Here is a 229,693-nt window from a genome sequence, read left to right as displayed (position 1 = left end):
CTGGCACCCGAGCCGACCTTCCAACGCGACCTCACCGTCGACCTGCTCACCCGGGCGATCCGCCGCGCCACCGCCGACCCGACGATCGCCGCCACCGCCGCCCGGCTGTCGGCGTCGCTGCGAACCGAGGACGGTATGGCGAGCGCGGTGCGCCACCTCCTCCGCCTGGGCGGGCGGCGGGTCACCAGGTGACGGGGAACTCCAGCAGGCCGGAGTTGAAGCGTTCGTTGCGCCACGGCAACTCGTCGATCGGCACCGCCGGCCGCAGTCCGGGGAAACGGCGCAGCAGCGTACCGAGGGCGACCTCCATCTCCAGCCGCCCGAGGGCCGCGCCGAGGCAGAAGTGGGCGCCGTAGCCGAGGGTGAGGTGCGGGTTCGGGGAGCGGTCGAGGTCGAACAGGTCCGGGTCGGGAAAGTGGTCCGGGTCGCGGTTGGCCGCCGAGGGCAGCGTCATCACCGCGTCGCCGGCACGTACCCGGTGACCGGCGAGTTCGACGTCCTCGGTCGCGGTCTGCACCAGGAACATGCTGCTGTGCGTGGTGAACCGGAGGATCTCGGTGACCGCCGCCGGCAGCCGGGTCGGGTCCGCGCGCAGCTTCGCCAACTGTTCGGGGTGCAGGAACAGCGCGCGCAGCCCGGCGCTGGTCGAGTTGATCTCGCGGCCACCGAGCAGTACGCCGATCGCCAGGTCCAGGATCTCCGGGTCGCTGAGTTCCTCCTCGGCCTGCACGGCGAGCCAGGCGGAGAGCAGGTCGTCGCCGGGCTCGGCCCGTTTCGCCGCCAACCGCCCCGACAGGTACGCGTGCAGCTCGCCCTCGGCCGCCGCCGCGTCGTCGGAGCCGTACGCGGTGACCGAGAACATCGCCGCGGTCCACCCGTTGAACCGTTCCCGGTCCCCGGCCGGTACGCCCAGCATCTCGCAGATCACCAGCACCGGCAGCGGGGCGACGAGTCCACCGATCAGGTCCGCCGGCCGCCCCCGGGCGACCATCGCGTCGAGCAGTTCGTCGGTGATCTGCTGCACCCGGGGCCGGTAGCGTTCGATCTGGCGGGGGCCGAACGCGCGCGACGCCACCCGTCGCAGCGAGGCGTGCGCGGCGCCGTCCATGCTGAGCTTCCGGGTGACCCGGTGCGCCACCGGGCAACCGGAGCCGGTGACCGGGTCCACCACGCTCGGCGGGGCGGTGACCGGGCCGGCGACGGCCGGCGGGGCGGCTTCCACCGGCGATGGTTCGACCCGGCGGGCGAAGCGTGGGTCGGTCAGCACCGTGCACACCTCGTCGTAACCGAGCACGAGCCAGGCGGGGCGTCCGTCGGGCAGACGGACCCGGCTCACCGGGTCGGTCCGCACCATCCGGAGCACCTCGTCGGGCAGCTCACCCCGGAAGGGTTCGAAGGGATAGTCGCGTAGCCGCTCGTCCGTCTCCACTGACCACACCCGCCTCTGGTGCCCGCCCAGCGCCGTACCGGATCATCAGCATACGGCCTGGGCATCGACGGTGGCGAAGGTCGATTGTGGAGGCAGCGGGACACCGTTCGGCAAGACAGCCACCCTCAGCCGCTCAGTGCCGCGTCGATCAGGATCTCGGCCGCGTGGCGTGCCTGTGCCGCGGCCTCGTTGGTCCCGGCGATCGCGGCCGTGGTCTGCGCCCCCTCGGCCAGGATGGCCAACTGCGGCGCGAGCCAGGGCGGTCCGCCGGCCTCGGCGACGATCCGGGCCAGCCGCTGCTGGAATCCCGCCTTGTGCGCCCGGACGATCGCCGCCACCCGGGGGGCGGTGGCGCCCAGTTCGCCGAACGAGTTGATGAACACGCAGCCCCGGAAGTCGTCCTGGTCGAACCAGCGCGACAGCATGTCGTAGATCCCGACCAGGCGCTGCCGGGGGTCGTCGACCTCGACGGCCCGCTCGACCAGGGCGTTCCACGCCTCGTGCCGGCCGTTGAGAACCTGCTCGACGATCGACTCCTTGGACGGGAAGAGGCGGTAGAGCCGTTTGAGCGAGACGCCCGCCTCGGCGCGCAGCGCGTCCATTCCGACGGCCTGGATGCCGAGGCTGTAGTACAGCCGGTCGGCCGCCTCGAGCACCCTGGCGCGTACGGCCTCGTCGTCCGACGTCGTACCTGCTCCGGCCACTATTCCCACCTCCGTCGGATCCGGCCGTGACACCTCTCACCCCACTGGTCGGCCCCCGGGTAGTGCACGGAGAACGATCGTTATCTAGGCTACTACACGAAGCGAGAACGACCGTTCTCCACGATCCTCCGGAGGCAGAGATGCCCTTCATCACCGTCGGCTCCGAGAACAGCACCAGCATCGACCTCTACTACGAGGACCACGGCGAGGGTCAGCCGGTCGTGCTCATCCACGGCTACCCGCTCGACGGCCACTCCTGGGAGAAGCAGAGCGCGGCGCTGCTCAAGGCCGGCTACCGGGTCATCACGTACGACCGCCGTGGCTTCGGCCGGTCCAGCCAGCCCACGGTCGGCTACGACTACGACACCTTCGCCGCCGACCTGAAGGTCGTACTCGACACCCTCGACCTCGACAACGTGATCCTGGTCGGCTTCTCCATGGGCACCGGCGAGGTCGGCCGTTACCTCGGCCGGTACGGGTCGGCCCGGATCGCGAAGGCGGCCTTCCTCGCCTCCCTCGAACCGTTCCTGCTCAAGACGGACGACAACCCGACCGGCGTGCCGCAGGAGGTCTTCGACGGCATCCTGGCCGCGGTGACCGCCGACCGGTACGCGTACTTCAGCGACTTCTACAAGAGCTTCTACAACACCGACGAGAACCTCGGCACCCGGCTCTCCGAGGAGGCCCTGCGCAACAGTTGGAACGTCGCCGCCGGGGCGTCCTGGTTCGCGTCGAGCGCGGCGGTGCCGACCTGGGTCACCGACTTCCGGGCCGACATCCCGAAGATCGACGTGCCCACGCTCATCCTGCACGGCACCGCGGACAACATCCTGCCGATCGACGCCACCGCCCGCCCGTTCCGCGACCTGCTCCCGAAGGCGGAGTACGTCGAGATCGACGGTGCGCCGCACGGCCTGCTCTGGACCCACGCCGAGGAGGTCAACGAGGCCCTGCTCGCCTTCCTCGCCAAGTAACGGTCCGGTCCCGCCGGGGCGGGTCGGGTCGACCGGCCCGCCCGGATCCGGGACCGGGCCAGGGTGGCAGACTTGCCCGATGTTGCGCGTCGGGGTGCTGCTGGTGGCACTGCTCGGGCTGGCGACCGGCGGGCCGCCGGCCGGGCCGCGTACCCCGGCGCCCGCCATGGTGCCGGCCGCGCTGGGCGGTGCCAGCAAGGTGGTGCTGGCCGGTGGCACGAAGGTCTGCACGATCGGCGACAACCGGCTCACCGAGATCTCCGGACTGGCCGCCACCGACGATGGTTACGTCGCCGTCAACGACAGCGCCGACCTGGAAAGCCGCCGGAAGGTCTTCTTCCTCGACCGGCGGTGCCGGGTCACCCGGACGGTCTCCTACCCGAGCCGCCCCCGGGACACCGAGGACATGGCGATCGCCCGTGACGGCACGATCTGGGTCGCCGACATCGGCGACAACGACCGGGTCAGGGAGACGATCGGGCTGTGGCGGCTGGCCCGGGGAGCCAACTCGCCGGTCGCCCACCGGTTCACCTACCCCGACGGGGCGCACGACGCGGAGGCGCTGCTGCTCGCCGGTGACGGCACGCCGATCGTGGTGACCAAGGACCCCGGCACCGCCCGCCTGTACGCACCGGCCCAACCGCCGCGTGCCGGCGCGACCGTACCGTTGCGTCGGGTCGGGCAGTTCGGTCTGCCCAGCACGGGGACCGGCAACCCGTGGGGGGTGCTGGGCCGGCTGGTGGTCACCGGGGGCGCCACCTCGGCGGACGGCACCCGGGTGGTGTTGCGTACCTACGCCGACGCCTTCGAGTTCGACGTCACCGACGGCGACGTGGCCAAGGCGGTGACCGAGGGAGAGCCCCGGATCACCCCGCTGCCGAACGAGCCGCAGGGCGAATCGATCACGTACAGCCGGGACGGTCGGTCCCTGCTGACCGTGAGCGAGACCAGCGACCAACCCGCCGGCACGCTGCCGACGATCCTCGGCTACACCCCGACCGGCGGACCCACCCCGAACAGCCCGAACAGCCCGACCACCCGGGCCGCGCCCGAGCGGACCTCCCCGGTCGCCGGGGCCGCCCCGACGGGTGGTCCCTCCACCGCCGCCTCGGCACCCGAGGCGCAGCCGGGGCGTCTGGTCGGCACCGCCCGGCTGATCGTGGGCATCGGGGTCGTCCTGCTGGTCGTGACGACGATCGCCGTGATCGCGCTGCTGCTCGCCGGACGCCGTACGCGCCGACCACCGAGCCGGCCGACATGATCGCCCCCGGCGCCGACGAGCGTTGTCCGGAAACTTCCTACATGTTTTTCCATGTAGCTACACGAAAGAACGTGTACGGAAAAACCTGACGTGTGTCTCCGGCCGGAGCCGGAGGCGCTATCCGGCGAGATGTCCCCAGTTGTCGGCCAGTTCCGGCCAGCTTCCCTGGGCCACGACCGCCCCGTCGATCAGCACCACCACCAGATCGGCCTGGGCCAACGCGGCGCGTTTGGACGTCGAGCCGACCACGGTCACGCCGTGCCCGCGCAGCGCCCGCCACAGCTCCAGTTCGGTGGTGACGTCGAGGGCCGACGAGACGTCGTCGGCGATCAGCAGCTCCGTACGCGGTGCCAGCGCCCGGGCCAGGGCCAGCCGTTGCAACTGGCCGCCGGAGAGCCGGGTTCCCTTGTGACCGATCAGCAGCCCGAGACCGCCGCCGGCCGAGGCGAGGTCGTGCTCCAGTTGCGCGGTGGAGATCGCACCCACGGCGTCCACCTCGTGCCCGAGCCGGATGTTGTCCGCGACCGTCCCGGAGAGCACCCGGGGCAGTTGCGCGACGTACCCGACCTGGTTCGGGCGGAGGAAGATCTCGGGTTCGGTGACCGGCTGCCCGTTCCAGCGCAGCGCCCCGGTGTGGTGCACGATCCCGGCCAGGGCCCGTAGCAGCGACGACTTGCCCGACCCGACCGGGCCGACCACCAGCACGAGCTGCCCGCTCTCGATGGTCAGGTCGACGTCACGGACGCCGAGCGTGCCGTCCTCGTGCACGGCGGTGAACCCGACCAGGTCCAGCCGGCGCAGCGGGTGCCGGGGAGCCGCCACCGGCGCGGGCGCCGTACCGGCGGAGAGGTCCACCCCGGGCACCTCGGCCGAGTAGACGCCGATCCCGGTCATCGCGACCGTACGCCGGGTCCAGACCCGGGCCGACGGGAGCTGGGACACCAGCGACGCCGTGGTCCAGGCGAACCACCGGGCGGCGCTCAGGGTCGAGACCGCCACCAGCGTCGCCGCCGACGACAGCGAACCGTTGAGGTAGAGCGCCCACGCGGCGATCGGCAGCAACCCACCGACCATCGACGGGGTCGACCTCGCCCACACCATGCTCGCGATCTCCCGCCGCTGCCGGTCGCTGCGGACGATGTCGAGCCGGGCCAGGTGGGCCAGGACCGACTGGGTCGCGCCCGCGAGCTTGACCGTCCGCGCCGCCGACAGCGACGACACCAGCGCGGTGGCGAAGGCCGCCCGCGCGGCTACCGTCTTGCGCGCCGACCGTTCCAGCAGCGGACCGAACAGCGCCGCCACCAGCCCGGAGAGCAGCATGGTGACGCCGAACAGGAGGGTCGGCACGAGCGAGCCCGACACCACGGTCATCGAGATCAGCAGGACGACGCAGGCCGCCTGGTCCAGCAGGTTGTCGGCGAGCATCACCACCCGCTCGGTGTCGCCGCCCTGGGCGACCACCTCCGCCGGGGTGTGCGCGCTGACCCGGCGCGGCCCGGTCTGGCCGTGCACCAGCCGCATGCTGATCCGCAGCATCTGCCGGACCCACCACTCGGGGAACCAGAGCGCGGTGTAGTACGACATCGGCACCACGAAGATCAGCGACGCGACGATCCAGAGCGCCGGCCCGAGCGGGTCGCCCCGACCGTCGACCAGGTCCGCCCAGAGCCAGGGCAGCACCGCGCCGTCCAACCCGAGCAGCACCATGAGCGCGAAGAGGACCAACGCGCCGAGGCCGAACCGGGCGTCGTTGCCGACGAGCCGGAAGATCTCCCGCATCGTACGGGCCCGTGCGGGTTCCGGCAGCGGGGGCGGGTCGACCCTCGGCGCGGCGGCGGACGGTTCGCGTACCACCTGTGCCGGTGCCGGGTCCTGTCGGTCGTCGGGGCCGATCGGCCAGGTGTCGGCCTCGGCGGCGGTGAGCGTCGAGCCGCCGCCCGCCCCGACCCCGGCACCGACCTCGACGGCCAACTCGACCCGGCGAATCCGGTCAAGGTCCGGTTCCGCGTACGCGTCCCCCTGGCTGCTGGCCAGCAGTCGGGCGAACCGCTGCGACTGGACCAGCGGCCCCGCCTCGACCACCTCGCCGTCGGCGAGCACCACCACCTCGTCGCAGCGCCGCACCGAGGAGAGCCGGTGTGCGATGACGATGCCGATCCGGTCCCGGAGCAGCCGTTCGGTGGCCGCCTGTACGCGCGCCTCGGTGACCGGGTCCATCCGGGCGGTGGCCTCGTCGAGGATCACCACGTGCGGGTCCCGGACCAGGATCCGGGCGAACGCGACGAGCTGCTCCTGGCCGGCGGAGAGCACGTACCCGCCCTCGCCGAGCCGGGTCTCGATCCCGTCGGGAAGGTCGGCCACCCAGGCGGCCAGGCCGAGTTCGTCCAGCGCGCGGGCTGCCTGGTCGCGCAGTTCGGGGTCGAACAGAGCGACGTTCTCGGCGAGCGTGCCGGCCAGGATCTCGGTGCGTTGCGGGACCACGCCGACCCATCGGCGCAGTCCCTCCAGATCGAGGTCGACCAGGTCGACGTCGCCGAGCCAGACCGTGCCGGGCGGCACCTCCACCGCCCGGCTGAGCACCTTCGCCAGCGTCGACTTGCCCGAACCGGTGCGGCCGATCAGGGCGTACGAGCGGCCCCGGACGAAGGAGAGCCGTACGTCACGCAGCGCCGGCCGGCGCCCGCCGTCCGGGTCGGCCGTGCCGTAGCCGAACGTCAGATCCCGTATTTCCAGGTCGCCGTCGGTCGCGGCGACGCCGCCGACGGGCTCCTGCGGCGAGTCGCGCAGCAACTGCACCCGCCCCCAGGCGCCGAGGGCGTACTGCAACTCGGGCACCATCCGGCTGGCGTGCTCGACGGTCGCCCCGAAGGCGAGGGCGAGCAGCCAGATCGCGGTCAGGCGGGCGCCGTCGATCCGGCCGGTCGTCAGTGCCCAGATCCCACCGAGTACGACCGCGGCGATACCGGTCCGGGTCACCCCGACGGCGATGGTGGTGACATTGGCGGACATCCCCCAGACCACCCGTCCCCGGGCCAGCACCCGGCTGGCCCGCTGGGCGTAACTGCGCAGGACGTACGGCCGGGCCAGGCTGGTACGGATGTCGTCCTGCCCGTGGATCGCCTCCTCCATCACGGCGGCCAGGTCCGACCAGGCTTCCTCCTCGTGCATCCGGGCCGGACCGATCCGCTGGGTCGGTCCGGCCAGCCCGATCACGAGCACCACGGCGAGTACGACCATCGCCAGCCCGGCCGGCCACCACACGCCGACCGCGACCACGATCGACAGCAGCCCGAGGCAGAGCATCTGGGCGATCCTGATCCCGCTGCCCCGTAACTCGGACGCCACCTGGTAGACGTCGCCGTCGATCCGGTCGAGCAACTCACCGACCGGGGTGGTCTCCAGCCTCGGCAGGTCCTGGCCGAACGCGACCCGACACAGCCGGCGACGTACGTCGGCCGCCCAGTCGGCGGTGAGCCCGGCCGCGACGAGACCCACCACCAGGTCGCTGAGCACGGCGACCACCAGGGCGAGGGCGAGCAGGGCGAAGAGCCCGGCCGAACGCCCGAGCAGGACGGGGCCGGCCAGCGCGGCGGCGGCCGCCTGCCCGCCGGCACCGAGCACGATGAGGCAGGCCACGGCCGCGACCCGGCGCGGTGAGGTGGCCCACAGATCGCGGAGCAGGCGCATCGGAAGCTCCCGGACGTCGTGGGTGGAGAGCCTCCAGCCTCTCTGGAAATCCGGGATCACTCAACGCAATTACCACTGATCACGCGAGCGTCACCGCTCCCCCGGCGGCGTCCCGTCCGGTACCCCCCACGGCCATCCCGGATTCGTGCCGCCTGCGGTCGCGTACCCGTTCGGCAGCCGCCGCCGGCCGCACAGTCACTGGCATGACCTCGTCTCGTGGCCGCCTCGCCGGCCTGCTCGTCAGTCTCAGCACCGTCGTTCTCCTCGGCGCCGGATGCGGCGTCATCAGCACCGTCCAGAACGCCGTCGACACCGCCGGCGCGCTGTCCGAGTTCGCCGACCGGTTGGGCAAGGCGGCCGAACTCACCTACACCGCCGAGTACCGGGTCGTCGGCGGCGAGGGCGGCACGATCACCCTCGCCCAGCAGCCGCCCCGGTCGGTGCTGGTCAGCGCCGACGGTCGCCTGATCACCACGGCCGAAAGCATGATCATTTGTGATGGGAACGAGTGCCAGCGGGTGGCGAACAACGCGGCCGGCGTGGCCGGTCCGGACGCCACGATGGTCGCCGGTGTGGCCGGACCGGGCTTTGTCACCCCGGAACTGGCCCTGGGACTGGTGGCCGCCGCCGCGATAGTGCCGAACACCGACGTGGAGACGTCGGAGAAGACGATCGCCGGTCAGGACTCGCTCTGCGCCGACGTCACCGGGATCGAGGACCCGCAGGGCGGTACGGACGAACTGCTCCGGGACTTCTCGGTCTGCGTCACCGAGTCCGGCGTACTGGCCTCGTTCTCCGGGAGCCTGAACACCGGCGAGCACGGCGCCCTGGAGCTGTCGAAGTTCTCCGGGAGCGTGGACGAGCGCCTCTTCGCCCCGCCGTCCGGCGCCAACCTGGTGGATGTCGCCGGCCTCGGCGGGTGACCGAAGCCGGTGTGGACCCAGCCGTCCGCCCGGCCGGGTCCACACCGGCTACTGCTGTTCGGGGGCGAGCCGGACGGCGCGCAGCAGTTGCGCGTTGAGCGCGACCACGATGGTGGAGGCGGACATCAGCACCGCACCGATCGCCGGGCTGAGCGTCAGACCGGCCCAGGCGAGCACCCCGGCGGCGAGCGGGATCGCGACCAGGTTGTAGCCGGCCGCCCAGCCGAGGTTCTGGAGCATCTTGCGGTAGGAGAGCTTCGACAGCCGGATCACCCCGGTCACCCCGCGCGGGTCGGACGAGGCGAGCACCACCGCCGCGGACTCGATCGCCACGTCGGTGCCGGCGCCGATCGCGATCCCGACGTCCGCGCGGGCCAGCGCCGGCGCGTCGTTGACGCCGTCACCGACCATCGCCACCCGCAGTCCGCGCGCCTGCAGGTCGGCCACCGCCCGGTCCTTCTCCGCCGGCAGCACCTCGGCGAAGACCTCGTCCACCCCGGGCCGGAAGCCGAGGTCGGCGGCGACCGCCTCGGCCACCGCACGGGCATCACCGGTGATCATGACGATTTTCCGTACGCCCTGGTCGCGCAGTTGTCGGATCGCCTGTCGTGCCTCGGGGCGAATCTCGTCGGCCAGCCCGAGTGCGCCCAGCACCCGCGCGCCCCGTGCCTCGAACCGCACCAGGTGCAGCACCGCGGCGCCCCGACCCGACCACTGTTCGGTGCTGGCCGACAACTCCGGCGGCACACTCGCGTCCAGCTCCTCGAGCAGGGCGGGACCGCCCACGGCGTACTCGGTGCCGTCGACCGTCGCGCGGACGCCGCGCCCGGTCAGCGACCGGAACCCGGTCGCGACGGCGGTCCGGCCGCGCGCCTCGGCGGCGGTGACGATCGCCCTGGCGAGCGGGTGCTCGCTGTCCGCCTCGACCGCGCCGGCCAGCCGGAGCACCTCGTCGGGGTCCTGCCCGGGCGCGGCGGCCAGGTCGGTCAGCGTGTGCACGCCCCTGGTCAGGGTCCCGGTCTTGTCGAAGAGCACCGCCTGCACGGTCCGCATCCGCTCCAGTGCCAGCCGGTCCTTGACCAGGATGCCGGCCTTGGCCGCCACCGCCGTCGACAGCGCGATCACCAGCGGGATCGCCAGCCCGAGGGCGTGCGGGCAGGCGATCACCAGCACCGTCACGGTTCGCACCACCGACTCGTCGAGGTCGCCGAAGGCGCCCCAGGCGGCAAAGGTCAGTACGGCGGCGGAGACGGCGACGTAGAACAGCAGCGCGGCGAACCGGTCGGCGAGCACCTGCGCCCGACCGCTCGACGCCTGTGCCTGGGCGACCAGCCGTTGGATGCCGGCGAGCGCGGTGTCCTCGCCCACCGCCGCCACCCGGACCCGGATCGCCGAGTCGGTCGCCACCGTGCCGGCCACCACCCGGTCGCCGACCTCCCGCCGGACCGGCCGGGACTCCCCGGTGATCATCGACTCGTCCAGCTCGGCCCGCCCGTCGACGATCCTCCCGTCGGCCGGCACCCGGGCCCCGGAGCGGACCAGGACAAGATCGTCCACCCGCAGGTCGGGCACCGGCACCCGGGTCACCCGCCCGTCGCCGTCGATCCGCTCGGCGTCGTCGGGCAGGAGCGCCGCCAGGGCGCTCAACGCTCCGCGCGCCTGACCGATCGCCTTCATCTCCTGCCAGTGACCGAGCAGCATGATGGTCACCAGTGCGGCCAGCTCCCACCAGAAGTCGAGGTCGAACGCGCCCGCGCTGGTCGCCACGGAGGCGACGTACGCGACGGTGATCGCCATCGAGATAAGCAGCATCATGCCGGGCGCCCGGTCCCGGATCTCCCGGATCCCGCCGACCAGGAACGGCCAGCCTCCGTAGAAGAAGACCGCCGTCCCGAGCACCGGGCCGACCCAGGACATGCCCGGAAAGTCGAGCCGGTAGCCGAACCATTCCATCACCATGTGGCTGGTGACCACGATCGGTACGGTCAGCGCCAGGCTCAGCCAGAACTTGCGCCGGAACGCCTCCGGGTCGTGCCCGGCGTGCTTGTCATGTCCCTGGTGTCCGCCATGGTGCTGATGTGACCCGGTGTCCGATGGGTTCGGCTGGTCCGCCATGTCGGGTCGCATTCCCGTCATCTCCTCACCGTCACCTCGACCATATACCCCCTGGGGGTACCAGTACCAGGAAAGGTAACATACCCCCCGGGGGTTAGCTACACTCGATGCATGACCTCCGCCGAACCCACCCCGACCCGCGGTTACACCGCCAGCAAGGACCAGCTCCTCTCCCGGCTGCGACGCGTCGAGGGGCAGGTGCGCGGCATCGAGAAGATGGTCGAGGACGACCGCTACTGCATCGACATCCTCACCCAGATCTCCGCGATCCAGGCCGCTCTCGACAAGGTCGCCCTCGGGCTGCTGGACGGGCACACCCGGCACTGCATGCACGAGGGCGCGGCCGAGGGACGTGCCGACGAGATGGCCACCGAGATGATGGCCGCCGTCGGCCGGCTGCTCAAGCGCGGCTGAGCGGGATCCGTCGCACCCGGGTGGCAGGATGGGCCGATGCCGGAGCTGGGCAACACGGTCGACTGGTCCACATTGGAGCACGCGTACGGCACGGCCGAGGACATCCCGGGACTGCTGGGCGAGTTGGCCAGCGGCGACCAGGAGACGCGACACGGGGCGTTCGGCGAGTTGCTGCACAGCCTGGTCCACCAGGGCACCCGCTACCAGGCGAGCGCGTACGCCGTCCCGGCCCTGCTCGACCTGGTCGCGGATCCGGCCCAGGCAGACCGGGAGTTTGTCGCGTTGTTGCTGGTCTGGATCGCGATCGGCTCCGACGAGGCGTGGCTGCCCGACGGCATCCGGATCGACGAGCTTCGGCAACGGGCCTCGGGTGGCGCGGAGGTGCTGGCCCGGGGACGGACCGGACGTACCACGGCGGAGCACGTCGCCGTCGACACGTACGCCGCACTGCGTGGATGGGAGGCGGTGCGCGACGGGCTGCCGGTGCTGCGTTCCCTGCTCGACGGCGCCGACCTCGGCCTGCGCACCATCGCCGCGTACACCCTGGGGTGGTTTCCGGCGGACGCCGCGCCCGCCGGAGCGGAGCCGAGCCTCGCGGCCCTGGCGGACCTGGTCGCCGAGGCCGACGCGGACCAGGGCCTGGTCGCCGTCGCACTGGTCTCGGCCGGGCTGCTCGGCGCGGACGGCAGCGCCCGGCTCGCCCGCGCGGCCCTGGACGACCCGCGCCCGCTGGTCCGCTGGGCCGGCGCGATCGCGCTGGCCCGGCTGGACGGCCCGGCCGCCGACCCCCGGGTGGCGACGGAGTTGCTCCACTGGGCCGGCGGCGGCAGCCGGCGCGACCAGGAGTTCCCCTTCCTCGGCGGCGACCTCGCCGGCTACGCCACCCTGGCGCTGCGCCAGCTCGGTCCGGCCAGCGCCGACGCGGCGTTCGCCGCCACCCTGGCCCGGTTGCCCCTGGTGCACGCCGAGGAGGCGCTGACCGTGCTGGGTGAGGCGCTGCGGTACGCCTTCCCGGACGGCCCGGTGCCCGGACCGGCACCCTTCGAGCAGCTCGACGAGCGGCAGCGCCGGCTGGTCCGGGTGCTCGCCGACGCACCGGGGAGCTGGCGCTACGACGAGTTCGACTTCGGCAACTTCAGCATGCTGGTCGCCGAGTACGGCCTTCCGGGCGACCACGGCAAAATGCGCCGTTACGCCGACCCGGATCTGGTGAGCGACTGACACCCGGCCGATTCGGGCCAGGTGACCGTTCGGCGCAGCGGGGTGGACGTTCGTCCGACCCGGCTAGCCGTTGGGCTCGCGCGACCTCCATTACATCGTCAACTCTCGATGTAGCCGCCTGTCCCGTCGTCGCCGCTCCAGCCCAGCGGTCTCCCGCGACCCGTCCCAGAGGCGGCACCGACGAGAGGATCGCCCATGCGATGGAACGTACGTCGGCTCGCCGCCGCCGGCCTCGGACTCGCCCTCGCCACCGGGTTCGCCCTGGCCCCGGCCACGCCGGCCCAGGCCGAGTCGAACGGCGGGGTACGCGTCATGCCGCTCGGTGACTCGATCACCGACGGGTTCAACGTGCCCGGCGGGTACCGGATCAACCTGTGGCAGCGCTTTGTCGGCGGCGGTCACACGGTCGACTTCGTGGGCTCGGCCGCCAACGGACCGGCGAGTCTCGGCGACCGCGACCACGAGGGCCACTCCGGTTGGCGGATCGACCAGCTCGACGCGAACATCGTCGGTTGGCTCCAGGCGACCACCCCGCGCACCGTACTGCTGCACATCGGTACCAACGACATGAACCAGAACTACGACGTGGCAAACGCGCCGGCCCGGCTCTCCGCCCTGATCGACAAGATCCGGGCGACCGTCCCCACGGTGGAACTCTTTGTCGCCACCATCACCCCGGAGACCAACCCGACGCTCGACGCTCGGGTGCGCGCGTACAACGCGACCATTCCCGGGATCGTGGCGCAGAAGGGCTCCCGGACCCACCTGGTCGACATGTACTCGGCGCTGACCACGGCCGACCTGGCCGACGGGGTGCACCCCAACGCCGGTGGCTACGACAAGATGGCGGCGAGGTGGTTCGCCGCGCTCCAGGCCGTACCGGCCAGCCTGACCCCGCCGGGCGTGCCGCCGGTCGGCACCGCCGTATCGCTGGTCAATCCGGCCTCCGGCCGCTGCCTGGACGTCTACGGTGCCAGCAACGCGGCCGGCAGCCAGGCGGTCATCTGGGACTGCCACGGCGGCACCAACCAGCGCTGGACCCGGACCGCGAACGGCGAACTGCGGGTGTACGGCGACCGCTGCCTCGACATCTCCGGCAGCGGCACGGCCAACGGCACCAAGGTGCAGATCTGGACCTGCAACGGCACCGGCGCACAGCGCTTCACCTTCGCCGCCGACGGGTCGATCGTCGTCCCGGCCTCCGGCCGCTGTGTCGAGGTGGCCGGCGGCGGCACCGCCAACGGCAGCAAGGCCCAGCTCTACGACTGCAACGGCGGCAGCGGCCAGCGCTGGGCGGTCCGGTAGCGACTACGACGAGCGGTCGCCCGCCCGGAGGCGACCTTTGAGGTGCTGACCCAACGCGCGGGCGATCTCGCGGTTGGCGTCCCGTTCGGCGAGCGCCTGCCGCTTGTCGTAGGAGCGCTTGCCCCGGGCGAGGCCGAGTTCGACCTTGGCCCAGCCGTTGGCGAAGTACATCGACAGCGGCACCAGGGTGAGCCCCGGATCGCGTACCTGGTCCAGGATCTTCTTGATCTCACCGCGATGCAGCAGCAGTTTCCTGGTCCGGCGCGGCTGGTGGTTGGTCCAGGTGCCGTACGCGTACTCCGGGATGTGCAGCCCGTACAGCATGAGCTCGCCGTCACGCTCCTGGGCGAACGCGTCGACCAACGACGCCCGCCCGGCCCGCAGCGACTTGACCTCGGTGCCGAACAGCGCGATGCCCGCCTCGTACGTCTTGAGGATCGCGTAGTCGTGCCGCGCCCTCTTGTTCGAGGCGATGAGCCTGCGCTCGGGTTCCCTGGACGCGACGACCTCCCGGTCCCTGGTACGGCACGTTGCCGCAGCCTCACAAGATACAACGGGATCGTGGTCCGCCCGACGGACCACGATCCCGTTGTCTACCGTCGAACGTCGGCCGTCGGGGTGGCGTCGACGCCGAGCGCGGCGATCAGCCACGGGCGCAGGACCGGCAGGACCTGTGCCGGCTGCATCGCCCGGGTGTGGTCGAGGCCGTCCAGCGCCCGCACGTCCCAGCCCAGGGACTCCAACTCCGTGCCCCGGCGCAGCACCGGACCGGCGATGTCGACCACCACGTCGCCCCAGCGCTCGCCGTACGTGATCTTGTCCGCCGAGCCGACGAAGCACAACCGGGGGCAGGTCAGCCGGGACTGGACCGCCTGGTCGTCGAAGCCTCGCAGCGCCTGGTAGAGGGTGACGTACTGGCGGGTCTGCGGTTCGCTCAGCGTCACCGGGGCCGACGACCAGTCGTACTCCTCGGGCCCGGTCGACTCTCCCGCGCCGCTCCACCCGGTCGTTTCGGCCGGGGGATTGGCGGCCATGTCGTGCGTCGCCATGGTCACCGCCAGCATCTGCGCGTACGGCCCGTCGATCGGCGGGAAGCCGCCCATCACCAGCGCCGAGAGGCGGTCGGTCCGGATCGCCAGTTGCAGCCCGCTCAACGCGAGCCACGAATACCCGTAGTACGCGAACCGGTCGGCTCCCACGGCGTCGGCCACGGCGAGCAGGTCCCGGCTGATGGCGTCCGGGGTCAGCGTGTCGGCCTTCGGGGCGGCCCGGAGGTGGCCCTCGTAGTCGAAGGCGACCACCCGGAACAGGTCCGACAGCCCGTCGACCAGGTTCCGGCCGAGGGCCGGGTCCATCCCCCAGCGTCGCAGTTCCTCGGCCGCCGGCCCCTCGGTCGGGCGCGGGTCGACCGGTAGCAGCAGGGTGGGGCCGGTGCCGTGGATTTCGAGATCGAGCACGCTTCCGTCGTGCAGGGTCACCTCGGGCATGGGTCGTCTCCGGTTTCGGGTCGGTGGGATGTGGCGAATCCTGTAGCGGATAAAGTGATGCCGCGCGAGACAATACCTTAGGACATAAAGAGTCGACCAGGGCGGCGGCCCCGAGCCGCACGAGACGACTCCGACCACCCTTCGCGGCGTAGCAGGTAGGCCGGTCTGTCTAGTACCCTTGCCGCCATGTCCGTCAAAGGCACCGGTCCGTCGGCCAGAGATCGGCTGCTGGCAGCCGCCGACGAACTGTTCTACGCGGAAGGCGTCCACTCGGTCGGCATCGACCGGGTGATCGAGCACGCCGGGGTGGCGAAGGCGACGCTCTACAACGCGTTCGGCAGCAAGGACGAGCTGGTCCGGGCGTACCTGCTGCGCCGGCACGCGGCCCGGCAGGAGCGGGTGGCGCGCAAGCTCGACGGGCTGACCTCCCCCCGCGAGCGGCTGCTCGCCGTCTTCGACGCCCTGGCCGACGCGTTCGCCAAGCCGAACTTCCGGGGCTGCGCGTTTGTCAACGCCAGCGCCGAGCTGGCCCCGGGGAGCAGAGCCGCCGAGGTCTGCGACAACGCCCGCGGCTGGGTCCGTTCGCTGTTCCGAGGGCTCGCGCTGGAGGCCGGAGCCGCCGATCCGGACCTGCTCGCGCGTCAGCTCGTCCTGCTCTACGACGGGGCCTCGGTCGCCGCCCAGCTCGACCACGACACCTCGTCGGCGATGGCCGCGCGGGACGTGGCCGCCGCCCTGCTGGACGTCGCGACCGTCCGGTAAGCGATCCGTACTCTTCACCAACCAGACAACTGCGCCTATCTATCTGTTGCCGACCGTCGTATGCACTGACCGGCATGACTCACGACCACACCGGCACCGACCACGGGCACAACCACCCGGACACCGGGCACGACCACAGCGGCCACGAGCACAGCCACGACGGTACGAGCCGACGCACCCTGATGGCGAGCGCCGCAGGCGGGCTGCTGATGCTGGCCGCCGCCCCGGGCACCGCGCGGGCCGCGACCGCCGGGCTCGCCAGCGGCCCCGATCTGGCGGCGGCCACCGGCGCCTCGCGTACCTCGTCGATCACCCAGGGGACCACGCTGGTCCACGCCGACCTGCACAACCACACCGCGATGTCCGACGGCGACGGCGATCCCGCGCTGGCGTTCGCGTCGATGCGCGAGGCCGGGCTCGACGTCGCGGCGCTCACCGACCACAGCACGCTCTTCTCCATCGAGGGACTGTCCCGTTCGGAGTGGGACCGCACCGGCGCGCTCGCCAACGCCGCCGACGACCCCGGCCAGTACACCGCGATCCGCGGCTTCGAGTGGTCGCACCCGCTGCTCGGCCACGTCAACGTCTGGTTCAGCGGCAACTACACCGACCTGCTCCAGTCGTCGAGCATGAGCCGGCTCTACAGTTGGATCGCCAGCTCGGGCGGGGTGGCCGGGTTCAACCACCCGGGCCGCGAGGTCGGCCGCTTCGACGACTTCCGCTACAACTCGGCCGTACGGGAGCCGATGATCGGCCTGGAGATGTTCAACCGGGGCGACGACTACCTCTTCGACGGCTGGGGCAGCGGGCAGACCTCTCCCCTGGTCGCCTGCCTGAACGCCGGTTGGCGTCCCGGACTCACCGGTGTCTCGGACGAGCACGGCACCAACTGGGGCTTCCCGGAGGGCAAGGGACGTACGGGCCTCTGGGTCACCCAGAACACCCGGCAGGAGGTGATGGCCGCGATGCGGGCCCGCCGGTTCTTCGCCACCCGGGTCTCCGGCCTGCGCCTGGACGCCACCGCCAACGGCGTACGGATGGGTGGTGTGGTTCCGCTGGTCCAGGGCGACGTCACCTTCGAGGTGGACCTCGACCGGGGTCCGGAGTGGATCGGCAGGCCGCTGCGGATCCAGGTGCTGCGCCCCGGCACCAACGCGCCCACCGTGCCCGAGGTGATCGACACCGTCGCCGGCCAGGTCACCCGGTTCACCGTGCCGCTGAACCTGGCCGACGGCAACTGGGTGGTGCTGCGCGTCTCCGACCCCACCCAGGCCAACCCGAGCCCCGGCCCGGCCGGGCACCCGTGCAACGACTGGGGCGTGGCCTACAGCAGCCCCTGGTGGCTCCAGCCGTGACGACGGCACCAGCCGTGGCGTAGTCCGGTCGACCCGGCCGGGCTCCGACGGATCGGGGCGACGACCATGATGGTCGTCGCCCCGGTCGTCAACCCGGTGCCCGGCTGCGGGCACCGGCGGGAATCAGTCAGCCAGCGTCGCGATGGACTGGGCCCACCGGAAGTACTTGTTGGTGCCGAAGTCGCGGACCGTCTTGATGCCGAACGCCTTGAGCAGGTGCTCGGCGTCGGCCGCCGAGACGCCCTCGATCGCGGTGACCGGAGCGTCGGCGATTTCCTGGGCGCTCTTGCCTTCCCACGCCTTGGAGAGCTTCTTCTCGAGTCCCAGCATCCCTATTGCCTCCTTCAGACAACCCGGCGCCACGCCGGACCGCCGGCAGACTACGACGATGCGGAAGTTACGCGCCAGTCGAGCAGAAAACCGACACCGCCTCCGGACCTACCCGCGCGGCACGCGCCCGGACCTGCCCGCCCGGCGCCGCGCCCGGAGGCGTCCGCCGTCGCCGCTCAGTCCGTCGGGGTCACCGTCTCCGCCGACGTACGTCGCTCCCACGACGGGTCCGACTCCGCCGACGTACGTCGCCGCGGGGACGGGTCCGACTGCGCCGGCACGTCGGACGTACGCCGGTCCGACTCGGCCAGGATCGCCTCCGCCTGCGCCAACGGATCCTGGCTGCCCACCACCCGTTCCTCCGGCAGCAGGTAATCGGCCCGTCGCTGCACCTGACTCCGGTCACTGGTCTCCGCGCTCATACCGAAAAGCCGTACCCACCGTCGCCGGCCGCCACACCCCCGACGGCACGACACGCCGGTCCGTCTCGCCGGGCGGCCCGGTCATCGGTGACGGTGAAGATGCCCTGGCCACCGCCGGTCGCTGTGCCGGGCGGAGCACAGCCGCCGGTGATACAGTCCCACGGCCTGGTCGCTGCCCACCTCGACCGCGACCGGTGACTGGGGAGGAACCATGGGAATCACCGTCGACGAGAGCAGTCAGCTCGCCGCGTTGCTGAATAGTCACGCAGAGCAGTTGATCGAACGCTGGACCGAGGTCGTCGGCGCCACGCTGCGCGGCCGGCTGACCGAGGCGGAACTGCGCCACCAGGTACGCGAACTGCACTCCGCGCTGACCTCGGCTCTCGGCCAGGGTCCGTTCGACCTCGGTGACGAGGCATCGTCGGCGCTGCGCGCCTCCCTGACCGAGCTGTCCCGCAGCCGGGCCCGACAGGGTTTCAGCGCCACCGAGACGGCCGTCAGTGTGTTCGCGCTCAAGGACGCCCTGGTCGACGTATTGAACGTACAGTCCGGTGACCGGGACACCCTGGCCGCCTTCGTGACCGCGTCGACCGTGGTCGACCAGCTCGGACTCTTCACCTTCGAGCGGTACACCAAGTCGCGCGAGCAGTTGATCGCCGACCAGGCCGAACAGCTCCTGGAACTCGCCACCCCGGTGGTGAAGCTCTGGGACGGCGTGGTGGCCATCCCGCTGGTCGGCACGCTGGACTCGGCGCGCGCGCAGGTGGTGATGGAGCGGCTGTTGCAGACGCTGGTCGACACCGGATCGCCGTACGCGATCATCGACATCACCGGCGTGCCCGCGGTCGACACCCAGGTCGCCCAGCACATCCTCAAGACCGTGGTGGCCGCCCGGCTGATGGGTGCCGAGTGCATCATCTCCGGCATCCGTCCCCAGATCGCGCAGACCATCGTCGCGCTCGGGATCGAGTTCGGCGACATCGCCACCAAGGCCACCCTCGCCGACGCGCTGCGCCACGCGCTCCGGATGATCGAGGCCAACCGCAGGTCGGCCGCCGGTACGGCGACTCCGCCCCAGCGGAGCGCCTGATGGAGCGGGTGCCGGTCCTCAAGATCGGTGACATGCTGCTGGTCTCGATCCAGGTCGACATGGAGGACCAGACGGCCCTGGCGCTCCAGGAGGACCTGGCCGACCGGATCTCGACCACCGGCTGCCACGGTGTGATCATCGACATCACCGCGATGGACATCGTCGACTCGTTCGTCGGGCGGACCCTCTCCTCCATCGCCGGGATCGCCCGGGTGCTCGACGCGGAGACCGTGGTGGTCGGGATGCGCCCGGCGGTCGCGATCACGCTGGTCGAACTCGGCCTGTCGCTGGACGGCATCCGGACCGCGCTGAACGTCGAACGGGGAATCGAACTGCTCGCCCGGTCCCGGCGCGAAGCGGCGGCGTTCGTGCCCGACCTGGACGACCCGGCCGGGGTCTGGGCGCTACCGGAGGGGCTCGGCCCGGACGACCGCTCGACGCCGACGACGCCGTGACCGGCGGACCCGACCTGAGCGCACCGCAGGTCGTGACGATCACCTCGGACGCGGACGTGGTCCGGGTCCGGCAACTGGTCCGCACCGTCGCGGTCGCGGTCAAGCTCTCCCTGGTCGACCAGACCAAGCTGGTCACCGCCGCGAGCGAACTGGCCCGCAACACCCTCGTCTACGGCGGCGGGGGCGGTGCCGAGGTCGGCCTGGTCGACAGTGGCCGACGCAAGGGCGTACGGATCGCCTTCTCCGACGACGGCCCCGGCATCAGTGACCTGGACTTGGCCCTCACCGACGGTTACACCTCCGGCGGCGGGCTCGGGCTGGGCCTCGGCGGGGCCCGGCGACTGGTCGACGAGTTCGAGATCGACACCGGCGCCGGCCGGGGCACCCGGATCACCATCACCAAGTGGGCCCGGTCGGTCTGATGGACGACGACCTGCTCGACGGCGACGAGGTCTGGTTCCGGATGGAGGACCCGGGTACGGTCGGCGCGGCCCGCCGGGCGGCGGAACTGCTGGCCCGCCGGCTGGTGCTCGGCGGTGGCCGTACCGACGCGTTGGCGATCGTGGTGACCGAACTCGCCACCAACCTCGTCAAGCACGCCGAGGCCGGACGGCTGCTGATCCGCCCCGTGCGGGCCGACGACGTCGCCGGGGTGGAGTTGCTGGCGCTGGACTCCGGACCCGGCATGGCCGACGTGACACTGTCGGCCCGCGACGGGCACTCGACCGCCGGCACGCTCGGCATCGGTCTGGGCGCGATCGTGCGACAGTCCGACTGGGTCGACATGTACTCGCTGCCCGGACGGGGCACCGTCACCGTGGCGCAGGTCTGGCCGGAGGCGCTGCCCCGACCCGCCGTGACGGCCGGCGTTCGCATCCCGATGACCGGCGAACAGTCCTGCGGCGACGCCTTCGCCGAGCGGGTTGTCGACGGGCGACGGCAGGTGCTGGTCTGCGACGGTCTCGGGCACGGGCCACTGGCGGCGGTCGCCTCGACGGCGGCCGTACACGCCTTCCACCGGGCGCCGGCCGGACCACCGGCGGCCGTCCTCGAACACCTGCACCGGGCGACGAGCCACACCCGGGGCGCCGCCGCCGCCATCGCCGAACTCGTGCCGGAACGGGGACTGGTCCGCTACGCCGGGCTCGGCAACATCGCCGGCCTCGTGGTGGACGGCGACGAACGACGTGGACTGGTGTCACTGCCGGGGATCGTCGGCCACCAGCGCCGGACGGTACGCGAGTTCGAGTACCCCTTCCCGGACGGCGCGTGCCTGGTGATGCAGAGCGACGGGGTGACCGACCGCTGGCGGCTGCTCGACTATCCGGGCCTGCAACGACGCTCGCCCCAGGTGATCGCCGCCACCGTCCTGCGGGACTTCGGCGTACGTCGCGACGACGCCTGCGTGCTGGTCGCGAAGGCCGTACCGTGAGCGACCAGGCCGGCAACGGCGACGGGCTGCTGCGGATGACGCTGCGCGCCGAGTCCGACGTGTTCCTGGTCCGGCAGCGCGCCCGGGAGGTGGCCGCCGCCGTCGGACTCGAACACCAGGACCAGGTACGGCTCGCCACCGCACTCAGCGAGATCGGCCGATACCTGCTGGTGACCGTACCGGCGCCGCACCGGGCCGAGGTGGCGTTCTCGGTCCCGCTGGGGCACGCGCCGACGATGCTGGTGATCGAGGTGAGCACCGGCACGTCGGCCGAGACGTCCGGCGAACGGCTCGGCGCGGCCCTCGCCATCCGGCGACTCGTCGACACCTTCGACGTGACCCGGGGGAACTCGACCACCACGATCCGGCTGACCCGACGCATCCCGGCGGGCGGTGAGCCGGTCACCCCGGACCAGCTCGACCTGGTACGCGACAAGCTCGACACCTCGGTCGCGCGTACCCCGCTGGAGGAGATGGGCGAGCAGAACGAGCAACTGCTCGCCGCGCTGGAGCAGACCCGGGCCCAGCGGGACGAACTCGCCCGGCTCAACGAGGAGTTGGCCGAGACGAACCGGGGCGTGCTCGCCCTCTACACCCAGCTCTCCGAGGAACTCGACGAGACCAACCGGGGTGTGGTGGCGCTGCACGCCGAGTTGGAGGACCGGTCCGTACAGTTGCGGGCCGCCAGCGAGGCAAAGAGCCGGTTCCTGGCGAACGTCAGCCACGAACTGCGGGCCCCGGTGACCGCGGTGATCGGGTTGACCCGGCTGCTGATGGACCCCGCCTCCGACCCGCTCAGCGCCGAACAGCGGGAACAGACCGAACTGATCCGGGGTTCGGCGGCGGACCTGCTCGCGCTCGTCAACGACCTGCTCGACCTGGGCAAGGCCGAGTCGGGGGCGATCGAACCGACCTGGGCCGAGATCGAGCTGCCGGCGCTCTTCGGCCAGCTTCGCGGCACCGTACGGGCGATGGCCACCCGCCCGGAGGTCGAGCTGGTTGTGGTCGACCCGGAACCACCGGCGCTGATCCGCTCCGACGAGGTCCTGCTCACCCAGGTGCTGCGCAACCTGCTGCACAACGGGCTCAAGTTCACCGAGCGCGGCGAGGTACGGATGACCGCCGAACGCGACGGGGACTGGTGGACGCTGCGGGTCAGCGACACCGGCATCGGCATCCCGGCCGAGCTGCACGGACGGATCTTCGAGGAGTTCTACCAGGTGCCGGGCAGGGCACCGGCCGGCACCACCGGCACCGGCCTCGGTCTCCCCTACGCCCGACGGCTCGCCACCCTGCTCGGTGGTGATCTCCAACTGACCAGCACCCCGGGCGTCGGCAGTACGTTCACCGTCCACCTGCCGGTGCGGGGCGGGTCATGACGGTCGGCGACACCACGGTCAACGCCCCCGCCACCATCCTCGTCGTCGACGACAGCGCCGCCAAGCGTTACCTGCTGGTGAGCTGGCTGACCCGGGCCGGCTTCACCGTCATCCAGGCCGACAGCGGCACGGCAGCGCTGGACCGGATCGAGCGCGAGGACGTCGACCTGGTCGTGCTCGACGTACGGCTCGGCGACATGAGCGGCTTCGAGGTCAGCGAACGGATCAAGGCCGACCCCCGGCACGCCTCCCGGCCGGTGATCCACGTGTCGGCGCACGCGGTCAGCGTGGCCGACCGGACCCAGGGACTCGCCCGGGGTGCGGACGCGTACCTGGTCGAGCCGATCGAGCCGGACGAGCTGATCGCCACCACGCACGCGGCGCTGCGCTACTACCGGGCCAGGCGCCGGGCGGAACTGCTCGCCGACCGCCTCGCCCGGCTGGCCGAGACCACGCTCGCGGTCAACTCCGCCGACTCGCTGGCCCAGCTTCTCACCGCCGCCGCGACCGGGACCGCCCGGATCTTCGGCGGCGGGGCGGTGGTGGCGGCGCAGGACGCCAACGGCGAACAGGTGGCCGCCACGGTCCAGGCACCCGACGGCCCGGTGGTCGTCGGCGCCTGGTGCCCGGAGACCGCCGTCGTCCCGGTCGGCGCCACCACCCGGACCGAGGCGCCGACCGGTTGGCCGACCATCGGCCGGGCGGACGAGCGGCTGGCCGTGGCCACCGCCCGGCTGCGCGACGACCGTCCCGCCGTACGGGTGGCGGTGCCGGAGTCGGCGCTGGCCGGGGAACCGGCCGTGCTCACCCAGCTCGTGCAGGCCGTCGCGGCGGCGGTGGAGGCGCAACGCTCGTACGACGAGGAGCACCGGATCGCGGTCACGCTGCAACGCAGCCTGCTACCGCGCCGGCTCCCCCGGGTCGACCGGCTCGACCTCGCGGTCCGGTACGAGCCGGCCAGCGCCCAGACCGAGGTCGGCGGCGACTTCTACGAACTCGTCGAGATCGACGGTCGGCTGCTGGTGGCGATCGGCGACGTGGCCGGTCACTCCCTGCACGCCGCCACGATCATGGCCGAGCTGCGGCACGCGATCCGCGCCTACGCGGTCGCCGGTCACCCGCCCGGCGCCATCGTGGCCCAGGTCGACAACCTCATGCGTACGCTGCTGCCGAACGAGTTCGCGACGCTCTGCCTGCTGACCCTCGAACCCGACACCGGCCGGATCCGGCTCGCCAACGCCGGTCACCCGCCCGCGCTCCTGCTCGGCACCGGCCCGGCGACCTTCGTCGAATACCGCGCTCCCCTGCTCGGCATCCGGGCCGACCGCCCCGAGGACCTCGAACTCGTCCTGCCGCCCGGCGCCACCCTCGTGCTCTACACCGACGGGCTGGTCGAACGCCGGGACGTCGACATCGACCAGCGGCTGGAGGCGCTCGCCGCCAGCGCGGCCACCGTCGAGCACGACCTGGACCGCTTCTGTGACCGGCTCCTCGCCGAACTCGCCCCGCCCGAGATCACCGATGACATCGCCGTGGTCGCCCTGCGCCGCCGCTGACCGGCACCAACCGTCACCCTGGGGTACGGCTGACCGCGACTCCACGTCGACGGGCGATCCTGGCGAGGGCGACGGCGTCCACGAGGGCCGCCCCGCCCGGATCGTTGTTGAAGTAGACGTACACCGGGTCGGACCCGCCGTAGGCCGCGACGATCCGGTCCAGCCAGGAGGCGAGTGCGGTCCGGCCGTACCGTGGCCACGGATGTGCCCGACCTTCGTGCAGGCGCAGGTAACCGAAGTCGGCGGTCCGCCACAACGGGGTGACCGGCCGGCTGCGCCGGTCGGCCCAACAGAGCGCCGCGCCGCGCCGCCGCAGCACCTCGCGGGTCTCGTCGGTCCACCACGACGGGTGCCGTGGCTCGACCGCCACCCGCACCCCGGTCGGGAAGAGCGCCAGGGTCCGGTCCAGCGCGCCGGGGTCGGCACGCAGGTTCGGCGGCAGTTGCAGCAGCACCGGGCCGAGCCGGTCACCGAGCGCGGTGGCCCGGTCGAGGAACCGGGCTACCGGCTCGGCCGGCTCCCGCAGCCGTTTGATGTGGGTCAGGTAGCGGCTCATCTTGACCGCGACGCAGAAGTCGCCCGGCGTACGCTCGCGCCACTGCGCGAAGGTGTCCCGCTCCGGGAGCCGGTAAAAGGCGTTGTTCACCTCGACCGTGGCGAACCGCTCGGCAAAATGCTCCAGCCAGCGTCGTTGCGGCAGCCCGGCCGGATAGAATCGGTCGCGCCAGTCGCGGTACTGCCACCCGGAGGTGCCGACGAGGATCATGTCACCCGCCAGTATCGGTCCGGCTCGGCACGTCGGCACCCGCTACGGGCGATCGGACAGACCGGGGCCCACCTCCGCCAGCAGCCCGTCGACCAGCTCGCGGGGCAGGCCGTGGGTGTCGTGCAGGTAGTGGTAGTCCGGGTCGGTCAGCGGGCCGCGCGAGCGCCACCGGTCGACCACCGGACGGCCACGCCGCAGCAGCTCACGGAAGCGGCCCTCCTCGTCGGCGAGAATCCGGCGCAGCTCCCCCACCTCGGTCGTCCGCTGCCCGAACCGGTCGAGGGTCCGCTCGAACGGCTCCGACGGCAGGTCCGACAGCGTACGCGACGGGTCGTCCCGCCAGAGGCTGGTGAGCAGCCGGCGGACGAGTCGACGCAGCACGTAACCCCGGCCGGTGTTCGACGGGCGTACACCATCTCCCAGGACCACGACGCTCGACCGCAGGTGGTCGCTGACCCGGCGCAACGACTCCTGGTCCAGCTCCCACAGCCCGGAGACGGTCTCCACCCACGGCGTCATACCGTCACCCTGGTAGACGGAGCTGTTGCCCCGGAGCACCATCTCCATCCGCTCCAGCCCCATCCCCGTGTCGACGCTGGGCCGGGGCAACGGCTCCAGGTGCCCGTCGTCGTGGCGGCGGTAGCGCATCTGGACGTGGTTCCACACCTCCATCCACCGGTCGTCGGTGCCCGGGGTGCCCTGGGGCGGGTCGTCCCCGGTCCAGACAAAAATCTCCGAGTCGGGGCCGCAGGGTCCGGTCGGCCCGTTGGACCACCAGTTCTCCTCCCGGTTCAGCTCGACCGGCACGCCCAGCTCTCGCCAGACGTCGAGCGAGGTGTGGTCGGGCCCGAGCTGGTCGTCGCCGCCGAAGACGGTGGCGTGCAGCCGGCCAGGATCGATCCCGAAGCCGTCGCGGAGCAGGTGGTAGCCCCAACGCACGCTCTGCGAACCGTCGTAGTCACCGAGCGACCACGACCCGAGCATCTCGAACACGGTCAGGTGGGTGCTGTCGCCGACCTCGTCCAGATCGGTCGTGCGCAGACACCGCTGAAGGTCCACCAGCCGGTTGCCGAGCGGATGAGGTTCCCCGAGCAGGTACGGGGTCAGCGGGTGCATACCGGAGGTGGTGAAGAGGACCGGGTCGTCGGGGGGCGGGATCAGCGACGTACCGGGCACCAGCGCGTGTCCGCGCTCGCGGAAGAAGTCGACGAACGTACGGGTGATCTGTTCGGGGGTCATGGCTTCGGCCTCTCGGATCACTGTGACCGGAAAGGCCCGCAGGGGCGGAAAGGTGCTACTGACACACGAATCGCCGGCGAGCCGTTTCCGGTCGCCGGCGAAGAATCAGGAGATCAGGCGGCGGCAACCGACGAGCTGGTAGCTCGTGCGGTCGCGGCGGCACTGCGACGGGTGACCTCCATGCCCAAGACAATACCCGCGTACGTCATCACCGCCCAGCCCGTTTGCCGGCGCCCGCCGCCCGACCGCCGCAGCCGCACTTTGCCCGCTACCAGCGCATCCTTTGCGCACCGATCGTCGGCGTGCGATAATCGCACACGTGGCCGACACCGACGAACAGGCGCTGGGTGAGCGCATCCGCGAGGCCCGCAAGCGTGTGGGGCTGAGCCAAGAGGACCTCGGACGAGCGGTTGGACTCGAACGCACGGTGGTGAACAAGATCGAGGCGGGCGTTCGCAAGGTCACCGCGCTTGAGCTGTCGGACATTGCCGGCGCGATCGGCGTGCGCATGTCGACGTTCTTTGAGGAGCCCGTCCCAGCACTTGTCGCGCATCGGTCCAGCCAGGGCCTGGACACCGCCGACTCGCAGATCGACGCCCTGCTCGCGAAGCTCGCGAACGAGGTCGAGTTCGTCGCCTCGCTGGGTGTCGACGAGTTGGGTCTCGATGCCGCTGACACAGTCCCTCCTGCTGGCATCACGCAGCCTTCGACCAACGCCGAGGCGGAGGCGCTTGCCGTGAAGGCGCGCGAATTGATGGCCCTTTCGGCGGACGAACCGATCCACCGGCTCTCCGACAGAGTTGCCCGCGTCGGGCTCATGGCATTCTCTCGCGATGTCGGCAAGGACACCGCCGACGCCGGGACAATCTTGTTGCGTCGAGGGGGTGTCAGTCTCGTCAACAGTCACATGAAGGTTGGCCGCAGACGACTCGCCCTGGCGCACGAGCTCGGTCACTACCTGATCGCAGACGCCTACACGATCGACTGGCGGGTGGCCGAACACCTCGACCAGGCCGTCCCGATGGAATCACGTCTCGATCGCTTCGCGCGCGCACTGCTAGTACCGGCAACCGCGGTCACACGGCAGTGGCACGAGAAGGTTGCTCGGACGGGAGAGCGTACTGCGGCGATTTTGCTGGCGAGCGAGTTCCGAGTTGACATGGCCACCCTCGCCACACGGTTGAAGGAGCTAGGGCTGGCCGACAGCGAGACAGTGGCTTCGGTACGCAAATACCGCACCACCCAGGCCGACCTCGTTGAGATGAACCTGTACGTACCCCTTGAGGAACTGGAAGGGACGTCGGTTCCCCGACCGCTCGCACTTGCTGTGCTGCGGCTCGTGCGCGACGAGCGAATCAGCCGGGAGCGGGCCCTGGACTTGCTTCAAGGGACTTTCGACGAGACGGATCTGCCCCTCAGCCGTCAGCGGCGGCCCGACGAGATCTGGAAGTTTGTTTCGTGACGGTGCCCGACGACGCCTGGGCGTTCGACACTGGGCCGTTGCGACATTTTGCGATGCATGGATGGTTGGGAGTCCTGCGGTTTCTTGCCGGAGAGCACCCTGTCTACATACCTGACAGCGTCGAGCGGGAGCTCAACGCGGCCACCGAGCACCTGCAGGCCGTTCGCGCGGTGCTGGAGGCCGACTGGATCCAGGTTCACCGATCGACTAGCCCCGATTTTGGCGAAGCGTTCGCCCACTACGTCGACCGGCTGGTCGTCGGCAACAAGAACCTGGGCGAATGCGGGGTGCTCGCCATGGGACAGGTCTACAAGTGTGAAGTGGTGATAGACGACGCCGTACCGCGCAAAATCGCGGAGGAGAAGAATCTTCGGGTCACGGCGACCGTGCCGCTGCTGTGCGAGGCGATCCGTGCCCAGAAACTCACAACGGTGATGGTCGAGGTCCTGGCCGACAACCTTCTTGAGGGTGAGTACTACCTGCCGTTCGGCCCCGGCGGCTTCCGTCAGCATGTACTGGAGAACGGGCTCCTGGACTACAGCGAGCTTTGAGCGGGATAGCGGTCAGAGCGACCTCCGAGCGACGCGCACCCAGTTGTCCTCCCTGGGCTGCCCTTCCCGCATCCACTCCATGAACCGCGCGTGCAACACCCCTGCGGGCGTGCCCGGGAGATCCTGCATCGCCATCACGAGGTACGAGCTGAGGTAGAGCGACAACGACACCGGGGCGTCGACGTACACCGCCCGCAACTCCTGCTGTCGGGTACGGCAGGGCCAGGGCAGGCCACACCCACCACAGTTCCAGATGGGCATGACGGGTCCGTGGTTGCTCACTGTTCCTCCCCTGGCCAGTGACCCCGATTGATCGGGATCCTGTGTCGCGCCCGACACGGCAGGTCAGAGCCGCACCGGCACACGTACCGCCACTTGCTCCAAGACCACACCGGCCGATGCCTTCGGGCCAGGGTCAGCGCGACAGCGCTCAGGTACTCGTCGTACGACACGCGCCGGTTCATCACGCCTCCCTGGATGGGGAGCGCGGCGGCCGGGCCATGGCGGAGCACCGGCCGCCGCACTCCGGATCGTGGTGCGGCTCACCGGGTCAATATTGCGCGCGCAAATCTGCCAGGTCAATGATGGACATGCATTCATGTTCTACGGCGTGTGGTGGTGCCTACACGCCACGACAGGTGCACAATGTCAAACATGGAGAGCCCGACGTTCCTTCGCTTCCAGCTCGGCGCGCAGCTCAGGCGAGTCCGCGAGGAAGCCGACGTGACCACCGAACAGGCAGCCGAAGTCATCGAGGTGTCGCCGAGCACGATGCGACGCATCGAGCAGGGACGTGTCGGCATCAAGGGACCAGCACTGACCGCGCTGCTCAACCAGTACGGCGTGGACGATGCCGAGCTACGTGAGACGCTGTTGACGATGGCCCGGTCCGGCAAGCAACGCGGCTGGTGGGCCAAGTACGGCGACCTGCCACCGACCTACCGCCAGTACATCGGCCTGGAATCCGCAGCCCACGAGCTGCAGAACTTCGAGACGCTGGTCGTTCCGGGACTGCTTCAAACTGAGGCGTACGCCCGTGCCATGACCAGCGAAGATGCCTTCCAGCCCGCCCCGGAGGCGATCGAGCAACGCGTAGCGGCACGGATGGAACGTCAGAAGCTCATCACGGACGGCACGTTGCGGCTCCTCGCAGTGATGGACGAGGCGGTCCTACATCGCCAGATCGGCGGACCCGAGGTCATGCGCGCACAGCTCGCGGCCTTGCTCGACGCGTCGAAGCGGTGGAACGTCACCATCCAGGTCATCCCGTTCCGGGAGGGTGCCTACGCGTCGATGCTGTCGAGCTTCCACATCCTGACGTTCAACGAGAGTCCGGGCGTGGTCTACATCGAGGGCCTGACCGGCGACCTGTACGCCGAAGGCGAGGACGTGCGGCGCTGTACCGTGGTCTTCAACGCCTTACGTGCATCGGCATTGTCCGCGACCGACTCGACTGCAATGATCAAGAAGGTCCGCGACACCCAGCACCAAGATTGAGGAGGGGCGCCATGGACTCCCAGTGGCGCAAGAGCACCCGCAGCGGTAGCAACGGCGCGTGTGTCGAAGCTCGGTACCTCGACCACACCGCCCAGGTGCGCGACAGCAAGGACAAGACCGGCCCGGTGCTGGCGTTCACCGCCGACGCCTGGACGGCGTTCACCCGGAGCATCAAGACCGACGCGTGACGTGAGCCAGGCGGGACGCTCGCCCCGCCTGGACACCTACCGCCACCGGAACACTCGGTCACGACCCAACGATGTTGGCTCAATCCTTGGGGTCCCGGGCCCCACAAGGCGATGTGAACGGTAACGATCTTCACGGGAACCGGATGGCGCTGACCAGCATCGTCTCGGTCGACAACACATACACAGTATGTATTCCTCTAACATGCGGCCGTGACAAGCGACCACGACTTCGACCCCGACGTCGCCACGTGGAAGCAGCTCGCGGACCGGCTGCGCCAAGCCATCCGTTCAGGCGAGCTTGCACCTGGTCAACGTATGCCCACCGAACTGGGCCTGACGCAGGAGTACGGTCTCAGTCGACTCACGATCCGCCGCGCACTCCAGGAACTGCGAAGTGAGGGCTTGGTCGTGGTCGTGCAGAGTCGCGGAACGTTCGTCATGGGCGAACAGCAACGCAGCGTCGTCACCCTCGGCAAGGGCGACCAGGTCCAGGCACGGATGCCCGATCCCGAGGAGCGCCGGAAGTACGGCCTCCACGAAGGCGAACCCGTCGTCCTGATCATGAGGACCAATGGCAACATTGAAGGGTACGGAGCACACCGCGTCACCGTCGTGGCTGGATAGTCGGAGAGGGTGGTAACCCCAACGCCGGTCACCACGGATTGTGGTTAGCCCTGCCGTTGATCGACTCCCACGCCCTCTCGGAAGGCCAGGCGCGACACTACGCCGACAATCGCACTTTGACGACGACGCCCACGGGGTCCCTGTGCCGGTCACCAATTGACGCCGTCGCTGCCGATGATCGCTCCGATGGCGATCCGTTCACCGCCCGGCGAGCAACGCCGGCCCGGTTGTCGTACTTCATGGCTTGAGCGCGACCTGTACACCGGAGGCGAGGATCTTCAAGGCCCTGCCGTCGTCTTCGTCCGCTTGCGCGCCTCGGCGTTGCCCGCGACCGCGTCGACTGCGATGGTAGAGACAACCGAGGCAGCCAATACCAAGACTGAGGAGGGGCGCCATGGACTCCCAATGGCGCAAGAGCACCCGCAGCGGTGGCAACGGCGCGTGTGTCGAAGCTCGGTACGTCGGCCACACCGCCCAGGTGCGCGACAGCAAGGACAAGACCGGGCCAGCGCTGGCGTTCAGCGCCGACGCCTGGATGGCGTTCACCCGGGGCATCAAGACCGACGCGTGACGTGTGCCAGGCGGGACGCTCGCCCCGCCTGGTCACCTACCGCCACCACCGGAACAACTTTCCTTGAACAGGTGACGGGGCGGGGCAGCTCGGTTAGTAGCCTGCTGTTTCGACACCCGTTCCAGCCGGAGTGTCCTTCATCGTGCCAGGATTAGGTGTGTCGGGTGCCCAGCGACCATGGCCCGGCTCCGTCCGTGGGCTCGGGGAAATCTGTGGTTTCTCGCAACACGAAGGCAGGCGCACCGTCGCTCAGCGGCTTAATCGTTTTTCCTGGCTGCGCGGCGTACGCGTGCCCACTTTGTACGTAGAAGCAGAGCCACGTGTGTAGGTCGAACTCCTCGCGCGCGTCGCCGATCCAGCCCTGAGTTAGCGACCAGGGTGCCAGCCACGCTGGCACGGACTGCATCAGCTCGTACATGGCGTCATCCAGAACGAGCGTCCGGACGAGCAGCCCCAGTGAGCCCGGCTGTTCCAGATAGGGCTGCTGGACAACCAACGACCGAATACCACCGCCGGGTAGCGCGTCGTCGGACTCGGCGACCAGGCACGGCCAGTCATAAGGCAGGACCGGCTCGTCGGGTAGCCAATCGGTCAGCCCGAGGTGGAAGCGCAGCTCGGCCAGGAACGACTCGGGCGCATCAGGTCGAAGACGGAGCGCCAGAGTCCATACGTAGTGCGAGCTCACCGGTTCGTTCCCTGCTTCTTCTCGATGTTGCTTGTTGCGTCGACGCAGCCCGCCCCAGGCTACAAGCGAGTACTGGCAGCCCAACATCCGCGACGACCCTGCCAGACTCATGGGCGGGCTTCAAAAGGGCGGCAGCTCGAATCGGCAGATGTCTGAACCGGCTGCCTCAACTTGCCGTGACTCTGGATGGCGCGGATCGCAGCAGAAGAGTGCGGACCGGGCTGGCTCCGCCGAAGTCTGACGAAGTAGCTTGTTGTGGTGGGCCATCCCGACGCCGCCGGTCCGTATGTAGCCGCTGTTCGCACCGCAGCCGCCGGCTTCCGTGCCGCGCTTGAACGAGGCGGCCTTCGACTGATCGGCCTTTCCGACTTTCCGCATGGCTCCTGTGGCGACACCTGCGAGCTTCTAGGTCAGTTCCTTCTCGATCTAGGACTGGGCCAATGGATCTACTATTCAGCCAACGTGACAAACCCTTCCAGGCGCACGCCTGGCTTGAACGCGATGGACTTATCCTGGACATCACGGCTGACCAATTGGCCGACGTGCACGAACCGGTGCTACTCACGAGAGATTACAGTTTCCACGCGAAGCAATTCCGGATCATCGGCCACCGAAATGCCAAACCTTGACCTTCTTCTCGAACAGGGCGACGCAGCAGAAGTTCAGTGGACGTATGATGAGCTGCGGTGACGAGTTAGTTACGAGACGCGCTAGCGGTAGAGGCCCAGGTCAGTGCATAGGAGCAGCCGATCGCGGACACACCGACCGCCGGAAGGTGCCTCGATTCAAACGATCATCCAGGATTGCTCGATGGGGCCATCTTCGAGGTCGATACGATTATCTGCTCGGCGACGAAACGCATCAGTGGGACTTCGATCGATAGTTCGGCATCATGCGCGAACGGAATGAACCGACCCTTTGCGCCTTCCTTGCTGTGAACCAAGGAATTCCTGGTCTTATATATGCGTCGACTTAGCGCCGCCATCACCTCCGACCTGTTCTGGCTCGCCAGATCGAAGGTGTCACCGCCCGAGAAACTGACGCTGCGACTCGCGTAGGTTCCAGCCAGAGCCGGATCGAATCCATTAAGATCATCTAGGAGCCGCGTCAGGTCGACATAGCGCTCCAGCGTTAGCCGCAATGCCGTCTGCTCATTGATGACGACCTCATCATCCCTTACTTGGATTGCCTTACTAACCCGCTTGATCAAATTCCGAATGTCTTGCTTGCGTCGATAAGAGAAGTCCGGCGACGTGATGATGCTTTGGACCTGCTCGGCCAAGTCGTCCTGGAAGATGTTCTCGAACCAATGCTCCGCGACGTGGTAGTACGACAAGTACTTGAGCATCGAACTGTCTGCCGACACCCCGAGCTGATAGTGATGCACAAGGTCCATCACGTAGTGCCGCCGGGGTGGGTCAAGATCCTCCATACCCGAACGCCTCATTCCCCTGATTCTCGAGGGTTCGAGGAGATGTTCGATTCCCGCTTGGGGCATCACCGGTACATCCAGGTTGTATCCAAGATGGAAAAAGAAGGCGTCCGCATACGGCTTCCATGAAGCTGCGGAGCGGTTAGTTGTCGAGGTAAGCCGCAGTGTTCGGACTCGGATAACCGACCGGAATGCCGTGAGTCCATCTGTGGGGTCTCGACGTTGTCGATCCCTCAGTGAGAGTGGGACCCTGACGTTGCGACGCCAGCGCGGGCCCACCTGGTCTCGCATCCTTAGGATAAGATGAATCATAAATGCAGGGCTACCTGCATTTAGTTCATAGGAGATGCCCGACTGTGCATCCTCCAAGATTATGCCATCATCGAACAGGCGCGACGTCATGAGAAGTCTCGATTCAGTACGCACCATTACTTCGTAACTACTATCCGTGGTTACACATGCCGGATTTAGTTCTTGGTAGTTGCCAACATCGTCGACAATCGCTTCGACGGCGGATTTCTTAGCAGGCAGCAAGGACGATCCGAGGGGCCCACCCTCAAAGACGTATTCATCCTCGGATAAGCCGACTCGGCACCCCAGAGCCTCGCCGATGATTGTGACCACCTCGTCACAGGTCGTCTGCATACCCGCCTCTCCTTCTTCGGACCGAAAGATACGCCGAGATTGCTCAAGCCGTATCGCCAGTAGGGCGACCAGGGCATGTTACTACCCCGTCCTTCGCTTCCCGCGACCCCATAAAGGCGTGGAAGCCAGAGAACTTGGTGCACACCTCACGTCCCCAACCTGGCGTGGCCATGCCTGCCCGATATAAGGACTTAAACCGATTCGGGCATAGTGGACATCGGTGAGTTCGCCGTTATGACCACGCGGAGCAGTCGCACTCCCATCGGCAATAGCGGAAGCCGACGAACCATGTCCAGTGACACGCAGTCCTGCTACGGAATCAGCGGGTGACGCGGTGGCCGCCAGAGTTTGCCGCTAACGGGAGCGGGTTTGCTGGTTGGCCGGTGAGCGCGTCGGTGAGGAAGTCACGCCAGAGGGTCTGCGGGAGGCCGTCGCCGGTGATCGGTTTACCGGCCATGTCGCGTACGGGTCCGGGGTTGGTGTGGCCGACCCAGACGACGGTGGCGAGTTGGGCGGTGTAGCCGGCCATCCAGGCGTCCTGGGTGTCCGGGCCGTCGCCGAGGATCTGGCTCCCCGAAATGCCGGCTGCGGGACGGTCCGGCTCCGGGCGGTTGGCACCCCGGTCCGCGATCGGCGGCGGCAGTGGCGCCTTGCCGAGCGGCGGGGTCGGGATCGCCGGCCTTTCTAGCAGGAACCGGGAGTCCAGCGCCGTGGCCATGGCCCGACCGACTTCGGCGGCGACCTGCTGGCTCACCGCGCGGCTGCGGCGAGGCGCGGCCGAGTAGTGGCGGCGCCCCTCGCTGTCCTCCACCGCCTCTACAAAGTGCCGTTCGCTGTAGGTGCCGCCGGAGGCGAGGGTGGCGTAGACGCCGGCCAGGTCGACCGGCGCGACCGGGTAACGGCCGAGGGCGATGTCGGCCCGGGTACGCCCGGCGGCCGGCTCGTTCTTCGCGTCGACCATGGTGCGCTGGTTGCCGTACTTGTCGGGGACGCCGAGGCTGGTCGCCATTTTGCGGACCTTGTCCGGCCCGATGTTCTGAGCAGCGGCGTAGAACGGCGTGTTCAACGACAGCGCCAGCGCGTCCTCGAAGGTGCAGTTCGGGCACTGGAGGTTGTTCGGGTTGTAGAGAGGCACACCGAACCGGTCCTTGAAGATCCGTGGGCTGCTGCCGTTCCAGCGAGTGTCGTACGGAATGCCGGAGTGCAGCGCGGCGGCGACGGTGACCGGCTTGAACGTGGCGCCGACCGGGCGCGGCGCCTGCGCGTAGTCGAAGTAGCCGCTGCCCCGGTCACCGCCGTAGTACGCCCGCACCCCGCCGCTGACCGGGTCCTGGGCGATCAGCGCGGCCTGGAGCCCGAACGGCTGCTGGATCAGTGCCTTGCTCACCCGGTCCAACGCCGCCGCCTGCGCGGTCGCGTCGAGCGTGGTGACCACCCGCAGCCCGGCCGCGTGCAACACCTGACGGGAGATGCCCTTCGCCACGAGTTCGCTCTCCACCGCGTCGACGATCAGCCCGAGCGGTCCGCTCAACGCCTGCTGGTTCGGCGAGCGCTCGGCGACCTTCGGGTACGCCGCCTTGGCCGCACCCGGACCGGCCCAACCGACCGCCTCCATCGAGGTGAGCAGCCACCTGAACCGGTACTCCGCGTTCTCCCGGTCGACCACCGGGTCGAACCCCCACGGGTCCTTGATCAGGGAGGCGAGCACCGCGCCCTGTTCCAGGGTGAGCTGGTCGACCTGTACGCCGAAGTAGGCCGACGCCGCCGCCTGGATGCCGTACGCGCCTCGTCCGAAGTAGATCGTGTTGAGGTAACGCTGGAGGATTTCGTCCTTTGAGTATTCGCGCTCCAGCTTGAGCGCGAGCGCGAATTCCTTGGCCTTGCGTTCGGCGGTCACGTCCTGGGTCAGGTAGGCGTTGCGGGCGTACTGCTGGGTGATGGTCGAGGCACCCTCGGAGGCGCCGTCGAAGAGGTTCGCCCAGGCGGCCCGGAGCACCCCTCGGGGCGAGACGCCGACGTGGTCGTAGTAGCTGCGGTCCTCGGCGGCGAGCACCGCCCGGCGGACGGCGAGCGGAATCCGGTCCAGGGTCACGTCGGTACGGTCGGAGATCCCGACCCGGGCGAGGATCGTCTTGCCGTCGTTGTAGTAGAGCACGCTCGCCTGGACCACGACGGGTTCCTTCGGCAGGGGCACCGAGGCGACGTACGCCACCACCACGCCGACGCCCGCGAGCAGTGCCATCATCACGGCGCCCGCGCTCCAGCGCAGCCAGCGTTTACCGGCCAGCCGCCGGAGCCCGACCAGCCCTGCCCGAACCATCCGAGCCGTCCAGGTCAGCCCGACCCAGCCGGTCCGGGCCGAGCGAACGAGCATCCGGTTGGCTCGACTGGTCAACGGGCACCGCCGGCGGTGGGGACGACCCGGCGGGCGGTGTCGGCGCAGATCCTCGCGCCGTAGGCCATGTCACCGAACCGCTGGTAGTAGCGGGCCTGCACGGAGAGGATCCAGTCGTCGGTGATGGCCAGGCAGTTCACCACCCACAGTCCCTCGTTGACGTGCAGGGTCCAGCCGTTCTTCATCGCCACCCCGGCCTGCTCGGCGGCTGGCAGCGCCGCGACGATCCCGAACCGTTCCTCCCGGGGGATCTGCCGCATCTCGTCCAGCAGCCATTTTGTCCACTTCGGACCGGCAGCGCGTCCGTCGGCGATGCACTCGCCCATCCGTACCGCGTCGCGCGACGACATCTCGGTCAGCGACCACCATCCTGGGCGTATGGTCGTCTCGGTCAGGCCGCAGACCTCGATCAGCCGCTGGACGACCTGGTCCTCGCCGTTGCGTCGGTAGAACGTCTGGGCGGTCTGGTCGTCGCTCTCCCGGATCATCGTGGAGAGGGCGGCGAGTTCGGCGGAGTTCGGGGTGAAGCCGCGTTCGGTGAGCCGCCGGAGGTCGTCGGCGGCGATCCACACGTCGATCATCAACTCGACCCGGTTGGTGCTGGCCGCGTTCGTGGATCCGGTCATTTCCCGGGTGTTCCGGTCGAGCAGTGTCCAGGCGGACCAACCGGGCGAGGCCCAGACCACCGTCGATGCGGCCAGCCGGCCGGGAACCCCGGCGACCAGGCCCGCACCGATCATGAGCAGCATCGCCGAGACCAACGCACCGAGGAGACGCCACCTTCGACGCCGGTCGGATGGACCGGTCTTCACACCTTCAGTTGCCGGGCCTAAATCGTGCACAACCCCTAAACTCCGCTCACTGAGGCATCGGTTGCCCCAGGATCGGTCAAACCCCATGAAGATCCGATGAAGCACCGGTCATCTTGTGGCTTGGAATCCCGATCGTCCGGGACCGCGCCCACCCGCCGCTCCGGCCCGGCGCGGATGAGCCAGAATGGCCCGATGGTCAAGCGTGGTCCCCGTCGAGCATCGGCAGGTCAGGCGGTAGGTCAGGCGGCCGGGCCGTGCCCGTGCGGCTCCGCCCTGCCGTACGGCGAGTGCTGCGGCCGGCTGCACGGGCGGGAAACCACCGCCGTGACGGCCGAGCAGCTCATGCGGTCCCGGTTCAGCGCGTTTGCCGTCGGCGACGCCGCCTACCTCCTGCGGAGCTGGCACTCCAGCACCAGACCGGCCCGGCTCGCCCTCGATCCCGCCCAGCGCTGGACCCGCCTCGAAGTTCTCGCCAGCGAGCAGGGTGGTCTGTTCGACACCACCGGCGCGGTGGAGTTCCGGGCGCACTACCGGGAGTCGGGGCGATTCGACACGCTGCACGAACGCAGCCAGTTCGTCCGCGAGAACGGCGAGTGGGTCTACCTGGGCGAGGTCGGCTCGTCCGCCTGACCCGCGCCGTTGTCAGCTCGGGCGGGCGCCGATTCTGGCCCGGGCCCGAGCGATCTTGATCGCCTGGGTGAGCGTGTCGATGTCGTACGCGCCGTAGTGGCGCTGCTCGTTGACGAAGAAGGTCGGGGTGCCGGAGACCCCGCTCAGGTCGGCTGACTGGAGGTCCCGCTCGACCCGGCCGGCGTACGTCTCCGACCGCAGGTCCTCGCGGAACCGTTCCCGGTCCAGGCCGAGCCGGTCGGCGTAGCGGAGCAGGTCGGTCAGTTCCAGGTCGTCCTGGTGGCCGAGGAGCAGGTCGTGCATCTCCCAGAAGGCGCCCTGGGCGGCTGCCGCCTCGGACGCCTGGGCGGCGAGCATCGCCTGCGGATGCACGTCGGTCAGCGGCAGGTGACGCCAGACGTAACGCAGGTCGGTGTCGGTGAGCAGTTCGCGTACGACGGGTTCGGCCTGTCCGCAGTACGGGCACTGGAAGTCGCCGTACTCGACCAGGGTCACCGAGGCGTCCTCCGGGCCGCGTACGTGGTCACGGTCGGGGTCGACCGGTCGGACCAGGTCGACGAGCTGGTTCTCGGCCACGCCGAGCAGGGCGCGGGCCTTGCGGGCCTTCGGCAACGCCGCCGTGACCCGGTAGACCGACCAGGTGACGACCGAGGCGAGCACGGCCGCGGCGAGCACGCCCACCTTCGCCTCGGCGAGCTGCGGGCCGTCGAAGGCGAGGGTGGCGATCAGGAGTGACACGGTGAAGCCGATGCCGGCGATGGTGCCGCTGCCCAACACGGCCGCCCAGCCGACCGCCGGTCGGATCCGGCCGTGGGTGACCCGGGCCAGCGTCCAGGAGACCCCGAGCACCGCGAGCGGCTTGCCGATGACGTACCCGAGCAGGATGCCGAGGGTGATCGGGGACCGGAAGGCGTGGGCGAGGAACTCGCCGTCGATCACCAGCCCGGCGTTGGCCAGGCCGAACAGCGGGACGATGAGGTAGCTCGTCCAGGGGTGGTAGAGCCGCTGGAGCCGGTCGTTGGGCGAGAGCGACCGGGCCAGTCCGATTGTGGCGCTGCGGGCCAGTTCGGCGGTCGGCTGCTCGCGGAAGAGCTTGAACAGGCCGCTCGCGCGTTCCAGCGCACCCCGTGCCGGCGAGTACGCAGTCGCGGTCAGCCCGATCGCCAGCCCGGCCACCACCGGCTCGATCCCACTCGCCATCAGCGCGCCCCAGAGCGCCACGCAGAACGGGAGGTAGACCAGACCCCGGCGTACGCCCAGGGTCCGCAGGCCGAGCAGGACGGCGAAGAAGACGACCGCGAGCACCAGCGGGAGTACCTCGATGTCGTCGCTGTAGACGATCGCGATCACGACCAGGGCGATCAGGTCGTCGACCACGAAGACCGTCAGCAGGAAGATCCGCGCCTGCTCGGGCACGTTCCGTCCGAGCAGTGCGAGCAGGCCGAGGGCGAGCGCGGTGTCGGTCGACATCGCCGCGCCCCAGCCGTGTGCGCCGGGTCCACCCTGGTTGACCAGGAGGTAGATCAGGATGGGGATGATCATGCCGATGGTTCCGGCGAGGGCGGGCAGCAGGAAACGCCGCCGGTCGCGCAGGTCGCCGAGGTCGAACTCCCTGCGCGCTTCCAAGCCGATCACCAGGAAGAACAGTGTCATCAGTCCGCTGTTGAGCCAGGTCCGCAGGTTGTAGCCGACGTCGTAGGAGCCGAGTTGGATCGAGAAGCGGGTGTCCCACAGCGCCTCGTACGAGCGGGAGTCGAGGTTGACCCAGAGCAGCGCCGCGACGATGGCGGCGACGAGCACACCGGCACTGCCCGCCTCGGTGCGGATGAAGGTACGCAGCGGAGCGGTGATCTCGCGGGTCCACGCGGTCTTGCCCTGCATCCGGGACGGAGCGGAGTCGCTCATCCGCACACCCCCCGCTAGTGCGAGCCGTGATTGCTGATCTCCCGCGCCCTCACCCCGCGAATGAGTATATGTACCCCCAAACCACTACGCACCGTTTCCTCGGTGATGCCGTCTGGACGCCGGCCCGGCGCACCGCCCGGACGCCACCCGGAGGTCGGTCCGGCCGGGCGGCACATCGAGAGAGTTACATTTAGCAAAGTTAACTGATAGGCTCCCTGCCCATCGATGGGGGTGGGTGTCATGAGATTTCGACGTGAGGTAATCGCCCTGGTGGCAGGTGCCGCGACGGCCATCACGACCGGACTGGTGGCGGCGCCGAACGGGCTCGCCGCGCCGCCCGACGGCTCCACCCCGGTGGTGCTCGTCGTCTGCTCGTCCCCACCGTGGGCGGAGGGGACGACCTACCCGGCGGGGAGCCGGGTCACCTACAACGGCCGGCTCTACGAGGCCCTGGTGACACACACCCCGCACCCGGGAACCGGCTGGAACCCGGTCGCGGCGCCCTCGCTCTGGCGGGACCTCGGCGCCTGCGACGGCGGCAGCACGCCGACCCCCACCCGTACGCCGACGCCCACACCGACCGCCACCCGCACGCCGACGCCCTCCCCGACGCCGACCCGTACACCGACGCCGACGCACCCGGTCACGACGCCCCCGACCGGGCCGGAGACCTGCGCGGTCAAGTCACGACCGGCGGGCAAGGTGCTGCACGGCTACTGGGAGAACTGGGACGGCGCGGTGAACGGCGTGCACCCGCCGCTCGGCTGGATCCCGATCACCGACCCGCGCATCCGCGCCCACGGCTACAACGTCATCAACGCGGCCTTCCCGGTGATCCGCTCCGACGGCACGGTGCTCTGGGAGGACGGCATGGACGCCACCGTGAAGGTGGCCACCCCGGCCGAGATGTGCCAGGCCAAGGCGGCCGGGCTCACCATCCTGATGTCGATCGGCGGGGCCACCGCCGGCATCGACCTCAGCTCGTCCGCCATCGCCGACCGGTTCGTCGCGACCGTGGTGCCGATCCTGAAGCGGTACAACTTCGACGGCATCGACATCGACATCGAGACCGGCCTGACCGGCAGCGGGAACATCAACCAGCTCTCCACCTCACAGGCGAACCTGATCCGGATCATCGACGGTGTGCTCGCCCAGATGCCGGCGAACTTCGGGCTCACGATGGCACCGGAGACGGCGTACGTCACCGGTGGCAGCGTCACGTACGGCTCGATCTGGGGCTCCTACCTGCCGATCATCAAGAAGTACGCGGACAACGGCCGGCTCTGGTGGCTGAACATGCAGTACTACAACGGCAGCATGTACGGCTGCTCCGCGGACTCGTACGCGGCCGGCACGGTGCAGGGGTTCGTCGCCCAGACCAACTGCCTCAACGCCGGGCTGGTCATCCAGGGCACCACGATCCGGGTGCCGTTCGACAAGCAGGTGCCCGGACTGCCGGCACAGGTCGGCGCCGGGGGCGGTCACATGCCACCGGCCCTGGTGGCGCAGGCGTGGAACAACTACCAGGGTGGACTCAAGGGCTTGATGACCTGGTCGATCAACTGGGACGGCTCCCGGAACTGGACCTTCGGCGACAACGTCAAGGCGCTCCAGGGCCGGTGACCGGCGGCCGGGGGCACTCCCCCGGTGGACGGCTCGCTGTCGGCGCCTGACCCAAGGCCATCCCGGTGGTCGTCTTCACCACCTCGTCCGTGATCCTCCGTGGCTGACCCGGTCAGTCACGGAGGAGGTCGGCGTGGGCCGCACGCAGCCGGAGCAGGGCCGGATCGCTGCCCGGTGTCGCCCGGCGGTCGAGTTCGGCCCAGACCTCGGCCAGCGCGTCGGTCACCGCCCGCAGCTCGGCCGCGTGCCGGCGGGCGCTGTGCCGGTGCAGCTCGTCGAGGCGGCGGGCCCATCCCGCCGTGACCGTGCTGAGCCGTTCGGCGTCGGCGCGGGCCCGCGCCACGGTGCGGGCGGCGGGCGCCGGCACGATCGCGGCGATCGGGCGGGGGTCGCCGTCGCGGGTGATCACCGTGACGGTGTCGGTCAACTCGGCCAGGGCGACAAGCTGGGTCAGCCGGGTACGGGCCTCGCGGAGCGGCAGAGCGCGCGGCTGGTCGACATCGGGGGCCAGGGCGGGGGCAGCCATGGCCCGATGGTGCCGGCGGGGTACGACATTCTTCGATCGGTCCCGGGTTCCCGCCGCTGACTCGTCGGACCCGACCGGACGGCAAGGCCGCTCGACCGGCGCGCGACATGATCCGGGCGACCGCGTCGAAGAGCCGCGATATTGCTTCCCGGCGTCCCGCGCGGTCGTAGCGTGGATCACGTGAACGACGCTCACCTGACCCGGCGGCTGCTGCTCACCGGCATGGGCTCGGCCGCCGTCGCGGCGGGGCTGTCCGGCTGCGGATCCCCGCCCGACCGACGGCCGACGCCGCAGGTCAGCGGCTCGCCAGCGGCTCCGACCGCACGGGCCGCCGGGGCGGCCACGACACCGGCCCAGGTCTCGCTGCGTCGCAAGATCGCGAGCCTGCTGGTCGTCGGCTTCCGGGGCGAGTCGGTCGGCGCCAACGACTGGATCGTGCAGGCGGTCCGGGACGGGCTCGGCGGGGTGATCCTGTTCGACCGCGACCTGAAGACGGACGCCCCCCGCAACATCACCTCACCCGGCCAGGTCACCGCGCTGGTCAAGAGCCTGCGCGAGGCGTCGCCGGGGCGCCTGATCGTCTCGATCGACCAGGAGGGCGGCAAGGTCGCCCGGCTCAACCCGAGCAACGGGTTCCCCGCCACCAGGTCACAGGCCGAGGTCGGTGCCGAGAACTCCCCGGCGGCGACCCGCGCCTGGGCCGAGAGCCTGGTACGGCCCCTGACGTCGATCGGCGTCACCCTCAACTACGCGCCCGTGGTCGACCTGGACGTGAACCCGAACAACCCCGCCGTCGGCAAGCTCGACCGCAGCTTCTCCGCCAACCCCGACATCGTCGTCCGGAACGCGACCGAGGAGATCAAGGTCCACCGGGCCGCCGACGTGAAGACGTCGATCAAGCACTTCCCGGGGCTCGGCAGCGCGATCGGCAACACCGACTTCACCGCGGTCGACGTCACCAAGACCTGGCACCAGAACGAGCTGGAGCCGTACCAGAAGTTGATCGCCAGCGGCAACACCGACTCCGTGCTCGTCGGTCACCTGGTCAACGGCCAGCTCGACCCGGACCGCCCGGCCTCGCTCTCGCCCAAGGTGGTGACCGACCTGCTCCGGGGCAGGCTGGGCTGGCAGGGCCCGGTGGTCAGCGACGACATGCAGGCCGTGGCGATCTCCAGCCGGTTCGGCCGGGACGAGGCGGTCGGGCTGGCCCTCGAAGCCGGCGTCGACCTGCTCGTCTTCGGCAACCAGCAGGTGTTCGACCCGAACATCGTCGAGCAGACCATCGACAACGTGGTCAACCTGGTCCGCAGCGGCCGGATCAGCGAGGCGCGGATCGACCAGTCGGTCACCCGGGTGGACACGCTGCGCCCGAAGGGCTGAACCGTCACCGGGTACGGACCGTGCCCGCGACCGGGCACGGACCGTACGGCGGGGCGCTTACGCCTTCGCGGCCGGCTCGGCGTCGCCGTCCGCCTTCGCGGCGGGCTTGGCGGCAGGCTTGTCCTTCGCGGCAGGCTCGGCGGCGGGCTCGTCCTTTGCGGCCGGTTCGGCGGCGGGCTCGTCCTTCGCGGACGCCTCGTCCTCCCCGTCCTGCTCCTCGTCCTGCTCCTCGTCCTCTTTTTCGTCCTCGTCCTCGTCGGACGGGCTGGCGGAGTCGGCCGGTTCCGGAGCGGTCCAGGAGAATTCGATCTCGACCGAGAACTCGTTGCCGTCCTCCCGCTCGATCTCCAGCTCGCACTTCACCTGATCGGCAACGGCGACCGTACCGGCGGCGCCGTAGAAGATCTGGCCGCTGGACTCGAGCTGATGGGCAAGCTGACGCAGCCAGGCGGCCAGATCCGCACGCGACACCGTACGGGCGTCCTCGTAGATTTCCATGGCCGACATGCTCCCATTCCATTGAGGACGAACACACACGGGGCCGACGGTCGGCCGCGACCAATCGGTGGCAGCCTGGACGATCGCGGCTGGTCGAGTGGTACGGCCACGGTGACGGGGCTCAGATCGTGAGCACGATCCGTCCGACCGGCTCTCCCTCGGCGAGGTGGCGGATCGCCTCGGCCGCCTCGCCGAGCGGGTAGGCCCGGTCGATGACCGGGGTGAGCTGTCCCGCCGCCAGGTACGCCGCCAGCCTGTTCATCGCCTCCCTCTTCCCCAGGCCGGAGGAGGCCCTGCCGCGCAACTGGCGGACGAAGAGCGACAACATGGCGAGCTTCGCGAAGCGTGGCAGGCTCCCCAGCCAGCCGTGTCCGGTCCGGCCGAACTGGTCGTGGCCGACAAGAACGTAGGTGCCCTCCGGGGTCAGCACCCGCCGGCAGGCCGCGACCGGGTGGTTGCCCGGGATGTCGACGATCAGGTCGTAGCGCTGGTCAGCACGGGTGAAGTCGTCCCGGGTGTGGTCCAGCACCTCGTCGGCGCCCAGGGCGCGGACCAGTTCCAGTTTGCGCGTGTGCTCGACACCGGTCACGTGTGCCCCGTCGGCCTTGGCGATCTGCACGGCCAACGCCCCGACACCGCCGCCGGCCCCGTTCACCAGCACCCGCGCACCGGGCAGCACCCGTACGCCGGAGAGGTTCAGCAGGGTGATGTAGCCGGCCGTCGGCACCACGGCGGCCTGCGCGAACGTCACGTTGGCGGGCTTGGCCGCAAGCCCGTCCGCCGGCACCGAGGCGTACTCGGCGAACGTGCCGCCGTTGCGCCACGAGTGTCCGCGAACGCTCTCGCCGAAGACCTCGTCGCCCGGCTGGAACCTGGTCACGTTGCCACCCACCGCCTCCACCACCCCGGCGAGGTCGGTGCCCGGGACGGGACAGCCCGGCCGGAGCAGCCCCGATCCCATCAGCCGCAGGACAAACGGGTGGCCGGTCACGACGTGCCAGACATCCGGGTGTACGGATGCCGCCCGCACCCGGACCAGCACCTCGTCGTCGCCGACCGCCGGTCGCTCGATCTCCCGAAGGCGCAGGTCGCCGGGAGATCCGTACCGGTCCTGGACGATCGCTCGCATGCGCTCCTCCACCCCTGGGGCGGGCCCGGCCGCACCCGCGCCTCGCCCATCGCAGGGTAGGAGGCGCGGTCCAGCCCAGGGCTCGGGTGGTCACGGTCACCTTGCCGGGAACGGGCGCGGAGCCGCGTCGGGTGGTCACCATAGATTGAGCAGGTAATCTATGACCTGGGGTTATTAACGTCTCGACCACCGGGAGGTCGGCAATGGGGAGGGTGTCGCGCGCCGAGGCCGCGAAACATCGCGAGGAGGTGGTCACCTCCGCGGCCCGCCTGTTCCGGGAACGAGGCGTCGGCGCGGTGAGCGTCCAGGACGTCTCCGCCGCGGTCGGACTGACCCACGGCGGCTTCTACAAGAATTTCGCGTCCAAGGAGGCGCTGGCCGGTCTGGCAGCCACGGACGCGTTCGGGGACGACCTGGAACGCATGGTCGCGGGGACCTCCGACGCCGCCGGGGCGCGGGATGCCCTGCTGGTCGAATACCTCAGGGCCGGACACCGGGACGCGCCCGGCGAGGGCTGCGCCCTCACCGGCTTCGCGGCCGACTCGGCCCGGACCGGGGACGAGAGCCCGTTGCGGCGTTCGTACACCGAGGGGGCGAAGGCGATCCTGGCGAGGCTCGAGGAGTACCAGGACGAACGTGACGGCGGGACCGATTCCCGGGCTCGGGCGATCGTGGAGCTCGCCACCATGGTCGGTGCGCTCACCCTCGCCCGGGCCACGGCGGGCGATCCGCTCTCGGACGAGATCCTCGATTCCGTACGGGCGGCGCTGCTCTCCCGGTGAGCTGGTCCTGCCGTTGGGCCAGCTCACCGGGGCGCCCGACGGGTCGCGGGTGACGCTTCCCGTTCGGTGTTGCCTCAGCCGAGGGCCGGCGGGTTCAGGTAGTAGCCGTCGTCGGTGGAGACCGTCCGCTTGACCAGCCGTGTCTGCTCGTCGGCGAGCACCTCTTCCCGGCCCTCCTCCAGCCCGTCGAGGGTGACCGCCGCGATCCGGCGTGGGTCGCTCTTCGGCACGTCCAGGTCGCGTACCAGGTCGGTGTCCATGAAGCCGACGTGCAGGCTGAGCACCTCCACACCCCGGTCGCGCAGGTCCATCCGGAGGGCGTTGGTGAAGTTCCAGGCGGCGGCCTTGGACATCCCGTACCCGGCGATGATCGGGCGGGCGAACCACGCCTGGTCGGAGATCACGTTCACGATCCCGCCGCCGCCGTTGCCCACGATCACCGGCACGAACGCCTGGGAGACCCGGATCATCCCGTAGAGGTTCACGTCGAGCACCTGCCGGGTGAGCTCGACCAGGTCGGGGTCGAGCGTGCCGGCCAGGTGCACCCGGCCGGTGCCCGCGTTGTTGACCAGGAGTGTCACGTCACCGCAGCGTTCGGCAGCCGCCGCGACGGATTCGGCGTCGGACACGTCGAGCCGGATCGGGACGATGCCCTCGTGGTCGACGTCGGCCGGATTCCGTACGCCGACGTAGACCTTCTTCGCACCACGGTCCCGCAACTCCTTGGCCACGGCCAGGCCGAAGCCACGGTTGCCACCGGTGACCAGGGCGACCGAGTCTTGGATCTTCATGACGTTCCTTTTCGGGTGAGGGATCGACGGGACAGGCGGCCTCCGTCCGGCACCCACAATATAGCTGACACCCATCATCTAAAAGACTCGGCCGGGTGTCCTGCACCACGTTCCACCCGGCTCGGGTCCGAGGATCCGGGCCGCGAGCACCGGGGTCGCACGCGGCAACCGCGTGCGACCCCGGTGGCAGTGTCCGCCCGGCCGGCGGGCCGTGACGAAGACGGTGGTCAGGCGGCGACGACCGTCGGCCGGCCGGACTCGACCGCGTACGACGCACTGGTGTAGACGGGCGACTGGCGCGACGCGATGGTGTCGACCACCCGCACGTCGGTCCGCCACAGGTGCCGGTCCAGCTTCGCGCGCAGGTAACCCCGGCGCGACCCGTCGAAATACCGTACGTGCGGGTTGAGCAGCGGGTTCGCCGCCTTGATCGGGGCATCGAACGCGGCCGGGAAGTCCGAGCTGATCGAGGTCGCGACAAACTCGACCGCCACGGCCGCCGAGTCGGGATCGTCGAAGTCCACCCTGAGATCGCTCATCCAGGTCGAGTGGATGTCGCCGGCGAGCACCACCGGGTTGGCCACCCGACCGGCGGCGAGCAGGCCCAGCAGCCGGTCGCGCTGCGGCGCGTACCCGTCCCACTGGTCCAGGTTGGTCATGGTGGGCGGCACGAGAGCGGGGTTCGGGAACCGGGTACGGCTCATCATGACCTGCTGGGCGATCACGTTCCACCGCGCCGGGGACCGCAACAGCCCCTGGTGCAGCCAGCGTTCCTGGTCCTCCCCGGTCAGGGTGCCGGTCACGTTGCTCCGACCCGCGCTCTCCAGGCCGAAGTCACCCGGGAACCCGCCGGGCTGGTCGGACCGGTACTGCCGGGTGTCGAGCACGTTGAAGCGGGCCAACCGCCCGAAGTCGAACCGCCGGAAGATCCGCAGATCGCTGCTGCCGGGCCGGAGGTTGGCACGGATCGGCATGTGCTCGTAGTAGGCCTGGTACGCGTTCGCCCGCTGCCTGGCGAACTGCTCGGGCGGCTGCCGCGCCGCCCCGGTGTCGTCGATCTCGTCCAGCCGACCCGCGTAGTTGTTCTCGGTCTCGTGGTCGTCCCAGGTCACGATCCACGGGAACGCGGCGTGCGCGGCCTGCAACGCCGGATCGGTCTTGTACTGGGCGTGCCGGTTGCGGTAGTCGCCCAGCGTACGCAACTGGTCGAGCCCCGGAGTCTCCGGTGCCACGTGCAAGCGGTCGGCGTACGCGCTCCGGGGGTCGTACTCGTAGATGTAGTCGCCGAGGTGGACGACGACATCGAGATCCTCCTCGGCGAGACCCCAGTACGCCGGCCAGTAGCCGTTCTGGAAGTCCTGGCAGTTGACGATGCCGAGGCTCAACCGGGACGGGTCCGCCCACGGCTGCGGGGCGGTGCGGGTACGCCCGACCGGACTGATCTCGCCCAGCGCCCGGAACCGGTAGAAGTACTCCCGACCGGGCTCCAGTCCGTCGGCGTCCACGTGCACCGAGTGGCCGAGTTCGGGGCGGGCCTGGGTCACCCCTCGTCGGGCGATCCGCCGGAAGCGCTCGTCGTGCGCCACCTGCCAGGACACCTCGACCGGGCGGCGCAGCGAGGCGGCGTCGTAGAGGTCGCGTACCAGTCGGGTCCAGAGGATGACGCTGTTCGGCAGCGGGTCACCACTGGCGATGCCGAGCCGGAACGGCGTCGGCGCCCCGGTGCCGTGCGCGGCGGCCGGGTTTCCCGCCACGACGGGCAGCATCGCCGCCCCCACCGATGCCGCCGCACCGGCCATGAGCCGTCTCCTGCTGAACGGTTGATCAGACACGCCGCGCCTCCACGATTCGATGGGTGGTCGGCACACTGTGGCCAGTCGAATCGACGGCCCACCCAACACCGATCGAACATTGGGAAGACGACCGTCACTTCGGGTCGGCAGAAGTCGCACGATTGGAGCAGCGGCCGTGACGGGAGGCCAGAAATGCGTATAGCAAGCTACAACGTGGAGAACCTGTTCAATCGGGCCCGCGCCCTCGACCAACCGACCTGGGCGGCCGGACGACCGGCGCTGGAGGCGTTCCAGCAGATCTGCGAACTGCTCGAAGAACCGGTGTACACCGACGACGTCAAACGCCACATCCTCCGGGAACTGCAACGACTCGGGCTGCGTCGCGGTGACACCGCGCGCTTCGCCCGCCTGCGCCAGAACCGGGGCCGCCTGGTGAAGCGGTCACGTGACGGCCGGGTCGAGGTCGTCGCCGGTGGTCGGGCGGACTGGATCGGATGGGTGGAACTGACCACCGACCGGGTGGACGAACTGGGGATGCTCAACACCGCGCGGGTCGTCCAGGATGTCGGTGCCGACATTCTGGGCGTGGTCGAGGCCGAGAGCCGCCTTGCCCTCAGACGTTTTGCCGAGGCCGGTCTCACCGTCGCCGACCGGGTCCGATATCCGCACATCATGGTGGTCGACGGCAACGACGAGCGTGGCATCAACGTCGGGATGATGTCCACCTCGGCCTATCCGCTCGTCGGCCAACGCAGCCACGTCGACGACACCGACGCGATCGGGCGGGTGTTCAGTCGGGACTGCGCGGAGTACCACCTCGCACTTCCCGGTGACCGGCGCCTGGTGGTCCTGGTCAACCACTTCAAGAGCAAGGGGTACGGCGGCAAGGTCGCCTCCGACGCGATCCGCCGTCGACAGGCCCGACGCGTCGCCGAGATATACCGCGACCTGGTCGGTGGGGACACGCCCCTGGTCGCGGTGCTCGGCGACCTGAACGACACTCCCGAAAGCGACCCGTTGGCCCCGCTGCTCCGCGACACCGACCTGCGCGACATCTCGACCCATCCCCGCTTCGACGACGCCGGACGGCCCGGCACCTACGGATACTGCACCGCACGCAACAAGTTGGACTATGTCCTTCTCTCACCCGCGTTGTATGCCCGCGCGACCGGGGGCGGCATTTTTCGCAGCGGCGTGTGGGGCGGCCGTCGGGGCACCCTGTGGCCGATCTACGACACGATGACGAAGCAGGTCCACGCCGGATCCGACCACGCCGCGATCTACGCGGATCTCGACCTGTAGGGGCGACCGGTCACACCGGCGCGCGCTTAGAGCTCCTGACTCAATCAGGTGCTTCGGCATGGCGTGATCTTTCGTCGCCAATCGCATACCGCCGGGGTGCGGCCGTCGGCGCGTTCGCCCCGGCGTATCGGCGGGGCGGAAATTGATCCACGTCACAGGTGGAGCATCCATGCCCTGAATGGTCACGTAGCCGAGGGCGGGTTTCCGCCGGTGCTCATCCCAGCCTCACTCGGCGCCCGACCCGAGCCGATTCCTCGATGCGATCGAGAAGTCCGAGCACCGACGCAGCGGTCGCGAAATCTGGGTTCGCCGGCCGATCCTCTCGGATCGCTGTCGCCAGTTCTCGGTAGAGACCCGACACGTTCGTGGCCAGTCCGGCGGCGACGCCGACCGGCACTAGTTCGGGGTCGGGCTCCACCGCGATGATCTCGCATTCCCCGTCCGCCGGCGTCAGCCGGATTTTCCACGGGTGCGCTACGAACGTGCCGCCCGGCAGTGCCGGCGTGACGGTCAGCGCGCCCTTCGAGCCGACGATCTGCAGGAAAAAGCCGGGCGTGGCGAAGGGGCTCCCGCCTTGGAGGGTGATCGACGCCATGGCCCCGTTGTCGAGGCGCCCGGCGACGACGAACTGGTTGGCGCTGTCGACGGGCACCGTCTCGCCGGTCTCGATGACCGTCACCTCACGGTAGAACGCCTCGAGATCGGCCGAGACACTGACGAACGATGCCACCGCGGCCGCCAGGGTGGCCAGCACGCCGCCACCGGCGACCGAGAGGACGGTGGTTCCGTGGCGCCGATCGAGTCGCCAGAGATCGGCGGCAGGCACGTGGCTTCCGCCGAGCGTCGGCGCGCCCGTCGTCGTCACGAGCGCGACCGACTGCACCGCACCGACGCGCCCCTCCCCGATCAGGCTCCGCACGCGCCGGGCGCTGGGTGAGTGCGCTCCCTGAAGTCCGACGATCGTACGCACGCCGGCCTCGTGCGCGAGCCGCGCGAGTTCGTTCGCGGTGCCGAGGTCAGCGACGAGAGGCCACTCCGAGTACACGTGCTTGCCGTGCGCGATGGCCGAGCGGATGACCGCCTCGTGGGCGGGTGCCTTGACGGCGACCACGACGATGTCGATGTCGTCGCTCGCGGTCAGCGCCTCGGCCCCCGTGAACCACTTCTCGGCACCGAAGGCCGCGGCTGCCGCGCGGGCGGTCGCTTCGCGGGTGGTGGCGACGGCCGTCAATCGCAGTCCCGGATTGCCGGCGATCGCCGGGACGTGCGCGACTCGTGCCCAGCCCGCAGCAGGGTTCGCTCCGACGATGCCCACGCGCAGCGGCTCGGAGGTGAATTGAGATGAGGACACGTAACTCCCTTGTTCATTGTCGATCGATCATTCGGCCGTCGGCGTGCACGACGACAGCGTCCCGAGCGCTAGTCGAGCAACGTCGCGCGCAGCACGTAGCGACGTGTGCGCAGAAGCAGCATCTTGAGGAACACGTTCCTCAGCGGTCCGCCGTACTTCTGGTACGTCGCCGCTTCCCCGCGGCGGATCTCCGCAGGATCCGTGACGAGCTCGACCGTCGCCGGGAACTGCCTGGCGCCGTCCACGAAGCTCACCGTTCCGGTGCGGAGCGCCCGGTGGTACCACTTGCCCCTGTCGCCGTTCTGACTGCGGACGTAGGCGACGCCGTCCACGACCACCGCACCGATGAGAGTCGGAATGTCGCGGCCGTCCTTCGTGCGGGTGACGATAGTGACGACCTCGCTGCGGGAGAGGTGGTCGAGACCCTGCCGCACGTTCGTCGGGATGTCCTCGGAGTGGGTCACGGCCGCACCTCGCCCCCGTGGCCGGCGATCGGTGCGGTACGCCGGGAGGTGATCGGGTTGTGGCGGCTCCCGGTGAGAGCTGACGGGATGTGCACGCGGCGACTCCTTGAACAAGCGATACGGTAGTCGGACTACCGCTTCTTACGGTAACACCAAACTGGCAGTACCGCTACCGGTTCACGTCCGGAGGGATGTCACGCATGCGCGCGCCCGCAAGGACCAGGTTCGCAACCGGCAGCGAACAGCGACCGCCGTCGACACCCTCCAGGCGGCCTCACTCGGGCGCGGTGATATTAGTCGCCCGCCAAACGGTAGTGCTACCACCACTTCCCGGCGTACAGTGAAAACGGAAGTACGACTACCGCATCACAGGGAGGGCCCGTGACCTGGACACCTCAAGCCGTGCCGGACCTTTCCGGCCGTACTTATCCCGAACGGCGGGTTCGACACCCGGGCGATCGTCGTACATCCGGGCGATCCTCGTACATCCGGGCGATCGTCGTACATCCGGGACTCGCGCTCACCGGCTCCAGTCCTGGCCGTCCGGTGGCACCCTCGCCGTACGCCCGCCTCGCCGGTGTCGCGCTGTCTCCCCTCGCGCGGGGCAGGGACCGGACGGCGCGGGGTTGCGGTGCGCGCCGTCACCGGCGCCCGCCGTTGATCTCGAGCCGCCGTCGACGCCGCCCTGCGGGCACCCTCCGAGAAACTCACCACCGTGACCGTCCTGACTTCCCAACCACGATCCGCACACCCTGAGAAAGAGCAGAGATGACCACTTCGTACGCGACCCAGCAAGTCGAGTTCCCGTCGTCCGGCGAGACGCTGATCGGTGACCTCTACGTCCCCACCACCGAGCCCGGCCGGCGGTGTCCGGCGGTGATCGTCGTAGGAGCCTGGGGCACGGTCAAGGAGCAGATGCCCGGCGGCTATGCCCGCGAGATGGCCTCGCGGGGTTACCTCGCGCTGACCTTCGACTTCCGCGGCTGGGGCGGCAGCACGGGGCGGCCGCGCTCGATGGAGGACCCCTTCGCTAAGGCGGCCGACATCGTAGCCGCCGCCGAGTTTCTGGGCTCTCGCCCGGACGTCGCCCGGGACGCGATCGGCGGCATCGGCATCTGTGCGGGCAGCGCGTACATGGCCACCGCGGCCACCCGCACGGAATTCATCCGGTCGGTCGCGCTGGTTGCCCCGGCGCTGCCCAGCCGGGCGACCGTCGAGGAACAGCTCGGCGGGCAACCGGGCGTCACGGCAGTGCTGAGCATGGCGCGGGAAGCCCGGGACGAGTACGACAGCACCGGTAACGAGCGGCTCGTGCCGGCCGTGCCGCCGATGCCGGAGGACTCGGTCGATGAACCCGACTACTATCACGACCGCACGCGCGGAGCCGTCCCGCAGTGGAACAACACGTTCAATCCCGCCTCCTGGCTGAGCTGGCTGGAATACGACGCGCACGCCGCCGCCGCGGCGCTCACCGACCCATTGTTGATCGTGCACAGTGAGGCCGCCGTGAAACCCGACAGCGTCCGGGAGTTCATAGCGCTGGTTCCCGGCGAGGTCCGGCAGATCTGGCTCGACGACGTCACCCAGTTCGACTTCTACGACCGCCCGGGACCGATGCAGCTCGCCGGCGAGGCCATGGCCGACCACTTCGCCAGCCTGTCCAGGGCGAAGATCTGAACGTCCTCGTTGCAGACCACCCGAGCGGGGTCCGGTTGTGCAACCTCGCTAAGCCCTGCCAGCCGTCGCTCGGCCCGCTGTGGCTCCTCCTACGGGCCCCTGAAGGTGAATGGTCGTCGTGGCCCGGATCCGCCGACTCGGACCAACCGTCGTCACGATCATCAGCATCGACAGAAACGATCCAATTAGGAACTCTTAGCACACCCACCCGATGTCACTCACCGGCCTGGATGACAAACGCCTGATGAAAAAGCGAGAAACAATACGCCGTACGTAGCGCGAGCATTGCGGGCAGTGAGATCCTGGGCCACAATGATCAATGGGGTCGCGGATTCATTCATCGCAGGTGGGGGGTGATGACAGCGACTGCGGCAGCGACGAGCCTCGCTTCCGGCGAGCCTCCGATCAACTTCGCGGCCCACCAGTTCCGAGCCGGCAACCTGGCCGGAGCGCGTGACGACTTCGAGCAGATGCTCGCCATGCTGGTCGCCGCGATCTATCCCGGCGCTCGCGCCATCGCGGCGAATCCCGGCGACTGGGGCATCGACATTCTGCTCGGCGAGCTCTCCGGTCTCGTGGTCATCTGGCAGTCGAAATACTTCTGGCCGGCGGTCACCCGATCCGGCCAGGCGCAGATTCGCGAGTCGTTCGACTCGGCGCTCACCGCCTCCACCCGCAACGGCTACCGACTGAGCCAGTGGATTCTCTGCGTTCCGTCGAGCATGGACCCGGCGACCGCGCAGTGGTGGGACAAGTGGCGGACGCGGCGCCAGCGGGAAACCGGCGTGATGATCGAGCTCTGGCACGAGACGGTGCTGCGCAACCTGTTGGTCAAGCCCGACGTCGCACACGTACGCCGGCACTTCTACGACCCGTACGTGCCGGCACAGACGCCGCGTACGCCGCTGCGCGAGGTGGACCCCGACGCCACGGCCGACCTGGACCGGGCGCTGTTCGTCCGACAGTTACGGGCGGCGGGTCACGCCGAACTGGATTCGGCCAAACGGGAGTTCTTCAACGCCGACCTCCTAGCGCGGGAGATCCGGGACAAGGCGGTGCCGGTCGAACTCGACGCTCTCGACGAGGCCGACGGCGTGGTGCACGGGATCTGGGAGGCCCGGTTCAACGCCGCGTGCCAGCGGCAGCCGGCCAACCCGCGACTGCCGGGCCTGCACGCCGACGTCATGCGGGAGATCCGCGAATCGTCGGCCTTCCCGGCGATGCTGCGGGCCGGTCCCGTGCACCGGTGCGGGCTGATGCACCGGGTCGTGCAGGACCGCCGCGCGGGCTGGGTACGGCACTGGCGGACGATCGCCACCGAGGAGGCACCGTGAATCCCGACGACATCGCCATCTTCCGTCACGCGCGACTCCTGCTCCTGCTCGCCGAGGCGGGCCGGGCAACCCCCGACGGCATCGACGCCGAGCGCCTGGGTATCTACGACTTCCTCGCCATGCACCCGCTGCTCCTGGCCCGCCGGGAGGACGACCCGGACCGGCTCACCCTCCGGCTCGCCGGCTTCGACGACCGCGCGATCGCCTACGCCAGTCCCTCGCAACGCTTCGTCAGCGCGCGCCTGCACCTCACCCGCGACCTCACGGACCTGGTCGGGCGCAAACTGGTACGGGTCACCGCCGCCGGTCGGATCAGGTATCGACTCACCCCGGACGGCGCGAGCATGGCCAGCCAATTCACCGCCATGTATTCTCAGTCGTACGTCACAGCCGCGCGCATCGTGATCCGGCGAACGCGGCGGCTCAGCGGCCGCAAACTGCGCGAGGGCTTGCGGGAGTGGCTCACGATGTCCCCGGACCGGCCGGACCAGCGACTGCATCCGGCGTACCTCCTCGACGACGACGATGTCCCGGACGCTCCGGCGTCCAGCGACCCGGCGGGGCGGCCCGCACCCCGAAGGACACGACATGAGCAGTGACCCAGGGGCGAACCTCGGCGGTAGCCGGGTGCACGGCATCAGGCTGCGCCGGCTGCGACTGCACGGTGAGGGACGGACCTACGACGTCGACTTCCGCCAGCCGGAGGACTCGCCCCGGCCGCTGTCGGTGATAGCGGGTGCGTTCAGCACCGGCAAGACGACGATCCTGGAATTCATCGACTACTGCCTGGGTGCCTCCGACCATCCCCGACACCCGGAGATCATGCCCAAGGTGCGCGCCGCCACCCTGGAGGTCGAACTCTCCGGTTCGCCCTACCTGATCGAACGGGCCGTCGGCGAGCCCTCCACGTTCGCCTACGTCTGCGCCGGCCGGCTCGACGAGCCCGGCGCGGCGCCCCCGGAGCGACGCCCGGTACGCCCGGCCGGTCACCCGGACAGCCTCTCCCGCCTCCTGCTGTCACACTGCAAGCTCGAAGGCGTCCAACTGCGCGGCACGCTCGGCTGGGACGAGGCCGACACCGATCCGCTCAGCTTCCGCGACCTGATGTGGCTCTGCTTCCTGCCCAACGAGCGGCTCGACGACAAGAACCTGCTGTTCGAGAACGCGCCGATGAAGCATCTCAAGCTCCGGCAGGTGGTGGATGTCGTCTTCGACGTACACGACGACCACTCGGTGGAGTTGGGCCGACGCATCCGGGCCGTGGAGGCGGATCTCGCCTCGGCGCGCCGGGCCTACCTGGTGGCCGAGCAGCTCGTCGAGGAGCAGCAGCAGGGCGACCGGGACGAGTTGGAGGCCGTACACCGTAGCGCCAAGGCCGAGCTGGCCGAGTGCGCGATGGCGATGGCCGCACTCGACGCCCGGGCGCGGGCCGAGACCACCTTCGCGGCGGAGTCGCGCGAGCGCCACCAGGCCGCCGCGTACGAGGCCCGTCGGGCCGCCGGACTGCTCCGTGACCGGGAGACGCAGGTAGGGCGGATGAGTTCGCTGCGCACGACGTACGCCGAGGACGTGAGCAAGCTGACCATGCTCGCCGAGGCCGACCGGCTGTTCGAGCCGATGCGGGTCAATGTCTGTCCGTCCTGCCTCACCCCGCTCGCCGGATCGGAGCGGCGGTGCGGCGCGTGCCAGTTCGACGTCGACCCGCACTCCGCCGACGCCGGCACGCTCGACGTGAGCGCCGAACTCCGCTCGGCGAAGGCCAGGCTGAACGAACTCACCGACTACCTCACCCGGCTGGAACGCGAGATGCCGAGGCTGCGCATGGCGGCCGAACGCGCCCAGGAGGCCGAGGCCCGCGCCGCCACGGAGGTGGACCTGATGACCGCGCACGCGGTCACGCCGTACCTGGCACAGCGTGACGCGCTCGCCCGGCGGCGGGAGGACGCCAGCGCCGCCATCCAGCGCGCGGTCACCGGTCTGCGGCTGATCCAGAGCCTGGAACGGCGGGCCGCGAGCATCGACCGTCAGGAGGCGCTGCTCGCCTCGTTGCGCGAGGGACTGGCCGACGCCGGTGGCCACGCGTCGCGGGCCGACCGGTCCGCCGTGCTGCGCAGGGTGAGCGCACGGTACCGGCGGCTGCTGGAGGAGTGGCGCTATCCGAAGGTCGCCGACGCGTACGTCGCCGACGACCTGACCCCGTACATGCGCGGTGAGCCGTACGCGGCGGCGTCGTCCGGCGGCCGGACGCTGATCGCGCTCGCCTGGCAACTGGCGCTGTTCGAGATCGCCTGGGAGACACGTTCGTCGCACCCCGGCTTCCTGCTCCTGGACAGCCCACAGAAGAACCTCGGCCAGACCGGTGAGGGCGCCACCGACCCGGCCGACACCGCGACCATCGACCAGATCTATCGGCACCTGGACGAGTGGCTCTCGGACCGGGGCAGTGGCGCGCAGATCGTGGTGGCGGACAACGCTCCGCCACCGACCGCAGCCTCCGACATCATCGTTCGGTTCTCCCGCCGCCCCGACCTGCCGCCCTACGGGCTGATCGACGACGACACCGCCTGACCGGCAGGGGGGCCGGGCGACCGGGTCAGAAGCCGGCGACGACCACCTTGCCGATGGCCGACGACCCCTCGACCAACCCGTGCGCCCGCCGCAGGTTCTCGGCGTTGATCGGCCCGAGTTCGATGGTCATCGTGGTACGCAGACGCCCCGCGTCCACCATCCGCGCGCTCTCCTCCAGCAGTTGGTGCTGCGCCGGGTCGGCGGGCAGGAAGAGCGGCCGGGTGAACATGAACTCCCAGTGCCAACTGATGCTCTTGGCCTTGAGCGGCAGGAGATCGAGTCCCTCCGGTTCGTCGATGGCGACGATGTGACCCCCGGGACGCACGATCTCGGCGTACCGCTCGATGTTGCCCGCCGTGAACGGGCTGATCAGGTAGTCCACCCCGGCGGGGGCGACCGCACGGACCGCGTCGACCAGGTCACGGTGGTCCACCACGCGGTGGGCACCGAGACCGGTCACCCACTCGCGTGACTCCGGCCGGGACGCGGTGCCGATCACGGTCAGGTCGGTCAGTTCCCGGGCGAGCTGGACCGCCATCGAGCCGACGCCGCCGGCCGCGCCGAGGACGAGCAACGTACCCGCGCTCTGCTTGGTCAGGGCGAACCGGTCGAAGAGCGCCTCCCACGCGGTGATCGTGGTCAGCGGCAGCGCCGCCGCCTCGGCGAACGTCAGGCTGGCCGGCTTGTGCCCGACGACGTGCTCGTCGACCGCGTGGAACCGGGCATTGCTGCCGGGCCGGCCGATCGAGCCGGCGTAGTAGACCTCGTCCCCCACCGCGAACCGGGTCACCCGCTCGCCGACCGCGACCACCACCCCGGCGGCGTCGAACCCGAGGACCTTCAACTCGCCGTCCGGATCCCTACCGGCGCGCAGCTTCACGTCGACCGGGTTGACCGACACCGCCTCCACCCGTACGAGCAGGTCGTTCGGTCCGGGCGCCGGGACCGGCGACTCGGCGTCGACCAGGCTCTCGGGATCGGTGATCGGCAGGTTGCGGCGGTAGCCCACGGCGGGCATGACATCGCTCATGGATCTGACGCTAGCCATACGGCAGTAGTTACCGTCAAGGGAACATAGTTCCCGATGGGTAGTACGGTGCTGGGATGACCGAGCCCCATGCGGAAACCTGCGGCCCCCGGGACGTGTACGCCGCCGCCTGCCCCTGCCGCGACATGCTCGACCTGCTCGCCAACAAGTGGAGCGCGCTCGCGCTCGGTGCGATGGAGCCCGGACCGCAGCGGTTCGGTGCGCTGCGCACCCGTCTCGAGGGCATCAGCCCCAAGGTGCTCACCCACACCCTCCGACGCCTCGAAGAGCATGGCCTGGTGGACCGGACCGTCTACCCCGCCGTGCCGCTGCACGTGGAGTACTCCCTCACCCCGCTGGGGCGGGACGCGTGCGAGCCGCTGGCACATCTGCGTGCCTGGGTGGAGCGGAACATCGACCGCTTCCCCGGCTGACGGCGCCCGGTTCGCGGCAGCCGGCTCACTGTCCGGGGTGCGCCCGCCAGTCCTCGGCCCGGGTCAGCGGGACCGGTACGGGCCGCTCCACCACCGTCGACAGCTCGACCCGCCGCTCCTCGGCGGCCGAACGGAGCAGGGCGGTCATCGTGTCGAGAACGTGCAACGCGACCTCACCGCCGGCCCGCGCCGGGCGCCGGTGGTCGGCCCGGACCAGGTCGATCAGGCCGATGCCCCGGGAGGCACCGGCATAACCCGCCCCGGCCGGCAGGGTCCGCCACCCGCTGCCGCCGAGCGGGAAGAGGCGTACCTCGCCGTCGAAGTGGTTCGGGTCGGGTACGGCGAGCGTGCCGCTCTCCCCCTGCACCTCGATCGGCGCGGCCGTTGTCGTGACCCCGTCGAAGCTCGTCGTGATGGTGGAGAGGGCGCCGCTGACGTGCTCGATCACCCCGGTCACGTGGCTGTCCACCGTCACCGGGATCCGCTGGCCGGCACGCGGGCCCGAGCCGACGACCCGCTCGGTACGCAACCGGCTCGCCGCGCCGACCACCGCGCGTACCGGCCCGAGCAGGTGGACCAGCGCCGAGACGTAGTACGGCCCCATGTCCAGCAGCGGGCCGCCGCCCGGGGCGTAGTAGAAGTCGGGTTGGGGGTGCCAGCGCTCGTGCCCCGGGGTGACCATCACGGCCGACGCGGCCAGCGGACGCCCGATGAGCCCGCCGTCGATCGCCGCGCGGGCCGTCTGCGTACCCGTGCCCAGGACGGTGTCCGGCGCGCAACCCACCCGTACGCCGGCCGAGGCGGCCCGGTCCAGGATCGAACGGCCGTCCTCGAACGTGACCGCGAGCGGCTTCTCGACGTACACGTTCTTGCCGGCGTCGATCGCGGCGAGCGAGATCTCGGCGTGCGCCGAGGGAACGGTCAGGTTCAGCACCGTCCGCACGTCCGGGCGGGCGAGCAGCCGTTCCACGCTCAACGCCTCGGCACCGGGGATGCCGGCCGCGGCCTCGGCCGACCGGGACGGGTCGAGGTCGGCCACCGCGACGACGTTCAGCGCGGGATGGCCGACGAGGGTCTCCAGGTAGGCGCGGGAGATGACCCCGAGACCGACTACGCCGACGCGGTGCGGGTCGCCCACCGCATCCCCCTCTCGACGATCGCCCGGACGCTCGGGTGTGCCAGCACGTCCGGGCTGTGCCCCGGGGTCGTCACGACGACCCGACCGGCGCCCCAGAGCCGGGTCCAGACCGCCGGTGAGGTGACCGGCCGGTGCCACGGGTGCCACTCCCGGGTCGGGTGGGTGGTGGTGGCCAGCACGTTGACCAGGTCGTCGTGCAGCACCCAGTACTGCTCGGTGAGCAGGTCGAAGTCCGCGATCCCGGTGGTGATCGGATGCTCCCGGCCGAGGTCGGTGATGTTCACCCGGTACGACAGGAAGTTGTCCTCCTCGCCACCGTGACGCTCGCACGGCTCCTTGCCCGGGTGGGTGGCGAACTGGCCGCCGACCAGTTGCAGATAGTCCGACGAGGCGCGGAACGCGTCCACGATGCCGCCGTGCCAGCCGGTGAAGCCCGTACCGGCGACCACCGCCGCGCGCAGGCCCGCCACCTGTTCGGTGCTGATCTGGGACATGGTGACGCACTGCACGACAAGGTCGGTGGCGGCCATCTCGGCGGCGTCGGCGTAGATCTCGGTCGACCCCTCGACCCGTACGGCGTAACCGCCGCGTTCGAGGAACGGGATGAACAACTCCGTCGCCTCGACCGGTCGGTGCCCCTCCCAGCCGCCGCGAACCACCAGTGCCCTGCGCTGCGCCACGCCCGCTCCTCCCCACGGTCCCCCGCCCCCGGGCCGGCAGGGTCACCGCAATCTAGATCCGCGCCGCCCGGATTTCAAGGTCGTCGATGCGCTCTGGCGGGCGGCCGGGGGGTGGTCAGTGGCGCGGGCGGACCAGTCCGGCGTCGAACGCCGCGATCACCAGTTGCGCCCGGTCCCGCGCGGCCAACTTCGCCATCAGGTGCGTGATGTGCGTCTTCACCGTCTTCACCGAGATCACCAGGGCGGTCCCGATCTCGTCGTTCGACAGGCCGCCGCCGATCAGCGTCAACACCTCGACCTCGCGGCCGGTCAGCCGCCGAAGCGCCGTCGTCGGGCGGTCCGGTCGCGGCGCCGCGACGTAGCACGAGACCAGCCGGGTCAGGATCGACGGCGCGAAGAGCGACTCACCCCGGTGGGTACGGCGAATCGCCTCGATCAGCTCCTCCGGGCGGGCGTCCTTGAGCAGGAACCCGGAGGCGCCCGCGCGCAGCGCCTCGTAGACGTACTCGTCGAGTTCGAACATGCTCAGCACCAGCACCCGGGTGGCGGACAGGGCCGGGTCGGCGCAGATGCGGCGGGTGGCTTCGAGCCCGTCGACGTGCGGCATCCGGACGTCCATCAGGACGACGTCGGGGCGGGTGGAACGGGCGGACGCCACCGCACGCGCACCGTCGCCCGCCTCGCCGACCACCGACAGGTCCGGCTCGTTGTCGATGATCATGGCGAGGCTGTGCCGGAGCAGCGGCTGGTCGTCGACCAGCAGCACGCGTACGGCGCTCACGCCGCCTCGTCCGGGATCCGCGCGGTGACCCGGAAACCCGCGTCGACCCGCTCCGCCGCCAGGGTGCCGCCGAGGCTGCCGACCCGCTCCCGCAACCCGGCCAGCCCGTGCCCGGCGCCCGGCGACGCCCGCCACCCGTCCACCGACGGGCCCGCGTCGGCCACCGTCACGACGACGTACGTCCCGTCCCGCCGGACCCGCACCCGTACCTCCGTCGGTCCTGCGTGCCGGGCCGCGTTGCTCAGCCCCTCCCGGACGGTACGGCAGACGGCGACCTGCACACCCTGGGAGACCGCACCGAGCGGCTCGACCGTCAGCCGGGTCCGGAGCCCGGCGAGCGAGGCCCCGTGCACGATGCCGGGCAGGTCGTCGAGGTTGTCCACCGGGCTACGGGGACCGACGGCCGACGGCTCACGCAGCACCGCGAGCATCCGGCGCAGCTCGGCGGTCGCGTGCCGGCTCGCGTCCTCGATGTCGGTGAGCGCCGAGGAGATCTCGGGGGGCTTGGGCAGGTGCCGGGTCGCCGCCGCGCGAACCGTGATCAGTCCCAGGCCGTGCGAGACGACGTCGTGCAGGTCCCGGGCGATCCGCAGCCGCTCGGCGAGCACCGCCTCGGACGCCGCCCAGGCGGTCAGCCGGGACTCGTACGCGATTCGGTCGGCGCGCGAGCGACGCACCGCCCAGACCGCGGCGGCCACGGCACCAGCGACGATCACCGGCGGCAACACCCGGGCCAGCGGCCCCTGCGCGCCGACCGTGCACATCATCAGCAGCAGCACGCCGGCCACCAGGGCGAACACCGGCACGACCCGGGACCGGCCGACGGGACGCGGGGACCCATTCACCGCACCGACTGTAGCTCTCAGACCAGGGTCTGACGGTCCGTGGACCGACCCGGGCGCCACGATCGGAGCCCGGTCCGATGTGCGGCGGCGGCCGGACCGGTTGACTCGACGCATGATCACGATCGACCGGGTCAACAAGACCAAGAACAACAAACAGATCCTGTACGACGTCACGTTCCAGGCCCGCCCCGGACGGGTCACCGGCTTTCTCGGGCCGAACGGGGCCGGCAAGACCTCGACCCTGCGGGTCCTGCTCGGGCTGGACCGGCCGGGCAGCGGCACCGCGTTGGTCTGCGGGCGCCCGTACCGGAAACTCGACCGCCCCGCGACCACCGTCGGCGTGCTGCTCGACGGCAGCGGCGCGCACCGGGCCCGGACCGCCCGCGCGCACCTGCGCTGGGTCGCCGCCAGCAACGGCCTGCCCGACCGTCGCGCCGACGAGGTGCTCGAGATGGTTGGGCTGACCGGTGACGCGGGCAAGCGCGCCGGCCGGTTCTCCCTCGGCATGAGCCGTCGGCTCGGGCTTGCCACCGCCCTGCTCGGCGACCCCGAGGTGCTGGTCCTGGACGAACCGGTCAACGGCCTCGACCCGGCCGGGATCCGCTGGATGCGCGGGTTCCTCCGGGACGCCGCCGCCGAGGGCCGTACGGTCCTGCTCTCCAGCCACCTGATGGGCGAACTGGCCGAGACCGTCGACGATGTCGTCGTCATCAACAAGGGGCGGATCGTCGTCCAGGGCGAACTCGCCGACGTCACCGGCGCTCACCGTACGCTCGAAGACGCCTTCTTCGCCCTCACCGCCACCGAGGCCGGTGCCCCTTGGTGAACCTGGTCCGCGCCGAACTGCGCAAACTGCTCGGCCTGCCGACCGCCCGGATCGGCCTGCTGCTGGGCACGCTGGTGGCGCCCCTGATCGTGCTGCTGAACGCGCCGTACACCCGGCGGGCGATCGCCGCCGGCACCCTCACCGACACCTCCGACATCGGCCTGCGTGACCTCGGCGTCGCCCTGATCGGTCCGATGATCCTCGGCGTGGTCGTGGTGAGCAGCGAGTACACCTCCACCGCGCAGGACTCTCCCGGCGCCCGGCAGCTCACGACGACCCTCACCTCGGTCCCCGACCGGATGCGTCTGCTCGCCGCGAAGACCACCGCCCTGGTGCTGGTCGTCGCCGTACAGGCGGTGGTCACCACAACCGCCACGCTCACCCTCACCCAGGCACTGCACGGCGAACACGTGCCGGTGCCCGCCCCCGCCCGGGTCGCCGCCGCGATCCTCTACTGGACGCTGACCGCGCTCCTGGCGTACGCGATCACGCTGATCACCCGCAACGGCGTCGTACCGCTGACCCTCCTGATCGTCAACAGCACCGTCGTCTCGGTGTCGTACCTGCTCACGAAGGTCACCGATCTCGCCAACTACCTGCCGGACATCGTCGGCGCGCACATGTTCCTCCGGGGTGCGGACTTCCCGGTCGAGATCCACCCGGTCACCGCCGGCCTGGTGATGACCGCCTGGATCGCCGCGCTGCTGACCGTCGGCGCCGTCCTGTTCCAGCGGCGGGACGCGTGAACACCGCCCGTGCGGAACTGCGAAAACTGCTGACCCTGCCGTCGTTGCGCCTGACCGCGCTGCTGACCTGGACCGCCAACCTGCTGCTGACGTACGCGTACGCGGCGGCCGAGTCCGGTGGCGAGCCGATCGGCGACAACGCCGCCCTGGCCCCGCTCGGCTACACCCAGGCGGGGTTCCTGGTGCTCGGCGTACTGGCCGCCACCTCCGAGTACCAGGCCGGCGGCCAGATCCGTACCACCCTGGTCGCGATGCCCCGCCGGCTTCCGCTCCAGGTCGCGAAGGCGCTGACGCTCGCCCTGGTGACGGTGCCGCTGGCCGCCGCCACCGCCGCCACCAGCGCCCTGACCGTGGGCGAGCCGGCACGGATACCGGCCGCGACCGCGTACCTCACCCTCAGCACGGTGCTCGCCGCCTCGGTCGCCGGTCTGGTCCGCCGCGCGGAACCCGCCGTGCTGCTGCTGCTCGTCGCGTACCTCGTCGTCGGCCCGCTGCTGCGCGCCCGGTCCGACGCCGTCGCCGTCTACCTGCCGGACACCGCCGCCCTCGACCCGTCCCTCGGCGCCGTCGCCACCGTCGTCTGGACGCTCTGCGCCCTCACGCTCGCCGCGCTCGCCTTCCAACGACGCGACGCCTGACCCCTGCCGCCGGTACGGAAACCGGTTGCCGGCTCATGGGAGGTCGCCTACCCTTCGTCAGGCGCCTTCCGGTGCGCAGGCAACGGTTACTTCCGCTTCCAACGGGGAGACACGGGTTCGAATCCCGTCGCCGCTTCGGGCGGTGTCGACCAGCGGTAGGTCACCTTGGCCCGCAAGGGCCAGTCGCCGTCGCCGCCTCGGTCTCGGAAGGCGCACACGCCGCGTACCTGGTGCGCAGATGACGGATACTTCCTAATCTACGGGTCGGGGGTTCGAATCCCCTTCAGCCTCCGGGCTGGTAGCTCAGTGGCAGAGCAATAGCCTTTTCCGTCATCGACTCCTGACCTCAGGTGCGCGGCGTTTTCCCTTTTTCGTCAAAGGCTCCCGGGACGACTAACTGCGTTGCGACACCGGACCGGCCGCCACTAACCTCGTGCGCGCACCTCCCGGTGCGAAGGCGACGGTTACATCTTGGAGGGACCACGGTCCCGGTGAAGAGCCCCTCCGTCGCCGAATTCTGATCTCGGGTGTGCGAATGGTCGCGCTAATCCCATCGCGACCGAAACGGGGGACGTGATGGCCAGGTTCAACGTCAAGCTGCACCGCGACCAGGACCGGGCCGACGAGGTCGCGACCACCGAGGGCGCGCCGGGTTTCACCCGCGAGCCCCGTACGGAACTCTTCCTGCTCGGTGTCTCGAACATGGTTGGCGAGGACACCTTCTACGAGGGTGCGGCCGACCGGGACACCCGGTTCCGCGAACTGGTCGCCGCCGTGGCGGTCGCCGACCCCGACTGGTTCGCCCGGTTCGTGGCATGGCTGCGTACCGGCGCCATGCTGCGTACCGCGTCAGTGGTCGCCGCCCTGGAAGGTGCCCGCGCACAGGTCGCCGCCGGCATCCCGGGATCGCGCTCGACCGTCGACGCGGCGTTGCGGCGGGCCGACGAGCCCGGCGAGGCACTCGCCTACTGGCTGGGTCGGCACGGCCGGACGGTGCCGAAGCCGGTCAAGCGGGGCCTCGCGGATGCGGTGGTACGGCTGTACCACGAGCGCAGCCTGCTCAAGTACGACTCCGAGAGCAACGCCGTACGGTTCGGTGACGTCATCGACCTGACCCACCCGACGGCCCGGAACGAGCAGCAGGGTGACCTGTTCCGGCACGCCCTGGACCGGCGCCACCGCCGCGACAACCCGCTTCCCGCATCGCTGACCGTGCTGGCGGCAAGGGCCGAGCTGATGTCCCTGCCCGTCGAGCGGCGCCGGGAGATCACCGATCCGGCGGTGCTCCACGCGGCGGGTATGACCTGGGAGGCGCTCGCCGGCTGGCGGCAGACCACCATGGACGCCGAGGCGTGGGAGGGCATCATCCCGACCATGGGCTACCTGGCGCTGCTGCGCAACCTGCGCAACTTCGACCAGGCCGGCGTCGGTGACGCCGTCGCCGAGACCGTCGGCGCCAGGCTCTGCGACCCGGACGAGGTCGCCCGGTCCCGCGTACTGCCGATGCGGTTCCTGTCCGCGTACAACGCGGCACCGAACCTGCGGTGGTCGTACCCGTTGGAGAAGGCGTTGCAGCACGCGCTGGCGAACGCGCCCGCCCTGGACGGGCGGACCCTGATCCTGGTCGACACGTCCGGGTCGATGGACCGCGCGTTCAGCAGGGACGGCACGTTGCACTGCTGGGACGCGGCCACCGTGTTCGGCCTCGCCCTGGCCGCCCGCGCGGGGGACGCGACCGTGGTGTCGTTCTCCGACACCAGCCGGGTCTTCCCGGCCGTGGCGGGCGAGTCGGTGTTGGCGGCGGTGCGGCGGTTCAAGGAGGGTGGCTACTTCTACGGCGGCGGGACCGAGACCGAGACCGCCGTGCGGAATCACTACGACCGGCACGACCGGGTGGTCATCCTCACCGACGAGCAGGCCCACTGGCACGAGTCGGTCGACGTGACGGCGGCGGTGCCCGCGCGGGTCCCGGTGTACACCTGGAACCTCGCCGGATACCGGGTCGGACACACCCCGGCCACCGGCAACCGGCACACCTTCGGCGGGCTCTCCGACGCCGCGTTCGCGATGATCCCGCTGATCGAGGCCGGAACCCACGCCCGGTGGCCGTTCTGACACCCACCGCCGGGTGCCAGGCCGCCGGACGTACGCCCAGCTCACGTGCATCCGCCGCCGTCACCCGACGGCGACGGGTGCCCGCCGAGCCAGGTCGGTGGCACCGGGGTGCGACCGGCCGACCGGGTCACCGGTAGACGAGGTCCATGGTGTCCGTGTGCCCCGGCCAGGTGAGGGTGAGATGCCAACATCCCGGCTGCGGGAGATCGATGATCGACGGACCGGGTCCGCCGGAGACGCGTCGGGTCTCGGTGGTGTCCGAGCCTTCGAGGCTGGCCTCGATCACGAGGTCACCGGGCGGGTCCGCGAGCCGGGACACCCAAAGGATCTTGTTCGTCGGCCCCTCCGGCCTGGAGACGCTGAGCGGATGCCCGAAAATGGCGCCGACGATCTCTCCCCGGTCGCCCATCACGTGCGGCATGCTCGAATCGCCGGTGAACCCGGCCCGAGCCCACTCCGGCAACGGACCGGTCTCGACCGGGGAGCCGCACCCCGTACCGGCCGCGGCCGGCGCTTGCGAGGCGGGGAGAGTCGACCGTACCGGCGGGTCCCCGGCCGTACATCCGGCGAGGAGCCCGAGGAGAGTCGTCAGGAACAGGGCGCCCAACTGCGGAATTCTCATGCAACCCAGAGTCGCCACGTCGGCGTCAAGTTCCCGGACCGGCGACCGTACGGTGTGGTGATCCCGGGCGATCCGCCACGCCTGATCCTGGCGACAAGACCCGCACCTGAAGGAGTAGGAGGATCGGGTGAGTGGGCGGTGGTTCGACGAGTACGCCGGGGACGACCCGGACGTCCGGGCGTTTGTCGACGCCCTCGCGACGGCCGCCGAGCACGATCCGCCGCCGGTCGACCCGGACGATGTCTGGACGCTCTGGCTCGGCGCCTGCCTGTACATCGCGGTCCCACTGCCGGCGACCGGCAGGTTCGACGAGTACACCTGGATCGCGAGCGATCTGGAGGTGTGCTACCGGCCGGTGGATCGCGGACGTGGGGTGGAGGCAGGGTGGGGTGACCACGCGTCTCCGCTCGACGCGTGGGTGGACGTCCACGGCGGCCGGCTGGAGTCGAAGGACCCCAACCGCAGCCCCGAACAGTACGCCGACATCGTGCTGCGCTGGCTGCACCAGCAGTTGGCCCGCCCGCTGGAGGTGCACGGCTGGACGAACGCACCGGGCGACCGGATCGTCCTGGCCGACTCCGGCGACGTGCTCGCTCGGCGAGGCCGGCAGCGGTGGTGGCGGCAGCCCGATCTCGTACGGCCGCTGCCGTTGCCGCCCGACTCCACCCATGCCGGACCCGTCTGAGGCGTCCGGCGCCCCGGCTCGGAGCTGGTCAGGAGCCGGCCGGGTTCTCCGCTTCGTTGGCTTCGAGGAAAAGACCGAGGGCCTCGACAACGAGGCGGTGGTCGTCGAGTTGGGGCAGCCCCGAAACGGTGACGGTGCCGACCGGCCCGGTGCCCCTGACGATGATCGGGAAGCAGCCACCGTGCGCGGCGTACCGGGCCGGATCGAGGCGGGACTGCTCGTCGAAGGTCGTACCCCGGTCGCGGTAGGTCTGACCCACGAGGTAGGAGCTGTGTCCGAACCGGCGGACGACCCGGATCTTCCGTTCGATCCAGTCGTCGTTGTCCGGGGAGGTGCCGGGCAGCGCGTAGTGGAAGAGCTGGTGGTCACCACGGCGGATGTCGACGGTGACCGCGTGGCCCCGCTCCCTGGCCAGACCAACCAGGCGATTCCCCAACTCCCAGGCATCGTCATGGTCAAAGCGGTCGAACTGGAGACGTTCTTCCTGCTCCTGAAGCTCCGGCGTCACGGCGTACCGCTCCCTTCCTCGATCGTCAAAACGATCTAAGCAGACGGGAAGAGGGCGAGCGGCTCCACGGTGGGACCGCGCATCGAGGTACCTGGGGAATTGACTGGACGGGATGATGCTCGGGCTTGTAGCTTGCGGCTGACCGTGACACCGCCCGAGGAGGTGAGACCCATGAACGTTGTATCGATGTGGGTGCTCCCTCTCCCGGTCACGGTGGACGACTGACGTAGGTGTCGCCGGGAGCGCCGCCAACAGGGCACTCCCGAAAGGCCACACCTATGCACTTTCCGCAGTCCACCCCCCGCGCGTTCGACGTGATCATCGCTGGATGCGGGCCGACCGGCGCGATGCTCGCCGCCGAACTGCGGCTGCACGATGTACGGGTACTCGTCCTGGAAAAGGAGACCGAACCCGTCTCGTCCGTCCGGATAGTCGGTCTGCACATTCGCAGTATCGAACTGTTGGCGATGCGCGGGCTGCTGGAGCGCGTACTCGCACACGGAAGACGGCGTCCGGCCGCCGGCTTCTTCGCCGCCATCGACAAACCCGCACCCACAGGACTGGACTCCGCGTACGCCTATCTGCTGGGCATACCGCAGCCCGTCATCGTCCGCCTGCTCGAAGAACACGCGATCGAACTGGGTGCGCAGGTTCGGCACGGTTGTACGGTGATCGACTTGGCGCAGGACGGCGACGGTGTGACCGTCGAGCTGGCCGACGGGGAACGGCTGCGATCGCGGTATCTCGTCGGCTGTGACGGCGGGCGCAGTACGGTACGCAAACTGCTCGGCGTCGATTTTCCCGGCGAGCCCTCGCGGACCGAGACGCTGATGGGCGAGCTGGAAGTGGGTGTGCCGCAGGAGGAGATCGCCGCCAAGGTGGCCGAGATTCGCGAGGCCGAGCGACGGTTCAGTCTCGCGCCCTTCGGCAACGGGGTCTATCGCGTCATAGTTCCCGCCGGGGGCGTCAGCGACCGTACGGGACCGCCCACCCTCGAAGATTTCAAGCGACAGTTGCAGAGCATCGCCGGAACCGATTTCGGCGTGCACTCCCCACGCTGGCTGTCCCGTTTCGGGGATGCCACCCGGCTAGCCGAACGTTATCGGGTCGGACGGGTGCTGCTGGCCGGCGACGCGGCACACATCCATCCACCCATCGGCGGACAGGGCCTCAACCTGGGCGTTCAGGACGTGTTCAACCTCGGCTGGAAGCTGGCCGCGCAGGTCCACGGCTGGGCACCGGAGACACTGCTCGACACCTACCAGGCCGAACGTCATCCGGTCGCCGAGGAGGTACTGGACAACACCCGCGCCCAGACGGAGCTGCTCTCCACCGAACCGGGTCCGCGGGCCGTACGCAGGCTGCTCACCGAACTGATGGACTTCGACGAGGTGAACCGCTATCTGATCGAAAAGATCACCGCGATCGGCATTCGCTACGACCTTGGCGTCGGCCCCGACCTGCTCGGCCGTCGCCTGCCCGACATCGAGGTGAAACAGGGCCACCTTTACGACCTGCTGCGTCGCGGCCGAGGTCTGCTGCTGGACCGCACCGAACGCCTGACCGTCGGCGGCTGGTCGGACCGGGTCGACCACCTCGCGGACCCCACCGCGATGTTGGAGGTTCCGTGCATCCTGCTCCGCCCGGACGGTCACGTGGCCTGGATCGGCGACGATCAGCGGGACCTGGACGACCACCTCTCCCGCTGGTTCGGCAAGCCCGCCGACTGACACCGTCCGAGCAGCCGACAATGAACGCGAACACGTGGGGGTAATTCGAGCGACCTGAATGCACAACCCCATCGACCGATGGCGTGGCGATGCAGGCGCGTGACATCATCGCCGCCATGGCCGTCACTCGTCGTAACCTGCCTGTCGGTCGTCGTACCGTGCTCGGCGCCGGCCTCGCCGCCGCGACCGGCACCGTCATCGCCGCCAGCGGCCAACCGGCGGCCGCCGCCGAGCCGAGTGGGAAGGGACTTGCCCGAGGCGTACCCCCGCGACGTGTGCCGGCCGCTCCCTCGACGAAGATTCCGATCCGTGAGGGCAGGCCGCTCGTCACGGACCAGGCGCCGTACGCGGCCGACGTCACCGCCGTACTCAGGGGCTACCTACCGGCCTCCCCGCAGAGTTACCAGCACAGCGGCTTCCCCGGCGCGGTCGCCGTGGTCCTGGTCAACGGGGTACCCACCGTTCACACCACTCTGGGCGAAGCACTGCGCTACAAGGACGGCCCCACCCTGCTTCCCGCCAACCAGCGGGTGCCGATGCGCCACGACTCGATCTTCGACCTGGCCTCGGTCACCAAGATCTACACCGCCATCCTGCTGCTGCAACAGGTCGACCGAGGACGGGTCGACCTGAAGGCCCCGGTGATCAGGTACCTACCCGGTTTCACCGGGGCCGGCAAGGACAAGATCACGGTGGAGATGCTGCTCACCCACACCAGCGGCCTGCCCGTCGGCGCCACCGTCACCGGCCTGCCCGACAACACCGCGCGCTGGAGAGCCGTCCTCGCCACCCCGCTGGTCTCCGGTGCCGTCCCCGGCACCACCTTCCGTTACTCCAGTGTCGGCCTCATGGTCGCCGGAAAAATCGTCGAACAGGTCACCGGTCAACGCCTCGACCAAGCACTCAAGAGCAATCTCACCGATCCACTCGGCCTGTTCGACACCGGTTTCCTCCCACGAACCTGGCCGAACGCCCGTGCCAAGGCAATCCGCCTCGCCGCCACCGACGCCCGCTCCTCGCGCGGCCTGCTCCGCGGCACCGTCCACGACGACGTCGCCAACCACCTCGGCGGCATCGCCGGACACGCCGGCATCTTCGCCAGCGCCGCCGACCTCGCCACCATCGGGCAACTCCTCCTCGACGGCGGTGTCCACCGGGGCGTACGCATCCTGAACGAAGCCACCGTCGCCGCCATGCTCAGCAACCACAACACCGGCAAGCCCGCCATCGACCCGGACCGCCCGAACCGCACCTCCGCCCACGGCCTCGGCGTCGTCCTCGACCAGCCCTGGTTCATGGGCCGCCTCTCCAACGCCCGCGCCTTCGGGCACACCGGTTTCGCCGGCCCCTCGCTGGTCGTCGACCCCGGTCGTCGGCTCGTCCTCGCCCTGCTCACCAACCGCGCGCACCCCAACTGGAGCTGGGCCAACCCCGACCCCGCCCGCGCCGCCGTAGCCGACGCCCTCGCCAGGGCCGTCAACTGAGCGGGCATCACCCCGTCCAAGAAAGTCATTCCCGGTCCGATCCACCCGCCCGGCGGGGAATAGGTCCACCTCGCCGCGGGCGGACGCGGCGCGTCACGGCGATCAGGGGCTCGATGCCAATCACCGCCGTGAAGGGGGAACCCTTCGCGGCGGTGATTGGCCGGATCCTGGACGAGAGCGGGTCAGGAGACGAATCGGACCTCCGGGAAGGCCGGATTCGGGCCATCGAGCAGACGCTGCCGCCGGTGGCGCAGGTGCGTCTCGAAGAAGGCGAGCGGGTAGGACTGCTGGACGCGTACGGCTCGGACCGGATCGAAGGTGCCGATCCAGTCGGCGAGGTCGTCGTCGCTCATCCCGACGATCGACGCCAGTTGCGGGATCAGCCACTGTGGATCGCAGTACGCCCCGTGGGTCGTACCCTCGATGTGCACCTGGCGCCGCCAACCGTGCAGGAGCGGCCAGAACTCGGCGACGCCGGACTCTTCGGCGCCGGGGGTGAAGACCGCGGTCATCAGCATGAACGGGCGGTCGAGATCGGCCACGGGTGGTTGCGACAGCATCGGACCGTCGAGGCTGAGTCCGGCCCGTACGCGCCGGTCGGAGTTCATGACGAGGGCGGTGGCGGTCGCGCCCTTCGAGAAGCCGTACATGCCGACGCGGCGCGGGTCGAGCGCGGCGCCCAGACCGGCCGGCAGCGGGCGGCACTGGGCGTCGGGGTTGCGGCCGGCGGCGAGGTCTTCGACGCGGTCGAGGACGAACCGGATGTCGTGGGCGTGGTCCCACGGTGTGACCGACACGTCGTCGTCAGGGACGGTGGGGGCACCGTCGGGAGACTGGCTGTACGAGTCGTACGGGTGGTCGACCGTGACAACCACGTAGCCGTGGCTGGCGAGTTCCTGCACGACGATGGTGCTCTCGGCACGGTAGCCACCGGCGCCGTGGGAGAACACGACCACGGGTCGCCGGTCGGCCGCCTGGAGCACCGGGGCGCCCTCGTGACCGGCGGTGAGGGGCGCCGTCACGACATCGGGGTCGAATCCGTTGGCCGCGAGCAACGCACCCATCGGCGCGGGCTGCATCCACGGCGCCAGGGGGTAACGCCGGGCCGCCCGGGTGGCGGGATACCAGACGCTGACCATCAGGTCGCGGTGACCTCGGCCGGCGAGCGGGTCCGGGCGGGATGTGTCGACCAGGTGCAGCGACACGGTGCCGATCCGGTGCGGCCCGGTGGGTGTGGGCAGCGTGATCCGTGCCGGGCCGGCCGTGGCCCGCGCCGGGGCCGCCCACCCGGCGCCGAGCGGTACCGCGGCCCCGGTGGCGAGCGCGGCGGTGAGCAGACGTCGGCGGGTCAGTGCGGTGGTCATCGGTCCTCCGTGGTGTCAGGGGTCTCGACTCGGGCGATGAGCAGCTTCAGTCGCTCGATCTCCTCGGCGAGGGCGGTGGTGCCGGCGGGGGTGAGAGTGATCCAGGTGCGGCCTCGCCGGCCTTCGTAGCCCTTCTCCACCTCGATCAGAGCCGCCGCCTCGAGCACGCTCAGGTGCTTGGAGAGGTTGCCGGCGGTCAGGTCGAGTTGGGTACGCAAATAGCCGAACTCGACGCGGCGGGCCTCGTGCGTGATGGTGAGGATGCCGAGTCGCACTCGCTGGTGGACGACGTCGTCCAGCCCGGTGACCGGGTGCGGGGCGGCCGGGCCCGGGGTGTCGGTCACGGCCGTCACCGGTGCCGCCGTCGGGCTGCCGCGAAGCCGGCCGCGCCGAGCAGCAGCACCATGCCACTGACGAGCTGCGGCATCGCGAACTGGGCCCGCAGTCCCCAGTGGAACGGTCCCCAGCCGGTGTTCATCGGCAGCACCAGCAGCACCAACACCAGATAGCCGGCGGTGAACAGCAGCAGCCCGAGGTTGCGCTCCAGCCGGGCCAGCACCAGCAACGCGAGCCCGATCATGCCCCACGGTGCGATCAGCCGGTCCAGCACGAACCCCCAGTACGGGAGCGGGTGCAGCGACGCCGGGTGGTTCGGGAAGTAGAGGGCGGCGGCCACCCATGCGGCGGTGAACACGGCGGTCGTCGCGGCACCGGTGATCGCGTACGGCAGGACCCGGGCGCCCAACCCCCGCGCCCGCGCGGCCCGCACGTAGCAGACGGCGATGACCGCGTACGCCAGCAGCAGCGCCGGCGGCCAGTAGTACAGGACGCCCCGGCGCGCGAACTGGCAGCCGCCGTCGGGCAGGCAGTGCACCGCCATTCCGAACCAGTCGAACGGGATCCCCACCAGCGTCACCGCGGCCAGCACCAGCAGCGCGACCCAGGTCATCCGCTGGTCGACCCGCACCCGGTGGGCGAGCGTGCGTACGTCGGACAACAGCCGGCGGGGGTCGCCGCCAGCGGCCAACGATTCAGTAGTCATGCCAACAGGTTTCCATAACAAACCTGTCGGCGCTAGTGCCAACCCAGTGAGGGACCTTGACCATGACCGACTCAGACTTCAAAAGATCTTGACGGTACGCAGTCAAGCCCATACGATCCGCTGTCCACTTTCGAATCTTCGCGGAAGGGCTCCATGATGTCCTCTTTCCTAGACGCATCCAGAGGTTCACCAAGTTTGCGTAGGCGCGTACCCGTAGTCGTCACCACACTCCTGTTGGCGGCGACCGCGCTGGTTGCCGGCCCCGCGCCAATCGCGAGCGCCGCGACGGCGCCCCCGGACGTACCCAGGGAGTTGAACACCTATCCACCGACTCCCTGCGGGAGCGCGACGAACCCGACCCTGCTTTCGCAGAGCATGAAGAACCCCACCTTCACCGCCAGGTTGTCCGACGCCGACGGAAACAACCTCACCGCCTACCTGGAGATCAGAGAGGCGTCCGGGGACGCACTGGCATACGGACCGGCAGACTCGGCGACCATCCCGTCGGGCGGGGTGGTCATTTGGCCCACCGTCCCCGACGGCACCCTGACCACCAACGAGACCGTCTACTACTACCTGGCCTGGGCCAAGGACACCGGCGGCGCGATCGGCGAACCCACCCGCCGGTGCTACTTCCTCATCGACGACATCGACCCCGGGCCAGCCACCATCACCTCAGCCGACTACCCCGTCAATGGCGAGAACACCAACGTGGGCACCGTCGGAATCGTCACATTCAACCCGGCCGCCGGCGACACCGACATCGCCGGCTACCACTACGGCTTCGACAACGACGTCCTCCTCTGGGCGCCGGCCGATGCCACCGGCAAGGCCACCGTCCCGATCACCCTCTGGGGTGACCCCGACTTCCCCGGCACCGCCGTCGCCAACCTCTGGGTCAGGGCCGTGGACAGGGCCGGCAACGTACGAGCCGACACCACCGGGCCTCGCCTGCTCTCCGCGAGCGGCGACGCCACGGTCGCGGACAAGCGAAACGACATCAACGGCGATGGCATGGCCGACGTCGCGACCATCCTCGACATGGGCTTCGGGCGTACCGCCGGCTGGACGACGATCTCCTCCGGTACGGACTTTTACCCGGCCACCATGGTCTGGGACAGCGGTATCAACGGCGGATACGCCATCAACAAGATCCAGACTGCCGGTGGCGACTTCGACAACGACGGACGCAGCGACATCGCGCTCTTCCGGCAAGACCCCGACGGCCACGTACGCCTGTTCCTGCTCCGCTCCGACACCAACCAGTACCGGAGCGAGTGGGCCGAGTTCGACGCCGGCACCTGGTCGCTCAGCGACGCCCGTACCTTCGCTGGCGACTTCACCGGCGACGGCATCGCCGACGCCGCGGCCGTTGTCAACGACGGCGCCGGCGGTTGGCGTGCCTACGTCTACCCCTCCACCGGGACCGGATTCACCAAGACCGGGACCCCCGCGTACGCCCAAAGCGCCGGCACCTACACCTGGAACAACACCAAGATCGTCGCCGGTGACTTCACCGGCGACGGCAAGACCGACCTCGCCGTCGCCCAGGACACCACCGGAACCCACACCACCGTACGCGTCCACGCCTCCACCGGAACCGGATTCACCGCCGGAACCCAGTGGTGGGACAGCGACACCGACGCCGATCCCGCCACCTTCACCGGAAACGCCGCCAACTGGTCCGCCGTCCACGTCGACGGCAGCGCCGCCGACGACCTGGTAGCCCTCTACGACCACGGCGCCAAAACCACCATCAAGGTCCTCACCTCGACCGGTACGGTCTTCGCCTCCCCGGCGACCTGGTGGGACAGCGAGGTCGACAGCACCGATGAGCGGGACTGGCGACGCACCCTCCAGTTCACCAACGGCGACTTCGACAACGACGGCGACAACGACCTCGCCGCCGTCGTCGACTGCTGCGAAGCCGGCAACCGGGAACTCTGGCGATTCCCCCACACCGGCACCAAGTTCGGCCAGGCCGTCAAACAGGGCAACATCGTCGTCACCACCGAAACCGCAGACTGACGCCCAGGCGAGGGCGATGGCACCGGGATCGCCGATGCCTACGGCATCTAACCCGCCACCATGGCCGACCTGACCTGGAACAGCAGCAAGCAATCGTGAACGACGAGTAGGAGCAACGCCGGCCGCTGGGCGGAGGATCGATCTCTGCCCAGCGGCCAACCGCAGGTCCGCGGCGCCCACCCGGCGAACGGCTACGCGCAGCCGTCGCGCCTCATCGCGTCAGGGTCTCTGGCCAGGTCGAGATGTTCTCCACCTCGGTCGCCACCTGTACCGCGCCCAGGACCAGATCCGCCTCCGGGACGCCGAACCCCTGGTGGTCGCCCTTGCCGATGCGCGCGCTGAGATGCAGGTTCTTCAAACCGAGCAGCTCCACCTCGTCCTGGCCCGGGTACAGGAACGCCTGTCGGTCCCCGGCGACGTGGTTGGCCCGTCCGGTAGAGCCCGACTGGCCGGGCGCGTACTGTGCCTGGACCTCCATCCGGTCGGTCCGGGCGCGTTCGAGCAGGACGCCCCCGTCGGCGTACGCACCCTCCACGAAGCCCACCGAGGCACGGACCACCCGGGCACCCTCCGGCAGCGGGCCGAGTTGGAACGGCAGCACGATCCGCTGCACCCGGTCCAGGTCGAGTGCGCCGATCACCTGCCGTGCGAGCTTGTCGTCCGTGGCTTGGACCCGCAACCAGAGACCCGGCACCGGCTGCTCGCGGACAACCACGCCCACTTCGTTCTGACGGTCGAGGCTGTCCAGGACGGTCATGTCGGCTCCGATGGCGGCGTACACCAGGTCCTGCTCGCCGACGCCGACCTCCAACTGCTCGTAGCCGTTGCCGCTGGTCCAGTCGTAGTGCCGGGCCGTACGGGTCAACTCCGGCGCGTCGAAGTGGACCAGGTTGACGTCGGTGCCGACCCGGTCGGGTTCGGCCCGCGCGCCGGGCTCGCCGGTCGCCTCTGGCAGAGCGCCGACGACCCCGGTGCCCTGCCCGTAGGAGTTGCCTCCGCTGGGCCAGAGGGCCGTCCCGGTGATCGCACCGACGGCGACGATCGCGCTGATCGCGAGAAGGCCGGTCCCGGCCAGGAAGCGGCGGCGACGGCGGTACGAGCGACCGCGCGACCTGGCCCGCTCCAGCAGAGCCACCCCGTCCACGGCACCGGCGGCTCGGCCGTGCAGGCTCTCGGTGAGAAGTTCCTCCACGTCGTTCATACCCTCGACCTTCCTCGTCATCGGTTGACCGGGTGCCGCGTACGCAGAGCGGCCAACGCCCGCATCGCGTGGGTCCGAACGGTGGCCGGGGAACAGCCCAGGATCTCCGCGATCGTCGCGTCGTCCAGGTCCTCGTAGTAACGAAGCGCCAACACGGCCCGTTGCCGCTCGGGCAGGGCCGCGACCAGGCGCCACACGGCGTCGCGTTCCGCCGCGGCGGCACCCGGATCGGCGTCCGCCCGGCTCGCGGCCGAGCGGTCGACCACCACGGCCATCACCTCCGACGCGACCGGTGTCTCGCGGCTGGACCGGCGTCGCCACCACGACGCGTCCGCGTTCACCAACATCCGTCGCACATAGACATCCGGCCGGTCCTTGCGGCTGATCGACCGCCAACGGACGTACGCCCGACCGAGCACCTCCTGCACCAGGTCCTCGGCGCGATGGCGGTCGCCGGTGAGCAGCCGCGCCAGGCGAACCAGTGCCGGCCCACGCGCCGCCACATAATCCTCGAACGTCATCGCTGCGGTATCCCTCCGATCGCCTACCGCTTCAGACGCGTTCACCGGGCCGATCTGTTGACCCGGCTCCTGCCGGAGATCGACCCGTCGGCACCCGAGGGCGGCGGTCTCGGCGCTGGAGGGCGGCCACCGGCGACAGAGATCCTGCCTGATCATCGCCGCCCCCACATGACAAGGAACGGTCGAGCCGACAGCCCCTATCCAAGTAGGAGAGCGAACATTTTGCGCGACTTCGAAATGAGCGGGCAACGATCGACGTCCCGGGAGCCGGGCGAGGCTCGCACCTGCCCGCCGGTACGGTTCTGCTCGGAGAACCCGTACCGGCGGACCTCGGTCGGCTGACCGGCTCGTTCGCGTGGTACTCGTGGTTGCCGATCGCCAGGTACTGCCGGGGTGGGCAGACGCTGGTCTTGAGCGTCAGGTCGAGCAGCGGGTAGTCCTGCCGCTGCCCGAGTTCGGTCGGGTCGCCGATGATGGTCGGGTGAACATGCTGTGGCGCGCACGTCCGCGAGTCACGAGTCGTCAGAAAGGCCACCGGCAGCGTCGGAGGGGGCCGCCGGCAGCGTCAGCGTCGACCAGCGTCTCGACGGAAATGTCCCGGACCGACGGGACGACCGATCATCGATCTCGCCGGCGGTTCCTACACTGTCCGCATGTCCCGGAGCGGCGGTGGGCACCATCTATAGCGGCTATGCCTTCGACAAGTTACGCGTCGCGGTGATCGTCTTCTGTGTCACCGCCGCTCCACTGCTGGTCGTCGCTGGTCTGACAACGGATTCGGCGCCGCAGCCGGTGGGGGTGCTGCTGGACGGCACCGTGCTCGGGCACGTGCCGTCCCAGCCGGGGGCCGGAAACTCCGCTCTGCTCTCCGTGGAGACGGCGGACGGCCGAGTGATCTGCGGCATGGAGCAGGCCCTTTTCCCCAACCGCCTGCTGCCGCCGATCGGCACGAGCGTCACCGTCGACTACGCCGACGGCGGATGCCACCCCGAACCAATCGACAACACCGGCCTACGGGTGGGTCTCGTGCTGTTCGGCTCGACCTGCGTCATCGGGGTGAGCACGTACTTCTGGCGCAACTCCCGCCTGGGTCGCCGGTTCCGAGCGGCACGGGAAGTCCCCAGCCTCTGGAACTAGGCGCCGATCGCACCGAGCGCGTCCTCCGGCTGGCCCGGGCCGCTGAGCGGCAGCGTCCGTGCCGTCGACGAGCAGGCCCGGACCAAGCCGGCGAGTCGCCGCTCCGCTCAGGATTGGATGAACTTCTGGGCCGTCGCACGGACCGTCCAGATGTGGGCCACCAGTCCGGCACCCCAGCCCAGGATCGACCAGACGGGCCAGAAGTGTTGTTCCGGGGTGAACAGCCACCACACGAGGATCTGAATCAGGTTGCCGGCAACGTAGCCAAGGATGTGGATGCGCACGCCCCATCGCGTCGCGTTGTCATTCCTAAGCATGCTCGGTCGCCGCCTTCTCGATGAGGGCCACCGCGATGGCCGGGTGTGAGACGAACACGAGGTGCGAGGCGCCTTCGACCCGCTCGACGGTGGCGCCCGAGCGCTGGGCCATGAATTCTTGTGCCGCTGGCGGGATGATCCGGTCCGCGCCGCTGATCAGGTGGTAGTTCGGGAGCGCCTGCCAGGCCTGCGGGCCGGCGGCCGGCTCGCCGAGGGCAGCGCCGGTGGCCGGGCGCTGTGTGATCGCCAGGACTGCGGCTTCCCCGGCCGGCAGGTCGGCCGCGAAGTGTGCGTGGAACACCCTCGGGTCGATGTACAAATCGACCTGGCCGCCCGGCAACGGCACCGGTTTCAGGGACTCGCCCACGGTGCTGCCCGGAAACTTCTCGACGAGCGCCTGTACGCTCTCGCCCGTTTCCGGCACGAACGCCGCGAGGTAAACCAGTGCCTTCACGTTCGCGTTTCCGACGGCGGCCGCGGAGATCACCGCGCCGCCGTACGAGTGTCCGACCAGCACGATCGGTCCCTCGATGCTGTGCAGCAGGGCCTGGACCTGCTCAGCGTCGGAGCTGAGCCCCCGCAGCGGATTCGGTGCCGCGACCACCGGATAGCCGGCGGCGACCAACCGCTCAGCGACCCGGCTGAACCCGCCGCCGTCAGCAAAGGCTCCGTGCACCAACACCACAGTCGGTTTCTTGCTCACGATTCATCATCCTTTCGTTGGGGGCGAAATGGGCGGGCTCGCGGCGGCCCGCGTTCCAGCCCGAGGCGTCGGCGAACGCGCCGTGCACCAGTACCACCGTGGGCGCACGGCGAGTAGTAGTCATCGGCGGAAGCCGCTCAGGTCTCGGCTCGTTCGTCGGCCGGCTCACCGTACGTACGCCTACTTGATGGGCACGGAACGCGAAGCCGGGCCGCACCGGGTGCGGATCCAGGACCGATTCCGTCCTCGTCAAGTGCCCCGGCCCACCTTGCGGGGAGAACGACAGCCCAACGATGACCATCGCCCGGACGAAACAGCCGACCAGCACGGCTGCGACGGACAGGCGCCCACGGCCGGACAGTGACCGGAGCCAGACGGTGACGCGCCTCGACATCCCCTTCGGGCCGGGACCCGTGCCGAGCCCGACCCGGCGCCTCCTGCCTCTCGACGCGCTCCATCCGCAGCCTGCGGCAGACTGCTGACACGACACCGCCGCCCCGACCGTTCGGTCGGGGCGGCGGCTGTGGCTGTGGCCGTTGCCGTGGCTATGGCCGTGATGAGCGACGGTTACTCGTAGACCAACCCGATGCCGGGGATGCACTTGGGCTTCGTCGGGACGAAGACGATCTCGTCGATGGTCCGCGGAGTTTGCAGCGGTCCGCCCTGCATCCGCACCCCGGTGTAATACTCGTAGCGAACCGGCCGGAAGATGTCACACGGGTCTTTCGGAATGTACTCGGCCGGATTCCAGGTCGACCCGCCGTTACCACCACCGCCGGGTGAGCCGGTGTCGGAGCCACCCGGGACCGGGTCGCCGCCGGTCGACGGCTGCCATCTCGGGTTGAACCAGAGGTTGTGGTCGATGACGATGCCGGTCGGGGTGATGAAGCGGCACATGCTGTCGATCTCGGTCTCCTCGCACACCTCCGTCGGGTTGGTGGCCGCGTACTGGAGGACCGCCTGGTTGTCTTCCTCCGACGTGACCAACGGCTGCGCATTGATGGTCAGCTTGTCGAAGTTCGGCCCGGCCGGAAAGAGTGACGGGAACTTTCCGGCCATGAAGGTCGCGAGCGCCCTGCCGATGGCCACCGAGCCAAGCTCGTTCGGGTGGAAGCTCTCCTGGAACGACTTGAAAAACTGTCCCTGGAAGAAGACGTCCGGGCGGTTGACGAGACCATGGATGTACGAGTTGGGCTGACCCAGCTCGTGTCCGGCGATCACGCTGCTCCCGTTCGGCCCGGCGGTGTTCGGGTCGAAGACGTGGACCTTCGTCCCCGGATACCTGGACTCGAACAGTGCCACCCCGTCCCGGATGGCCTGGTTCACCTTGGCCGCGAACGGATACATCAGGTCCATGCTCCGGCCGGTGATCTCGCGGATGCCGGTGTTGCCCGACTGCTTGACCGCCATCGGGTAGAGCGCCACCACGATCTCGGCTACCGGATGGGTTTCCCGGACGCTGAACAACCCGTCCGCGACCTTGTCCTTGAGGCCGTCGATCCGTGGCTGCAGTCGGCCCACCTCGGCGGCCACCGCCTGCTCCTGGTCCCGCTGCCAGGCCTGCACCCGGAAGTCACCGGTCCTCGGGTTCATGTACGCCTCGACCGCCGTGCTGACCAGATCGGCGAAGCCGGCGTCGTTTCCGCCGAGCCCGAAGTAGGCGATCTTCGCCATGGTCGGGACGTCCTGGGCCTGGGGCTGGTTACGGATGGCCGAGCAGGTCTTGCATTCCTTCTGCGGCTCGTCGAGGTGCTTGATCCACGCGCCGGACGAGGCGTTGAAGAAGAGACGGTCACGGGTGACAACCGACTGCATCGTTTCCGAGGTGAGATTCAGGCTCTTGTACGGGAACCGGCCCATCTCCAGGGCCGCCCAGGCCACGGCGAACGGGGCGAGCCCGGACTGGTGCCGGAAGTCCTCCGTACCGTCGGCCTTCGTCACGTACCGGTGGTTGTGGCTCGCGCCCTCACCGCTGGTGTAGCTGTCGCCGTAGACGACGGCGTCGTACGGCTCCGGTCCGAGGTTGATACAGGTCGGCGGGCACGGCGGCAGGGTCGGAGGCCGCGGGACCCCGGGGTTCGGCGGCAACGGAACGCCGGGCGGTAGTGGCGAGAGCGACGGGAACGGCGGCCGAGGCGGCAGCGGTATCGGATCGGCACTGACCACGGCTGCCGGCAGGAGCAGCCCCAGGGTGGCGAACAACGCCGTCAGGACCACGCGGGTCCGGATACGTCTGGTAACGCGGAAGGGCAACATGTGCACATCCCTCGATGATCGTTTGGCTTGCCGCAGCAGCATGCTCCACATCGACCATCGCTAGCATCGGGCGGTTCCCTACCCCACCCCCTACATCAACTCGACGTCCACGCCGTCGGCCTCAGTCGTCCCGAACCCGCGCGTCCGCGGTCAGGCGCTGGGTGAGCGTGACGCGCGACTGGACACCGAGCTTCGCGAAGGTACGGGAAAGATGAGCCTCCACCGTCTTGGGGCTCAGGTGCAGCCGCTCCGCGATCTGCTGATTCGTCAAACCGCTCACCGCGAGGTCGGCGATCTGCCGTTCCCGGGTGGTGAGTGCGGAGACGGGGTTGGCCGGTTGCCGCTGTCCCCGGGGCGCTCGGGCGGCCAGTCGGCGTTCATCGCGGGCCAACGCGGCGGAGAGCCAGGCCGCCCCGGCGGCGACGTACAGGGATTTGGCCCGGCCGATCTCGGTGCGGACCTGCGCGGTCGCGCCCTGGGCGGCATACAGTTCGGCGGCGAGCTGCCGCGCGAGTCCCTCCTCGACCGGCGCACCGGCGGCGGCAAAATGGGCGGCGGCCTGTTCCGCGTGACCGACCGCTTCCTTCGACCGCCCGGAAAGCATGAGCACCTTCGCCTGCGCCCGATGCGCAAAACCCAACTGGTGCGGCAGACCCGACGTCATCGCCCGGGAAAGTGCGTGTTCGGCGAGCGAACCGGCTTCGGACTCGGCACCGGCGGCGGTTGCGGCGGTGGCCATCGCCTGGAGGGCCAGGCAGTACGTCCTGGTCAGTTCGTCGGCCGGGTCCTCTCCGGCCAGCGTGGCGAGAGCGCGTTTCGGCTGCCCGGCCTCGACGTACACCAGTGCCCGGTCGAGCTGTCCCAACCCGGACCACCAGCCCGACCGGGGTCGGGTGCCGGAGATCCGTTCGGCCAGTTCCAGAGCGGCCCGTGGTCCGTCCCGCCAAAACATCGGACGCAGCAACAGGATGCTGGACATGGCCAGGGTCTCCCGGCTGTGGATCAGCCGGGACGCCTCGCGGGCCTCCTCGGCGGCGGTCACCGCCTCGATCAGTCGGCCCTGCCGCTCGTTCAACGCGGACACGACGATGAGCAGGTACGGCACGCTGTGGCTCCGTCCGGCACGAGAGGCGATGTCCAGCCCTCGGCGCAGATGTCGCGACGCGTCGTCGTACCGTCGCAGGTGCATTTCGACCCAGGCCAGCGGTGCGATCAGCTCGAGGTGCGGCGCGAGCGCCTCGTCGGTCATCGCGTCCGCCAGCCACGCCGCCCGGTCGGTCTCGCTCCGGCTCGCCACCACGTCGCCGTCGCGCAGACCGGCCAGCGCCTGGATGGCCCGGGCGGCTGACTCAAGCGCCTCGTCGTCCGTGTCCCGCAGGGAGCGCAGCGCGACGGCTGCCGCGACCCGAGCCTTTCCCGGCTCCCGACCCATCAGCTCGACCGCGGCCAGCCCGACCTGGGTCAGGCTGGTCGACCGGTCGCGCGCGTACGGCCGGGTCAGCTCGGTGGTGACCAGGGCCTTCGCCTCGTCGAAGTCGCCGAGCAGGCGATAGATCATCGAGGAGAAACCCACCGCCGCGATCCGCAGCGGTCCCGGCGCCCGCATCACCTCCTGCAGAATCTGCCGACTGGCCGTCAGGTCGCCGGTCACTCCCAGCGCACGACCCAGTGCCCATTGCAGTTGGACCCGCCACCCGGCCCGGTCCTCGTCATCCGGCAGCAACCGGATCGCGGTCCGTAGCAGCCGGGCGGCGGTGGACGGCGCGGCGTCCACCGCCGCCGCAGCCGCCGCCTCCAGCGTCCGTACCGCCTGCACGTCGCCGTGTTGCGCCGATCGTGCGGTGTGGTGGGCCAGCAGTTGCAGCGGGCCGCCCTTGCTGCGCAGGTAATCCGCCGCCCGGTCGTGCGCGCGCGACCGCCAGGCCGCGCCGGCCATCCAGTACGCCGCCGCCCGAACCAGGGGGTGGCGGAACCGGAAGGCGGCGTCGGCCTCGACCACCAGGCCCACGCCGACCAGATGGTCGATGGCGTGGTCGAAGGCGGCCTCGGGTAGTCCGGTGATGGACGCGACCAGGTTCAACGAGATCGGCTCGCCGGCCACTGCCGCCGCGCAGGCCACCTGCCGGACATCCGGCGTCAGGGCGGTCAGTTCGGTGCTCACCGCGTCCAGCAGTGCCCGTTCGGGTGCGCCGGCCGCCACATCCCCGGCTTCCGCGAGGGCGGTGAGCGTCGCCACGCTGGCGTCGGCGAGCACCTGAAGGTAGAGCGGGTTCCCATGGGTCGTGCGGTACAGCAGTCGTCGTCGGCCACGGTCCGCCTCCGGCAGCAGCGCCGCCACGTCGGTCTCGCTCAGCGGCGTGAGACTGATGTGAACGGTCGCGTCGCCGAGTTGAGCGACCGCCCGGGCGATGCCCGCCGGCACCTGCGCCGCGCGGTACGCGGTGGCGAGCAGCAACGGCGCCCTTGGCGGCCGGCGTAACAGATACTCGGTCAGCTCCACGGACGACTGATCCGCCCAGTGCAGGTCGTCGAGCACGATGGCGACCGGACCGGCCGCTCCCTGGTCCTCGATGAGCCGACGCGCGCGCTGGAAGAGCCGGTAGCGGTCGAGCCCCGCGCGCCGCGCCTCGGACGGCCCGGTGGCGTCCACCAGTAACTCGGTCAGCGCACCCTGCTCGTCCCGGCTCGGATGCCCCGGCTGGGGTTCGAACGCGGCGACGTAGATGCCGAACGGCACGGCACGTTCGAACTCGGTCGCCTGACCGTGATAGACGGCGAAGCCACGGGCTCGGGCCAGATCGGCCAGTTCGGCGAGGAGACGGGTCTTTCCCATCCCCGGATCACCACGCACCGCCACGGCCCGTAGCTCTCCGTCCGCCGTGCCTGACACGGCGCTCGCGAGAAGGCTGAGCTCAGCGTCTCGACCGATCAACCTGCCGTGTGTCGCCCCGTCGGCCATTCCGCCCTGAACGTCCAGTCCGGTGAGTGAAGTAGCAGCGCCGCACAGCCTAGCCGGCCGAGCGTGGATGGGACCAGGCGAGGAGGGAGTGTGACGTGGTGGCGTCGCGGCAGCGCTCGTCACCGGACTTCCGGTGACGAGCCGCTGACCTGCTCGCACTGCTGGCGGGCGATACTGCTGTGCGAACCTGAAATTCGACGTACGCGACGGCGTCGTTAGCTTGCGTGGAATCCGGCTAGCCGTGAGCGCGGAGTCGCGACGAATCCACGTACTGTTCCGCCTTCACGATCAGCTCGCTCGGACAGCCCACGGCTCCCGCCGCCGTTGATTCAACACCAGGACGTACGGCTGCGGCGAGCGCTTCTCCGCTGTGTGCGAGTCACCGCAGCCCTGCTGCGAGTTCGGCGGCGTTGTCGAATGCGGCTGCCGCCCGCTCCGCTTCGTCTTTCGTGAGCGCCACGGACTGGACGCGAGCCAGCATCTCGGTCGCGGTCTTCGGATCGTGCAGCACCATCGCGAGTTCGGCGCGGTAGACCAGGACCTCCACCTGCTCGACCGGGTCGTCGTCGGCTCGTGACTGGGCCAACGCGCTGTCGAGGATCCGGACAGCCTGTCCGACGCTTCCCCTGGAATCGGCCTGCACGACAGCATTCGCCAGGGCCTTGGCCAGCCGCCCGGCAGGCGTGGCGGCCGGCATGGGCGCGGTGGCGGCGTCCCGAAAGACGCGGATCCAGTTGCCGCCCGGGTCGATGATGCTGAACCCGCCCACCCCGTCGGCGTTCTTCCGCGCCCTGGGCCGGGTCATCCGCGGCGTTCCGGACACCAGCACCTTGCCGTACGCGGCGCGCATGCCGGCTGCGAATGCCCGGTGTAGTCCCTCGATGTCCGCGGTGATTACGAGACAGGACCCATAGGACTGCTCCGGGTCGAACCCGGGGATTTCGAAAAATTGTAGATTCAGGTCTTCCCGCTGCACCCCCACACACGCGTTGGGCTTGCGTTGCTTGTACGTGGTGCGGAAACCGAGAACTCCGTAAAAGGTTTCGATGTCGTCAATGGATGCGCACGGCAGCAGGGGAACGGTCACCTCGTTGGTCATGCCTCCTTCCTAGGCGTAGCAGGGTGTCCGTCGCACATGGAAATAGCCGATCATCGCCTTCGACCATCCGATCGGCTGATGACCGAGGACGCAACGCCGCCGAGCCGAGCCATCGGCGGTGCCTTCCTGCCTGCCATCCGGCTCGCCAGGAGCAGGCGCCCGGATCCGCCGCCGACCGAGCGCGCCAGGCTGCCCAGCAGCCATCACGCTCCGCGACCCGGCTCCGACTTCGCCTGGTCGGGCGGCTACTGGCGCGCCATCGCCGGGCTGGCCGGCAAGACCCCGATCATCACCCTGGTCTCGTACGTCGCCGGTAGGTGTTAGGCCGGCTGTCTGAGTCGCGCACCCGGTCGGTCGCCGGCCGACCCGAATGCGGCATCGTCTTCCCCAGCGCGGCGCGCTACACGTCCACACCTACATAACGCGCCCGCCACCTACATACGCCGCCCGGCCCCAGCCAGCGGGAGCCGGGCCACCTCATGCCTTTGTCAGCGCCTTTCGGATGACGGGAGACCTCCACGTCAGCCGGGCAGCCATGCCGTGCTGATCCCGTAGCCGGGTCTCGGTCGGGAGCCGGTCGCCTGCCCGCAGCGCGCCGGACAGGATCAGCTCCCGCAGCTCGGCGATGATCCCTCGGACCCTATACAGACGACCGGGTCCGGCGTCGGAGCGGCTGGAACCGCGGTCGGCACTCGCCGGTTGTCGACGCTCGGCCACGTGGGCGCCCAGCCCGTGAACCCTTCTCCTACGGCCTGCGGATAACAGGCGATGGTTCCCGGGGCCGCGAAAGGTCGTACATGAATCGTTTGAGGCGAGTCAGGTATCGGGATCGCCTGGCCGGCGACGAACGGACCGGGCGAGATCGTCCTCGCTCTTCACCCCGAGACCTACGCCTTCCTCGGCGGCGGCGCCTGGCGTTTCCGGCGTCGCGGGAACGTCCGCCGGGCTGGTCCCTGCCGTCGTCGACGAAGTGGGTCAGGCGCCGGCTGACCCTTGTCGCGCCCGGATTGGGCCGCCACGGCGCGGCCGGCCCGACCCGGCCCGGCCCTCGGCGATCCGACCGACGTCGGCGCTGGTCGTCCACCGTGGTCGGCCCGGCGAGCCGGGGCACCTGACTCTGACGGCCTCCCGGCCTCGGCCACCGGCCGCCAGGTGCGAGTCCGCGTCGCGGCACCGGTGGTGAACCCGCCGCCCGGCGCTGTCGGTCCCGGGTCGACCAGGGCCCGACGCCCGGTCGTCCACCGGCGACCGGAACCACACCCACCGAATGAAGCCCTGCCAAACAACAGTTGGGAGATGGTGATGCGAAAGAGAACGGCGCTGTCGGCGCTACTGGTCGTCGTCACGGCGGCGTCCGGGGTGGTCGCGCCGGAAGCGGCGGCCAGCCCTGTGCCGGCTCCGCGGCTCGCCGCCGAGAGCGCGACCGTGACGTTGCTGACCGGCGACACGGTGACGGTCAGCGGCAACCGCCTGGTGAACGTACGGGCGGCGAAGGGCCGGGAACACCTGGTGTTCCACTCGTACACCGACGAACGGGGTGACACGAACGTCGTGCCCGAGGACGCGCAGGCCCTCCTGCGAGCGGGCCGGCTGGACCCGCGGCTGTTCAACGTCACCGAGTTGGTCGAGTCCGGATTCGACGACGCCACGGCCACCCGGCTGCCGCTGATCGTCGACCACGCCGGCCCGACACCGCGCAGCGCGGCCGCCCGGGTGAACCGGGTGCTGCCGGCCGTGGGCGTGACGGCCGTCTCCGTGGAGCGTTCCGCCGCGTACTGGCCGACGGCTCGGAGCGCGGAGCGGGTCTGGCTCGACGGGCGAGTCCGGGCGTCGCTGGAGCACTCGGTGCCGCAGATCGGCGCGCCGGCGGCGTGGAGCGCCGGGCACACCGGGGCGGGTACCACGGTCGCGGTGCTGGACACCGGAATCGACGCCGGGCACCCGGACCTGGCCGACGCGGTGGTGGGTGCGAGTGACTTCACCGGCGGCTCCGACACCGACGACCGGCACGGGCACGGCACCCACGTCGCGTCCATCGTCACCGGCCGGGACGCCCGGTACCGGGGAGTCGCGCCGGACACTCGGATCCTCAACGCGAAGGTGCTCGGCGACGACGGCTCCGGAAGCGAGTCCTCGGTCATCGCGGGCATGGAGTGGGCCACGTCGCAGGGCGCCGATGTGGTGAACATGAGCCTGGGCGGCGGCCCCAGCGACGGCACGGATCCGCTGTCTCGGGCGGTGAACGAACTCACCGCCAGGACGGGCACGCTGTTCGTGGTCGCCACGGGCAACGACTCGGCCAGCATCGAGTCGCCGGGCACGGCTGACGCCGCCCTGACCGTGGGTGCGGTCAACCGCGATGACGAGCTGGCGGAGTTCTCCGGGCGCGGCCCGCGAATTCTGGACGGCGGGATCAAACCGGACATCACGGCGCCCGGCGTCGACATCACCGCAGCGCGGGGCCGGAACAGCGGGCAGGGTGAGCCGGGTCAGAGCCACCTGACGCTCTCCGGCACCTCGATGGCCACCCCGCACGTCGCCGGCGCGGCCGCGATCCTCGCCGGAGCACACCCGGACTGGAAAGCGGACCAGCTCAAGGCCGCTCTGATGGGCAGCGCCGCCCCGAACGACGGGCTGACGATCTTCGAGCAGGGTGCCGGCCGGGTCGACCTCGCCGCAGCCCTGAGGACGACGGCGGTCGCCTCCCCGACGAACCTCAACCTGGGCACCGTACGGTGGCCGCACCACGACAACCAGCCGATCAGCAGAACCCTCACCTACACCAACCTCGGCACCAGCCCGGTCACGCTCGACCTCGCGGCCGATGTCCGGAGCGAGGACCGGTCGCCGGCACCGGCGGGGATGTTCACCTTCGCCCCCGCGACGCTGACCGTCCCGGCCGGTGGCCAGGCGACCACCACCGTCACCGCCGACACCACCTTCGACGGACCCACCGGCGCCTTCACCGGCGTGGTCAGCGCGACCCCGTCGAACGGTGGCGGCGCGGTCCGTACACCGGTCGCGGTTAGCCGGGAGATCGAGAGCTACGACGTCACCGTGAACGCGATCGGCCACGACGGGACGCCGGCCGACGAGTACCGCTACCGGTTCGTCCCGATCGACCACGTCGGCATCTACAAGGGCTTTGCCACCGGCCCGATCACCCTCCGCCTGCCGCGCGGGGAATACACCTACACCGGCTTCGTCTCGGACCCGGAGACCGGGCGCCTGGCGGACTTCGCCGAGCCGACGTTCGTGGTCACCCGGGACACCGAGGTGGTCTACGACGCCCGTGAAACGGTGCCGGTCGACATCACGATCGACGACCCGACCGCGCGGCACGTCCAGACCCGGCTCGACTACATCCGCGAACTCGGGAACGGACGCGGCCCCGTCGGCGCGACGACCTGGGTACCGGCCGGGCAACTCTCCGACCTGACCGTCAAACCGTCGACAACCCGCCACGACGACTTCACCTTCACCGTCGAGACGCTGATGGCGAAGTGGAATGGCCAGACGTTCGACAACAGCCCCTACCTCTACCAGCTGAAGCGCAACAGGGACGGGATCCCCCGCACACCCGGGTGGAACGACCGGCGACAGGACCTCGCCCGGGTCCGTGCCGAGCACGCCGTGAGCACACCCGGCTCGACCGGCCTCCGCGAGTTCGCCGTCGCCATCCCCCTGCCCGGCGCCCTGACCGAGTACTACACCCCGGACGTGCCGTGGGACCTGCGTGCCTTCAACGAGGTCGTCGACGGCCAGATCCGGACCCAGTTCACGCAGTACACACCCACGGTCTTCCCCCGGAGCAGGACCACCACCGTACGTTGGAACGTCGGCGTGTTCGGACCCGCCATGGCCGGCGCCCGGTACGGGGGCAGCGCGTCGTTCCGTGGCCTGGACCAGTTGCACCTCCAACAGTCGCTCCTCTCCGACCAGGGCCGAGGCCGCTGGGGTGACAACTTCCTGCCTGGGAAGACCCAACTGCTGCGCGACGGTGTGGTCATCGGCGAGTCCGACGAGGCGACCCGTGGCGTGTTCGAGGTCGGACCGGAACGGGCGGTGTACGCGCTCCGAACCACCGCCGACCAGTCCGGCCACGCCCGACTGTCCACCCGGATCGACGTGGAGTGGACCTTCGCCTCGCAGCGCAACGACGATCCCCTGCACGCCGTCCACCTGCCGCTGCTCGCCGTGCGGTACGCGCCGGATCTCGACGACCACAACGCCGCACCCGCCGGCCGGCCGTTCACGATCCCGGTCTCGGTGCAGCGCAATGGCAGCGACAGCCCGGGCCGGGTCTCCACCCCGGTTGTCGAGGTCTCCTACGACGACGGCAGGAGCTGGAAACCGACCAGAGCCGGGGGCGACCACAACCGGTGGGCGGTCACCGTCGACCACCCGGCCGGCACGGAGTTCGTCTCGCTGCGTTCCGTGGTAACCGACCCCGACGGCAACACTCAACGCCAGACCATCATCCGGGCGTACGCGCTGAAGTGACGGAAGTCGGCCGATCGCACTTCACCCCGGTGGGGTGCGGTCGGCCGGGGTGGCCTGGTGGTGCCTCTGTCGTGTTCCTGGCTGAGGGTAAATGCGGATAGCCCGTCCTTCCCAAGCCCAAGGACCACCCACCTGACGCGCACGGAGAAGCCGGGCGCCGGATCAGGTAAACGGTGTATTCGCCGACATCAGCGGTGACGCGGCAGGCCCGCGCCAGTTGAGACTCGATGGTCGCCGTGGCAGGACCGCTGGGCCGTCATCTCGTCGACGCGGCGGTTCAGCAGCAGGTTCCACAGTTGCGGCCAGGCGGCCCGGGTAGCCGGGCCGGCGGCGAGCTTGGCCATCTCCCAGTCCCACAGCACGGAAACCGGCTGCCGCGAGGCGAAAAGACGCGTGGTGCGGTCGAGATCACCCAGCTCGACCAGGCACTGTCGGACCCGCTCGGCGACGGGGTGCGACTCCGGTGGGTAGTAGGCGACGACGGAACGGCTTATCGATGATCGGCTGCCTTGACGGCTACGAGATCAATCGATTGGCTCACCCGGTGGCTCAGCACGGCGGTCAGCCGGGAGGTCGAGCGGGTCGCGATCACCAGGGTCAGGATCGACTCCCGGGGTCAAAGACAGGTTGACCCGTCGAATCGGCCAGCAACTCGTCGTCGGGCGCACCGATATTCTGGCTGGCGACCAGACGCCATTGCCCGTCTTCCTTCGCCATCACCCACAGCGGAGAACCCACGTCCGGACCGTCGGGCGTCTGGTAGATCTGGCGCAGCTTGACGGCCGCGACGTCGGGCCGGATGAACAGCACGTGCTCCAGCTCAAACGTGACCGACATGCCCCGCATCCCACCGGGGAGCACCTGGTGCGTGAACGCCGAGATCGCGTCCAGCCCGAAGAGGCGCTTGCCACCACCGGTCGTCCAAATGGCGTCGTCCCGGAACAGGCCGAGAAACTCGTCCGGCAGATCGTAGTTCTGTGCGTGCTCGACCGTCGCAACCAGCCTCATGATCGCCTCGATCTCGGCCCTACGGGTAGCGTCATCGAAGTACGTCGCATTCATGGAAACAACCTAGAACGTGAACCAGACTTGAGGTCCAGTGTCCTGAGTCGGCGAATTCGTCCCCTTCGCTGGACGCGACCGCCACCGCGACCACCGGCGTCAGAGCGGCGAACAATTGCGTCTGCACCTGCGCCAACTCATCGGCGGGCGTGGTCTGCCTACGGCGGGCGGTCCGTTTGTGGCGATCCGGGTCAGGCGTGACTGTGACGGACCCGATCGCGTCAGTCGCGCGGCCGAACGTCGTTGGGCGCGCTCCGCTGCTCCCATGTCAGGTGCTCATGCGGTCGCTGGGCGGTAGTCCATGCCTCCGGAACCGGACAGCAGGGTGGCGGCGTATCGCTTATCGGTGGTGATATCGGTCTCTTCGTCGATCTCGAAGCCAATAAGGGCGCGCTGAAAGGGCACGTCGGCGTACACGGCGACGGCCACGTCGGCGAGCCATCGGTCGAGCGGTGCCCGCCAGGCCAGTGACTCAACACCGCTACGTTGATCGAAGGGGTATCCGCCGATCCTGTGGTCGAGTCGGGCCAGCGCACCGAGTGGTAGGTAAAGCTGGATGCTATCGGTGCCCTCGTACCGGAACGAGTAGCCGCCACAGACCACCCGGCTACCGGACGGCAGGACCAACGTCCCGCGCAGATGCCCATCCACCTCGAACGCGGCCGCACCAGGCTCGACGTCGACCAGTCCGGGCCCTGCGCGGCACTCGCGGACACCGGCGGCCCGCCACAGAGACCGCATGCCTCGGTCGAACCTGGCGTCGTCGGTTGGCCCGAGGACCAGCATCAGTTCGTAGAACCCGCCCGCCCAGTTCTCGGCGTCGCTCATGTCGTCCGCGGCTGTCACCGCACCAAGGTTCACGATTTGGCAACCCCTGTCATCCGGGTTTCCGGCACTTCCAGCAGCGGCGCCTGATCAAAGGTGGACTCATCGTTGCTGATCAAGCCGAGATGACCCGGGGCACCGGCGCGAGTACGATCCGTTCTGGATCGCCCAGCCCAGCACCCTCCGAGGCGGTGGACGAACGGGCTATGTCGTACCGGTCGGCGCGATGTCCGCGCTCGGGCCGAAGCCGTCGAACGCTCGCAGCCGTAGCCGCGCCGCCGTGGTACCGGCCAACCAGGCGTGGTACTCGTTGCTCCGGTCCAGCATGAGGCGTACCGCTGTCGACCACTCGTCGCTCTGCAGCACCCCGAGGTACCTGGCCAGAATCGGTTCGCGATCGGCACCGATCCACTCCCTGCCGTCGGGTGGCAGCTCGGCGAGATGATCGGCGACGACGGCGGCGTTGAGGTACCGCTCCAGACCCGGTGTCTGACGGCCGAGGTGCCCGGCGTGGGCCGCGAGCACGGCTCGCGCCGGTGGGTAGTGCTCGATCGTCAGACCCATGCCGTGACAGCGGGTCATGACCGCCAGTAGCCGTCCGGTGTGGTCGACCAGATCGTCGTCGACGGCCGGGCTGGTGATCGCCGCGTGCAGGTGCGCACGGGTGGCGACCGTGCCCGCGAAGTACCCGTCCAGTGGGCTGCCATCGCACGCGTGACGCAGAAGCCACCGGTCGGCGGCGCCGCCGAGGTCCAACAGCGCCTCCACCGTGTGGACCCGTCCCCAGATCGTCACGCGTCGCGCCAGCCAGAGCAGTGCGTCCGTCGTGCCGCCCCGCCCCCGGAGGGTTTCCGCAGCCCGTGGGCCGAACTGTCTCGACAGCAGTCCGATGGTCTGGACCAGCGGGACATTCTCCGCCGACCAGGCGTGAGCGAGCAGCGCCAACCCGACATCCACCGAGCACCGGTCCGTACTGTGTCTGACCAACCAGCGGCCGGTCTCCTGTACGCGTTGCCGGTCGGCTCGCAGCGCCGCGGCGGCGACGTGCTGGTTGGAGTTCGACGGCGGGTAGAGGTGGTGAAAGGCGTGGACAAGTTCTTCCGGCGTCGACATCGGATTCGCGAAGTAGGCGTCGAGGACGGCGGCGACGTCGGCTCCGACAAGTCGTCGGTCCTCGGGTTCAGGGATCCGCCGCCGCGGCGGGTGGCTCGCGTCGTCGGGTAGGGGTTCGCCGTATCTCGGTAGTGGATCATCCGGGTACTGGCGGTGCAGTCGCATCGCGTGCGCGAAGAGGCTCATCGAGGGCTCGATCGGTCGCAGCCCAGGGCCGGCTTCACCGGCGGAAAGAGGAGTCGATTCTCTCGATCATGTGCACGATCCTGCCCGTGAAGCCGCGGCGGTGCAACCCGCCCGGGGCCGACAGGCGTGGCGCAGGTGGTCCGGGACGAGATGGCCGCGCCGTCCGTCCGTCAGCGCACCGGCGAATGGCGCGGTCCGTTGGTCATCGGCGTCAGCAGAGGCTCAGCAGCGGTAGCGCGGACGCCGGGGGCGGGCTGCGGACGGCCCGCCCCCGGGTTCGACTCAGCGCAGTGCCTTCTCCACGACCGGGAGCGCGAGGTCCCAGAGCCGGTCGGCCGCCTCGGGGTCGGCGGACCACTCCGCCACGCCCATGGCGATTTCCGGACCGCCCGGGACCACCGGCTGCTCCTGGTTGTCCTCGAAGTAGCGTCCCGTCACACCCTCCAGGAGGGGCGAGGCGGCCAGCAGCACAGTGGTCCCGGCACCCTGCTCCGGGGTCTTGGCGTAGTCGGGGATGATCAGGCTGCCGTCCGCATCTATCACGCCGATGGCCTGCAGGAACTCGGGCGCGATGTGGCGGGCGAGGTTCGTGGTGGGAATGCCGCCGGGAGCGCAGGAGGTCGCCGTGACACCCGCGTCGCCCCAGTGGCGGGCGATGCCGACCGCCAGGAGCACGGTGGCGGTCTTGGACTGTGCGTAGGCGACGAAGGGGTCGTAGGGGCGGGTCTCGAACTGGGGGTCCTCGAAGTCCACGCCGGCCCGGAGTTGCGCGCCGGAGCTGACGACGACAACCCGGGACCGGCCGGCCGCCTCGAGCGCGGCCCGAAGACCGACGGCCAGTGCGAAGTGGCCGAGGTAGTTGGTGGCGAGCTGCATCTCCCAGCCCTGGGCGTTCCGCTGGAGCGTGGGGAGCATCATGATGCCCGCGTTGGCGACGAGGATGTCCAGGGGACCTTCCCAGGAGCGGCAGAACGCCCGTACCGAGGCCAGGTCGGCGAGGTCGATCGGCGCCGCGTCGACGTGGGGGAACGCCGAGACGAGCTCCTTTGCCGTACCCGGGTCGCGGGTCGCGACGGTGACGCGGGCCCCGGCGACAGCCAGGGCCCGGACGGTCTCCGCGCCGAGCCCGGTGGCGCCGGTGACGAGCGCGCGTCGCCCGGTCAGATCGACGCCCGCGATGACCTCCGTGGCGGTGGCCTTCGGCCCGAAGGGGGTGGTGACGAGGGACATGTCAGTGGCCTTTCAGTGAAGAAAAGGTGCGGCGGTGGAAACGGGTCGGCGATGCACGGTTATCCCGGTTGCGGCTGCTGGGACCGGCGAACGAGCGGCGCGTCGAGGCACCGTCTCCGCTCGCGCCGGTCAGCACGGAGCCGGGAAGCAATGACATGAGAGCCCATCGTCGGGTGTGTCGGACTGGGCGACTCATCCATCGAGTGCTTCACTCGAACGACGCGTTCGAGTGAAGCGTACAAGCACTGCGCTACGGTGGCGATATGCCATCCATCACCACACGCCGGGCCGTGCACGCGGCCGAACGCCGGGCCGAGATCCAGGCCCGGATCCTGACCGCGGTCGAGACCCTGCTCGCCGGCGGAGAGAGGTTCACGGACCTGGGGGTGCAGCGCATCATCGAGGAGGCAGGCATCGCCAACTCGACCTTTTACATGCATTTCAGGGACAAGACGGAAGTTTTGCTTCGTCTGACCGAAAAGTTGAAAACCACGTCATACGGCAAGGTGACCGGCTGGGAACCGGAGAGCGCCGACCCGTTCCAGACGATGGTGGAGATCTTGCATGACGTCATCCGGATGTACCGGGAACAGGCTCACCTGCTGCGCGCGGTCCTCGAGGTCGCCGCCTACGACGAGGCCGTCCGTGACTTCTGGAACGACGAACTCGAACGCCACCTCGTCCTGGGCCGGCGGTTTCTGGAGACGGCACAACGCGACGGGACAACGTCGGCCGATGTACGCATCGACACGGCCGTACGAGTCTTCGTTCACGGCGGCATACAGGCCATCGCCCACCACATAGCCACCGGCGACCCCGCCGACGATGCCGCCGTCGCCCGCGAGATCGCCGAAATCCAGTGGTTCGGTGCGTTCCGGCGCCCGTCCCGTCGCGACCAGTAGCGCGTCGGCCTGTCACGCTGGCCAGTCACAGCCTGCGGAAGCCTGTCGGTGGCCAACCACCGAGGTGCTGGGTGAGGTGCCTCCCGATCGCGCGGTGGAGGCGGATCTGGCGGTGGCTCGTTCCGGTCAGTCCGGTCCGGTCTACATGCTCCCGGCGCACGAGGGGTCCCGGACGGGCCGCGTCACACCGTCGCCGGAACGAATAGCCGCAGACGATCACGCGCTCCCAGTTTGCTCCCAACATAAGGGGCACAACGAGAACGGCCCCGTTACCGGATTTCCGGTGACGAGCCGTTGACCTGCTGGTCTAGCTGGCGGGCGATACTGGGTTTGAACCAGTGACCCCTTCCGTGTCACGGAACGGTCCGCGACGCCCTGACCAGCACGGATGTCAACGCCCCCGGTCGACGCAGGGACGATCAGAACAGCTCGACCAGGTTGAACGCCATTCAGCGCCGTTGGAAGCACCCCGCTGCTCCCAATCTGCTCCCCAACATCCCGCCCCGCCGGGGACAGGGACGCCCGCCAGCGCCCCGCCTCAGCGGCCCAACGGGCTCGCTCGCCGATCGCAGCAACCACGCTCCGTGACGGGCCACCAGGTCGCGCAGCTTCCGGCTCTGCCGAAGAGCGTGCGTCCGTGTGGACTCCTGCGCGGAGTCCTCGGCCACTCCCGATCATCGGAGGGAGCCTTAGCATTACTACGATCAAGGGCTATGGCGGTACCGGTGTGGCGTCGATCGGGCTTTCGCTGGGCGGCCACTATCATCGTTGTCGTACTTCTCGCCTGTTGGTCCGGAAACGCGGCGTTGGAGGCTTCTGCTCGCGACGAACGTCGTAAGGCGGACCAGCGTGTCGCCGCCTACCTTGGCCTGGTGGTGGCGGGTGATCGTTCCGGTGCTAGCCGGATGCTTTGCGGTGGGGATGACGTCAGCGTTGCCCGGCTTGACGACACGGCGCTAACGGGCTGGACAGAGCAACGGATCACCTCGTTCGTCATATCGGCGAACCGAGACTGGTCATCGATCGACGGCCACGGGACCGTCTACCGCGTTCGCCTAACGTTCTCAGAAGGAGCGGCTGCCACAACCGACGTGGTTGTGGAGGTGATTAGCGATAAGCCATGCATCGGCACGGACATCCCAACTTGAACCAACTCAGCGGTGAACTCGCCTGGCCGGCGAGTTCACTTTGGCTGGCCGGCTGAAGGTGGGCCGGAGCACCGTACGCTCATGCCGCCGACAGTGCGCGACGGGGTGCAGCCCACCATCACACACCGTAGCGACCTCTGGCGCCGCTCAACATCCTGATCTGCCGAGAAGCGGACGCGGCCCCGTCATCGATGCTGAGGTAACGTGCCTGACCGTGTCGAGGTCTGCATCGCTTGCCATCGCTCGGGTCATGGCGCATTGCGGCGGCTCACCCGCCGAGGCCGTGGCGTACGTCGTTGGCGCGGTCAGAAATGATCCGGCTGACCCGGAGCCCTATGCGATGCTCGCTGAACTGCACCGGCAATCGGGCGCAGAGGTCGCGGCAGCCGTAGCCGAACCGAGCAGCCTCTGGCAGTTCCTCGCCGGTTCCTACCTGTGCTTCCTCGACGGTGACATGGACCAGGCCGCGCGACGGCTGGGGTCGGTGATCGGTTATCGGCCTGATATCGCCTGGGGCAGTGCGCCCTGGTTCAGCGACGAACGGTTTCTCGGGGCGGTGACGGTTACCGGGTTGGCCGACGCTTCTGTGATCATCACTGACTACGGCACAGATCTCGACAACGATTTGGTGCGTGAGTGCCTGCTGCCGTGGCTGCGGGCCATTGACGTGGTCTGCGGCCGGGATCCGGTAGCCGAGCAGATGGCCCGTATGGCGATCCTGCTGCGATTCTGTGGACAAGCGGATCAGTCGCTGGCTCTGTGTGCTCGTGCCGACGCTGTGCGGCGGACAATCCTGGCGGAGGTCGTTCGCGCAGGGACCTGGAGCTTTCTCGGTGACCGACAGCAGCAAGCCGCAGCGCTGCGACGAGCACTGCAGCTCGACCCGACCAACTGGTCGCTTCATTTGGATCTGGCTGATCTCGCGGCGGAGGACGGCGACTTTGGTATGGCCGCCGAGTTGGTGCGTCAGGGGCTCGGACACGAGTCCGAGGACGTCACGCTGAGGGCGGCCGGTGCGGCCTATCGGCTGCTCGACGGCGGGGCGCTCACAGACCTGGACCTACTGCTGGAGCTGGCGCCGGCTCTTCCTCACGTGGGCTACCGGAACGGGCTGATCGAGCATGCCTTGACCGCCGAGAATCTTCGGGCTGACCGAATAAGCAAAGGTCGCCAGCTTCAGGCCGGCAACTGACTCTCAACACGAGCGAGGATCAGGGTCCTGTTCAGGCTCGCACATCTGCCGCTGCCCGTGTACGAGTGCTTGGTGGCTGTGACGCTCAGCTACGTGACCACAGGCTCGGCGTCGGCTCCGTTGAGACCCAGTTCGGCCACAAACTCGGACAAGGTCTCGGCGACCGTTCGCCAGGCGTACGGCGCAGAACTGGTCCAGACGTCGCTGGCAATGACTCGTGGATCAGACGAACTCGTTCGGTAGTCGAGCGCGACGGCCGTGTCGTCACCGGCGTATTGCGCCGTGGCGATAAAGAAAGCGCGGTCGACATCCAGCCAGGGCAGCACGACCGGACCGGTTGCCGCCGGCCCTCGAGCGAATCGGAACAGCGCCGCCATCTCGTCATCCTGGATCAGCCGGTCGAGCGACTGCGACTCCCGCTCCATCTGCTGGGTACTGGCAAGAAATTCCAGCGGGTCTTGGAACCAAGGCATGACTCGGGCGATGGCAGGTTCGCCCGGATGGTTCCACCTGCCCTCCCGCAGGAGAACGAGCAGCAGGTCAGGAACAACGAGACCGCGAACATGAATCCTCACTGGATCATCGTTCCGCATGCTCGTTCCTTCGTGTCGCCGCATGGTCCTCATCGTCTCGGCAAGTATCCGCTCATGCCGCAATCCGTACGCTACGGACCGTGAGCAGTGGGGGTGTGGCTCAACCGCCGGTCATGCCGAAAGTAGTGCGCCGCCCGGCGGCGCATCAGCGTCCGGGTCCCGTTGCTAAGCGATTCCTTGATTTCCGCTTCCCCAGTCATCCTCGGTCGTCGGCGAGTCACCACCGCCGACATTTGAATCGCAGTCGCGGTCGCCCTGCTCATTCACCTGGGTCCGGTGCGCCGCGCGCGGACCGGCGTGTTTTGATCTTTCAGTGACCTCCGACGCCCTCGGCTGGGATGCCATCGACGCCCGTCTCGCCGAGCTGTACCCCGATCTCGAGCCGAAGCACTACGGCACGCTGCACCGATTCGCTCTGGGTGGCCCGGGCCCGCTCGACGGCATCAGCTTCTATCCGCGTGACGAGCCGGTGCCGCACTGGCACATCGTCGGCTACGGTATGAGTGAGCTGTACGCCAAGGAGACCGACAACCCCGACGAGTCGGGCTGGGGCTTCGAGTTCACCTTCCGGGTAGCCCGCGACACCGGTGACACCGAACCACCGATATGGGCGGCGAACCTGTTGCAGAACCTCGCCCGGTACGTGTTCTCCAGCGGCAACTGGTTCGAGCCGGGCCATCACATGAACGCGAACGGACCCATTTGGCAGGACTATGAGACTGCGGTGACAGCGCTGGCCTTCACCGAGGACCCAGAGTTGGGCACGATCGATACCCTGCACGGCCGAATGCAGTTCCTACAGGTGGTGGGCCTAACCGGAGACGAGTATGCGGCAGCTCGGCAGTGGAATACCGACGGTGTGCTGAGCCTGCTCGCCGAACAGGCGCCGCTGCTGGTCACCGACCTGGACCGGCCATCGCTTACTGACGATCCCGCAGTGCGGGCCGCGATCAAGGCCGGACGTGCCCGTGACGGCTCGTCGACCGGGCTACTCATGGTCGCGGGCTTCGGCTGGACCATCGAGGAAGACACGATCCGGCTACGGTTCAAAACCGTCACGACCGCCATGGTGGCCCAAGCGGTGCGCGACCGGCTGCCACACGGCCGCGAACTGCTCCTTGACGGCAACAACATTCGCGTCGTGCTGCGAAGCGCAGAGGTTTTCGCCGTTCGGCGACCATGCGACGGCCTGTTGGAAGTAGATCTTCCAGCAGAGGCCGTCGCTGCGCTGCCTGATGCGCTGGTTCCTGGTACCCATCCAGTGCCGGGAACTAGCCACCTCATCGTCGAGGTTTCGAACGACTAGCGCTGTGGCCACAAACGTTCACGACGTAGCCACACGAGGATTCCTCCACGCCCGCCCGCCGGTGCGGTCAGGCTGCTGTGCGGGCGGCCGTCTGACGCATCGGGGACGCTGCGCTGGTCATGTCTGTGGTCAATCAGATGCTGTGTCAGCCTGATGACCATGTTCATGGAAGCGCGCCTGCCGCTGGTCTGTACCTACGACAGCATTGCTGATGCGGCGTACATCTATCTCCAACACCCCGTGGCACCTGGAGCCTCGGAGCGGACAGCGATGTCCGACCCTTACCAGGGCATGTTCAACCTCGACGTTGATGCGGAAGGTCACATCCTCGGCCTGGAGATTCTCGATGCCAGCAAGCACCTGCCTCGGGCGTTGATGCAGGCGATACTCGCTCCGGGCCAAACCACAGCTGAAGGCTCGCAGTGATCATCTCGGATCTGATCGGGATTGTCTCTGCTGCCATCAGGCGGCTGCACAGGTACGGGTAGTTGTCTGGTTCGGTCAACGCGCGGCGGGGAAACTGCTTTTTAGCGCAGTTGGGCGGCCATTCGACGGAGGTCGTCATTGGGCTCCAGGCGGGCGGTGGTGAGCCGGCGGTGGTAGTTGTCGAGGAGTTCCTGCACGGCGGCATGGTTGCCGAGCGCGGCGAGGGCATGCACGGCTTGGCGGTGCAGGTCCTCGTTGAGCGGGTCGACGCGGATGGCGTCCTGAAGCAGTGTCAGCGTGTGGTGTGGGTCGTGTTGTTCGGCGGCCAGAACGGCGTACGCGTCGATGACGAGCCGGCGAGTGAGTTCCCGAGGCGCGTCCAGCCAGGGCCAGGGCTGCTGCGTGGCGAGTTCGCCGGTGTAGCCGTCGACTACGGCCTGGCAGGCTAGGGAACGGTCGACAAGGGCGGTGGTGGCTTCGTCGGCTGCCGCCTGTAGTCGCCACAGGTCGACATCGAGATGGTCCTGGGCCAACTGGTAGCGGTCGTGGTGATGGTGGACGATGTCCGGGCCGCTGGCGGCTCGGATGGTGGCGCGTAGCTCGCTGAGTGTCGTGTAGAGCCGGCCTGTAACGGTGTGTGCCGGGACTCCAGGCCAGATAGCTTCGGTGAGCTGTCGGCTAGTGGCGCCCTGGCGGTGGACGGCGAGGAACACGAGTGCCTGCATGGCCGCGCTGCGGCGGACACTGACCGTTTGGCCGTCACACAAGAGTGCTGGTACGCCGAGGATGCGCAGTTTCCACCGCTGTAGTTGCGGGTTGGCCGTGGGCTTGGTGGGAGATGTGTCGTAGCCGGGAGCCTGTCGTGGGATGACGGTGCGGGGTGCCGGCTGCGGGTCTTTGGACTGCGGGGGCCGGTGTGCGTTGGCCTGGGTGGGCTGGGTGTGACTGATCACGGTGAGCAGGTCCGTGGTGGCGATGGCGTCGAGGACACAGAGTCGCGGTCCGGCGAGGTTCGGAGTGTTCACGTCGTGGCTGTGGCCGGTGACCTCGACGTGCCATGTGGTGATCTGGGGCCAGGCGCCGAGGAGTACTGCGATGGTGTCGCCGTCTCTGTCTCTGAGAGCGGCCGTCAGGCGGGCGGCGGCGCCGGAGGTGGTGGGCGTTTGAATGAGGAGAATGAGCGGGTCGTCAGGTACGGCGACCGGGGGGTCGGTGTGTGACGGGCTGGAGTCTGGTTGCGGTCGTTGGTGCGGTTGTGCTTCCAGGAGCGCCACGGCGTCTTGCACACTGTCAGCGAGGTGCAGCCCGGGGACGTCGTGCACCCAGGGATCGGTGACGCCTAGGAGCATTGTTATGTCCGGCGTCGTGGTGATGAGGCGGACGAGGCTCGGCGTCCGCGGATGTCGAAGCCCGGCGAGCAGGGCCGTGATGAGCATTCCGCGGGCGGCGTCGGCGGCACCAGGTCCGGTCAGGCTGAGTCCCGCGGTGGGCAGGTCGGCGAGCGATAGTGACTGTGTGTCGCGTGGGCGACCGGTGGTCTGTTCGATCGATGTCGGTACGGGCTGCCCGGCATTGGGTCCGCCGCTCGGGGAGGGTGCGAGTGCGGCCTGCACGGCGGTGACGGTTGCCGGCAGCGGCGTCAGGTCGCTGTCGTCATGTGAAGGATTCTTGGATGGGTCGGGCCGGTAGCTGCGGCGACGGCGAAGCCACACCAGGGCGCCGGCGGCGGCGATCTGCTCGGCGGTGGACTGGGGCACCCATCCGCCGGCTAAGACCAGTCCGTCACGCGCGCTGCGGTGCAGGGAGTCGCTTTGGTCGTGCTGGTTGCCAGGCTTTTCGCTGCTCGGGTGGTCGAGCGTTTCGGCGGCCGTGGGAGGCGGGGTGTCCGACTGCGGTGTGGTGGTGTTGGCGCTGACGCCCAGAACGGCTACCCCGGCGATTCCGCTGGCGGTGGCTTGCATGGGTGTGGGTAGCGGCATCTGTCGCACCCATCGGGCACCCGCGCGCAGTCGCGCGATCAGGCGGATGACGACCGTGCCGACCAGCAGGAGCCAGACCAGCCAGGCGAGCAGGGCCAGCGCGATCGTCAGTGTTTGTTCGGTCAGCGGTTGCGCCATCAGCGACCGTGTCTGTTGCGAGCTCGGCCAATCTTGGATGGGCCAGCCGACGAATCGCGCTAGCACGACCGGCGGGCAAGTCAGGAGCAGCGCGAGGAAGAGGGCAAACGCCACCCGCTGTGGCCAGCGCATGCTCACGCCCCGCGCCTGCATCTCGTCGGCGGGCGGCCTGCCACCCATGCCACGCCGTCATGGTGCCTCCGGACCGATCCGCTCCGTCGTAACCCACTCCGACGTTCGGCCATCCAAGTGCGGGCGCCCTTGGCGTCGGTGCCCACGGTGCTCTGCGCACGATTCCATCCGGGCTGGTGTCGCCGATGGCGTGCTGTCGGTCGGTTCGTCGCCGGTCCGGCTGTGGGCTCGTCACCGATCATGGGTTCATGGGTCCTGTCGGGCGGGGGATCAGCGGCCAGAGTCTGCGGATCCACCAGAACGCCACCGTGAGGGCGTAGACGACTCCGAGGATGCCGACGGCTCGCCAGCTGACGATCGCCGCCGAGATGACTGCGATCGGCGCGGCGAGGACGATCCGTAGCACCAGCGTGGAGACCATCGCCAGGACCGCACCGATGCCGAGGAGCAAGCCGCCGACCCGGCCGGCGATGTCGATCCACAACACCATGTTCGGCCAGCGGTCGGCGGTCATGGAGTACTGCACCAGGGCCATGCCCGTCGCCGCTGTCAGTACCGAGCCGGTGGGGAAAGCGAGGAGGTCAGACCATCCGTTGTGGGGTGTGCGCCATTGCCGGGTCGCGATCAGGGCAGCTACCGCTGCCATCGCCACGACCGGGGCGACGGGTACCAACGCCCACCGCAGATATGGGTCGACGTCCAGCCCGAAGTACAGGCTGCTGACGATCGCGTACATGCCGGCGATCGCGACGCCGAGGGATGCGCCGGCGAGGATCCCGGTGCCCATCTGTCCGCCGGGGTTGCTCGGATCGTTGGTGGTGCCGCGTGCTGCGATGAGGGATGCCAGGATCGTGCCCGCGCCGAGGCAGCCGATGACGGCGAACAACGCGGCCATGGCGAGTTCGCCCCAGTTGACTGTCACGTAGAAGCTCGGGCCGCGATGGATTCGGCTGCCGTTGCTCCAGGTGGCGGTGAGGAGGAACTGTGCTATCAGTCCCAACGACGCCAGCCCTGGCACCGCGATCGCGGCCGCGCGTCGGATCGGCGGGATCGGGGGCAGTTCGACCGATTGCGTGGTGCCGGGGCCTGTCGCGCCAGCGTCGGCGGCGCCGAGTACCGCAGCGAGCGCGGGATCGGTGAGCACCACCGGCGGCTGATCGAGGCGCTCGGCGATGGCCCTTTCCACGGACGGCATGGCGGCGCCGCCGCCGACGCAATAAACGGCGGTGAGGCGGTCCGCTGGGACCTCTGCTGCGTCCATGGCTTCGGTCGTGAGTTGCGCGATGCGGTCCGGGATCGCTCGGGTGGCCTGTTCGAGGAGCGGGCTGTTGACGATCAGGGCTGGCCCGGTGGGCATGGGTACGGTCACCGCCGGGTGGTGTGAGAGCGCTTCCTTCGCGGTGCGGATGCTGGCAAACATCGCCAGCGAGGATCCGTTGGGTTCGGGGCTGCTGTCGCCTGGCGTCAGGGTCGCGACGAGTGCTTGATCGATGGCGAAGCCACCTGCGTCCGGGTCGTTCAGTGTCGACAGCACTTCGAACGCGGCTGGGCCGCGGCGTAGCACGGTCACCTCGGATCCCGCGCCGATGTCAGCCACGGCGATGAAGGAGCCGACCGGCAGTTGGGTTCCGGTGGCCAGCAGACGTTCCGCTACTGCGACGGGCGCCTCGATGAGCCGTGGCTGCCCGAGGCCAGCCCGGTGGGCCGCGTGTCGCATCCAGGTCCGTCGTCGCGGTCCCCATCCCGCCGGGACGACCAGGCGGACGTCGTCGGCCGGTGATCCGGCCACACGCGTCGCCTCTTCGGCGACCCGCCGCAGCGTCGCGGCTACCAGGTCCATGACCTCGACGTCCCTGCCACCGACGTTGACCTGTTGGGTGCCTGATCGTAGTGGGGCGACGAGGAAGCGGTCCGGGTGTTCGACGGCGGCCTGCCAGGCGTGCTGACCCGTCAGGACTTCTCCGCCCGGGTGTACGAGCACGGAGCTGGGCAGCACTACCGCACCGTCGAACATCAGCGGCAACCACCTGCCGTCAGGCCACGCGACCACCGCTGCGGTGCCGGCGGTGCCGCAGTCGATCGCTAGCCGCGCCTCCCCAGGTCGCATAGATCTCAGTCAAACATAAGGTCACCTTCACGTCACTCAAGAACCACTTCTCGCCCCAGATTCGAACCATGTCGTTGGCCCGACGCTGCGCCCGAGCATGTAGCAGTCGGCACGTTTTCCACAGGTAGACCAGGCGCATGGGAGTCATCACAGCCGCTCGGCAGGGCCTGGAGATCTTCTCCGCAACGGGCCGCAAAGCACTAGACATCGACAGTGATAATGATCAGTGGGTGGCAGCACGTTCGCTGAGGGGGACGAATGCAGGATCCAGAGAAGCTGAATCTCCGCCCGGCCGCCGCCAGCCCGGCTGACCAACCGGTGATCCGGTCGGCGGCGTCACCGGAAACACCCACAGCGGGGCCCACAGGAGCGGCACGGCCGTCTCGGGCAGTGTGGTGGGCAGCGGTTGCCGCCGCCGTGGTCGTCATCATCGTGGTGGCGGCGGTCATCAATGGTGCTGGAGGCGCTCCAGCGCCGGTCGGCCAGACAATCGCGTCCAGCACGACGTGGGAGCCTCCGCTTGACCGCGCGGAACGGTTGGTGACCGACATCCTCACCCGACGGTCCTCGGCGGTTCTCAAGGGCGACGAGCAGGCGTGGTTGGCGGATGTCGATCCGGGCGACCCCGAGGTGCTCGCCCTTGAACGCGTGCGGTTTCGTAACTGGCAGCAGCTGCGCCCGGTGAAGTTCGACCTCCTTTACAACAGCGCCAGCCCCCTCACCTTGCCCCCGTCGGGCCAGCCCTCCGGCGCGGTCGTGTCCCGGCACACGGTGCATCTGGTGATGCAGATGGAAGCCGATGTGGCGTTGAACCGGGCCGACTACACCTACACCGTGGCGCTCACCGGCGACGCCGCCCGCGTCGTCGACGTCGCGCACCTGAGTCACGACTCGCCGGACGCCGACCGGAAACGGTTCGGTGACCCGGTCTTCGACGCCCCCTGGGACACCGTGCCACTCCGGTCCGCCCGGCAGGGCAGCGTCACCGTGCTCGCCCCGGAGAACAGCCGCTGGGATCCGGCCGCCTACGTCGGCGCCGCCGCCCGAGCGGAGACGTTCGTGCGCTCACTGTGGGCGCAACGGAGGGCACCCGGCGGGTTCGTCATCCTGCTCGCCGACGACCGCGAGTTCATCCAGTGGTTCGGATACGGGCGGACGGAATCAGCCGAGGGAGTCGCCGGGTACATCAACTGCGCCGAAATCTCCGCCGCGAACGGCACCCCCAAGGACGTGATCCTCGGCGACGACTCAAAGGCCGGCTGCCGCGCCGTGCTACGAATGTCGACGGTCCGGAACGACCACGAGGCCTACACCCTGATGGTCCACGAACTCGCCCACGCGATCGGCCCCTACCTGATGACGGACGTGTACTTCGGCGGCGACCGGGAGTGGCTGAACAAGCCGACGTGGGCCATCGAAGGCTTCGCCGAGTGGGCCGAGAACCTCGCCGGCGGCGACGCCGAGATTCGGCAGGGCACCGACCTCGTCAAGCGACACTGGGCCAAGTACCGGCCGTCGGAGTCGGACCTCGCGATCCCCCTCCCCCTCAACCAGGACTTCTTCACCACCGACGCCACCAGAAACACGTTCAACTACGAACTGTCCGCAACCTTCTTCCGCGCGGTCGAGCAAACCGGCGGACGTCAAAAGGCCGTCGACCTGTACGTCAAACTCGCAACGTCCTCGGAACTCGTCACCGACACCCGCCTCTTCCTCGACCCCGTCATACGGGAACACGGGATCGACCCGGACCGTCTCTGGCAAACACATCAGGACGTCATCGGCTAACGCGGTGACGGGACCACCCCGCGTGCGCGGGGAGCAAATGGTCGCAAGCGCCGTGGCGATGGTCGTCGCGGGACCATCCCCGCATGCGCGGGGAGCACGCCCAAGAGATGCGCCAGGGCTGCAACGGCACGGGACCACCCCCGTATGCGCGGGGAGCACGTCTGGATTCAGCAGCTTGTCGACGAGGGCGAGGGCCACCCCCGGCATACGCGGGGAGCATTCTCCTCCGTTCCGGTGATCAAGGTTCAGCGAGGGAACCATCTCCGCGTGCGCGGGGAGCACCCCACCGCGTAGTACCGGCCGGAAATCGTCCCAGGACCACCCCCGCGTGCGCGGGGAGCACGTAGCAGTGGGTGAGGAAGTTAGGTGGAATCCGGGACCACCCCCGCGTGCATGGGGAGCACTTCCCACCGGCGGACGTCCCGTTCCCGATCCGGGGACCACCCCCACGTGCGCGGGGAGCACCGCCGTGACTCGCTCATGAACGCGGCCCCGTCGGGACCACCCCAGCGTGCGCGGGAAGCACTACCGGTCGTTGTCGGCCGGTGGCCAGCACTCGGGACCACCCCCGCGTGCGCGGGGAGCACTCGAGCAGGCAGTCGGCGTTCGACGCGCCCCAGGGACCACCCCCGCGTGCGCGGGGAGCACGGCTTGGCCTGGCTTGCCCTGGTGAGCCTCCTCGGACCACCCCCACGTGCGCGGGGAGCACCCACCGGTGCCGGGGCTGGGTGCGGCCGGACAGGGACCACCCCCGCGTGCGCGGGGAGCACGCTCCACCGGTCAGCGTCGGAATCTCACCGTCGGGACCACCCCCGCGTGCGCGGGGAGCACGGTGCCATGCCGGTCACGGTACCGCCCCTCACGGGACCACCCCCGCGTGCGCGGGGAGCATTCTGGGACCCCGCCGCCAGTCGCCGATCCGGGGGGACCACCACCGCGTGCGCGGGGAGCACACGACAGGCAAACCCATCTGGTCTGTCGTGCGGGGACCACCCCCGCGTGCGCGGGGAGCACCGCCGGAAACGCTATCTGCCATTAATGCCGGGGGGACCACCCCCGCGTGCGCGGGGAGCACGGGTTTGCCCGCCTTCGGCGGGTCTGTCCCGCCGGACCACCCCCGCGTGCGCGGGGAGCACGGTCGAGCACCTGCTGTGCCCATTCCTGGTCCGGGACCACCCCCGCGTGCGCGGGGAGCACGTCGACTTGGCCAACAGCTCCGCCTGCCTCGCGGGACCACCCCCGCGTGCGCGGGGAGCACTCTCGCTGACCTCGGCCTTCAAAGATCAAGAGTCGCTGTTTTGTTCACTATCCGTTTTGACGACGGGATCGCCCGGGCGGGGTTCAACGCTTGCAGCCAGAGCGCCAGTGTTTGGAGGCTTTGTTTCAGATGGGTAGCGCAGTCGACGGGTGTCCAGTGGCGGCCGTGCACGAGAAACCACAGGCGTTGCTCGCCTGGTTGTTCGTACACGAGGGTCGCACGACCGGCGGTCGCGACGATGACCTTGTCCCAGAGCGTCGTCTGAAGCGAGGTGGACATACACGCCCATTGAGGCCACCTACACGAGTCGGAGCTAGGACTTTGCCGCACCTCAGCCAGTTCTCCCACCGACAGCTTCCCCGGCTCCGAACAGGACCTCCTCGCCCAGAGACCCACCCCTCGGCCGGCTACACCCTACAAGGCCCGCATCCTGCTTCGCGCCCTCCTCGCCGCCGCCACGAAGCCGCAGGACATCACCACCGCGATGACCACCGAAGAAGGGCTCGCCGAGCCCACCGCCTGCCCTTGGCCCGTACTCATCAATAGCATCCACCGACCGGAAACGAGCACGACCGATGCGTAGCCACGACCTCACCCCCGGCCGCATGATCGGCGTCGTCTTCGACCATGGCGACGACTTCTTTACCGCACTCACCGACGCCTGCCGCACCCACGGCGTCAGGCAGGGCTACATCCCCGTGTTCATCGCCGGACTCTCCACCGCCCAGATCGTCGGCACATGCCAACGCCTCGACAACGCCGACGCCCCGGTCTGGTCACACGTCGACCTGACCAACATCGAAGCCCTCGGCGGCGGCACCATCGCCTGGGACGACACGACCCAGACCATCCAACCCCACATCCACATCACCGTCGGGTTGAAAGAACACAGCGCCACCGCCCACACCAGCCACCTCCTCGCAGCCACCGTCCAGTTCCTCACCGAAATGCTCATCATCGAGATCACCTCGCCAGCGATGCACCGGCTACCGAACCCTGACCTGTGGGACGTACCGCAACTGCGCTTCGGCCTGCCGGGCTCGGACGAGGGGTGAACGAGCCGGTTGTCGCCGTGCTCGGTCCTTGCGGCTACGGTCTACGCCGACCCCCTCCGGTCACTCCAGATCGAGCAGCATCGCGTCGTACACAGGTGCGTCGTTGAACGGTTGCAATTCGCCCAGCCCGTACCAGTTCCACGATAAGTAGGCTGAACGAGCGGGAGCGTTATTGGGCAACACGAGGAGAGTTGCTCGTTCTTCTGACCGGCCAGCGAGCAGCGCGTCGTGTAGCTGTCTGGCATAACCGCGTCGCCGGAACGCCTCTCGTACCATGATTTCATTGAGAGCGAAAGTACGCCGACCGTCTTCTACCAGCAGCGCGGGATCGACGTCATCCCGGAGCCCCGACCACCACCGCGACCCTGGCGGCAGGGTGTAACCCAGGGCGTAGCCAATGAGTTGGTTGTCAAGGCGACCGACCACAGCCGAAAAGCCATCGCGTGATGCATACGCAACGAGCCGATCCCAGTAGCGCGGGACAGAAAAGAACGGCGTATCGAGCTGCTCCGCGTATACCTCGGTGTACACCGCCAACAGTTCGTCGCGGTACTGGTGCAGTTCTGTCGCGTTGAGGCGGTCGAAGGTGGGTATTGGTGTGCTGGCTGTCACCGGTGGTCCGCCACGCTGGGATAGCGGGCGAGGAAACCCGCGACGGCGGGGATTCGAGGGTACGCAGCGAGTTGATGGGCGACGGTCTGCAACTCAGCGTGCACCCGCCAGCTCGCTACCTCTCCGGTTAGGTCGTCAAGTGCCTCGTTTGCTGCGTCCGCCGCACCGTCGGGTGCGCCGGCCGAGAGACGAGCGCGGGCTAGGCGCACCCGGTAGAGGGCGCGGTTCCGTGCGTACCGATCGTCGTATCCAGCGATGGCCTGTTCGAGTAGCGTTTGGGCTTGGGCTGCTCGGCCGAGTTCGACTGCGCACGTCCCTTCGATGCCATCCAATTCGGCTGGACTCAGAAAAGTGCACCACTGCTCGGTTGGTTTGTCGCCGTCGCGATCGAGCACGCGCCTCGCCCGCCCAATCGCCGTGTCTGTACCGCTCGGATCGGCCATCAATGCCGAGGCGATCGCCTTCCGGAGTTGAGGGACGGCCCCCAACCTTGGGGGACCAGTGACTGTCGAAGTTGCGTTTTCCGCTGCGGAAGCGAACCGGGATGCCTCGCGTGGCCGCCCAAGAGCGTTTGCTTGCAGTGCCAGGTATGCCAGCGTTGCCGTTTCCACCTCGCGGTCGCCGGCCTGGCGGGCCAGCGCTAACGCGTCCGTGAAACACGTTCGGGCGACTCCTTGCTCGCCCGCGTCGAACGCCAGCCAGCCAGCACACATCTGGACCCGTCCGGTGGCCTTGAGGAGGTGCCCCTCGACGGTGCCGGTGTAGCTGCCCTGTTCCAACATGGCATACCCGTCGTTGACTTTTGCAGCGGCTGCCTGCCACAGGCTGTCGCCGCCGTGGCGATAGTCCAATCCGTACAGGCGCACAGCGGCTTTCGATAGCCGCTCGGCGTCGCGAGCGCCCACCCTGCCGGTTAGGCCATCGGATGGTCTTCCGCTTCCCATGCCGGCAACCGCTGCGGCCGTTGCGCCCCACTTGACCAGAGTTCTCCGCCTCATGTCGTCAAACGCTACTCCCGGAAGGTCGTCCGGGACACCGCCGATCTGAGGTTCTCCGGCCGCGACACGCCTCGCGCCTGGGTCCGGCTGCGTCTCGTTGTCCGAGCCAGCGATCCGGCTTGACCATGCATCAGCGTTCCCCCACCGTGCCTGCTCTGCGGCTGCGGTCCTCTCGGCCTGAAACCGCCGCTCCAGCTCCTGGAACCTTCGATATGCCTGGGCTAGTTCACCACCAGCCCGCAGCAGGGTGTCACACCTGCTCCAGAAGATGCGGTCCACAACCTGAGCGCCACGCTCAACCCCCGCGATCGTGCTGCGCGATGAGGGTATCGATCGGGCCAGGTCCAGCTGTGTGAGCTTGCACGCCATCCGCCAGCCTGCAAGCTTCCGCCCGAGTTCCTTCTTCGCGGTGTCGACGTCCTGAATATTGATCATCGAACCGGGCCTTCCGCCATGGCGAAAACTAAACGATCACGACGCACCTGGATGTCGAGGCTGTCCAACACCACGCATGGGCACCCTAACCGATTGTGGCGAGTCGGGCGACAGCCATTAGTCACAGCATTTGGCGCGTCAGCACCACGATCATCGACAATAGCGTCGGAATCTCGTGTCGAGAGCGTTCGACATCGGCGCAAGATGCGTTGCCGTTGCGACTCGACGCTCTTGCAGCAGCCGATCCGGTTGGCGGGTTGTGGCCGGCGACCACCACGCGTCGGCCCACGCCCCGCCGCCCGGCCTTGGCAACACCGTCGAGCGTCGGCAATTCACGCCGACGATAGGCGGACCGCGAGACTGACGGAGACGTACTGGGCTGCTCGGCGTACTGCGGCGCCCGGCGGCTGACCTGTCGACCATGAGTTCCGAGGATCCGTGTCGGAATCTCGTGTCGAGGGTGTTCGACATCGCTTCGGCAGGGCTTTAGTACGTCGTAACCGGGTGCGGTGGCCGACGCCAGAGGGGGCTCGGCCACCGGGCTCGCCCGATCCCAAATTAGGGAGGACGGCCATGACCAGCTTGGAACCGACGACGATCGGCAAGCGGGCAGCGGAAATCTTGAAGGCAATGCAGGCGCACCCCGCCTACGCACGCCTCACCGACGCGTCGATGAAGTACAGCCCGTGTTGGGCGACGTTCACCGGGTACCCGACGATTTCAAAGTGGAATCTGGAGGCCGACGGCGGGCCGCTGCTGGTTGAGGCGCTGCGTGTGCTGGCGCTCAAGGCTGCGGTGTACGAGCTGACCGGCGGCGACGAGCGGGCCGCAGAGCTGTTGGTCCCCGACCCGGTGGACGAGATGATCCACGCCGTCTTGGCGCAGTTCACGCTCATGACGAAGCTGCAAACAGACCTCGGTTTGCTCTTCCCGCACGCCACCGAGCTGGAGTCCTACACCTACACGCGGGGCTGCGTCACCGACGACTACTACGCCGCCGCCGGGTGGGGTGAGCAGCCTCTGCGGTACTGGCTCGACAGCCGTGAGGTCAACCGACGGCTGGTCATCCTCAACGGTCTCTACCAGCAGGTCGGGATCGGGGTCGATGGACGCAGTCACAACATCGACTTCGACACCGTGCCGGACAACTGGAATCCCGTAGGCGCTGCCAGCTAGCGGCGGGCCAGCTCGACCGAGAGCACTCGGCGCAGGGCCGCGACCACATCGCGGGCGGGGAACCGTTGGGTAGCGACCCGTTCGGCCCGCGCCACCTCCGTAAAAATCTGATCCTTGCCGGCCGTACGCAGTGTCGCGACCAGCCATCCCTCAAGGTCTTCCCGTTCCGTCGGCAGTTCCAACGCCTCCGGCGACGGTGGCGGGGCGGGAAGACTCAGGTCCGGCAGCTGCGCACCGCCGGACGCGTACGCACCCGGGGGCATGCCGACTCGGTACGGATGGACGCACACCGCCGTACCGTCCGGGCCTACCCGCCACCCGACGGCCGGGTCGTAGGCGAACTGACGGTCCGGACGGCTCACGACGTCGAAGCGTCCCGGGCCGAGCACCTGGGCCGGGCAGACCCCACAGGTGTCGCCAGGCCACGACGGCAGCGGACCATCCACGCGCCAATCCTAGGGCGGAAGGTGCCCAGATGACCGTCCTATCCCCGCCACGCCACCCGACGATCGACCAGGCCATGGCAGACGCCCGCACCTGGTGTGCCGGTCGGATCATCGACGATCGGCCTGCCTTCGCCCACGCCGTCCGGGTCGCGGTCACTCTCGGCCTTCACGTTCCAGACGTCGCACCGGACATGGTCGCGGCTGCGCTGCTGCATGACAGTCCAGAGTTCGCCCCGACCGGCATCAATCTCGACGCCGTCCTGACCACCCGCTACGGCCGAGAGGTGACCCGGGTCATCCGGGCCTTGGAAGTCGAACACGCCGCGCTCGACAGCTCCGACCCGCCGGTCACCGTCGATGACCACCCAGTGCTCCTAATCTCCACCGCGGACAAGATCGTGGCTCTCACGTCCCTGCTGCGCCGCGCCGTCCTCTCGGGCAACGTTGACGCCTTCTTCGGCGCTCGCGCCGGACTGCTGCGCTTGCTGCCGTACTTTCGGCGGTGCCATCGCGCCGGCACCGAGCATTTGCCACCCACCATGACCGACCAGCTCGGCATCGTGCTCGATCAGTTCGACCAGGCCACCGCCTCCGTACGGCTCGCACCGCAATGAGTCGTAGCTCGTGGGACCCCCACGTCATCGAGCGCCTGTGCGTCGATCTGTGCATGGCAGCCGGTCTGGCTGCACCAGAGCGACGATTACCGATCCGCGTATGGCGACTGTCCGGGGTGGAACGGGTTCACCTCGCCAACGGCGAAACCTGCATCCTCAAGTACGCCGAGGCGCCGTTTGCTCACGAGGCACAAGCACTGACCATCGCTGCCGCACGCCGCATCCCCGTACCCACGCTCCGCGCCGCCAGCACTGGCAACGGCGTCCTCGCCATGATCCTCGACGATCTCGGGCGCAGCATTCGGCCCCCGCACAGTGCCGACGCAGTAGCCGCCGCCGTTCGCCTACACGAAGGCGGCCCGGCTCCCGGGCTCCCCACCGTTAGTCAATCCACCCTGCAAACCCTGCCCGGTCAAGGCCTGGCACTGGTCGACCACCTTCACACCGTCGGACGAATCGCCGATCCCGAACAGCTCAGACGCCCACTGACCGCCCTCGCCTCGAACGCCCGACGCCTCGCCGCCGACGCGGAGAGGCCACCGTATGGCCTCTGTCATGGCGAGTTGCACCCCAGCGCGATGCACATCGGGCCGGCGGGATGGCACCTCCTCGACCTCGCCCTGGCACATACCGGGCCCGGGCTACTCGATCTCGCCTCCTGGTACGGCACCCGCGAGGCGCCGAACCAGCACTCCCTCGAAAGGCTGATCAATGGGTACATCGCTAGTGGTGGTGACCCCGCCGCCAACACTGATCGTGGTCGCGTCCCAGCCACCGTCTGGGCGCTTGGTTGGCACCGAATTGCTTCCGCCGTTTGGCACCTTGGTCAAGCCGTACGGGACGCCGCGCGGGACAGGGTCGACCCGGCGGACCTACGAGCTGCGCACCGACAGCTTGCTACTGCCGCCGTCCTGCTCGTTCAGTGAGGCTTTCGACCACTTCACAGCCCTGGACGGCGCATCCGAGACCCATGGTGTCGCACGAGTAGCTGCAGCGCCGGGCGGGCGGACGATTCCTGACCCCACTACGAGCCGTGCCCGTAGGGCGCGGCCGATCAGCACCCGGGTGCAAGCGACCTGGACGGAAGGGGTGGCCCGGGATGCTTGAACAGGAGGTCACAACTTCGCTGATCGACCGCTCGCGGCTACTGACAGCGGTCCGCTGCGGCGGCGGCGCACCGCCCGATGACAGCTTCGCGGACCTGCCGATGGAGCAACCGCACGTCATGCGGACAGCTTTGGCCAGGATCATGCCCGGCCAGGTGATGATCACTGGAACGGTCGAGCGGCGACTCGTCATCGCCGAGCGCGCCGAGAGCGAATGGATCGTGGCGGACCTGTCCGGCCGCGCGCACAACACCCGGGTCTGGCCCGCCTGGGCAAGGGCCCACATTGCCCTGGACAGCCCCCGGTCGTGGCTGTCGTCGGCGACGATCACCGCAGAGGGGGTCCACCGGCTGCTGCGGCCTCGCGTACTCCTCACGGCGCTGTACCGACCAGAGATCTTCCCCCTGCCCCGGTTCCCTCTGGGCATCTCCGACCTCGCCCGAGCGGCACGAGAGGCGCTCGCCGGTCAGGTCCAGCTGATGGACATGCAGCTCGGTGTCACCATGAACCGCATCCTCGCCAGCATCGAGCAGGATCGGCCGGACATCCTCGGCGTCAGCGCGACCTTCGGGCAACACGATCTCCTCACCGAACTGCTCGACGCGATGTTCGCCGCGGAGAGCCCGCCGATGGTCCTTGCCGGAGGCAGCCTGACCGCCCGCAACGAACGTCTGCTCCTCCACCGCTACCCCGGCCTGCTCATCGCTCGCGGCGCGGGGGAACCAACCGTGCAGGACGCCATTGCCCACTGGCACGGCGACATCGGGCCAGCAGAAATCCGGGGAGTGGGTTACACCAACGGCGCCAGGACCTCCGGGACTGGTCTACTTCAAGTCGCGCGCCGCAGGACCGCCACCGTCGGAAACCGGGCACAGGCCGATCCGCTGCCGGAACTGGACCTGCTGGACCTGACGTTCGCCCACCGAGGCGTCGCCCAGTTGGAATCCTCTCGTGGGTGCACGAACTCGTGTTCCTTTTGCCCGCGGGGGCATAAGGGCCAGTGGTCCGGTGCCGCGCCGGAGAGCTTTCCGGACATCCTGGCCGCGATGAGGGAGGTGTTCGCCCGGTACCCGGACATCTCCCGCACCCTCTTCCTCGTCGACGAGGAGTTCATCGGCGGCGACGCTGGCGCGGTGAGCCGGGCGTTGGACGTCGCGGCGACCGTGCACCAGGCCGGGTTCCGGTGGGAGTCGTCGTGCCGAGTGGACCAGGTGGTCGACCCGGCCCAGGACCGGGCCTGGCACATCGACCGTGCGGGGATGTGGCGCCGCCTGTGCGAGTTGGGGCTACGCCGCATGCTGTTCGGCGTCGAGTCCGGCGTCACCTCGATCCTCGAACGGTTCAACAAGGAGACCACCGCCGAGCAGAATGCCTTGGCCATCCGAACCCTGTCCGCGCTGGGCATCCCTACCCGCCTCACCTACATCACCTTCGACCAGCTCATGGGCCGTGACGAGTTGGCCGCGAGCTACGCGTTCCAAGGTCGCACCGACCTGCTGCTGCGGCCCCTGCCGCACCTGCCGGTCGAAGCGATCGTGGACGGCGTCCACGACGAGGCGTTCGTCGCGGCCCACCGCACCGGCAGGCCGCTGCACACCGGGATTTCCTACATGCTGGTCTCGATGGAGTGCCTCATCGGCGCGGCCTACACCCGCCGCGTCGAGGCCGCCGGCCTCGCCGGTGCCGTACGGCCCTCCATGGGTCGCGTTGACGCGGACTTCGCCGACTGGCGCATTGGCCGAACCTCGCACCACGCGCAACTCTGGGTCGACCGGCACTTCCCCCTCGACTACACATTGAAGAGCCTGGAGAAGCTCCTCGATGGTGAGTCCCGACGGCAGGTCCGAGGCGCGCGGGTCGTTATCAAAGATGCCGCGTATACGCTGCTCGGCCGTATGCTCGACCGCATCGACCGGTACACCATCGACATCCCCCGTCCCGACGCGCTCGACGCCGACCTGCTGGCGGCGATGGCCCACGGCCTCGACGACCTACGTCACCGCATGACCAGCACCGTCGGGGCGGTGGCGGCGATCCTGCCTGCGGATGCCGCGCACATCCTGCGCGCCGAGTACACCCGGTGGCACACGCCGACCGGTTGGCAGCTCATCAACGCGGCGGACCCGTGCGGCACCTGACTCCGACCCGGCTACCGCAGCGCGCCCTGACCCGGCTCGGCCGGAGCGTACCGGCGCTCGCCGCCGGCTGCTGGCCCATCGCAGGCCCGTGCAGGAACGGCGGGGTCGACGTCGGCTGGGCACCCATCGACGACGACACCGCCAGCCGCGCGCTCCGGACGGCCTGGCAGGCCGGGGTAAGGCTTTTCGACACCGCCGACGTGTACGGCCACGGTAACGGCGAGTGCCGTCTCGGCGTCCTGGTCGCCGAGGTGCCCCGCGACCAGATATTGATCTCCTCGAAGACCGGATACGACGCCCGCGACGGGCACCCTTACAAGCCACACCGAATGCGCCGCCAATTGCGCGGGTCGCTCACCCGCCTCGGTACCGATCACCTCGACATCTACGCCTTCCACAGCGGGGACTTCGGCAAGGAAGACGAGTACCTCGACGCGGCGGTCGACCAGATGCGCCAGTTCCAGCGAGACGGAGTTATCCGCGCCATCGGCATGCGGGCACCCCACGAGTTCGCCGTCGAATGGACAACCGAACCCGGCAGCGCGGGAGGTCGTTCGGCCCGCCGGTTCCTTCACCTGTTCGACCGAATCCGGCCCGATGTCATCGCCGTCCGGCACAACCTCCTCAGCCCCACCTACCAACCCGGCGAGACAACGATCTTCGACCTCGCCCGCCAACATCAGGTCGACGTCCTGATCAAGCAAGTCCTCGCCCAAGGCCTGCTCGTCCACCATCACGGCATCGGCCCGCTGTTCGGCCCGGGTGACCACCGACAACGTCACCACTGGTTCAGCCCGCTCGGACGACGCATCATTTGGGACGAATCCGAGCAGATCCGCACACGCTTTGGGAACACTCCCGCAGACCTCGCCCGCGTCGCCATCGGCTACGCCCTAGCCACATCCCACGACGCGGTGGCCCTGATCGGCTTCCGAAACGCCGACCAGATCACCACGAACACCAGCGTCGTGACATCACTGACCAGCGAGGACATCGCCGTGCTGGAAGCCGTCGGACGCCAAATCCGCAGCCGTCTCGATAAGGCATTCGGCATCGCCCACACCTCAGGCCGCAAAGAACCAACTACCCGCGAGGAACCTTCATGACCGAGACACCACCGCACCGCTTCCCCGTCGACGTCCTGATCCTGCTGCAACGGCCAGACGGAGACATCCTGCTCACCGAACGCGCCGGCGGTATCTATCTGTCCGGACACTGGTCCGTCCCCGGCGGCAAAGTCGATGACGGCGAGCCCGTCACCCTCGCCGCGATCCGCGAGGTAGCCGAGGAAACCGGGATCACGCTCCTACCCCGACACCTCACCTTCATCGGCGTCACCCACCACCTGCCGCCACACCGCGATTCCCGCATCGGTTTCGCATTCCTCGCGACCGGCTGGGAAGGCGAACCGCGCAACATCGAACCGGAGAAGTGCTCACAGCTCGCCTGGTACGCCCCCGACAGCCTGCCTGATCCGACCATGCCGTACACCCAGGAAGTCGTCCGCCTGTACAGAGAGAAGGAGAGCTTCTCGCTTCACGGCTGGTAACAGCCTCCGGCCGACAGGTTCGTGTCAGTGTCGAACAGCCTCGACGCAAAATTTCGACATCCCGGCTCGCGTGGTCGCCTCGATGCTCGGCGGGGCGACCCGCGTCGCACTGGCCAGCCGGCTATCGTGCGCCAGCATGCCCGCACCTCCGACCCACCCGGTTGACGTACTGCTCCTTCTCACCGACGCAGACCATGTGCTCCTCGCGCTGCGCGACGGCACCGGATACGCCGACGGACAGTGGAACCTGCCAAGCGGCAAGCTCGAACCCAACGAAGACGCCATCAGCGCCGTAATCCGCGAAGCCCGTGAGGAGATCGGCCTGCCGCTCTCTCCGGACGAGCCACGGCTGGCCGCCACGGTGCACCACCGCAATCCCACCGGATACGCCCGCATCGGCCTCGTCTTCGCTGTGCCACACGACCCCGGCCGCCATGGGCTGCCCTTCAACGCAGAACCGCACAAGTGCGCCAAGATCGAATGGTTCCCAACAGCGCTGCTGTCCTCGAACACCTACCCATACACAACGGCCTGCGTCCAGGCTTTCAGCGAGGGCCGCCCCTTCGCCTTGGATGGCTGGTAACCAACGGACATGTCTTGGCCCCGGTTCGGGTAGCGCGATCCGTCGGCCGTTGGTGACACCTGTCGGCAACGCCCGGACGGATCTCGGGCAGCACGGCGACCGCGTCGACGTGGGCTGGTTCAGCGGGTGCGACAACGATCAGGAAAATGCACTCTTATCGGGGCGAGTATCGCAGACCAGGCACATCGAGGGGGCGGCGAGACAAGCGAGTTGTCGTTCAGGGACGCGCAGGGTTTCGGAGGACCGCGAGACCATTCGCGAACGAGGCGGTCAGGCTGTCCAGGACGGCCTTTCCCTTGCTGGCCGTGGCAAGGGATGGCTGCCCGATGACTCCGGTATCGGTGTAGCCGCGCATGCCGAGGACAAGTAGGTCCGGTCGCTCGGTTCGATGATCCGCAATCTGGTAACCGTCGCGTACGAGTTCAGGGCACAGGTGCAGCAGCAGGGAGGTCTCGATCTCCCCGGCGTGCATGTCGTCGTGGCCGCTGCTGAGCAGCCCGGCCTCCTGGCGGGCCGTCTCCCAGTCCTGCCGGCGCGGGTACAGCGCCATACGCCGCTCGCCGACGTTGGCCTCCTGCACGACGTTGGACAAAACGTAGTTCCCACCATGGCCGTTGACCACGACCAACCGGCCGACGCCCGACCCGCGCAACGACTCGGCGACGTCGATAATGATGCTGGCCAAAGTGGACGAGCGGATACTCACCGAGCCGGGCCAGCCGGCGTGTTCCTGCGAGCAACTGATGCTCACGGGAGGCAGGAGCATCAGGTCGTAGGCGGTGGCGGCGGCCTTCGCGATCGCGCAGGCGATGATCGTGTCCGTGAGCAGGGGTAAGTGATCTCCGTGCTGCTCGAAACTGCCAACGGGTAGCACGGCGACGTCCGCAGCCCGGCGAGCCTCGTCCGTGGTCGTAGCGGCGGTGACCAAATCCATGATCACAGTCTGACCGTCGAGGCGACGAGAGAAAAGGCATCCCTGAACCCGGCCACCTCGACGGACGTCGTCCGCCCGGCGAGCCGGGCATGCAACTGACCGAGGGTCCGCATCGCGCGTGCGGAGGACGTCGCGGCAGTCAAAGTCAACGCCCGGCTTCCCTCCATACCCGCCTCGACCAGCCGGCCGGCGGTCGCGTAGGACAAGGCGAGCCAGGCTCGTGTCAGCGCTTCGTCCTGACGGTAGTCGACGGGCCAGCCGTTCAGGACCTCCTCCAGTGCACGCGCCGCCACCTCAGCTCGACCGAGCCGTAGCAGGCAGTACCCCTCGTGGGCCCGCAGGTAGGCGAGGGTGCAGTGGCGGCCAATGGTGTCCGGGTCGTCCGTGCCAACGTCCGCGGCGTGATCGATCAGTCGATGTGCGGCCTTGATCGCCGCCAGTGAGCGCATTTGGTCGCCACGAAGGGCATGTCCCTGGGCCTGGCGAATCAGGCACAGGCCACGGTCACGATCGGTGAGTGCCACAAGGGCCTCGGCAGTTCCGGCGAGTGCGGCGGCTTGAGCGCTGTCGAGCTGTTGCGCCTGCCGCATCAAGACGTAGGCAGCCATCCGCTGGTCTCCCGCCCTACGCGCCAGCCCGAGCGCCTGGTCGAGCCAATGCGTCGCGGCCGTTGCGTCCCCGAGGTTGTCGGCGGTCCATGAACCGAACTCCGCCCACCGCGCCTCCACTGCCAGCAGACCTTGCTTGACATCCTCCGCCGCCTCATCACGGTAGCGGCGGATGACAGCCGACTCCCGGCAGACAGCTTCATAGACCTGCCGGGATCCGAACATGTTGTGCGAGACCGCGAGGAGTCGAAGCATCTCGGTCCAGTGCAGGGCCAACACGGGATCCACACCTACCGAAGCATGTTCCAGCCCAGGCGATCCCCGTCCGGCGGACCGGTCCGGCAGCCCAACGGGCGGTCCACCTGACACCGCCGAAGGCCGCGCGGCCCAGCCCTCAGGAAGCGACTCTTGGCCCGCCCCGGCTAGGACGTCACCAAGCGCCTGCGGCAGATCGCGCTCGGCCTCACCCCCACCGCGCGCGTTGCCCGGCATCGGCCTTCTCCTCATCAAGCCGCCGCTTGAGTCGCCGGTAATCGTCGTACCCGGCAAGCAGCTCACCGCCAGCACCCAGGAACGTCTCGCACCGCTGCCAGAAGACCCGATCAACAACCTGGTCGCCACGCTCAACCCCGGCGACGGTGCTCCGAGTGCTGTGCACCCGCGCAGCCAGATCAGCCTGAGTCAGGACACGCAAATTACGCCGTTCCGCAAGCCTCGCACCGAGCGTGCGCTTCGCGTCCTGGACCTGCTGCGGATCGATCACGACACCCCGACCTCCACGACCGCGCCATAGACGCAAGAGCCAATCGACGCAGAGCGAAACCACCGTAACCGACCTCAACACGGCCAGCGAGCGTCCACCTCATCCGGGCGCGCCAGCGGCAAGAAAGAGGGAGGGAAATGATCAAGGTAAGAAACGGAGTTGCCGCGACCGATTACCTGCCACCTTCCGGCCGCAGCCGCTGACCGTCAAGCCGGTAGAAGATCTTGTTGCCGTGCTGTGAGACGCCCATCCTCTCGTAGAAACGTTGGGCCTTCGCGTTATCCCGATCGGTGGTCCACTCGATCCGGCTGCAGGAGTTCGAGGTCGCCACCTCGACAAGGCGGTCCATGAGGAGCTGTCCAACCCCTCGGCCCCTTGCCGCGTCCGCCACGTACAGCTCCTTGAGGTAGAGCGAGCGCGTCAGGCCGGCGGCTGGCCATAGGAAGGAGTACGTCGCGAGCCCGACGAGCACCTCTCCATCCCAGGCCAGCACGGCGTACGCCAGGGGCGGGTCACCGAAAAGGGCCTCGTTGATCTGGCGTATCCGTACGTCAAGCGGCTCAACCTCGGTCTCGCCGTAAAATTTGTCCAGTTCCTCCAGTAGAGCGGCGATCGTGTCGACGTGGACTGGTTCGGCGGGTACTACGACGGTCAAGGAAGTGCACCTTTCTATCGGCCCTCGGTGAGGAGTGCCCGGAGGTCACGTGCGGTCGAGGACGATCGCTGGACCGGGGGCAGTGTGTCGAGAACGAGGCGGGCGCGTTCGGCGATGATGCCCTGCCGCTTCGCCTCGTCCAGACTCCCGATTGTCTCTGTGAGCGAGTCGAGGGCCTCGGTGGCGTGGCCTGTTTCTGTCAGGCAGATGGCGCGGTCCAGTCGGGTGAGCGCCCAGTCGGTGTAGTCGCCGGGGGAGCAGAGTTCGAGGGCCCGCTCCTGCGCGGCGAGCGCGAGGTCGACCTCTCCCAGACGGGTGTAGGCGTTCTCCTGATGGAAGCGCAGCTGGGCCTCGCTGTAACCGAACGCGGAGGCGCTCAAAGCGTCTCCGTCAAGGTGGGACAGGAAGTTCTCGGCGCGACCCAGCGCCGCCCGGGTCTCCTCCCGTCGTCCGGTCGCGGCGTGCGTCCGCCCCTCGATCGCTGCTGCCAGAGCTGTCCCCGCGGACGCCCTGTGTCCAGCGATCTCCTGCGCGTGACGTGCGACCTCGACAGCTTCGCGGAAGTCCGTTTTGTAGTAGTGGACATGGGCCTCCTGCGCGAGCACCCATGCTTGGATCATGGGGTCCCCCGCTTCGATGGCCGCGAGCCGTGCGGTGCGCGCCCAGCGGTGCGCCGCGGTTGTGTCGTCGATCCTGCACAGGACCAGGCACAGCAGGCCCGACATCTGCGCGGCCATCCCGGTCAGACGGCGCAGGGCAGAGGCGGACGGACGACGGCCGATGAGTTCTATCAGCTCCGTGAGGTCGCCAGCGATATCACGAAGCAGTGCGCCGGTCGAGCGATCACGAGTCGCACGGCCGTGATGAGTGAGGATCCGGTCCCACTCGTCGAGCCCGGATGCGTTGATCGACCCCAGAGTCAGGGTTTCGTTGAGCGAGCGGCGCAACGCATCCACCTCGGCGATCGCGACCGTGAGGTCGGCACCGGTCCCGCTCGCGCCCTCCGGCGACACGAGTGCTCTGGCAGGATCTTGGGCCGGGTCAGGCAAACTAGCCTCGGCGATCATCGCAGGGTCAAGGACCGCGCCCCAGCGGGCATGGCGAGCTGCCTCGGCCTTCTCCTCCTGGTGTCGGACTTCAAGAGAACGGTATTCGTCGTAGCCGCCGAGCAACTCGCCGCCTGCTCTGAGAAGCGACTCGCACTGCGCCCAGAAGATCCGGTCGACCACCTGCCGGCCGCTTTCGACGTTGGCCACCGTGCTCCGAGTACTGTGCACCCGCCGTGCCACATCGTCCTGCGTCAGCCCGCGGGTCGAACGCCACCCGGCGAGCTGCCGCCCGAGCGCTCGCTTGACGTCACTGAGTTCCTGCGGATCCACGAGGATGTCCCTCCACCACCGTCGGAGGTGTTGATCACCGCTCGCTACATTTCCCTCACGGCACGCTGACATTAACGGATGAGAGCGGCGCAGGTCATCCCGCCCATCCGGGTAGCTGCGGATGAACCAGGACGCCACCACCACTGCAAGCCAGCCAGAGCTTCCGCCAGGAGAGGCAGCGCGGGCCACTCGCCAACGAATCCGCGTCCCACTATCTGGACTTTGCGCCAAACTGTCGCGCCATGATCAAAACCAACTTGGACTAGGCCGGCGCGCACCGGACGGGGCGGGACGCGAGGGATGCTCGTCGCACGAGCACCCACCGAGCACCCAACCGTCCACAAGGGATGAAAGAGGCAAGGGGCCTGACCGCCATTCTGGCAGGTCAGACCCCCTGTTGATCTTGTGCGCCCGAAGGGATTCGAGCCCCTAACCTTCTGATCCGTAGTCCGATGCTGCGGTCTCGATCCACAGGAGCGGCACCCACACGGAGGCGAGGCCCACGTCGAGCGCGGCCATCATGCCCCCACCGCTCCCCCGACCCCACGACCAATCAGCGAACGACGGCCGGTGCCCCAGGCGCCGGCCGTCGTCGCGTCCTGCCCGGCCCTACCCAGTTCCACACCAACCTCTTGGAGACCTCTCTCATGGCTACGCCACAACGACGCCAGTCCGCCCACCCGAGCCAAACGATCACTCCCGCGCCATCCACTCCCCCGACCCAGGACAGCGAGGTATTGCTCTACACACCCGCCGAAGCCGCGCAACGGCTCCAGGTCCGTGAGTCCTGGCTACGCAAGAAAGCCGCCGCCCGGCAGGTGCCGTGCACCTTCCTCGGCAAACACCTGCGCTTCTCCCCCGCCGACCTCGCTGCGATCATCGCCAACTCCGCCCGCCCGGCCACCGGCCGCCGCCCCCGACGCAAACCCCCGACCACGGTCCGGGATCGCGACTTGCCACCACCCGCCGAGCGAAGCGTCCATGCACACCCGGATGACCACACATCACACGGGAGCAGCCCATGGCGTGGATAGAACAACGCGGCACCAGGTACCGAGTCCGGCTACGGCTCCCCGACGGCACCGTCGCCACCGACTCCTCCCACCCCACCTACAAAGCCGCCGACATCCGACGCAAACAAGTCGACGCCAACCAGGCCCTCGACACCTACCTCGACCCCGCCCTCGGCCGTATCACCCTCACCGAATGGGTCGCCATCTGGGAAGCCGGGCACATCGCCGGCGACGCGAAATGGGCCGCGTACCGCAGCCACCTCCGCAACCACATCCTCCCCCGCTTCGGCGACACACCCCTGAACAACATCAACCGCCAAACCATCAAGGTCTTCGTCAAAGAACTCAAGACCCACCTCGCCGACAGCAGCGCCGCCAGCGTTATGAGCCTGCTCAGCCTTCTTCTCCGCGAGGCCGTCGCTGACGGACGCATCACCCACAACCCCTGCCAAGGAGTCAAAGTCGTGACCCGCCGAGCCGCCGAACGCCCCCACGCCACCGCCACCCAGGTCAACACCATCGCCAGTCGGATCGACCGCCGTTCCGACCAGATCCTCGTCATCACCGCCGCCTACACCGGAATGCGGTGGGGCGAACTCGCCGGCCTCGCCCGCACCAACACCCACCTCGGCGACGGACTCATCCGCGTCCACCCCGAGGTCGGCGCACTCCACGAAGTCCAAGGCCGCCTCTACCTCGGCCCACCCAAAACCGCCGGCTCCGCCCGCGACATCCACCTCCCACCCTTCCTCATCACCCTCCTCCACGAAGTCCTCGACAGCCACGACCACGACCAGGTCTTCTGCGGCGCCCGCGGCGCCTACCTCCGCCGCTCTAGCATGTCCCGCCGCGTCTACGGCCCCGCCGTCAACGGCAACCCCCGCCAACGCACCGGACCCGTCATCGAAGGCATGCACTTCCACGACCTCCGACACACCCACAAAACCTGGATGATCGAAGACGACATCCCCGAAATCGCCCAAGCCCGCCGACTCGGCCACCAACTCACCGGCGTACGCGGCATCTACAGCCACGTCACCCCAGCCATGAACCAAGCCATCACACAAGCCCTCGAAAACCGCTGGCAAACCACCCAACCCACAACCCGGCAGCGCCACCTACGGGCCGCGTAACGCGTGCGGGGACGACGGGGCCCGGGTGTGGCGCCGTGGTCGCCGCGAGAAGAGCGCGGCGCGTGCGGGGACCGCCACATCTCATCTGCCCCGATCACAACGCCGCACAGAGGACCGCCGCGCGTGCGAAGGAGACGACGTGGCGCTGTACCTGAAGTTGCCGGCCCTGCGACTGGGCTTGCTGTCCAACATCCACGAGATTTGGGAGACCTCCGGGCACACCTACGGCGCGGACCGGGTGCACCGGCAGCTGCGCTTTGACGGCGTCCGCGTGGGCGGCAAGCGGGTCGAGCGGTTGATGGCCAGCCAGGGCTGGCAGGGCGCGTTCCTGCGTCGCGGCTGGCGCGGCGGGTCCACCCGGCAGGGCCCGGACGCGACGCCCGCGCCGGATCCGGTCAACCGCGACTTCACCGCGACCGGGCCGAGCCGGCTCTGGGTCGCCGACGCGATCCGCATCCCGTGCGGTCAGGGAGTGTTTTGGCTTGCCGGTCGGACGCCAAGCGAGAATATGCGCGGCGCGGCTCGTCCGGTGGAAAGCCTATCGCATGTCGGAGGGCTTAGTCCGGCTTCCTGGGATCTGAACGGTGATGATGTGGCGGGGGACCGGGTCCTCGTTGATGTCGAACGGGGTGTGGCCGACCAACTCACTCAAGTGCGGGGGTGGGCCGGTCGGGTCGAATGCTTTATGTCGGAGGGCGATGAGGAATCCGATTCGGACGTCTGTAACTTGGTAAGCTGCCGCCTGTTTGAGATAGGCGGTTCTGTCGCTCATGGGAAGCTTGGTTGAGTCGACCTTCATTTCGATGTTGATGGCGAAGCCGTCAAACGTTAGCCGGAGGTCGATTCTTCCGCCGCCAACGTGTGGTTCCTCGAATCTGACGTAAGATCCGAGTTCGCTGCTTGCCAGGAAGTCGTTGAGGTCGAGGTGGATCTTGTCCTCTTTGGCTTCCGGGTCGAACAGGTATGGGCGCAGGTTAGATTGGGCGTTGGTTCTCGTTGTTACGAATCGAATGATGATGCGCAGCAGTTCATTGACGGCTACTCTGACATCGCCGCGGTAATCGGGGCTTGATTGGAGAGCACTGCAGATTGCATCGTAGACGTCGGATTCGGTCAAGCTGAGGCTTTTCCTGCTGGTGGTTCGATCGCTGACTGCGTGCGCCAGCTCGGCGAGAGCGGCAGGATTCCAGGTGCGCAGGTTCCTGACTGCATCCGAGTCGCTCGGGAGGAGCTGGCTAAGTGGTGGCGGCAGCGGCGCATCTGCCGTACCGCCGCGGTCTTTTCCCTGGCCTGCTCCCCCGAGCGCGTGCGTCTGGGCGGCGGCCAGTACCTCGCGGGCCGCCTCAAGCTGCCCGGCCAGGACGAGCCGGTGATTTTCGTCGGTCTCGCGCACGACCTGCTGTTCGAGCGCCTCGGCATGATCGTGAAGATTGCTCAGCAGGCCGGCGGTTCTCGCGAATCCGGTTTCGATGATGGGCTGCACGAGGGTGAGCAGTCCGTCGGCGTCGTCGGGATTGCGGACGACTTGCACTGAACGCGAGCCCATGTAGATCTGCAGGAGGTGGTCCACCAGGACCGCAGCGTGGTAGAAGCTGTCGCGGTCGAGCTCGTCGCGGAGGCGCCCCAGTTCGTCGGCGAAGCGGCTCCAGGCGGCGAGGGCTGCTCGTTTGGGGTCGCCGTACCAGTGGTTCAAGCCGATGGAGGCGACGTTGATCCTGCGGACTTGTTCGGAGAGGGCTGCAAGTGATTCCGGGTCGAGGGCCGGAATCGTGAGCGCTTCGACGTTCGGGGGCCGGTCGCTTGAGTGGCGCAGGAGTGCGATGAGGGTCTCGACGACGCCGAGAAGCGCGCCCGCATCCTCGCGTTCGTAGTTGTCGTGGGCAGTGCTGAGATAGCCGGCTGATGCGCGTAGGTGGCTTGCCATCAGGCGCAGGTCCGATTCGCGCAGCGCGGTAACCAGCTCGATGCCGGCCAGTACCCACGTCGCGTCGGAGCCTATGTCCTCGGGGTCTACGCTGGGGATCGGTGGGCCGGCGGGCTTGTCGAGTCCGGCGACGACACGGACGACTCTGGTCAGTGAGGTAGCGTGCGGCCAGTAGTCGACGGCTGTGCCGACCGCTCGGATGACCGCGGTGGCGAGCGGCTTTGGTAACGGGGTATTGAATCTGCCCAGGAGGGCGAGCAGTTCGTATGGTTGGTCCAGCTGGATGAGGCTCAGTCGGGTGAGTCCTGTGAGGGCGTCGGCTGCTCGTTGGGCAGTACGCGAGTCTGGTTCGTTAATCTTGGTGAAATCTCGTACGATTTGATTGAGTTCGTCGGCCAGGCTGTCGCTGATCTCGGCCACGGCCGCTGGGCAACCGAGCAGGATACTGAGGCTGTCGTTGAAGATGGCGGGCCTAATAGACCGTGTGATCGCCTCAGTGACGGCGCGGATGGCTGCCGCGTAGGCGTCTGGCCGGTTGTCTGGGTTGGCGCTCTCCCGCGCGATGAGCGCTACCAGCGGGACGAGTACAGGGTCGTCGGCTGTGGCGGCGCCGTCCGCGGCGATGCGCTCCCAACCGCCGAGGACGGAGACTGCCTGGGCGCTAGGAGGCTGCCCTCGTGCGGCGGCGAGCAGGCTTCGTAGGTCGTCGGCAAGGGCGGAGGACGTTGTGTTAGTCATACGTCCTCCCGTGCTCAGGCCGGTGTTGGTGCGAAGCCTAGTGCGATCGTGTGGGGCTACCCTAGGAATGTCGGCGTTTCAGTCACCATACGTAGGTGTCGCCTTCGGCCACGATCCGGTTGGCGGTGGGGAGTAGGTCCAGGAGCGGGCCGGCGTTGCGGGTGGCAACGAAAATCTGCATTTCTGCGCCTTGAGCGACGGTTTGCAGTGCTTCCACCATGGTGGCCAGGTCGGCGTCGGGCATTTCTTCTGCGGCAGGTGAGTCCAGTACGAGTAGTCCGGGGTGGCGGCCGATGTCTGCGGCGAAGCCGTGGTTGATGAGGGCGATGGCGGTGGCAATCTTGAGCCGCAGCTTCTCGCCGTCGGTGAGGCTGCTGTAGGTAGTCTTGGCGGCACTCTTGTACATGGACATGCTGGCCGAGCCGTTGAGTTTGATGTCTCGGAGGTTGCCGGCGCCGAAGCTGTCGGCCAGGTTCTCAATCTCGGCGGAGATCCTGGCCAGCAGTGGGTCCTGTTCGTCTTTCACCCATTTCTGCAGGACCTGTTCGGCAGCATCGGCGACGGCGGCCCGTACGGGGTCGACAGGGTCGATGGCGGCCGGGTCGCTCGATTGGTTCAGGGCAGCGAGGGCGCCTTCGGCGCGTGCCAGTGTGAGTTCGAGCGTTCGACGTTGGTCTGCTGCGGTGAGCAGGTTACGTCCGGCTTCGGCTTCCGCGGCGAGGACGTCGCGTTGCGCGGAAATCTCGCGGATCTGTTCCTGCAGCTTCGTGGTGCGTTGCTCGGCCGCAGCGACTGCTGCCGCGGCTGCCTCGATATCGTCAACGGGCTGCTCGCCGGCCGACGCCGAGTCGGGGCCGGGGGACGTGGCTCCTGATACCAGGGCCGCGACCGAGGCGGGTGGCACCGTTGCGGCGACGATGACGTCGGCTTCGAGTGCTTCAAGGTTGAGACGGCTGGTGCAGACCGAGCAGCGGTGGTGGGTGGGCTCGGCGGCTTGCCGTTCGGCGGTGACCTCGGCGGTGCAGCGTGGGCAGACGCTGGGTCGCATCCGGTGAAAGAACTTGGTCGCGAGAGCGGTCTCTTCGTGGGTGTGGGCACGTGCACGCGCGGCTCGAAGCTGCTGGCGGGCGGTGTCGACGAGTTCGGTTTGTGCGAGCAGTCTGGTGTCGAGCTGGTGTACCTGTCGGGAGAGTTCCGAGGCGCGGTTAGCAATTTCCAGCACCGTCTTGAGGTCGGTGTCCTGCGAAGGGAGTTTCGCGAGCTCGTCTTTGGCGTCGTCGACGGCTTGGCTGGCGGTGTCGCGGAGTGCCTTTACCGTCTCGCCGGCGGTTTTGGCCTTCTCGGTCGCTGTTCTCCGCGTGGTCTCCATGCTGCGTTTGGCAGCCGCGGCAGCTGCGTGGGCGGGCACCCAGTCTGTGCCAACGAACATCTGCATCATCCTGATGCCCAGGGTTTGCTCGTTGCCGACGATGGGATCGAGTTGCTTGGCGCGGACGACGAAGGAGCTGGCGTACACCGGCCAGGTGTGGACGACCTCTAACGCCTCGGTCCAGACAGGAATTCGTTCGAGGTGGAGCCGGGGCATCATAAGCGACCCCATGACGCGCTCGAAGCTCGCCTCGTCGAAATCGCCGAGGACAGTTGTTCTGTCAGGTCCGCCGACGTCGCCGAGCTTGAGCACCTGTCCGGCGGCCTTACCGTCACGTGCGTCGAAGGTGACCCTTAGCCGTTCGGGGCCGACCGTCCAGTCGACCTCGACGTGTTCAATCCAGAGTTTGATGTCAGGTTGGAAGCGTGCGCATCTGCCGGTCAGCGACCACATGAGCACGTTAAGGATTGTCGATTTGCCGCGGAGGTTGCGTCCAGAGCCAATGCCGTTGACGCCAGACTGAGGGTGCCACTCGAAGTGGAACGGAACGGGGACGAGCTGGACGGTGTCTTGCTGCTCGCCGTCTCCCTGGGGCGGGTCTTGGGCGGTGGAGTCGTCGTCGAACAGGGAGATCTGGTCGGTGGGCGTGTTCGTGACGATACCGATGGGTTCACGTCCCACGGCGTCCGGATCTGACGGCTTAAGCAGTTTCGTCCCGCGGAAGTGGATGCGGGCGGCGCGTAGCGGGACAGGCACTGCCTTGGTCGCCGTGGTGGGGATGTTGAGGTCCTGCAGGAGGGCGTCGACGTCGGCGGCGTCCATCTGATGTCGCCGGTCGCCTTGCCGCCGGGCGAGGTTCTTGACAATCTCATCAGCGAGGTTGCTCACGCCCGGCCTCCGGCGGCGCTGGCAGCGGTTGTGGTGTGCCTACCGGCGAATCGTTGTCGTACGTGTGGGGCGATGGGGGCGATGTCGAGGCCAAGTTCGGTGCCGGCGTAGGTAGCTTGCTGGTACTGGCGGTCCTTGAGGGTCTGGCCGTTGTCGTCACCGGCGATCATTTTCACCAGCTTCACCTGTTTGGTGTACCAGCTGAGGATGGGCTCACCGGCGAGTTCGACGGCGGCGGAAGCGCCGGCTCGGGTGAGGAAGAACTGGTTGCGCTGGCTCTTGTAGCCGGGTCGGCCGGTGCGTTTCAGGGTGGCGAGTCCGTAGGTTTCCAGCAGGGCGAAGGCGTCGTCGAGCTGCTCGTAGGCGCCGTAGAACCAGCGCGGCATCGGATACCAGCGCAGGTCAGGTTCGGGATCGTTAAGCAGCGACCACGCCACGTCCAGGAAGCTGGCTTGAATTTCTCCTGCTTCGACCAGGGTGACCAGTTCATCGGCGAGGTAGTCGGGGTTGCGCATCCAGAAGTCCATGGCCTGCAGCCGCAGCTCGCTGCGGATGGCTTTCACGGCCTCGGCAGGATCGGCGGGCGTGGCCAGTTCCCCGCAGGCGGCGAGCAGGACGAGCAGTCGGATGGCGTGCTGGGTACGCGTGGCGGGCGGCCGCCCATCAGCTGCGGCTACCTCGATAGTCTCGGCCACCCCGCTCCCATCCCTTCCTTACAGTAAGGTCAGGGTTACCGATGTGGACCATACCGGCAAGCCGAGAGTTGGTCACCAGGGACTGCCTAGATCGATCGGCCATAATTGAGTCGTACGATCGCGGCGACAGGCATTGAGGACACCGGCGAGGCGACAGTCACGTCTCGGCTCTCCCATTGGCTTTGCCTGGGAGTTTGCCCATCCGTCCGATCAACCGAACTTCAACCTGTTACACCGTGCCACTTAGAGGGCGTCTAATTCACGTACTTTGCCTGTTATGCGGGTTTAGCTGTATCGCGAAGTTGGGGTGATTTCGGCGGTGAAGCCGTTTGGTGAGGTTGTCGATCATTGCGAGAGTGATCATGCTGGCGGAGTTGTTGGGTCGGGCTTCGTAGTCGCGCACGAGTCGACGGTGGCGCATAAGCCAGCCGAGGGTGCGTTCGACGACCTATCGGCGTTTGACCACGCTGAATCCTTTGACCTGTGGGTCCTTGATGACGATCTCGACGTCGACGCCGAGTGCGGCGCCGCGTTCGACGACCCTGTTCTTGGAACCCGGCGTCGACCCAGGTTGTGGTCAGGGCGGGGTAGGTGGCGGTGGCCTGGTCGAGTAGGTCCATGCCGATGGTGTTGTCGCTGGCGCTGGCGGCGGTGACGATGACGGCGAGGAGCAGGCCGAGGGTGTCGGTGATGATTCCACGTTTGCGGCCTACGATCTTCTTGCCGGCATCGGTGCCATGGGTGGACAGTGGGATGTTGGTGGAGATCTTCACGCTCTGGCTGTCCATGATGGACGCAGCGGGCTCGCCGGTGCGGCCGTGATGGTCACGCACGAGGCCGGTGAGGTCGTAGTTCAGCTCGGTGAAGATGCCTTCCTTGCTCCATGCAGCGAAGTAGCCGTAGACGGTGCGATACGGCGGGAAGTCGTGGGGCAGATATCGCCAGTCGATGCCGGTGCGGCTGACGTAGAACCGGAACGCCCGGTCGAACTCCCGGTCTCCGGTGAGGATGGCGTTGAAGATTTCGCGCAGGTCGTGGGTGGGGGCGCGGCCACTGACGCCGGCGTCGGTGCGGGCCTGCCGCCAGGCGATCAGGCGGGGCGCGATCAGAGCCCACCGGGCGTCGGACAGGTCGCACGGATACGCTCGCCGTTCAGTCATCAAGGATGAGTATGGCGTTCGGGTGCCGGCTCGACGGACGTCATGTGCGTCGATTCCTGGGCGAAGGTGAATCAGACACGATCGAGGGGATAAATCCTCGATTACAGTCAGGGGTGAGCTGGCCGGGATGCGTTCTTTCCTGGTTGAATCGGGCATCTTGCGATACCGAGATCAAGACGTGAATCGGCTACTACTGACGTGAAGGTGAAACAAACGTCCAGTTAGATGAGCGACATCTGTTCGTGGTCAGACAGGTTGAAGTGAATGACCCGGCCGGGGTCGACGTTCCCGGTGTCGGTGAGTTGGTGGGCTTCGCGGGCGTTGCGGACGTAGATGGGTACCACGGGTGTGAGTCGATGCAGCGAGGCCGGGCTGGGGCGGAGTATGCCGTGCAGCCGGCGGTGCGTGTAGATCGCGATGCCGTACGCGCTGTCGACGGAGGCGCCCTGGGCGTCGAACTCGGCGCGGGTGGCTTGCTTCTTCCACAGCGGCTCGGCTACGGCGTCACGCAGTTCCTGGACCTGCGCGGGCGACAGGTCCGCGCACCACCGGCCCGCCACCAGTTGCTCGTGCTGTTCCTGCCGGAGGCGTTGCTCCTCGGCGACGCGGGCCTGCTCCTGCCGCTGTCGTTCCTCGGCCTCCTGTCGCTGCCGGGCCTGCTCGGCCTCGATCGCCCACTGTCGCTGCTGTTCCTCCCAGCGGGCGGCCCGCTCCGCTTCCCAGGTCTTGGACCGGATGTGGCAGAACCCGAACGGCAATCCCGCAGCTCAGGGGCCAATTGTCACGCTACCAGCCGTACGCCGACGCATGCCCTGACCGGCTCACCGTTGGTCACCCGCCACAGCGCCGCCAGGCTGATCAGATCCGCGAACAGCAACGGCGCTGCAGCCTCGATCGCCCGACCACCACTCCTGAATCATGACGACCAGGGTGGTGACCGCCTGCTCCCGATCCTCCGCCAGCATCGGCACCGTCCTCGGCTCGCGCACCATCACGACCGGTGTACGACGCTTCGTCCCCGACGTGCTCAGAACAACGAAGGCCCCGGCCACACGGGGACGAGAACCTCCGCCGACGCCGCCAACCCCACCAACTCGCAGAGCTTCCTGTCAGCGCGGATGCACTTCCACGCCGAGAGGAGTGCACCCGATCATGAGGCCGATGGACACAAGCGAGGCGTCGCGGTAGTCCCTATTTCCAACGGCGCGTGGCGGAAGTATCGGCTCGGTGGCGGCTACCGTCCGAAGGAACAGCTCGAGCGGGTGCTCACGGCGGCGCTGGACGGCTTCGAGTGTTCGCGCCATGAATACGAGAATCTATGGGCGTGGCGTGAGCATCCTGTCGATGTGGTTGGCCATTCGTACCCACGCGGCGGTCGTCTGGTCGAGGTAATCGGCCCAGGTGGGCTCCATCTCGTGGACCAGGGTGAGCGTGCATCCCGTGCTCGTTGGTTCGATGTCGATGGTGACCACGGAGTGCTCGCCGGGTTCGGGGAGCCAGGTGAACGCCAGGCGCCGGGGGCGGTCTATCTGCAGGTAGGTGCCGGTCGGGCCGGTCTCGTCCTCGTCCCGACTGTCGGTGAAGGTGAACGTCCCGCCGACCCGGGCGTCAATGCTCACGGTGCGCATCTCGGTTCCTGGGGCGGATTCGGCGATCGAGGCGGCCATCCACTGCCGCACGAGCTTGGCGTCGAGCCAGGCGTCGAAGACTGTCTCCGGAGAGACGGTGAAGTCGTGGGTGACACGGGCGACAATCCGCTCGGATGGCTCAGCGGTCATGGGTCGGTCCTCTCCTGTTCGGGTAATTCCGGTTTGCAGTCGGACAGCAGGGCGTCCACCGCGGCGAGGCCCCGGCTCCAGAAGCCGCAGGTCTGGTTGATCCAGTCAGTGACCTGCTTGAGTTGTTCGGGGTTTAGCGAGAGCAGGTGCTCGCGGCCTGACCGGCGGCGCGAGACTAAACCCGCGTGCTCAAGGGTCTGGATGTGCTTCGACACCGAGTTCAGCGAGATCGCGAACGGCTCGGCGAGCGCCGTCACTCTGGCGTCACCCTCGCTAAGCCGTCGCAGGATGGCTCGCCGGGTGGGGTCGGCCAGAGCGTGCAGCACCTTGTCTAGCGCGTCGTCTTCTACCGTAACGTTCATAGCTAAGGGTGAACGTAGTCCACCGGACGTTCACCTTCAAGGGTGAACGACCACCTCGCTCGCCAGACATCGACGAGCCGCCGCACCCTTACGCCAGCGCCTACCCCAAATGCGGACCATGCAGGTACTCCGGCCAGCAGTAACGCACCCGACAACCGCAACGGATACGCCGCCGCCAACCGCCGCGCGAACACTCAACACTGTGCTCCACAACCCTCTCGCCGGAACACGGCCAGAACATGACCATGAGGATTCCGCCAGATCGATGAGGAACCATCACCGACACAACGGTGAGAAACGTCCGCTCAACCCCAGCTCAACCAAGCAGGCTCCGCCATCTTCAACGCGAACCTACACGACGGTAGATCCTGATCAAGGACGCCGCGTCCCACAGGCTGACTCGTCCTCCGATGACTGGAAGGCGACCGCTCTTGCCGCGAACCGATGCGTCGGCAATACTGGGACGGCAGGGATTGAAGTGGCCCGTCCCGGTGCTGCGCCGCCCCGATGGCTGCACCATTCATGGGATATCACACCTCGCTTGGCGATTGATCGGCGTCCGCAACTACGTTGCCGGGCTCTGAGGGGTGGCAGTGCTCGGGAATGGAGTAGCGGCCATGCCTATCCGCGACCACATCAAGTACCTCGCGTTCCAGCGCATGCTGTACACCGGCGAGCCCGAGGCGCACGCTATCTCGGACCTACGTGCCGATCCCGACCGGCTACTGCCTGTTATCTCCTCCGAACGATCCCCCTTTGATGCATCGGTCATGGCGCAACTCGTTCGAGCCGGCGGGTTCTACTGGGCCCACCCCTTTGGAATCAAGGGAGTTTGGTCCGAGCTCGGTAAGACCATCATCGGGCTGGATCACTCCACCATCCTGGGCACGAACGAGCATCACCTGATGGGCGACTTTACCCTGAGAAATTTGCTGCCATACCTACGGTCGGATTTTGAGGTCTCCGGCGTGGAAGGCCTGCGCATAGGATCGGTCGACGGCAGGGGCAGACGGGATCTCCACCTTTTTCAACTGCAGGGGCCGGGACACGTCGTCTTGAGGGCTAGCAAAGGGACTGACTGGGGGCAGATCCTCCGAATCTTTGAGCAAGACATGCACGAGACGGGATCGCGTCCTTTGTGGAATGAGCGGTCTTTGTCGACGGATGAAGCCGATCAAGAGTCTCAATCGCCTCTGTTCCTTAAGAACCGGCGTGACATCGCATGGATTGGCGCCGCCTTGCTGCAGCGGATCAACCTTTTCCACTCGGTGTCGAGAGCCTATACGACCAGTTCGTGGGTGAACGGGGACCGCTGGATCTTCGAGATGGAGGGGTTTCGCGTTTCCGGTCGCGCCCACGACGACTTTTTGGCACATTTGACCAACCGCCATTGGGGCCTTGATCTGCGGACAGAACGCGTTAATTGCCGCTGCGCGGAGCTGGACCGCGAGCGAGCCGTGGAGTGCCGCTTCCAACTGAGCGACGCCGGGACCCGACAGGGATCCCTCGAATTGCGCTTTTGTCGCACAGTCAGGCATCGGGACGTCCATCGTGCCGTATACGAACGCGTGGGCGCCGCCAGGGATTGGCTCGACCGGGTCCTGCCTCTTCGCCACCAGGATGGGCAGTCCGGCGATGTTCAGCGACTTCCGGGCTTCTCCGTGGCGGACGCCAGCTGATGAGCAACGCAGACGCTCTGGCCGAGATCATCGCGACGGCGGGGAGCTCGGGCACCATCGCGCTACTCATCTGGTCAGCACCCAGCATCGCGAGGGCAGCCATCGAAGCGCTTGCGGCCGCCACCGCGCTGTGGCATCCCGACCAGGATCGCCGCATCGAAGCAGGCCGCACGCTACGACAGCTAAGCGGGGATCAACGTTCTTCAGAAGATGGGACATAAGGAGCCATCCACCGACCCACAAACCTGACTCATACCGGGCCTCTGATCGCTCGATCTGGACGTTGGTAGCGGCGTCGATTCAGCCCGGCGGGGCGAGGAGGTCGTTGGGATTCCAGACCTGTTCGGCTATGTGCCGGTATAGCTCGCAGCGCAGTTCGAGGTCGGCGCGATCGAACTTTTCGTGTGCGCGGAACGGTATTCCCGTGTCGGCGATGATTTTCAGGAATCCTGGGTTGTGCTGGTAGCAGTGTGGGTGGAGGGACTTGGCCAGCAGATTCTGGCCGTGGTAGTGGGGTAGCTTTTGATCATAGGGCAGGTCGCCGTAGCTGGCGTTGAAGCTCTTGGGTAATAGTAGCAACCCGCCGATGCGATTGCGATGTTCGGCGAAGTCGCTTGGGTGGCTGAATTCGTCAGCATGGCGTTCGGGGTGGTCTGCCCAGATGTGCTCGATCTCGTGTTTTGTAGAGGTGTGGTTGGCGTATTCGATGTAGCGGGAGGGTAGGCCGCTTCGGGTCTCGATGTGGTCGGTCATGCGGGCCAGCAGTTCGTGTAGGCTGCGGCGGTTCTGCTGGTGCATCTTGAGTCGCGGGTTAGTGGCGAAGGTATCGGTCTCGCGGTCCAAGCGGTCGCGCAGACGCGCGGCGAGGGGGCCGGGCTCCAGACCGCGAATGTCGCGCATGACCAGAAACATGGCGTACTGCATTGTGGAGTAGTCGATGGATCGGGAGTTCCAGACTCTCCAGGCGAGCAGGATGTCGATATACCGGGCCACGAGCCTGATCTTGGTGGTGGCGGTGGTGTTGTCGTCGTCGGGAGTGAGTGGTGCCAGCAGCAGCATATTTTGGAGGGTGAAGCGGTGTGCCGCGTTGAACATGACGTGCTGCAGGCCAGGGGTGGGGTGACGGCTGGCGTCCAGCAGGGTCAGGTACCAGCGGCAGTAGAACTGCAGGTCGCGGTGGACGAAGGTGTAGAAGTCGGTGACGGGTTTACCGATAGCGGCGTGGTTGGCTCCGCGTAGCCACCGATGGAACTCGGTGCCGATGAGATCAAAGTCTTCGGGTCGGGCGCCTTTTTTGCGTTCGCGGATCTTTGTCGCGTACTGGCTGCGCAGCCAGTTTTTGAAGAAATCGGCGTCGACTTCTTTGCCGACGTCGGTGAGCGCGGCGATGCGGTCACGCCAGATGATGGCGGCCTTGTCGCGCTGGTCTTGATCGGTGATGTTGGCCAGCAGGTAGCCCTTGAGCATCCCGGTGGGGCTCAGGTTGAGGCCCCGATCGTTCATTGTCTCGAAGATAGTGTAAGCGTCGTCGTCAGAGTGGGCGGTGATCTCGACGAGGTGCACGTTGTGTAGCAGCCAGTCGACGAAGTACGGCAAGGAGGGGCCGCGCAGGCTGGACGGGAACATCTCCTCGAGATCGTGGAATCGTCGCCAAATGGTGCGGACCGACTCGGAGCGGTCGGTGATGTCGAACGGCTGTCCCTCCCACAGCGCTGTCATGCATTCGCGCCGGTCGTTGTCGTCGTGGTCGGCGCCGATGTTGAAGGTGACCTGTCCGTAGCGCTCCGACATGATCAAGCTGTCGAGCTTTCCCTGGTCGGGGGTGCCGTGAAGGAGCTGGCGCAGCAGCATCAGCAGCAGGGTGAGGCTGGTCAAGCGCTGCTGGCCGTCGACGATGTAGTGCCGGTCCTTTTGGCTGACGATGATGGAGCCAAGGAAGTAGTGCGGGTAGTGCTCGACCTGGCTGCGGTGGTGGGCGGGGTCGTGCTCCAGCAGGAACTTGTTGGTCAGGTCGTCGATCAGCTCGCTGATCTGCTTTTCCTGCCATTCGTACTCACGCTGGTAGTAGTCGATCGAGAACTTGGCTCTATCGAGCAGTTCCCGCACCGTTCGGGCTTTGCCGTCGATCTTTGCCGTGGTCATGGTCTCTTCCCGTCACCGGTCCCGAAGCGGGGATTATCGCACCAGGCCGGGTGTGGTGGGTGTACCGCGGACTGGTGACAGGCCTGGCTGTCATCGCCTGCGCCGACTGGCCGGTCTCGTCGTGGGCCGAGGTCGACACGTTGCACGGGCCAGCCTCCGGCGCAGCGAACGGCACCGGTTCAACGCTGAGAGGTGGTACCGGTTTCTGCGATCAGGCGTGTTGGCCCAGCGATGGCACCCGTTTAGAGGTTGTTGGCACCGGCCGGATCAGCCAAGGCAACTGCTCGTCGGGGATGTTCATATTCCCAATGGTGATCATGTGGCAGCGGACTGTCACAATGGGCGGTCCGTTCGACGCGCTTGGAGGGTGGTCTCCGGTGACTGGTGTGGAGTTGATCGTGGCGGCGTTGGCTGCGGCGGCGACCGCAGGCATTGGCAGCGGGGTACAGGACGCGTACGTCGGGTTGAAGGGGCTGCTCGTGCGGCGGTTGGCTGGCGATGGGCAAGCGGTGGCTACGTTGGAGTCCGACGAGACGAGCCCGGAAAGATGGCGGGTCCTGATTGGGAACGACCTGGCCGACTCCGGGGCCGCGTGCGACCACGAGGTTCTCACAGCGGCGCGGGATGTTCTCAGGCTGACGGACCCGGCAGGAACACGGGCTGGTACCTATACGGTGACGAACAACTATGGCGCGGTCGGTGAGTTCCACGCCCCAGTGACCTTCAATCAAGGGCCAGCAGGCCCCCCAGCCGTACCGGGGACGGCCTAGGGTCATCCGTCCCCGGCAGCACCACTACCGACCCCACCCTCTTGACGATCGGCACCAGCCAAGGGCTGACAGGCGTCTTCCAGGGTCCTGTGACGGTCAACGGGCGTCAGCAGGTCACTTGGCCGCACCAGGTAGGAGTAGTGCCGCCGCTGGTTGACTGCCGACAGGAGCGCCCCGCCGACACGGAGTTGGACATCGCCACCGCTACCGGTGCGGTGGTGGTGTGTCAGGTGTTGACCGGGCTGGGCGGGGTCGGCAAGACCCAGCTTGCCGCCGGGCTGGCGCACCGTATTTGGCTGCGTCGGGAACTGGACCTGCTCGTGTGGATCACCGCGACCTCCCGATCGAGCATCGTCACCACGTACGCGCAGGCCGCGGCTGAAATCCACGGAGTCGAGGACGAAAATCCGGATCAGGGCGCGACGCGGTTCCTGGCCTGGCTCGCCGCCACTGAGCGGCGGTGGCTGGTCGTCCTCGACGATGTCGCCGACCCGAACGACCTGCGCGGCCTGTGGCCGCCTACCGGCAACTTCGGCCGGACAGTGGTCACCACCCGACGCCGAGACGCGGCTCTGGCCAGTGGTCGGCGGGTGGTCGACGTGGGGCTGTTCACCGCAGCCGAGTCCGCCGCCTACCTGAAGGCCAAGCTCGGTGGGGACCCGGTCCGGCTGGATGAGGCCGCCGAGCTGGCCGACAACCTCGGACACCTGCCCCTCGCACTGGCGCAGGCAGCCGCGTACATCCTCGATCGCAAGACCATGACCTGTGCCGGCTACCGCCGCCGGTTCGCCAACCAGGCCCGCAAGCTCGCCGACCTGGCCCCCGACGCGCTGCCGGACGAGCACACTGGACCGGTGGCGGTGACCTGGTCCCTGTCAATCGCACTCGCCGACGAGCTCCCACCGACAGGTTTGGCCCGACCGGTGCTGGAGTTAGCCGCGCTGCTTGATCCCAACGGCATCCCGACCGATGTGTTCACCACCGCCGCTGTCCTCGACTACCTCGGCATCCGCACCGGTGCCAGCAGGCAGGTCGACGGTGAGGACACCACCGACACGCTGGATAGCCTCGACCGGATCAACCTCATCACTCACAACTCAGCCAACCGAACCGTGCGGGTGCACGCCCTCGTGCAGCGCGTAGTAAGGGAGGCCACGCCCCCGGCCTACGCGGCCGCGCTGGCCACCGCCGCCGCTGATGCGCTGGTCGAGGTCTGGCCGGCCATCGAGCGCGACCGCGAACTCGGGCAGATCCTGCGCGGCAACGCTACTGCCCTCCACACTCACGCCAAGCCACTGCTATGGGATCTCGACACCGGCTACCACCCCGTGCTATTCACCGCCGGACATAGCCTCGGCCAGACCGGCCAAATTACTGCCGCGATCGACTACCACGACACATTGCGCGTCACCGCATCCCAAAGGCTTGGTCCGGACCATCGCCAGACCCTTACCATTCGCCACAGTCTCGCCTGGTGGCGCGGGGTAGCTGGAGATCCGGCCGGCGCCACGACCGCATACGCCGAGCTGCTCGGCGACCGGTTGCGCGTCCTCGGACCTGAGCATCCCGACACCCTCGCCACGCGGCACGACCTCGCGTGGTGGCGAGGGGTGGCCGGAGATCCGGCTGGTGCTGCCGCCGCCTTCGCCGAGCTGGTCATCGACCAGGTGCGGGTTCTCGATGCCGATCATCCCGATACCCTCGCCACACGCAACAACCTCGCCTACTGGCGTGGGGCCGCTGGGGATCCAGGCGGCGCCGGCGCCGCCTGCGCAGACCTACTCATCGACCAGGTGCGAGTCCTTGGACCCGATCACCCGGACACTCTCGCCACGCGCAACAACCTCGCCTGGTGGCAGGGGAAGGCTGGGGATCCGGCCGGCGCCGCGACTGCGTATGCCGAACTGCTCCGCGACCGACTACGGGTCCTCGGACCCGACCACCCCGACACCCTCGCGACACGCAGCGATCTCGCCTGGTGGCAAGGGGAGGGTGGGGATCCGGCCGGCGCCGTGACTGCCTACGCCGAACTGCTCCGCGACCGACTACGGGTCCTCGGACCCAACCACCCCGACACCCTCGCCACGCGCAACAACCTCGCCTGGTGGCAAGGGGAGGGTGGGGATCCGGCCGGCGCCACGACTGCCTACGCCGAACTGCTCCGCGACCGACTACGCGTCCTCGGCCCCAACCACCCCAACACCCTCGCCACACGCAACAACCTCGCCTACTGGCGCGAGAAGGCCGACGACGTTATCCGAACAGAGAACCCAACAGCGGCTCGGGACCTAGAAGGCGCCAACTCAGGCGGCACTCCCGAGTAGTACGTTCAATGGGTCGGATCGCACTGGCGCCACGCGATGAGTCACGACCTCGCGCACCGTGGGCGGAGCGCGACGGGACCCGCCGTCGATGGCGAAGGACACCCGCCGCTGTACCCAACCGCTTAACCCACAGCCGGCGGCGTGCCAGCCCCAAACGGAGCCACCGCCAGCCAATCGCCCACCTACGCCAGCCGACTTACTCCCAGGTGCTCGGATCGACGTACGTGTCGGTTCTCCTCAAGTAGGGCACGACTCGCGTCCAATCACCCAGAAGGTTGGCGAACCCGTCATCATCATTGGCCCAGACCTCGCCCAACTCGACCGGGCCGGAGTCCCGGTGCAACTCAATTACCACCATGGGCCCGACCGGATCGCTAGCCAGCCTGCCTCGCTGCTTCTGCTGCGGTCGCACGTATAGGACCTTCGAATGCACCTCCCCTGGCCGGGTAAAGACCAGGTGCGCCTCAAGCGGGTCATCGTCTGCAGCGGCTCTCCCGCCACTGGCGATGCACGCCGCGACGAGTTGCTCGATACGCACGAGCTGTTCGCGGGCGCCCCACCTCCGTGCTGGACTCGTTTCGAACACCCACGCCTGCACGATCCACCCGGCCGCACCCCCTGGCAGCGGTCCGACGTCTCCGTTGCGAAGCGACCGTGTCACTTCGCACATCTGCCATGTCCGAGAAGATGAAAGTTCCGGATCACACCCGGTCGGCAGCAACCGTAGCGCCTCCGCCCGCGCCTCCGCATCGGCGGCGACCTCATCGGCGACCGTGAGGCGCTGGGTCCGAGGTAACGAGCTGAACATCACGGGCAGTTCTTTCGAGAGCAGCTGTGTGAGGTCCTTGTGGCTCCACTCCTCTGCGTGGCGATTACCCTGGTCGGCCGTCAGCAGGATGGGGTCGATCGCGGCCGACGGGCTGCGCAACTCATCGACGACGCGTCCGATCGCCTCCTCAATAGCTGGGTGGGTATCGAGGAACGCCGCCGCATCCCAGGCATCCTCTGACAGCCGGGTGAGGATTCCGGCAAGACGCGCAGCGCGGACGGGATCGTCAAGCGTTGTGATTTTGCAGCTCTGGTCGCACTCCTCCCCGGACCAGGTGGCGACCACGGTGGTCCGGGACTCGGTGGATAAGACGCTGTAGCTAGTCATTGCAAACTCCCGACGGGTACCGAAAGCCGCCAGGTAACCCGCGCACGCGCGATCGATCCCTGGCGAGCTGAACATGATTTTCGGTAACACCGCAGCACGACCGCAGCGCCGATCCGCCCACAGCATTCCACGTCCCCGCGATCCGAGGCAACCTCGACGCCATCTCAGCGACGTAGACAGTCACCCACTCCTGTTCTCACTACCGGTGGCGGGTCCAGGCAACCAGAGCCCTACTGGATGTAAGAATCTCCATATTTCAAGTAGCCCCAGACCCCGAAGCGTCGATCGATCACGATCGGACAGACCACCAAGTCTGGCCGACACAAAGGACGCTTTAGGTCGATTTATAGAGATGTCTTAGCATGTCGGCCTAGCGGCCTCGGTGCAGGGACAGGAACGGCTTGACGTCCAAGACCACATCGGGGGCAGACGGTTTCCCTGCTACTCGGCTGCCTTGACAGCTGTGGGCTGGCCGGTAGGCGCAGGCTGTGACGTTGCGTTACGAAAGACCGCACGGCGTAGCGCTCGACTTTCGCACCTGTCGCGAAGAGTGTGCGCCGACGTCGACCCGACCACCGCCGCCCGACTGCTCTTCGACATGGTCAACTCGCTCGCCGAATGCGACCGGCCAGGCCGAGGCAGCGCGAGGCCCTTGCCGACACGGTGACGGCGCTCGCCTTCTACGCGCTGCGCGCCGATCGGCCTCACGCTGGACGAGCAACTACGATCCACTGCCATGCGTCGATTCGCCGCGCTCGGGGCGGTACTGCTTGCCTCCGCCGGGCTCTGGTGGCTATGGAACCAGTTCGGGTGGCCGCGCGGCGACGACGCGGGCCAGCCGAGCATGCGCAACGACAACGCCATCTTCTTCGCCACGGTGGTGAGCGCGGCGAGCCTCGCGGCCCTCGCCGGGCTGCTTGCCCGCTCGCGCCGAAGCCGCGCCAGGGCGGACGACGAGGCACCGTGGATGGTGGAGACTGCCAAGCAGCCGTTCGTGCCTCGCCCAGACCTAGTGTCGGCCTTGGTCAGAAGCCTGCCGGGAACCGTCGCGCTCGTCGGCGCTGGCGGATTCGGCAAGACCACCCTGGCCCAGGCGATCTGCCGCCTGCCGGAGATCCGCAAGAGCTTCCCTGGCGGCGTGCTTTGGGTGACGGTCGGCGAGAATCCATCGGCCGCCGACCTCACCGGCCACCTGGAGTTTCTGGCACAGGTGGTCTCCGGTGAGCAGCAGGAGTTCAGCGACCCCGGTCGGGCGGCGTTCCGGCTGGGTCGGCTACTCGATGCCCGACCGCCGGTCCTGCTGGTGATCGACGACGTCTGGACCGCCGAGCATCTCGCCCCGTTCCTTCAGGGTGGTCGGAGGTGCGCCCGGCTGGTGACCACCCGCGTGCCTCGGCTGCTGCCGGCCGGCACTCCGCAGATCGAGGTCGGCGAGATGTCGACGGTCCAGGCCGAGCAACTGCTCAGGCACTGGATCGGTTCGGCCGATGTCGCGGTGGGTCCGCTGATCCAGGGTGCCGCCCGATGGCCGCTGTTGCTGTCGCTGATCGGCGCTGCGGTCGCCGACCTGGTCCGGCGTGGAACACCGGCACGGGACGCGGTGGAGGAGCACCTCACCCTGCTTCAGGAGTTCGGACCCGCCGGCTTGGACGAGATGTCGCGGGACGCATTCCAGGGCCGGCTCGTTGCCCGCACGATCGAGGCCAGTCTGGGGCGTCTTGATCCGGAGCATCGGCAGCGGTGCCTCGAGCTGGGCATCTTCCGCGAGGACGACCGCATCCCGCTTGCAGTCACTCGGATGTTATGGGCGGGATCAGCCAGGCTCAGCGCCTCTGCGAGCGGCGTCATCCTCAACCGGCTCGCGACGCTCTCGCTGCTGTCCGTGCACGAAGGAACCTATCTGCGCCTGCACGACGTCGTCCGGTCGTACCTGCGCCAACAGTTGGCGGACGACACCGAGCCCGCGCTACACGCGGGCCTGCTGGAACAAGCTCGCGCCGAAAACGCCGACGAGAGCTGGTGGCAGCTTCCGGACGACCACGACTATCTGCGACGCAATCTGGCCTATCACCTCGCAATGGCCGGCGCCGACGACGAGCTGAGCGCCCTGGTCCAGGATTTGCGGTGGGTCCGATTTCGGGTGCGCCTGGATGGGCCGGTCGCTGCGGAGAGCGACCTGCGAGCCGTCCCCGGACCGGTGACCGAGTCGATCGCCCGATCCCTCGCCGTGCGTGCACATCTGGCGGTACCGCTGCCGAACTGCGCGGACGCGACTTCGCCCCTGGCGAACATGCTGGCGCCCGACATCGACACGGGACCCCTGATCCTGGATCGGGAGGCCGGTTGCCTGGTGCCGCTCTGGGCGCCCCCGGCCGACAGATCGTCCTCGACGAGGACTCTGATCGGTCATAACGCAATCATCTCCGCAGTCGTCGTCGCCGCCGACGGCAGTTGGTTCGCCTCCGCCGACAACGAGGCGGTCGTCCGGGTCTGGGACACCGAGACCGGCGCGCCACGGCTGGTACTGACGGGCGACGCCCACTACCTCGAGGACGTTGCGGCGTCCCCGGAGGGCAACTGGATCGCGAGCGGCGGATACGACCGGAACCTGCGAGTCTGGGATGCGACCCTGGGCACCGTCCGGCACGTCCTGCGCGGTCACAAAAAGACCATCGCGGCGATTCGCGCACTGCCGGACGGCCGTCTGCTCACTGGAAGCGAAGACGGCACGGTACGTGTCTGGCACCTGACGTCCGGCTCAAGCTCGAGCGTCTACCGCGCGTATGGCCCACTCGATCAGTTCCGGCGAAGGCTGGTCCGGCTTTGCGGGAAAAGATCACCGTCACGGGCGGTCAACGCGCTGGCGGTCGCGCCGGGGGGCGGCTGGATCGCCGTCGGCACCTGGGATTCACACGTCCACCTCGTCGACTTTGGCGATCACCGGATACGCGGGACGTTCGCCGAGCATGCCAGGCTCAAGCACCACGGACCCTGGGGGGAGCGATGGGCCGGCCCAATCGAAGCTGTCGCAATCTCCCCATCCGGGCGATGGGCGGTGAGCTGCACCAGCAACATCGGCGTGATTCTGATCTGGGACACAGAGACGTTGCGGACGACCCACCGGCTCTACCACGGAGACCGCGGGATCAGCGCCGTCGCGATCTCCCCGGACAGCAGCTTGATCGTCACCGGAAGCTGGGACAAAACCGCCATGGTCTGGGACGCGGGGACGGGCGCCCTGCGGCACACCCTCGACGCGCACACGAACGGTGTCACCTGCGTCGCCTTCCTCCCGGACGGCCGGCGCGTGGTGACCGGCAGCGCCGACCGAACATTGCGGATCTGGGATCTGACCGCGACCGAAAGTGGCCCAGACGAGAGCGTCAGCGGCGGGCACGCGCTCGGTATACATCCCCGCGGCGACTGGGTGGCGGCCGGCGACGGCGCCATCCATCTGCGCGATGTCACTACCGGCGCCGTTCTCCGGCCGCTGGACGATGACGTCTGGGTGGCAGGATCGGTCGCGGTGTGGAACGGGGGCCGGCGACTGGGCGCCGTCGGGCGGGGCTATGTCGTCGGCGTCTGGGACACGCGCACCGGCCGCCACCTCGGCACGCTCCGGCCGGAGATCGAGTCGCTGGTCGCCACCGACCGTGTGATCGTCACCGGCGGCTTCGACGGCTACCTGCGGCTGTGGGATCCGCAGCGGCTCACCGAAACCCATGCCTGGCAGGGGCACTGGGACCGGATCAGCTCCCTGGCCCTCGCGCCCGACGGCAGCTGGTTTGCCAGCTCCGGCCACGATCCTCGGGTCCGGATCTGGGACACCGGCACCGGAGCTTCACTGGGCACCTGCACCGGCCACACCCAATGGGTGGGCGCACTGGTCGTCTCCCCCGCCGGCCGGTGGCTCGCCAGTTCGGACGACGAGGGCGTCATCCGACTGTGGCGAATGCCCTCGGGAGAGACCTGGCACGTCCTACGGGGGCACAGCAACATGGTCCGTACCCTCGCGATCACCGAGGACGACACGCTCATCGTGTCGGGAAGTTGGGACCACACCGCCCGCGTCTGGGACGTCGCGACGGGGGCCACGGTGCACGTGCTCACCGGCCACACCGGCCAGATCGAGGTGGTCGCGGTCTCGCCGGACGGGTCCCTGGCCGCGACTGGCGGCTGGGACCACACTGTACGAGTTTGGGACCTCCGCACCGGCCGTTGCCTCGCCGGTGTCACGGTCAACGAACGGGTGACCGGATGCGCCTGGCTGCCTGGGAGGTCTACGCTCGCCGCAACCACGCCCTCCGGCACCTACCTGTGGTCGTACCTGCCCCCGCCGGAGTGATTGGAATCCGACATCGCGGTCAGCGGTGACCATTACGGTGCGCGAGCTACCCACACACGCCCGGCAAGATTGGGTGTCATCGCCGAGAACGACGTCGCGTCGTTCGCCGTGGCGCTTGATCAAAAGATCATCGTGCACAAGCGGTTCGGCCACTGCCGATATCGCCTCCAGCGGACAGTTGTAGTGCAGGCCCGCGCTGCCCGCACGGAGGTGCCGCGCGTCACGCTATGCGACGGAGGGATCGTGGCGGTCAGCGCCCGGACCTGCCGAGTACGTTTCGACTCCGACAGAACGGCGACATAGCGCCGCAACCCCTCATCCTCAGCGGATAACCCCGGGTCCGGCGCCCAGGGCGTCCGGCTGCAGGGCATCGGGCGGTACGCGTCGAGGGTTAACACGGCCCGGCGCCACCCCCAGGCGGGGCACGCGTCATCCCGATTCCCGGAAGAGGTGGCCGTCCGTGCCCGTGCCGGAACGAGCCTCTACGAGAAGGGATGTGTCCCAAGACTCTGCCTAGCGCAGGCCTAGCAGAGGCACGCCCGCTGACGCGAGATGCCACATCGTGACGCGTCGTTCGCCCACTCATTGCCCACCGAACAAGCAAGAGCCCGCTTCCTCGACTTGCAGGAAGCGGGCTCTGACCTGGTGTTTCATTTGTAGCGGGGACAGGATTTGAACCTGCGACCTCTGGGTTATGAGCCCAGCGAGCCGCTCGGCACTCCCAGCCCGCGTCGCCGCGCAAACTCCATGGCGCAGCTGAACACCCGCTTTGCACGGCGCCTCGACCAGGCGGGCAAGGACTGGGCTGCGGTACCACCGGCACAGGTCCAGCCCCCGCGACCCCGACGCATCATCCCAGGGCATGACGACCATGTGCTCCCAGTTTGCTCCCAACGTAAGGGGCACAACGAGAACGGCTCGTTACCGGATTTCCGGTAACGAGCCGCTGACCTGCTGGTCTAGCTGGTGGGCGATACTGGGTTTGAACCAGTGACCTCTTCCGTGTCAAGGAAGCGCGCTCCCACTGCGCCAATCGCCCTCGTCATTGCTGCCGAGGTGGAGACGGGATTTGAACCCGTGTACACGGCTTTGCAGGCCGTTGCCTCGCCTCTCGGCCACTCCACCGAGGTTGCCCCCGTCGTGCGTGGCGGCATCTCCGAGCGGACGACGGGACTCGAACCCGCGACCCTCACCTTGGCAAGGTGATGCGCTACCAACTGCGCTACGTCCGCTTGTCTCCGGTGTTTCCTGGTGACGGATGAGAACTTTAGCCGAGCCCGCGAACATGTGCCAAATCGGGGGTGACCGTGGCGGGTCGGCACGACCACGCAGCCCGATTGTCCCAGGTGACGCCGTTGATCACAGGCCAGGCCCCGACGGGCCGCCACACATCCCCTAACCGTCCTAGGAACCTGGGTTTGGGTGGAGACGTACGTTCGGTTGAGGGCGTTTGGGCTGTTCGGACGAGAGGAGCAAGGCCGCGGGTGGGAGATGTTCATGATCCTGAAGGGTTCGGCCGGCTATGACGAGCCGAAGTCTTCGCGATCACGAACCCGCCCCTTGGGCTGGTCAGGGGCCGCAATAGAGCAGGCGGTTCGGCGAACCGGGGCCGGGGTTGCCGACGATTCCCGTGGTCGACTGGGCGATCAGGTGGGCGCTCACCTGGGCCGGGGTCCAGGTGGGGTGGGCGGAGACGACCAGCGCCGCGCAGCCGGTGACGTGGGCCGAGGCCGAGCTGCCGCTGATGGTGGCGGTGGCGGTGTCGCTGGTGTGCCAGGTCGAGGTGATGCCCTGGCCGGGGGCGAAGAGGTCGACGCAGCTCCCGTGGTTGCCCGAGCCGACCCGGGCGTCGGTCGGGGTGGTTCCGGTCACGGTGAGCGCCGCCGGGACCCTGGCCGGCGAGAAGTTGCAGGCGTTTGTCGCGGAGCCACCGGACGGTACGGCGTACGTGATGCCCGAGTTGATCGAGTTGGTCACCGCCGCGTCCAGTACGGCACTGGGCCCGCCGCCGATGGCGAGGTTCGCGACGGCCGGCTTGACCGCGTTGGCGGTGGTCCAGTCGATTCCGGCGATGACCTGCGCGTAGCTGCCGCTGCCGGTGCAGTCGAGTACCCGTACCGGGACCAGTCGGACGTCCTTGGCCACGCCGTACGACTGGCCGCCGATGGTGCCGGCGAGATGGGTGCCGTGCCCGTTGCAGTTGGCGGCGGGAAGGGCGCCGTCGACCGCGTCGAAGCCGGCGAGCACGGAGCCGCCGAAGTCGGCGTGTGCGGCCCTGATGCCGGTGTCGATGACGTACGCGCGCACGTTCGGCGCGGTGTTCGGGTAGGCGTACCGCTGGTCCAGGGGCAGGTGTCGCTGGTCGATCCGGTCCAGGCCCCAGGAGGGCGGGTTGGGCTGCACCCCGGCGGCGAGCGGGACCAGGTGGTTCTGTTCGACGTGGGCGACGGCGGGTCGGCGGCGAGTCGGCGGGCGGCTGGCGCCGGTAGGCGTACCTCGAAGCCTTTGATCGCGGCGTGGTAGACGCGGCCGAGTGTGCCGCCGTGGCGGCGGCTGAGGCGGTCGGCGCGGGCGGTCACGTCGGCGCGGGTGGCCGGGCCGGCGGCCGGCGCCGGGTCGCGCAGGAGTACGAGGTAGCTGTCCGGTACGGCGGTGGCGCCGCCGGCCCGGTGGATCTGTCCCGGCGCCGGTGTCGCGGTCGCCGGGGTGGCGATCCCGGCGAGCGCGACGGTGGTGGCGACGAGGGTGCTGGCGGCGGCGAGCCACCGCCGGTGCTCGGGTACGGCTGTCATCTCCCGGCCTCCCTTGACCTGGTGGCCGCACACCGGGCCGGAGGGGGCACGGCGGTGGTCGGCCCGAACGGTTGGGAAGAGCCTACTAGGACATCGACCGACACGGATATGGCTACGGATGCGGTGGTGGTGGACCACCCCGGGCGTACGGGCACCGGGGCGGTCCGGCCGGGTCGAGCGCGAGCGTGGCGGGCGGCTACTTCGGCGCGTTCAGGTCGTCGAGTGCCTTGGTCGCGCCCCGGTGCAGCGGAACCGGGGTGGTCTTGCGGGCGGTGTCCAGGCTGATCTCCCTGGCCGCGGCGTTGGCCTGTTCGAGCTGCGGTTTGCGGTCGAAGAGCGCCTTGGCCAGTACGCAGACCAGGTTCGCGTCGAGGTCGTTCTTCACCAGCAGCAGGTTCGGCACCACGATGGTCGGCACGTCGGCGGGGGTGCCGTAGGTCGCGGCCGGGATCGGGGCCACCTCGTACACCGGGTTGATCTTCTTCAGCTCGGAGAGCAGCGGGGTGATGTCCAGGAAGGTGACCTGGTCGCGGGCGCTGGTGAGCAGGTCGGTGATGCCGGGGGTGGGCAGACCTCCGGACCAGAAGAAGGCGTCGATCGAGCCGTCCTTCATGCCGTCCACGGTCTTGGTCAGGTCGAGCCGCTGGGCCTGGATGTCGGTGGCCGGGTCGAGTCCGGCGGCCTCGAGCAGCCGGTTGGCGATCACCTCGGTGCCGGATTTCGGCGAACCGGTGGAGACCCGCTTGCCCTTCATCTCGGCGACCGAGGTGATGCCCGAGCCGGTCCGGACGAGCACCTGGGTGTAGTTGGTGTAGATCCGGGACAGCGCCTGCACCGGTTGGGCCTGGCCGTTGAAGCTGCCCTTGCCCTCGACCGCGTCGGCGGCGGTGTCGGCGAGCGAGAACGCCACGGCGTAGCTGCCGGCGACCAACTGCTGGATGTTCTGCACCGACGCGCCGGTCTCGGCTGCGGTCGCCTTGACTTTGCCGCCGGTGGCGCTGGTGACCTGTTCGGCGTACGCGTTGCCGAGGGCGAAGTAGACGCCGGTGGAGTTGCCGGTGGCGATGCCGATCCGGGTGTCGGCACCGACCTCGCAGGTGATGTCGCCGCCGGCGTCGGTGCTGGCCGCGTCCTGCCGGCCGCCGCAGCCGGCCAGGCCGGCCAGACCGAGGCCGACCGCCGCGAGCGCCGCGACGGCCCGTGTGGCACGGTTCATGGAGACTCCTTCTGTGGGGGTGGGGTGACCGGTCCGGCCTCGGGGCCGACCGGACCGTTGGACCTCACCTCGCCGGATCGCCCGGCCGGGTTGTCGGACCTCATCTCGCCGGGTCCCCCGACCGGGTTGTCGGACCTCATCTCGCCGCAGCCTCCGACCGGGCCGGGGCGGCGTCCGCCGACCGCCGGTCGGCGCCGCGTCGACGCAGTGCCAGGACAACGGTCGCGGCGAGCAGGGCGGCGCCGGTCACGATCGAGATCGGGTGCAGGTAGAGCAGGAGCAGGCCGGCGACGACGGCGAGGATCCTGCCGGCCGTACCGACCGGGCCGATGCCGAGCACCCAGCCGCCGGTCGCGGTGGCGACCGCCGCGATGCCGAGGCAGGCGACCAGACCGGTCCAGAGCACCCCGAGCGCGGGTCCCCGGCCGAGCAGGTACTCCCCCGGATCGGTGAGGACAAAGGCGATCGGGGCGAGGAAGGCCGGCAGCGCGTACTTGAGGGCCTGCCACATGGTGGCCACGGTCCGGCCGCCGGTGATCGCGGCGGCCCCCACGGCGGCGAGCGCGGTCGGCGGGGTGACCTCGGAGAGCACCGAGTAGTAGAAGACGAACATCGCCGCGGCCGGCGCCGGTACGCCGAGCGCGAGCAGGGCCGGCCCGATGATGACCCAGCCGATGATGAAGGAGGCGGTGACCGGTACGGCGAGGCCGAGCAGGGCGAGCGCGACGGCGGCGAAGACGACGGTCAGGGCGAGTACCACGGCGGGGCGGTCGGCGAGGGCCTCGGCGGCCCGGACGAGCAGGCCGGCGAACTGGGCGCCGAGGCCGGTTTTGGTGGTGGTGGCGGTGATGATGCCGGCGGCGCCACAGACGGCGGCGACGGGCAGGACCCCGCGTACGCCGTTGACCAGGGCGCTGAACAGCCGGGCGGGGGTGAGCCAGCCGCGCCGGTCGAGGAAGGAGAGGGCGAAGGCGAGCACGGTGGCGTAGACGACCGAGCGGGTGGCGCTGACCCCGACCGCGAGCAGGACCACGATCATGATCAGTGAGGAGAAGTGGTAGCCGAAGCGGAGCAGCAGGCGTCCGGGCGACCCGGCGGTGACCTCGACCGGGCGTACGCCGAACCGGCGGGCGTCGATCTCGACGGCGAGCAGGATGCCGAGGTAGTAGAGCAGGGTCGGGATCATCGCCCAGCCGAGCACGGTCAGGTAGGAGACGCCGAGGTATTCGGCGACGATGAACGCGGCGGCGCCGAGGGTGGGCGGGGAGAGGATGGCGCCGACGCCGGCGGCGGCGAGCATGCCGCCGGCCTGTTCGGCGGGGTATCCGGCCCGGCGCAGGATGGGCCAGCTCACCGCGCCGACGCTGACGGCGGTGGCGGTGCCCGAGCCGGAGACCGTGCCGAGCAGGAAGCCGGCGGCGACGGCGGTGCGTCCGGCGGCGCTGCGGGAGCGGCGGAACGCGGCCACGGAGAGGTCGACGAAGAAGCGCCCGGCACCGGAGAGGTCGAGCACGGCGCCGTAGATCGTGAAGAGCACGATGTACGTCGCGGCGACGTCGAGCGGGGTGCCGTAGAAGCCGCTGCCGGAGTTGTAGAGCGCGTCGACGATCTGGGCGAAGTCGAGTCCGGCGTGGGCGACGGCCCAGTGCTGCGGCAGCAGGCCGCCGTAGTAGCCGTAGCCGAGGAAGACCAGGCAGACCACGGGTAGGACCCAGCCCGTGGTACGTCGGCACGCCTCGATCAGCAGGAGCAGCAGCAGGGCGCCGAGCAGTACGTCGACCGGGGCGAGCAGCCCCTGCCGGTCGAGGAAGGCGTCGTAGCCGCCGCCGGCCCCGGCGATCGGGATCGGCAGGACCGGGTAGAGGCAGACCAGCAGGGCGAGCCCGGCGAGCAACCAGTCGCCGATGGTCGGGCGGTCACCACTGGCCGGCCGTTCGGGGCGGGTCGCCACGGCCGGGGCCGGTCGGTCGGTCTCGCCCGTCCCGACGGCGGCGGAGGCGCGGTGCTCGGCGGAGCCGTGTCCGGGTGTGCTGGCGGGACGGGGCCGGAGGCGGTCCGGCCAGCGCAGGCCGGACCGGTAGACGAGGAAGACCAGCGGGAGTACGCCGGCCAGGAAGATGATCAGGTAGAACTGGCTGCCCTGCGACAGTGGTCGGAACACCTGCGCGAGGACGAGCAGGGCGACGGCGAACGCGACGACCGCGACGGTGGTGGCGGCGGGCCCGGTCAGTTCGCGGGCCGGTCGTTCCTCGTCGTCGTAGCCGACGGCGGTGGTGAGCGCCGGGTCGCCCGGTGTCGCCGGCACGGCGTCCGCCTCCGCCGCACCGCGTCGCGGTGTCGTGGCACGTTGCGGTGGCGCACCGTGTCCGCCCGGCGGCGCGGCGCCGGTGGCGGTCTGCTCCACCATCGACAGTCGCGATGCTTCGTCCCGCTCGGCCTTGGCCGTTGGTGGAACAGGGGCCTGACCCTCGGGCATGTGCGGGACCCTACTACGAGCCACCGATGAACACCGATACCTTTGCGCAATGTAGATCAATATCAGGGACCGCGTACGTCACTGAGCTGCCGATCGCACGTCGGGTTACGACGCGAAGACCGTCAGTACTGGTGACTTACCGTATTCACATCGATAGGTTAACGTAGCCGCGTGACAAGACGCGCGGCCGAGGTCCGCCTAGATGCGCTGCTGCGTACCGCCTGTGCGGTGATCAGGGAACGTGGATTGGCCAACACCCGTACCGCCGACGTGGCCCAGGCCGCCGGGGTGAGCCAGGCACTGGTCTTCTACCACTTCGCCACCAAGGAACGACTGCTCGCACAGGCGTTCGCGTACGCCGCCGAACAGGATCTGGCCCGGCTCGACACGGTGGTCCGCTCCTCCGCCGGTCCGCTGGAGAAGCTCCGGAGGGTCCTCAAGCTCTACGCGCCGACGGGCCGGGCCAAGTCGTGGGGAATGTGGATCGACGGCTGGTCGGAGTCGCTCCGGACGCCGGAGTTGGAGAAGGTGTCCCGGCGGCTGGACCTGCGGTGGCGGGAAGACCTCGCCGACATCATCGCGGCCGGCGTCCGGGAGGGGGTCTTCACCTGCGACGACCCGGCCGGCGCCGCCTGGCGGATCAACGCGCTGATCGACGGGCTCGCCGTGCAGTCGGCGGTGCACGACCGGGTGATCACCCGACGGCAGCTCTCGGACTGGGTCCGGCTGGCCACCGCCCGCGAGCTCGGCCTCGCCCCGGAGCAGCTCGACGGCTGACTCCCGACCCCGGTCCGCGGGCGGGAAGCTCGACGCGGGTGGGTGGGCGGAAAGCCCGGCCGGCGGGGGCGAAGCAGAGCAGAATCGGGCGCATGGAGCTGCTGCAGACGTACCGGCGCGGCCTGAGCGAGTTCACCGACCGGGTCTCCCAGATCGGGTACGACCAGTGGGCGTTGCCGACGCCGTGCGCCAACTGGGACGTACGCACGCTGGTGAACCACGTGGTCGGCGAGGACCGGTGGTCGGTGGCGCTGCTCGGCGGCGCGACGGTGGCGCAGGTCGGCGACCGGTTCGAGGGCGACCTGCTCGGGACCGACCCGGCCGGCGCCGCCCGGGACGCCGCGGCGGCGGCGGAGCGGGCGGTCAGCGAGCCGGGGGCGCTGGACCGGATCGTGCACCTCTCCACCGGTGACACGCCGGCCAGCGAGTACCTCCACCAACTGCTCGCCGAGCACCTGGTGCACGGCTGGGACCTGGCGGTGGCGATCGGGGTCGCGCCGACGATGCACGCCGAGGCGGTGCAGGAGTGCAGCCAGTGGTTCAGCGGACGGTCGGAGGCGTACCGGCAGGGTGGACTGACGTCGCTGGCGGTGCACGTACCGGAGAATGCCGGTGAGCAGGACCGGTTGGTGGCGGCCTTCGGGCGGGACCCGGACTGGGCCCCGGGAGACTGAAACGGGGCGCCGGAGGATGCGTTTCTCCGTACCCTGAATGAAACGGTTCAGACATTTCTCACGCCGACCCGCGAGAACGCGCGAATGTTTCACGGCCGTGTCCATTTCGTTGACAGGACCCCGCACCGCCGGTACCTTCGCCGTCATTGAATGGTTTCACGCGCGCCGCAACGGGAGTGCGCCGTCCCTGGCGGCGCAGGCGTCACGAGCCGATCGGATTGCCACGCCATGACGACTGAGACACTTCGCCGGCCGCCGCCCGGCCCGGCCGACCCGGCGTCCGGCCGGGGCCGGAACCGCCCGCGCTACCGGCGCCACCGGCCGGGGATCGCGTACCTCTTCCTCTCCCCCTGGGTGCTCGGCGCGCTGCTGCTCACCCTGGGCCCGATGCTCGCCTCGCTCTACCTCTCGTTCACCGACTACGACCTGTTCACCACCCCGAACTGGGTCGGTCTGGAGAACTACCGGAAGCTTTTCACCGACGACGCCCGGTTCCTCGCCTCGGCCAAGGTCACCGCGACCTACGTGCTGATCTCCGTACCGCTGAAGCTGGCCGCCGCCCTCGCGGTGGCGATGCTGCTCAACAACGCCCGGCGCGGGCAGGGTTTCTACCGGTCGGCCTTCTACGCGCCGTCGCTGCTGGGGACCGGGGTGGCGATCGCGCTGGCCTGGCGGGCGCTGTTCACCGACGACGGCGTGGTCGACGCGCTCACCGGCAAGGTCGGCTGGGACACCGGCGGCTGGATCAACGAGCCCGACTACGCGATCTACGTCCTGATCATCCTGGCGATCTGGCAGTTCGGCGCCCCGATGGTGATCTTCCTGGCCGGTCTGAAGCAGGTCCCGCAGGAGTTGTACGACGCCGCGGCGGTCGACGGCTCGGGACGATGGCGGACGTTCCGCTCGGTCACCCTGCCGATGCTCTCGCCGATCATCCTGTTCAACCTGGTGCTGGAGACCATCCACGCGTTCCAGGCGTTCACCCCGGCGTTCATCGTCAGCGGCGGCCGGGGCGGGCCGAGCAACTCCACCCTCTTCTACACCCTCTACCTCTACGAGCGCGGGTTCTCCCAGTTCCGGATGGGCTACGCGTCCGCCATGGCCTGGATCCTGCTGCTCACGGTGGCCGCGATCACGGCGCTCTTCTTCGGCACCTCGCGCCGCTGGGTCTTCTACGCCGGGGAGGACAAGTGACTGCCACCCACCGGGGAGGAAGCATGACCAGTCAGACGGCAACCGCCACGACCCGGACGCCGGACGCCACGACCGGGCGGCGTCTGCGCGGGCTGGGCTGGCACGTGCTGATCATCGCCATGCTGTTGCTGCTGCTCTACCCGGTCGCGTGGCTGCTCACCGCGTCGGTCAAGCCGACCGACGAGATTCTGTCCAGTCTCGACCTGCTGCCGAGCCGGTTCGTCCCGGAGAACTACGGCACCGCGCTGGACGGGGTGGCCGGAATCAGCGTGTGGCGGTTCTTCGGCAACTCGGTGATCGTGGCGGTCGGCGCCGTACTCGGCAACCTGATCTCCTGCTCGCTGGCCGCGTACGCGTTCGCCCGGCTGCGGTTCCGGCTGCGCGGTCCACTGTTCGCGCTCACCCTGCTGACCATCATGCTGCCCTACCACGTGGTGCTGATCCCGCAGTACACGATCTTCCAGAAGCTCGACCTGGTCGGTACGTTCGTCCCGCTGATCCTGCCGAAGCTGCTCGCCACCGACGCGTTCTTCATCTTCCTGATGGTGCAGTTCATCCGGGGGCTGCCCCGGGAGCTGGACGACGCGGCCGAGATCGACGGCTGCGGACCGGTGCTGACCTTCCGGTACGTCATCCTGCCGCTGCTGAAGCCGGCCCTGGTCACCACCACGATCTTCACGTTCATCTGGACCTGGAACGACTTCTTCAGTCACTTGGTCTACCTGAACGACCCGGAGACGTACACCCTGCCGTTGGCGCTGCGGCTGTTCATCGACCAGACCAGTGAGTCCGCCTTCGGCCCGATGTTCGCCATGTCGGTGCTGAGCATCGTGCCGGTGATCCTGTTCTTCCTCGCCTTCCAGCGTTACCTGGTGGAGGGGATCGCCACCTCCGGTCTGAAGGGCTGAAGGGCAGAAGGGCTGAAGGGCCGACCGGCACCGGTCCCTGGTCGCGGTGGTGCCGACCGCGACCGGGGACCGGTGCTCCGGCCGCCGCCGCGAGCGGACGGCCCGGACCGGGAGCGGTTCAGCGCAGGCCGTCGAGTTGGTCGCGGGTGAGGGCGCCGTCGGCGACGGCGACCCGGTGCCGTCGGCTGATCCGCTCTCCGGCCGGGATGGTGAGCGTCCGCCGGTAGGCCAGCGCCACGCAGACACCCGGGTACTGCCCGGCCCGCGCGAACCAGTGGTCTCCCGCGCCCAGACCGGAGAAGACCAGGGTGTACGGGGCAGCGTCGGCGGTCTGTCCGACCAGCGCCAGCCACGGGTCGGCGCTGCCGTTGACCTGCTCCTCGCCGTCGCCGTTGGCGGTGAGCACGTCGACCTGGCCCAGTGCCGCCCGCCAGAAGAAACCGCCGTAGCCGGCACCGTCCGGGCGCCCGTTGGTGGCCGGGCTGCCCAGCGTCACGTCCAGGTCGGCCGGGGCGGTCAGGGTGTAGGCGAAGTCGAGCAGCCAGGCGTCGTCGCGGCCGGCAATGGCACCGGCGGAGACCGTACGGTCCTCGGTGACCAGCGTCCGGCCGTCCCGGTCGAGCCAGCGCAGCCGCTGCCCGAAGCCGTTGTCGGCCTGCCGTCCCCAGCTCTCCGGCTCGGTCCGCCCGTGGTCGTCGAGCCAGGTGTAGCCCTGGTCGCGTACGTAGGTGCGCCCGCCCCAGAGGTTGTAACCGTTGACGTCCTGCACGCCGATGGAGACGCCCAGGTGGTGCGGGTGGTCCTCGGGCAGGATGTCGGTGACGGTCACCCCGCCGAGGGTGCGTACCGGGTGCAGGTACGGCCGGGGCGACAGGCGCGGGTCGAGGTCCGGTTCGGGGACGTACTCGGCGACGGTCTCGCCGCGTACGCGCAGCCGGGTCGCGGTGGTTTCGTGGCTCATCTGTCCGCCTCTCGTGGTCGGTCACCCGGATGGGTCCGATCAGACGTACGTAGGAAAGCGCTTGCCCCCGATCGGCGCCACCCTACCCGGACCAGTGTCCGCGCTGCTGCCGGTAGGGTCAGCGCCACGACACGCGACGACCGGACGCCGGACGGCCCGACGACGCGCCACCGGTGAACACGGGGCCCGGTCCTGGCAGGGCTATTCTTGACACGTTTCAGTCGGCGCGCGCCAGCGGCGACCAGGGAAAAGGAGTCGACGGTGGCGGGACCAGCCGTGAGCATCCGCGACGTGGCCACCCGCGCGGGTGTGTCGGTCGGCACGGTTTCCAACGTGCTCAACCGGCCCGACATCGTCGCGGCGACCACCCGTACCCGCGTACTCGCCGCGATCAGCGAGCTGGGCTTCGTGCCGAACGACGCGGCCCGCCAGCTCCGCCGGGGCCGGGGCCGCACGCTCGGACTGGTGGTGCTGGACGTGGCGAACCCGTTCTTCACCGACGTGGCCAAGGGCGTCGAGGAGGCCACCGGCGCGGCCGGGATGGCGGTCATCTTCTGCAACAGCGACGGCGACCCGGTGCGCGAGAGCGCCTACCTGGACCTGCTGGAGGAGCAGCGGGTGCAGGGCGTGCTGATCACGCCGGTCGACGACAACAACGAGCGGTTGGTACGGCTGCGCGACCGGGGCGTACTGGTGGTCCTGCTGGACCGGCGCTCGACCCGGCCGGACGTCTGCTCGGTCTCGGTGGACGACCGGCTCGGCGGCGAGCTGGCCGCCCGGCACCTGGTCGAGACCGGACACCGGCAGATCGCGTTCGTCGGCGGCCCGTGGCGGTTGGAGCAGGTCCGGGACCGCTACGCCGGGGCCCGGGACGCGCTGCGCGAGGCCGGGTTACAGGAGGACCAGCTCCGCCGGTTCGACACCCCGAGCCCGACGGTGGCCGCCGGTCGGGACGCCGCCGCCCGGATCCTCGGCCAGCCCCGCTCGGCTCGGGCCACCGCGGTCTTCTGCGCCAACGACCTGCTCGCCCTCGGGGTGTTGCAGGAGTTGACCCGGCAGCAGGTCCGGGTGCCGGAGGAGATCGCCCTGGTCGGCTACGACGACATCGAGTTCGCCGCCGCGGCGGCGGTGCCGCTCTCCTCGGTCCGCCAGCCCCGCCAGCGCCTCGGCCGTACCGCCGCCGCGCTGATGTTGGAGGAGTCGAACGACCCCACCGTCCACCAGCACCAACAGGTGATCTTCGAACCGGAGCTGGTGGTCCGGGAGTCGAGTCGCTACACCCGTCGGGAGAGCTGAGCGACAGCTTCGTTCCTTGACATCCCCGCGCCGTCGCTCGTAGTTTGGGAGCGGGATTTTTGAAACGGTTCACAACTAAGGGGGCCCGGTGCGGAGAGTCTGCTTCGTCCTACGGGTGAGACCCGATCGGCTGACCGAGTACCGTGCCCGGCACGCCGCCGTCTGGCCGGAGATGCTGGCCGCACTCCGCGCCGCCGGCTGGCACGACTACTCACTCCACCTGCACACCGACGGTCTGCTCGTCGGGCACTTCCGCACCGACGACCTGGCCGCGTCGCTGGCCGCGATGGAACGTACCGAGGTCAACGCGCGGTGGCAGGCGGAGATGGCCCCGTTCTTCGAGGGACTCGACGGGCGGCGCCCGGACGAGGGCTTCACCGTCCTCGAGGAGATCTTCAACCTCGACGCGCAGCTCGACGCACTCGACGCCGCCGACGCCATCGACCCCGCGTCCGAGCACGCGTCCGCTACCCCACAGGAGCAATCGTGACCGCCACCGCAGCCTCACCGGAGGTCCGGGCCGCCCTGCGCGGCCAGCGCATCGAGGTGCCCTCCTGGGCGTACGGCAACTCCGGCACCCGGTTCAAGGTCTTCGGCCAGCCCGGCGTGCCCCGTACGCCACACGAGAAGATCGCCGACGCCGCGCAGGTGCACGCGTACACCGGGATCGCGCCGATCGTCTCGCTGCACATCCCCTGGGACCGGGTGGACGACTACGCCGAGCTGGCCGCCTACGCCGCCGACCTCGGGGTACGGATCGGCGCGATCAACGCCAACGTGTTCCAGGACGACGACTACCGGCTCGGCAGCGTCACCAACCCCGACCCGGCGATCCGCCGCAAGGCGTTGGGCCACCTGCTCGAGTGTGTGGACATCATGGACGCCACCGGCTCACGTGACCTGAAGCTCTGGTTCTCCGACGGCACCAACTACCCCGGCCAGGACGACATCCGGTCCCGGCAGGACCGGCTCGCCGAGGCGCTCGCCGCGACCTACCAACGGCTCGGCGCGGACCAGCGGATCCTGCTGGAGTACAAGCTCTTCGAGCCGGCGTTCTACGTCACCGACGTGCCCGACTGGGGCACCGCGTACGCGCACTGCCTCAAGCTGGGCGAGCGGGCCCAGGTGGTGATCGACACCGGGCACCACGCCCCCGGCACGAACATCGAGTTCATCGTGGCGTTCCTGCTGCGCGAGGGGCGGCTCGGCGCGTTCGACTTCAACTCCCGCTTCTACGCCGACGACGACCTGATGGTCGGTGCCGCCGACCCGTTCCAGCTTTTCCGGATCATGCACGAGATCGTCCGGGCCGACGCGCTGCGGCCCGGGTCGGGCGTGAACTTCATGCTCGACCAGTGCCACAACATCGAGCCGAAGATCCCCGGCCAGATCCGTTCGGTGCTCAACGTGCAGGAGGCGACCGCGAAGGCGCTGCTGGTCGACGCCGACGCGCTCGCCGCCGCGCAGGCCGCCGGGGACGTACTCGGCGCCAACGCGGTGCTGATGGACGCGTACGACACCGACGTCCGGCCGCTGCTCCGGGAGATCCGCGCCGAGCAGGGCCTCGACCCGGACCCGATGGCCGCGTACGCCCGCTCCGGTCACGCCGCGAAGATCGCCGCCGAGCGGGTCGGCGGGCAGCAGGCCGGCTGGGGGGCCTGACCCCGGTGGGCGCGACCTTGGACAACGTCACCTACGAGGGGAAACCGAGCACAGCGATGGGTACGCATCCGGAGGTGACCGCGCTGCTCGCGCGCAGTCACCGGATCGGCGCCGACCGGCGCAACACCAACTACGGCGGCGGCAACGTCTCGGTCAAGGCCAGCGCCGACGACCCGGTCACCGGCGCACCGGTCGAACTGATGTGGGTCAAGGGCTCCGGCGGCGACATCGGCACGCTGACCGAGGCCGGGCTCGCGGTGCTGCGCCTGGACCGGCTCCGGGGGCTGGTCGACGTCTACCCTGGGGTCGACCGCGAGGACGAGATGGTCGGCGCGTTCGACTACTGCCTGCACGGCAGGGGCGGGGCCGCCCCGTCGATCGACACCGCCATGCACGCCCTGGTCGACGCCGCGCACGTGGACCACCTGCACCCGGACGCCGGCATCGCGCTGGCGACCGCCGCCGACGGCGAGGAGCTGACCCGCCGCTGCTTCGGCGACCGGGTGCTCTGGGTGCCGTGGCGCCGCCCCGGCTTCCAGCTCGGTCTGGACATCGCCACCCTGGCCAGGGAGAACCCGCAGGCGATCGGGGTGATCCTCGGCGGGCACGGGATCACCGCCTGGGGCGCGACCAGCGAGGAGTGCGAGGCCCGCTCGCTGGAGATCATCGCGACCGCCGAGCGGTTCCTCGCCGAGCACGGGCGACCCGAGCCGTTCGGTCCGGTCCGGCCCGGCTACCAGGCGCTGCCGGCCGACCGGCGACGGGCGCGGGCCGCCGCCCTGGCCCCGGTGGTCCGGGGACTGGCGAGCACCGACGCCCGCCAGGTCGGGCACTTCACCGACGACGACGCGGTGCTGGACTTCCTGGCCCGCGCCGAACACCCCCGGCTCGCCGCGCTCGGCACCTCCTGCCCGGACCACTTCCTGCGGACGAAGGTCCGGCCGCTGGTGCTGGACCTGCCGGCCGACGCGCCGCTGGACGACGCGGTGGCCCGGCTGCGGGAGCTGCACCAGGCGTACCGCGAGGACTACCGCGCCTACTACGACCGGTACGCCACCCCGGACTCCCCCGCGATCCGGGGCGCCGACCCGGCGATCGTGCTGGTGCCCGGGGTCGGCATGTTCAGCTTCGGCAAGGACAAGCAGACCGCCCGGGTGGCCGCCGAGTACTACCTCAACGCGGTCAACGTGATGCGCGGCGCCGAGGCGGTGTCGACGTACGCGCCGATCGACGAGGCGGAGAAGTTCCGGATCGAGTACTGGCTGCTCGAAGAGGCAAAGCTGCGACGGCTGCCCAGGCCGAAGCCGCTCGCCGGTCGGGTCGCGCTGGTCACCGGCGGCGGTTCCGGCATCGGCGCCGCGATCGCCCGCCGGCTCGGCGGCGAGGGTGCGGCCGTGGTCGTCGCCGACCGGGACGCCGACGCCGCCGCCCGGATCGCCGCCGGGATCGGCGACCCCGACCGGGCGGTCCCGGTGACCGTCGACGTCACCGACGGCGCCGCGATCGAGGCCGCGTTCGCCGCGGCGGCGCTCGCCTTCGGCGGGGTCGACCTGGTCGTCAACAACGCCGGCCTGTCGGTGTCGAAGTCGCTGCTGGAGACGACCGAGGCCGACTGGGACCTGCAACACGACGTGATGGCCAAGGGGTCGTTCCTGGTCTCCCGGGCCGCCGCCAGGATGATGGTCGACCAGGGCGCCGGTGGCGACATCGTCTACGTCGTCAGCAAGAACGCGGTCTTCGCCGGCCCGAACAACGTCGCGTACGGCTCCGCCAAGGCCGACCAGGCGCACCAGGTCCGGCTGCTCGCCGCCGAACTGGGCGGGTACGGCATCCGGGTCAACGGGGTGAACCCGGACGGCGTGGTCCGGGGTTCGGGCATCTTCGCCGGCGGCTGGGGCGCCAAGCGCGCCGCCGTGTACGGCGTACCCGAGGAGGAACTGGGCGCGTACTACGCCCAGCGGACCCTGCTCAAGCGGGAGGTGCTGCCCGAGCACGTGGCGAACGCGGTCTTCGCGCTCACCGGGGGCGACCTGTCGCACACCACCGGGCTGCACGTACCCGTCGACGCCGGCGTGGCCGCCGCCTTCCTGCGCTGAGCCGGTGACCATGGGTGCGACGACGGGCGGTCGGCGATGAACGGCCGGACACCGAGGTCGGCGGCGGTCGCCGCGGTCGACCTCGGCGCCTCCAGCGGGCGGGTGATGCTCGCCGAGGTGGACCGGGACCGGATCACGCTCACCGAGGCGCACCGGTTCGACAACGGACCGGTGCGCCTGCCCGACGCGCTCTACTGGGACGCGCTGCGGCTGCACGCCGAGACGCTGACCGGGCTGCGGGCCGCCCTGGCCCGCCGCCCGGACCTGGCCAGCATCGGGATCGACTCCTGGGCGGTCGACTACGGGCTGCTGGACGCGGGCGGGGCGCTGCTGGGCAACCCGGTGCACTACCGGGACCGGCGTACCGACGGGGTGCCGGACCGGGTCGTCGCCGCGCTCGGCGCGCAGCGGCTCTACCAGCTCACCGGGTTGCAACTGCTGCCGTTCAACACCCTGTTCCAGCTCACCGCAGCGCTCGACACGCCCGCGCTGGCGGCGGCCGACCGGATGCTGCTCGTGCCGGACCTGCTGGCGTACTGGCTGACCGGGGTGGCCGGCAGTGAGGTCACCAACGCCTCCACCACCCAGTTGTTGGACGTACGGACCCGCGAGTGGTCGACCGAGCTGATCGGACAGGCCGGGCTGCCGGCGCGGATCTTCGGCCCGCTGCGCCGGCCCGGGGACGCCGCCGGAGAACTGCTGCCCGAGATCGGTACGGCGGTCGGCGCGACCTGGCCGGTGCCGGTGACCGCCGTCGGCTCGCACGACACCGCCTCGGCGGTGGTGGCGGTGCCGGCCGAGCACGACCGGTTCGCGTACATCTCCTGCGGCACCTGGTCCCTGGTCGGGCTGGAGCTGACCGCACCGGTGCTCACCGCCGACAGCCGGCGGGCGAACTTCAGCAACGAGGCCGGGGTCGACGGGACGATCCGCTACCTGCGCAACGTGATGGGCCTCTGGCTGCTCCAGGAGTCGTTGCGGACCTGGCGGGCCGGTGGGCTGGGCACGGAACTGTCCGAACTGCTGGCCGAGGCCGCCCGTCGACCGGGACTGGCCGCCGTGGTGGACCCCGACGACCCGGAGTTCCTGCCGCCGGGTGACATGCCGGCCCGGTTGGCGCGGGCGTGCGTACGGCTGGGGCAGCCGGCGCCGGACGACCCGGCGGCGATGGTCCGGTGCATCGTGGACAGCCTGGCGCTGGCCCACCGGGCGGCGGTCCGGCAGGCCCAGGAGCTGTCCGGACGCGAGGTCGAGGTGGTGCACGTCGTCGGCGGCGGCGCCCGCAACGAACTGCTCTGCCAGCTCACCGCCGACGCCTGCGGGCTGCCGGTGGTCGCCGGTCCGGTCGAGGCGACCGCGTTGGGCAACGCCCTGGTGCAGGCGCGGGCGCTCGGCGTGCTCGGCGGCGGGCTGGCCGAGCTGCGGGGACTGTCCCGTCGCGACGGCGGGCTGCGGACGTACCGCCCGACCCCCGGCTCGGCGGCGGCCTGGCGGGCGGCGGCGGCCCGGATCGGCCGGCCGGAATAGGTCTCCCGCGGGTGGGGTGCCCGCGGGTCCGGAAGGGGGTGCCGTGTCTCGTGCGGTGGCACGGCACCCCGCCCGGTCGGTCCTGACGCCGCAGGCGACCGGGCGGTGCCGGCGGACGGTCAGAGGTCCTGCGCCTCGGCTCGGCCGAGGATCCGCCGGAGGGCGGCCACGTGCGACCGCAGCGCGGCGCGGCCCTCGGGGGTGAGCGACAACCAGGTACGCGGACGGCGGCCGACGTGGCCCTTGCGGATGGTGAGGTATCCGGCCGACTCCAGCGCGGCGGCCTGCTTCGACAGAACCGAGTCACTGATCTCGGCGGCGTCCCGTACGGTGCCGAACTCCATTTCCTCGGCGGCGGCGAGACTCGCCATGATCGCCAGCCGGGTGGTGGTGTGAATGGCGGGATTCGGCGCGACGGTTGAAGGCGGCGGGGTCGGACCGGACGCGGACTCGGACGTCACCACCGCCCCTGCCCGATCCCCTCGGCGTAGCGGGTGGCCAGCCGCCTGGCCCCTAGCAGGATGACCACAACGAAGAGCACGCCGTAGGCGAGCCCCGCGAGGGTGAACGGCAGGGGTGTGCCGGCGTCGCGCAGGGCCAGCCCGAGCAGGGTCGCCGCCGAGAAGCCGACCAGGTGGGCCGCGACGGCGAGAACAACGCCGTAGCGGCCGAACGCGCGTGGCGACGGTCTGGCCCGCCATTCGGCTCGGGTGTAGAGGGTCCAGACGAGCACGATCAGCATCGGCAGTGGGAACCGGATGATCGCGCCGACGCCCCACAGCCCCGCCGGTATGTCGAAGGACGCGCCGAGCAGGGCGGCCAGCAGGCAGGTGACGGCGACGTAGCGGCGGGGACGCCTCGGCCCGACGGCCTCCGCCCCGCGCCGCAGGCCGTGCCGCACACCCCGCAGCATCGAGGCCGCCTCGTCCCGGTCGATCTCTCGCATCGGTCCTCCCATCATGTTTCCATGTGGAAAGTACCTGCCGGGTGGCAACCGCACAACCGGCTCCGTGGATACCGCCGTGTCCCCGGGTCCGCCGGCCCCCCAGCCGGCCGGTCCCCGGGGACAGGCCGCTACCGACGCGAGCGGTCGGCCAGCCTGTCGATCGCGGCGGCCAGTTCGGCGAGTTCGACCTCGTGGCGGGTCAGCACCGCACGGGTGGAGGTCAGGGCCTGCTCGACGTACTTCTCGGCGTACCCGGACCGGCGGGCGCAGCGGTTCGCCGCCACCGCCAGCGCGACCTCGCCCGGGGTCGGGGTGTAGGTGCGGGACGGGACCGCGGGCAGCACCTCCACCGTGCCCCGGGCCTCCTTCGGCGTCGGCGGCCCGGCACCGGACCAGGTCCCCGTCGGCAGCCCCACGCCGTAGGCGCGCAGGTGTCGTTCGTCGCCCTGGTGGGTGAAACCGGCCTGGTCCAGGCAGTCGAGCACGGGCGCGGCGATCATCCGGTACGCCTCGGCGTCCGCACCGCTGGTGCTCTCCGCCCGGACCTCCGCATTCACGTCCCGCATCAGGTCGTACGCGCGCCCGCGCAGGTCGGTGAAGCGAGGGCCGATCCGGTCGGCGGCCTGCTCGGTGCAGCGGGCGAAGGCGCGGTCGAAACCGGCGTGGTAGCTCATCACGCGCGGGGCGCGGGCCGGCTCGTCCTGACCGAAGCCGAGTCGACGCGCGTCCGCCTCACTGACCGTGGCAAAACCGGGCGCGGTGACGTTCAGCTCGACCAGCCCCCGCTCCGGCGCCACCTGACCAACCTGCGCCAACTGCGGAAAGCCCCGCTCGGCCATGCAGGTGGCGCGTACGGACGCCTCCTGCCGTTCGAGCCGGACCAGGATGTCGGACCGGAACACCTCGACCGCGATCCGGTCGGATGCCACCGTCAGGTAGCGGCCGGACGGCGCCTGGGGTTCGGCCGGGTCGTCCGAGGTGGAGGAACAGCCCGCGACGACCAGCGCGATGCCGACCATGGTCAGGACCACCGGAAGACGCTTCTGCATCGGAGTCTCCTTTCGGCCGGGAGGGTGGGGCGGCACCCCGGCCGCCCCACCCCGTACGGTCAGCCGCACTCGTGCCGGTCGTTACGGTCGGCCGTGTTGGTGAGCCAACGCTTCACCCCGTCGTTCGGGATGTAGTCCCACTGCCACTGCCCGTTGATGTCGAGCGCCCCGACCCGGATGCGGCAGCCGGTGTCACGGTTGCGGACGTACCAGGCGTGGTCCTGGAGCGGGATGCCGGAGATGACGTTGTTGCCGGCCCCGTAGTCCATGAAGTTGTTGCCGCCGTGGTCGCCGTAGTAGTAGAAGTGCTTCTGGTAGCGGTCCTCGCTGTTCCAGTAGAAGCAGATCTCCCCCGATACACAGTTGGACGTCCCGTCGCCGTTGTCGGCGCTGGCGGCGCCGGCCGGCAGGACGGCGAGCAGGGTGGCCGCCACGCTGGTGGCGAACACCGTGGCGAGTGCCTTCATTCGGTTCATCTCTCCCCCTCCGAGTGCTGATGAACCGGAATCTATCGATGCGCGAGGACACGAACCCGTACCTCGACCGGCACCGGGGTACGGCGCTGAGCAGGCCGGATGCACACGACCGGCAGCGGAGCGGCAGATCTCGCGCAGGGGCCGCCACCGGTCCGACCCCGGTGCCCTTCGGGGTCACGGAGCCGGGTCGGCGATCCGGGCGCGAAGGGGTGCCGCGTCGGGGTGCCCCATCTCCTGGAGGATGTCGAGGGCGGCCCGCCACGCGCCGTGGGCCGCTTCCCGGTCACCGAGGTCGAGCCACGTCTCGCCGAGACTGCGCAGGGTGTCCGACTTGCCGTACTGGTCGTTGACGCTCTGGTAGAGCACGAGCGAACGCTGGTAGCAGGCGACGGCCGAGACGTTGTCGCCGAGCGCCCGGTGCGCGTACCCGATGCTGTCCCAGGTGTTCGCCTGTCCACTCTCGTCGCCGGTCTCCTGCTGGATCGCGAGTGCCTGCCGGCACTGTTCGAGGGCGATGTGGTGCTGGCCCAACCGGGCGTTGTACCAACCACTGGCGTTGAGCGCGCTGGCCTCGCCGGCACGGTTCCCGGCCGAGCGGAACAGGTCGAGTGCCCGCCGGGTGTGCGGCAGCGCCTGTTCGTAACGGTTCTCACGGGCGTACGTCCGGCCGATGCCACGCTCGGTGTTCGCCTCGCCGGCCCGGTCGCCGAGCTGCTGGAACAGGGCGAGTGCCCGCCGCAGTTGGGTGTGCGCCTCGTCGGTCCGGTTCAGCCGCAGGTAGACCAGCCCCAGGAGGCGGTGGGCGTGCGCCTGGCCGAGATCGTTGTGGTTGGCGGTGGCGTCGACGGCGGCCTGCTGGGCCTGCGCCCAGTCCTGCCAGTACCCCCTCCGGTTGAGGAACATGCTGATGGTCCAGGCGATCTGCCAGGCGTGGGTGTGCCGGCCGACGCTGGCCGCGAGGTCGATCACGCGGAGCAGGACCACGCGTTCGGCGTCGAACCAGGCGAGCGCGGCGGCCGGCTCGGTGAACGACTCGACACCGACGTCGCCGTCGGGCGGGAGCGGTGTGATGGCGTCGAGGCGGCTGTAGAGCAGCCGGTCGGCGCCGTGCGCGCTGTGCAGGTAGTGGTCGAGTACGCGACGCAGGGCGGCGTCCCGGTCGGTGGGCGACTCGTCCGTGTCGGCCAGTTCGCCCGCGTACGAGCGCAGCAGGTCGTGCAGGGTGTACCGGCCAGGACCGTCGACGGTGACGAGGTGGGCCCGTAGGAGTTCGTTCAGGAGCACCCGGGTCTGGCCGCCGGGGTGCCCGATCAGGCTGGCCGCCGCCGAGGCGGTGATGCTCGGCCCCGGGTGCAGCCCGAGGTGGCGGAACAGCCGCGCGGCGCCAGCGCTGAGGGTCCGGTACGACCAGAAGAAGACCGCCCGCAGATCGGTGGCCGGGTCGCCGCTGGCGAACGCCCCGAGGTCACCGGTGCGGCTCATCCCCGCCACGACCTCACCGAGCGGTCGCTCGGGATGCGTGACGGCCAGGGCCGCGGTGATCGCCAGGGCCAGCGGTAGCCGGGCGCACCAGCCGATGAGTTGGTTGACCGCCGCCGGTTCGGTGCTGCCCCGGTCGTTGTCGAGCCGGTCGGCGAGGAACTCCCTGGCCTCGTCGAGGCTGAACAGGTCCAGCGGTACGGGTCGCGCGTGGTCGGTGGCGATCAGGCCGACCAGGCTGTCCCGGCTGCTGATCAGGGCCATGCTGCCGACGGCGGTGGGCAGCAGCGGCCGGACCTGGCCGGCGTCCCGGGCGTTGTCCAGCACGACCAGCAGGCGCCGGTCGGCGATCAGGCTGCGGTACAGGCCCTGCTGGGCCGGGTAGCTCGCCGGCAGGTGATCCGGCCGGACACCGAGCGCCTCCAGGAAGGCCCGGGTCACCACCGCCGGGTCCAGCGCGGCACCGGCCGGGTCGTACCCGCGCAGGTTGACGTAGAGCTGACCGTCCGGGAACCGGTGTGCCGAGCGGCGGGCCCAGTGGACGGCGAGCGTTGTCTTGCCGACCCCGGCCGTGCCGTGGATGACGGCCACCGTCGCCGCCCGCGCCTCGCTCGCGGCGAGCTTGTCGAGGTAGGCCACCTCCGCCGCGCGGCCGATGAAGGTCGACGCCCGCGCCGGCAGTTGCGCCGGCACCACGGGTGTGGGCGTCGCCGGTTCCCGCTCCTGGTCCTCCCGGAGCGCGTGGTCGAGGGCGGCCGCCAGTTCGGCACCCGGGTACAGGCCCAACGACTCGTCCAGTCGTACCCGGATCCGGTGGAAGGTCTCGACCGCGGCGGCCCGGCGGCCCGACCCGACGAGGGCCTGGATGAACCGGGCGTGCAGCGGCTCGTGCAGCGGCTCGATCTCGACCAGGGCGCCCAGCCGCTCGGCCACCGCGGCGTGTTCACCGTCGTTGCCGGCGAGGTCGGCGTAGCGCAGGGCGGCGTCGAGCCGACGCCGGTGCAGCGCGACGGCGGCCGGGTGCTGGCCGAGGTGGTCGGGTAGGTCGGCGCAGACGGCGCCGCGCCAGCAGTCCAACGCCCGCGCCAACGAGTCACTGTCCGGGCCGGCACCGTCCCGGTCCGGGTGGCCGTCGAGGAGTTCGACGAAGCGGAGGACGTCCAGGTGCCGGGCGGTGGCGGACAGGCGGTAACCGCCAGCCGTGCCCTCGACGCGCGGGCTGTCCGGGTCCGCCGGCCAGAGCCGGCGCAGCCGAGCGGCGTACGTGTGCAGCAGGTTCTGCCAGGTGGCCGGTGGTTTGTCCGGCCACAGGGTGTCGGCGATCTCGTCCCGGCTGACGTCCTGCCCCGGCTGGATCGCGAGCAGCGCGAGCATGCAGCGCAGTTTTGTCGCCGTCGGGGTGACCGGCCAGCCGTCGCGGCTGACCCGCAGCGGTCCGAGCACGGCGACGTACGGTGACGCGGCCGGGGTGTCCGCTCCGCCGCTGCCCGGCTGGCCGTCGTCCGCGATGAGCCCCAGGGTCGCGCGCAGCAACTCGACGGAGGTTCGGCGGATCGCGTCGAGCTGATCGTGTTCGACCTTACGCACCGTCCGGATGCTCAGCCCGGCCCGCCGCGCGAGTTCCTCCTGGGTCCAGCCCAGGTCCTCCCGTCGTCGCCGGAAAAGCTGTCCCAGGGACGTGTTACGCATAGACCAGCCCCCCACCGGCCGGCGCCACCGGCTCCGCTCGCCACATCGATGCCGATCCCGCTCCATTCTGCCTGGTCACTGGCGGTAAGCGTTGCCGGTGTCGATACCGGCCGCGGTCCATCGTGGCTCGCTACCTTTTGCCTGCCGACCATCCGCGCCCCGGGGGCGGGGCGCGACAGGGGCGCCGAGGCACGGGCAGCGGCGGGGGAATCGGGGGCGCCGCTGCCCGTGCCGGCGCATGGTCGCGGAGGCGGCCGACGCACTTCGATCACGCGGGAGATTCGTCCGCGAGCAGGCGCCGTTCCGGAACCGCCCCAAAGCATTGACTCTGGGCGATAGAAGAGTCAAAGTGGTGCCAGAGAGCGCTCTCACTACACAGATCGACATTCGTCCGTAACCCGTTCGACACAGGTTCCGGTGCGCCCGCCCGACGCCCGTCCCGGCCCCGCCTCGACCGCGGGAGCAGGGCGCCACCGGACCCCACCACGGACGTTGCACCGGTGGCGACTCCCCCGCCGCTCTCCGCCCCACGCCCCGAAGGAGCCCCATGCAACCGGTCGCACCACCGACAGCCCGTTCCCGACCACCACGTCAACGGCTACGCCTCGCCGCCCTCGGCACCGCGCTCGTCGCACTGCTCGGCACGTACCTGGCGATCGGCGCCGGCCCGGCCGCCGCCGCCGAGATCACGCTCTCCCAGGGCCGCCCCGCCACGGCGTCCTCGGTCGAGGGCGCGTACGCCGCCTCCGCCGCCGTCGACGGCAACGCCGGCACCCGGTGGTCCAGCGCGTTCAGCGACCCTCAGTGGATCCAGGTCGACCTCGGCTCAGCCCGCCCGATCAGCCGGGTGGCGCTGAACTGGGAAGCCGCGTACGCCAGCGACTTCCGGATCCAGACCTCGACCGACGCCACGAACTGGACCACCATCCACACCACGGTCAACGGCACCGGCGGCAGCAAGAGCATCACGGTCGCCGGCAACGGACGGTACGTACGCCTGCACTCGACCAAGCGCGCCACCGCGTACGGGGTGTCGCTCTGGGAGTTCCAGGTCTTCGGCGACGACGGTGGGGCACCGCCCCCGCCTCCGCCCGGCGGCCCGATCGTCCGGGTGGCCGAGTTCCCGGCCGACTGTCCGTTCAGCCACCGGCTGCCGGACGACCCGATCATCTACCCCCGCCTGGCCGGGGCGTCGCACATGCACAGCTTCTTCGGCAACACCTCGACCAACGCGAACTCGGACTACACCAGCCTGGCCAACGCGTCGAGCAACTGCAACCCGGCGATCGACCTGTCGTCGTACTGGGTGCCGACGCTGTACAACAACAACGTGCCGGTTGAGCCGACCATCGCCACCTTCTACTACCTCGGCGAGGGCGTACGCGCCGACGTGGTGGCGCAGACCCAACCGATGCCGCTCGGCCTGAAGATCGTCGCCGGTAACGCCCGCGCCACCGGCGGTGACGACAGCATCGCCCGCTGGTCCTGCCTGCACGCCGGACACATCCCACCCGGCAAGGACTTCGTCAACTGTCCGGCCGGCACCCAGATGGAGTCGTACCTGGACTTCCCGCAGTGCTGGAACGGCCGTGACCTGGACTCGCCCGACCACAAGAGCCACATGGCCTACCCGGTCAACCAGGGCTGTCCGTCCACCCACCCGGTGCACGTGCCGAAGCTGCGCCAGGTGCTGCGCTACCCGGTGAACGGCAACCCGGCCAACTTCCGGCTGGCGTCCGGCCCTGGTTACACCATGCACGGCGACTTCTTCAACGCCTGGCCGGCGGCGGAGATGGAGCGGCGGGTGCGCGACTGCATCCGGCCGGTCATCAAGTGCAACCACGACGGCCGCTACTGACCCCTTCCGCATCGCCGAGGCACTGCACGATGATCATTGCGTGACGGCGGGACCCGGTCAGCCGGGTCCCGCCCGGGTTCGTACCCGGTCGCCGGGAACCAGGGAGGGCACGATGACATCCACGGTACGAGGCGCGGCGGCGCTCGTCCTGCTCGCCGTACTCGTCAGCGGTTGTGGTGCCGGCGACGACCCGGCGGCCGGCGGCGGCGGGGGCGCCCCGGCGACCTCGGCCGCCCCGAGCGCCACGATCGGCCCGGCCGGCGAGTCCGGCGCGTTCAACCCGACGGACCTGGCCTGGACCCAACTCATGATCGCACTGGACCAGAAGACCCTGCTGCTGACCGACCTGACCCCGAAACAGACCTCCGACCCCGGCGTACGCGACCTGGCCGACCAGGTCGGTACGGGTCACCGGGGCGAGCTGACCGGGCTGCGGGACCTGCTCCGGCAGGCCGGGGTGGCGGAGAGCAACGAGCACGAGGGGCACGACATGCCGGGCATGGTGACCGCCGACGACCTGCGCGCCCTCAGCGCCGCCACCGGTCCCGCCTTCGACCAGCTCTTTGTCACCAACATGCGGGACCACCTGGAGCAGACGCTGCAACTCGCCCGCGCGGTGGAGCGTTCCGGGAGCGAGCCGCACATCCGGACCCTGGCCACCGAGATCCAGCGGACCCGGACCGCACAGCTCGACCAACTCGCCAAACTCGAACCGCAGGGCCGTTGATCCCTGGGCGCACACTGCGGCGGTGAGCTTTCTCGACGGACCGAGCCGACCGGCGCGACCCCGCCCACCGATCCAGGTCGTCGCCGCGGTGGTGCTGCTCAGCGTGACCACCCTGGTCGTGACCCTGGTCGAGTCGGTCGACCGGTTCGCCGCGGGCGAGCCGGAGGCCGTGCTCGAAGAGGTTCCCCGGCTGGCCCTGACCATGCTGTACGCGTACGCGCTCTGGCGCGGCGGTCGGGTGGTCCGGTGGTTCCTCATGGTGCTCGTCGCCATCTCGTTGAGCGCCATGCTCCCCGTCGTCGACGCGCCGGCCGAGGTCGTACTGGTGCTGGCCATCCTCACCGTACTGGTGCTGCTGCTCGTCGCACCGGACACCTGGCGCTCGGGACAGCCGGAGGATCGGTCGCAGCGGTAACCTCGGCGACATGCCGAGCGTGTTGCTGGTGCCGGGGCGTGGGATCGCCAGGTCCGAGCACTGGCAGGAGCGATGGTCGAGAGAGTTGCCGGACTGCCGGTGGGTTCCCCGACCGGGCCGGTACTTCGACATCGTGACCCGGGTGGCGGCACTGCACCAGGCGATCGCCGCCGAGCCCGAGCCACCGGTGCTCGTGGCGCACAGCGGCGGCTGCGTCACGGTGGCCCAGTGGGCGGCCGAGCACCGGTTGCCGGTGCACGCGGCGCTGCTGGTCGCCCCGCCCTACCTCGATCCCGGGTGGACTCCGGGACCGGACGACCCACCGGAGGAACGGTTCCCGGCAGTCGTGCACACGGGACGCCTGCCGTTCCGCACCGTGGTGGTGGCGAGCCGGACCGACCCCTGGGCGACGTACGAGCAGTCGGTGTCGTACGCCTCGGGCTGGGGCGCCGTGCTGGTGGACGCGGGCGATGCCGGGCACATCAACACGGCCGCCGGGTACGGCCCCTGGCCGGTGGGCGTACGCCTCCTGGCCGACCTGCTCCGATAGCGCCCCGGACCAGTCCACCGACGCCCGGACCAGTCCACCGGCATCGGGACCAGTCCACCAGGACCCGGGCCAGTCCACCGGCATCGGGACCGGGTCGCCATGAGGCCGAGCCACAGGTGGTGGGTCGCGGGACTCACGCGGCGGGGTCGATGGCCACCTTCAGCCAGCCGGGCTCCCGCCGGTCGAACTCCCGGTACGCGCCGACGATGTCGCTCATCGCCTCTTCCTCGGTGACCAGCCCGGTCGGGTCGACCGTGCCGTTGCCGATCATCTCCACCAGTTGCGGCAGGTAGTGCCGGTGGTTGGCGTTTCCGGCCTTGATGGTGAGGTTCTTGTTCATCGCGATGCCGGTCGGGAACGAGGTCATCGTCGGCGGGTAGACGCCGAGGATGCCGAGCGTGCCGGCCTTGGCCAGCGAGTCGACCGCCCAGCGCAGCGCCTGACCGGGCGCGTTGCCCGGCACCCAGTTGCCGTCCTGCGGCGCCGGGTGCGGGGAGATGTCGGTCTGCTCCCGGCTGATCAGGTCGGCCTGCTGGTCGGCCCTGACCCCGGCCGGTCCCTGGCTCGGCCGCTGGGCGTCGACACCGACCGCGTCGATCGCGCGGTCCACCCCGATGCCGCCGGTCAGCTCGTCGATCACCGAGACCGGGTCCTCGACGCTGAAGTCGATCACCTCGGCGTGCTGGCCCCTGGCCGTGGCGAGCCGGTCCGGTAGCTGGTCGATCGCGATCACCCGGCCGGCGCCCTGTAGCTGCGCGGCGAGGATGGCGAGCTGTCCGACCGGCCCACAGCCGAAGACCGCCACCGTGTCACCGGCGGAGACGTCGGCGATCCGGGCGCCGAACCAGGCGGTCGGGAAGATGTCCGACAGCAGGATCGCCTCGTCGTCGGAGACGTCGTCGGGGAGCGCGACCAGCCCGTTGCTCGCGTACGGGATGCGGGCGTACTCGGCCTGGAGTCCGGCGAAGCCACCGGTGCTCGCCGGGCCCCCGTAGTAGGCGGTGCCGGCACGACGCCCACCGGGGTTGGCGTTGTCGCACTGGGCCTGATATCCGGCGCGGCAGTAGGAACAGAACCCGCAGGAGATGGTGGACGAGATCACCACCCGGTCGCCGGGCGAGAAGTTCCGCACCGCGCTGCCGACCTGGACCACCTCTCCGACGCCCTCGTGGCCGATGATGGCGCCCTCCTCCAGTCCGGGCACGGTTCCCCGGGCGAAGTGCAGGTCGGTGCCGCAGATGGCGCTTCTGGTGACCCGGACGATCGCATCGGTCGGTTCCTCGATCCGGGGATCCGGAACCTCTTCCAACCGGATATCGCCAACACCGTGCCAGACCGTCGCCCTCATCTCCGCCCCTCTCCCCAGATCACAACCCCCCGCCGCCTACCCACCGAACCTCCCCCAAAAACCGCCCCCCGCCCCCCCGCCCCCGCCACGCCCCGCCGCCCCCGCCACGCGCCGATCCAGGGGAAATCGACCTCGTAGGAGATCAAACAGTGCTGATCTGCCCTAGATCGGCGAGGTGGAGGGGCGGCGGGGGCGGGGGGCACGGGTGGCGGGGGGCGCGGGTGGCGGGGGGTGGTTTTGCGGGGTGGGGTCAGCCGAGTTGGGACTTGGCTTCCGAGATCAGGCGCTTGGCGCCCTCCTGGGCGCTGATCCGACCGAAGATGACCTCGTCGTAGACCCGCTGGAACTCGGCCTTCACCGCACCGCCGCCCTTGGGCTGGGCCGGCGGGGTCGGCAGCAACTGGCCGGCGACCGAACTCTCGAACTCGTAGACGAGCTTGTCGTTCGCGGCCAGGGTCGGCGCGAGGGCGTCCCGGACCTTGGCGTTCGCCGGCATGCCCCGGGAGACGGCGAGGACCTTGCCGGCCGCCTCGTCGTTGATCAGGAAGTCGATCAACATGGCGGCCTGCTTCGGGTGTTCACTGCGCTCGGCCACGCTGTACGCCATGGCCATCGAGGCGATCATGCCGCGCTTGTCGGTGTCGCTGGGCATCGGCCCGATCGCCAGCGGGGCCCCGTACGCGGAGATCATCGGGCTGAAGCTGGAGTCGTAGTTGACCTCCGCCGTCACCCCCTTCTTGATCAGTGAGGAGTTCTGCACCGAACCGTCCATCTGGGTGGTCAGTTCGGCCGGGGCGAGCGCGCCCGCCGTACGGAACTGGCCGGTCATGGTCCAGAACTGGGCCAGGTCGGCCTCCTCGAAGCCGAGCTTGCCGTCGTCGGTGTAGATCTTCTTGCCGCGCTGCTGGAGCCAGATGTCGAACCAGTCGATGGCGAAGCCGAAGTCACCGAAACCGGCGACCTTGCCCCCACCGGCCGCCTTCAGCTTCTGGCCCGCGGCGAGCAGGTCGTTCCAGGTCCAGGTCAGGCTCGGCGGAGTCACGCCGGCGGCGCTCCACAGTGCCGGGTCGTAGATGACGCCCTGGGTGTTCTGCGCGATCGGGATCGCGTACGTGGCGTCGCCGACCTTGCCCGCCGGCAGCAGCGTGGGGGTCAGGTCGCCGACCTTCAACGTACCGTCCCTGACGTACTTCTCCAGGTCCAGCAGGGCGTTGCGGTCGGCGTACTCACGCAGGTAGGCGCGGTCCATCTGGACCACGTCGGGGGCGTCGCCGCCGGCGATCTGGGTGGAGAGCTTCTGGAAGTACGCGTCGAAGGCGCCGAACGAGGTCTGCACCTTGATGTCCGGGTACTTGGCCTCGAACAGGTCGATCGCCTCCTCGGTGACCTTCGCCCGGGCGTCGTTGCCCCACCAGGTGAACTGGAGGGTGACCGGCCCGTCCTCGGCCTCGTCGCCGCCACCGCCGCAGCCGGCCAGCGGCAGGGCGATCAGCGCCGACACGGCAACCGCGGCGGCTCGCACCAGTCGGTGTGTCCGGCGGGTTCTCAACATAGGGGTTTCTCCTTCGCTGGGGGCGCGTGGAGCACGGAGGTAAGCGCTTGCCCGGCACGGGCGACGTGGCTTTATGAAACGGTTTAACTAAACCGGACGCTAGGACCGGTCCACCCTCTTGTCAAGGGATGATTACCAGGTCGCGTCGCCTCTGTTACCTGGACGACGGACGAGCGCGAGGAGGCGGGTTGAATCGTTACACCGCCGTCGGTAGCCTCGCCGGCATGTCCGAGCCCACACCCGCGACGGTGGCCCTCGTCGGCGCGACCGGTTACGGCGTCCAGCACCGGCGCGCCATCGACGCCCTGCGGGACGCCGGACGGGTCCGGCTGGTCGCCGTCTGCGACACCCGGCCACTCTCCGAAGAGGAGGTCGGGCCGGGCGTTGCCGTACACACCGACCACCGCGCGATGCTCGCCGCCGCCCGCCCGGACGTCGTCGTGGTCAGCACACCGCCCCACACCCACCTGCCGATCGCGCTCGACGCGCTGGCCGCCGGTGCCGACCTGCTGCTGGAGAAGCCCCCGGTGAGCAGTCTCGCCGACCACGACCGGCTGGCCCACGCGGTGCACGACGCCGGTCGGGTCTGCCAGGTCGGCTTCCAGGCCCAGGGCTCGCACGCGCTCGCCACACTCCGGGAGGCGATCGGGTCCGGGCGGCTCGGGCAGGTCACCGGCGTCGCCGCCGCCGGCACCTGGATCCGTGACGACGCCTACTACGCCCGCTCCCCCTGGGCCGGCCGGCGCTTGGTCGAGGGGCGACCCGTGGTCGACGGCGCCCTGGTCAATCCGTTCGCGCACACCCTGATGCTCGGTCTCGACCTGGTCCGCGCGGCAGCACCCGGCGCGGTGCCGGTCCGACTCACGCTGGAGCGCTACCGCACCCGCGAGATCGAGGTCGAGGACACCGCATGCCTGCGGGTGGAGTTCACCGCCGGTCCACCGCTGCTGGTCGCGGTCACGCTCAGCGCCGGGCGGTTCCGCGAGGGCGACATGCTCGTGCACGGCACCGCCGGCTCGGCCGTACTGGAATACCCGACCGACCGGTTGCTCCTCACCACAATCGACGACCCGGACCGGGTTGCCGGGGGTCGTCCGGCCGCCGTGCCCGGCGCGGCGGTTCAGGCGCCCCGCGCCGAACGCACCGGTCTGCTGGCGAACCTGCTCGACCACCGGCGGGACCCGTCGGGTGTCGCCCTGCTCGCCCCGCTCGACGCCACCCGGGACTTCACGGCGCTGGTGGAGGCGATCCTCGCCGCACCGGCGCCGACACCGGTCCCGGCCCAACACCGCCGGGCGAGCGGCAGCGGCGGCAGCCGGGCCTGGGTGATCGACGGCGTCGACGCGGCGATCGCCACCGCCGCGACCACCATGACCACGTACGCCGAACTCGGCCTGCCGTGGGCCGCCGCACCGCACGAGGGCACCCTGGCCTGATCGTCGCAGCTCCCGTCGCGGCTCCCGCCGGATCAGCCTGATCCTCGCGGCTGCCGCCCGGCTCGACCGGGCCACCGGGCCACCGGGCTCCCCAAGCCGGGTGTGGGAGAGCCCGGCGAGCGCGTCAGGCCAGTTCCGCCATGGGCGCGTCAGGTCAGTTCCGCCACGAGCGCCTCGGCCACCTCGGCGGGCGAGGACATCGCCGCGATCTGCCCCGCGATCTTCTCCGCGTTGTCCCGGTAGGAGGGCTCCGCGAGCACCTTCCGCACCGTCGCGACGACCGCCTCCGGGCTGGCCTCCCCGGGCAGCAGTTGGGCGGCGGCACCGGCCGTGACCGCGCGCTCGGCCTGGATGAACTGGTCCGCGCCCTGCGGCAACAACACCAGCGGGATCCCACCGGCCAGGGCGGCCAGCGTGGTGCCGGCCCCACCGTGCCCCACGACCAGGTCGATGTCGCGCAGCAGTTCGCTCAACGGCACGAACGGCTCGAAGTTGACCCTCGCCAGGTCGACGTCGAAGTCCTCGGGCGCGGCGGTGAGTCCGAGGGTGGCCCGCAGCCCGGCGCCGGTCGCCGAGAGCCCGCGCAGGATCGGGCCGAGTACCACCGGATTGGTGAAGAGCGTCCCGAAGGTGACCAGGATCCGAGGCTGCGCCGCCAGCGGGGCGACCGTCGGGGCCGGCGTACCCTCCGGTGCCCGGTGGGCCTCGGGGCGCAACGACATCCAACCGGCGGGGGTCACCCAACCGTCACGCTGCAACCCGGACGGACAGATGTCCAGAACGAACCGGTAGGGACGACGGGTCAGCCCACGGGCCTGGTAACGCTCGTCCAGTTTGGGCGCCGCGAGCGCGGTGAAGTCCGGCGTGTCCGGGCCGAGGGTCACCAGGGCGGCCGGTACGTCGAGGACCGCCGCGACCAGTGGCGCGACCATGTCGTACTGGTCGTGCACGATCAGGTCCGGCTGCCAGGCCCGCGCGGTGGCCAACAGCTCGTCGGCCGACAGGTCGGGCCGTACCCCGGCGAACGCCTCGGCCTCGATCTCCGGCGTCAGTCCGGTCATCGGGTCCACCCCGGTACGCTGGGCCAGCTCGACCACCATGGCCGGGATGTCCGAGCCGGCCGCCAGGACCTCGATTCCCTCGGCGGCGAGGACGGGGACCATGGACTCCGGGACCACGACGGCGACACCGTGTCCCTGGGCCTGGAACGCACGGGCCAGCGGCAACTGCGGCAGCAGGTGACCCAGCCCGGGGACTCCGGTAAAGAGGATTCGCATGGCTCGACCGTAGGTCGTCTTGCCGCGCCGACCACTGTCATCCGGGAAAGTGTGCCCGCGCCCACAAGGTCGGACGGGCCCGTTCCCACACGGTCGGACGGGCCCGCGCACCCGGCCGGAAGCGGGTCCTCGGCGGACCGGCCCCGGCTCCGTCCGGGCACCCGCACGGGTCAGTTCGCCGCGACGACGACCAGCGCCACCCCGACCACGACGTCGACCACCGCGCAGAACTCCGACCAGGAGCGGTTCACCACCCGGTCCACCGCGAAGTGGTAGGCGTCCCAGGCGGCGTGCGCCAGGAATCCGACCGCGGCGACCAGGATGCCCAGCCGGGGCGCGACCGCCGCGCAGAGCAGCGTGAGCGTGCCGAAACCGATCAGCCCGGCGGTCTGGACCGAGAACGTGGCCCGGTCGGTGAACCGGCGCCGGGCCACCGCCCACAACCAGAGCGGCACCAGCAGCACCGTCATGCCGACCGCAGCGTCGGCGCCGGGCACCGCCAGGGCGCGCAACACCGGGAACACCGAGACCACCGCGCTCAGCGCGACGAAGGCGAGCCACGCCGTCCACGGTCGGCCGATCGCGTACGCGACCAGGTAGATCCCGGCCATCGTGGCGATCGCGGGACCGAAGATCCTTGCCTCCTGGTCGCTGCGGGCCATCACGGTGAGCGCACCGGCGACGGGGACAACCGCCAGTGCCGTCGGCCACCGATCGGTCAGTCGCGCCGCCCGCGCGGATGTCGTACCCGTCATGGCGTCGATCGTGCCCCCGGCGGACCCGGCCGGGCCGGGCCGCCGACCGGTCCTGTCCGGAATCCTGCGTGCCGGTGCCGGAATCCTGCTGTCCGCCCGGGGCAAGGTGCCGGAACCACGCCGGAACCACGCCGCCCCGCGCCGTCCGCCCGGCGGCCGGTCCTGGATACGGTGGCAGCATGGCGGAGCGGGTGGTCCTGATCGTCGGTTACGACGGGGCGGAACTCATCGACATCGCCTGCGTCAGCTCCAGTCTCGACATCGCCAACCGGATCGGCGCCGACCCGCCCTACCGGACCGTGCTGGCGACGCCGGGCGGGCAGGGCATCACCTGCGACTCGGGGCTGCGACTCGAGGCACAGGCGGGGGTGGAGCGGTTCAACACCCCGATCGACACGCTCGTGGTCTCCGGTGGGCTCGGGCACGTACGGGCCGCCGCGAACCCGGTCCTGGTCGGTCACGTACGACGGCTGGCCGCGCTGGCCCGTCGGATCTCGTCGGTCTGCACCGGCGCGACCGTGCTCGCCGAAGCCGGGTTGCTCACCAACCGCCGGGCCACCAGCCACTGGATGTACGCCGAGCAGTTCGCCCGTGGTTACCCCGACGTCATCGTCGACCCGGATCCGATCTTCGTCCGGGACGGCAACGTCGCGACCTCGGGCGGGGTCACCAGCGCGTTGGACCTGACCCTCTCCTTCATCGAGGAGGACCACGGTACGGCGTTGGCGCGGGGCGTCGCGCTGGGCGTGGTCACCTATCTCCAGCGACCGGGCAGCCAGGCCCAGATGAGCATGTTCCTGTCCCGACGCCCGACCGACGACCTTGTCGTACGGCGCACCAGCGACCACATCGTCAGTCACCTCGCCGACGACCTCGGCGGTGCCGCGCTGGCCCGACTGGCCGGGGTGAGCGAGCGGCACCTGTCCCGGTTGTTCCTCACCTACCTGCGCGAGACGCCCGCCCAGTACGTTCGACGGGTCCGGGCCGAGGCCGCGGCGCACCTGCTGACCTCGACCACGCTGCCGCTGGCGGCGGTGGCCCGCCGGTGCGGCTTCGGCTCCACCGAGTCGCTGCGCCAGGCGTTCCTCACCTACTACTCCGTGCCGCCGTCGCGCTTCCGCGCCGAACGGCTGGCGCCCGGCCCGGAGACGGCACACCGCTCGGCGGTCGTCGGAACCTGACCGGCGCCGTCCGGCTGGGCGAGGCGTCGACCGGGGCACACACTTCGGTGGCATCACCCGAGATCACAGCCGGATCACCGTACGTGATCTCTCCTTGCCATGATCGGGCACCGACTGGTATTCACGTATCTATACCTATGCACCTCCGCCACAACGCCGAGCCGACCGACCCGGTCGGCTCTTTCGCGCCCCGTCCAAGGAGGATCCCTTGCGTTCACCCGAGCGGACAGTGTTCGGCACCAGATGGCGGGCCATGCCCGCGCTCGTCACGGCCGCGGTGCTCGCGGCCACCCTGCCCGGCAGCCCGGCGAACGCCGCGCCCGAGCCGGCGGCGCCGGTGACCCCGGCCGCCGCCACGGACGCGTCGCAGGACGTCCACCACGCCCGTGACAAGGACAACCGCAGGGGTACGGCGGCGCCGAGCAGCACCCAGCGCTCGACCGCCGGCAAGGTCGACTCCTCGGTACGGTGGAACGCGCTCGGCACCCCGCACGCGCTCGGCGACGGCACCTCCGCCCTCGCCACCGGCCTGGCCACCGATCCGGAGACCGCCGCCCGGGAGTACCTGGTCGCCCAGCGTGACCTGTTCGGCCTGGACGCCACCGCCGTCGCCGCCATGGACAAACTCCTGGTCCGGCAGATCGGCACCGGCGCCGTGGTGACCCTGCGGCAGCGCTTCGGCGACCTCCAGGCCGGGTACGACGGGCTGGTCAGCATCGCGGTCGACCGGGGCAGCGTGCTCCACGTCAGCTCCTCGCTGAGCCGGGACACCAGCGCGCCGGCCCCGCTGACCATCACCGCCGAGCAGGCGTACGCCGCCGCGCTCGCCGACGCCGGGCTGACCGCCGACCAGGTGGCCACCCACGACCTGCGCAAGGTCGCGGTGCCGACGCCGGTCGACGGCAACCGGGCCGCCTGGGAGGTGACCCTGATCGGCAAGAGCGGCGCGGAGTCGGCCGCGTTCACCACCTTCGTCGACGGCACCGACCGCAGCGTGCTGATCCGCGAGGACCTGGTCGACTCCGACTCGGACAACCCGAAGTGGTCGGTCTTCCCGGCGAACCCGCCGAGCCGGTCGCACCCCCGGCACGACGACCGGGTGATCTGGTGCCTGACCTGGGAGCGGGGCTGTGAGCGTACGGTCTCCGACGCGGCCAGCGGCCAGGCGTGGGACGTCGACCTCACCACCGGCCTGCCGACCCTGACGACCCAGGGCAACTCGGCGAACAACGTCGTCTCCTGGGGTGCCGGCACCCCGGTCGTGCCGGCGACGCCGAGCCCGACCCGGGACTACGTCTACCCGTTCACCGACCAGTGGAAGCGGACCAAGTGCAGCCCGGACGTGTTCACCTCGCCGGAGCGCAACGACATCGACGCCGCGACGGCGAACCTGTTCGCGATGCACAACCGGATGCACGACTGGTCGTACAAGCTCGGCTTCGACGAGGCGGCCTGGAACCTGCAGGCGGTCAACCTCACCGGTGAGGGCCTCGGTGGCGACGCCGAGCAGGGTCGCGCCCAGCAGGGCGCGCTGACCGGCAACCGGAACAACGCCAACCAGGCGACCCCGCGCGACGGCCTGCCGCCGACCACCAACATGTACCTCTGGCAGCCGATCGCCGGTACGTCGTACCCGCCCTGCGTGGACGGTGACTACGACATGACGGTGATCGGGCACGAGTACACCCACGCGATCAGCAACCGGATGATCGCCGGCCCGGACTCCGGCATCGGCGGCCACCAGGGCGGCGCGATGGGTGAGTCGTGGAGCGACCTGCTCGGCACCGAGTACCTCTACCAGCACAACATGCGCCCGGCCGGCAAGACCCCGTTCATCGTCGGCGGGTACGTCACCGGCAACCTCGAGAGCGGCATCCGCAACTACGACCTGAGCCGCAGCCCGCTGAACTACTCCGACGTCGGCTACGCCCTCTCCGGTCCGGCCGTGCACGCCGACGGTGAGATCTGGGGTGCGACGAACTACCGGGTCCGTTCGGCCTTCGTCGACCGGTACGGCGCCGGCAAGCCCTCGATCCAGCTCGCCTGCGCCGAGGGCAAGCTCGCTGTCGACCGCTGCCCGGGTAACCGGCGCTGGTCCCAGTTGGTCTTCGACTCGTTCCTGCTCCAGGCGGTCAGCCAGGTGAGCATGCTCGACATGCGCGACAACATGCTCACCGCCGACCAACTCCGCTTCGGTGGCCGTAACCAGGACATCATCTGGAACGCGTTCGCCGAGTCGGGCATGGGCCGGGACGCGGCCACGCTCAACGCGGCGGACACCGACCCGACGCCGAGCTTCGCCTCGCCGCACGCCCGCAACGCCACCGTCACGCTCCGGGCGAAGGGCGACAGCGCGGGGGCGCCGATCCGGCTCTACGTCGGCGAGTACGAGGCCCGCGCGGTCCCGATCGCCGACACCGACCCGACCACCGCGCTGCCGGACACCTTCGAGATCGTGCCGGGCAAGGAGTTCTCCTTCCTCGCCGTGGCCCCCGGTTTCGGGCACTCCCGGTTCACCGAGAAGTTCTCCTCCGGCAAGCGGGAGAAGCTCGACCTGGACCTGGAGCGCAACCTCGCCTCGCTGACCGCCGGCGCGGTGGTCAGCGGTGACGGGGTCAACCTCGACCGGATCGCCGACGACACCGAGGCCACCAACTGGGCGTCGCTGGACGGGGTGACCGGCAAGCAGGTGACGGTGGCGCTCCCCGGCGCGCAGACCGTACGGCGGGTGAACGTCAGCGCCTACCTGCGTCCGGCGATCACCGGCGACGTCGACACCGGCAGCCAGAACGCGCTGTCGGCGCTGCGGTCGTTCAGCGTACTGGCGTGTGACGAGCGCCGGGCGGACTGCACGGACGCGGCGAGCTACCGGAAGGTCTACACCAGCCGGTCCGACGCGTTCCCCGGCGGGGCGTTCCGGCCCTACACCCGGGAGCTGAACCTGCGGTCGTTCGAGATCCCGAAGACGACCGCGACCCACCTGCGGCTGGTGGTCGACAACAGCCAGTGCACCGGTGGGCCGCTCTACGCCGGTGAGCAGGACAGCGACCCGGCGACCACAACCGACTGCGCCACCGGCAGCCCGTTCCGTACCCAGGTGCGGATCGCGGAGTTCCAGGCGTTCGAGCGGTAACGGACGGGGTCAGCGGGTCCGGTCCGGCCCGGTACGGGCAGGGCGGACCGGACCCGCACCCGGGAGCCACGGCGGGTGCGTGACCGGAGGAGGTCAACGTGGCGCCCCGGGGAGTCGTACGGGACGGTGGTCAGCGGCGTCCGCGCAGGTTCGGGCGCCAGCCCCGCCCGGGGGTCTCGTCGGTCTGCCAGACCGGACGGGCGGCGTAACCGGCTTCGCCGGTCATCCCCAGGTCGATGCTGCCGTCGCCACCGAGGTCGGCGGACCGGTCACGCCGGCGGAACAGCCCACCGCCGGAGCGGCCGGCGCGCCGGCGAGGGGTTCGTTCGCCCCGGTCCGGCGACCGGTCCCCGCGCCCGGTGACCGCGTGCAGCAGCCGGTGCCGGACCCGCATCAGCAGCCCGACGCCGAGGAAGAGCAGCAGCGCCCCGGTCAGGAAGCCGACCTGGACCAGGCCCAGCCGGCCGGAGTTCGCCGCCGGGTCGGTCCGCCCGCCGCCGGTGCCGGCGGCCACCGCCGGGCTCTCCGACGGCACCGGGATCAGCTCGTCGGTGGACTCCTCCTCCAGCACCGGATCGGACTCGGTCGCCGCCGGGGACGGTGTCGGCGAGGTGCGGGTCTTCGACGGGCTCGGCACGGCCCGGTCGCCCGCCACCGTACGGGTCCCGGAGCCGCTGTCGAGCAGTCGGTTCCGGGCGTCGAACGCCTCGGCGGTCACCGTCACCCGGCCGCCGGCCGCCTCGGCGCCGAAGGCGATCCGGTAGGTCGCGGTCACCGTACGGTCCCGGCAGAGTTGGCCCGGGTCGAGGTCGTTGTCGGTCAGCCGGGCCGCGTTCCCCTCGGCCCGCACCTGTACGGGGAACGAGCCGGTCTCCTCGACCCGGTCCACCCGCACCTGGTCGAGCCGGAGCCCGTCCACCTGTAGCACCAGTGACCAGCGCACCTTGCGGCACTCGCCCCGTTCGCTGGTGGAGACCACGGCGGTCACGGTGGCCGGGGCACCACCCGCGGCGAACTGTCCCGGTAGGTCGATCCGGGTGTCGAATCCCGGCGCCGCGCTGGCCGGTGTGCCGGCGGCGGTCAGGCCGATTCCGGTCGCACACGCCAGCACGGTCCCCAGTCGGCCGATGAACCGCCGCACCGCCACCACCGCCTCCATCCACGTTCAGCTATCAATTCGGGTAGTCCGACTACTCCCCGCAACGCTAGAACGGGATCAGGTGGCCGGAAAGGGGCGAGATCCCGCACCTGGCGGCAATGAAAGCCCCTACTTTCACTCGGCGTAGTGAACCGGTCACCCAACCCCCGCGACACGCCGATGCCAGCACCCCGGGCACAATTCGGCTGGTGTCCGAAACCTCGGCGGCCTTCGTCCGCCTGCACGCCCGGCTGGCCCCGGTCGCCTTTGTCCCGGAGGTCCGGCTGCACCAGGCCGACGAACCGATCGGCCTGTGGCAGCTCACCGAGGGCGAGTTCCGCAGCGAGCAGCCGCCGCCGTTCTGGGCCTTCGCCTGGGCCGGCGGGCAGGCGCTGGCCCGGTACCTGCTCGACCATCCCGACGAGGTCGCCGGCCGGCGGGTGCTCGACTTCGCCTCCGGCTCCGGCCTGGTCGCCGTCGCCGCCGCCCGGGCCGGGGCCGAACGGGTACGCGCCGTCGAGATCGACGAGCGGGCCGGTGCCGCGATCGAGCTGAACGCGCGCGCCAACGACGTACCGGTCGACGTCACGGTGGCCGACATCCTGGACGACGAGAACGCGGGCGACGCCGACCTGCTCCTCGCCGGGGACGTCTTCTACAGCCAGGCGATGGCCAACCGGGTGCTGCGGTTCCTGCTGCGGGCGGCCCGCTCCGGCGCCCGGGTGCTGGTCGGCGACCCCGATCGCGCGTTCCTGCCCCGGGGACGGTTCACCGCGCTGGCGACGTACCAGGTGCCGGTCCCGCCCGCGCTGGAGAGCGTACGGGTGAAGCCCACCACGGTCTGGGAGCTTGATCCGGGTCGGCCGGGTGGTGCTGGGTAGCGTGACCGCGTGCTGTTCCGTAGCTGGGCCGTGGGCGCCGTGGACCGGCAGTGGCCGGACGTGGCCACCGTCGCCGACCACGTCGACGTCGACCACCTGGTGGTGACCAGGCACGCGCTGGTCCGGCAGGTGCTGGCCGACCCGGAGACGTACCGGCCGGACAACGCGCTGGACGCGATGAGCCCGATGCCGGTCGCCGCGCTGCGGATCCTCGCCGGGTACGGTTTCCGACTGCCACCGACGCTGGCGAACAACAGCGGGCACAGCCACCCGGCGATCCGGGCCGTCGTCGCCGACGCGTTGCACCCGAAACGGGTCGCCGAGCAGCGGGAGTGGCTGACCGGCTTGGTCCGTACCCGGGTCGCCCGGCTCGCCGACGACCTGGCCGCCGGCCGCCCGGTCGACCTCTACGCCGACCTCGCCGCCGACCTGCCGCTGCTGGTCCTCGCCCGGCTGGTCGACCTGCCGGAACACCGGGTCGAGGTGGTCAAGGAGTTCACCCGGGCCGCGCTCGAACTCTTCTGGGCCCCGGTCGACGACGAACGCCAACGCGCCTTGGCCGGGATCGTCGGCCGGTTCCACACCGTGCTGCGGGACTTCGCCGCGACCGGTGCCGGGCTCGCCGCCCGGCTGCGCGAGGCCGGGCACCCGCCGGACGTGGTGATCGGCGCGCTGTTCTTCCTGCTGGTCGCCGGGCAGGAGACCACCTCGCAGTTCCTCACCCTGTTGCTGCACCGGCTCACCGGCGAACCCGAGGTGCTGGCCGGGCTCGCGGACGGCACGGTCGAGGTGGCCGACGTGGTCGAGGAGGGGCTGCGGCTGGAGCCGCCGATCGTCACCTGGCGCCGGGTCGCCGCCCGGGACACCACGCTCGGCGGGGTGGCGGTGCCGGCCGGGCGCAGCGTCGTACTCTGGCTCGCCCGTGCCGGCCGCGACCCGGCGGTGGTCGCCGAGCCGGAGGAGTTCCGGCCCGGCCAGCCCGGGTCCCGCCGACACCTCGCCTTCGGTGCCGGGGCGCACCGCTGCGTCGGCGCCCAGCTCACCCGGATGGAGGCCGCCGTGGTGGTGGCCGAGACCGCCGCCCTGCTCCGCGACGTCACCGTGGTCCGCGCCCCCTGGTGCCCCGACAACCTCTCCTTCCGCATGCCCGACGCCCTGATAGTGGTAAGGAAGGGCCCCTTGTTATCGGATTCAGTTGTATAAGGGGCCCTTCCTAACCGCCGGGCGGGCGGTTGGGACGGGTACGACCTGACCAAGGTCAGTGACGGGCGCTGCCGTTCGGGCGGAGCGCCGGAACCTGGGTGATTTCTACCGTCGAGCCATCACGACGGGGGAAACCCCAGGGAGGCACCATGATCACGTTAACCGGGCTGACCAAGCGCTTCGGCGCCGCGACAGCCGTCGACAACCTCACCCTGGACATCGTGCCGGGGCGGGTCACCGGCTTTCTCGGCCCGAACGGCGCCGGCAAGTCCACCACCATGCGGATGATTCTCGGCCTGGACCGGCCCAGCGCCGGCACCGCCCTGGTCGACGGGCGGGCGTACGCGAGCCTGCGGCACCCGTTGCACCGGGTCGGCGCGCTGCTCGACGCGAAGGCGGTCCACCCCGGACGGTCGGCACGGGCACACCTGCTGGCGATGGCCCGCAGCAACGGCATCCCGGCTCGCCGGGTCGACGAGGTGCTGGCCACCGTCGGCCTGACCGGCGTCGCCGGCAAGCGGGCCGGGACCTTCTCCCTCGGCATGGGGCAGCGGCTCGGCATCGCCGGCGCGCTGCTCGGCGATCCCGGGGTGCTGATGTTCGACGAGCCGGTCAACGGGCTCGACCCGGACGGGGTGCGCTGGATCCGGCAGCTCATGAGAAGTCTCGCGGCCGAGGGACGTACCGTCTTTGTCTCCAGTCACCTGATGAGCGAGATGCAGCTCACCGCCGACCAACTCGTGGTGATCGGCAGGGGGCGCCTGATCGTCGACGCCCCGATCGCGGAGGTGATCGCCGGCAGCGCCGCCACCGCCGTACGGGTCCGCAGCCCCCATCCGGCCGGACTGGTCGCACTCCACGACCGGCTGACCGCGCGGGCGATCACGGTCGAGCCGGTCGGCACCGAGGAACTGCTGGTCACCGGCGCCGAGGTCGCGCTGGTCGGCGACCTGGCCCACGAACTGGGGGTACGTCTGCACGAGCTGAGCACGCGTGAGGCGTCGCTGGAGCAGGCGTACCTGGAACTGACCACGTCCAGCCTGGAGTACGCCGGCCCGGCTGCCGGGCGGACCCGGGAGCACCACCGGCAGGAGTCGGCATGAGCAGCCCACGGACCACACGCACCGGGGCCGGGACAACCGCTGGCTCCCCGGGCACGGAGCCGACCCGCACCGGACCGACCGGCGGTGAACCGACCCTCAGTGAACCGACCGGCGGTGAACCGACCCGCGGCGGGCTGGGCGGCGCGATCGCCAGCGAGTGGACCAAACTCTGGTCGGTCCGCTCGGTCTGGTGGGCCCTGCTCGCCAGCGTGCTGCTGATGGCGGCGACCTCGGCCCAACTGGCGATCTACGTGCAGAACAGCAACACCGACGACGATCCCGGCAACGACCAGGGTGTGCTCGCCCTCGGCCGGATCGCGATCGACTCGCTCGAACTGACCCAGTTCGCCGTACTCGCGATGGCGATGCTGGTGATCACCTCCGAGTACGCCAACGGCAGCATCCGGGCCACCCTGCAGTGGACACCGCGACGCGGCCACGTCATCCTCGCCAAGGCCACCGTCGTCGGCGCCGTGACCCTGGTGCTCGGGGTGCTGCTCGGCGCGCTCGGCTCGGCGGTCGCCGCCCCGGTCCTCGGCGACTGGGGCCGGTTCGACCTGCCCGAGAGCATCGTCGACGCGCTGGCGGTCGGGGCGTACCTGGCCCTGATCAGTGTCTTCAGCCTCGGCGTCGGGGCCGCGCTGCGCGGCGTCGTGGCGACCCTGACCTCGGTCTTCCTGATCCTGACCGTGGTCCCGGCGACGCTCTCGCTGCCCGACGTCACGGTGCTCAACCGGATCGCGGACCTGCTCCCGGGCAGCGCCGGCCGGCACTTCCTGCGCGGCGAGACCGACCCGTACCCACCGGTCGTGGGGCTGCTCCTGCTCACCGGCTGGGTGCTGCTGGCACTGCTCGCCGGTCACACGGTGCTGCGCCGCCGCGACGCGTGATCCCCGTGTCCGGCCGCCGGGCGACCGGACACGAGACCGAGATACGCCGGTGGTCGGTACGGTGTCAGTACCGACCACCGGCGTATCTCGGGCACCGCCGACCGCTCCGGCACCGCCGAGCGCTCACGTGCCCCGACCGCTCGCGTGCCCCGACCGCTCCGTGTCCCGACCGCTCCCGCCCCCGACCGCTCAGGGGCCGCCGTCGACCAGGCCCGCCTCGTACGCGACGATCGCCGCCTGCACCCGGTTGCGTACGCCCAGCCGGGTGAAGATCGAGCTGAGGTAGCCCTTCACGGTCCCCTCCACCAGGTACAGCCGGCGTCCGATCTCGGCGTTCGACAGCCCCGCCCCGACCAGAGCCAGCACCTCGCGTTCCCGGTCGCTGAGCGCACGGGTCAGCTCCCGGGCGGCCGGGCCGCTGCCCATCCGGCCGCCGCCGAGGTCGAGCACCCGCCGGGCGACCTTCGGCGACAGGTACGCCCCACCGGCGGCCACCGCGTGTACGCCGGCGACCAACTCCCGGGGGTCGCCGGACTTCAGCAGGAAGCCGCTGGCCCCGTCGCCGAGCGCGCGGGCGATGTAGTCGTCCTCGCCGAACGTGGTCAGCATGACCACCTCGGTCCCCGGAACCAGGCGACGGATCTGCGCCCCGGCCGCCAGCCCGTCGAGCCGGGGCATCCGGATGTCCAGCAACGCCACCCGGGGCCGGTGCGCCCGGACCAGCTCGACCGCCTCCCGCCCGTCGCCCGCCTCGGCCACCACCTCGATCCCCGGGTCGGTGGCCAGGATGGTCCGGACCCCCACCCGGATCATCGGTTCGTCGTCGGCCAGCAGGACCGAGATCATCACATCTCCTCGTCGGTACGGATCGCCGTGACCTCGCGAATCGTCACGGTCGTCCTCAGCCGGGCAGCTCGTCCTTGGACACCAGCCGGCCGTCGGCGAAACAGAGCCGGTACGCGGGCAGGGCCAACGGGAAGTTGCCGTCGGTGTAGAACTCGCAGGCGGCCCCGGCCGGGGCGGCGGGCGCGTTCTCCGCCAGCCCGCGTGCCTGCCGACCGGGGAGCACCCGGTCCAACTCGGCCCGGGACGCACCGACCCGCAGCCGGTCGAACTCGGACCGGTGCAGCACCGAGTCGAAGGTGACAAACGGGTAGTAGACCAGCGACAGCATGGCCGCGACCGCGACCGGCACGGTGAGCGCCACCAGCAGGCTGCGCCGGACCTGACGCCGCTGTACCCGCAGCCGGTCGGCCGACACGGACCGGACGGACGGGCGTACGGGAATCTCCGGCTCGCCGATGACGCGGTCGACGACCAGCGGGATCCGGGCGACCACAACGAACCCGCCGTCGTGCGCCCCGGCGGTGAGGGTGCCCCCGGCGAGCCGCACCCGCTCCCGCAGTCCGAGCAGGCCGGTGCCGGCCGACGCCGGTACGGGCAGCGGTCCGGCCGGCGCGGCATTGTTGCGCACCCGCACCTCGATCCACTCGGTCGTCCGGTCGATCTCGACCGTCACCGCCGCGCCCGGGGCGTGGCGGGCCGCGTTGGTCAATCCTTCCTGTACCACCCGGTGCACCGCCCGCCCGGCCATCACCGACAGCCCCGGCCCGGCCCCCGCGCGGTCCTGGCCGACCGGCTCCCGCCCGCCCGACGGCCGTTTGCCAACCTCCGAAACACCGGACAGCCGCTCCCCGACCATCGGTTCGGGCCAGCTCAGCCGGACCGCCATCCCCGCAGCCCGGGCCCGCTCGACCAGTTCGGTGACACTCTCGTCGGCCGGCCGGGTCGGTGCCGCACCGGCGTCCTCCCGGAGCACGCCGATGATCTCCCGCAGCCGGTCGGTGGCAGCACCGACGCTGGCCCGCAGCTCACCGGCGGCGGCCCGCTGCCGCTCGTCCAGCCCGGGGGCGAGTTCCAGCGCCCCGGCCCGCAGCGCGATCAAACTCAGGTCGTGGCCGAGCGAGTCGTGCATGTCCTGGGCGATCCGGGCCCGCTCCCGCATCCGGACCCGTTCGGCCGCCCCGGCCTGCTCGCGTTCGAGCAGCTCCGCCTGGGCCCACCCGGCCCGGACCAACTCCGCGTGCTGCCGCCGGTAGCGACCGACCAGCCAGGGGAAGACCCCGGCGAAGAGCAGCATGGTGACGAGCAGGAACCAGGTGGCCAGGCCGGTCCGCAGCCCCAGCAGGTTCAGCGCCGTGCCGCCGACCCCGATCACGGTGAAGACCAGCACCGCCGGCCGGGCCCGGCGCATCCGGAGGCCGGTGAGGTAGCTCATCACCGGAATCGCGAAGACGAAGTTGCCGTCGAACAGGGTCGGCGTGACGACCAGGAGCAGCGCGAGCAGGGGGTGGCGGCGGCAGAGCGCCACCGCGACTCCGAGCACCAGCGACTCGACCACGAGCAGCGGACCGTCGAAGGGCCGCGCCGGAGGCGTGCCCAGCGCCACGACGACCGGCGCGGCGAGCGCCGCCCAGAGCAGCAGGTCCAGCACCACCGCCCGGCGCCGCCGTGTCAACCCCCGCCACCAGCCCGCCATCCAGCCAGGTTACGGGTCCCGCCGATCGCGCCGGCACCGACGAAAGTCAGGTGCCCCGGACCCGTGGCGACCGGCCGGCACCGGACCCGTAACGACGGGTCGGCAACCGGCAGGCACCGGACCCGTGGCGACCGGCCGGCAACCGGCCGGCACCGGACCCGTGTCGACGGGTCGGCAACCGGCGGGCACCGGGTGTCAGTGCACGTCGTCGGCCCAGGTACGCCAGTCGTCGAGCACGCCGTACAGGGCCGGGGTGAGCCAGCCCGGGGCGGAGCGGCGGAACACGCCCGGGTCCATCGTGCCGGCCCCGTCCGGCAACGCGCCCACCAGGTTCGGCACCAACTCGCTCAGGTTCGCCCAGTGGACCAGCTCAGGCTCGTTCGGCCAGGCGCCGAGCACCACCCCGGCGGGGACCGCCCGCCGTTCGAGCGCTTCCAGCGTCAGCGCGGTGTGGTTGAGCGTGCCGAGACCGGCCCGGCTGACCACCACCGCGGGCGCGCCGAGTGACACCGCCAGGTCGGCGACGGTCCACGGCTCGCCGGAGGGACGTACCCCCATCGGCACGAGCAGCCCGCCGGCACCCTCGACCAGCACCAGGTCGTGCTTGTCGGTCTCGGCCCGGACCGCGTCGACCACGGTGTAGAGCTCCAGCGGCTCGGCCGCCGCGACCCGGGCCGCGGCGAGCGGGGCCAGTGGCTCGGGGAAGTTCGCCAGCGTACGGGCGGTCAGCGGGGCGGCGAGCCGGTTGACGGTGTCGATGTCGGACGGGGCGCCGGTGACCGTACCGGTCTGGCCGGGTTTGATCACCGCCACCCGCAGCCCGGCCGCCTGCGCGGCGGCCGCGATCGCCGCGGTGACCACCGTCTTGCCGACATCGGTGTCGGTGCCGGTGACCAGGATCGGCCCCCGCCACGAGGTGTCGCTCACCGGGCGTCCTCCCTGATCGGTCCACGGCACGGAGTGTGGGTCACGAGGAACCCTCTGTCGGTCATGGCGGCAAACTCCACGATCACGGGGCGGTCTCCACGATCACGTCCAGCGCCCGGTCGAACTCGTCACGCGGCACCCCGACGTTGATCGTCAGGCGCAGCCGGGACCGGTTGTCCGGGGTGGACGGTGGGCGGAAGCAGCCGACCGCCACGCCCCGGTCGAGACAGTCGGCGGCCCACGCGGCGGCCGCCTCGGGGCCGGGCGCGGTAACCGAGATCACCCCGGCGGCCGGCGCGGAGACGTCCAGACCGGCTCGGCCGAGGTGGCGCACGACCGCGTCGGCCCGGCCGACCAGCTCGGTCCGGAGCGCCTCGCCGTCGCGGGCCAGGTCGGCGGCGGCGAGCACACCCGCCGCGACGGCCGGCGGGAGCGCGGTGTCGTAGATGAAGGTGCGGCCGGTCTCCACCAGGTGCCGGATCAGCTCCGCCGGCCCGGCGACCAGGCCGCCGAGACCGCCGAGCGCCTTGGAGAGGGTCGCGGTGACCACCACGTCGGGCGCGCCGGCCAGCCCGGCCTCGACCACCGCGCCGGCTCCACCCGGACCGCGTACGCCGAGCGCGTGCGCGTCGTCGACCAGCAGCAGCGCGCCGTGCCGGCGGGCCACCCGGTGCAGCTCCGCCAACGGGGCGAGGTCGCCGTCGACGGAGAAGACGGACTCGGTGACCACCACCGCCGGGCGCCCGGGTGCCGCCGCCAGGGCGGCCTCGACGGCGGCCGGGTCGGCGTGCGGGGTGACCACGGTCTGCGCCCCGGACAACCGGCAGCCGTCGATCAGCGAGGCGTGGTTGTGCGCGTCGGAGACGAGCAGCGTACGGGGTCGGACCAGGGCGCGTACGGCACCGAGGTTGGCCAGGTAGCCGGAGGAGTAGACGAGGGCTCCGGCGGCACCGAGCCAGTCGGCGAGGGTCCGTTCCAGCGTCGTGTGCAGGTCGGTCGAGCCCCGGACCAGCCGCGAACCGGTGGCGCCCAGCCCGTACCGGTGCAGCGCCTCGGTGGCGGCGGCGGTGACCGCCGGGTGGTGGGCCAGCCCGAGGTAGTCGTTGCCGGCGAGGTCGGCCACCGGATCGGTGGCGGCGCGTGGGCGCAGCCGTCGGGTCAGGCCAGCCTTGGCGCGGAGCTGGGCACGCCGGTCCAGCGCCTCCAACCAGCTCGCCACGTCGACTCCCCGTCCTGCCGTCCCGCCGTTCGAAGCTCCGGCGGTAACCGTCCCGACCGGCGCAAATTACCACTCCGCCGGGTGCCGCCCCGGACGGCTGGCCGGGTACGCCTTGTAGGGTACGACCATGCCAGAGATCCTCGACCGGGCGCGCGCCCAGGTGCTCGGCGAAGGCGTCGGCCTCGACGAGGCCGGTGTGCTCGCCGTACTGCGCCTTGCCGACGAGCACCTGCCCGCCGCCCTGCAGCTCGCCCACGACGTACGGATGCGCTGGTGCGGGCCGGAGGTCGAGGTCGAGGGCATCGTCTCGTTGAAGACCGGTGGCTGCCCCGAGGACTGCCACTTCTGCTCCCAGTCCGGTCTGTTCGCCTCGCCGGTCCGTTCGGTCTGGCTGGACATCCCGTCCCTGGTCGAGGCGGCGAAGCAGACCGCGAAGACCGGCGCGACCGAGTTCTGCATCGTCGCCGCGGTGCGCGGTCCGGACGCCCGGCTGATGAAGCAGATGCGCGAGGGCGTGGCCGCGATCAGGGCCGAGGTGGACATCCAGGTGGCCGCGTCGCTCGGCATGCTCAACCAGGAGCAGGTCGACGAACTGGTCGACATGGGTGTGCACCGGTACAACCACAACCTGGAGACCTGCCGGTCGTACTTCCCGAACGTGGTCACCACCCACTCGTTCGAGGAGCGGTGGGAGACCCTCCGGATGGTGCGCGAGTCCGGCATGGAGGTCTGCTGCGGCGGCATCCTGGGGCTGGGCGAGTCGGTGGAGCAGCGGGCCGAGTTCGCCGCCCAGCTCGCCGAGTTGGACCCGCACGAGGTGCCGATGAACTTCCTCAACCCGCGACCGGGCACCCCGCTCGGTGACCAGCCGGTGGTTGAGGGCAAGGACGCGCTGCGCGCGATCGCGGCGTTCCGGCTCGCGATGCCGCGTACGATCCTCCGGTTCGCCGGTGGGCGGGAGATCACCCTCGGTGACCTCGGCACCCGCGACGGGCTGCTCGGCGGGATCAACGCGGTGATCGTCGGCAACTACCTGACCACGCTGGGCCGCCCGGCCGACGCCGACCTGGCCCTGCTCGACGAGCTGAAGATGCCGGTCAAGGCCCTCTCCGCGACGCTCTGAGCGAGGACGAAGCGATGATGACGACGGTTGGACTCTGGTGCGACCGGTGCGGCCGGTCGACCTCCGACGGGTCGCACCAGGGCTGCGCGGCGGCCCGGACGCTGGAGCCGCCCCGGTTCTGCCCGCAGTGCCGGCGCCGGATGAAGGTGCAGGTCCTGCCGACCGGTTGGTCGGCGGTCTGCGTCGAGCACGGCGAGACCCACCAGTGACCCGGTAGTACGCACACCGGCGGCTACGCCTCCCGGCGGTACGCATCAGGTGAGCGTGCAGGTCGCGCCGTTGAGGGTGAACGTCGCCGGCCTCGGGTTGCTGCCGGTGTGCGTACCGTTGAAGCCGAAACTGGTCGACGAGTCCACTGCCGCCCGCGTCGGTGGACGCGGTCCAGCCCAGGGTGACGCCGGTCGCGGTGACCGCCGAGGCGGTGGGGGTGCCGGGTACGGTCGTGGCGCTGAACGCCATCGGGAAGCCGAACTTGACGTGGTCCCCGGCGTCGTACCAGCCGCCGGTCAGATCGAGCCCGGCGTCGGCGCCGTCGGTCAGCCCGAGTCGCCGCGCCAGGAGACCCGGTTCCAGTCGGGCAGCGCGCCGGACTGCTGGGCCTCGTAAAAATAGAGCGACTTCTGCAACGCCTCGGCGTAGTTGTGGGCGGGTGCGGCGGTGTCGGCCCGGGCGGTGTCTGTCCGGGCGGCGCCGGTCGGGACGGCGATTGCCGGGGCGGCGGGGAGAAGCGCCGCAGCGGTTACCGTGAGTAAGCCGAAAGTGGCGATCGTGCGGTACCACCGTCCGGGGCGGACCCTACCGGCGGACCGGGCAAGTTGACCTTTTGGCCGGGCCGGCGTGATGCTGGGCAGCACTAGACTCGCTCCTGTCCGTGGAGCCGCGCGCGGCAACGCGTAGCGGAGGACATTGGAGGGGCGGATGTGGGCGCATCCGCCCTTTCGCATGTCCCCGACCAGGTGCTCACGGCGGCGATGCGGGTGGTTCCGAGGAACGCACGGGAGCGCTCCCATGGATGCCTGACAATGCATCCGTCCTGTTGCCGCTTTGTGAAGAGCGAGCATCCGCTCGCCTGACCAGCGGCACTCGACCGGTGGAGCCGCCCCGAGCGTGACCCGCCAGTGGATGGACACAACGTCCTGGGATACGAGCGTACGGTTGCCGGCCCGTCTCCCGGCGCGGGACAGTACGCCCAGATCAGCGGTGCCACCGACGCTGCCGCTCTCCACTGGTTACGAGTTCCAGGAGGACGACGATGGCGCTGCGTCTCGCCGACGGCACCGCATGGCAGGAAACCCTCGCCCGCGCAACAGCCGCCACCCCCGAAGCGTTCGACCCGACCACCTCCGACGTGGTGACCCTGCGCAACCTGGTCATGGGCGCCTGGCAGCCCGTCGGCACCCCCACCCCGGTCCGTACGCCGATCGACAACACCGTGCTGGTCAACCTCTCCCGACTCGGCCCGGAGACGGCACGGGCCGCGGTCGCCTTCGCCCTCGACGAACACCGCGAGTGGGCCGACACGCCGCTGGTGCAGCGGAAGGCCCGGGTCACCGAGGCCCTGGCCGAGCTGACCGCCCACCGCGACCTGCTGGCCCTGCTGCTGGTCTGGGAGATCGGCAAGCCGTGGCGCCTCGCCTGCGCCGACGTCGACCGGGCGCTGGACGGCGTCCACTGGTACGTGGACGAGATCGGCCGGATGCTCGCCGACGGCCGTGAACCGCTGGCCGGGCCGGTGAGCAACATCGCGAGCTGGAACTACCCGATGAGCGTGCTGGTCCACGCCGAACTGGTGCAGTTGCTCGCCGGCAACGCGGTCATCGCCAAGACGCCGTCCCAGGGCGGCGCGGTCTGCCTCACCGTGGCGCACGCGTTGATGCGCCGGGCCGGGCTCCCCGCCACCCTGCTCTCCGGCGGCGGCGAGGAACTCTCCGAGGTGCTGGTCCGGGCACCGGAGATCGGCGCGGTCGCCTTTGTCGGCGGCCGGTCCAACGGCGGCAAGGTCGCCGCCGCGCTGCTCGACTCCGACAAGCGCCACTTCATCGAGCAGGAGGGGCTGAACGCGTGGGGGATCTGGGAGTTCTCCCAGTGGGACATGCTGGCCAGGCACCTGAAGAAGGGCTTCGAGTACGGCAAGCAGCGCTGCACCGCGTACCCCCGGTTCGTGGTGCAGCGGGAACTGGTCGACGGGTTCCTCGACATGTACCTGCCGGTGGTCCGCTCGGTACGCTTCGGCCACCCGCTCGCCGTCGGCGACGACTGGGCCGACGGTGACAGCCTGCCGGAGCTGGACTTCGGCCCGCTGATCAGCGCGGGCAAGGCCGACGAGCTACGTCGCAAGGTCGACGAGGCGGTACGCGGCGGCGCGATCCCGCTCTACCGTGGCCGGCTCGACGGCGCACCCTTCCTCGACGGCCAGGACACCTCGGCGTACGTGGCCCCGGCGGTGCTACTCGCCCCGCCCGGCCGGTCCCGGCTGATGCACGCCGAACCGTTCGGGCCGGTCGACACCATCGTGGTGGTGGACACGAAGGACGAACTGCTGGCCGCGATGAACGCCTCCAACGGGGCGCTGGTGGCGAGCCTCGCCTGCGACGACGAGGACGAGGCGGCCAAGCTCGCGGTGGACCTCCAGGCGTTCAAGGTCGGGATCAACAAGCCCCGCTCCCGGGGCGACCGGGACGAGCCGTTCGGTGGCCGCGGCGCCTCCTGGAAGGGCGCCTTTGTCGGCGGCGACCTGCTCGTGCACGCGGTCACCCAGGGCGGGCCCGACCAGCGGTTGTACGGCAACTTCCCCGACTACAACAGCTACCCCGCCACCTGAGGCCGGACACGAACCTGACCGGATGGTCTCGTGAGCCCGGGCCACGGACCGGCCGAGGTGGGCGTCCGGGCGATCGGCCGGGTTCGCGTCGTCGGGTACCGGCCGCGCCGGGGCGAACGGGCGACTCGGAGTCCGAGGCAGGTCACCGGAAAATCTTGCCCGCATTCGTTCGCCGGACCGGAACCGGGAAGAGGGCCCCTTCCTGCCGTCCCACAGGAAGGAACCCTCTTCCCTTCGCCCCAGTCAGGCTGTTCCGGCGGCCCGGCTCCGCACCGGAGCGGGGCCGCCGGGGTCTTGGTCGGCCGGGTCGGCGGAGGTTTTTTCGGCCGGCTGGACACCGGTCCAGCCGGTGGCCGCGCCCGCACCGGGCAGGGGCAGGGTCACCGTGATCAGGTCACCGTCGGACTCGACCGGTCCCGGCCGGCCGACCCGCTGCAGCACCCGGAGCAGGCCGAGGTTGTCGGCGTACGCGTGCGCCACCAGCGCCGCGCAGCCCGATCGTCCGGCGTACGCGACCAGGCGACGGGTCAGCGCCCCGCCGACGCCACGCCGCTGCCAGTCCTCCTCGACCAGCAGTGACAGCTCGCCGACCGCCCCGTCAGCGAGCAGGTTGGCCATCGCCACCACCCGCTCCGGGGTGCCGTCGAAGCCACCCGCGACGGCCAGCAGGGTCACGCCCCGGGCCGGCTCCAGCAGCCGGCGCAACCGCCGCTGGCTCGGGCTGGCCGCACCGAGGTAGCGCTGACGCAGACTCCGGACCGAACACCGGGAGTGCAGCGCCGCCACCGCCGGCAGGTCGTCCGCGACGGCCGGTCGCACCACCAGTTCCGCACCGTCCGGCAGGACCAGGGTGACCTGCTCGCTGGTACGCCGCTCCACGTTCGCGGCGAGGTCGACCAGCGCCTGCGCGCGGGCGTACTCGGCCGGGGTGAATCCGGGCGCCGCCCGGAGCACCTCGTACGAACCGCCGGCCGGATCGGCCAGCCGCATCGTCTCCACGCCGGCCTGCGGACGGCTCTGTCCGAGTGCCGGGCGCCAGGTGACCGCGTCCGCCCCCAGCAGGGTACGCAGCACCTCGCCGAGCGCGTCCGGGTCGCGTACCAGCCGACTGGCCAGGCCCAACGCCCGGGTCGGCTGGTCGACCAGGCCGCGCGCCTCGCTGCGCGCCACCCAGCAGTCCCGCCCGCGCCCGCGTTCCACCGCGGCGACCAGGTCGGCCGAGGTCAGTCGGTCCGGCGCGTCGACCAGGAAATCGTCGAGCGCGCCCGCCTCGGTCGTGTGCACCTGCACGGTGAGGATGTTGACTCCGCGCAGCGCGAGACTGGCGGTCAGCACCGCCAGGTAACCGGGCCGGTCGTCGACCGTCGCCCTGATCCGCCAAAGCGCCATCCCAGCTCCTCTCCCGGAACCCGCCGGCCCGCCGGCGGGTTCCCCTGCGGAACCTGCCGGCACGGCGGCTGGTTCCCATCCCGGGACCCGCCGGCAGGGGCCGGGCGGGTCGACCGGGTCATCCGCTCAACGGCGAGCGGTCACGATCTGCCGACGGTCACGATCTGGCTGCCGCCGGGGGCGCGCTTACCAGGTCGAGCCGGTCACCGAGGATGACCGCCGCCGCCCGGACGAGCTGAGCCACCCGGTCCACCTCGGTGACGTGGAAGCCCGCCGCCGACAGGCCCTCCGCGTCCACCCGGGCCACCATCAGCACCAGCCCGGCTCGACCGAACGGTGCCGCCACGTAGTGGGTGCCGACCGGACCGTCCATGGCCCGGGCCCGCAGTGGCGTCACCTCCGGCAGGGTCAGCGGACTCGGCGCGCGCCAACTCGCGTACGCCACCGCCGGTGCCCCACCGGGCGCCCCGGGGAGCGCCGATCCCCTCCGGGACGCCCAGTCCGCCGGGACCACCGCGGCCGCCGCCCAGTCCGCCGCCAACAGCCCGGGTACGGCGTCCACCAGCGTCGCCAGCCCGTCGGCGGGGTTACCCGCCACCTGGGCCAGCAACTCGGCGTCCTGACCGCCGCTGGTGGGCGCGCCGATCGCCCGCCAGACGCCGTCCACCTGCACACCGGGAATCGCCGCCATCCCGGCGAGCAGCCGTTCGACCCGGGACGCCCCGGGCCAGACCACGGTGAAGTCGTCGACCGCCCGCCCGCCGAGCCGCTCCAGCACCACCACCTGGACGATGTCGGCGCCCGCCACGCCCAGCGTTCGGGCCACCTGCCCGAGCGCGCCCGGGCGGTCCGGAAGCGTCACCCGAACCCTCAGCAACATCTCTGTTCCTCCGTCGAACGAGTCGGCGCGGGAACCCCGGCCTGTCTGCGGCGTCTGGTCGCCGGATTACCTGAACCAAGATTGCCCGCTGACCATTTCGTCCCTGTTGCCGCACCGTGTCTCTGCCGCAACAAGCTGTCCTTGACAAGTTGGCCAGGCTGCCATCAACTGTTCGGATGACCGAGCCGTCGGGCAGCGCCGTCCGGCCGGAGCCCCCGTCGGTCGGAGCCGCCGCCCCACCGGCACCCGACCCGGCCCCGGCACCCGACCCGGCCACGGCCGCCGCGCCCGAGAACGCCTCGACGACCCCCTCCCCCGACGGCAACAGCGACGGCAACGGCAACGGCAACGGCAACGGTCCAGATACAACGACCTCCCCTGGCCCCGGCGCGCCGGGGACGACGACCTTCCCCGAAGCTGGTGACCTGGAGCGGAGGTCGCCGGCCGGTCTGGCGCTCGACCGGCTCGCCGGCCACCTGCGCGTACACCGTCCGGACCTGCTCGACGGGGCGCTGACCGCCAGGTTGATCGCCGGTGGCCGGTCCAACCTGACCTACCGGGTGCGGAGCGGTTCCCAGGATTTCGTGCTGCGCCGGCCGCCCCTGGGGCACGTGCTGGCCACCGCCCACGACATGGGTCGGGAGTTCCGGGTCATCTCCGCGCTGGCCGGAACGGGCGTGCCGGTGCCGGCGACCCTGCTGCTCTGCCCGGACGACTCGGTGTTGGGGGCCCCGTTCTACCTGATGGAGTGGGTGCCCGGGGTGGTGTTCCGGGACCGGGCGCAGACCGACCGACTCGGTCACGCCCAGCGGCGAGGGCTGGCCCTGGCGATGATGGACATCCTGGCCACCCTGCACGGGGTGGATCCCGCCTCGGTCGGCCTGGCCGACTTCGGTCGGCCCGACGGATACCTCGCCCGGCAGGTACGTCGCTGGGGTGGCCAACTCGACCAGTCCCGCAGCCGGCCGCTGCCCGGTGTCGCCGAGTTGCGCGAACGGCTGGCCGCGACCGTTCCGGAGGGCGCCAACGCGGGCCGGATCGTGCACGGCGACTACCGGCTGGACAACCTGCTCGCCAACCCGGACCCCGACCCCGACCCCCCGCCCGCCACAGCCACGACCACGGCAACAGCCGCAGCCGCAGCCACAGCCGTAGCGTCTCGGGGTAAGACCGGGCCGGCGCCCGCGACCATCCGGGCCGTACTGGACTGGGAGATGGCGACCCTCGGCGACCCGCTGGCCGACCTCGGCCTGCTGCTGACGTACTGGGATGTGCTGGGCGACCGGGACGACGCGGTCGGCAATCCGGTCGCCGACGGGCTCGGTCCCCGGGCCGGTTTCCCGACCGGCACCGAACTGATCGAGCGGTACGCCGCCCGTAGCGACGTCGACGTCGGCCCGCTCGACTGGCACATCGCCCTCGGCTGTTTCAAACTCGCGGTGATCTGCGAGGGCATCCACTACCGGCACACCCTCGGGCAGACCGTCGGCGACGGTTTCGACCGGATCGGTGAGATGGTCGCTCCCCTGGTCGAACACGGCCTGACCGCCGTCGGAAACCACCGTGGCCGATCCGCCGGAGACCAAGGTGGTCGATCCGCCGAAAACCAAGATGGCCGATCCGCCGGAGACCAAGGTGGTCGATCATGAAGTTGTCGCCACTTTCCGGCTCGGCGGACTGCGACAACCTCGTGATCAACGATGTTCGTGGCCGGTTGACGCGACAGGGGGAAGGCTGATGGACTTCGGATTCGACGCCCGTACCGTCGAGCTGCACGAGGTGCTGCACGACTTCCTGGTCAGCCACGTCTACCCGGCCGAACCGGTGCACGCGGCACAGGTGGCCGAGGAGGCCGACCCGTGGCGCCGGCCACCGGTGCTGGACGAACTCAAGGCTACGGCGCGCGAGCGCGGCCTGTGGAACCTCTTCCTTCCCCACCCCGGGTACGGCGCCGGCCTCACCAACCTCCAGTACGCACCGCTGGCCGAGCTGACCGGACGCAGCCCGCACCTGGCCCCGGAGGCGCTCAACTGCGCCGCCCCGGACACCGGCAACATGGAACTGCTGGCCGAGTTCGGCTCACCGAGCCAACGGGACCGGTGGCTGCGGCCACTGCTCGACGGGGAGATCCGCTCCGCGTTCTGCATGACCGAGCCGGAGGTCGCCTCCTCGGACGCGACCAACATCGCCACCAGGATCGACCGCAAGGGCGACGAGTACGTGGTGAACGGGCGCAAGTGGTGGTCGTCCGGTGCGATGGACCCGCGTTGCGAAATCTTCGTCGTGATGGGCAAGACGGACCCGGAGGCCGACCTGCACCGGCAGCAGAGCATGATCCTGGTGCCCCGGAACACCCCGGGCGTGACGGTACGGCGCGGGATGACCGTCTTCGGCTACACCGACGGGGCGCACGGCGGGCACGCCGAGGTGAGCTTCGACGACGTACGGGTGCCGGCGGAGAACCTGATCGGTGGCGAGGGGAACGGGTTCGCGATCGCCCAGGCGCGACTCGGGCCGGGGCGAATCCACCATTGCATGCGCCTGGTCGGGATGGCCGAGCGGGCGCTGGAGCTGCTCTGTCGGCGTACCTCCGAGCGGGTGGCGTTCGGTCGGCCGCTGGCCGAGCAGGGGGTGATCCGGGACTGGATCGCCGAGTCCCGGGTACGGATCGAGCAGGCCCGGCTGCTGGTGTTCAAGACCGCCTGGCTGATGGACACGGTCGGCAACCGGGGTGCGCACACCGAGATCCAGGCCATCAAGATCGCTACTCCGGCGATGGCGGAGTGGGTGATCGACAAGGCGATCCAGGCGTACGGCGCCGCCGGGGTCAGCCAGGACACCCCGTTGGCCGCGCTCTGGGCCCAGGCCCGCACCCTCCGCCTGGCCGACGGCCCCGACGAGGTCCACCGCGCCTCCCTCGCCCGCCGCGAACTCCGCCGCTGGACCCCCACCCCCCACAGCTCGCCGATCTAGGTGTGGGTTAGGCGGAGGCGCGGTGGACCAGGTGGGTGTCGAGGAGGACGTAGGGGGTTTGCAGGTCCTCGTGGCGGATGCGGGACATCAGCAGCCGGGCCATCTGGCGGCCCATCTCCTCGACCGGCTGGTGCACCGTGGTCAGCGGCGGGTCGGACTGGCGGGCGATCGGCGCGTCCTCGAAGCCGACCACGGCCACGTCCTCCGGCACCCGCCGGCCGGCTTCCCGAAGCGCGCGCAGCGCACCGCAGGCCATCAGGTCGGACGCGACGAAGACCGCGTCGAGGTCGGGCGCCTGTTCCAGCAGTCGCCGCATGGCCGCCGTGCCGCTGCTCTCGCTGAAATCGCCGTACGCGATCAGGTGCTCGCCGACCGGCCGCCCGCTGGCCTGCACGGCCTGGCGGTAGCCGGCGAGGCGGGCCACGCCGACGCCCATGTCCTGCGGGCCGGCGATCGTGGCGACCCGGGTCCGGCCCCGCTCGACCAGGTACTCCACCGCCTGGCGGGCGCCACCGGCGTTGTCCACGTCCACGAAGTAGGCCGCCTGCGCGCCCGGCTGGAGCATCCGCGCCGGTCGGCCGCCGAGCACCGCCGGCAGCGACCGCTGCTCGAGCAGGGTCGGCAGCGGGTCGGAGTCGTGCAGGGAGAGCAGGAGTACGCCGTCCACGTGCTGCGGGGTGAGGTGGTGCTCGACCCGCTCCCGCTCGGCCGGCGACTGGGCCATGGCGAGCCAGAGCTGCATCGGGGTGTCGAGCAGACCGGAGCTGATGCCGCGCACGATGCCGGCGAAGAACGGCTCGCCGAAGACCCGTTCCTCCGACTCCGACACGACCAGCGCGACGGAGTCCGTACGCTGTGTGACCAGCGCGCGGGCGGCGCGGTTGGGTACGTAGCCCAGCTCGGCGATGGCCTGCTGCACGGCGGCCCGAGCCTCCGGGCTCACCTGCGGCGAGCCGTTGACGACGCGGGATACCGTGCCCCGACCGACCCCGGCACGAGCGGCGACCGCGTCGAGGGTGGGCCGCCCGAGTGACCGGGTGCGCTGGGTTGTCATCGTCTTGCTCCTCCGACGTGGGGATGGCTCGGCACCGGCCCGCTGCGGCGGGTCGGTGCCGGCACCCCGGTTGCTGGCTGGCCCGGTTATTGTGCGGCCAGACCGTTACGTCGGATCACGTCGGCGTACCACCTGGCGCTGGACTTGGGGGTCCGAAGCTGGCTGTCGTAGTCGACGTGGATCATGCCGAACCGCTTCGTGTAGCCCCATGCCCATTCGAAATTATCCATCAGGGACCAGGCGAAGTACCCACGCAATGGCACGCCCGAGGCGATCGCCTCGTGACACGCCCGAAGGTGCGAGTCGAAGTACGCCACCCGGTCGGCGTCGTCGACCTCCCCGTCGACCACCTCGTCGACAAACGCCGCCCCGTTCTCGGTGATGTAGAGGGGCAGCTCCGGGTACTCCCGGTGCACCCGCTCCAGCACCTCGACCAGGCCGGGGGCGTCGATCTCCCAGTTCATGTCGGTCACCGGCACACCCCGGGTGACAAAGCGGACCTGCTCGCTGCCGGGCCAGTTCGACGGCGCCCGCCAGTACGGCTCCGGCTCCACCCCCTCGACCGGGGCGGCGACCACGTGCCGGCTGTAGTAGTTGATCCCGAGCACCGACAGCGGGGTCGAGATGACCGACATGTCGCCGTCGCGTACGTGGCCGAAGTCGGTCACCTTGGCCAGGTCGTCGACCACGTCGGCCGGGTACTCGCCGAGCAGCACCGGGTCGAGGAAGAACCGGTTCGCCAGACCGTCGATGCGGCGGGCCGCGTCGGCGTCCTCCGGCGTGTCGCGCTGCGGTGAGACCGCGTACAGGTTGAGCGTGATGCCGAGGTCGTGGTCGGGACGGGCGTCCCGGATCGCCCGTACGGCGAGACCGTGACCGAGCATCAGGTGGTGGGCGGCCTTGACCGCTGCCTCGGGGTCGCTCAGTCCGGGCGCGTGCGCCCCGGAGCCGTACCCCAGAAAGGCCGAGCACCAGGGCTCGTTCAGCGTGGTCCAGTAGCGGACCCGGTCACCGAGCACGTGGTGGGCGAGGGCCGCGTAGTCGGCGAACCGCTCGGCGGTGTCCCGCTCCGGCCAGCCACCGGCGTCCTGCAACGGCTGCGGCAGGTCCCAGTGGTAGAGCGTCACCCACGGCTCGATGTCGTGTTCGAGCAGGTCGTCCACCAGCCGCTGGTAGAAGTCCACCCCCTCGGGGTTGACCCGTCCGCTGCCGCCGGGCTGGATCCGGGGCCAGGAGAGGGAGAACCGGTACGACTTCAGCCCCAGTTCCGCCATCAGTTTGATGTCGTCGCGGAACCGGTGGTAGTGGTCGCAGGCCACGTCCCCGGTGTGCCCCTCCTTCACCAGACCGGGGGTGTGGCTGAAGGTGTCCCAGATCGACGGGGTACGGCCGCCTTCGGTTGCCCCGCCCTCGATCTGGTACGCCGCCGTGGCGGCGCCCCAGAGGAAGGTGCTCGGGAAGATGAGCTCGTTGGTCACGACTTGACGGCGCCTTCCATGATGCCGCCGATGATCTGGCGGCCGAAGAGGATGAACACGATGAACAACGGCAGCGTCGCGATCAACGTGCCGGCGAAGATCTGCGAGTTGTCGGCGAAGTAGGCCGAGTTGAGGCTGCGCAGGGAGATCTGCACGGTCGGGTTGGCCGGGTCGGCCAGCACGACGAACGGCCAGAAGAACTGGTTCCACTGTTCCATGAAGGTGAGCAGCCCGAGTACGGCCGCCGCCGGTCGCAGGGCCGGGGCGACCACGTGCCAGTAGACCCGCCAGGTCGAGCAGCCGTCGACCCGGGCCGCCTCGATCAGTTCGTTCGGGACGGCCTGTTCGGCGTACTGGCGCATCATGAAGATGCCGAAGCCGCCGATCAGGAACGGCACCGTCACCGACGGCATGGTGTTGAGCCACTCCAGCTTCGCCATCAGGATGTAGAGCGGCAGTACGCCGAGCTGGATCGGCACCATCATCGAGGCGAGAATGATCAGCAGCAGCGCGTTCTTGCCCCGGAACCGGAGCTTGGCGAAGGCGAACCCGGCCAGCGAGCCGAAGAAGACGGTGGCGACGGTGATCGTGCCGGAGACCAGGAACGAGTTCACCAGCCCCTTGACGATGTTCGCGTCCCCGTTGGCGAGCACCCGTTCGATGTTCTCGCCGAGCCTGCCGCCGGGCAGGAACGGCGGCGGCCAGGAGTTGGCCGCGTCGTTCGTACGCGAGGCGATGACGATCATCCAGTAGAACGGGAAGAACGAGAGGATCACCGCGAAGACCAGGCCGACCCAGGTCAGCGGGCTGGCCTTCCAGAGCCGCTCGGCCCCGTTGCGCGGGCGGTCCTTCGACTGGGCGGTCGGCGCGGGCCTCGGCCCCAACGTCGTCGTAGTCATCTCCGGTCCCTCACTTGTCCGAGCTGATGCGACGGGCCAGCAGGTAGTTGATGGTGGACATCAACGCGATCAGCACGAAGAGCACGAGCGCGACCGCACCGGCGTAGCCCCACCGGAAGCGGGTGTTCATCACGTCGAGCAGATACATCGTGATCGTCTGGAACTGGCCTTCCGAACCACCGGAGATGCCACCGGAGCCGCTGGTGAACAAAAGCGGTTCGGTGAAGAGTTGCAGGCCGCCGATGGTCGAGATGATCAGCGTGAAGATGATCGTCGGGCGGAGCTGCGGGATGGTGATCGACCAGAACTGCCGGGTCTTGGAGGCGCCGTCGAGTGCCGCCGCCTCGTAGATGTCCTTGTTGATCGACTGCATGGCGGCCAGGTAGATCAGCGCGTTGTACCCGATCCAGCGCCAGTCGACCATGGTGGAGATGGCGAACCAGGAGGCGTACCGGTTGGCCCGCCAGTCGATCGGGTCGATCCCGACCAGGTCGAGCAGCCAGTTGGCCAGGCCGAACTCCCGGGCGTAGATCATCGAGAAGATCAGCGCCACCACCGCGGTCGAGGTGATGATCGGCATCGCGATGGCCATCCGGAAGAAGGTCTGGCCCTTGATCCGCCGGTTCAGCGCGTTCGCCAGCAACAGCGCGATGAGCAACTGCGGGACCGTCGACATGACGAACATGCCGAACGTGTTGACCACCGCGTTCCAGAACTGCGGGTCCTCGGTCAGCAGTTCGACGAAGTTGTCCAGGCCGACGAAGCTGATGGTGGTGTTCATCGGCGACCGGTCGGTCAGCGCGATCCAGACGGTGTAACCGATCGGATAGGCGCTGAAGATCGCGAAGATGACGAAGAACGGCAGGATGTACAGGTAGGGCGAGACCTTGAGGTCCAGCCGGGTCAGCGAACGTCGGCGGGCGGGCCGGGGCCGTCGTCCACCGTCCTCCTGGCGGCTGTGCCGGCCGGTCGGCGGCGCCGGGTCGAGATCCAGGCTCATCGGGAGTCCTTCAACTAGGGATGACGCGTCACGCCGGGTGGCGCCGACAGCGGGTACCTGTCGGCGCCACCCGTACGTCCCTCACCGGGTCACTTACCGGCGGCCGCGCCGTTCTTCAGCGCGTCCTGCCAGGCCGCGTCGGCGGCCTTGCCCTGCTCGACCGAGCGCAGCGCGTTCTCCACCGCGGTCCGTACGGCCTGGTTCTTCGGGCCGAGGTAGACCGGCTTCAGCTCGGTGGCACCGGCGGCGAAGATCTTGCCGATCGGCGCGTTGCTGAAGTACTCGTTGGTCGCGCCGGTCACCGCCGGGTCGCTCAGCGCGGACGGCTGCGACGGCAGGTTGCCCAGCTTCTTGAACACCTCGATCTGGCTCTGCGCGGTGGTCAGGTACTTGGCCAGCTCGGCCGCCGCCTTCTGGTGCTTGCTGGACTTCGGTACGGCGAGGAAGCTGCCGCCCCAGTTGCCGCCGGCGCCGGGCGCCTTGGCCACGTCCCACTTGCCGGCCGCCGCGTCACCGGCCTGACCCTTGATCACACCGGTCATCCAGGCCGGGCAGGCGATGGTGGCGAAGGTGCCGTTCTTGAAGCCCGCGTTCCACTCGTTCGAGAACGACTGGAGGTTGTTGGAGAGCTTCGCGTTGATCATCTTGGTGGTCAGGTTGAACGCCGTCTGGACGTCCGGGTTGCTCTCCAGGACCAACTTGTTGCTCTTGTCGTAGTACGTGTAACCGGTGCCGGCGCCGGCCACCTGGCTCAGTACGACGTTGAAGAAGTTGGTCGCCGAGTCGACGAACTTGTTCTTGGAGTCGGCGGCCGCGAACTTGGCGCCCTGCTCGATGAAGGCGTCCCAGGTCGGCCAGAGGTTGCCGACCTCCTCCCGGTCGGTGGGCAGCCCGGCGTTCTTGAACAGGTCGGTGCGGTAGCAGATCGCCATCGAGCCGACGTCGGTGCCGAGACCGAGCACCTTGCCGTCCGGGGTGGTGCCCTGTTCCCACTTCCACGGCAGGTAGTTCGCCTTGAGGTCGCCCGCGCCCTCGTCGGCGAGGTTCACGAACTTGTCGGCCTGCGCGTAGAACTGCACGATGGTGCCCTCTTCGAGGGCGACCACGTCACCGGCACCGGAGCCGGCGGTGATCTGCTGGGTCAGCCGGGTGTTGTAGTCGCCCAGGCCCAGCCCCTTGCCGCGCTCCTGGATCGTGACGTTCGGGTGGTCCTTCTTGTACTGCTCGTAGAGGCCCTCGTAGCCGAAGCCCTGGTCGCCGAAGACGTCGACGATCAACGTGATCGGCGCGTTGGGATCGGCCGATTCTCCTGACGAGTCGTCGCCACAGGCCGTCGTGGCGAAGACCGCGACGGACGCGATAGCGATAGCCGCGAACCGCCGACGGCGGGACGTGACGCTCATCCTGACCCCTCTCAGGTCGCATGTATGTGTGGTGGGGGCGGTGGTACGGGTTGGCACGGGAACGGCTGCCCGGCGGATCTCGTACGCGTTGCTGTGGTGCGACCACAGTGACCGGGAGCGCTCCCATGAGATTGCCGGGGGGTTACCGAGGTGTCAAGACCCGATTGGGAGCGTTCCCATTTCGTTACCGCCGCAGCGTTGATCAACAACGCGGAAAGAGGTACGTCCCGGCGGTTGTCCGCCGCTTCAGCAGAGGCGGCGGGCGAGGGTGGTGGCCCGGTCGGCCTCGAACACCTCGGCGTCGAACGGGCGGCCGATCCACTCGCGCATCGGCTCGTGGTCCGGGTGCTCCGGATCGGCCAGCGCGACCAGGAAGGTCCGGTAGCCGAACGGCCCGCCGACATCCTCGGGCGGGCAGGACCGGGCACCGGTCACGCAGATCGGATACCGCTCCCCCGGGTCTGCGCCGAAGGCGTCCTCGACCGTGACGTCGTGCTCCCACCAGTCGCCGAAGTCGTACGTGTAGCGGAACCGGCTCCCCTTGCCGACCACCGCGTCCAGCCGCGCGTCAAGCTCGTCGCGCACGGCCAGCTCACCGTCCCGATCGGGCTCGCCGTACTGCAAGCCGTCGATCTCGAACGAGTGCAGGTGGCAGTCCTGCCAACCCATCACGTGCTGGAACACGCGGTGCAGCCGGTCCAGGGTGTAACCACCCGGCACCAGCACCCGCCGCCACACCAGCGGCGTGACATCGGAAAGCGAGACCTTCAGTTGGAAGATCTGCCGCTGCGGGCTCGACAGTTCGCGCACCATCAATCAATACCACGCAGGTCAACGCCACAACGCAGACTCAACGGAATAGCCCGAAATCTATCTTTCACGTTGCCCCGGGCGAGTCGCCCGACTCGCCGGAGAGCCGCAACGGCCGGTCACACCAACCCAGCAACCGCTCCCGCTGGTTGCGCCGGTCGGTCCGCGGCGCCACTTTCGGCGTACGTGAACCAGGTCGACAGCCGCGCGGACAGTGGGCCCGACGGCCCCGCCAACCGCGCAACGCCGACAGAACCCCCGCACCCCGCCCGGGACACCCCTCCTCCGCCGCCCGAACCGCCCCCACCTGAAGCCCATCTCCCCCACCTCTCGATCGAGCAGTGATCCACGGTCACTCAGCCTGGTTCCCTTCGGCGCGTCACAGGTCTGGACAGCCACGGATCGCTTGGTTCGCCTCATTCGCGAACCCAACACGCTCCAGCGGCGGCGGCAACGGCGACTGCGTCGAGGTGGCCGATCTCGGGGGTTCGGTCGGCGTACGTGACAGCAAGGACAGCGCCGGCCCGGTCCTCACCTTCGACCGCGCCGACTGGTCAACCTTCATTCAGTCAGATTGAATCCGCTGCGGTCGCCGTCGATCGGCAGCAGGGTGACCGGGACCGTGCTGTCGTCGCCGAATCGCAGGCTGAAGAACGGGTCGAGGTCGCAGAGGATCGCGAAGCCCTCGGCGTCGTCCATCTCGACCAGGTGCCCCGTCGCCACCCAGCCTGGCTCCGTCGTGCTGATCTCCACCGCGACGCCGTACAGCTTGCCAAGCCCGCTGGGGTCACTCCCGCCGGTGGTCAGAAGATGCGGGTGGCACCCTCGGCTTCGGCGCGGGCCTCGGCGGTGCCCGGTGCGAGGTTGTCGCAGAGGATGACCGAGGCGCCGACAAAGAGCGGGGCGAGCAGCCACTTCACCGGGTGTTCGTGCTCGGCCGCCTCGACCAGCACCCGGTCCCCCCGGCGCAGGTCGCGCATCTCGGCGACGCCCTGCGCCAGGTTCGCCCACTCCTGGTAGCTGGTGCCGTCGACGGTCGCGGCGGCGGAGGGGTGGATCGAGGCGTACGCCGGCAGGCCGGTCCCGTGTTCGCGGACCTCGACCAGGTAGTCGCGGTAACCGGTCGGCACCTCGCGCAGCGGGGCGGTCCCCGGGCCGGGGCCGAGCACGAAGCGGTGCGGCGCCTCCGGCACGTCCTCCAACCAGTTGTCGACCCGGTCGCTGGCCACGAAGGTGACGTCGATCGGCAGGTCCGCGCCGACGCCGACGCGCGGCAGACCGGCGGTGGCGAGCGGGTGGAAGGCCACCGCCACCCCCGCCGACCAGGCACCGAGCAGCACCGCGGCGGTCTGCCAGTGCGGCGGCAGGAGCAGCGCGGCACGGTCACCGGGGACCAGTCCGCAGCCGTCGACCAGCAGGTTCGCCGTCCTGGCGGACCACTCGCCCAGCTCCGCCGACGACAACTCCACCCGTTCTCCGGTCGCGTCGTCACAGTAGGTGAGCACAGGCCGGGCCGCGTCGCCCGCCGCCGTGTCGAGCATGGCGGAGACCTTTTCGGTACGGGATGTGGCGGTCAGGTCCATCGGACGCTCCTCAGGGGTACGGAAGACGGTATTCCGGTCAGAAGGGGCTCGACCGAAGCGGTCGCTCGACGAGGACGTACATGAAAGATGATGTGGGTACATGTTTGAGCATGTAGAGATTTGCGGGGTTGTCACTTCCGGCGAGGCTACCCAACGTCAGCACGGCCGGGCCGGGACGGGCCAGTCCGGACGGTCAGTCGGGGCGGGTACGGATCAGGGCGAAGGCACGGTCCAGGACCGCCTTCTCCGTGACCGAGAGGGTGGGGTTGATCCGACGCGTCGCCAACGCCCGGCGGGCCTGGCTGAACCGGGGCGGGTCGACATGGCGCTGGAAGGCGGCCAGTGCCAGCCGGCCGGGGTCGGCCAGCCGGGCATCGTCACCGATCGCGACCTCGGCGAAGATGAGCGCGGTCATGGCGACGTCGTAGTCTGCCGGTCCCTCGGTCGTGTTGCGCCAGTCGATGACCACCGGTCCGCGCGGGGTCAGCAGCACGTTGAGCGGGTGCAGGTCGAGATGCAGGATCCGGTCCCCCGGGTCGGCGCCGAGCCGGGGCGGCAGCGCGTGCAGGCGCTCGTGCAGCTCTGCCAGCAGCCCGGCGGCGCTGTCGACGTCGACCCGATCGGCGAGCATGGCCGCCAGCAGGGTCTCGCCGTCGAGTCGTTCGAGCACCAGGTCCGGGCCGTCGGCGGCGTAGACGGTGGGCACCGGGTAGCCGGCCGCCCCGACGTACGCCATCACGGCCGCCTCCGGGGCGGTGTCGCCGCCGTCGCGGTAGCGGCGCAGCACCCTGGCCTGGTCGAGGGCAAAAACGTCGGCGTCCCGACCGGAGGCGAGAGGGGTTCCTTCGCTCACGGCTTCCGACGGTAGCGGCTCAGTTGCCCCAGATCGCGGTAGCCCACTCCGGGTGGTCGACAAAGGGGTTGCGGTTGCCCTGCCATTCGTCGTAGATAACCTGGTTGCGCCGCTTTTCGAAGGCGTCCGGCGGGTCCGCCTGGTTCCACTGCAACAGCACCGAGAGCTTGCCGATGTACGGTGCGCTGCCGTTGTCGACCGACTGGTTCGGCTCCAGGTTCGGCCAACCGTCGCCGCCCTCGTACCGGATCGCCATGTAGAGGATCATGCGGGCCACGTCGCCCTTGACCGCGTCGCGCGGCTCGAACGAGTCGCCGTCGCTGAGGCTGCCCGGCGCCTCGGCGACCGGGGAGCCGCCGTTGTCGAAGTCCTTGTTGCCCCGCGCCGCGTTGACCGACACGTCCTCCGGCCGCAGGTGGTGCACGTCGGTGCCGGGGCCGGTGGTGGTGCCGAAGTCGCCGTGCGACTTGGCCCAGACGTGCTCGCGGTTCCAGTCGTCCGGGTCGCCGCCGTTGCTGTTCTTGCTCTGCGAACGCCCGCTGTAGAGCAGGATGACGTTGCCCGGGTTGGCCGGGTCCTGGTCGGTGTCCTTCAACGCCTCCCAGGCCCGGTCGTAGCTCAGCCTGGTCTGCACCCTGATCACGTCGTGCAGGGCGGTACGCAACGCGGTGCCGGTCTTGCCGATCGCACTGGCGTAGTACGTCCGGTCGTAGTCACCGGCGGGCGGGGTCGCGGTCGGACCGGCCGTGGGTGTGTGGCTGGGCGTCGGGGTGTGGCTGGGCGTCGGCGCGGGGGTCGAGCCGCCGAGGCTCATCGCGGTCGGGTCCTTCGAACCACCGTGCGCGAAGTACGCCGTCAGGGTCCCGGTGACGGTGACCGACCGCCCGCGTAGTCCCGGGTTGGAGCGCAGTCCGAAGGTGCCCCGGTAGGGGGCCGACACCTGGACGTAGAGCATTCGCGCGGTGGCTGTCTCGGCCGCCGAGTCGGCGATCGCGATCGCCGTGTCACCGGTGAAACCGGACCGGAGCACCGTGTCGGTGGCCGTCGGCTGCCCGACGACGTAGCCGGTGACCGGGGCGGACCGGCCGTCCTGGGCGGCGAGCGCACCGGCCACCGTCAGGCTCTCCGCCGCCGAGGCCGAGACCGCCACCACCGGCACCCCGGCCACCATGACCAGCACGAACCCGATCGCCAGCCGCCACGTACGCGAGGCGGCGATCCGACTGAGATCCATGCGAGACAATGCTAGTCGAGCCGCCATGATCGGATGGAGGTCAGCCGACCGTCGGGGCGCGGCCGGCTGACCACCGGTCGTACGGGCAACCCGGCCGACCCGTGCGCCCCGGGCCGACGTACGGCATAGGGTTTCGACATGATCTGCCGAGCGTGCCGCGAGCGGCGGCATGACCAGTGCCCCGGCCGGAACTGGTGCGACTGCCAGCACCGGCTGCCGACGCCCACCCCACCGGTGACCGGACCGGCCGGCGAATGAACCAGCCGACCCCCATCACCGACCCCCGGACGCCGATCCTGCGGCTCTGGCCCGCCCCGGACGACACACCGTTGGACGACGCCGCGCTCGCCGCGCTGTACGGCCGGACCGAGCAGCCGCACCTGCGGGTGAACTTCGTGTCGAGCATCGACGGTGCGGTCGCGGTCGACGGCTTCTCCGCCGGGCTCTCCAGCGGGCCGGACAAGCGCGTCTTCGGCGTACTCCGGATGCTCTGTGACGCCCTCGTGGTCGGCGCCGGCACGCTACGGCAGGAGAACTACGGCCCGGTACGCCTCGACGAACGCCGCCGGGCCTGGCGGCGCGCGCACGGGCTGGCCGAGTACCCGACCCTGGTCGTGGTCTCCGGGGCACTCGACCTCGACCCCCGGCAGGCCGCGTTCGCCGAGGCCCCGGTCCGCCCGGTGGTGCTCACCCACGGCCGGTCCACCCCGCCGCCGGGGCTGACCGCCGTCGCGGACCTGGTCCGGGTCAGCGCCGACCCGATGGACCCGAAGAGCCGGTTCGAGGAGTCCACCGAGATCGGCCTGGTCAACCAGGTCGGGCTGGTCGACCAGGACGACCGGATCGATCTGGTGGACCGGGTCGACCTGGCCGCCGGACTGGCCGAGTTGCAGCGCCGTGGCCTGCGGCAGTTGCTCTGCGAGGGCGGTCCGTACCTGTTCGGCGCGCTGACCACCCGTGACCTGGTGGACGAGGTCTGCCTGACGGTGGCACCGCTGCTGGCCGGCGCGGGAGCGGGGCGGATCACCGCCGGGACGCCGAGCCCGCCCAGGGGGATGGGGCTACGGCACCTGCTCGCCGCCGAGTCGACGCTGCTGTTCCGCTACGTACGGGACTGAGCAGGACGGGCGGGCGCCCGATCGGAGACTCATCCACCCGGTCGACATCAATCAACGTTCGCCTATAGAACGGGTGACGGTTTCCTGACAGTCTGCGTGGGGCCGATCTTTCGGCTCCGACCCGCGACTTTTCGGCCCCACCCCGCCGACCGCCACGAGGAGACCGTCGATGACCACACCCGTCGCGGAGGCGGCCGAGGCCGAGGGGACGCCGGGGCGGGCGGAGGGGACGTCGAGGGCGGGTCGGGTGGCGGGCTGGGTGGAGACCAGCCTGCTCGCGATCGGGGTGGTGCTGCTCGCGGTGAGCCCGAAGCCGGCCATGATGGGCGACGGTCTCGCCCGCTACCAGGCCCTGATCGAGCTGCTCGAACAGCGACACCTGCCGGGTACGCCGTACTCGATGATCGGGCCGCTCTTCGCGACCCCGCTCTGGGCGGTCGGGCGCTGGTACGGCAACACCCAGATCTGGCTGGTGCAGTACAACTACCTGCTGTTCATGCTCGGGCTCGGGGCGGTCCACGCCCTGTTGCAGGGCCGGTTGGCCGCCCGCCCGCTCCGGCGGCTCCTGCTGCTGCTGGTCGGCGCGAGCATGGTGGCCGCGCACGTACAGGACTTCTACGGCGAGGTGTTCACCGTGATGGCCGTCGGCGTCGGGCTGCTCGCCGTGACGTTGCCGGACACCAGGTGGGCGACCAGGGCCGCGGGTTGGGTGGCGGTGGTGCTCGGGGTGGCCAACACCCCCGGCACGATCGTGGCGCTCGGACTGGTCGTCGGGGTGCTCTGCCTGCTCCGACGCCGGTTGCGTTACCTGGCGGCGCTGCCGGTCGCCGCCGCCCTGATCGCCGGTGAGGCGTGGTGGCGCTTCGGCGACCCGCTGCACAGCTCGTACGCGGGGCACGGCGGCGGCGCGACGGTCATGCCGTACTCGGGTGAGCCGGGGTTCTCGTACCCGTTCCTGCTCGGTCTGGTCGCCATCCTGTTCTCGTTCGGCAAGGGCCTGCTCTGGTTCACCCCGGGCCTGTTCCTCCCGGTCCGGCAGCGGCTACGGGACGCCGGGCCGGGCCTGTGGACGGTCTGGCTGCTCTGGGCGACGTTCGTGGCCGGGCTGGTGCTGCTCTACGCCCGCTGGTGGGGCTGGTACGGCGGCATGTACTGGGGTCCGAGGTTCTTCCTGTTCGCCATGCTGCCCGCCGCGCTGGCGCTGGCCGTACGTCTGGAGCCGGAGCGGGCGAGCCCCTGGGCGAACCTGGCCACCCTGCTGGCGGTCGCGCTCTCGGTCTGGGGGGCCGCGAACAGTCTGGTCTTCAGCCAGTTGCGGCCGTGGACCTGTTACGAGAACAACTACCACCTGGAAGCGCTCTGCCACTTCACGCCCGAGTTCAGCCCGCTGTGGTACCCGTTCGTGGAAACCCCCGAACTGACCGCGCTGCAACGCGGCACCCTCGCCTTCTACGCCCTGCTCCTGCTCTGGCTCGCCGCCCCGCTGCTGGGTCGGCTCGCCCGGCAGGTCACGGCCACGCTCGGCGCCCACCGCGACCGGTTGGCCTGGCGCGCCTGGCGCTGGTAGGCGAGATCACTGGTAGGCGGGATCACTGGTAGGCGAGACGTTGGTGGGCGGGGCGCTGGTACGCGAGGACCGGTAGGCGAGGACGCGTCAGCGGGAGGCCGTGGAGTCGCCGGGCGCGAAGAGATCGGTCTGCTCGTCCGCCCGGAACGTCGCGGTGGCGTGCTCGGGCGCGGCACGCTCCTCGCGTACCGGCAGCCGGGAGTAGAGCCGGGCCTTCGGGTCGGGGCCGCGCCGGGCGGTCACCGGGCAGGTGACGAGCCGGATCGGTGCGGGTGGCGGCTCGATCGCCCGGGTTCCCCAGCGGATCCAGACCGGCACCCGGCCCGCGCCCGCCTCGGCCAGTAGCTTCTCGACCGACCGGCGACGGTCGGAGCGGTCGACCTCGATCGCCAACGGTGGGCCGTCCGGCCGGGCACAGGCCACGTCGAGGAACGACTGCCGGTGCGCGTACGGCGGGGGCAGCGGGAGCACGCTGGCCGCCCGGCGGTAGACCCGCCAGCCCCGCCCTGCCGCCCAGTCCGCGATCTCGTCCACCAGCAACTCGGTGACCTGCTCCTGGCTCCGGTCGAGGAAGAGGAGCGCGTCGATCCGCTCGGCGAGCGACGCGACGACCAGATCGTCACCGGACGCCTCGACCGGCGACGTGGTCGCGACCGCCGGTGCGGCGCTCGGTTCGGGAAGGTCTGCGGCAACGTCCACCGTCCCACGCTATCGGGCCTCCGGCGACGGCAGTACCCGACCAACTCGTCGCCCTGCGCGACCCCGACCGGGGGCGACCGCTGGTCACCGGGAGGGGCGGGCGGCCCGGTGGAGGTTGCCGATGCCGATGTCGAGCGCGGCCTCCAGGTGGTCGATCTGCCCGGTGGCGAGCATCATCGTCACCCCACCCTGGATTCCGGCGAGCAGGGCCGAGGCGTTGCGGTCGGCGTCCAGCTCCGGGTCGACCTCGCCGCTGGCCTGCATGTGCCGCAGCCCGTTGGCGATCTCCGACTGCCACTGCCGGATCAGCTCGTGCACCACCGCCTGGGCCCCGGGGGTGTTCCGACCCAACTGCGAGACGAGCAGGTTGAGTGGGCAGTGCTGCCCCTGCTCGCGGTAGCGGGCCACCACCGCGTCCCGCCAGGCCCGCCAGGCGGGCCAGGAGGTGAGCTCACCGAGGTACGGCTGTTGGTCGGTCAACACCCGGTCGGCCTCGTAGTGGGCCACCGCCAGCAGCAGTTCCTCCTTGCCGTCCGGGAAGTAGTGGAAGAGCTGGCTCTTGCTGGTGCCGGTGCGGGCCCGTACGTCGTCGAGGGTGGTGGCGACGATGCCGCGTTCGCGGATCTCGGTGGCGGCGCCCTCGATGATCCGCCGCCGGGTCGCGGCGCCCTTCGGGGTCAGTGTCCGGTTCATCGGCGACTCCCTGGCTGGACTGACGGGCTTTCCCTGGGCTGGCGGGCTTCGCCTGGACTAACGGGTCCAGTTTATCCCGGCCCGACGGAGACCCGCTCGCCCATCCCGCCTCAACTGAAAGTTTTCGGGCGCCACACCCTTAACCACCTCTAAAAACTCATGTTGATCGATGCCTTGTGCGGTGAAATCTTTCAATCCATACTTCGGAATGTTTCACCACCGTCACCCGACCGGCAAGGCGTACGCCGGTCGACCCGCCCCGAACGAAGGAAAGACGCATGAGACGACTCGCCCGCCTGCTCGGCGCCGCCGGAATCGCGGCGGCGCTGGCGCTGCTCAGCCTCTCCGTGGCCACGCCGGCCTCGGCGGCCACGCTGACCGAGGTGACCAACTTCGGCACCAACCCGAGCAACCTGCGGATGCACCTCTACGTACCGGACCGGGTCGCGGCCCGCCCCGCGATCCTGGTCGCCGTGCACTACTGCACCGGCACCGGACCCGCGTTCTACTCCGGCACCCAGTTCGCCCAACTCGCCGACCAGTACGGGTTCATCGTGATCTACCCCTCGGCGACCCGCAGTGGCCAGTGCTTCGACGTCTACTCGCCGCAGGCGCTGCGCCGCGACGGGGGCAGCGACCCGGTCTCGATCCTCTCCATGGTCCGGTACGTCCAGCAGCGCCACAACGGCGACCCGGACCGGGTGTACGCGACCGGCGTCTCGTCCGGCGCGATGATGACCAACGTCCTGCTCGGCAACTATCCCGACGTGTTCAAGGCCGGTGCCGCGTTCGCGGGCGTACCGCACAGTTGCTTCGCCACCACCGACGGCTCGACCTGGAACAGCCAGTGCGCCAACGGGCAGGTGATCCGTACCGCGCAGCAGTGGGGCGACCTGGTACGCAACGCGTACCCCGGGTACAGCGGGGCGCGGCCACGGATGCAGCTCTGGCACGGGACGAACGACGAGACGCTGCGTTACCCGAACTTCGGCGAGGAGATCAAGCAGTGGACCAACGTCCACGGCCTGAGCCAGACACCGACCTTCACCGACACCCCGCAGTCCGGCCACACCCGGACCAGGTACGGCGGCAGCGGCCCGACCGCCCCGGTCGAGGCGATCAGCATGCAGGGCGTACCGCACAACCTGCCGGTGAACGCGGCGGAGGTGATCCGCTTCTTCGGCCTGAACACGACCACCCCGCCGACCACCAGGCCGCCCACCACGCCGCCGCCCAGCACGCCGCCCCCGACCACCCCGCCACCCACCACACCCCCGCCGACCACGCCGCCGACCACCCCGCCTCCCGGCGGCGGCACCTGCGCGGTCGGCTACACCGTCAACGCCTGGAACACCGGGCTGACCGCCGCCGTCACGATCAGCAACCGGGGCAGCTCCCCGATCAACGGCTGGAGCCTGGCCTTCACCCTGCCCACCGGGCAGACCATCACCTCCGGCTGGAACGCCTCCTACAGCCCGAGCAGCGGCGCGGTGACCGCCCGCAACGTCAGCTACAACGGCGCGATCAACCCGAACGGTTCCACCAGCATCGGTTTCCAGGCCACCCACACCGGCAACACCGGACGGCCGACCTCGTTCACCCTCAACGGCGTCGCCTGCACCCTGACCTGACCCCCGCCGACCGGCGCCCGCGCCGGGGTGACCCGCGCGGCAGGCGGCGTCACCCCGGCGACGGCGGGTGGACGCCGCGTGACACCCGCCACCGGTGGCGCGACCCGCGCTGCCCGGCAGGCGCGTCGACTTGGCACCCTGTCGTACGGGTGGGGCAGGATGCATCTCGTGTTGTATCTCCCGCGCGAGTCGATCTTCATCCGGCAACCGGCCATGTGCCACGGTCCGACCCCGGTCCGGGTCCCGGCCGCCGGCCCGACCGGGGCCCGCCGATGAGCGACCCGCTGGCCGGCACCGGCCCGGAGGACCCCGGTGAGGTGGTCGGCCGGGTGCTCGGCACCGCCGACGCCACCCCGTTGCAGTTCTGGACCGCCGTCGGACCGGACAGCTACCTGCAACTCGACGACGTGGTGGTGACCCGGCGTGAGCTGCCCGACCGGGAGCCGATCACCATCGCCGGGGTGGTCACCCAGGTACGGGCCCGGCACGAGGGGGCCCAGTTCGACTCGGACGTCTTCGCCATCGCCGACGGCACCCTGCCGGCCCAGGTGCAGGAGGCCGCCGAGATCACCACCACCCGGGTCGACCCGGAGTTCTACGTGCCGCCCTCGCCCGGCGCGCTGGTCCACCGGGCCCAGGGCGACGCGCGCGACTCGGCGCTGCACTTCGACCGGATGGAACGGCGGGTGCCGATGGGCACCGGCCGGGACGGGGTGCCGGTCTTCCTCAACGCCGACTTCCTCGACGGCACCCGGGGCGCGCACGTCTCGATCTCCGGCATCTCCGGGGTGGCCACCAAGACCAGTTTTGCCACCTTCCTGCTCTACTCGGTGTTCCGCTCCGGTGTGCTCGGTGGCGACGCGGTCAACGCCAAGGCGCTGATCTTCAACGTCAAGGGCGAGGACCTGCTCTTCCTCGACCACCCGAACACCCGGCTGGACGCCGCCACCACGGCGGCGTACGCGAAGCTCGGGCTCAGTGCCGGCGCCTTCCCGGACGTGCGGGTCTACGCCCCGCCCCGGGCCGGCGACGCCACCGGCACCCCGGACGTCAGCAGTCGACTGACCGGGGTGGACAGCTTCTACTGGACGCTGACCGAGTTCTGCGGGGACCGGCTGCTGCCGTACGTCTTCGCCGACGCCGACGACGAACGCCAGCAGTACACGATGGTGGTCCACTCGGTCACCGCCCACCTGCACCGCTACGCCCAGCCGGCCGACGGCGGGGTGAGCATCGACGGGGTCCGGGTGCACTCCTACCCGGACCTGGTCGACCACATCGTGGAGCAGCTCACCGACGAGGAGACCCGTTCCACCTGGGCCGGCAGCGCGATCAACACCGGCACGGTGAACGCGTTCGCCCGACGCCTGATCAACAGCAAGAAGGACCTGGCCCGGCTGATCCGGGGCGACCTGGCCACCCGCCGGCCGCACCGGATCAACACCGCCGAGAGCGCCCAGGTCACCGTCGTCGACCTGCACAACCTGCCGGACCGGGCGCAGCGCTTCGTGGTCGGTGTGACGCTCAAGACCGAGTTCGAGAACAAGGAGAAGACCGGCACCGCCAAGCCGCTGCTCTTTGTCGTACTCGACGAGCTGAACAAGTACGCCCCGCGCGAGGGCTCCTCCCCGATCAAGGAGGTGCTGCTCGACATCGCCGAACGGGGCCGGTCGCTCGGTGTGATCCTGATCGGCGCCCAGCAGACCGCGAGCGAGGTCGAACGGCGGATCGTCACCAACTCGGCGATCCGGGTGGTCGGCCGGCTCGACCCGGCCGAGGCGTCCCGCCCCGAGTACGGCTTCCTCCCCCCGGCCCAGCGCCAGCGCGCGCTGCTCGCCAAACCCGGCACGATGTTCGTCAACCAGCCGGACATCCCGGTCCCGCTCTGCCTGGAGTTCCCCTTCCCGGCCTGGGCCACCCGGGTCTCCGAGGCCGGTCAGGCCCCGTCCGGGACGCTGCGCTCGATCACCCAGGCGGCGGACCCGTTCGCGGTCGTCGGCTCCGGTGCCGGCGCGCTGACCGACGACGACATCCCGTTCTGAGGACCCCGCCGTGAAGATCCTGCACACCTCCGACTGGCACATCGGAAAGGTTCTCAAGGGACAGTCCCGGGTCACCGAACAGGTGGCCGTACTGGCCCAGGTGGTCGAGGTCGCCCGCGACGAGCGACCGGACCTGGTGATCGTCGCCGGTGACCTCTACGACACCGCCGCGCCGACCCCGGAGGCGACCCGGCTGGTCACCCGGGCCCTGACCGCGTTGCGCGGCACCGGGGCGCAGGTCGTCGCGGTCGGCGGCAACCACGACAACGGACCGGCGCTGGACGCGTTGCGGCCGTGGGCCGACGCGGCCGGGGTGGCGCTGCGCGGCAGCGTCCGGGACACTCCGGACGAGCACCTGGTCGACGGGGTCACCGCCGGTGGCGAGCGGTGGCGCCTGGTCGCCCTGCCGTTCCTGTCCCAGCGGTACGCGGTCCGCGCCACCGAGATGTACGAACTGACCGCCGCCGAGGCGAACCAGACCTACGCCGACCACGTCGGGCGGTTGTTCCGGCGGCTCACCGAGAGTTTCACCGAACCGGACCGGGTGCACCTGGTCACCGCCCACCTGACCGTGGTCGGCGCGATGGCCGGCGGCGGCGAGCGGGAGTCGCAGACCGTACTCGGCTACGCGGTGCCGGCGACGGTCTTCCCGACCAACGCCCACTACGTCGCCCTCGGTCACCTGCACCGCGCGCAGCAGGTGCAGGGCCCGGCACCGATCCGCTACAGCGGCAGCCCGTTGGCGATCGACTTCGGCGAGGAGGAGAACCGGCCCTCGGTGACCGTGGTCGAGGTGAGCACCAGCACCGCAGCCAGGGTGCGCGAGGTGCCGATCACCGCCGCCGCGCCGCTGCGTACGGTCCGCGGCACCCTGGCCGAGCTGGCCGAGTTGGAGCCGCCGGAGGGCTGGCTGCGGGTGTTGGTCCGGGAGACGCCCCGGGCCGGGTTGCGCGAGGAGGTGCAGGCACTGCTCCCGAACGCGCTGGAGGTCCGGATCGACCCGGAGCTGCTCGCCGCCGCGAGCCGTACCCGGGCGGCGCCCCGGGCCGGGCGCTCGCCGAGGGAGCTGTTCGGCGACTACCTGGACAGCCGGGGCCCGGACGAGGACGGCGTACGCGACCTGTTCGACGAGCTGTACGAGGAGGTGGGCGGCTAGTGCGTCCGCTCCGGCTGGACCTGGCGGGATTCACCGTCTTCCGGGAACCCACCACCATCGACTTCACCGACGCCGACTTCTTCGCCCTGGTCGGGCCGACCGGCTCGGGCAAGTCCACCATTCTCGACGCGATCTGCTTCGCGCTCTACGGCACCGTGCCCCGCTGGGGCGGCACCCGGGGCATCGCGAACGCGCTCGCCCCGTCCTCGGTCGAGGCCCGGGTCCGGCTGGTCTTCGACTCCGCCGGCTCGCGCTACGTGGCGACCCGGGTGGTCCGCCGGGACAGCCGGGGCAACGTCAAGACCGGCAACGCGGGGCTGCAACGGATGCCGGACGGTTTCGACGTCACCAAGCTCGACACCGGGATGAGCCCGGAGGATCTCGGTGAGGTGGTCGCCGGGACCCCGAAGGAGATGGACGAGGCGGTGTTGGTCGCCGTCGGCCTGCCGTACGAGCAGTTCACCAGTTGCGTGGTGCTGCCGCAGGGGCAGTTCGCCGACTTCCTGCACGCCAAGCCGGCCGCCCGGCAGGAGATCCTGGTCAACCTGCTCGGACTCGGCGTCTACCAGAAGGTCCAGGAGGCCGCGACGGGACGGGCGGTCGCCGCCGAGGGACGGCTGGCCGGCGTCGACCAGGTGCTGAGGGGGCTCACCGACACCGACGAGCAGACCCTCGCCGCCGCCACCGAACACCTCGACACGATGCGCCGGCTCGACGCCGAGGTCCGCGCCGCCGTACCCGAACTGGAACGGGCCCGAGGCGCCGCCCGGGCGGTGGCCGACCGGCTGACCGCGCTCGACGGCGAACTCGCCGAACTCGACCGGATCCACCCACCGGCCGACGTGACCGAGGTGACCCGGGCGGTGACCGACGCGCGGGCCGGGGCGGCCGAGGCCGCCTCGGCGGTCACCCTCGCCGAGGAGGACGAGGAGAAGGTACGCGGTGAGCTGGCCGCCGCCGGTGACCCGACCACGCTGCGGCTGCTGCTCCAGGCGCACACCGAACGCGACCGGGTGGCCGCCGAGGCGGAGACGCTCGGCGGTGGTCTGGCCGCCGCCGACGCCGACCACGCCGCCGCGCTGGCCTCGGTCGAGCGGGCCCGATCCGACGCTGCTCGGGCCGCCGACGAGCTGGAGGCGGCCCGGCGGGCGTACCAGGAGGCGCAGACCGCCGACCGGGCCGCCGCGCTGCGCGGCCACCTGACCGCCGGGGCGCCCTGCCCGGTCTGCGAGCAGGAGGTGCACGTGGTGCCGGCGGTGCCGGCCGGGTCGGCGGTCAGCGCCGCCGAGGCTGCCGGGCACGCCGCCCGGACCGCCGCCGACGCCGCCAGGAAGCTGCTCGACGAGCGGGACCGGGCGGCCCGCGCGCTGGAGCGCGACCTCGACCGGGCCCGGGCCCGACACGACCAGCTCGGCGCGGCACTGGCCGAACTGGACACCCGGCTGGCCGACTCACCGGGCCCGGCCGCCCTGCGCCGCGAACTGGGCGCGCTGGAGAAGCTGCGCGGCCGGCTGGACCAGGCCGGCACAGCGGTGCGCACCGCCCGGGAGGCGTCCCGGCGGGCCGGCGCGACGGTGGAGGCGGCCCAGGAACGGGTCCGGCTCGCCGGCCGGGGCTTCGACACCGCCCGGGACCGGATCGCCCGGCTCGGTCCACCGGCCGCCGACCGGGACGATCTCGCCGCCGCCTGGGCGGAGCTTCAGCGGTGGGCCGGGCAGGAGGCGGACCGGCGGCGGACCGACCGGGAGGTGCTGGCGGCCGAGGAGACCGCCGCGCGGGCCGCCACCGACAGCGTCGCCGCCGGCATCGGCGCCCTGTTCGCCGCCGCCGGCCTGGCCGATGGGACGGTCGGCGGCGAGACCGATCCGGTCGCCGCCTCGGCGGTCGCGGTGGTGGCCGCCGAGGGCGAGGTACGGCGGCTGACCGAACGACGCGAGCAGGCCGAACAGCTCACCGCGAAACGGGTCGAGCACGAGAGCGCGGCCCGACGGGCGCGCTCGCTCGCGGGGCACCTGCGGGCCAACAACTTCGAACGCTGGCTGCTCGCCGAGGCGCTCGACCTGCTGGTCGACGGCGCCTCCCGGATCCTGCGCGACCTCACCGGCGGGCAGTACGAGCTCACCCACGACAAGGGCGAGTTCTACGTGATCGACCAGCACGACGCGGGGCTGCGTCGGGGCGTACGCACCCTCTCCGGCGGGGAGACGTTCCAGGCGTCGCTGGCCCTGGCGCTCGCCCTCTCCGAACAGCTCGCCGGTCTCTCCACCACCACCGCCAGCCTGGAGTCGATCCTGCTGGACGAGGGCTTCGGCACCCTCGACGTGGCCACCCTGGACACCGTGGCGGCCACCCTGGAGACACTCGCCGCCCGGGGCGACCGGATGGTCGGGGTGGTCACCCACGTACCGGCGCTGGCCGAACGGGTGCCGGTCCGGTACGAGATCCGCAAGGACGCCCGTACCGCCCGGGTGGAGCGGGTCGGATGACCGGGCCGGAGGCGGCGCGGCCCCCCGCACCGCCACGGATCTTCGTCGACGGCTGGGACCCGTCCTACGGCGCCTCGTTCGAGGCGGCCGGTGGACCGGCCACGCCGAGCAGCCAGCCGGTCGACCCGGCCGTCGAGCTGCCCGCCGACGAGTGGCGGGCGATCGGCGTACGCGACGGGGTGGCACCGCCGGACGTGGTGCTGCTCGTCGACGGGGTGCGCCGGATCGACGCCAGCGTCTGGACCCGGGAGCAGGACGGCGCCTCGTACCCGGGCATCGCCGCCTCGTACGCCGCCGGGGTGGTCCGCTGCGACCTGCGGCGCGGCGCCGCCGAGTTGGCCGGTGCCCGGGTCGCCCGGGGGCTGTTCACCGCCAGCCCGTCCGCCGGGGACGTGCTCGCCGGCCAGATCCGCTACACCCTGCACCGGGTCGGCGGCAGCGGTGAGCTGAGCAAGCTGCCGGCCGCCGTACAGGGGCCGCTGACCGCGCTGGAGGTCGAGGTCTCCCGGGGCGCCAGGACCGACGACGACCTGCTGGTGGTCGACGGGCCGCTGCGCAACCGGCGGGACCTGCCCCGGGCCATCGGTTACATCAAGACCCAGCACAGCCAGTACCTGGACGCCGGGCTCAGCGCCGTGGTGACCGGGCTGGCGCCGGGCCACCGCTCCCCGGTGTTCCGGCTCGACACCGCCTGGGGCGGCTACTCGTGGTACCTGCGACTGCCCGGCACCGGCGGGGCGCCGTGGGCCGGGGTGGTCCGGGTCGAGTGTTCCGCCGAGCTGAGCGTGTCGGAGGCGATCGCGCTGGCCGACCGGTCGCTGGTGACGCTGCCCCGGTTCGCCTCGTCGCCGTACAAGGATCCGCGCGCGCCGCAGAACCTGATCCCGATCGCCGGTCTGGAGCGACGGCTGCGCGCGATGCTCGGCGACGCCCGGCTGCTGCACCGTACGCTCACCGTCGCCGCCGGCCGGATGTCCCGCTGACCGGAGCCGCGTTCCGGGCCGGTGTCCCGCTCCGGTGATCCTGGCCATGCTCGGCGACGGGGGCGGTGGCGGGACGGCGATACTGGGCGGCATGGCACGTAAACGGGGTCCGGACCGGCTCGCCGTACGGGTCGACACCGGCCTCGCCGAACTGGTGCCCGACCCGGACCGGCCACGCGGGTTCACCCTGAAACTGGACGGCGCCCCGCAGTCGCACGTCGACCTGGACGACCCGACCCACCTGGAGTTCGAGTACGTCCGCCGGATGGCCGCCGCGATCGACCTGACCGCCCCGGCCGGGCAGCCGCTGCGGGCACTGCATCTCGGCGGCGGCGCGCTGACCCTGCCCCGGTACGTGGCGCAAACCCGACCCGGCTCGACCCAACGGGTGGTCGAGATCGACGCCGCCCTGGTCGAGCTGGTCCGGCGCGAGCTGCCCTGGCCGCCCCAGGCCCGGCTGCGGGTGCGGGTGGCCGACGCCCGGGAGGCGCTGAGCGGATCGGCGGACGACTCCTTCGACCTGGTTGTCGCGGACGTCTTCGCCGGTGCCCGCACCCCGGCCCGGCTGACCTCGGTCGAATTCGCCGAGGAGGTCGCCCGGGTGCTCCGGCCGGGCGGCACCTACCTGGTCAACATCGCCGACGGGCCGCCGCTGCGGCACGCCCGGGCGCAGGTCGCCACGGTCCGCTCGGTGTTGCCGCTGGCCTGCCTGGTCGCCGACGCGGCGGTGCTGCGCGGCCGGCGGTACGGCAACCTCGTGCTGGTCGCCGGTCGGGTGCCGCCACCGGTGGCCGAGCTGACCCGGCGGGCGGCCGGTGACTGGTTCCCCGGCCGCGTCCTCGCCGACGACGAGCTGGACCGCTTCGCTGGTGGCGCGCGGGTGGTGGTCGACGCCACAGCGACCGGCTCCGCCCCACCCCCGGCCGGTACGTTCGGCGTCGCCGGGTGATCCACGCCACAGCGGAGCGGGTGATTCCGCTCTCGCCGGGGGCCGATCAGGATCCGTACGAAACTCGTTGATCCGATGCCGCCCGCGATCCGTACCTCCCGTTGCCCGTTGACGGGAAGCGGAGGGGTGAATGCGTACGGTGACCGAGGAACGGCCTGCCGACCTGGTCCGGGCGGACTGGGTACGCGCGCCCCGGCCAACGCGGAATATTGAAGCCGGGGGCGGTATCGACGCGCGAAACGCGGCCCGCAATGATGGGCGCGTGACGCCACGATCGGCTACCGGCCGCCACCAATCCGGATCAGCCGAGGCCAACCGTTCGGACGATTTGGTTCGGCACCTGTACGAGCAGCATGCGGGCCCTTTGCTGATGTTCGTGCTCCGCCTCACCGGCGGGGACCGGCAACGGGCCGAGGATGTCGTACAGGAGACGCTGCTCCGCGCCTGGCGCAACGCGCACCGGCTGGGTGCCCAGGGACAGACCTCCCTGCGGCCCTGGCTGGTGACCGTCGCCCGACGAATCGTCATCGACGAACATCGCAGCGGTCAGGCCCGGCCAGCGGAAACCTATGACCGAGATCTGGAGACCTTTTCCGAAGCCGACGAAACCGAGCGGGTGCTACGCCTGATGACGGTTACCGACGCACTCCGCACACTGAGCGACTCGCACCGGGAAATCCTGGTCGCGACCTATTTCCGGGGCCGTACGGTGCCGGAAGCCGCCGAGGAGTTGGGGCTGCCACTGGGCACCGCCAAGTCCCGGGTCTACTACGCGCTACGCGCCCTGCGGACCGCGCTGCAACAGCGGGGGGTGACCGAATGAGCCGGTCCGACCACTTCGACGTCGCCTCGTACGCGCTCGGCGTGCTCGACGAAGAGGACACCATCCGGTTCGAGGAGCACCTGGCGGACTGCTGGGCCTGCGCCGGGGAACTGGAGTCGATGCTGCCGGTGGTCGACCTGCTGGCCGAGGTCGACGGCGACGACCTGGCGGTGATGGAACGCTCCACCGCCGACGACCAGCTTGTCACCCGGGCGCTGAACGTGGTCAGCCTGGACCGGCGCCGGGCCCGCAAGCAGCGGATCCTCAGCCTGGCCGCGGGTGTGGTGGTGGTGGCCCTGCTGAGCGGGCTCTCCCTGGTCGCCGGGGCGAGCTGGTCCGGCAACCCGAGCACGCAGGCCCTGCCCACACCGTCGGGCTCGGCGACCGCCCCCGGCAACCCGCCCCTGACCGGCGGCGGCTTCGGCGGCCCCGAGATGGAGAACGCGGAGAAGCTGACGGTGACCGACAAGGACACCGGCGTACGGGCCGACCTGCTGCTGGACGGTCGGCCGTTCGGCACCCAGGTGTCGTTCGCGCTCAGCAACCTCACCGGTCCGCGTACCTGCCGGCTGGTGGTGCTGCGTCGCAACGGCGCCCCGGAGGTGCTGTCGAGCTGGACGGTGCCGCCGGACGGCTACGGCACCCCGGCGCACCCGGAACCGCTGCTGTTGCAGAGCACCACCTCGGCGCAGCGGGCCGACATCGACCGGATGCAGGTGCAGGCGGTCGACGCGAAGGGTACGGCGACCGCGCTGGTCACCGTACCGCTGTAACGGGTGACGCCGGTTCCGGTGCGCCGGAACCGGCAGCCCCGGTGGCGGGCTCGACGTGGGCGCCGAGCCGGCGGAACACCCCGTGGGTGGGCGAGCCGGGTTCGGCGACGTAGACGATCAGCCGCTGGTCGCTCTCGGCCAGGTGCAGCACCTGGCACTCGAACTCCAGTGGTCCGAACCCCGGATGTGTCACCCGCTTGACGATCCGCCGCCGCACCTCCACCTCGTGGTCCGCCCACCACCGGGCGAACCGGGGCGAGGTGCCGAGCAGTTCGGTGACCAGCTCCGCGATGCTCCGGTCCCCCGGGTAGCGGCCGTAGGCGGCCCGCAGGTCCGCGACCGAGCTGCGGGCGAACCGGAGCGCGTCCGGGTCGTCCCAGTGCCGGTCGCCGTCGGGCCGGCGGAACATCCAACGGATCATGTTCCGGTCCGACGCCGGTACGGTCGACAGGTCACCGACGAAGTGGACCGCCGACCGGTTCCAGGCCAGCACGTCGTACTTGGCGTCGACCACGTACGCGGGGGTCTCGACCATCGCGTCGATCAGGTGACGCACTCCGGGGGCCACCTGCCGGCTGGGGCCGGGCACCGCGGGCGTGCTCTCGCCCGCCAACCGGAACAGGTACTCCCGCTCGTCGCGGTCGAGCATCAGCGCGCGGGCCAACGCCGTCAGCACCTGCCGGGACGGGTGCGGTCCCCGGCGCTGCTCCAGCCGGATGTAGTAGTCGATCGACATGCCGGCGAGCTGGGCCACCTCCTGGCGGCGCAGCCCCGGGGTGCGGCGGCGGACGCCGTCGGGCAGTCCCACGTCGGCCGGGCGCAGCCGGGACCGCCGGCTGCGCAGGAAGGCCGCCAGCTCGTCGCGCCGCAGCCCGGCACCGGCCTCCGTCGCACTCATCAGCCAAGGGTGCCTCATCCGCCGACCGGGTGGGTGGTACCGGCGGTACCAGCCTCGGCCGGTCTCTCCCGGCCCGGCGTGGCCGGCGCCACTCTCTTGTCCCATGACCAACACCACCATCGCCCTGGTCACCGGGGCAACCAAGGGAATCGGCCTGGCCACCGCCCGGCGACTCGGCGCGCTCGGCCGCACCGTCCTGGTCGGGGCCCGGGACCCGGAGCGGGGACGGGCGGCCGAGCGGGCACTGCGCGAGGGCGGCGCCGACGCGCACGCCGTACCGCTGGACGTCACCGACGAGGAGTCGGTGGCGAGGGCCGCGAAGCTGGTCGAGGAGCGCTACGGCCGGCTCGACGTACTGGTGAACAACGCCGGGATCGCCCGGGGTGACGGGACCGGGCGGCCGAGCGAGACCCGGCTGGCGACCCTGCGGGAGGTGTACGAGACCAACGTCTTCGGCGTCGTCGCGGTCACCAACGCGCTGCTGCCGCTGCTGCTGTCCGCCCCATCGGCCCGGATCGTCAACGTCAGCAGCGAGGTCGGCTCGATCGGCATCATGACCGACCCGGCGCACCCGCTGTTCCCGGTCGCCTCGGTGGCGTACCCGTCGTCGAAGACGGCGCTGAACATGGTCACCGCGATGTACGCCAAGGAGCTCCGGGACAGCCCGGTCAAGGTGAACGGGGCCAATCCCGGCTACTGTGCGACCGACCTGAACCACCACAACGGCTTCCGTACGCCGGAGCAGGGCGCCGAGGTGAGCGTGCACCTGGCCACCCTGCCCGACGACGGTCCGACCGGGCTGT

The 229,693-nt window shown here is 69.9% G+C and carries 201 protein-coding genes, 6 tRNA genes, 4 pseudogenes and 1 CRISPR repeat array (2 of these 212 cut by a window edge); of the genes and pseudogenes, 102 read left to right on the top strand and 109 right to left on the bottom strand.

What is annotated here, in order from left to right; translation table 11 throughout:
- Positions 1-192: the end of a glycosyltransferase gene (locus ACI2K4_RS09950; RefSeq protein ID WP_404510075.1), read on the top strand. Its footprint begins 1,101 nt before the window's first position; 192 of the gene's 1,293 nt are visible here — the last part of the coding sequence; its start codon lies beyond the left edge, outside the window; it ends in the stop codon at positions 190-192.
- Here the strand turns inward: ACI2K4_RS09950 and ACI2K4_RS09945 are convergent.
- Positions 182-1,429 carry a cytochrome P450 gene (locus ACI2K4_RS09945; protein WP_404510074.1) on the bottom strand — a complete coding sequence of 416 codons (1,248 nt, stop codon included), beginning with the start codon at positions 1,427-1,429 and terminating at the stop codon, positions 182-184. The genes ACI2K4_RS09950 and ACI2K4_RS09945 overlap by 11 nt on opposite strands.
- A 125-nt stretch (positions 1,430-1,554) precedes the next feature.
- Complete coding sequence (locus ACI2K4_RS09940) at positions 1,555-2,142, bottom strand: TetR/AcrR family transcriptional regulator (RefSeq protein ID WP_404510317.1); 588 nt, start codon at positions 2,140-2,142, stop codon at positions 1,555-1,557.
- Between the two features lie 131 nt (positions 2,143-2,273).
- Here ACI2K4_RS09940 and ACI2K4_RS09935 point away from each other — a divergent pair, with 131 nt between their 5' ends.
- Together ACI2K4_RS09935 and ACI2K4_RS09930 are read left to right on the top strand one after the other, a co-directional pair.
- Positions 2,274-3,107, top strand: a complete 834-nt coding sequence (locus ACI2K4_RS09935) for an alpha/beta fold hydrolase (RefSeq protein WP_404510073.1) — start codon at positions 2,274-2,276, stop codon at positions 3,105-3,107.
- A gap of 79 nt (positions 3,108-3,186) precedes the next feature.
- A complete protein-coding gene (locus tag ACI2K4_RS09930; protein WP_404510072.1) occupies positions 3,187-4,368 on the top strand; it encodes a hypothetical protein in 1,182 nt (393 codons plus the stop codon).
- A 117-nt stretch (positions 4,369-4,485) separates the two neighbouring features.
- Here ACI2K4_RS09930 and ACI2K4_RS09925 read toward each other — a convergent pair whose 3' ends face one another.
- Positions 4,486-8,055 carry an ATP-binding cassette domain-containing protein gene (locus tag ACI2K4_RS09925; protein WP_404510071.1) on the bottom strand — a complete coding sequence of 1,190 codons (3,570 nt, stop codon included), beginning with the start codon at positions 8,053-8,055 and terminating at the stop codon, positions 4,486-4,488.
- A gap of 203 nt (positions 8,056-8,258) precedes the next feature.
- Between ACI2K4_RS09925 and ACI2K4_RS09920 the strand changes: the two genes are divergently transcribed.
- Positions 8,259-8,978: a hypothetical protein gene (locus ACI2K4_RS09920; protein ID WP_404510070.1), complete on the top strand. Its 720-nt coding sequence runs from the start codon at positions 8,259-8,261 to the stop codon at positions 8,976-8,978.
- A 48-nt stretch (positions 8,979-9,026) separates the two neighbouring features.
- On the opposite strand, the gene ACI2K4_RS09915 is transcribed toward ACI2K4_RS09920, so the two are convergent.
- On the bottom strand, positions 9,027-11,105 hold the full coding sequence (locus ACI2K4_RS09915; protein WP_404510316.1) for a heavy metal translocating P-type ATPase: 2,079 nt from the start codon (positions 11,103-11,105) through the stop codon (positions 9,027-9,029).
- Positions 11,106-11,204: 99 nt separating this feature from the next.
- Here ACI2K4_RS09915 and ACI2K4_RS09910 point away from each other — a divergent pair, with 99 nt between their 5' ends.
- From ACI2K4_RS09910 to ACI2K4_RS09900, 3 genes are all read left to right on the top strand, one after another.
- Positions 11,205-11,507: a metal-sensitive transcriptional regulator gene (locus ACI2K4_RS09910; RefSeq protein ID WP_404510069.1), complete on the top strand. Its 303-nt coding sequence runs from the start codon at positions 11,205-11,207 to the stop codon at positions 11,505-11,507.
- 36 nt (positions 11,508-11,543) lie between these two features.
- The gene (locus ACI2K4_RS09905) at positions 11,544-12,728 is read left to right on the top strand and encodes a HEAT repeat domain-containing protein (protein ID WP_404510068.1); all 1,185 of its coding nucleotides are present in this window, start codon (positions 11,544-11,546) and stop codon (positions 12,726-12,728) included.
- Between the two features lie 195 nt (positions 12,729-12,923).
- Positions 12,924-14,033 (top strand): ricin-type beta-trefoil lectin domain protein, encoded by a 1,110-nt coding sequence (locus tag ACI2K4_RS09900; protein WP_404510067.1) that lies wholly within the window; start codon positions 12,924-12,926, stop codon positions 14,031-14,033.
- A gap of 3 nt (positions 14,034-14,036) precedes the next feature.
- On the opposite strand, the gene smpB is transcribed toward ACI2K4_RS09900, so the two are convergent.
- Positions 14,037-14,615 carry an SsrA-binding protein SmpB gene (smpB, locus tag ACI2K4_RS09895; protein WP_404510066.1) on the bottom strand — a complete coding sequence of 193 codons (579 nt, stop codon included), beginning with the start codon at positions 14,613-14,615 and terminating at the stop codon, positions 14,037-14,039.
- Between the two features lie 11 nt (positions 14,616-14,626).
- Positions 14,627-15,520, bottom strand: a complete 894-nt coding sequence (locus ACI2K4_RS09890) for an alpha/beta fold hydrolase (RefSeq protein ID WP_404510065.1) — start codon at positions 15,518-15,520, stop codon at positions 14,627-14,629.
- A 186-nt stretch (positions 15,521-15,706) separates the two neighbouring features.
- On the opposite strand from ACI2K4_RS09890, the gene ACI2K4_RS09885 reads away from it, so the two are divergent.
- Positions 15,707-16,282: a TetR/AcrR family transcriptional regulator gene (locus ACI2K4_RS09885; RefSeq protein ID WP_404510064.1), complete on the top strand. Its 576-nt coding sequence runs from the start codon at positions 15,707-15,709 to the stop codon at positions 16,280-16,282.
- A gap of 74 nt (positions 16,283-16,356) precedes the next feature.
- Positions 16,357-17,637: a CehA/McbA family metallohydrolase gene (locus ACI2K4_RS09880; protein ID WP_404510063.1), complete on the top strand. Its 1,281-nt coding sequence runs from the start codon at positions 16,357-16,359 to the stop codon at positions 17,635-17,637.
- A gap of 123 nt (positions 17,638-17,760) precedes the next feature.
- Here the strand turns inward: ACI2K4_RS09880 and ACI2K4_RS09875 are convergent, their stop codons facing one another.
- On the bottom strand, positions 17,761-17,967 hold the full coding sequence (locus tag ACI2K4_RS09875) for a hypothetical protein (RefSeq protein ID WP_404510062.1): 207 nt from the start codon (positions 17,965-17,967) through the stop codon (positions 17,761-17,763).
- A gap of 176 nt (positions 17,968-18,143) precedes the next feature.
- Positions 18,144-18,389: a hypothetical protein gene (locus ACI2K4_RS09870; RefSeq protein WP_404510061.1), complete on the bottom strand. Its 246-nt coding sequence runs from the start codon at positions 18,387-18,389 to the stop codon at positions 18,144-18,146.
- A 211-nt stretch (positions 18,390-18,600) separates the two neighbouring features.
- Here ACI2K4_RS09870 and ACI2K4_RS09865 point away from each other — a divergent pair, with 211 nt between their 5' ends.
- The 6 genes from ACI2K4_RS09865 to ACI2K4_RS09840 are packed head-to-tail and all read left to right on the top strand — an operon-like array spanning position 18,601 to position 24,301.
- Positions 18,601-19,479, top strand: a complete 879-nt coding sequence (locus ACI2K4_RS09865; protein ID WP_404510060.1) for an STAS domain-containing protein — start codon at positions 18,601-18,603, stop codon at positions 19,477-19,479.
- Positions 19,479-19,934 carry an STAS domain-containing protein gene (locus ACI2K4_RS09860; RefSeq protein ID WP_404510059.1) on the top strand — a complete coding sequence of 152 codons (456 nt, stop codon included), beginning with the start codon at positions 19,479-19,481 and terminating at the stop codon, positions 19,932-19,934. The genes ACI2K4_RS09865 and ACI2K4_RS09860 overlap by 1 nt, the downstream gene beginning before the upstream one ends.
- Positions 19,931-20,356, top strand: coding sequence for an ATP-binding protein (locus ACI2K4_RS09855; RefSeq protein WP_404510058.1), 426 nt, complete (start codon positions 19,931-19,933; stop codon positions 20,354-20,356). Before ACI2K4_RS09860 ends, ACI2K4_RS09855 begins: the two co-directional genes overlap by 4 nt.
- Positions 20,356-21,366 (top strand): SpoIIE family protein phosphatase, encoded by a 1,011-nt coding sequence (locus ACI2K4_RS09850; RefSeq protein ID WP_404510315.1) that lies wholly within the window; start codon positions 20,356-20,358, stop codon positions 21,364-21,366. The genes ACI2K4_RS09855 and ACI2K4_RS09850 overlap by 1 nt, the downstream gene beginning before the upstream one ends.
- Positions 21,367-21,401: 35 nt before the next feature.
- Complete coding sequence (locus ACI2K4_RS09845; RefSeq protein WP_404510314.1) at positions 21,402-22,745, top strand: sensor histidine kinase; 1,344 nt, start codon at positions 21,402-21,404, stop codon at positions 22,743-22,745.
- A complete protein-coding gene (locus ACI2K4_RS09840) occupies positions 22,742-24,301 on the top strand; it encodes a SpoIIE family protein phosphatase (protein ID WP_404510057.1) in 1,560 nt (519 codons plus the stop codon). Before ACI2K4_RS09845 ends, ACI2K4_RS09840 begins: the two co-directional genes overlap by 4 nt.
- A gap of 13 nt (positions 24,302-24,314) precedes the next feature.
- On the opposite strand, the gene ACI2K4_RS09835 is transcribed toward ACI2K4_RS09840, so the two are convergent.
- On the bottom strand, positions 24,315-25,067 hold the full coding sequence (locus ACI2K4_RS09835; RefSeq protein ID WP_404510056.1) for a DUF72 domain-containing protein: 753 nt from the start codon (positions 25,065-25,067) through the stop codon (positions 24,315-24,317).
- A gap of 42 nt (positions 25,068-25,109) precedes the next feature.
- Positions 25,110-26,306, bottom strand: a complete 1,197-nt coding sequence (locus ACI2K4_RS09830; protein WP_404510055.1) for an alanine--tRNA ligase-related protein — start codon at positions 26,304-26,306, stop codon at positions 25,110-25,112.
- Between the two features lie 319 nt (positions 26,307-26,625).
- On the opposite strand from ACI2K4_RS09830, the gene ACI2K4_RS09825 reads away from it, so the two are divergent.
- Both ACI2K4_RS09825 and ACI2K4_RS09820 read left to right on the top strand, forming a co-directional pair.
- The gene (locus ACI2K4_RS09825; RefSeq protein WP_404510054.1) at positions 26,626-27,768 is read left to right on the top strand and encodes a helix-turn-helix domain-containing protein; all 1,143 of its coding nucleotides are present in this window, start codon (positions 26,626-26,628) and stop codon (positions 27,766-27,768) included.
- Entirely contained in the window at positions 27,765-28,319 is a 555-nt protein-coding gene (locus tag ACI2K4_RS09820; RefSeq protein ID WP_404510053.1) for a hypothetical protein, read from the top strand. Before ACI2K4_RS09825 ends, ACI2K4_RS09820 begins: the two co-directional genes overlap by 4 nt.
- Positions 28,320-28,331: 12 nt before the next feature.
- Here the strand turns inward: ACI2K4_RS09820 and ACI2K4_RS09815 are convergent, their stop codons facing one another.
- Entirely contained in the window at positions 28,332-28,580 is a 249-nt protein-coding gene (locus tag ACI2K4_RS09815; protein ID WP_404510052.1) for a hypothetical protein, read from the bottom strand.
- 393 nt (positions 28,581-28,973) lie between these two features.
- Here ACI2K4_RS09815 and ACI2K4_RS09810 point away from each other — a divergent pair, with 393 nt between their 5' ends.
- The 4 genes from ACI2K4_RS09810 (at position 28,974) to ACI2K4_RS09795 (ending at position 31,199) form a co-directional block, all read left to right on the top strand.
- Positions 28,974-29,816, top strand: coding sequence for a helix-turn-helix domain-containing protein (locus ACI2K4_RS09810; RefSeq protein WP_404510051.1), 843 nt, complete (start codon positions 28,974-28,976; stop codon positions 29,814-29,816).
- Positions 29,817-29,827: 11 nt separating this feature from the next.
- Positions 29,828-30,004, top strand: coding sequence for a DUF397 domain-containing protein (locus tag ACI2K4_RS09805; RefSeq protein ID WP_404510050.1), 177 nt, complete (start codon positions 29,828-29,830; stop codon positions 30,002-30,004).
- A 210-nt stretch (positions 30,005-30,214) separates the two neighbouring features.
- Positions 30,215-30,628 (top strand): GntR family transcriptional regulator, encoded by a 414-nt coding sequence (locus ACI2K4_RS09800; protein ID WP_404510049.1) that lies wholly within the window; start codon positions 30,215-30,217, stop codon positions 30,626-30,628.
- A 394-nt stretch (positions 30,629-31,022) separates the two neighbouring features.
- Complete coding sequence (locus ACI2K4_RS09795; protein WP_404510048.1) at positions 31,023-31,199, top strand: DUF397 domain-containing protein; 177 nt, start codon at positions 31,023-31,025, stop codon at positions 31,197-31,199.
- A gap of 151 nt (positions 31,200-31,350) precedes the next feature.
- Here the strand turns inward: ACI2K4_RS09795 and ACI2K4_RS09790 are convergent, their stop codons facing one another.
- From ACI2K4_RS09790 to ACI2K4_RS09775, 4 genes are all read right to left on the bottom strand, one after another.
- The gene (locus ACI2K4_RS09790) at positions 31,351-31,884 is read right to left on the bottom strand and encodes a hypothetical protein (RefSeq protein WP_404510047.1); all 534 of its coding nucleotides are present in this window, start codon (positions 31,882-31,884) and stop codon (positions 31,351-31,353) included.
- Positions 31,885-32,677: 793 nt separating this feature from the next.
- Positions 32,678-33,961, bottom strand: a complete 1,284-nt coding sequence (locus ACI2K4_RS09785; protein ID WP_404510046.1) for a hypothetical protein — start codon at positions 33,959-33,961, stop codon at positions 32,678-32,680.
- Between the two features lie 319 nt (positions 33,962-34,280).
- Positions 34,281-36,335: a transglycosylase domain-containing protein gene (locus tag ACI2K4_RS09780; protein WP_404510045.1), complete on the bottom strand. Its 2,055-nt coding sequence runs from the start codon at positions 36,333-36,335 to the stop codon at positions 34,281-34,283.
- Between the two features lie 17 nt (positions 36,336-36,352).
- Positions 36,353-37,105 carry a serine hydrolase gene (locus tag ACI2K4_RS09775; protein ID WP_404510044.1) on the bottom strand — a complete coding sequence of 251 codons (753 nt, stop codon included), beginning with the start codon at positions 37,103-37,105 and terminating at the stop codon, positions 36,353-36,355.
- Positions 37,106-37,360: 255 nt separating this feature from the next.
- On the opposite strand from ACI2K4_RS09775, the gene ACI2K4_RS09770 reads away from it, so the two are divergent.
- The gene (locus ACI2K4_RS09770; RefSeq protein ID WP_404510043.1) at positions 37,361-37,798 is read left to right on the top strand and encodes a YchJ family protein; all 438 of its coding nucleotides are present in this window, start codon (positions 37,361-37,363) and stop codon (positions 37,796-37,798) included.
- A gap of 12 nt (positions 37,799-37,810) precedes the next feature.
- Here the strand turns inward: ACI2K4_RS09770 and nhaA are convergent, their stop codons facing one another.
- A complete protein-coding gene (nhaA, locus tag ACI2K4_RS09765) occupies positions 37,811-39,703 on the bottom strand; it encodes a Na+/H+ antiporter NhaA (protein ID WP_404510042.1) in 1,893 nt (630 codons plus the stop codon).
- A 240-nt stretch (positions 39,704-39,943) separates the two neighbouring features.
- Between nhaA and ACI2K4_RS09760 the strand changes: the two genes are divergently transcribed.
- Positions 39,944-41,326: a carbohydrate-binding protein gene (locus tag ACI2K4_RS09760; RefSeq protein ID WP_404510041.1), complete on the top strand. Its 1,383-nt coding sequence runs from the start codon at positions 39,944-39,946 to the stop codon at positions 41,324-41,326.
- A 112-nt stretch (positions 41,327-41,438) separates the two neighbouring features.
- Here the strand turns inward: ACI2K4_RS09760 and ACI2K4_RS09755 are convergent, their stop codons facing one another.
- Positions 41,439-41,852: a type II toxin-antitoxin system Phd/YefM family antitoxin gene (locus ACI2K4_RS09755; protein ID WP_404510040.1), complete on the bottom strand. Its 414-nt coding sequence runs from the start codon at positions 41,850-41,852 to the stop codon at positions 41,439-41,441.
- Between the two features lie 180 nt (positions 41,853-42,032).
- Here ACI2K4_RS09755 and ACI2K4_RS09750 point away from each other — a divergent pair, with 180 nt between their 5' ends.
- Positions 42,033-43,232, top strand: a complete 1,200-nt coding sequence (locus tag ACI2K4_RS09750; RefSeq protein WP_404510039.1) for a glycoside hydrolase family 3 N-terminal domain-containing protein — start codon at positions 42,033-42,035, stop codon at positions 43,230-43,232.
- 57 nt (positions 43,233-43,289) lie between these two features.
- On the opposite strand, the gene ACI2K4_RS09745 is transcribed toward ACI2K4_RS09750, so the two are convergent.
- Positions 43,290-43,730 (bottom strand): amphi-Trp domain-containing protein, encoded by a 441-nt coding sequence (locus ACI2K4_RS09745; RefSeq protein ID WP_404510038.1) that lies wholly within the window; start codon positions 43,728-43,730, stop codon positions 43,290-43,292.
- Between the two features lie 121 nt (positions 43,731-43,851).
- Positions 43,852-44,859 (bottom strand): NAD(P)-dependent alcohol dehydrogenase, encoded by a 1,008-nt coding sequence (locus ACI2K4_RS09740; protein WP_404510037.1) that lies wholly within the window; start codon positions 44,857-44,859, stop codon positions 43,852-43,854.
- Between the two features lie 203 nt (positions 44,860-45,062).
- Between ACI2K4_RS09740 and ACI2K4_RS09735 the strand changes: the two genes are divergently transcribed.
- Entirely contained in the window at positions 45,063-45,641 is a 579-nt protein-coding gene (locus tag ACI2K4_RS09735) for a TetR/AcrR family transcriptional regulator (RefSeq protein ID WP_404510036.1), read from the top strand.
- 74 nt (positions 45,642-45,715) lie between these two features.
- On the opposite strand, the gene ACI2K4_RS09730 is transcribed toward ACI2K4_RS09735, so the two are convergent.
- Together ACI2K4_RS09730 and ACI2K4_RS09725 are read right to left on the bottom strand one after the other, a co-directional pair.
- The gene (locus tag ACI2K4_RS09730; RefSeq protein WP_404510035.1) at positions 45,716-46,432 is read right to left on the bottom strand and encodes an SDR family oxidoreductase; all 717 of its coding nucleotides are present in this window, start codon (positions 46,430-46,432) and stop codon (positions 45,716-45,718) included.
- A 227-nt stretch (positions 46,433-46,659) separates the two neighbouring features.
- Entirely contained in the window at positions 46,660-48,264 is a 1,605-nt protein-coding gene (locus ACI2K4_RS09725) for an alkaline phosphatase D family protein (protein ID WP_404510034.1), read from the bottom strand.
- A 153-nt stretch (positions 48,265-48,417) separates the two neighbouring features.
- Here ACI2K4_RS09725 and ACI2K4_RS09720 point away from each other — a divergent pair, with 153 nt between their 5' ends.
- The gene (locus ACI2K4_RS09720; RefSeq protein ID WP_404510033.1) at positions 48,418-49,527 is read left to right on the top strand and encodes an endonuclease/exonuclease/phosphatase family protein; all 1,110 of its coding nucleotides are present in this window, start codon (positions 48,418-48,420) and stop codon (positions 49,525-49,527) included.
- A 214-nt stretch (positions 49,528-49,741) separates the two neighbouring features.
- Here ACI2K4_RS09720 and ACI2K4_RS09715 read toward each other — a convergent pair whose 3' ends face one another.
- Together ACI2K4_RS09715 and ACI2K4_RS09710 are read right to left on the bottom strand one after the other, a co-directional pair.
- Positions 49,742-50,878 carry a Gfo/Idh/MocA family protein gene (locus ACI2K4_RS09715; RefSeq protein ID WP_404510032.1) on the bottom strand — a complete coding sequence of 379 codons (1,137 nt, stop codon included), beginning with the start codon at positions 50,876-50,878 and terminating at the stop codon, positions 49,742-49,744.
- A 68-nt stretch (positions 50,879-50,946) separates the two neighbouring features.
- Positions 50,947-51,342: a DUF2255 family protein gene (locus ACI2K4_RS09710; protein WP_404510031.1), complete on the bottom strand. Its 396-nt coding sequence runs from the start codon at positions 51,340-51,342 to the stop codon at positions 50,947-50,949.
- 768 nt (positions 51,343-52,110) lie between these two features.
- Here ACI2K4_RS09710 and ACI2K4_RS09705 point away from each other — a divergent pair.
- The 4 genes from ACI2K4_RS09705 to ACI2K4_RS09690 all read left to right on the top strand — a co-directional run bounded on the left by ACI2K4_RS09705 (position 52,111) and on the right by ACI2K4_RS09690 (position 56,921).
- Positions 52,111-53,019 carry an alpha/beta hydrolase gene (locus ACI2K4_RS09705; protein ID WP_404510030.1) on the top strand — a complete coding sequence of 303 codons (909 nt, stop codon included), beginning with the start codon at positions 52,111-52,113 and terminating at the stop codon, positions 53,017-53,019.
- A gap of 356 nt (positions 53,020-53,375) precedes the next feature.
- Positions 53,376-54,353: a hypothetical protein gene (locus tag ACI2K4_RS09700; RefSeq protein WP_404510029.1), complete on the top strand. Its 978-nt coding sequence runs from the start codon at positions 53,376-53,378 to the stop codon at positions 54,351-54,353.
- Positions 54,350-54,952: a hypothetical protein gene (locus ACI2K4_RS09695; RefSeq protein WP_404510028.1), complete on the top strand. Its 603-nt coding sequence runs from the start codon at positions 54,350-54,352 to the stop codon at positions 54,950-54,952. Before ACI2K4_RS09700 ends, ACI2K4_RS09695 begins: the two co-directional genes overlap by 4 nt.
- On the top strand, positions 54,942-56,921 hold the full coding sequence (locus tag ACI2K4_RS09690) for a DNA recombination protein RecN (RefSeq protein WP_404510027.1): 1,980 nt from the start codon (positions 54,942-54,944) through the stop codon (positions 56,919-56,921). The genes ACI2K4_RS09695 and ACI2K4_RS09690 overlap by 11 nt, the downstream gene beginning before the upstream one ends.
- 25 nt (positions 56,922-56,946) lie before the next feature.
- On the opposite strand, the gene ACI2K4_RS09685 is transcribed toward ACI2K4_RS09690, so the two are convergent.
- Positions 56,947-57,951, bottom strand: a complete 1,005-nt coding sequence (locus tag ACI2K4_RS09685; protein WP_404510026.1) for a zinc-binding alcohol dehydrogenase family protein — start codon at positions 57,949-57,951, stop codon at positions 56,947-56,949.
- A gap of 74 nt (positions 57,952-58,025) precedes the next feature.
- On the opposite strand from ACI2K4_RS09685, the gene ACI2K4_RS09680 reads away from it, so the two are divergent.
- On the top strand, positions 58,026-58,382 hold the full coding sequence (locus ACI2K4_RS09680) for a winged helix-turn-helix transcriptional regulator (protein WP_404510025.1): 357 nt from the start codon (positions 58,026-58,028) through the stop codon (positions 58,380-58,382).
- 25 nt (positions 58,383-58,407) lie between these two features.
- Here ACI2K4_RS09680 and ACI2K4_RS09675 read toward each other — a convergent pair whose 3' ends face one another.
- From ACI2K4_RS09675 to ACI2K4_RS09660, 4 genes are all read right to left on the bottom strand, one after another.
- Positions 58,408-59,520: a Gfo/Idh/MocA family protein gene (locus ACI2K4_RS09675; RefSeq protein WP_404510024.1), complete on the bottom strand. Its 1,113-nt coding sequence runs from the start codon at positions 59,518-59,520 to the stop codon at positions 58,408-58,410.
- Positions 59,493-60,200 (bottom strand): ThuA domain-containing protein, encoded by a 708-nt coding sequence (locus ACI2K4_RS09670; protein WP_404510023.1) that lies wholly within the window; start codon positions 60,198-60,200, stop codon positions 59,493-59,495. Before ACI2K4_RS09670 ends, ACI2K4_RS09675 begins: the two co-directional genes overlap by 28 nt.
- 115 nt (positions 60,201-60,315) lie before the next feature.
- Positions 60,316-60,981, bottom strand: coding sequence for a response regulator (locus tag ACI2K4_RS09665; RefSeq protein WP_404510022.1), 666 nt, complete (start codon positions 60,979-60,981; stop codon positions 60,316-60,318).
- Positions 60,978-61,826 carry a sensor histidine kinase gene (locus ACI2K4_RS09660; RefSeq protein ID WP_404510021.1) on the bottom strand — a complete coding sequence of 283 codons (849 nt, stop codon included), beginning with the start codon at positions 61,824-61,826 and terminating at the stop codon, positions 60,978-60,980. Before ACI2K4_RS09660 ends, ACI2K4_RS09665 begins: the two co-directional genes overlap by 4 nt.
- Before the next feature lie 112 nt (positions 61,827-61,938).
- On the opposite strand from ACI2K4_RS09660, the gene ACI2K4_RS09655 reads away from it, so the two are divergent.
- From ACI2K4_RS09655 to ACI2K4_RS09635, 5 genes are all read left to right on the top strand, one after another.
- Positions 61,939-62,652 (top strand): ABC transporter ATP-binding protein, encoded by a 714-nt coding sequence (locus tag ACI2K4_RS09655; RefSeq protein ID WP_404510020.1) that lies wholly within the window; start codon positions 61,939-61,941, stop codon positions 62,650-62,652.
- Positions 62,649-63,398, top strand: coding sequence for a hypothetical protein (locus ACI2K4_RS09650; RefSeq protein WP_404510019.1), 750 nt, complete (start codon positions 62,649-62,651; stop codon positions 63,396-63,398). Before ACI2K4_RS09655 ends, ACI2K4_RS09650 begins: the two co-directional genes overlap by 4 nt.
- Positions 63,395-64,036, top strand: coding sequence for a hypothetical protein (locus tag ACI2K4_RS09645; RefSeq protein WP_404510018.1), 642 nt, complete (start codon positions 63,395-63,397; stop codon positions 64,034-64,036). Before ACI2K4_RS09650 ends, ACI2K4_RS09645 begins: the two co-directional genes overlap by 4 nt.
- A 75-nt stretch (positions 64,037-64,111) precedes the next feature.
- Positions 64,112-64,171, top strand: a tRNA-Ser gene (locus tag ACI2K4_RS09640).
- Positions 64,172-64,612: 441 nt separating this feature from the next.
- Positions 64,613-66,151, top strand: a complete 1,539-nt coding sequence (locus ACI2K4_RS09635) for a TROVE domain-containing protein (RefSeq protein WP_404510017.1) — start codon at positions 64,613-64,615, stop codon at positions 66,149-66,151.
- Between the two features lie 127 nt (positions 66,152-66,278).
- On the opposite strand, the gene ACI2K4_RS09630 is transcribed toward ACI2K4_RS09635, so the two are convergent.
- Positions 66,279-66,773 carry a hypothetical protein gene (locus ACI2K4_RS09630; protein WP_404510016.1) on the bottom strand — a complete coding sequence of 165 codons (495 nt, stop codon included), beginning with the start codon at positions 66,771-66,773 and terminating at the stop codon, positions 66,279-66,281.
- Positions 66,774-66,900: 127 nt separating this feature from the next.
- Between ACI2K4_RS09630 and ACI2K4_RS09625 the strand changes: the two genes are divergently transcribed.
- On the top strand, positions 66,901-67,458 hold the full coding sequence (locus ACI2K4_RS09625) for a hypothetical protein (RefSeq protein ID WP_404510015.1): 558 nt from the start codon (positions 66,901-66,903) through the stop codon (positions 67,456-67,458).
- A 28-nt stretch (positions 67,459-67,486) separates the two neighbouring features.
- On the opposite strand, the gene ACI2K4_RS09620 is transcribed toward ACI2K4_RS09625, so the two are convergent.
- Positions 67,487-67,966 carry a heme-degrading domain-containing protein gene (locus ACI2K4_RS09620; protein ID WP_404510014.1) on the bottom strand — a complete coding sequence of 160 codons (480 nt, stop codon included), beginning with the start codon at positions 67,964-67,966 and terminating at the stop codon, positions 67,487-67,489.
- Between the two features lie 278 nt (positions 67,967-68,244).
- Here ACI2K4_RS09620 and rox point away from each other — a divergent pair, with 278 nt between their 5' ends.
- Together rox and ACI2K4_RS09610 are read left to right on the top strand one after the other, a co-directional pair.
- A complete protein-coding gene (gene rox / locus ACI2K4_RS09615) occupies positions 68,245-69,696 on the top strand; it encodes a rifampin monooxygenase (protein WP_404510013.1) in 1,452 nt (483 codons plus the stop codon).
- Between the two features lie 116 nt (positions 69,697-69,812).
- Positions 69,813-71,180 (top strand): serine hydrolase domain-containing protein, encoded by a 1,368-nt coding sequence (locus tag ACI2K4_RS09610; RefSeq protein WP_404510012.1) that lies wholly within the window; start codon positions 69,813-69,815, stop codon positions 71,178-71,180.
- Positions 71,181-71,362: 182 nt separating this feature from the next.
- Here the strand turns inward: ACI2K4_RS09610 and ACI2K4_RS09605 are convergent, their stop codons facing one another.
- Genes ACI2K4_RS09605 through ACI2K4_RS09595 form a run of 3 tightly spaced genes read right to left on the bottom strand, consistent with a single transcriptional unit; the run spans position 71,363 to position 73,586 of the window.
- A complete protein-coding gene (locus tag ACI2K4_RS09605) occupies positions 71,363-72,544 on the bottom strand; it encodes an alpha/beta hydrolase family protein (protein ID WP_404510011.1) in 1,182 nt (393 codons plus the stop codon).
- Positions 72,541-72,897, bottom strand: a complete 357-nt coding sequence (locus ACI2K4_RS09600; protein ID WP_404510010.1) for a transcriptional regulator — start codon at positions 72,895-72,897, stop codon at positions 72,541-72,543. The genes ACI2K4_RS09605 and ACI2K4_RS09600 overlap by 4 nt, the downstream gene beginning before the upstream one ends.
- Entirely contained in the window at positions 72,894-73,586 is a 693-nt protein-coding gene (locus ACI2K4_RS09595; protein ID WP_404510009.1) for a hypothetical protein, read from the bottom strand. Before ACI2K4_RS09595 ends, ACI2K4_RS09600 begins: the two co-directional genes overlap by 4 nt.
- A 375-nt stretch (positions 73,587-73,961) precedes the next feature.
- On the opposite strand from ACI2K4_RS09595, the gene ACI2K4_RS09590 reads away from it, so the two are divergent.
- Positions 73,962-75,614, top strand: a complete 1,653-nt coding sequence (locus ACI2K4_RS09590) for an FG-GAP repeat domain-containing protein (RefSeq protein WP_404510008.1) — start codon at positions 73,962-73,964, stop codon at positions 75,612-75,614.
- Positions 75,615-75,825: 211 nt separating this feature from the next.
- On the opposite strand, the gene ACI2K4_RS09585 is transcribed toward ACI2K4_RS09590, so the two are convergent.
- Complete coding sequence (locus ACI2K4_RS09585; protein ID WP_404510007.1) at positions 75,826-76,815, bottom strand: hypothetical protein; 990 nt, start codon at positions 76,813-76,815, stop codon at positions 75,826-75,828.
- Between the two features lie 17 nt (positions 76,816-76,832).
- Positions 76,833-77,336: a SigE family RNA polymerase sigma factor gene (locus ACI2K4_RS09580; protein WP_404510006.1), complete on the bottom strand. Its 504-nt coding sequence runs from the start codon at positions 77,334-77,336 to the stop codon at positions 76,833-76,835.
- 669 nt (positions 77,337-78,005) lie between these two features.
- Between ACI2K4_RS09580 and ACI2K4_RS09575 the strand changes: the two genes are divergently transcribed.
- A complete protein-coding gene (locus tag ACI2K4_RS09575; RefSeq protein ID WP_404510005.1) occupies positions 78,006-78,473 on the top strand; it encodes a hypothetical protein in 468 nt (155 codons plus the stop codon).
- 107 nt (positions 78,474-78,580) lie between these two features.
- Here ACI2K4_RS09575 and ACI2K4_RS09570 read toward each other — a convergent pair whose 3' ends face one another.
- The 5 genes from ACI2K4_RS09570 to ACI2K4_RS09550 form a co-directional block, all read right to left on the bottom strand.
- The gene (locus tag ACI2K4_RS09570) at positions 78,581-78,757 is read right to left on the bottom strand and encodes a 2TM domain-containing protein (RefSeq protein ID WP_404510004.1); all 177 of its coding nucleotides are present in this window, start codon (positions 78,755-78,757) and stop codon (positions 78,581-78,583) included.
- 25 nt (positions 78,758-78,782) lie between these two features.
- Complete coding sequence (locus ACI2K4_RS09565) at positions 78,783-79,493, bottom strand: alpha/beta fold hydrolase (protein ID WP_404510003.1); 711 nt, start codon at positions 79,491-79,493, stop codon at positions 78,783-78,785.
- Positions 79,494-80,060: 567 nt separating this feature from the next.
- Entirely contained in the window at positions 80,061-81,710 is a 1,650-nt protein-coding gene (locus ACI2K4_RS09560; protein ID WP_404510002.1) for a hypothetical protein, read from the bottom strand.
- A 160-nt stretch (positions 81,711-81,870) separates the two neighbouring features.
- Positions 81,871-84,708, bottom strand: a complete 2,838-nt coding sequence (locus ACI2K4_RS09555) for an AAA family ATPase (RefSeq protein ID WP_404510001.1) — start codon at positions 84,706-84,708, stop codon at positions 81,871-81,873.
- A 379-nt stretch (positions 84,709-85,087) separates the two neighbouring features.
- On the bottom strand, positions 85,088-85,807 hold the full coding sequence (locus ACI2K4_RS09550; RefSeq protein WP_404510000.1) for a VOC family protein: 720 nt from the start codon (positions 85,805-85,807) through the stop codon (positions 85,088-85,090).
- A 78-nt stretch (positions 85,808-85,885) separates the two neighbouring features.
- On the opposite strand from ACI2K4_RS09550, the gene ACI2K4_RS09545 reads away from it, so the two are divergent.
- Positions 85,886-86,131, top strand: a complete 246-nt coding sequence (locus ACI2K4_RS09545; RefSeq protein WP_404509999.1) for a hypothetical protein — start codon at positions 85,886-85,888, stop codon at positions 86,129-86,131.
- A 153-nt stretch (positions 86,132-86,284) separates the two neighbouring features.
- Here the strand turns inward: ACI2K4_RS09545 and ACI2K4_RS09540 are convergent, their stop codons facing one another.
- Positions 86,285-86,524 carry a GntR family transcriptional regulator gene (locus ACI2K4_RS09540; RefSeq protein ID WP_404509998.1) on the bottom strand — a complete coding sequence of 80 codons (240 nt, stop codon included), beginning with the start codon at positions 86,522-86,524 and terminating at the stop codon, positions 86,285-86,287.
- Between the two features lie 585 nt (positions 86,525-87,109).
- Between ACI2K4_RS09540 and ACI2K4_RS09535 the strand changes: the two genes are divergently transcribed.
- The gene (locus ACI2K4_RS09535; protein WP_404509997.1) at positions 87,110-90,310 is read left to right on the top strand and encodes a S8 family peptidase; all 3,201 of its coding nucleotides are present in this window, start codon (positions 87,110-87,112) and stop codon (positions 90,308-90,310) included.
- Positions 90,311-90,498: 188 nt separating this feature from the next.
- On the opposite strand, the gene ACI2K4_RS09530 is transcribed toward ACI2K4_RS09535, so the two are convergent.
- The 5 genes from ACI2K4_RS09530 to ACI2K4_RS09510 form a co-directional block, all read right to left on the bottom strand.
- The gene (locus tag ACI2K4_RS09530; protein ID WP_404509996.1) at positions 90,499-90,654 is read right to left on the bottom strand and encodes a hypothetical protein; all 156 of its coding nucleotides are present in this window, start codon (positions 90,652-90,654) and stop codon (positions 90,499-90,501) included.
- Positions 90,655-90,907: 253 nt separating this feature from the next.
- Positions 90,908-91,372 (bottom strand): SgcJ/EcaC family oxidoreductase, encoded by a 465-nt coding sequence (locus tag ACI2K4_RS09525; RefSeq protein ID WP_404509995.1) that lies wholly within the window; start codon positions 91,370-91,372, stop codon positions 90,908-90,910.
- A 276-nt stretch (positions 91,373-91,648) separates the two neighbouring features.
- Positions 91,649-92,218 carry a hypothetical protein gene (locus ACI2K4_RS09520; protein WP_404509994.1) on the bottom strand — a complete coding sequence of 190 codons (570 nt, stop codon included), beginning with the start codon at positions 92,216-92,218 and terminating at the stop codon, positions 91,649-91,651.
- 183 nt (positions 92,219-92,401) lie between these two features.
- On the bottom strand, positions 92,402-93,496 hold the full coding sequence (locus ACI2K4_RS09515; protein WP_404509993.1) for a hypothetical protein: 1,095 nt from the start codon (positions 93,494-93,496) through the stop codon (positions 92,402-92,404).
- Positions 93,497-93,778: 282 nt separating this feature from the next.
- Entirely contained in the window at positions 93,779-94,726 is a 948-nt protein-coding gene (locus ACI2K4_RS09510) for an SDR family NAD(P)-dependent oxidoreductase (protein ID WP_404509992.1), read from the bottom strand.
- A gap of 263 nt (positions 94,727-94,989) precedes the next feature.
- Here ACI2K4_RS09510 and ACI2K4_RS09505 point away from each other — a divergent pair, with 263 nt between their 5' ends.
- The gene (locus ACI2K4_RS09505; protein ID WP_404509991.1) at positions 94,990-95,628 is read left to right on the top strand and encodes a TetR/AcrR family transcriptional regulator; all 639 of its coding nucleotides are present in this window, start codon (positions 94,990-94,992) and stop codon (positions 95,626-95,628) included.
- Between the two features lie 312 nt (positions 95,629-95,940).
- Here ACI2K4_RS09505 and ACI2K4_RS09500 read toward each other — a convergent pair.
- Positions 95,941-96,028: transfer RNA gene (locus ACI2K4_RS09500), tRNA-Leu, on the bottom strand.
- Between the two features lie 313 nt (positions 96,029-96,341).
- Here ACI2K4_RS09500 and ACI2K4_RS09495 point away from each other — a divergent pair.
- Positions 96,342-96,776 (top strand): hypothetical protein, encoded by a 435-nt coding sequence (locus tag ACI2K4_RS09495; RefSeq protein ID WP_404509990.1) that lies wholly within the window; start codon positions 96,342-96,344, stop codon positions 96,774-96,776.
- A gap of 214 nt (positions 96,777-96,990) precedes the next feature.
- Complete coding sequence (locus tag ACI2K4_RS09490) at positions 96,991-97,968, top strand: hypothetical protein (RefSeq protein ID WP_404509989.1); 978 nt, start codon at positions 96,991-96,993, stop codon at positions 97,966-97,968.
- 89 nt (positions 97,969-98,057) lie between these two features.
- On the opposite strand, the gene ACI2K4_RS09485 is transcribed toward ACI2K4_RS09490, so the two are convergent.
- Positions 98,058-98,561: a hypothetical protein gene (locus tag ACI2K4_RS09485; RefSeq protein ID WP_404509988.1), complete on the bottom strand. Its 504-nt coding sequence runs from the start codon at positions 98,559-98,561 to the stop codon at positions 98,058-98,060.
- A 313-nt stretch (positions 98,562-98,874) separates the two neighbouring features.
- Between ACI2K4_RS09485 and ACI2K4_RS09480 the strand changes: the two genes are divergently transcribed.
- On the top strand, positions 98,875-99,867 hold the full coding sequence (locus tag ACI2K4_RS09480) for a suppressor of fused domain protein (protein ID WP_404509987.1): 993 nt from the start codon (positions 98,875-98,877) through the stop codon (positions 99,865-99,867).
- Between the two features lie 159 nt (positions 99,868-100,026).
- Positions 100,027-100,293: a DUF2283 domain-containing protein gene (locus ACI2K4_RS09475; RefSeq protein WP_404509986.1), complete on the top strand. Its 267-nt coding sequence runs from the start codon at positions 100,027-100,029 to the stop codon at positions 100,291-100,293.
- 101 nt (positions 100,294-100,394) lie between these two features.
- Here ACI2K4_RS09475 and ACI2K4_RS09470 read toward each other — a convergent pair whose 3' ends face one another.
- Entirely contained in the window at positions 100,395-102,542 is a 2,148-nt protein-coding gene (locus ACI2K4_RS09470; RefSeq protein WP_404510313.1) for a BTAD domain-containing putative transcriptional regulator, read from the bottom strand.
- Between the two features lie 238 nt (positions 102,543-102,780).
- Entirely contained in the window at positions 102,781-104,556 is a 1,776-nt protein-coding gene (locus ACI2K4_RS09465; protein ID WP_404509985.1) for an Hsp70 family protein, read from the bottom strand.
- Positions 104,557-104,967: 411 nt separating this feature from the next.
- On the opposite strand from ACI2K4_RS09465, the gene ACI2K4_RS09460 reads away from it, so the two are divergent.
- Positions 104,968-106,437, top strand: coding sequence for a hypothetical protein (locus ACI2K4_RS09460; RefSeq protein ID WP_404509984.1), 1,470 nt, complete (start codon positions 104,968-104,970; stop codon positions 106,435-106,437).
- 8 nt (positions 106,438-106,445) lie between these two features.
- Positions 106,446-107,695: a CRISPR direct-repeat array (repeat unit 28 nt; unit sequence GGACCACCCCCGCGTGCGCGGGGAGCAC).
- An 18-nt stretch (positions 107,696-107,713) separates the two neighbouring features.
- Here ACI2K4_RS09460 and ACI2K4_RS09455 read toward each other — a convergent pair.
- The gene (locus ACI2K4_RS09455; protein WP_404509983.1) at positions 107,714-107,974 is read right to left on the bottom strand and encodes a hypothetical protein; all 261 of its coding nucleotides are present in this window, start codon (positions 107,972-107,974) and stop codon (positions 107,714-107,716) included.
- A 296-nt stretch (positions 107,975-108,270) separates the two neighbouring features.
- Here ACI2K4_RS09455 and ACI2K4_RS09450 point away from each other — a divergent pair, with 296 nt between their 5' ends.
- Positions 108,271-108,750, top strand: coding sequence for a PPC domain-containing DNA-binding protein (locus ACI2K4_RS09450; protein ID WP_404509982.1), 480 nt, complete (start codon positions 108,271-108,273; stop codon positions 108,748-108,750).
- 60 nt (positions 108,751-108,810) lie between these two features.
- Here ACI2K4_RS09450 and ACI2K4_RS09445 read toward each other — a convergent pair whose 3' ends face one another.
- The 3 genes from ACI2K4_RS09445 to ACI2K4_RS09435 form a co-directional block, all read right to left on the bottom strand.
- Positions 108,811-109,362 (bottom strand): GNAT family N-acetyltransferase, encoded by a 552-nt coding sequence (locus ACI2K4_RS09445; RefSeq protein WP_404509981.1) that lies wholly within the window; start codon positions 109,360-109,362, stop codon positions 108,811-108,813.
- Positions 109,359-110,795 carry a helix-turn-helix domain-containing protein gene (locus ACI2K4_RS09440; RefSeq protein WP_404509980.1) on the bottom strand — a complete coding sequence of 479 codons (1,437 nt, stop codon included), beginning with the start codon at positions 110,793-110,795 and terminating at the stop codon, positions 109,359-109,361. The genes ACI2K4_RS09445 and ACI2K4_RS09440 overlap by 4 nt, the downstream gene beginning before the upstream one ends.
- A 121-nt stretch (positions 110,796-110,916) precedes the next feature.
- Positions 110,917-111,126 (bottom strand): hypothetical protein, encoded by a 210-nt coding sequence (locus tag ACI2K4_RS09435; protein ID WP_404509979.1) that lies wholly within the window; start codon positions 111,124-111,126, stop codon positions 110,917-110,919.
- Positions 111,127-111,368: 242 nt separating this feature from the next.
- On the opposite strand from ACI2K4_RS09435, the gene ACI2K4_RS09430 reads away from it, so the two are divergent.
- Positions 111,369-111,971: a hypothetical protein gene (locus ACI2K4_RS09430; protein WP_404509978.1), complete on the top strand. Its 603-nt coding sequence runs from the start codon at positions 111,369-111,371 to the stop codon at positions 111,969-111,971.
- Here the strand turns inward: ACI2K4_RS09430 and ACI2K4_RS09425 are convergent.
- The gene (locus ACI2K4_RS09425) at positions 111,968-112,417 is read right to left on the bottom strand and encodes a hypothetical protein (RefSeq protein WP_404509977.1); all 450 of its coding nucleotides are present in this window, start codon (positions 112,415-112,417) and stop codon (positions 111,968-111,970) included. The genes ACI2K4_RS09430 and ACI2K4_RS09425 overlap by 4 nt on opposite strands.
- A gap of 74 nt (positions 112,418-112,491) precedes the next feature.
- On the opposite strand from ACI2K4_RS09425, the gene ACI2K4_RS09420 reads away from it, so the two are divergent.
- The 6 genes from ACI2K4_RS09420 to ACI2K4_RS09395 all read left to right on the top strand — a co-directional run bounded on the left by ACI2K4_RS09420 (position 112,492) and on the right by ACI2K4_RS09395 (position 118,407).
- Positions 112,492-113,031: a metal-dependent phosphohydrolase gene (locus tag ACI2K4_RS09420; RefSeq protein ID WP_404509976.1), complete on the top strand. Its 540-nt coding sequence runs from the start codon at positions 112,492-112,494 to the stop codon at positions 113,029-113,031.
- A 53-nt stretch (positions 113,032-113,084) separates the two neighbouring features.
- Positions 113,085-113,957 (top strand): hypothetical protein, encoded by an 873-nt coding sequence (locus ACI2K4_RS09415; RefSeq protein WP_404509975.1) that lies wholly within the window; start codon positions 113,085-113,087, stop codon positions 113,955-113,957.
- Between the two features lie 281 nt (positions 113,958-114,238).
- Positions 114,239-116,275, top strand: a complete 2,037-nt coding sequence (locus ACI2K4_RS09410) for a radical SAM protein (protein WP_404510312.1) — start codon at positions 114,239-114,241, stop codon at positions 116,273-116,275.
- Entirely contained in the window at positions 116,263-117,381 is a 1,119-nt protein-coding gene (locus ACI2K4_RS09405) for an aldo/keto reductase (protein ID WP_404509974.1), read from the top strand. The genes ACI2K4_RS09410 and ACI2K4_RS09405 overlap by 13 nt, the downstream gene beginning before the upstream one ends.
- Positions 117,378-117,824, top strand: coding sequence for an NUDIX domain-containing protein (locus ACI2K4_RS09400; RefSeq protein ID WP_404509973.1), 447 nt, complete (start codon positions 117,378-117,380; stop codon positions 117,822-117,824). The genes ACI2K4_RS09405 and ACI2K4_RS09400 overlap by 4 nt, the downstream gene beginning before the upstream one ends.
- A 136-nt stretch (positions 117,825-117,960) precedes the next feature.
- Positions 117,961-118,407: an NUDIX domain-containing protein gene (locus ACI2K4_RS09395; RefSeq protein WP_404509972.1), complete on the top strand. Its 447-nt coding sequence runs from the start codon at positions 117,961-117,963 to the stop codon at positions 118,405-118,407.
- 217 nt (positions 118,408-118,624) lie between these two features.
- Here the strand turns inward: ACI2K4_RS09395 and ACI2K4_RS09390 are convergent, their stop codons facing one another.
- The 5 genes from ACI2K4_RS09390 to ACI2K4_RS09370 form a co-directional block, all read right to left on the bottom strand.
- Positions 118,625-119,341 (bottom strand): creatininase family protein, encoded by a 717-nt coding sequence (locus ACI2K4_RS09390; protein ID WP_404509971.1) that lies wholly within the window; start codon positions 119,339-119,341, stop codon positions 118,625-118,627.
- A 2-nt stretch (positions 119,342-119,343) separates the two neighbouring features.
- On the bottom strand, positions 119,344-120,228 hold the full coding sequence (locus ACI2K4_RS09385; protein ID WP_404509970.1) for a hypothetical protein: 885 nt from the start codon (positions 120,226-120,228) through the stop codon (positions 119,344-119,346).
- A 184-nt stretch (positions 120,229-120,412) separates the two neighbouring features.
- Positions 120,413-120,712: a helix-turn-helix transcriptional regulator gene (locus ACI2K4_RS09380; RefSeq protein ID WP_404509969.1), complete on the bottom strand. Its 300-nt coding sequence runs from the start codon at positions 120,710-120,712 to the stop codon at positions 120,413-120,415.
- Positions 120,713-120,884: 172 nt separating this feature from the next.
- Positions 120,885-121,367: a GNAT family N-acetyltransferase gene (locus tag ACI2K4_RS09375; protein ID WP_404509968.1), complete on the bottom strand. Its 483-nt coding sequence runs from the start codon at positions 121,365-121,367 to the stop codon at positions 120,885-120,887.
- A gap of 14 nt (positions 121,368-121,381) precedes the next feature.
- Positions 121,382-122,746, bottom strand: a complete 1,365-nt coding sequence (locus tag ACI2K4_RS09370) for a helix-turn-helix domain-containing protein (protein WP_404509967.1) — start codon at positions 122,744-122,746, stop codon at positions 121,382-121,384.
- Between the two features lie 452 nt (positions 122,747-123,198).
- Between ACI2K4_RS09370 and ACI2K4_RS09365 the strand changes: the two genes are divergently transcribed.
- The 3 genes and pseudogenes from ACI2K4_RS09365 to ACI2K4_RS09355 all read left to right on the top strand — a co-directional run.
- Positions 123,199-123,780, top strand: coding sequence for a helix-turn-helix domain-containing protein (locus ACI2K4_RS09365; protein ID WP_404509966.1), 582 nt, complete (start codon positions 123,199-123,201; stop codon positions 123,778-123,780).
- A complete protein-coding gene (locus tag ACI2K4_RS09360; RefSeq protein ID WP_404509965.1) occupies positions 123,768-124,892 on the top strand; it encodes a tyrosine-type recombinase/integrase in 1,125 nt (374 codons plus the stop codon). The genes ACI2K4_RS09365 and ACI2K4_RS09360 overlap by 13 nt, the downstream gene beginning before the upstream one ends.
- 25 nt (positions 124,893-124,917) lie before the next feature.
- Positions 124,918-125,217, top strand: a pseudogene (locus tag ACI2K4_RS09355) (IS3 family transposase); the annotation flags it as partial.
- Between the two features lie 213 nt (positions 125,218-125,430).
- Here ACI2K4_RS09355 and ACI2K4_RS09350 read toward each other — a convergent pair.
- From ACI2K4_RS09350 to ACI2K4_RS09320, 7 genes are all read right to left on the bottom strand, one after another.
- Positions 125,431-127,554: a hypothetical protein gene (locus tag ACI2K4_RS09350; RefSeq protein ID WP_404509964.1), complete on the bottom strand. Its 2,124-nt coding sequence runs from the start codon at positions 127,552-127,554 to the stop codon at positions 125,431-125,433.
- An 82-nt stretch (positions 127,555-127,636) separates the two neighbouring features.
- Positions 127,637-129,811 (bottom strand): ATP-binding protein, encoded by a 2,175-nt coding sequence (locus tag ACI2K4_RS09345; RefSeq protein ID WP_404509963.1) that lies wholly within the window; start codon positions 129,809-129,811, stop codon positions 127,637-127,639.
- A complete protein-coding gene (locus tag ACI2K4_RS09340) occupies positions 129,808-130,506 on the bottom strand; it encodes a hypothetical protein (protein ID WP_404509962.1) in 699 nt (232 codons plus the stop codon). Before ACI2K4_RS09340 ends, ACI2K4_RS09345 begins: the two co-directional genes overlap by 4 nt.
- A gap of 275 nt (positions 130,507-130,781) precedes the next feature.
- Positions 130,782-131,666 carry an IS5 family transposase gene (locus ACI2K4_RS09335; protein ID WP_404509961.1) on the bottom strand — a complete coding sequence of 295 codons (885 nt, stop codon included), beginning with the start codon at positions 131,664-131,666 and terminating at the stop codon, positions 130,782-130,784.
- Between the two features lie 221 nt (positions 131,667-131,887).
- On the bottom strand, positions 131,888-132,424 hold the full coding sequence (locus tag ACI2K4_RS09330) for a hypothetical protein (protein ID WP_404509960.1): 537 nt from the start codon (positions 132,422-132,424) through the stop codon (positions 131,888-131,890).
- Between the two features lie 558 nt (positions 132,425-132,982).
- A complete protein-coding gene (locus ACI2K4_RS09325) occupies positions 132,983-133,444 on the bottom strand; it encodes an SRPBCC domain-containing protein (RefSeq protein ID WP_404509959.1) in 462 nt (153 codons plus the stop codon).
- Positions 133,441-133,806 carry an ArsR/SmtB family transcription factor gene (locus ACI2K4_RS09320; RefSeq protein ID WP_404509958.1) on the bottom strand — a complete coding sequence of 122 codons (366 nt, stop codon included), beginning with the start codon at positions 133,804-133,806 and terminating at the stop codon, positions 133,441-133,443. The genes ACI2K4_RS09325 and ACI2K4_RS09320 overlap by 4 nt, the downstream gene beginning before the upstream one ends.
- Positions 133,807-134,423: 617 nt before the next feature.
- Here ACI2K4_RS09320 and ACI2K4_RS09315 point away from each other — a divergent pair.
- Positions 134,424-135,485: a hypothetical protein gene (locus ACI2K4_RS09315; RefSeq protein ID WP_404509957.1), complete on the top strand. Its 1,062-nt coding sequence runs from the start codon at positions 134,424-134,426 to the stop codon at positions 135,483-135,485.
- Positions 135,485-135,706, top strand: a complete 222-nt coding sequence (locus tag ACI2K4_RS09310) for a hypothetical protein (RefSeq protein WP_404509956.1) — start codon at positions 135,485-135,487, stop codon at positions 135,704-135,706. Before ACI2K4_RS09315 ends, ACI2K4_RS09310 begins: the two co-directional genes overlap by 1 nt.
- A 79-nt stretch (positions 135,707-135,785) precedes the next feature.
- Here the strand turns inward: ACI2K4_RS09310 and ACI2K4_RS09305 are convergent, their stop codons facing one another.
- Positions 135,786-137,627: a DUF262 domain-containing protein gene (locus ACI2K4_RS09305; protein ID WP_404509955.1), complete on the bottom strand. Its 1,842-nt coding sequence runs from the start codon at positions 137,625-137,627 to the stop codon at positions 135,786-135,788.
- Positions 137,628-137,686: 59 nt separating this feature from the next.
- Here ACI2K4_RS09305 and ACI2K4_RS09300 point away from each other — a divergent pair, with 59 nt between their 5' ends.
- On the top strand, positions 137,687-138,397 hold the full coding sequence (locus ACI2K4_RS09300) for a hypothetical protein (RefSeq protein WP_404509954.1): 711 nt from the start codon (positions 137,687-137,689) through the stop codon (positions 138,395-138,397).
- A 188-nt stretch (positions 138,398-138,585) separates the two neighbouring features.
- Positions 138,586-140,721, top strand: a complete 2,136-nt coding sequence (locus tag ACI2K4_RS09295; RefSeq protein ID WP_404509953.1) for a tetratricopeptide repeat protein — start codon at positions 138,586-138,588, stop codon at positions 140,719-140,721.
- Between the two features lie 196 nt (positions 140,722-140,917).
- Here the strand turns inward: ACI2K4_RS09295 and ACI2K4_RS09290 are convergent, their stop codons facing one another.
- Positions 140,918-141,877 (bottom strand): hypothetical protein, encoded by a 960-nt coding sequence (locus ACI2K4_RS09290; RefSeq protein WP_404509952.1) that lies wholly within the window; start codon positions 141,875-141,877, stop codon positions 140,918-140,920.
- 736 nt (positions 141,878-142,613) lie between these two features.
- Here ACI2K4_RS09290 and ACI2K4_RS09285 point away from each other — a divergent pair.
- Positions 142,614-146,222, top strand: coding sequence for an NB-ARC domain-containing protein (locus tag ACI2K4_RS09285; RefSeq protein WP_404509951.1), 3,609 nt, complete (start codon positions 142,614-142,616; stop codon positions 146,220-146,222).
- A 657-nt stretch (positions 146,223-146,879) separates the two neighbouring features.
- Here ACI2K4_RS09285 and ACI2K4_RS09280 read toward each other — a convergent pair.
- The 7 genes and pseudogenes from ACI2K4_RS09280 to ACI2K4_RS09250 form a co-directional block, all read right to left on the bottom strand.
- Positions 146,880-146,949, bottom strand: a tRNA-Met gene (locus ACI2K4_RS09280).
- 237 nt (positions 146,950-147,186) lie between these two features.
- Positions 147,187-147,261 (bottom strand) — tRNA-Val (locus ACI2K4_RS09275).
- A 15-nt stretch (positions 147,262-147,276) separates the two neighbouring features.
- Positions 147,277-147,347, bottom strand: a tRNA-Cys gene (locus ACI2K4_RS09270).
- A 34-nt stretch (positions 147,348-147,381) separates the two neighbouring features.
- Positions 147,382-147,454, bottom strand: a tRNA-Gly gene (locus ACI2K4_RS09265).
- Positions 147,455-147,791: 337 nt separating this feature from the next.
- Positions 147,792-149,014 (bottom strand): annotated as a pseudogene (locus ACI2K4_RS09260) (S8 family peptidase).
- A 196-nt stretch (positions 149,015-149,210) separates the two neighbouring features.
- The gene (locus ACI2K4_RS09255; RefSeq protein ID WP_404509949.1) at positions 149,211-150,230 is read right to left on the bottom strand and encodes a TAXI family TRAP transporter solute-binding subunit; all 1,020 of its coding nucleotides are present in this window, start codon (positions 150,228-150,230) and stop codon (positions 149,211-149,213) included.
- Between the two features lie 136 nt (positions 150,231-150,366).
- Positions 150,367-152,706 carry a TRAP transporter permease gene (locus ACI2K4_RS09250; protein WP_404509948.1) on the bottom strand — a complete coding sequence of 780 codons (2,340 nt, stop codon included), beginning with the start codon at positions 152,704-152,706 and terminating at the stop codon, positions 150,367-150,369.
- Between the two features lie 171 nt (positions 152,707-152,877).
- Here ACI2K4_RS09250 and ACI2K4_RS09245 point away from each other — a divergent pair, with 171 nt between their 5' ends.
- The 4 genes from ACI2K4_RS09245 to ACI2K4_RS09230 all read left to right on the top strand — a co-directional run bounded on the left by ACI2K4_RS09245 (position 152,878) and on the right by ACI2K4_RS09230 (position 156,259).
- Complete coding sequence (locus ACI2K4_RS09245) at positions 152,878-153,483, top strand: TetR/AcrR family transcriptional regulator (protein WP_404509947.1); 606 nt, start codon at positions 152,878-152,880, stop codon at positions 153,481-153,483.
- A 92-nt stretch (positions 153,484-153,575) separates the two neighbouring features.
- Positions 153,576-154,157, top strand: a complete 582-nt coding sequence (locus ACI2K4_RS09240) for a TIGR03086 family metal-binding protein (protein WP_404509945.1) — start codon at positions 153,576-153,578, stop codon at positions 154,155-154,157.
- Between the two features lie 228 nt (positions 154,158-154,385).
- Positions 154,386-155,351 carry a carbohydrate ABC transporter permease gene (locus ACI2K4_RS09235; protein WP_404509943.1) on the top strand — a complete coding sequence of 322 codons (966 nt, stop codon included), beginning with the start codon at positions 154,386-154,388 and terminating at the stop codon, positions 155,349-155,351.
- 23 nt (positions 155,352-155,374) lie between these two features.
- The gene (locus tag ACI2K4_RS09230) at positions 155,375-156,259 is read left to right on the top strand and encodes a carbohydrate ABC transporter permease (protein ID WP_404509941.1); all 885 of its coding nucleotides are present in this window, start codon (positions 155,375-155,377) and stop codon (positions 156,257-156,259) included.
- 118 nt (positions 156,260-156,377) lie between these two features.
- On the opposite strand, the gene ACI2K4_RS09225 is transcribed toward ACI2K4_RS09230, so the two are convergent.
- On the bottom strand, positions 156,378-157,220 hold the full coding sequence (locus tag ACI2K4_RS09225; protein WP_404509939.1) for a PmoA family protein: 843 nt from the start codon (positions 157,218-157,220) through the stop codon (positions 156,378-156,380).
- 261 nt (positions 157,221-157,481) lie between these two features.
- Here ACI2K4_RS09225 and ACI2K4_RS09220 point away from each other — a divergent pair, with 261 nt between their 5' ends.
- The 5 genes from ACI2K4_RS09220 (at position 157,482) to ACI2K4_RS09200 (ending at position 163,801) form a co-directional block, all read left to right on the top strand.
- Positions 157,482-158,516 carry a LacI family DNA-binding transcriptional regulator gene (locus ACI2K4_RS09220; protein WP_404509937.1) on the top strand — a complete coding sequence of 345 codons (1,035 nt, stop codon included), beginning with the start codon at positions 157,482-157,484 and terminating at the stop codon, positions 158,514-158,516.
- 88 nt (positions 158,517-158,604) lie between these two features.
- Positions 158,605-159,006, top strand: a complete 402-nt coding sequence (locus ACI2K4_RS09215) for an L-rhamnose mutarotase (protein WP_404509935.1) — start codon at positions 158,605-158,607, stop codon at positions 159,004-159,006.
- On the top strand, positions 159,003-160,178 hold the full coding sequence (rhaI, locus tag ACI2K4_RS09210) for an L-rhamnose isomerase (protein WP_404509933.1): 1,176 nt from the start codon (positions 159,003-159,005) through the stop codon (positions 160,176-160,178). Before ACI2K4_RS09215 ends, rhaI begins: the two co-directional genes overlap by 4 nt.
- Positions 160,179-160,234: 56 nt before the next feature.
- Positions 160,235-162,274, top strand: a complete 2,040-nt coding sequence (locus ACI2K4_RS09205) for a bifunctional aldolase/short-chain dehydrogenase (protein WP_404509932.1) — start codon at positions 160,235-160,237, stop codon at positions 162,272-162,274.
- A 36-nt stretch (positions 162,275-162,310) separates the two neighbouring features.
- Positions 162,311-163,801: a rhamnulokinase family protein gene (locus ACI2K4_RS09200; RefSeq protein ID WP_404509931.1), complete on the top strand. Its 1,491-nt coding sequence runs from the start codon at positions 162,311-162,313 to the stop codon at positions 163,799-163,801.
- 119 nt (positions 163,802-163,920) lie between these two features.
- On the opposite strand, the gene ACI2K4_RS09195 is transcribed toward ACI2K4_RS09200, so the two are convergent.
- The 5 genes from ACI2K4_RS09195 to ACI2K4_RS09175 form a co-directional block, all read right to left on the bottom strand.
- Positions 163,921-164,262 carry a winged helix-turn-helix domain-containing protein gene (locus ACI2K4_RS09195; RefSeq protein WP_404509930.1) on the bottom strand — a complete coding sequence of 114 codons (342 nt, stop codon included), beginning with the start codon at positions 164,260-164,262 and terminating at the stop codon, positions 163,921-163,923.
- Positions 164,259-164,747 carry a hypothetical protein gene (locus ACI2K4_RS09190; RefSeq protein ID WP_404509928.1) on the bottom strand — a complete coding sequence of 163 codons (489 nt, stop codon included), beginning with the start codon at positions 164,745-164,747 and terminating at the stop codon, positions 164,259-164,261. The genes ACI2K4_RS09195 and ACI2K4_RS09190 overlap by 4 nt, the downstream gene beginning before the upstream one ends.
- A gap of 128 nt (positions 164,748-164,875) precedes the next feature.
- The gene (locus ACI2K4_RS09185) at positions 164,876-165,796 is read right to left on the bottom strand and encodes a hypothetical protein (protein WP_404509926.1); all 921 of its coding nucleotides are present in this window, start codon (positions 165,794-165,796) and stop codon (positions 164,876-164,878) included.
- 59 nt (positions 165,797-165,855) lie between these two features.
- Positions 165,856-166,272: a hypothetical protein gene (locus ACI2K4_RS09180; RefSeq protein WP_404509924.1), complete on the bottom strand. Its 417-nt coding sequence runs from the start codon at positions 166,270-166,272 to the stop codon at positions 165,856-165,858.
- A gap of 174 nt (positions 166,273-166,446) precedes the next feature.
- Positions 166,447-169,440, bottom strand: coding sequence for a BTAD domain-containing putative transcriptional regulator (locus tag ACI2K4_RS09175; protein WP_404509922.1), 2,994 nt, complete (start codon positions 169,438-169,440; stop codon positions 166,447-166,449).
- 547 nt (positions 169,441-169,987) lie between these two features.
- Between ACI2K4_RS09175 and ACI2K4_RS09170 the strand changes: the two genes are divergently transcribed.
- The 4 genes from ACI2K4_RS09170 (at position 169,988) to ACI2K4_RS09155 (ending at position 172,990) form a co-directional block, all read left to right on the top strand.
- Complete coding sequence (locus ACI2K4_RS09170) at positions 169,988-171,298, top strand: DUF1996 domain-containing protein (RefSeq protein WP_404509920.1); 1,311 nt, start codon at positions 169,988-169,990, stop codon at positions 171,296-171,298.
- Between the two features lie 112 nt (positions 171,299-171,410).
- Positions 171,411-172,025, top strand: a complete 615-nt coding sequence (locus ACI2K4_RS09165; protein WP_404509918.1) for a DUF305 domain-containing protein — start codon at positions 171,411-171,413, stop codon at positions 172,023-172,025.
- Positions 172,026-172,047: 22 nt separating this feature from the next.
- The gene (locus ACI2K4_RS09160; protein WP_404509917.1) at positions 172,048-172,440 is read left to right on the top strand and encodes a hypothetical protein; all 393 of its coding nucleotides are present in this window, start codon (positions 172,048-172,050) and stop codon (positions 172,438-172,440) included.
- Between the two features lie 10 nt (positions 172,441-172,450).
- A complete protein-coding gene (locus tag ACI2K4_RS09155) occupies positions 172,451-172,990 on the top strand; it encodes an RBBP9/YdeN family alpha/beta hydrolase (protein ID WP_404509916.1) in 540 nt (179 codons plus the stop codon).
- A 133-nt stretch (positions 172,991-173,123) separates the two neighbouring features.
- Here the strand turns inward: ACI2K4_RS09155 and ACI2K4_RS09150 are convergent, their stop codons facing one another.
- Positions 173,124-174,338, bottom strand: a complete 1,215-nt coding sequence (locus tag ACI2K4_RS09150) for a zinc-dependent alcohol dehydrogenase (protein WP_404509915.1) — start codon at positions 174,336-174,338, stop codon at positions 173,124-173,126.
- Positions 174,339-174,588: 250 nt separating this feature from the next.
- Positions 174,589-175,890, bottom strand: coding sequence for an ABC transporter substrate-binding protein (locus ACI2K4_RS09145; protein WP_404509914.1), 1,302 nt, complete (start codon positions 175,888-175,890; stop codon positions 174,589-174,591).
- 224 nt (positions 175,891-176,114) lie between these two features.
- Between ACI2K4_RS09145 and ACI2K4_RS09140 the strand changes: the two genes are divergently transcribed.
- Positions 176,115-177,326, top strand: coding sequence for a Gfo/Idh/MocA family protein (locus ACI2K4_RS09140; RefSeq protein WP_404509913.1), 1,212 nt, complete (start codon positions 176,115-176,117; stop codon positions 177,324-177,326).
- 149 nt (positions 177,327-177,475) lie between these two features.
- Here ACI2K4_RS09140 and ACI2K4_RS09135 read toward each other — a convergent pair whose 3' ends face one another.
- A complete protein-coding gene (locus tag ACI2K4_RS09135) occupies positions 177,476-178,603 on the bottom strand; it encodes a glycosyltransferase (RefSeq protein ID WP_404509912.1) in 1,128 nt (375 codons plus the stop codon).
- 170 nt (positions 178,604-178,773) lie between these two features.
- Positions 178,774-179,358, bottom strand: a complete 585-nt coding sequence (locus ACI2K4_RS09130; RefSeq protein WP_404509911.1) for a hypothetical protein — start codon at positions 179,356-179,358, stop codon at positions 178,774-178,776.
- 179 nt (positions 179,359-179,537) lie between these two features.
- On the opposite strand from ACI2K4_RS09130, the gene ACI2K4_RS09125 reads away from it, so the two are divergent.
- Entirely contained in the window at positions 179,538-180,539 is a 1,002-nt protein-coding gene (locus ACI2K4_RS09125) for a GlxA family transcriptional regulator (RefSeq protein ID WP_404509910.1), read from the top strand.
- Positions 180,540-180,747: 208 nt separating this feature from the next.
- On the top strand, positions 180,748-183,672 hold the full coding sequence (locus ACI2K4_RS09120; protein ID WP_404509908.1) for a M36 family metallopeptidase: 2,925 nt from the start codon (positions 180,748-180,750) through the stop codon (positions 183,670-183,672).
- Positions 183,673-183,802: 130 nt separating this feature from the next.
- On the opposite strand, the gene ACI2K4_RS09115 is transcribed toward ACI2K4_RS09120, so the two are convergent.
- Positions 183,803-184,831 (bottom strand): hypothetical protein, encoded by a 1,029-nt coding sequence (locus tag ACI2K4_RS09115; protein WP_404509907.1) that lies wholly within the window; start codon positions 184,829-184,831, stop codon positions 183,803-183,805.
- A gap of 188 nt (positions 184,832-185,019) precedes the next feature.
- Between ACI2K4_RS09115 and ACI2K4_RS09110 the strand changes: the two genes are divergently transcribed.
- The 4 genes from ACI2K4_RS09110 (at position 185,020) to ACI2K4_RS09095 (ending at position 188,887) form a co-directional block, all read left to right on the top strand.
- A complete protein-coding gene (locus ACI2K4_RS09110) occupies positions 185,020-185,691 on the top strand; it encodes a class I SAM-dependent methyltransferase (protein ID WP_404509906.1) in 672 nt (223 codons plus the stop codon).
- 9 nt (positions 185,692-185,700) lie between these two features.
- The gene (locus ACI2K4_RS09105) at positions 185,701-186,894 is read left to right on the top strand and encodes a cytochrome P450 (RefSeq protein ID WP_404509904.1); all 1,194 of its coding nucleotides are present in this window, start codon (positions 185,701-185,703) and stop codon (positions 186,892-186,894) included.
- Positions 186,895-187,043: 149 nt separating this feature from the next.
- Positions 187,044-187,997 (top strand): ATP-binding cassette domain-containing protein, encoded by a 954-nt coding sequence (locus tag ACI2K4_RS09100; RefSeq protein ID WP_404509902.1) that lies wholly within the window; start codon positions 187,044-187,046, stop codon positions 187,995-187,997.
- Positions 187,994-188,887, top strand: a complete 894-nt coding sequence (locus ACI2K4_RS09095; RefSeq protein WP_404509901.1) for an ABC transporter permease — start codon at positions 187,994-187,996, stop codon at positions 188,885-188,887. Before ACI2K4_RS09100 ends, ACI2K4_RS09095 begins: the two co-directional genes overlap by 4 nt.
- A 189-nt stretch (positions 188,888-189,076) precedes the next feature.
- On the opposite strand, the gene ACI2K4_RS09090 is transcribed toward ACI2K4_RS09095, so the two are convergent.
- From ACI2K4_RS09090 to ACI2K4_RS09075, 4 genes are all read right to left on the bottom strand, one after another.
- The gene (locus ACI2K4_RS09090) at positions 189,077-189,733 is read right to left on the bottom strand and encodes a response regulator (protein WP_404509899.1); all 657 of its coding nucleotides are present in this window, start codon (positions 189,731-189,733) and stop codon (positions 189,077-189,079) included.
- Positions 189,734-189,788: 55 nt separating this feature from the next.
- Positions 189,789-191,426 (bottom strand): sensor histidine kinase, encoded by a 1,638-nt coding sequence (locus ACI2K4_RS09085; RefSeq protein WP_404509897.1) that lies wholly within the window; start codon positions 191,424-191,426, stop codon positions 189,789-189,791.
- A 195-nt stretch (positions 191,427-191,621) separates the two neighbouring features.
- Complete coding sequence (bioD, locus tag ACI2K4_RS09080; protein ID WP_404510311.1) at positions 191,622-192,326, bottom strand: dethiobiotin synthase; 705 nt, start codon at positions 192,324-192,326, stop codon at positions 191,622-191,624.
- Between the two features lie 109 nt (positions 192,327-192,435).
- On the bottom strand, positions 192,436-193,572 hold the full coding sequence (locus ACI2K4_RS09075; protein ID WP_404509896.1) for an 8-amino-7-oxononanoate synthase: 1,137 nt from the start codon (positions 193,570-193,572) through the stop codon (positions 192,436-192,438).
- Positions 193,573-193,699: 127 nt separating this feature from the next.
- Between ACI2K4_RS09075 and bioB the strand changes: the two genes are divergently transcribed.
- Positions 193,700-194,695, top strand: coding sequence for a biotin synthase BioB (gene bioB, locus ACI2K4_RS09070; protein WP_404509895.1), 996 nt, complete (start codon positions 193,700-193,702; stop codon positions 194,693-194,695).
- Complete coding sequence (locus tag ACI2K4_RS09065) at positions 194,692-194,904, top strand: hypothetical protein (protein ID WP_404510310.1); 213 nt, start codon at positions 194,692-194,694, stop codon at positions 194,902-194,904. The genes bioB and ACI2K4_RS09065 overlap by 4 nt, the downstream gene beginning before the upstream one ends.
- 45 nt (positions 194,905-194,949) lie before the next feature.
- Here the strand turns inward: ACI2K4_RS09065 and ACI2K4_RS09060 are convergent, their stop codons facing one another.
- Positions 194,950-195,051: a cellulose binding domain-containing protein gene (locus ACI2K4_RS09060; protein WP_404509893.1), complete on the bottom strand. Its 102-nt coding sequence runs from the start codon at positions 195,049-195,051 to the stop codon at positions 194,950-194,952.
- Positions 195,052-195,136: 85 nt separating this feature from the next.
- Positions 195,137-195,402, bottom strand: a pseudogene (locus tag ACI2K4_RS09055) (glycoside hydrolase family 9 protein); the annotation flags it as partial.
- 545 nt (positions 195,403-195,947) lie between these two features.
- Here ACI2K4_RS09055 and ACI2K4_RS09050 point away from each other — a divergent pair.
- Positions 195,948-197,516, top strand: coding sequence for an aldehyde dehydrogenase family protein (locus tag ACI2K4_RS09050; protein ID WP_404509891.1), 1,569 nt, complete (start codon positions 195,948-195,950; stop codon positions 197,514-197,516).
- Between the two features lie 243 nt (positions 197,517-197,759).
- On the opposite strand, the gene ACI2K4_RS09045 is transcribed toward ACI2K4_RS09050, so the two are convergent.
- Positions 197,760-198,905, bottom strand: a complete 1,146-nt coding sequence (locus ACI2K4_RS09045) for a GNAT family N-acetyltransferase (protein ID WP_404509890.1) — start codon at positions 198,903-198,905, stop codon at positions 197,760-197,762.
- A 157-nt stretch (positions 198,906-199,062) separates the two neighbouring features.
- Positions 199,063-199,785: an amino acid-binding protein gene (locus ACI2K4_RS09040; RefSeq protein ID WP_404509888.1), complete on the bottom strand. Its 723-nt coding sequence runs from the start codon at positions 199,783-199,785 to the stop codon at positions 199,063-199,065.
- Between the two features lie 176 nt (positions 199,786-199,961).
- Between ACI2K4_RS09040 and ACI2K4_RS09035 the strand changes: the two are divergent.
- Together ACI2K4_RS09035 and ACI2K4_RS09030 are read left to right on the top strand one after the other, a co-directional pair.
- Positions 199,962-201,338: pseudogene (locus ACI2K4_RS09035) on the top strand (phosphotransferase family protein); the annotation flags it as partial.
- Positions 201,339-201,522: 184 nt separating this feature from the next.
- Positions 201,523-202,758, top strand: coding sequence for an acyl-CoA dehydrogenase family protein (locus tag ACI2K4_RS09030; protein ID WP_404509886.1), 1,236 nt, complete (start codon positions 201,523-201,525; stop codon positions 202,756-202,758).
- A gap of 7 nt (positions 202,759-202,765) precedes the next feature.
- On the opposite strand, the gene ACI2K4_RS09025 is transcribed toward ACI2K4_RS09030, so the two are convergent.
- The 6 genes from ACI2K4_RS09025 to ACI2K4_RS09000 all read right to left on the bottom strand — a co-directional run bounded on the left by ACI2K4_RS09025 (position 202,766) and on the right by ACI2K4_RS09000 (position 209,405).
- A complete protein-coding gene (locus ACI2K4_RS09025) occupies positions 202,766-203,812 on the bottom strand; it encodes a LacI family DNA-binding transcriptional regulator (RefSeq protein ID WP_404509885.1) in 1,047 nt (348 codons plus the stop codon).
- An 86-nt stretch (positions 203,813-203,898) separates the two neighbouring features.
- Positions 203,899-205,290: a GH1 family beta-glucosidase gene (locus tag ACI2K4_RS09020; RefSeq protein ID WP_404509884.1), complete on the bottom strand. Its 1,392-nt coding sequence runs from the start codon at positions 205,288-205,290 to the stop codon at positions 203,899-203,901.
- The gene (locus tag ACI2K4_RS09015) at positions 205,287-206,189 is read right to left on the bottom strand and encodes a carbohydrate ABC transporter permease (protein ID WP_404509883.1); all 903 of its coding nucleotides are present in this window, start codon (positions 206,187-206,189) and stop codon (positions 205,287-205,289) included. Before ACI2K4_RS09015 ends, ACI2K4_RS09020 begins: the two co-directional genes overlap by 4 nt.
- 10 nt (positions 206,190-206,199) lie before the next feature.
- Positions 206,200-207,189, bottom strand: a complete 990-nt coding sequence (locus ACI2K4_RS09010) for a carbohydrate ABC transporter permease (protein WP_404509881.1) — start codon at positions 207,187-207,189, stop codon at positions 206,200-206,202.
- 89 nt (positions 207,190-207,278) lie between these two features.
- Positions 207,279-208,592, bottom strand: coding sequence for an ABC transporter substrate-binding protein (locus tag ACI2K4_RS09005; protein WP_404509880.1), 1,314 nt, complete (start codon positions 208,590-208,592; stop codon positions 207,279-207,281).
- Positions 208,593-208,838: 246 nt separating this feature from the next.
- Positions 208,839-209,405: a plasmid pRiA4b ORF-3 family protein gene (locus ACI2K4_RS09000; protein ID WP_404509879.1), complete on the bottom strand. Its 567-nt coding sequence runs from the start codon at positions 209,403-209,405 to the stop codon at positions 208,839-208,841.
- Positions 209,406-209,803: 398 nt separating this feature from the next.
- Between ACI2K4_RS09000 and ACI2K4_RS08995 the strand changes: the two genes are divergently transcribed.
- The gene (locus tag ACI2K4_RS08995; RefSeq protein ID WP_404510309.1) at positions 209,804-209,980 is read left to right on the top strand and encodes a DUF397 domain-containing protein; all 177 of its coding nucleotides are present in this window, start codon (positions 209,804-209,806) and stop codon (positions 209,978-209,980) included.
- Here ACI2K4_RS08995 and ACI2K4_RS08990 read toward each other — a convergent pair.
- The 5 genes from ACI2K4_RS08990 to ACI2K4_RS08970 form a co-directional block, all read right to left on the bottom strand.
- On the bottom strand, positions 209,964-210,155 hold the full coding sequence (locus tag ACI2K4_RS08990) for a hypothetical protein (protein ID WP_404509878.1): 192 nt from the start codon (positions 210,153-210,155) through the stop codon (positions 209,964-209,966). The genes ACI2K4_RS08995 and ACI2K4_RS08990 overlap by 17 nt on opposite strands.
- 50 nt (positions 210,156-210,205) lie before the next feature.
- Positions 210,206-210,985 (bottom strand): TIGR03089 family protein, encoded by a 780-nt coding sequence (locus tag ACI2K4_RS08985; RefSeq protein WP_404509877.1) that lies wholly within the window; start codon positions 210,983-210,985, stop codon positions 210,206-210,208.
- A 193-nt stretch (positions 210,986-211,178) separates the two neighbouring features.
- Positions 211,179-211,838, bottom strand: a complete 660-nt coding sequence (locus ACI2K4_RS08980) for a phosphotransferase (protein WP_404509875.1) — start codon at positions 211,836-211,838, stop codon at positions 211,179-211,181.
- A 19-nt stretch (positions 211,839-211,857) separates the two neighbouring features.
- Entirely contained in the window at positions 211,858-213,072 is a 1,215-nt protein-coding gene (locus tag ACI2K4_RS08975; protein ID WP_404509874.1) for an endonuclease, read from the bottom strand.
- An 11-nt stretch (positions 213,073-213,083) separates the two neighbouring features.
- Positions 213,084-213,212, bottom strand: a complete 129-nt coding sequence (locus ACI2K4_RS08970) for a hypothetical protein (protein WP_404509873.1) — start codon at positions 213,210-213,212, stop codon at positions 213,084-213,086.
- A 114-nt stretch (positions 213,213-213,326) separates the two neighbouring features.
- On the opposite strand from ACI2K4_RS08970, the gene ACI2K4_RS08965 reads away from it, so the two are divergent.
- Together ACI2K4_RS08965 and ACI2K4_RS08960 are read left to right on the top strand one after the other, a co-directional pair.
- Positions 213,327-214,190, top strand: a complete 864-nt coding sequence (locus tag ACI2K4_RS08965) for a pyrimidine reductase family protein (protein ID WP_404509871.1) — start codon at positions 213,327-213,329, stop codon at positions 214,188-214,190.
- A gap of 169 nt (positions 214,191-214,359) precedes the next feature.
- Complete coding sequence (locus tag ACI2K4_RS08960; RefSeq protein WP_404509870.1) at positions 214,360-215,757, top strand: hypothetical protein; 1,398 nt, start codon at positions 214,360-214,362, stop codon at positions 215,755-215,757.
- Between the two features lie 87 nt (positions 215,758-215,844).
- On the opposite strand, the gene ACI2K4_RS08955 is transcribed toward ACI2K4_RS08960, so the two are convergent.
- Positions 215,845-216,456, bottom strand: a complete 612-nt coding sequence (locus tag ACI2K4_RS08955) for a hypothetical protein (protein ID WP_404509869.1) — start codon at positions 216,454-216,456, stop codon at positions 215,845-215,847.
- Positions 216,457-216,540: 84 nt separating this feature from the next.
- Positions 216,541-217,149, bottom strand: a complete 609-nt coding sequence (locus ACI2K4_RS08950) for a TetR/AcrR family transcriptional regulator (protein ID WP_404509868.1) — start codon at positions 217,147-217,149, stop codon at positions 216,541-216,543.
- A 278-nt stretch (positions 217,150-217,427) separates the two neighbouring features.
- Between ACI2K4_RS08950 and ACI2K4_RS08945 the strand changes: the two genes are divergently transcribed.
- From ACI2K4_RS08945 to ACI2K4_RS08910, 8 genes are all read left to right on the top strand, one after another.
- The gene (locus tag ACI2K4_RS08945) at positions 217,428-218,780 is read left to right on the top strand and encodes a PHB depolymerase family esterase (protein ID WP_404509867.1); all 1,353 of its coding nucleotides are present in this window, start codon (positions 217,428-217,430) and stop codon (positions 218,778-218,780) included.
- A 272-nt stretch (positions 218,781-219,052) separates the two neighbouring features.
- Positions 219,053-220,822, top strand: a complete 1,770-nt coding sequence (locus tag ACI2K4_RS08940; RefSeq protein ID WP_404509866.1) for an ATP-binding protein — start codon at positions 219,053-219,055, stop codon at positions 220,820-220,822.
- Positions 220,823-220,832: 10 nt separating this feature from the next.
- Complete coding sequence (locus ACI2K4_RS08935; protein ID WP_404509865.1) at positions 220,833-221,978, top strand: exonuclease SbcCD subunit D; 1,146 nt, start codon at positions 220,833-220,835, stop codon at positions 221,976-221,978.
- Positions 221,978-224,464: an AAA family ATPase gene (locus tag ACI2K4_RS08930; RefSeq protein ID WP_404509864.1), complete on the top strand. Its 2,487-nt coding sequence runs from the start codon at positions 221,978-221,980 to the stop codon at positions 224,462-224,464. Before ACI2K4_RS08935 ends, ACI2K4_RS08930 begins: the two co-directional genes overlap by 1 nt.
- The gene (locus ACI2K4_RS08925) at positions 224,461-225,447 is read left to right on the top strand and encodes a hypothetical protein (RefSeq protein ID WP_404509863.1); all 987 of its coding nucleotides are present in this window, start codon (positions 224,461-224,463) and stop codon (positions 225,445-225,447) included. The genes ACI2K4_RS08930 and ACI2K4_RS08925 overlap by 4 nt, the downstream gene beginning before the upstream one ends.
- Before the next feature lie 91 nt (positions 225,448-225,538).
- Positions 225,539-226,396: a spermidine synthase gene (locus ACI2K4_RS08920; RefSeq protein ID WP_404509862.1), complete on the top strand. Its 858-nt coding sequence runs from the start codon at positions 225,539-225,541 to the stop codon at positions 226,394-226,396.
- A 130-nt stretch (positions 226,397-226,526) separates the two neighbouring features.
- Positions 226,527-227,219: a sigma-70 family RNA polymerase sigma factor gene (locus ACI2K4_RS08915; protein WP_404509861.1), complete on the top strand. Its 693-nt coding sequence runs from the start codon at positions 226,527-226,529 to the stop codon at positions 227,217-227,219.
- On the top strand, positions 227,216-227,992 hold the full coding sequence (locus ACI2K4_RS08910) for an anti-sigma factor family protein (RefSeq protein WP_404509860.1): 777 nt from the start codon (positions 227,216-227,218) through the stop codon (positions 227,990-227,992). Before ACI2K4_RS08915 ends, ACI2K4_RS08910 begins: the two co-directional genes overlap by 4 nt.
- Here ACI2K4_RS08910 and ACI2K4_RS08905 read toward each other — a convergent pair.
- Positions 227,976-228,890, bottom strand: coding sequence for a helix-turn-helix transcriptional regulator (locus ACI2K4_RS08905; protein ID WP_404509859.1), 915 nt, complete (start codon positions 228,888-228,890; stop codon positions 227,976-227,978). The two genes, ACI2K4_RS08910 and ACI2K4_RS08905, sit on opposite strands and share 17 nt — an antisense overlap.
- A gap of 103 nt (positions 228,891-228,993) precedes the next feature.
- Between ACI2K4_RS08905 and ACI2K4_RS08900 the strand changes: the two genes are divergently transcribed.
- Positions 228,994-229,693 carry the 5' portion of an SDR family oxidoreductase gene (locus tag ACI2K4_RS08900; protein ID WP_404509858.1) on the top strand. 47 nt of this gene lie beyond the right edge of the window, so only the first 700 of its 747 coding nucleotides appear in the window; it begins with the start codon at positions 228,994-228,996; its stop codon lies off the right edge, out of view.

Source organism: Micromonospora sp. NPDC050397, from assembly GCF_044901685.1.
Classification (GTDB): Bacteria; Actinomycetota; Actinomycetes; order Mycobacteriales; family Micromonosporaceae; genus Micromonospora_G.
This window is presented reverse-complemented; position numbering and strand designations above follow the sequence as displayed.

Coding starts and splice junctions, on each gene's coding strand:
- ACI2K4_RS09455 (WP_404509983.1), bottom strand. CDS start 107,974: ATGTCCACCTCGCTTCAGACGACGCTCTGGGACAAGGTCATCGTCGCG.
- ACI2K4_RS09025 (WP_404509885.1), bottom strand. CDS start 203,812: ATGACAACCCAGCGCACCCGGTCACTCGGGCGGCCCACCCTCGACGCG.
- ACI2K4_RS09350 (WP_404509964.1), bottom strand. CDS start 127,554: ATGACTAACACAACGTCCTCCGCCCTTGCCGACGACCTACGAAGCCTG.
- ACI2K4_RS08960 (WP_404509870.1), top strand. CDS start 214,360: ATGACCACACCCGTCGCGGAGGCGGCCGAGGCCGAGGGGACGCCGGGG.
- ACI2K4_RS09000 (WP_404509879.1), bottom strand. CDS start 209,405: ATGGTGCGCGAACTGTCGAGCCCGCAGCGGCAGATCTTCCAACTGAAG.
- ACI2K4_RS09890 (WP_404510065.1), bottom strand. CDS start 15,520: ATGCCCGAGGTGACCCTGCACGACGGAAGCGTGCTCGATCTCGAAATC.
- ACI2K4_RS09630 (WP_404510016.1), bottom strand. CDS start 66,773: ATGAGAATTCCGCAGTTGGGCGCCCTGTTCCTGACGACTCTCCTCGGG.
- ACI2K4_RS09925 (WP_404510071.1), bottom strand. CDS start 8,055: ATGCGCCTGCTCCGCGATCTGTGGGCCACCTCACCGCGCCGGGTCGCG.
- ACI2K4_RS09870 (WP_404510061.1), bottom strand. CDS start 18,389: ATGAGCGCGGAGACCAGTGACCGGAGTCAGGTGCAGCGACGGGCCGAT.
- ACI2K4_RS09450 (WP_404509982.1), top strand. CDS start 108,271: ATGCGTAGCCACGACCTCACCCCCGGCCGCATGATCGGCGTCGTCTTC.
- nhaA (WP_404510042.1), bottom strand. CDS start 39,703: ATGAGCGACTCCGCTCCGTCCCGGATGCAGGGCAAGACCGCGTGGACC.
- ACI2K4_RS09470 (WP_404510313.1), bottom strand. CDS start 102,542: ATGCGCTGGCCACAGCGGGTGGCGTTTGCCCTCTTCCTCGCGCTGCTC.
- ACI2K4_RS09875 (WP_404510062.1), bottom strand. CDS start 17,967: ATGCTGGGACTCGAGAAGAAGCTCTCCAAGGCGTGGGAAGGCAAGAGC.
- ACI2K4_RS09145 (WP_404509914.1), bottom strand. CDS start 175,890: ATGTTGAGAACCCGCCGGACACACCGACTGGTGCGAGCCGCCGCGGTT.
- ACI2K4_RS09430 (WP_404509978.1), top strand. CDS start 111,369: ATGACCAGCTTGGAACCGACGACGATCGGCAAGCGGGCAGCGGAAATC.
- ACI2K4_RS09290 (WP_404509952.1), bottom strand. CDS start 141,877: ATGACTAGCTACAGCGTCTTATCCACCGAGTCCCGGACCACCGTGGTC.
- ACI2K4_RS09860 (WP_404510059.1), top strand. CDS start 19,479: ATGGAGCGGGTGCCGGTCCTCAAGATCGGTGACATGCTGCTGGTCTCG.
- ACI2K4_RS09130 (WP_404509911.1), bottom strand. CDS start 179,358: ATGACGGGTACGACATCCGCGCGGGCGGCGCGACTGACCGATCGGTGG.
- ACI2K4_RS09730 (WP_404510035.1), bottom strand. CDS start 46,432: ATGAAGATCCAAGACTCGGTCGCCCTGGTCACCGGTGGCAACCGTGGC.
- ACI2K4_RS08975 (WP_404509874.1), bottom strand. CDS start 213,072: ATGGATCTCAGTCGGATCGCCGCCTCGCGTACGTGGCGGCTGGCGATC.
- ACI2K4_RS09475 (WP_404509986.1), top strand. CDS start 100,027: ATGTTCATGGAAGCGCGCCTGCCGCTGGTCTGTACCTACGACAGCATT.
- ACI2K4_RS09920 (WP_404510070.1), top strand. CDS start 8,259: ATGACCTCGTCTCGTGGCCGCCTCGCCGGCCTGCTCGTCAGTCTCAGC.
- ACI2K4_RS09255 (WP_404509949.1), bottom strand. CDS start 150,230: ATGAACCGTGCCACACGGGCCGTCGCGGCGCTCGCGGCGGTCGGCCTC.
- ACI2K4_RS09420 (WP_404509976.1), top strand. CDS start 112,492: ATGGCAGACGCCCGCACCTGGTGTGCCGGTCGGATCATCGACGATCGG.
- ACI2K4_RS09510 (WP_404509992.1), bottom strand. CDS start 94,726: ATGTCCCTCGTCACCACCCCCTTCGGGCCGAAGGCCACCGCCACGGAG.
- ACI2K4_RS08965 (WP_404509871.1), top strand. CDS start 213,327: ATGAACCAGCCGACCCCCATCACCGACCCCCGGACGCCGATCCTGCGG.
- ACI2K4_RS08970 (WP_404509873.1), bottom strand. CDS start 213,212: ATGTCGAAACCCTATGCCGTACGTCGGCCCGGGGCGCACGGGTCGGCC.
- ACI2K4_RS09775 (WP_404510044.1), bottom strand. CDS start 37,105: ATGCTGCTCATGATCGGTGCGGGCCTGGTCGCCGGGGTTCCCGGCCGG.
- ACI2K4_RS09685 (WP_404510026.1), bottom strand. CDS start 57,951: ATGAGCGATGTCATGCCCGCCGTGGGCTACCGCCGCAACCTGCCGATC.
- ACI2K4_RS09165 (WP_404509918.1), top strand. CDS start 171,411: ATGACATCCACGGTACGAGGCGCGGCGGCGCTCGTCCTGCTCGCCGTA.
- ACI2K4_RS09200 (WP_404509931.1), top strand. CDS start 162,311: ATGAACGGCCGGACACCGAGGTCGGCGGCGGTCGCCGCGGTCGACCTC.
- ACI2K4_RS09010 (WP_404509881.1), bottom strand. CDS start 207,189: ATGAGCCTGGATCTCGACCCGGCGCCGCCGACCGGCCGGCACAGCCGC.
- ACI2K4_RS09700 (WP_404510029.1), top strand. CDS start 53,376: ATGACAGCGACTGCGGCAGCGACGAGCCTCGCTTCCGGCGAGCCTCCG.
- ACI2K4_RS09610 (WP_404510012.1), top strand. CDS start 69,813: ATGGCCGTCACTCGTCGTAACCTGCCTGTCGGTCGTCGTACCGTGCTC.
- ACI2K4_RS09320 (WP_404509958.1), bottom strand. CDS start 133,806: ATGAACGTTACGGTAGAAGACGACGCGCTAGACAAGGTGCTGCACGCT.
- ACI2K4_RS09530 (WP_404509996.1), bottom strand. CDS start 90,654: ATGGCCAAGCTCGCCGCCGGCCCGGCTACCCGGGCCGCCTGGCCGCAA.
- ACI2K4_RS09250 (WP_404509948.1), bottom strand. CDS start 152,706: ATGCCCGAGGGTCAGGCCCCTGTTCCACCAACGGCCAAGGCCGAGCGG.
- ACI2K4_RS09635 (WP_404510017.1), top strand. CDS start 64,613: ATGGCCAGGTTCAACGTCAAGCTGCACCGCGACCAGGACCGGGCCGAC.
- ACI2K4_RS09680 (WP_404510025.1), top strand. CDS start 58,026: ATGACCGAGCCCCATGCGGAAACCTGCGGCCCCCGGGACGTGTACGCC.
- ACI2K4_RS09745 (WP_404510038.1), bottom strand. CDS start 43,730: ATGGAAATCTACGAGGACGCCCGTACGGTGTCGCGTGCGGATCTGGCC.
- ACI2K4_RS09175 (WP_404509922.1), bottom strand. CDS start 169,440: ATGCGTAACACGTCCCTGGGACAGCTTTTCCGGCGACGACGGGAGGAC.
- ACI2K4_RS09760 (WP_404510041.1), top strand. CDS start 39,944: ATGAGATTTCGACGTGAGGTAATCGCCCTGGTGGCAGGTGCCGCGACG.
- ACI2K4_RS09550 (WP_404510000.1), bottom strand. CDS start 85,807: ATGACCAACGAGGTGACCGTTCCCCTGCTGCCGTGCGCATCCATTGAC.
- ACI2K4_RS09115 (WP_404509907.1), bottom strand. CDS start 184,831: ATGGAGGCGGTGGTGGCGGTGCGGCGGTTCATCGGCCGACTGGGGACC.
- ACI2K4_RS09140 (WP_404509913.1), top strand. CDS start 176,115: ATGTCCGAGCCCACACCCGCGACGGTGGCCCTCGTCGGCGCGACCGGT.
- ACI2K4_RS09810 (WP_404510051.1), top strand. CDS start 28,974: ATGGAGAGCCCGACGTTCCTTCGCTTCCAGCTCGGCGCGCAGCTCAGG.
- ACI2K4_RS09285 (WP_404509951.1), top strand. CDS start 142,614: ATGCGTCGATTCGCCGCGCTCGGGGCGGTACTGCTTGCCTCCGCCGGG.
- ACI2K4_RS09690 (WP_404510027.1), top strand. CDS start 54,942: ATGAGCAGTGACCCAGGGGCGAACCTCGGCGGTAGCCGGGTGCACGGC.
- ACI2K4_RS08925 (WP_404509863.1), top strand. CDS start 224,461: ATGACCGGGCCGGAGGCGGCGCGGCCCCCCGCACCGCCACGGATCTTC.
- ACI2K4_RS09395 (WP_404509972.1), top strand. CDS start 117,961: ATGCCCGCACCTCCGACCCACCCGGTTGACGTACTGCTCCTTCTCACC.
- ACI2K4_RS09795 (WP_404510048.1), top strand. CDS start 31,023: ATGGACTCCCAATGGCGCAAGAGCACCCGCAGCGGTGGCAACGGCGCG.
- bioB (WP_404509895.1), top strand. CDS start 193,700: ATGCCAGAGATCCTCGACCGGGCGCGCGCCCAGGTGCTCGGCGAAGGC.
- ACI2K4_RS09045 (WP_404509890.1), bottom strand. CDS start 198,905: ATGGCGCTTTGGCGGATCAGGGCGACGGTCGACGACCGGCCCGGTTAC.
- ACI2K4_RS09865 (WP_404510060.1), top strand. CDS start 18,601: ATGGGAATCACCGTCGACGAGAGCAGTCAGCTCGCCGCGTTGCTGAAT.
- ACI2K4_RS09305 (WP_404509955.1), bottom strand. CDS start 137,627: ATGACCACGGCAAAGATCGACGGCAAAGCCCGAACGGTGCGGGAACTG.
- ACI2K4_RS09590 (WP_404510008.1), top strand. CDS start 73,962: ATGAAGAACCCCACCTTCACCGCCAGGTTGTCCGACGCCGACGGAAAC.
- ACI2K4_RS09030 (WP_404509886.1), top strand. CDS start 201,523: ATGGACTTCGGATTCGACGCCCGTACCGTCGAGCTGCACGAGGTGCTG.
- ACI2K4_RS09935 (WP_404510073.1), top strand. CDS start 2,274: ATGCCCTTCATCACCGTCGGCTCCGAGAACAGCACCAGCATCGACCTC.
- ACI2K4_RS09495 (WP_404509990.1), top strand. CDS start 96,342: ATGGCGGTACCGGTGTGGCGTCGATCGGGCTTTCGCTGGGCGGCCACT.
- ACI2K4_RS09485 (WP_404509988.1), bottom strand. CDS start 98,561: ATGCGGAACGATGATCCAGTGAGGATTCATGTTCGCGGTCTCGTTGTT.
- ACI2K4_RS09400 (WP_404509973.1), top strand. CDS start 117,378: ATGACCGAGACACCACCGCACCGCTTCCCCGTCGACGTCCTGATCCTG.
- ACI2K4_RS09205 (WP_404509932.1), top strand. CDS start 160,235: ATGGGTACGCATCCGGAGGTGACCGCGCTGCTCGCGCGCAGTCACCGG.
- ACI2K4_RS09720 (WP_404510033.1), top strand. CDS start 48,418: ATGCGTATAGCAAGCTACAACGTGGAGAACCTGTTCAATCGGGCCCGC.
- ACI2K4_RS09100 (WP_404509902.1), top strand. CDS start 187,044: ATGATCACGTTAACCGGGCTGACCAAGCGCTTCGGCGCCGCGACAGCC.
- ACI2K4_RS09180 (WP_404509924.1), bottom strand. CDS start 166,272: ATGAACCGAATGAAGGCACTCGCCACGGTGTTCGCCACCAGCGTGGCG.
- ACI2K4_RS09150 (WP_404509915.1), bottom strand. CDS start 174,338: ATGAGGGCGACGGTCTGGCACGGTGTTGGCGATATCCGGTTGGAAGAG.
- ACI2K4_RS08985 (WP_404509877.1), bottom strand. CDS start 210,985: ATGGACCTGACCGCCACATCCCGTACCGAAAAGGTCTCCGCCATGCTC.
- ACI2K4_RS09815 (WP_404510052.1), bottom strand. CDS start 28,580: ATGCCCATCTGGAACTGTGGTGGGTGTGGCCTGCCCTGGCCCTGCCGT.
- ACI2K4_RS08910 (WP_404509860.1), top strand. CDS start 227,216: ATGAGCCGGTCCGACCACTTCGACGTCGCCTCGTACGCGCTCGGCGTG.
- ACI2K4_RS09050 (WP_404509891.1), top strand. CDS start 195,948: ATGGCGCTGCGTCTCGCCGACGGCACCGCATGGCAGGAAACCCTCGCC.
- ACI2K4_RS09880 (WP_404510063.1), top strand. CDS start 16,357: ATGACTCACGACCACACCGGCACCGACCACGGGCACAACCACCCGGAC.
- ACI2K4_RS09735 (WP_404510036.1), top strand. CDS start 45,063: ATGGGGAGGGTGTCGCGCGCCGAGGCCGCGAAACATCGCGAGGAGGTG.
- ACI2K4_RS09755 (WP_404510040.1), bottom strand. CDS start 41,852: ATGGCTGCCCCCGCCCTGGCCCCCGATGTCGACCAGCCGCGCGCTCTG.
- ACI2K4_RS09310 (WP_404509956.1), top strand. CDS start 135,485: ATGAGCAACGCAGACGCTCTGGCCGAGATCATCGCGACGGCGGGGAGC.
- ACI2K4_RS09040 (WP_404509888.1), bottom strand. CDS start 199,785: ATGTTGCTGAGGGTTCGGGTGACGCTTCCGGACCGCCCGGGCGCGCTC.
- ACI2K4_RS09005 (WP_404509880.1), bottom strand. CDS start 208,592: ATGAGCGTCACGTCCCGCCGTCGGCGGTTCGCGGCTATCGCTATCGCG.
- ACI2K4_RS09905 (WP_404510068.1), top strand. CDS start 11,544: ATGCCGGAGCTGGGCAACACGGTCGACTGGTCCACATTGGAGCACGCG.
- ACI2K4_RS08905 (WP_404509859.1), bottom strand. CDS start 228,890: ATGAGTGCGACGGAGGCCGGTGCCGGGCTGCGGCGCGACGAGCTGGCG.
- ACI2K4_RS09235 (WP_404509943.1), top strand. CDS start 154,386: ATGACGACTGAGACACTTCGCCGGCCGCCGCCCGGCCCGGCCGACCCG.
- ACI2K4_RS09125 (WP_404509910.1), top strand. CDS start 179,538: ATGGCGGAGCGGGTGGTCCTGATCGTCGGTTACGACGGGGCGGAACTC.
- ACI2K4_RS09845 (WP_404510314.1), top strand. CDS start 21,402: ATGACGCTGCGCGCCGAGTCCGACGTGTTCCTGGTCCGGCAGCGCGCC.
- ACI2K4_RS08945 (WP_404509867.1), top strand. CDS start 217,428: ATGAGACGACTCGCCCGCCTGCTCGGCGCCGCCGGAATCGCGGCGGCG.
- ACI2K4_RS09505 (WP_404509991.1), top strand. CDS start 94,990: ATGCCATCCATCACCACACGCCGGGCCGTGCACGCGGCCGAACGCCGG.
- ACI2K4_RS09930 (WP_404510072.1), top strand. CDS start 3,187: ATGTTGCGCGTCGGGGTGCTGCTGGTGGCACTGCTCGGGCTGGCGACC.
- ACI2K4_RS09230 (WP_404509941.1), top strand. CDS start 155,375: ATGACCAGTCAGACGGCAACCGCCACGACCCGGACGCCGGACGCCACG.
- ACI2K4_RS08920 (WP_404509862.1), top strand. CDS start 225,539: ATGGCACGTAAACGGGGTCCGGACCGGCTCGCCGTACGGGTCGACACC.
- ACI2K4_RS09545 (WP_404509999.1), top strand. CDS start 85,886: ATGACCGAGGACGCAACGCCGCCGAGCCGAGCCATCGGCGGTGCCTTC.
- ACI2K4_RS09410 (WP_404510312.1), top strand. CDS start 114,239: ATGGAGCAACCGCACGTCATGCGGACAGCTTTGGCCAGGATCATGCCC.
- ACI2K4_RS09770 (WP_404510043.1), top strand. CDS start 37,361: ATGGTCAAGCGTGGTCCCCGTCGAGCATCGGCAGGTCAGGCGGTAGGT.
- ACI2K4_RS09850 (WP_404510315.1), top strand. CDS start 20,356: ATGGACGACGACCTGCTCGACGGCGACGAGGTCTGGTTCCGGATGGAG.
- ACI2K4_RS09185 (WP_404509926.1), bottom strand. CDS start 165,796: ATGCAGAAGCGTCTTCCGGTGGTCCTGACCATGGTCGGCATCGCGCTG.
- ACI2K4_RS09655 (WP_404510020.1), top strand. CDS start 61,939: ATGATCACGATCGACCGGGTCAACAAGACCAAGAACAACAAACAGATC.
- ACI2K4_RS09015 (WP_404509883.1), bottom strand. CDS start 206,189: ATGACTACGACGACGTTGGGGCCGAGGCCCGCGCCGACCGCCCAGTCG.
- ACI2K4_RS09095 (WP_404509901.1), top strand. CDS start 187,994: ATGAGCAGCCCACGGACCACACGCACCGGGGCCGGGACAACCGCTGGC.
- rox (WP_404510013.1), top strand. CDS start 68,245: ATGCACTTTCCGCAGTCCACCCCCCGCGCGTTCGACGTGATCATCGCT.
- ACI2K4_RS09605 (WP_404510011.1), bottom strand. CDS start 72,544: ATGACCACCGCACTGACCCGCCGACGTCTGCTCACCGCCGCGCTCGCC.
- ACI2K4_RS09595 (WP_404510009.1), bottom strand. CDS start 73,586: ATGACTACTGAATCGTTGGCCGCTGGCGGCGACCCCCGCCGGCTGTTG.
- ACI2K4_RS09315 (WP_404509957.1), top strand. CDS start 134,424: ATGCCTATCCGCGACCACATCAAGTACCTCGCGTTCCAGCGCATGCTG.
- ACI2K4_RS09240 (WP_404509945.1), top strand. CDS start 153,576: ATGGAGCTGCTGCAGACGTACCGGCGCGGCCTGAGCGAGTTCACCGAC.
- ACI2K4_RS09525 (WP_404509995.1), bottom strand. CDS start 91,372: ATGAATGCGACGTACTTCGATGACGCTACCCGTAGGGCCGAGATCGAG.
- ACI2K4_RS09440 (WP_404509980.1), bottom strand. CDS start 110,795: ATGATCAATATTCAGGACGTCGACACCGCGAAGAAGGAACTCGGGCGG.
- ACI2K4_RS09415 (WP_404509975.1), top strand. CDS start 113,085: ATGGCAGCCGGTCTGGCTGCACCAGAGCGACGATTACCGATCCGCGTA.
- ACI2K4_RS09705 (WP_404510030.1), top strand. CDS start 52,111: ATGACCACTTCGTACGCGACCCAGCAAGTCGAGTTCCCGTCGTCCGGC.
- ACI2K4_RS09740 (WP_404510037.1), bottom strand. CDS start 44,859: ATGCGAGCGATCGTCCAGGACCGGTACGGATCTCCCGGCGACCTGCGC.
- ACI2K4_RS09830 (WP_404510055.1), bottom strand. CDS start 26,306: ATGACCCCCGAACAGATCACCCGTACGTTCGTCGACTTCTTCCGCGAG.
- ACI2K4_RS09580 (WP_404510006.1), bottom strand. CDS start 77,336: ATGACGTTCGAGGATTATGTGGCGGCGCGTGGGCCGGCACTGGTTCGC.
- ACI2K4_RS09325 (WP_404509959.1), bottom strand. CDS start 133,444: ATGACCGCTGAGCCATCCGAGCGGATTGTCGCCCGTGTCACCCACGAC.
- ACI2K4_RS09365 (WP_404509966.1), top strand. CDS start 123,199: ATGCTGCGGTCTCGATCCACAGGAGCGGCACCCACACGGAGGCGAGGC.
- ACI2K4_RS09780 (WP_404510045.1), bottom strand. CDS start 36,335: ATGCTCGTTCGCTCGGCCCGGACCGGCTGGGTCGGGCTGACCTGGACG.
- ACI2K4_RS08940 (WP_404509866.1), top strand. CDS start 219,053: ATGAGCGACCCGCTGGCCGGCACCGGCCCGGAGGACCCCGGTGAGGTG.
- ACI2K4_RS09900 (WP_404510067.1), top strand. CDS start 12,924: ATGCGATGGAACGTACGTCGGCTCGCCGCCGCCGGCCTCGGACTCGCC.
- ACI2K4_RS09785 (WP_404510046.1), bottom strand. CDS start 33,961: ATGCAGACGACCTGTGACGAGGTGGTCACAATCATCGGCGAGGCTCTG.
- ACI2K4_RS09535 (WP_404509997.1), top strand. CDS start 87,110: ATGCGAAAGAGAACGGCGCTGTCGGCGCTACTGGTCGTCGTCACGGCG.
- ACI2K4_RS09910 (WP_404510069.1), top strand. CDS start 11,205: ATGACCTCCGCCGAACCCACCCCGACCCGCGGTTACACCGCCAGCAAG.
- ACI2K4_RS09390 (WP_404509971.1), bottom strand. CDS start 119,341: ATGGATTTGGTCACCGCCGCTACGACCACGGACGAGGCTCGCCGGGCT.
- ACI2K4_RS09840 (WP_404510057.1), top strand. CDS start 22,742: ATGACGGTCGGCGACACCACGGTCAACGCCCCCGCCACCATCCTCGTC.
- ACI2K4_RS09190 (WP_404509928.1), bottom strand. CDS start 164,747: ATGCGAGAGATCGACCGGGACGAGGCGGCCTCGATGCTGCGGGGTGTG.
- ACI2K4_RS08915 (WP_404509861.1), top strand. CDS start 226,527: ATGCGTACGGTGACCGAGGAACGGCCTGCCGACCTGGTCCGGGCGGAC.
- ACI2K4_RS09135 (WP_404509912.1), bottom strand. CDS start 178,603: ATGCGAATCCTCTTTACCGGAGTCCCCGGGCTGGGTCACCTGCTGCCG.
- ACI2K4_RS09465 (WP_404509985.1), bottom strand. CDS start 104,556: ATGTTCGACGGTGCGGTAGTGCTGCCCAGCTCCGTGCTCGTACACCCG.
- ACI2K4_RS09090 (WP_404509899.1), bottom strand. CDS start 189,733: ATGATCTCGGTCCTGCTGGCCGACGACGAACCGATGATCCGGGTGGGG.
- ACI2K4_RS09555 (WP_404510001.1), bottom strand. CDS start 84,708: ATGGCCGACGGGGCGACACACGGCAGGTTGATCGGTCGAGACGCTGAG.
- ACI2K4_RS09515 (WP_404509993.1), bottom strand. CDS start 93,496: ATGAGCCTCTTCGCGCACGCGATGCGACTGCACCGCCAGTACCCGGAT.
- ACI2K4_RS09225 (WP_404509939.1), bottom strand. CDS start 157,220: ATGAGCCACGAAACCACCGCGACCCGGCTGCGCGTACGCGGCGAGACC.
- ACI2K4_RS09585 (WP_404510007.1), bottom strand. CDS start 76,815: ATGAACGACGTGGAGGAACTTCTCACCGAGAGCCTGCACGGCCGAGCC.
- ACI2K4_RS09835 (WP_404510056.1), bottom strand. CDS start 25,067: ATGATCCTCGTCGGCACCTCCGGGTGGCAGTACCGCGACTGGCGCGAC.
- ACI2K4_RS09170 (WP_404509920.1), top strand. CDS start 169,988: ATGCAACCGGTCGCACCACCGACAGCCCGTTCCCGACCACCACGTCAA.
- ACI2K4_RS08950 (WP_404509868.1), bottom strand. CDS start 217,149: ATGAACCGGACACTGACCCCGAAGGGCGCCGCGACCCGGCGGCGGATC.
- ACI2K4_RS09155 (WP_404509916.1), top strand. CDS start 172,451: ATGCCGAGCGTGTTGCTGGTGCCGGGGCGTGGGATCGCCAGGTCCGAG.
- ACI2K4_RS09915 (WP_404510316.1), bottom strand. CDS start 11,105: ATGCGACCCGACATGGCGGACCAGCCGAACCCATCGGACACCGGGTCA.
- ACI2K4_RS09085 (WP_404509897.1), bottom strand. CDS start 191,426: ATGGCGGGCTGGTGGCGGGGGTTGACACGGCGGCGCCGGGCGGTGGTG.
- ACI2K4_RS09805 (WP_404510050.1), top strand. CDS start 29,828: ATGGACTCCCAGTGGCGCAAGAGCACCCGCAGCGGTAGCAACGGCGCG.
- ACI2K4_RS09335 (WP_404509961.1), bottom strand. CDS start 131,666: ATGACTGAACGGCGAGCGTATCCGTGCGACCTGTCCGACGCCCGGTGG.
- ACI2K4_RS09360 (WP_404509965.1), top strand. CDS start 123,768: ATGGCGTGGATAGAACAACGCGGCACCAGGTACCGAGTCCGGCTACGG.
- ACI2K4_RS09885 (WP_404510064.1), top strand. CDS start 15,707: ATGTCCGTCAAAGGCACCGGTCCGTCGGCCAGAGATCGGCTGCTGGCA.